General features: G+C 58.6%; 210 protein-coding genes, 3 tRNA genes and 3 pseudogenes (2 of these 216 only partly in view). 102 read left to right on the forward strand and 114 right to left on the reverse strand.

Going from position 1 to position 230,686, the window contains the following annotated elements; genetic code table 11:
• Positions 1 to 550 carry the start of a right-handed parallel beta-helix repeat-containing protein gene (locus IE123_RS02285; protein WP_189514674.1) on the reverse strand. The gene continues 1,004 nt to the left of window position 1, outside the view, so 550 of the gene's 1,554 nt are visible here — the first part of the coding sequence; it begins with the start codon at positions 548 to 550; its stop codon lies beyond the left edge, outside the window.
• A gap of 180 nt (positions 551 to 730) precedes the next feature.
• Positions 731 to 1,429: a LexA family protein gene (locus IE123_RS02290; RefSeq protein ID WP_189514676.1), complete on the reverse strand. Its 699-nt coding sequence runs from the start codon at positions 1,427 to 1,429 to the stop codon at positions 731 to 733.
• A 207-nt stretch (positions 1,430 to 1,636) separates the two neighbouring features.
• On the opposite strand from IE123_RS02290, the gene IE123_RS02295 reads away from it, so the two are divergent.
• Positions 1,637 to 2,275, forward strand: a complete 639-nt coding sequence (locus IE123_RS02295) for a glycoside hydrolase family 108 protein (RefSeq protein ID WP_189514678.1) — start codon at positions 1,637 to 1,639, stop codon at positions 2,273 to 2,275.
• A gap of 1 nt (position 2,276) precedes the next feature.
• Positions 2,277 to 2,825 (forward strand): hypothetical protein, encoded by a 549-nt coding sequence (locus IE123_RS02300; protein ID WP_189514680.1) that lies wholly within the window; start codon positions 2,277 to 2,279, stop codon positions 2,823 to 2,825.
• Between the two features lie 74 nt (positions 2,826 to 2,899).
• Here the strand turns inward: IE123_RS02300 and IE123_RS02305 are convergent, their stop codons facing one another.
• Positions 2,900 to 3,496 (reverse strand): hypothetical protein, encoded by a 597-nt coding sequence (locus IE123_RS02305; protein ID WP_189514683.1) that lies wholly within the window; start codon positions 3,494 to 3,496, stop codon positions 2,900 to 2,902.
• A 74-nt stretch (positions 3,497 to 3,570) separates the two neighbouring features.
• Between IE123_RS02305 and IE123_RS02310 the strand changes: the two genes are divergently transcribed.
• Positions 3,571 to 3,647: transfer RNA gene (locus IE123_RS02310), tRNA-Ile, on the forward strand.
• Positions 3,648 to 3,685: 38 nt separating this feature from the next.
• On the opposite strand, the gene IE123_RS02315 is transcribed toward IE123_RS02310, so the two are convergent.
• Together IE123_RS02315 and IE123_RS16300 are read right to left on the reverse strand one after the other, a co-directional pair.
• Positions 3,686 to 4,684, reverse strand: coding sequence for a tyrosine-type recombinase/integrase (locus tag IE123_RS02315; RefSeq protein ID WP_229819539.1), 999 nt, complete (start codon positions 4,682 to 4,684; stop codon positions 3,686 to 3,688).
• A 53-nt stretch (positions 4,685 to 4,737) separates the two neighbouring features.
• Positions 4,738 to 4,872, reverse strand: a pseudogene (locus IE123_RS16300) (helix-turn-helix domain-containing protein); the annotation flags it as partial.
• A gap of 346 nt (positions 4,873 to 5,218) precedes the next feature.
• Here IE123_RS16300 and IE123_RS02325 point away from each other — a divergent pair.
• Positions 5,219 to 6,274 (forward strand): hypothetical protein, encoded by a 1,056-nt coding sequence (locus IE123_RS02325; RefSeq protein ID WP_189514689.1) that lies wholly within the window; start codon positions 5,219 to 5,221, stop codon positions 6,272 to 6,274.
• A 64-nt stretch (positions 6,275 to 6,338) separates the two neighbouring features.
• Here the strand turns inward: IE123_RS02325 and IE123_RS02330 are convergent, their stop codons facing one another.
• The 3 genes from IE123_RS02330 to IE123_RS02340 all read right to left on the reverse strand — a co-directional run bounded on the left by IE123_RS02330 (position 6,339) and on the right by IE123_RS02340 (position 9,033).
• Positions 6,339 to 7,787 (reverse strand): YfjI family protein, encoded by a 1,449-nt coding sequence (locus tag IE123_RS02330; RefSeq protein ID WP_189514691.1) that lies wholly within the window; start codon positions 7,785 to 7,787, stop codon positions 6,339 to 6,341.
• A 249-nt stretch (positions 7,788 to 8,036) separates the two neighbouring features.
• Positions 8,037 to 8,246 (reverse strand): transposase, encoded by a 210-nt coding sequence (locus IE123_RS02335; protein WP_189514693.1) that lies wholly within the window; start codon positions 8,244 to 8,246, stop codon positions 8,037 to 8,039.
• 94 nt (positions 8,247 to 8,340) lie between these two features.
• On the reverse strand, positions 8,341 to 9,033 hold the full coding sequence (locus IE123_RS02340) for a YagK/YfjJ domain-containing protein (RefSeq protein WP_189514695.1): 693 nt from the start codon (positions 9,031 to 9,033) through the stop codon (positions 8,341 to 8,343).
• 658 nt (positions 9,034 to 9,691) lie between these two features.
• Between IE123_RS02340 and IE123_RS02345 the strand changes: the two genes are divergently transcribed.
• From IE123_RS02345 to IE123_RS02420, 16 genes are all read left to right on the forward strand, one after another.
• Entirely contained in the window at positions 9,692 to 10,024 is a 333-nt protein-coding gene (locus IE123_RS02345) for a hypothetical protein (RefSeq protein ID WP_189514697.1), read from the forward strand.
• Positions 10,025 to 10,140: 116 nt separating this feature from the next.
• Entirely contained in the window at positions 10,141 to 11,106 is a 966-nt protein-coding gene (locus IE123_RS02350; protein WP_189514699.1) for a DUF932 domain-containing protein, read from the forward strand.
• A gap of 87 nt (positions 11,107 to 11,193) precedes the next feature.
• A complete protein-coding gene (locus IE123_RS02355) occupies positions 11,194 to 11,394 on the forward strand; it encodes a hypothetical protein (protein ID WP_189514701.1) in 201 nt (66 codons plus the stop codon).
• Positions 11,391 to 12,116: an ERF family protein gene (locus tag IE123_RS02360; RefSeq protein ID WP_189514703.1), complete on the forward strand. Its 726-nt coding sequence runs from the start codon at positions 11,391 to 11,393 to the stop codon at positions 12,114 to 12,116. Before IE123_RS02355 ends, IE123_RS02360 begins: the two co-directional genes overlap by 4 nt.
• A gap of 65 nt (positions 12,117 to 12,181) precedes the next feature.
• Positions 12,182 to 12,793, forward strand: coding sequence for a lambda exonuclease family protein (locus IE123_RS02365; protein WP_189514706.1), 612 nt, complete (start codon positions 12,182 to 12,184; stop codon positions 12,791 to 12,793).
• Positions 12,794 to 13,411: 618 nt separating this feature from the next.
• Positions 13,412 to 14,251 carry a hypothetical protein gene (locus tag IE123_RS02370; protein WP_189514708.1) on the forward strand — a complete coding sequence of 280 codons (840 nt, stop codon included), beginning with the start codon at positions 13,412 to 13,414 and terminating at the stop codon, positions 14,249 to 14,251.
• The gene (locus tag IE123_RS02375; RefSeq protein WP_189514710.1) at positions 14,238 to 14,789 is read left to right on the forward strand and encodes a BREX protein BrxB domain-containing protein; all 552 of its coding nucleotides are present in this window, start codon (positions 14,238 to 14,240) and stop codon (positions 14,787 to 14,789) included. The genes IE123_RS02370 and IE123_RS02375 overlap by 14 nt, the downstream gene beginning before the upstream one ends.
• A gap of 49 nt (positions 14,790 to 14,838) precedes the next feature.
• Positions 14,839 to 18,273: a BREX system P-loop protein BrxC gene (gene brxC, locus IE123_RS02380; protein WP_189514712.1), complete on the forward strand. Its 3,435-nt coding sequence runs from the start codon at positions 14,839 to 14,841 to the stop codon at positions 18,271 to 18,273.
• Positions 18,274 to 18,287: 14 nt separating this feature from the next.
• Positions 18,288 to 19,601, forward strand: coding sequence for an AAA family ATPase (locus tag IE123_RS02385; protein WP_189514714.1), 1,314 nt, complete (start codon positions 18,288 to 18,290; stop codon positions 19,599 to 19,601).
• Positions 19,598 to 20,059: a hypothetical protein gene (locus IE123_RS02390; RefSeq protein ID WP_189514716.1), complete on the forward strand. Its 462-nt coding sequence runs from the start codon at positions 19,598 to 19,600 to the stop codon at positions 20,057 to 20,059. The genes IE123_RS02385 and IE123_RS02390 overlap by 4 nt, the downstream gene beginning before the upstream one ends.
• Before the next feature lie 87 nt (positions 20,060 to 20,146).
• Positions 20,147 to 23,623, forward strand: coding sequence for an Eco57I restriction-modification methylase domain-containing protein (locus tag IE123_RS02395; RefSeq protein ID WP_189514718.1), 3,477 nt, complete (start codon positions 20,147 to 20,149; stop codon positions 23,621 to 23,623).
• Between the two features lie 3 nt (positions 23,624 to 23,626).
• A complete protein-coding gene (locus tag IE123_RS02400) occupies positions 23,627 to 25,312 on the forward strand; it encodes a DUF262 domain-containing protein (RefSeq protein WP_189514720.1) in 1,686 nt (561 codons plus the stop codon).
• A 3-nt stretch (positions 25,313 to 25,315) separates the two neighbouring features.
• On the forward strand, positions 25,316 to 27,649 hold the full coding sequence (gene pglZ / locus IE123_RS02405) for a BREX-1 system phosphatase PglZ type B (RefSeq protein ID WP_189514722.1): 2,334 nt from the start codon (positions 25,316 to 25,318) through the stop codon (positions 27,647 to 27,649).
• Between the two features lie 13 nt (positions 27,650 to 27,662).
• Positions 27,663 to 29,723: a BREX system Lon protease-like protein BrxL gene (brxL, locus tag IE123_RS02410; RefSeq protein WP_189514723.1), complete on the forward strand. Its 2,061-nt coding sequence runs from the start codon at positions 27,663 to 27,665 to the stop codon at positions 29,721 to 29,723.
• Between the two features lie 779 nt (positions 29,724 to 30,502).
• On the forward strand, positions 30,503 to 32,308 hold the full coding sequence (locus IE123_RS02415) for an McrB family protein (protein WP_229819540.1): 1,806 nt from the start codon (positions 30,503 to 30,505) through the stop codon (positions 32,306 to 32,308).
• Positions 32,305 to 33,609, forward strand: coding sequence for an McrC family protein (locus IE123_RS02420; protein WP_189514725.1), 1,305 nt, complete (start codon positions 32,305 to 32,307; stop codon positions 33,607 to 33,609). The genes IE123_RS02415 and IE123_RS02420 overlap by 4 nt, the downstream gene beginning before the upstream one ends.
• Before the next feature lie 348 nt (positions 33,610 to 33,957).
• Here the strand turns inward: IE123_RS02420 and IE123_RS02425 are convergent, their stop codons facing one another.
• From IE123_RS02425 to IE123_RS02460, 8 genes are all read right to left on the reverse strand, one after another.
• Positions 33,958 to 34,323, reverse strand: a complete 366-nt coding sequence (locus IE123_RS02425; RefSeq protein WP_189514727.1) for a tautomerase family protein — start codon at positions 34,321 to 34,323, stop codon at positions 33,958 to 33,960.
• A 53-nt stretch (positions 34,324 to 34,376) separates the two neighbouring features.
• Positions 34,377 to 35,879 (reverse strand): CoA-acylating methylmalonate-semialdehyde dehydrogenase, encoded by a 1,503-nt coding sequence (locus IE123_RS02430; protein ID WP_189514729.1) that lies wholly within the window; start codon positions 35,877 to 35,879, stop codon positions 34,377 to 34,379.
• Positions 35,880 to 35,942: 63 nt separating this feature from the next.
• A complete protein-coding gene (gene iolE, locus IE123_RS02435) occupies positions 35,943 to 36,842 on the reverse strand; it encodes a myo-inosose-2 dehydratase (protein ID WP_189514731.1) in 900 nt (299 codons plus the stop codon).
• 69 nt (positions 36,843 to 36,911) lie between these two features.
• A complete protein-coding gene (gene iolD / locus IE123_RS02440; RefSeq protein WP_189514734.1) occupies positions 36,912 to 38,762 on the reverse strand; it encodes a 3D-(3,5/4)-trihydroxycyclohexane-1,2-dione acylhydrolase (decyclizing) in 1,851 nt (616 codons plus the stop codon).
• Entirely contained in the window at positions 38,759 to 40,699 is a 1,941-nt protein-coding gene (locus IE123_RS02445) for a bifunctional 5-dehydro-2-deoxygluconokinase/5-dehydro-2-deoxyphosphogluconate aldolase (RefSeq protein WP_189514736.1), read from the reverse strand. The genes iolD and IE123_RS02445 overlap by 4 nt, the downstream gene beginning before the upstream one ends.
• Positions 40,700 to 40,977: 278 nt before the next feature.
• Positions 40,978 to 41,988, reverse strand: coding sequence for a Gfo/Idh/MocA family protein (locus IE123_RS02450; RefSeq protein WP_189514738.1), 1,011 nt, complete (start codon positions 41,986 to 41,988; stop codon positions 40,978 to 40,980).
• A gap of 15 nt (positions 41,989 to 42,003) precedes the next feature.
• Positions 42,004 to 42,900, reverse strand: coding sequence for a sugar phosphate isomerase/epimerase family protein (locus IE123_RS02455; RefSeq protein WP_189514740.1), 897 nt, complete (start codon positions 42,898 to 42,900; stop codon positions 42,004 to 42,006).
• A 47-nt stretch (positions 42,901 to 42,947) separates the two neighbouring features.
• A complete protein-coding gene (locus tag IE123_RS02460) occupies positions 42,948 to 43,775 on the reverse strand; it encodes a TIM barrel protein (RefSeq protein WP_189514742.1) in 828 nt (275 codons plus the stop codon).
• A gap of 447 nt (positions 43,776 to 44,222) precedes the next feature.
• Here IE123_RS02460 and IE123_RS02465 point away from each other — a divergent pair, with 447 nt between their 5' ends.
• Together IE123_RS02465 and iolB are read left to right on the forward strand one after the other, a co-directional pair.
• A complete protein-coding gene (locus IE123_RS02465) occupies positions 44,223 to 45,077 on the forward strand; it encodes a MurR/RpiR family transcriptional regulator (RefSeq protein WP_189514744.1) in 855 nt (284 codons plus the stop codon).
• A 60-nt stretch (positions 45,078 to 45,137) separates the two neighbouring features.
• Positions 45,138 to 45,941, forward strand: coding sequence for a 5-deoxy-glucuronate isomerase (gene iolB, locus IE123_RS02470; protein WP_189514746.1), 804 nt, complete (start codon positions 45,138 to 45,140; stop codon positions 45,939 to 45,941).
• 225 nt (positions 45,942 to 46,166) lie between these two features.
• On the opposite strand, the gene IE123_RS02475 is transcribed toward iolB, so the two are convergent.
• A complete protein-coding gene (locus IE123_RS02475; RefSeq protein ID WP_189514748.1) occupies positions 46,167 to 47,921 on the reverse strand; it encodes a purine-cytosine permease family protein in 1,755 nt (584 codons plus the stop codon).
• A gap of 351 nt (positions 47,922 to 48,272) precedes the next feature.
• Between IE123_RS02475 and IE123_RS02480 the strand changes: the two genes are divergently transcribed.
• Positions 48,273 to 49,286, forward strand: coding sequence for a Gfo/Idh/MocA family protein (locus IE123_RS02480; protein ID WP_189514750.1), 1,014 nt, complete (start codon positions 48,273 to 48,275; stop codon positions 49,284 to 49,286).
• Positions 49,287 to 49,720: 434 nt separating this feature from the next.
• On the opposite strand, the gene IE123_RS02485 is transcribed toward IE123_RS02480, so the two are convergent.
• Positions 49,721 to 50,113 (reverse strand): VOC family protein, encoded by a 393-nt coding sequence (locus IE123_RS02485; RefSeq protein WP_189514752.1) that lies wholly within the window; start codon positions 50,111 to 50,113, stop codon positions 49,721 to 49,723.
• A 639-nt stretch (positions 50,114 to 50,752) separates the two neighbouring features.
• Entirely contained in the window at positions 50,753 to 51,175 is a 423-nt protein-coding gene (locus IE123_RS02490) for a hypothetical protein (RefSeq protein WP_189514754.1), read from the reverse strand.
• A 148-nt stretch (positions 51,176 to 51,323) separates the two neighbouring features.
• Between IE123_RS02490 and IE123_RS02495 the strand changes: the two genes are divergently transcribed.
• Positions 51,324 to 51,761: a copper resistance protein NlpE N-terminal domain-containing protein gene (locus tag IE123_RS02495; protein WP_189514755.1), complete on the forward strand. Its 438-nt coding sequence runs from the start codon at positions 51,324 to 51,326 to the stop codon at positions 51,759 to 51,761.
• 79 nt (positions 51,762 to 51,840) lie between these two features.
• On the forward strand, positions 51,841 to 52,086 hold the full coding sequence (locus tag IE123_RS02500; RefSeq protein ID WP_189514757.1) for a hypothetical protein: 246 nt from the start codon (positions 51,841 to 51,843) through the stop codon (positions 52,084 to 52,086).
• 90 nt (positions 52,087 to 52,176) lie between these two features.
• On the opposite strand, the gene IE123_RS02505 is transcribed toward IE123_RS02500, so the two are convergent.
• From IE123_RS02505 to denD, 3 genes are all read right to left on the reverse strand, one after another.
• Positions 52,177 to 52,356 (reverse strand): metallothionein, encoded by a 180-nt coding sequence (locus IE123_RS02505; protein WP_189514759.1) that lies wholly within the window; start codon positions 52,354 to 52,356, stop codon positions 52,177 to 52,179.
• An 80-nt stretch (positions 52,357 to 52,436) separates the two neighbouring features.
• Positions 52,437 to 53,834, reverse strand: coding sequence for a GntP family permease (locus IE123_RS02510; protein ID WP_189514761.1), 1,398 nt, complete (start codon positions 53,832 to 53,834; stop codon positions 52,437 to 52,439).
• Between the two features lie 58 nt (positions 53,835 to 53,892).
• Positions 53,893 to 54,855: a D-erythronate dehydrogenase gene (denD, locus tag IE123_RS02515; RefSeq protein WP_189514763.1), complete on the reverse strand. Its 963-nt coding sequence runs from the start codon at positions 54,853 to 54,855 to the stop codon at positions 53,893 to 53,895.
• A 252-nt stretch (positions 54,856 to 55,107) separates the two neighbouring features.
• On the opposite strand from denD, the gene IE123_RS02520 reads away from it, so the two are divergent.
• From IE123_RS02520 to otnI, 5 genes are all read left to right on the forward strand, one after another.
• Positions 55,108 to 55,854, forward strand: a complete 747-nt coding sequence (locus IE123_RS02520; protein WP_189514765.1) for a FadR/GntR family transcriptional regulator — start codon at positions 55,108 to 55,110, stop codon at positions 55,852 to 55,854.
• A 20-nt stretch (positions 55,855 to 55,874) separates the two neighbouring features.
• On the forward strand, positions 55,875 to 56,780 hold the full coding sequence (gene ltnD / locus IE123_RS02525) for an L-threonate dehydrogenase (protein WP_189514767.1): 906 nt from the start codon (positions 55,875 to 55,877) through the stop codon (positions 56,778 to 56,780).
• 23 nt (positions 56,781 to 56,803) lie between these two features.
• Entirely contained in the window at positions 56,804 to 58,075 is a 1,272-nt protein-coding gene (gene otnK / locus IE123_RS02530; RefSeq protein ID WP_189514769.1) for a 3-oxo-tetronate kinase, read from the forward strand.
• Positions 58,072 to 58,731: a 3-oxo-tetronate 4-phosphate decarboxylase gene (gene otnC / locus IE123_RS02535; RefSeq protein WP_189514772.1), complete on the forward strand. Its 660-nt coding sequence runs from the start codon at positions 58,072 to 58,074 to the stop codon at positions 58,729 to 58,731. Before otnK ends, otnC begins: the two co-directional genes overlap by 4 nt.
• A gap of 94 nt (positions 58,732 to 58,825) precedes the next feature.
• Positions 58,826 to 59,608: a 2-oxo-tetronate isomerase gene (gene otnI / locus IE123_RS02540; RefSeq protein WP_189514774.1), complete on the forward strand. Its 783-nt coding sequence runs from the start codon at positions 58,826 to 58,828 to the stop codon at positions 59,606 to 59,608.
• A gap of 26 nt (positions 59,609 to 59,634) precedes the next feature.
• Here the strand turns inward: otnI and scpC are convergent, their stop codons facing one another.
• The 5 genes from scpC to IE123_RS02565 form a co-directional block, all read right to left on the reverse strand.
• Positions 59,635 to 61,149 (reverse strand): succinyl-CoA:acetate CoA-transferase ScpC, encoded by a 1,515-nt coding sequence (gene scpC / locus IE123_RS02545; protein ID WP_189514776.1) that lies wholly within the window; start codon positions 61,147 to 61,149, stop codon positions 59,635 to 59,637.
• A 177-nt stretch (positions 61,150 to 61,326) separates the two neighbouring features.
• Positions 61,327 to 62,139: a formate/nitrite transporter family protein gene (locus IE123_RS02550; RefSeq protein ID WP_189514778.1), complete on the reverse strand. Its 813-nt coding sequence runs from the start codon at positions 62,137 to 62,139 to the stop codon at positions 61,327 to 61,329.
• 102 nt (positions 62,140 to 62,241) lie between these two features.
• A complete protein-coding gene (nirD, locus tag IE123_RS02555; protein WP_189514780.1) occupies positions 62,242 to 62,604 on the reverse strand; it encodes a nitrite reductase small subunit NirD in 363 nt (120 codons plus the stop codon).
• Complete coding sequence (gene nirB / locus IE123_RS02560; protein WP_189514781.1) at positions 62,604 to 65,171, reverse strand: nitrite reductase large subunit NirB; 2,568 nt, start codon at positions 65,169 to 65,171, stop codon at positions 62,604 to 62,606. Before nirB ends, nirD begins: the two co-directional genes overlap by 1 nt.
• Positions 65,172 to 65,173: 2 nt before the next feature.
• Positions 65,174 to 66,451: an NAD(P)/FAD-dependent oxidoreductase gene (locus IE123_RS02565; RefSeq protein ID WP_229819541.1), complete on the reverse strand. Its 1,278-nt coding sequence runs from the start codon at positions 66,449 to 66,451 to the stop codon at positions 65,174 to 65,176.
• Positions 66,452 to 66,953: 502 nt separating this feature from the next.
• Between IE123_RS02565 and IE123_RS02570 the strand changes: the two genes are divergently transcribed.
• Positions 66,954 to 69,680: a nitrate reductase gene (locus tag IE123_RS02570; protein ID WP_189514783.1), complete on the forward strand. Its 2,727-nt coding sequence runs from the start codon at positions 66,954 to 66,956 to the stop codon at positions 69,678 to 69,680.
• A 3-nt stretch (positions 69,681 to 69,683) separates the two neighbouring features.
• Here the strand turns inward: IE123_RS02570 and IE123_RS02575 are convergent, their stop codons facing one another.
• The 5 genes from IE123_RS02575 to IE123_RS02595 form a co-directional block, all read right to left on the reverse strand.
• A complete protein-coding gene (locus IE123_RS02575) occupies positions 69,684 to 71,171 on the reverse strand; it encodes a glycoside hydrolase family 32 protein (protein WP_229819542.1) in 1,488 nt (495 codons plus the stop codon).
• 60 nt (positions 71,172 to 71,231) lie between these two features.
• Complete coding sequence (locus IE123_RS02580) at positions 71,232 to 72,245, reverse strand: LacI family DNA-binding transcriptional regulator (RefSeq protein ID WP_189514786.1); 1,014 nt, start codon at positions 72,243 to 72,245, stop codon at positions 71,232 to 71,234.
• 34 nt (positions 72,246 to 72,279) lie between these two features.
• A complete protein-coding gene (locus tag IE123_RS02585; protein WP_189514788.1) occupies positions 72,280 to 73,560 on the reverse strand; it encodes an oligosaccharide MFS transporter in 1,281 nt (426 codons plus the stop codon).
• Positions 73,561 to 73,699: 139 nt separating this feature from the next.
• Positions 73,700 to 75,547: an ABC transporter ATP-binding protein gene (locus IE123_RS02590; protein WP_229819618.1), complete on the reverse strand. Its 1,848-nt coding sequence runs from the start codon at positions 75,545 to 75,547 to the stop codon at positions 73,700 to 73,702.
• Positions 75,548 to 75,560: 13 nt separating this feature from the next.
• Positions 75,561 to 75,929 carry a hypothetical protein gene (locus IE123_RS02595; RefSeq protein WP_189514790.1) on the reverse strand — a complete coding sequence of 123 codons (369 nt, stop codon included), beginning with the start codon at positions 75,927 to 75,929 and terminating at the stop codon, positions 75,561 to 75,563.
• A 283-nt stretch (positions 75,930 to 76,212) separates the two neighbouring features.
• On the opposite strand from IE123_RS02595, the gene IE123_RS02600 reads away from it, so the two are divergent.
• Positions 76,213 to 77,943 (forward strand): DUF748 domain-containing protein, encoded by a 1,731-nt coding sequence (locus IE123_RS02600; protein WP_189514792.1) that lies wholly within the window; start codon positions 76,213 to 76,215, stop codon positions 77,941 to 77,943.
• Positions 77,944 to 77,969: 26 nt separating this feature from the next.
• Positions 77,970 to 79,508, forward strand: coding sequence for an efflux transporter outer membrane subunit (locus IE123_RS02605; protein WP_189514794.1), 1,539 nt, complete (start codon positions 77,970 to 77,972; stop codon positions 79,506 to 79,508).
• Between the two features lie 74 nt (positions 79,509 to 79,582).
• Here the strand turns inward: IE123_RS02605 and IE123_RS02610 are convergent, their stop codons facing one another.
• Positions 79,583 to 81,202, reverse strand: a complete 1,620-nt coding sequence (locus IE123_RS02610) for a peptidoglycan DD-metalloendopeptidase family protein (RefSeq protein WP_229819543.1) — start codon at positions 81,200 to 81,202, stop codon at positions 79,583 to 79,585.
• Positions 81,203 to 81,966: 764 nt separating this feature from the next.
• On the opposite strand from IE123_RS02610, the gene IE123_RS02615 reads away from it, so the two are divergent.
• The 4 genes from IE123_RS02615 (at position 81,967) to nfi (ending at position 87,077) form a co-directional block, all read left to right on the forward strand.
• Entirely contained in the window at positions 81,967 to 82,848 is an 882-nt protein-coding gene (locus IE123_RS02615; RefSeq protein ID WP_189514798.1) for a LysR family transcriptional regulator, read from the forward strand.
• A 121-nt stretch (positions 82,849 to 82,969) separates the two neighbouring features.
• On the forward strand, positions 82,970 to 83,980 hold the full coding sequence (locus IE123_RS02620) for a glutathione S-transferase family protein (RefSeq protein ID WP_189514800.1): 1,011 nt from the start codon (positions 82,970 to 82,972) through the stop codon (positions 83,978 to 83,980).
• A gap of 470 nt (positions 83,981 to 84,450) precedes the next feature.
• Positions 84,451 to 86,178 carry a DEAD/DEAH box helicase gene (locus tag IE123_RS02625; protein ID WP_189514802.1) on the forward strand — a complete coding sequence of 576 codons (1,728 nt, stop codon included), beginning with the start codon at positions 84,451 to 84,453 and terminating at the stop codon, positions 86,176 to 86,178.
• A 170-nt stretch (positions 86,179 to 86,348) separates the two neighbouring features.
• Positions 86,349 to 87,077 (forward strand): deoxyribonuclease V, encoded by a 729-nt coding sequence (nfi, locus tag IE123_RS02630; RefSeq protein WP_189514804.1) that lies wholly within the window; start codon positions 86,349 to 86,351, stop codon positions 87,075 to 87,077.
• Between the two features lie 27 nt (positions 87,078 to 87,104).
• Here the strand turns inward: nfi and IE123_RS02635 are convergent, their stop codons facing one another.
• The gene (locus tag IE123_RS02635; protein WP_189514806.1) at positions 87,105 to 88,124 is read right to left on the reverse strand and encodes an alpha/beta fold hydrolase; all 1,020 of its coding nucleotides are present in this window, start codon (positions 88,122 to 88,124) and stop codon (positions 87,105 to 87,107) included.
• 324 nt (positions 88,125 to 88,448) lie between these two features.
• Between IE123_RS02635 and IE123_RS02640 the strand changes: the two genes are divergently transcribed.
• Positions 88,449 to 89,027, forward strand: a complete 579-nt coding sequence (locus IE123_RS02640; protein WP_189514808.1) for a hypothetical protein — start codon at positions 88,449 to 88,451, stop codon at positions 89,025 to 89,027.
• A gap of 67 nt (positions 89,028 to 89,094) precedes the next feature.
• Here the strand turns inward: IE123_RS02640 and IE123_RS02645 are convergent, their stop codons facing one another.
• Complete coding sequence (locus IE123_RS02645; RefSeq protein ID WP_189514810.1) at positions 89,095 to 92,403, reverse strand: AAA family ATPase; 3,309 nt, start codon at positions 92,401 to 92,403, stop codon at positions 89,095 to 89,097.
• On the reverse strand, positions 92,400 to 93,686 hold the full coding sequence (locus IE123_RS02650; RefSeq protein ID WP_189514812.1) for an exonuclease SbcCD subunit D C-terminal domain-containing protein: 1,287 nt from the start codon (positions 93,684 to 93,686) through the stop codon (positions 92,400 to 92,402). Before IE123_RS02650 ends, IE123_RS02645 begins: the two co-directional genes overlap by 4 nt.
• A gap of 463 nt (positions 93,687 to 94,149) precedes the next feature.
• Between IE123_RS02650 and IE123_RS02655 the strand changes: the two genes are divergently transcribed.
• The 4 genes from IE123_RS02655 to IE123_RS02670 all read left to right on the forward strand — a co-directional run bounded on the left by IE123_RS02655 (position 94,150) and on the right by IE123_RS02670 (position 97,643).
• Positions 94,150 to 95,826 carry an OpgD/OpgG family glucan biosynthesis protein gene (locus IE123_RS02655; RefSeq protein ID WP_189514814.1) on the forward strand — a complete coding sequence of 559 codons (1,677 nt, stop codon included), beginning with the start codon at positions 94,150 to 94,152 and terminating at the stop codon, positions 95,824 to 95,826.
• Between the two features lie 133 nt (positions 95,827 to 95,959).
• Positions 95,960 to 96,511 carry a histidine phosphatase family protein gene (locus tag IE123_RS02660; protein ID WP_189514816.1) on the forward strand — a complete coding sequence of 184 codons (552 nt, stop codon included), beginning with the start codon at positions 95,960 to 95,962 and terminating at the stop codon, positions 96,509 to 96,511.
• Positions 96,512 to 96,591: 80 nt separating this feature from the next.
• On the forward strand, positions 96,592 to 97,092 hold the full coding sequence (gene tpx / locus IE123_RS02665; protein WP_189514819.1) for a thiol peroxidase: 501 nt from the start codon (positions 96,592 to 96,594) through the stop codon (positions 97,090 to 97,092).
• A gap of 119 nt (positions 97,093 to 97,211) precedes the next feature.
• Positions 97,212 to 97,643, forward strand: a complete 432-nt coding sequence (locus IE123_RS02670) for an OsmC family protein (protein ID WP_189514821.1) — start codon at positions 97,212 to 97,214, stop codon at positions 97,641 to 97,643.
• A gap of 86 nt (positions 97,644 to 97,729) precedes the next feature.
• On the opposite strand, the gene IE123_RS02675 is transcribed toward IE123_RS02670, so the two are convergent.
• From IE123_RS02675 to argE, 3 genes are all read right to left on the reverse strand, one after another.
• The gene (locus IE123_RS02675) at positions 97,730 to 98,158 is read right to left on the reverse strand and encodes an RcnB family protein (protein WP_189514823.1); all 429 of its coding nucleotides are present in this window, start codon (positions 98,156 to 98,158) and stop codon (positions 97,730 to 97,732) included.
• 182 nt (positions 98,159 to 98,340) lie between these two features.
• Positions 98,341 to 98,724 carry a hypothetical protein gene (locus tag IE123_RS02680; RefSeq protein ID WP_189514825.1) on the reverse strand — a complete coding sequence of 128 codons (384 nt, stop codon included), beginning with the start codon at positions 98,722 to 98,724 and terminating at the stop codon, positions 98,341 to 98,343.
• Positions 98,725 to 98,890: 166 nt separating this feature from the next.
• Positions 98,891 to 100,066: an acetylornithine deacetylase gene (gene argE / locus IE123_RS02685; RefSeq protein ID WP_189514827.1), complete on the reverse strand. Its 1,176-nt coding sequence runs from the start codon at positions 100,064 to 100,066 to the stop codon at positions 98,891 to 98,893.
• A 283-nt stretch (positions 100,067 to 100,349) separates the two neighbouring features.
• Here argE and IE123_RS02690 point away from each other — a divergent pair, with 283 nt between their 5' ends.
• The 3 genes from IE123_RS02690 (at position 100,350) to recC (ending at position 106,199) form a co-directional block, all read left to right on the forward strand.
• A complete protein-coding gene (locus tag IE123_RS02690) occupies positions 100,350 to 101,669 on the forward strand; it encodes an MFS transporter (RefSeq protein WP_189514830.1) in 1,320 nt (439 codons plus the stop codon).
• 99 nt (positions 101,670 to 101,768) lie between these two features.
• Entirely contained in the window at positions 101,769 to 102,572 is an 804-nt protein-coding gene (locus IE123_RS02695; protein ID WP_189514832.1) for an SDR family NAD(P)-dependent oxidoreductase, read from the forward strand.
• A gap of 120 nt (positions 102,573 to 102,692) precedes the next feature.
• Positions 102,693 to 106,199 (forward strand): exodeoxyribonuclease V subunit gamma, encoded by a 3,507-nt coding sequence (gene recC, locus IE123_RS02700; RefSeq protein ID WP_189514834.1) that lies wholly within the window; start codon positions 102,693 to 102,695, stop codon positions 106,197 to 106,199.
• Between the two features lie 14 nt (positions 106,200 to 106,213).
• On the opposite strand, the gene IE123_RS02705 is transcribed toward recC, so the two are convergent.
• The gene (locus tag IE123_RS02705; protein WP_189514836.1) at positions 106,214 to 106,684 is read right to left on the reverse strand and encodes a nuclear transport factor 2 family protein; all 471 of its coding nucleotides are present in this window, start codon (positions 106,682 to 106,684) and stop codon (positions 106,214 to 106,216) included.
• A gap of 150 nt (positions 106,685 to 106,834) precedes the next feature.
• On the opposite strand from IE123_RS02705, the gene IE123_RS02710 reads away from it, so the two are divergent.
• Genes IE123_RS02710 through IE123_RS02720 form a run of 3 tightly spaced genes read left to right on the forward strand, consistent with a single transcriptional unit; the run spans position 106,835 to position 108,974 of the window.
• Positions 106,835 to 107,854, forward strand: coding sequence for an XdhC family protein (locus IE123_RS02710; RefSeq protein ID WP_189514838.1), 1,020 nt, complete (start codon positions 106,835 to 106,837; stop codon positions 107,852 to 107,854).
• Positions 107,854 to 108,477, forward strand: coding sequence for a nucleotidyltransferase family protein (locus tag IE123_RS02715; protein ID WP_189514840.1), 624 nt, complete (start codon positions 107,854 to 107,856; stop codon positions 108,475 to 108,477). Before IE123_RS02710 ends, IE123_RS02715 begins: the two co-directional genes overlap by 1 nt.
• An 11-nt stretch (positions 108,478 to 108,488) precedes the next feature.
• Positions 108,489 to 108,974 (forward strand): LabA-like NYN domain-containing protein, encoded by a 486-nt coding sequence (locus IE123_RS02720; RefSeq protein ID WP_189514842.1) that lies wholly within the window; start codon positions 108,489 to 108,491, stop codon positions 108,972 to 108,974.
• Positions 108,975 to 109,038: 64 nt separating this feature from the next.
• Here IE123_RS02720 and IE123_RS02725 read toward each other — a convergent pair whose 3' ends face one another.
• A complete protein-coding gene (locus tag IE123_RS02725; protein ID WP_189514844.1) occupies positions 109,039 to 109,494 on the reverse strand; it encodes a hypothetical protein in 456 nt (151 codons plus the stop codon).
• Positions 109,495 to 109,578: 84 nt separating this feature from the next.
• Between IE123_RS02725 and IE123_RS02730 the strand changes: the two genes are divergently transcribed.
• From IE123_RS02730 to IE123_RS02750, 5 genes are all read left to right on the forward strand, one after another.
• On the forward strand, positions 109,579 to 110,802 hold the full coding sequence (locus IE123_RS02730; protein ID WP_189514846.1) for a winged helix-turn-helix domain-containing protein: 1,224 nt from the start codon (positions 109,579 to 109,581) through the stop codon (positions 110,800 to 110,802).
• Positions 110,803 to 110,892: 90 nt separating this feature from the next.
• Complete coding sequence (locus tag IE123_RS02735; protein WP_189514848.1) at positions 110,893 to 112,122, forward strand: MFS transporter; 1,230 nt, start codon at positions 110,893 to 110,895, stop codon at positions 112,120 to 112,122.
• A 157-nt stretch (positions 112,123 to 112,279) separates the two neighbouring features.
• A complete protein-coding gene (locus tag IE123_RS02740; RefSeq protein ID WP_189514851.1) occupies positions 112,280 to 112,810 on the forward strand; it encodes an ankyrin repeat domain-containing protein in 531 nt (176 codons plus the stop codon).
• Positions 112,811 to 112,933: 123 nt separating this feature from the next.
• The gene (locus tag IE123_RS02745) at positions 112,934 to 114,523 is read left to right on the forward strand and encodes an ABC-F family ATPase (RefSeq protein ID WP_189514853.1); all 1,590 of its coding nucleotides are present in this window, start codon (positions 112,934 to 112,936) and stop codon (positions 114,521 to 114,523) included.
• A gap of 388 nt (positions 114,524 to 114,911) precedes the next feature.
• The gene (locus IE123_RS02750; protein ID WP_189514855.1) at positions 114,912 to 115,106 is read left to right on the forward strand and encodes a hypothetical protein; all 195 of its coding nucleotides are present in this window, start codon (positions 114,912 to 114,914) and stop codon (positions 115,104 to 115,106) included.
• A gap of 169 nt (positions 115,107 to 115,275) precedes the next feature.
• Here the strand turns inward: IE123_RS02750 and IE123_RS02755 are convergent, their stop codons facing one another.
• Positions 115,276 to 116,292 (reverse strand): potassium channel family protein, encoded by a 1,017-nt coding sequence (locus tag IE123_RS02755; RefSeq protein ID WP_189514857.1) that lies wholly within the window; start codon positions 116,290 to 116,292, stop codon positions 115,276 to 115,278.
• 255 nt (positions 116,293 to 116,547) lie between these two features.
• Positions 116,548 to 117,570 (reverse strand): serine hydrolase domain-containing protein, encoded by a 1,023-nt coding sequence (locus tag IE123_RS02760; RefSeq protein WP_229819544.1) that lies wholly within the window; start codon positions 117,568 to 117,570, stop codon positions 116,548 to 116,550.
• A gap of 206 nt (positions 117,571 to 117,776) precedes the next feature.
• Between IE123_RS02760 and IE123_RS02765 the strand changes: the two genes are divergently transcribed.
• The 5 genes from IE123_RS02765 (at position 117,777) to IE123_RS02785 (ending at position 123,428) form a co-directional block, all read left to right on the forward strand.
• Positions 117,777 to 119,144 carry a GntP family permease gene (locus IE123_RS02765; RefSeq protein WP_189514859.1) on the forward strand — a complete coding sequence of 456 codons (1,368 nt, stop codon included), beginning with the start codon at positions 117,777 to 117,779 and terminating at the stop codon, positions 119,142 to 119,144.
• Positions 119,145 to 119,295: 151 nt separating this feature from the next.
• Entirely contained in the window at positions 119,296 to 119,901 is a 606-nt protein-coding gene (locus tag IE123_RS02770; protein ID WP_189514861.1) for a LysE/ArgO family amino acid transporter, read from the forward strand.
• A 186-nt stretch (positions 119,902 to 120,087) separates the two neighbouring features.
• On the forward strand, positions 120,088 to 121,200 hold the full coding sequence (locus tag IE123_RS02775; protein ID WP_189514864.1) for a cobalamin-independent methionine synthase II family protein: 1,113 nt from the start codon (positions 120,088 to 120,090) through the stop codon (positions 121,198 to 121,200).
• Positions 121,201 to 121,342: 142 nt separating this feature from the next.
• Positions 121,343 to 122,785: an MATE family efflux transporter gene (locus IE123_RS02780; protein WP_229819545.1), complete on the forward strand. Its 1,443-nt coding sequence runs from the start codon at positions 121,343 to 121,345 to the stop codon at positions 122,783 to 122,785.
• A 43-nt stretch (positions 122,786 to 122,828) separates the two neighbouring features.
• Positions 122,829 to 123,428 (forward strand): DUF4202 domain-containing protein, encoded by a 600-nt coding sequence (locus IE123_RS02785; protein ID WP_189514866.1) that lies wholly within the window; start codon positions 122,829 to 122,831, stop codon positions 123,426 to 123,428.
• Positions 123,429 to 123,506: 78 nt separating this feature from the next.
• Here the strand turns inward: IE123_RS02785 and IE123_RS02790 are convergent, their stop codons facing one another.
• Positions 123,507 to 125,210: a methyl-accepting chemotaxis protein gene (locus tag IE123_RS02790; protein ID WP_189514868.1), complete on the reverse strand. Its 1,704-nt coding sequence runs from the start codon at positions 125,208 to 125,210 to the stop codon at positions 123,507 to 123,509.
• Positions 125,211 to 125,570: 360 nt separating this feature from the next.
• Here IE123_RS02790 and IE123_RS02795 point away from each other — a divergent pair, with 360 nt between their 5' ends.
• From IE123_RS02795 to IE123_RS02815, 5 genes are all read left to right on the forward strand, one after another.
• Positions 125,571 to 126,245, forward strand: coding sequence for a cupredoxin domain-containing protein (locus IE123_RS02795; RefSeq protein ID WP_189514870.1), 675 nt, complete (start codon positions 125,571 to 125,573; stop codon positions 126,243 to 126,245).
• Positions 126,245 to 128,593 (forward strand): putative bifunctional diguanylate cyclase/phosphodiesterase, encoded by a 2,349-nt coding sequence (locus IE123_RS02800; protein WP_189514872.1) that lies wholly within the window; start codon positions 126,245 to 126,247, stop codon positions 128,591 to 128,593. Before IE123_RS02795 ends, IE123_RS02800 begins: the two co-directional genes overlap by 1 nt.
• Positions 128,590 to 129,441, forward strand: a complete 852-nt coding sequence (locus IE123_RS02805; RefSeq protein ID WP_189514874.1) for a DUF3034 family protein — start codon at positions 128,590 to 128,592, stop codon at positions 129,439 to 129,441. The genes IE123_RS02800 and IE123_RS02805 overlap by 4 nt, the downstream gene beginning before the upstream one ends.
• Positions 129,442 to 129,461: 20 nt before the next feature.
• Positions 129,462 to 129,893 (forward strand): group I truncated hemoglobin, encoded by a 432-nt coding sequence (locus IE123_RS02810; protein WP_229819546.1) that lies wholly within the window; start codon positions 129,462 to 129,464, stop codon positions 129,891 to 129,893.
• A 104-nt stretch (positions 129,894 to 129,997) separates the two neighbouring features.
• On the forward strand, positions 129,998 to 130,693 hold the full coding sequence (locus IE123_RS02815; protein ID WP_189514878.1) for an alpha/beta fold hydrolase: 696 nt from the start codon (positions 129,998 to 130,000) through the stop codon (positions 130,691 to 130,693).
• Between the two features lie 93 nt (positions 130,694 to 130,786).
• Here IE123_RS02815 and IE123_RS02820 read toward each other — a convergent pair whose 3' ends face one another.
• The gene (locus IE123_RS02820; protein WP_189514880.1) at positions 130,787 to 130,945 is read right to left on the reverse strand and encodes a hypothetical protein; all 159 of its coding nucleotides are present in this window, start codon (positions 130,943 to 130,945) and stop codon (positions 130,787 to 130,789) included.
• Positions 130,946 to 131,184: 239 nt separating this feature from the next.
• Here IE123_RS02820 and IE123_RS02825 point away from each other — a divergent pair, with 239 nt between their 5' ends.
• Positions 131,185 to 131,871 carry a hypothetical protein gene (locus IE123_RS02825; RefSeq protein ID WP_189514882.1) on the forward strand — a complete coding sequence of 229 codons (687 nt, stop codon included), beginning with the start codon at positions 131,185 to 131,187 and terminating at the stop codon, positions 131,869 to 131,871.
• Between the two features lie 218 nt (positions 131,872 to 132,089).
• Here IE123_RS02825 and IE123_RS02830 read toward each other — a convergent pair whose 3' ends face one another.
• Positions 132,090 to 133,145, reverse strand: coding sequence for a C45 family autoproteolytic acyltransferase/hydrolase (locus IE123_RS02830; protein ID WP_229819548.1), 1,056 nt, complete (start codon positions 133,143 to 133,145; stop codon positions 132,090 to 132,092).
• A 182-nt stretch (positions 133,146 to 133,327) separates the two neighbouring features.
• Between IE123_RS02830 and recB the strand changes: the two genes are divergently transcribed.
• The gene (recB, locus tag IE123_RS02835; RefSeq protein ID WP_189514884.1) at positions 133,328 to 137,164 is read left to right on the forward strand and encodes an exodeoxyribonuclease V subunit beta; all 3,837 of its coding nucleotides are present in this window, start codon (positions 133,328 to 133,330) and stop codon (positions 137,162 to 137,164) included.
• Positions 137,161 to 139,254 (forward strand): exodeoxyribonuclease V subunit alpha, encoded by a 2,094-nt coding sequence (gene recD / locus IE123_RS02840; RefSeq protein ID WP_229819549.1) that lies wholly within the window; start codon positions 137,161 to 137,163, stop codon positions 139,252 to 139,254. Before recB ends, recD begins: the two co-directional genes overlap by 4 nt.
• A 42-nt stretch (positions 139,255 to 139,296) precedes the next feature.
• Here the strand turns inward: recD and IE123_RS02845 are convergent, their stop codons facing one another.
• Entirely contained in the window at positions 139,297 to 139,440 is a 144-nt protein-coding gene (locus IE123_RS02845) for a hypothetical protein (protein WP_189514886.1), read from the reverse strand.
• A gap of 555 nt (positions 139,441 to 139,995) precedes the next feature.
• On the opposite strand from IE123_RS02845, the gene IE123_RS02850 reads away from it, so the two are divergent.
• Positions 139,996 to 140,703, forward strand: a complete 708-nt coding sequence (locus tag IE123_RS02850) for a RibD family protein (RefSeq protein ID WP_229819550.1) — start codon at positions 139,996 to 139,998, stop codon at positions 140,701 to 140,703.
• Between the two features lie 77 nt (positions 140,704 to 140,780).
• Positions 140,781 to 141,005 carry a hypothetical protein gene (locus IE123_RS02855; RefSeq protein WP_189514891.1) on the forward strand — a complete coding sequence of 75 codons (225 nt, stop codon included), beginning with the start codon at positions 140,781 to 140,783 and terminating at the stop codon, positions 141,003 to 141,005.
• Between the two features lie 2 nt (positions 141,006 to 141,007).
• On the opposite strand, the gene IE123_RS02860 is transcribed toward IE123_RS02855, so the two are convergent.
• From IE123_RS02860 to IE123_RS02880, 5 genes are read right to left on the reverse strand one after another with little or no spacing between them, the layout of a single operon-like run.
• Positions 141,008 to 142,009 (reverse strand): lysylphosphatidylglycerol synthase transmembrane domain-containing protein, encoded by a 1,002-nt coding sequence (locus IE123_RS02860; RefSeq protein ID WP_189514893.1) that lies wholly within the window; start codon positions 142,007 to 142,009, stop codon positions 141,008 to 141,010.
• Positions 142,006 to 142,923 (reverse strand): class I SAM-dependent methyltransferase, encoded by a 918-nt coding sequence (locus IE123_RS02865; protein ID WP_189514894.1) that lies wholly within the window; start codon positions 142,921 to 142,923, stop codon positions 142,006 to 142,008. The genes IE123_RS02860 and IE123_RS02865 overlap by 4 nt, the downstream gene beginning before the upstream one ends.
• 15 nt (positions 142,924 to 142,938) lie before the next feature.
• On the reverse strand, positions 142,939 to 144,030 hold the full coding sequence (locus IE123_RS02870; RefSeq protein WP_189514896.1) for a glycosyltransferase family 4 protein: 1,092 nt from the start codon (positions 144,028 to 144,030) through the stop codon (positions 142,939 to 142,941).
• Positions 144,027 to 144,425: a 6-pyruvoyl trahydropterin synthase family protein gene (locus tag IE123_RS02875; RefSeq protein WP_189514898.1), complete on the reverse strand. Its 399-nt coding sequence runs from the start codon at positions 144,423 to 144,425 to the stop codon at positions 144,027 to 144,029. The genes IE123_RS02870 and IE123_RS02875 overlap by 4 nt, the downstream gene beginning before the upstream one ends.
• A 27-nt stretch (positions 144,426 to 144,452) precedes the next feature.
• On the reverse strand, positions 144,453 to 145,433 hold the full coding sequence (locus IE123_RS02880) for a zinc-dependent alcohol dehydrogenase (protein ID WP_189514900.1): 981 nt from the start codon (positions 145,431 to 145,433) through the stop codon (positions 144,453 to 144,455).
• 322 nt (positions 145,434 to 145,755) lie between these two features.
• On the opposite strand from IE123_RS02880, the gene IE123_RS02885 reads away from it, so the two are divergent.
• Both IE123_RS02885 and IE123_RS02890 read left to right on the forward strand, forming a co-directional pair.
• On the forward strand, positions 145,756 to 146,493 hold the full coding sequence (locus IE123_RS02885) for a CDP-alcohol phosphatidyltransferase family protein (protein ID WP_189514903.1): 738 nt from the start codon (positions 145,756 to 145,758) through the stop codon (positions 146,491 to 146,493).
• A 79-nt stretch (positions 146,494 to 146,572) separates the two neighbouring features.
• Entirely contained in the window at positions 146,573 to 147,580 is a 1,008-nt protein-coding gene (locus tag IE123_RS02890; protein ID WP_189515866.1) for a succinylglutamate desuccinylase/aspartoacylase family protein, read from the forward strand.
• Between the two features lie 40 nt (positions 147,581 to 147,620).
• Here the strand turns inward: IE123_RS02890 and IE123_RS02895 are convergent, their stop codons facing one another.
• Both IE123_RS02895 and dusA read right to left on the reverse strand, forming a co-directional pair.
• On the reverse strand, positions 147,621 to 148,598 hold the full coding sequence (locus IE123_RS02895) for an aldo/keto reductase (RefSeq protein WP_189514905.1): 978 nt from the start codon (positions 148,596 to 148,598) through the stop codon (positions 147,621 to 147,623).
• Between the two features lie 149 nt (positions 148,599 to 148,747).
• Positions 148,748 to 149,785 carry a tRNA dihydrouridine(20/20a) synthase DusA gene (gene dusA / locus IE123_RS02900; RefSeq protein WP_189514907.1) on the reverse strand — a complete coding sequence of 346 codons (1,038 nt, stop codon included), beginning with the start codon at positions 149,783 to 149,785 and terminating at the stop codon, positions 148,748 to 148,750.
• A 129-nt stretch (positions 149,786 to 149,914) separates the two neighbouring features.
• Here dusA and IE123_RS02905 point away from each other — a divergent pair, with 129 nt between their 5' ends.
• Positions 149,915 to 150,949 (forward strand): site-specific integrase, encoded by a 1,035-nt coding sequence (locus IE123_RS02905; RefSeq protein ID WP_189514909.1) that lies wholly within the window; start codon positions 149,915 to 149,917, stop codon positions 150,947 to 150,949.
• Here IE123_RS02905 and IE123_RS02910 read toward each other — a convergent pair.
• The 12 genes from IE123_RS02910 to IE123_RS02965 form a co-directional block, all read right to left on the reverse strand.
• Entirely contained in the window at positions 150,946 to 151,164 is a 219-nt protein-coding gene (locus IE123_RS02910; RefSeq protein ID WP_189514911.1) for a pyocin activator PrtN family protein, read from the reverse strand. The two genes, IE123_RS02905 and IE123_RS02910, sit on opposite strands and share 4 nt — an antisense overlap.
• Positions 151,161 to 151,370, reverse strand: a complete 210-nt coding sequence (locus IE123_RS02915) for a hypothetical protein (RefSeq protein WP_189514913.1) — start codon at positions 151,368 to 151,370, stop codon at positions 151,161 to 151,163. The genes IE123_RS02910 and IE123_RS02915 overlap by 4 nt, the downstream gene beginning before the upstream one ends.
• On the reverse strand, positions 151,363 to 151,536 hold the full coding sequence (locus tag IE123_RS02920) for a hypothetical protein (RefSeq protein ID WP_189514915.1): 174 nt from the start codon (positions 151,534 to 151,536) through the stop codon (positions 151,363 to 151,365). The genes IE123_RS02915 and IE123_RS02920 overlap by 8 nt, the downstream gene beginning before the upstream one ends.
• Positions 151,533 to 151,751 (reverse strand): TraR/DksA family transcriptional regulator, encoded by a 219-nt coding sequence (locus IE123_RS02925; RefSeq protein ID WP_189514917.1) that lies wholly within the window; start codon positions 151,749 to 151,751, stop codon positions 151,533 to 151,535. Before IE123_RS02925 ends, IE123_RS02920 begins: the two co-directional genes overlap by 4 nt.
• Positions 151,752 to 151,762: 11 nt before the next feature.
• Entirely contained in the window at positions 151,763 to 153,727 is a 1,965-nt protein-coding gene (locus IE123_RS02930; protein ID WP_189514919.1) for a replication endonuclease, read from the reverse strand.
• Entirely contained in the window at positions 153,724 to 154,182 is a 459-nt protein-coding gene (locus IE123_RS02935; RefSeq protein ID WP_189514921.1) for a hypothetical protein, read from the reverse strand. Before IE123_RS02935 ends, IE123_RS02930 begins: the two co-directional genes overlap by 4 nt.
• A 2-nt stretch (positions 154,183 to 154,184) precedes the next feature.
• Positions 154,185 to 154,520 carry a hypothetical protein gene (locus IE123_RS02940; protein WP_189514923.1) on the reverse strand — a complete coding sequence of 112 codons (336 nt, stop codon included), beginning with the start codon at positions 154,518 to 154,520 and terminating at the stop codon, positions 154,185 to 154,187.
• Positions 154,508 to 154,732, reverse strand: coding sequence for a hypothetical protein (locus tag IE123_RS02945; protein ID WP_189514925.1), 225 nt, complete (start codon positions 154,730 to 154,732; stop codon positions 154,508 to 154,510). Before IE123_RS02945 ends, IE123_RS02940 begins: the two co-directional genes overlap by 13 nt.
• Positions 154,729 to 154,998, reverse strand: coding sequence for an Ogr/Delta-like zinc finger protein (locus IE123_RS02950; RefSeq protein ID WP_189514926.1), 270 nt, complete (start codon positions 154,996 to 154,998; stop codon positions 154,729 to 154,731). The genes IE123_RS02945 and IE123_RS02950 overlap by 4 nt, the downstream gene beginning before the upstream one ends.
• 225 nt (positions 154,999 to 155,223) lie before the next feature.
• On the reverse strand, positions 155,224 to 155,451 hold the full coding sequence (locus IE123_RS02955) for a hypothetical protein (protein WP_189514929.1): 228 nt from the start codon (positions 155,449 to 155,451) through the stop codon (positions 155,224 to 155,226).
• Positions 155,452 to 155,471: 20 nt separating this feature from the next.
• On the reverse strand, positions 155,472 to 155,681 hold the full coding sequence (locus tag IE123_RS02960; RefSeq protein ID WP_189514931.1) for a hypothetical protein: 210 nt from the start codon (positions 155,679 to 155,681) through the stop codon (positions 155,472 to 155,474).
• A gap of 202 nt (positions 155,682 to 155,883) precedes the next feature.
• Positions 155,884 to 156,102 carry a hypothetical protein gene (locus IE123_RS02965; protein WP_189514933.1) on the reverse strand — a complete coding sequence of 73 codons (219 nt, stop codon included), beginning with the start codon at positions 156,100 to 156,102 and terminating at the stop codon, positions 155,884 to 155,886.
• Between the two features lie 86 nt (positions 156,103 to 156,188).
• Here IE123_RS02965 and IE123_RS02970 point away from each other — a divergent pair, with 86 nt between their 5' ends.
• On the forward strand, positions 156,189 to 156,860 hold the full coding sequence (locus IE123_RS02970; RefSeq protein WP_189514935.1) for an XRE family transcriptional regulator: 672 nt from the start codon (positions 156,189 to 156,191) through the stop codon (positions 156,858 to 156,860).
• Entirely contained in the window at positions 156,860 to 157,543 is a 684-nt protein-coding gene (locus tag IE123_RS02975) for a hypothetical protein (RefSeq protein WP_189514937.1), read from the forward strand. The genes IE123_RS02970 and IE123_RS02975 overlap by 1 nt, the downstream gene beginning before the upstream one ends.
• A gap of 9 nt (positions 157,544 to 157,552) precedes the next feature.
• Here IE123_RS02975 and IE123_RS02980 read toward each other — a convergent pair whose 3' ends face one another.
• Together IE123_RS02980 and IE123_RS02985 are read right to left on the reverse strand one after the other, a co-directional pair.
• On the reverse strand, positions 157,553 to 158,428 hold the full coding sequence (locus IE123_RS02980; RefSeq protein ID WP_189514939.1) for a hypothetical protein: 876 nt from the start codon (positions 158,426 to 158,428) through the stop codon (positions 157,553 to 157,555).
• Positions 158,429 to 158,437: 9 nt separating this feature from the next.
• A complete protein-coding gene (locus IE123_RS02985) occupies positions 158,438 to 158,644 on the reverse strand; it encodes a hypothetical protein (protein ID WP_189514940.1) in 207 nt (68 codons plus the stop codon).
• Between the two features lie 256 nt (positions 158,645 to 158,900).
• Here IE123_RS02985 and IE123_RS02990 point away from each other — a divergent pair, with 256 nt between their 5' ends.
• Positions 158,901 to 159,278: a LexA family protein gene (locus IE123_RS02990; protein ID WP_189514942.1), complete on the forward strand. Its 378-nt coding sequence runs from the start codon at positions 158,901 to 158,903 to the stop codon at positions 159,276 to 159,278.
• Position 159,279: 1 nt separating this feature from the next.
• On the opposite strand, the gene IE123_RS02995 is transcribed toward IE123_RS02990, so the two are convergent.
• The 5 genes from IE123_RS02995 to IE123_RS03015 form a co-directional block, all read right to left on the reverse strand.
• Entirely contained in the window at positions 159,280 to 159,669 is a 390-nt protein-coding gene (locus IE123_RS02995; RefSeq protein ID WP_229819553.1) for an ArsR/SmtB family transcription factor, read from the reverse strand.
• Entirely contained in the window at positions 159,660 to 160,529 is an 870-nt protein-coding gene (locus IE123_RS03000) for an endonuclease (RefSeq protein WP_189514944.1), read from the reverse strand. The genes IE123_RS02995 and IE123_RS03000 overlap by 10 nt, the downstream gene beginning before the upstream one ends.
• A gap of 173 nt (positions 160,530 to 160,702) precedes the next feature.
• On the reverse strand, positions 160,703 to 161,149 hold the full coding sequence (locus tag IE123_RS03005; RefSeq protein WP_189514946.1) for a type II toxin-antitoxin system death-on-curing family toxin: 447 nt from the start codon (positions 161,147 to 161,149) through the stop codon (positions 160,703 to 160,705).
• Positions 161,150 to 161,631: 482 nt separating this feature from the next.
• Positions 161,632 to 162,627 carry a phage late control D family protein gene (locus IE123_RS03010; RefSeq protein WP_189514948.1) on the reverse strand — a complete coding sequence of 332 codons (996 nt, stop codon included), beginning with the start codon at positions 162,625 to 162,627 and terminating at the stop codon, positions 161,632 to 161,634.
• Positions 162,624 to 163,049 carry a phage tail protein gene (locus tag IE123_RS03015; RefSeq protein ID WP_229819554.1) on the reverse strand — a complete coding sequence of 142 codons (426 nt, stop codon included), beginning with the start codon at positions 163,047 to 163,049 and terminating at the stop codon, positions 162,624 to 162,626. Before IE123_RS03015 ends, IE123_RS03010 begins: the two co-directional genes overlap by 4 nt.
• Positions 163,050 to 163,065: 16 nt before the next feature.
• On the opposite strand from IE123_RS03015, the gene IE123_RS16100 reads away from it, so the two are divergent.
• On the forward strand, positions 163,066 to 163,599 hold the full coding sequence (locus IE123_RS16100; protein ID WP_229819555.1) for a hypothetical protein: 534 nt from the start codon (positions 163,066 to 163,068) through the stop codon (positions 163,597 to 163,599).
• Positions 163,600 to 163,748: 149 nt separating this feature from the next.
• Here IE123_RS16100 and IE123_RS16305 read toward each other — a convergent pair.
• The 6 genes and pseudogenes from IE123_RS16305 to IE123_RS03045 form a co-directional block, all read right to left on the reverse strand.
• Positions 163,749 to 163,961 (reverse strand): annotated as a pseudogene (locus tag IE123_RS16305) (phage tail protein); the annotation flags it as partial.
• A gap of 414 nt (positions 163,962 to 164,375) precedes the next feature.
• Entirely contained in the window at positions 164,376 to 167,042 is a 2,667-nt protein-coding gene (locus IE123_RS03025) for a phage tail tape measure protein (RefSeq protein ID WP_189514954.1), read from the reverse strand.
• Positions 166,996 to 167,160 carry a GpE family phage tail protein gene (locus tag IE123_RS16250; RefSeq protein ID WP_189514956.1) on the reverse strand — a complete coding sequence of 55 codons (165 nt, stop codon included), beginning with the start codon at positions 167,158 to 167,160 and terminating at the stop codon, positions 166,996 to 166,998. The genes IE123_RS03025 and IE123_RS16250 overlap by 47 nt, the downstream gene beginning before the upstream one ends.
• Before the next feature lie 26 nt (positions 167,161 to 167,186).
• Positions 167,187 to 167,678 carry a phage tail assembly protein gene (locus IE123_RS03035; protein WP_229819556.1) on the reverse strand — a complete coding sequence of 164 codons (492 nt, stop codon included), beginning with the start codon at positions 167,676 to 167,678 and terminating at the stop codon, positions 167,187 to 167,189.
• Positions 167,679 to 167,692: 14 nt separating this feature from the next.
• On the reverse strand, positions 167,693 to 168,205 hold the full coding sequence (locus IE123_RS03040; RefSeq protein ID WP_189514957.1) for a phage major tail tube protein: 513 nt from the start codon (positions 168,203 to 168,205) through the stop codon (positions 167,693 to 167,695).
• Positions 168,206 to 168,219: 14 nt separating this feature from the next.
• Complete coding sequence (locus IE123_RS03045; RefSeq protein ID WP_189514958.1) at positions 168,220 to 169,401, reverse strand: phage tail sheath protein; 1,182 nt, start codon at positions 169,399 to 169,401, stop codon at positions 168,220 to 168,222.
• Between the two features lie 124 nt (positions 169,402 to 169,525).
• Here IE123_RS03045 and IE123_RS03050 point away from each other — a divergent pair, with 124 nt between their 5' ends.
• Positions 169,526 to 170,152 (forward strand): hypothetical protein, encoded by a 627-nt coding sequence (locus IE123_RS03050; RefSeq protein WP_189514959.1) that lies wholly within the window; start codon positions 169,526 to 169,528, stop codon positions 170,150 to 170,152.
• Positions 170,153 to 170,162: 10 nt separating this feature from the next.
• Here IE123_RS03050 and IE123_RS03055 read toward each other — a convergent pair whose 3' ends face one another.
• From IE123_RS03055 to IE123_RS03080, 6 genes are read right to left on the reverse strand one after another with little or no spacing between them, the layout of a single operon-like run.
• Complete coding sequence (locus tag IE123_RS03055; protein ID WP_189514960.1) at positions 170,163 to 170,747, reverse strand: tail fiber assembly protein; 585 nt, start codon at positions 170,745 to 170,747, stop codon at positions 170,163 to 170,165.
• 1 nt (position 170,748) lies between these two features.
• Entirely contained in the window at positions 170,749 to 172,296 is a 1,548-nt protein-coding gene (locus IE123_RS03060; RefSeq protein ID WP_189514962.1) for a phage tail protein, read from the reverse strand.
• Positions 172,293 to 172,925, reverse strand: coding sequence for a phage tail protein I (locus tag IE123_RS03065; protein WP_229819557.1), 633 nt, complete (start codon positions 172,923 to 172,925; stop codon positions 172,293 to 172,295). The genes IE123_RS03060 and IE123_RS03065 overlap by 4 nt, the downstream gene beginning before the upstream one ends.
• The gene (locus tag IE123_RS03070) at positions 172,918 to 173,829 is read right to left on the reverse strand and encodes a baseplate assembly protein (protein ID WP_189514966.1); all 912 of its coding nucleotides are present in this window, start codon (positions 173,827 to 173,829) and stop codon (positions 172,918 to 172,920) included. Before IE123_RS03070 ends, IE123_RS03065 begins: the two co-directional genes overlap by 8 nt.
• On the reverse strand, positions 173,826 to 174,176 hold the full coding sequence (locus IE123_RS03075) for a GPW/gp25 family protein (RefSeq protein WP_189514968.1): 351 nt from the start codon (positions 174,174 to 174,176) through the stop codon (positions 173,826 to 173,828). Before IE123_RS03075 ends, IE123_RS03070 begins: the two co-directional genes overlap by 4 nt.
• Positions 174,173 to 174,718 carry a phage baseplate assembly protein V gene (locus IE123_RS03080; RefSeq protein WP_189514970.1) on the reverse strand — a complete coding sequence of 182 codons (546 nt, stop codon included), beginning with the start codon at positions 174,716 to 174,718 and terminating at the stop codon, positions 174,173 to 174,175. Before IE123_RS03080 ends, IE123_RS03075 begins: the two co-directional genes overlap by 4 nt.
• 142 nt (positions 174,719 to 174,860) lie before the next feature.
• Between IE123_RS03080 and IE123_RS03085 the strand changes: the two genes are divergently transcribed.
• Positions 174,861 to 175,589, forward strand: coding sequence for a hypothetical protein (locus IE123_RS03085; protein ID WP_189514972.1), 729 nt, complete (start codon positions 174,861 to 174,863; stop codon positions 175,587 to 175,589).
• Here the strand turns inward: IE123_RS03085 and IE123_RS03090 are convergent.
• The 12 genes and pseudogenes from IE123_RS03090 to IE123_RS03140 form a co-directional block, all read right to left on the reverse strand.
• Entirely contained in the window at positions 175,584 to 176,039 is a 456-nt protein-coding gene (locus IE123_RS03090) for a phage virion morphogenesis protein (protein ID WP_189514974.1), read from the reverse strand. The two genes, IE123_RS03085 and IE123_RS03090, sit on opposite strands and share 6 nt — an antisense overlap.
• Positions 176,032 to 176,511: a phage tail protein gene (locus IE123_RS03095; protein WP_189514977.1), complete on the reverse strand. Its 480-nt coding sequence runs from the start codon at positions 176,509 to 176,511 to the stop codon at positions 176,032 to 176,034. The genes IE123_RS03090 and IE123_RS03095 overlap by 8 nt, the downstream gene beginning before the upstream one ends.
• A 102-nt stretch (positions 176,512 to 176,613) precedes the next feature.
• Complete coding sequence (gene lysC, locus IE123_RS16310) at positions 176,614 to 176,823, reverse strand: Rz1-like lysis system protein LysC (protein WP_373295792.1); 210 nt, start codon at positions 176,821 to 176,823, stop codon at positions 176,614 to 176,616.
• A pseudogene (gene lysB, locus IE123_RS03100) lies at positions 176,744 to 177,148 on the reverse strand (Rz-like lysis system protein LysB); the annotation flags it as partial. The gene lysC and the pseudogene lysB, both read right to left, overlap by 80 nt.
• Positions 177,145 to 177,636 (reverse strand): glycoside hydrolase family 108 protein, encoded by a 492-nt coding sequence (locus tag IE123_RS03105; protein WP_189514981.1) that lies wholly within the window; start codon positions 177,634 to 177,636, stop codon positions 177,145 to 177,147. The pseudogene lysB and the gene IE123_RS03105, both read right to left, overlap by 4 nt.
• Positions 177,633 to 177,974: a phage holin family protein gene (locus tag IE123_RS03110; protein ID WP_229819558.1), complete on the reverse strand. Its 342-nt coding sequence runs from the start codon at positions 177,972 to 177,974 to the stop codon at positions 177,633 to 177,635. The genes IE123_RS03105 and IE123_RS03110 overlap by 4 nt, the downstream gene beginning before the upstream one ends.
• Entirely contained in the window at positions 177,974 to 178,327 is a 354-nt protein-coding gene (locus IE123_RS03115) for a putative holin (RefSeq protein ID WP_189514983.1), read from the reverse strand. The genes IE123_RS03110 and IE123_RS03115 overlap by 1 nt, the downstream gene beginning before the upstream one ends.
• Before the next feature lie 18 nt (positions 178,328 to 178,345).
• The gene (locus IE123_RS03120) at positions 178,346 to 178,555 is read right to left on the reverse strand and encodes a tail protein X (protein ID WP_189514986.1); all 210 of its coding nucleotides are present in this window, start codon (positions 178,553 to 178,555) and stop codon (positions 178,346 to 178,348) included.
• Entirely contained in the window at positions 178,555 to 179,025 is a 471-nt protein-coding gene (locus tag IE123_RS03125) for a head completion/stabilization protein (RefSeq protein ID WP_189514988.1), read from the reverse strand. Before IE123_RS03125 ends, IE123_RS03120 begins: the two co-directional genes overlap by 1 nt.
• A 102-nt stretch (positions 179,026 to 179,127) precedes the next feature.
• A complete protein-coding gene (gene gpM / locus IE123_RS03130) occupies positions 179,128 to 179,847 on the reverse strand; it encodes a phage terminase small subunit (protein ID WP_189514990.1) in 720 nt (239 codons plus the stop codon).
• Positions 179,847 to 180,884, reverse strand: coding sequence for a phage major capsid protein, P2 family (locus IE123_RS03135; RefSeq protein ID WP_189514992.1), 1,038 nt, complete (start codon positions 180,882 to 180,884; stop codon positions 179,847 to 179,849). The genes gpM and IE123_RS03135 overlap by 1 nt, the downstream gene beginning before the upstream one ends.
• A gap of 14 nt (positions 180,885 to 180,898) precedes the next feature.
• A complete protein-coding gene (locus IE123_RS03140) occupies positions 180,899 to 181,717 on the reverse strand; it encodes a GPO family capsid scaffolding protein (protein ID WP_189514994.1) in 819 nt (272 codons plus the stop codon).
• 168 nt (positions 181,718 to 181,885) lie between these two features.
• Here IE123_RS03140 and IE123_RS03145 point away from each other — a divergent pair, with 168 nt between their 5' ends.
• Entirely contained in the window at positions 181,886 to 183,691 is a 1,806-nt protein-coding gene (locus IE123_RS03145; RefSeq protein WP_189514996.1) for a terminase large subunit domain-containing protein, read from the forward strand.
• The gene (locus IE123_RS03150) at positions 183,688 to 184,761 is read left to right on the forward strand and encodes a phage portal protein (RefSeq protein WP_189514998.1); all 1,074 of its coding nucleotides are present in this window, start codon (positions 183,688 to 183,690) and stop codon (positions 184,759 to 184,761) included. The genes IE123_RS03145 and IE123_RS03150 overlap by 4 nt, the downstream gene beginning before the upstream one ends.
• A gap of 604 nt (positions 184,762 to 185,365) precedes the next feature.
• On the opposite strand, the gene IE123_RS03155 is transcribed toward IE123_RS03150, so the two are convergent.
• Both IE123_RS03155 and IE123_RS03160 read right to left on the reverse strand, forming a co-directional pair.
• On the reverse strand, positions 185,366 to 185,932 hold the full coding sequence (locus IE123_RS03155) for a DUF1415 domain-containing protein (protein ID WP_189515000.1): 567 nt from the start codon (positions 185,930 to 185,932) through the stop codon (positions 185,366 to 185,368).
• 117 nt (positions 185,933 to 186,049) lie between these two features.
• Entirely contained in the window at positions 186,050 to 186,364 is a 315-nt protein-coding gene (locus IE123_RS03160) for a DUF6482 family protein (RefSeq protein WP_189515002.1), read from the reverse strand.
• Positions 186,365 to 186,537: 173 nt separating this feature from the next.
• Here IE123_RS03160 and IE123_RS03165 point away from each other — a divergent pair, with 173 nt between their 5' ends.
• Positions 186,538 to 186,732 carry a CsbD family protein gene (locus tag IE123_RS03165; protein ID WP_189515004.1) on the forward strand — a complete coding sequence of 65 codons (195 nt, stop codon included), beginning with the start codon at positions 186,538 to 186,540 and terminating at the stop codon, positions 186,730 to 186,732.
• A 60-nt stretch (positions 186,733 to 186,792) separates the two neighbouring features.
• Here the strand turns inward: IE123_RS03165 and IE123_RS03170 are convergent, their stop codons facing one another.
• Positions 186,793 to 187,257 (reverse strand): copper resistance protein NlpE N-terminal domain-containing protein, encoded by a 465-nt coding sequence (locus IE123_RS03170; protein ID WP_189515007.1) that lies wholly within the window; start codon positions 187,255 to 187,257, stop codon positions 186,793 to 186,795.
• Between the two features lie 245 nt (positions 187,258 to 187,502).
• Between IE123_RS03170 and IE123_RS03175 the strand changes: the two genes are divergently transcribed.
• Entirely contained in the window at positions 187,503 to 188,810 is a 1,308-nt protein-coding gene (locus tag IE123_RS03175; RefSeq protein ID WP_189515009.1) for a carbohydrate porin, read from the forward strand.
• Between the two features lie 15 nt (positions 188,811 to 188,825).
• Here the strand turns inward: IE123_RS03175 and IE123_RS03180 are convergent, their stop codons facing one another.
• The 4 genes from IE123_RS03180 to IE123_RS03195 all read right to left on the reverse strand — a co-directional run bounded on the left by IE123_RS03180 (position 188,826) and on the right by IE123_RS03195 (position 191,265).
• Complete coding sequence (locus IE123_RS03180; protein ID WP_229819560.1) at positions 188,826 to 189,302, reverse strand: very short patch repair endonuclease; 477 nt, start codon at positions 189,300 to 189,302, stop codon at positions 188,826 to 188,828.
• A gap of 60 nt (positions 189,303 to 189,362) precedes the next feature.
• Positions 189,363 to 189,992: a helix-turn-helix domain-containing protein gene (locus tag IE123_RS03185; RefSeq protein WP_189515011.1), complete on the reverse strand. Its 630-nt coding sequence runs from the start codon at positions 189,990 to 189,992 to the stop codon at positions 189,363 to 189,365.
• A gap of 191 nt (positions 189,993 to 190,183) precedes the next feature.
• A complete protein-coding gene (locus IE123_RS03190; RefSeq protein WP_189515013.1) occupies positions 190,184 to 190,900 on the reverse strand; it encodes an LrgB family protein in 717 nt (238 codons plus the stop codon).
• Positions 190,897 to 191,265, reverse strand: coding sequence for a CidA/LrgA family protein (locus tag IE123_RS03195; protein WP_189515015.1), 369 nt, complete (start codon positions 191,263 to 191,265; stop codon positions 190,897 to 190,899). Before IE123_RS03195 ends, IE123_RS03190 begins: the two co-directional genes overlap by 4 nt.
• Before the next feature lie 201 nt (positions 191,266 to 191,466).
• On the opposite strand from IE123_RS03195, the gene IE123_RS03200 reads away from it, so the two are divergent.
• Positions 191,467 to 192,444, forward strand: coding sequence for an NADPH:quinone reductase (locus IE123_RS03200; RefSeq protein ID WP_189515017.1), 978 nt, complete (start codon positions 191,467 to 191,469; stop codon positions 192,442 to 192,444).
• 54 nt (positions 192,445 to 192,498) lie between these two features.
• On the opposite strand, the gene IE123_RS03205 is transcribed toward IE123_RS03200, so the two are convergent.
• From IE123_RS03205 to cydD, 3 genes are all read right to left on the reverse strand, one after another.
• Positions 192,499 to 193,263, reverse strand: a complete 765-nt coding sequence (locus tag IE123_RS03205; RefSeq protein ID WP_189515019.1) for an SDR family NAD(P)-dependent oxidoreductase — start codon at positions 193,261 to 193,263, stop codon at positions 192,499 to 192,501.
• Between the two features lie 76 nt (positions 193,264 to 193,339).
• Positions 193,340 to 195,109, reverse strand: a complete 1,770-nt coding sequence (gene cydC, locus IE123_RS03210) for a thiol reductant ABC exporter subunit CydC (protein WP_189515022.1) — start codon at positions 195,107 to 195,109, stop codon at positions 193,340 to 193,342.
• Positions 195,102 to 196,892: a thiol reductant ABC exporter subunit CydD gene (cydD, locus tag IE123_RS03215; RefSeq protein ID WP_189515023.1), complete on the reverse strand. Its 1,791-nt coding sequence runs from the start codon at positions 196,890 to 196,892 to the stop codon at positions 195,102 to 195,104. The genes cydC and cydD overlap by 8 nt, the downstream gene beginning before the upstream one ends.
• Positions 196,893 to 197,064: 172 nt before the next feature.
• On the opposite strand from cydD, the gene gltX reads away from it, so the two are divergent.
• From gltX to IE123_RS03230, 3 genes are all read left to right on the forward strand, one after another.
• Positions 197,065 to 198,558 (forward strand): glutamate--tRNA ligase, encoded by a 1,494-nt coding sequence (gene gltX / locus IE123_RS03220; RefSeq protein ID WP_189515025.1) that lies wholly within the window; start codon positions 197,065 to 197,067, stop codon positions 198,556 to 198,558.
• Between the two features lie 78 nt (positions 198,559 to 198,636).
• Positions 198,637 to 198,712, forward strand: a tRNA-Ala gene (locus tag IE123_RS03225).
• 7 nt (positions 198,713 to 198,719) lie between these two features.
• Positions 198,720 to 198,795: transfer RNA gene (locus tag IE123_RS03230), tRNA-Glu, on the forward strand.
• Positions 198,796 to 199,257: 462 nt separating this feature from the next.
• On the opposite strand, the gene gltA is transcribed toward IE123_RS03230, so the two are convergent.
• Positions 199,258 to 200,547: a citrate synthase gene (gene gltA / locus IE123_RS03235; protein ID WP_189515027.1), complete on the reverse strand. Its 1,290-nt coding sequence runs from the start codon at positions 200,545 to 200,547 to the stop codon at positions 199,258 to 199,260.
• A 402-nt stretch (positions 200,548 to 200,949) separates the two neighbouring features.
• Between gltA and sdhC the strand changes: the two genes are divergently transcribed.
• The 9 genes from sdhC to sucD all read left to right on the forward strand — a co-directional run bounded on the left by sdhC (position 200,950) and on the right by sucD (position 212,649).
• The gene (gene sdhC / locus IE123_RS03240; protein ID WP_229819561.1) at positions 200,950 to 201,330 is read left to right on the forward strand and encodes a succinate dehydrogenase, cytochrome b556 subunit; all 381 of its coding nucleotides are present in this window, start codon (positions 200,950 to 200,952) and stop codon (positions 201,328 to 201,330) included.
• The gene (sdhD, locus tag IE123_RS03245) at positions 201,324 to 201,671 is read left to right on the forward strand and encodes a succinate dehydrogenase, hydrophobic membrane anchor protein (RefSeq protein WP_189515031.1); all 348 of its coding nucleotides are present in this window, start codon (positions 201,324 to 201,326) and stop codon (positions 201,669 to 201,671) included. Before sdhC ends, sdhD begins: the two co-directional genes overlap by 7 nt.
• Position 201,672: 1 nt before the next feature.
• Entirely contained in the window at positions 201,673 to 203,445 is a 1,773-nt protein-coding gene (gene sdhA, locus IE123_RS03250; RefSeq protein ID WP_189515033.1) for a succinate dehydrogenase flavoprotein subunit, read from the forward strand.
• Positions 203,446 to 203,461: 16 nt separating this feature from the next.
• On the forward strand, positions 203,462 to 204,172 hold the full coding sequence (locus tag IE123_RS03255) for a succinate dehydrogenase iron-sulfur subunit (protein WP_189515035.1): 711 nt from the start codon (positions 203,462 to 203,464) through the stop codon (positions 204,170 to 204,172).
• Between the two features lie 212 nt (positions 204,173 to 204,384).
• Positions 204,385 to 207,228: a 2-oxoglutarate dehydrogenase E1 component gene (locus IE123_RS03260; RefSeq protein ID WP_189515037.1), complete on the forward strand. Its 2,844-nt coding sequence runs from the start codon at positions 204,385 to 204,387 to the stop codon at positions 207,226 to 207,228.
• Positions 207,229 to 207,301: 73 nt separating this feature from the next.
• Entirely contained in the window at positions 207,302 to 208,957 is a 1,656-nt protein-coding gene (gene odhB, locus IE123_RS03265; protein ID WP_189515039.1) for a 2-oxoglutarate dehydrogenase complex dihydrolipoyllysine-residue succinyltransferase, read from the forward strand.
• Positions 208,958 to 209,054: 97 nt separating this feature from the next.
• Positions 209,055 to 210,491 (forward strand): dihydrolipoyl dehydrogenase, encoded by a 1,437-nt coding sequence (gene lpdA / locus IE123_RS03270; protein WP_189515041.1) that lies wholly within the window; start codon positions 209,055 to 209,057, stop codon positions 210,489 to 210,491.
• A 119-nt stretch (positions 210,492 to 210,610) separates the two neighbouring features.
• Positions 210,611 to 211,777: an ADP-forming succinate--CoA ligase subunit beta gene (sucC, locus tag IE123_RS03275; protein WP_189515043.1), complete on the forward strand. Its 1,167-nt coding sequence runs from the start codon at positions 210,611 to 210,613 to the stop codon at positions 211,775 to 211,777.
• A complete protein-coding gene (sucD, locus tag IE123_RS03280; protein ID WP_189515045.1) occupies positions 211,777 to 212,649 on the forward strand; it encodes a succinate--CoA ligase subunit alpha in 873 nt (290 codons plus the stop codon). Before sucC ends, sucD begins: the two co-directional genes overlap by 1 nt.
• Before the next feature lie 65 nt (positions 212,650 to 212,714).
• Here sucD and gpgF read toward each other — a convergent pair whose 3' ends face one another.
• The 4 genes from gpgF to IE123_RS03300 all read right to left on the reverse strand — a co-directional run bounded on the left by gpgF (position 212,715) and on the right by IE123_RS03300 (position 217,848).
• The gene (gene gpgF / locus IE123_RS03285; RefSeq protein WP_189515047.1) at positions 212,715 to 213,731 is read right to left on the reverse strand and encodes a glucosaminyl phosphatidylglycerol flippase; all 1,017 of its coding nucleotides are present in this window, start codon (positions 213,729 to 213,731) and stop codon (positions 212,715 to 212,717) included.
• A gap of 63 nt (positions 213,732 to 213,794) precedes the next feature.
• Entirely contained in the window at positions 213,795 to 214,574 is a 780-nt protein-coding gene (gpgD, locus tag IE123_RS03290) for an N-acetylglucosaminyl phosphatidylglycerol deacetylase (protein WP_189515049.1), read from the reverse strand.
• The gene (gpgS, locus tag IE123_RS03295; protein ID WP_189515051.1) at positions 214,567 to 215,706 is read right to left on the reverse strand and encodes an N-acetylglucosaminyl phosphatidylglycerol synthase; all 1,140 of its coding nucleotides are present in this window, start codon (positions 215,704 to 215,706) and stop codon (positions 214,567 to 214,569) included. The genes gpgD and gpgS overlap by 8 nt, the downstream gene beginning before the upstream one ends.
• Before the next feature lie 183 nt (positions 215,707 to 215,889).
• Positions 215,890 to 217,848, reverse strand: a complete 1,959-nt coding sequence (locus IE123_RS03300) for an exoribonuclease II (protein WP_189515052.1) — start codon at positions 217,846 to 217,848, stop codon at positions 215,890 to 215,892.
• Between the two features lie 497 nt (positions 217,849 to 218,345).
• On the opposite strand from IE123_RS03300, the gene nagA reads away from it, so the two are divergent.
• From nagA to IE123_RS03330, 6 genes are all read left to right on the forward strand, one after another.
• Positions 218,346 to 219,446 (forward strand): N-acetylglucosamine-6-phosphate deacetylase, encoded by a 1,101-nt coding sequence (nagA, locus tag IE123_RS03305; protein ID WP_189515053.1) that lies wholly within the window; start codon positions 218,346 to 218,348, stop codon positions 219,444 to 219,446.
• Positions 219,447 to 219,496: 50 nt separating this feature from the next.
• On the forward strand, positions 219,497 to 220,516 hold the full coding sequence (locus IE123_RS03310; RefSeq protein WP_229819562.1) for an SIS domain-containing protein: 1,020 nt from the start codon (positions 219,497 to 219,499) through the stop codon (positions 220,514 to 220,516).
• A gap of 62 nt (positions 220,517 to 220,578) precedes the next feature.
• Positions 220,579 to 223,203, forward strand: a complete 2,625-nt coding sequence (gene ptsP, locus IE123_RS03315) for a phosphoenolpyruvate--protein phosphotransferase (RefSeq protein WP_189515054.1) — start codon at positions 220,579 to 220,581, stop codon at positions 223,201 to 223,203.
• Positions 223,193 to 224,899, forward strand: coding sequence for an N-acetylglucosamine-specific PTS transporter subunit IIBC (nagE, locus tag IE123_RS03320; RefSeq protein ID WP_189515055.1), 1,707 nt, complete (start codon positions 223,193 to 223,195; stop codon positions 224,897 to 224,899). Before ptsP ends, nagE begins: the two co-directional genes overlap by 11 nt.
• Positions 224,889 to 225,779, forward strand: coding sequence for a glucosamine kinase nucleotide-binding domain-containing protein (locus IE123_RS03325; protein ID WP_189515056.1), 891 nt, complete (start codon positions 224,889 to 224,891; stop codon positions 225,777 to 225,779). Before nagE ends, IE123_RS03325 begins: the two co-directional genes overlap by 11 nt.
• 61 nt (positions 225,780 to 225,840) lie before the next feature.
• Positions 225,841 to 226,638, forward strand: a complete 798-nt coding sequence (locus IE123_RS03330; protein WP_189515057.1) for an HAD family hydrolase — start codon at positions 225,841 to 225,843, stop codon at positions 226,636 to 226,638.
• Between the two features lie 48 nt (positions 226,639 to 226,686).
• Here the strand turns inward: IE123_RS03330 and IE123_RS03335 are convergent, their stop codons facing one another.
• Both IE123_RS03335 and IE123_RS03340 read right to left on the reverse strand, forming a co-directional pair.
• On the reverse strand, positions 226,687 to 227,790 hold the full coding sequence (locus IE123_RS03335; protein ID WP_189515058.1) for a YcjF family protein: 1,104 nt from the start codon (positions 227,788 to 227,790) through the stop codon (positions 226,687 to 226,689).
• Positions 227,787 to 229,187 carry a YcjX family GTP-binding protein gene (locus IE123_RS03340; protein ID WP_189515059.1) on the reverse strand — a complete coding sequence of 467 codons (1,401 nt, stop codon included), beginning with the start codon at positions 229,185 to 229,187 and terminating at the stop codon, positions 227,787 to 227,789. The genes IE123_RS03335 and IE123_RS03340 overlap by 4 nt, the downstream gene beginning before the upstream one ends.
• 197 nt (positions 229,188 to 229,384) lie before the next feature.
• Here IE123_RS03340 and IE123_RS03345 point away from each other — a divergent pair, with 197 nt between their 5' ends.
• Both IE123_RS03345 and IE123_RS03350 read left to right on the forward strand, forming a co-directional pair.
• Positions 229,385 to 229,642, forward strand: a complete 258-nt coding sequence (locus IE123_RS03345) for a GlsB/YeaQ/YmgE family stress response membrane protein (protein ID WP_090130525.1) — start codon at positions 229,385 to 229,387, stop codon at positions 229,640 to 229,642.
• Positions 229,643 to 229,887: 245 nt separating this feature from the next.
• Positions 229,888 to 230,686, forward strand: partial view of a catalase gene (locus tag IE123_RS03350; protein WP_189515061.1) — the 5' portion only. 677 nt of this gene lie beyond the right edge of the window; 799 of the gene's 1,476 nt are visible here — the first part of the coding sequence; its start codon is at positions 229,888 to 229,890; its stop codon lies beyond the right edge, outside the window.

The raw sequence follows: 230,686 nt of genomic DNA on the forward strand, positions 1-230,686 counted from the left end.
AGGCGTTGCCACAGTTGTTGAATTCGTTGCGCAAAAAGCGCCCTGTTGTCGAGTAGCTGTTTTTGCTGTCTTCGCAGTAAAGGCCGTAACCCACCTGAATGAAGACACAGTCCTCCATCGTGAAGTTGACCACGATCTCCTTCACGTAAATGGCGTACTGAATGTTGCTGAAGTGAATGTTGCGGAAAACGCTGTTGTAACCGTAGGCATCAAACGCTTTCTTGCCGTCGCTTTCCTTCTGCCCGGTAATAAACAGGTTTTCCACCAGCGGCCCCTGTTTGATAAACATGGCGCCAGCGAGTGCGCTGCCTGGCCGAATCCGTGCGCGGCCGCCGTTCTGATTTTCGCGCAGACGGCCGGGGCCGCTGAGGTTCTTGTACTGGAGATCAACCGTTTTAGCGATCACGTAGTCACCCGGCGGTACGATGACCGTGGTGACGTTGCTGGCCGCAGCAGCATCAATGAAAGCCTGAGAGCTGTCATTCTTGCCGGTCGCATCAGCGCCAAAATCAAGAACGGTTTTGATTGCAGTAGCAGTAACAGTCGTCATGAAAAGTCTCCACAGTTAACCATGAATGGCTTGTTTGTTATCCGTTTTGGATAACGTGGAGTCATGATTGATGATGCGGTTAATACTGTCAAGACTAAATTGACTAATTTGGTTAATAAAAAGTATTGGTAAGCAGTAATCCTTTTTTGAACAGATATTTACTGATGGATGATTCGATAGCTATCGGCGCAACATCATCTGCGCCATCACGACGCCAATGATTCTGCACTGCGGTCCCAGCGTCATGTACTGCTGTGCCCAGCCCCGGTTCAAGGCCTTGAGCATCGGCGGCTGCCCTGGCTCTTCGATATAGCGTTTGAAGGTGGCCTCGGCACTGCCGTGCTCTTCACACTGCACGATCACATCATCGCCCGACATGGCCTGTACATCAGGGTCTACAAAGATCAGCGTTCCGGGCGGGTAGACCTCCATCATTGATTCGCCGCGTACGCGTAGAACAAAACATCCCGGCCCGCAGTTGGGCGGCCGCGGGAAAAATTCCTGATCACTGTGGTCAATGATGCTGGCCGAGGTCTCCGTCCAGGCGCCCGCCTGCACCCAGCTGAGCAAGGGGGCCATACCTTCCATGAAGGGCGCCTGCTCAATGCTGTTGTCACCGCGTGGTGGCATGGCGACCACATTGTCGTCATAAGGACGGGATGGCTCATGAACGCTGTCCAGCCAGCCATCTTCCTTGCCAAAGGCCGCCTCGATACGGCGCGCAAAATCGTCACCGATGTTACGCGTGGCCTTGTTGCTGAGCACGCGGCTGGCTGCTGGCGGTTCCACACCGACACATTCTGCAAATGCCTTGTTGCTGCCAGCCTGATTGCGAAGGGCGCGGGCATTCTCACGTCTTGTTTCATTGATTCTTGGCATGGTTGACATCCATCAATAGAAAGTATTAAAACTTTGTCGAAATTAACCTTGAAGGTTAATTACAAGCCCTGCATACTCTAGTTGTTACCCAACTGTGTACATTGTACATATTGTGCATCTGGTGGCTGGCGATTGCCATCGTATCAGGGCAATAGAGACGGCCTGCAGAATGCGTTTCCGGTCAAAGAATAATTGGGGGAGTGTTTCATGAACGAATCACAGCGCAGCAGGATCATTATTGCCCTGATGAAGCGGGAAGGCGGCTTTGTTGATCACCCCGATGACCGGGGCGGGGCAACCAACTACGGCATTACACAACGTGTGGCTACCGAGCATGGCTATCGGGGCAGCATGCGCGATCTGCCTCAGGAGATGGCTGAAAAAATCTATCTGAAAACCTACTGGCATGCCATGAAGCTTGATGAGATCAGTGCGCGTGCGCCCGCGCTGGCCATCGCAATGCTGGACTACGGCGTACACAGCGGCACCAAACGGGCTGCGCGACAATTACAGGAGGTGCTGAACGTATTGAGTAACAATGGCCGGCGCTGGCCTGCCATTGAGATAGACGGTTGCATTGGATCGCAGACGCTGACGGCAATGGACGCCATGTTAAAGCTTCGCGGTGTGGGCTGTGGGTACACACTGGCGAATACCCTTAATGCGCTGCGTCTGGCGTGGCTGGTTGAACTGGCAAGGCGGGATCCCTCACAGCAGGCATTCGCGCAGGGCTGGATAGACCGTGTCGTCAGGCTGGGAGAAGAGATGTATGACACTGGAAACGACACTGGTACCCGAAGCCATCAGATTTCCTCTCAAAGGGGATCTCGTCATGGAATGGTATGACGTGAGTCGACGTCTGGCCGTGGAAGCGCCCGAAGTGGCGCAGTTGTTTAGCTGCCCTGCAACCTGTGAAGCGGCAGGCGCCGTGGTCGCCGCTACCCTGGGTTGCTGGGAAGATACCTCATCCAGAGCAGTACTCAAGGCCCTGGATGAGCAGCCGGAGTTGATCGAGCGAATCAAAATGCTGGATGTAGAGCGCATCCGACTTCAACTGGGCGTTATTGATCAGAAAACGCCCATACCACCAGCAGTAGGGGTGGCCATGACAGGACTTTTCAAGAACGACTGGCGGGCCGGTGTAGGCTGGACGCTCTGCGGTATGCTGGCGCTCATGTCTCTGGCGATCTGTATTACCGTGATTCGAGATCCTGAGCGTATCCATGACTGTGTGGATATCATGACCTGGCTTATCTTTTCGGCCAGCGGCATATTGGGCATCAACCTGCACGGCAACAGTGTAGAGCGCCGTGTCATGATGGAAGAGACACAGATGGGGTTAAATGAACGCGGTAGCGATGCACCGTTGCCACGCCCCCGGGACTTTCAGGATTAAGACCAAAACATGCCTTTAACGCCACCGAGCGCCCGGCAATGCCGGGCGCTTTTGCGTGCTGTGAACGGTCCGGCTCAGCGCTGGATCAGGCGTGCACTGAACCCGATGGGGATCGTGTCATCAAGGCTGCGATAACCCAGCAGAGAGAGAACGGTCTGGGCATTGTCCAGTTGCATGAGCTGGTTTGTGTCCACACTGATGGGCTCGGCAAGTGTCAGGTGATAGTACTGCTGGTCCAGCCGCTCAAGGGTCAAGGGCACCTGTTCGCTGCGCTCGAAATGATTGCCACTGGCGGTCAGCGTGACATGGCGGGTAGTTGCATCGCCTGGCTGCAGATTGCTCAGCCAGGCCGGATTGACCTGCGTTGACAGCGTGACCATTGCCGAGTCGGAAGACAGCCCTGACAAGAGGCTACCCAGGCCACCTTTCTTGCCCAGCAGATCGGTTTGCTCAAGACGTAGCGGCATTTCAAATCGGCCGCTGTCATCAATGGTGCCTTCCAGATCGGAGACGTGATAGGTCCGCTCCATCGGCCCGCGCGGCCCCTGGCCCGCCACATGGGCAGTAATTTCGCTATCAGCAGGGACAAACTGCCACGCCGCATGGGCCTGAGACGACAACACAAGTGCTGTGCTCGCCACCCCCAGCATCTTCCAGAAACGATCACGCATGCACTCACTCCTTGTTGATAAACGACACTGGCCTCGAGGCGGTGCTTTGGGTATCATACGCAACCGCAATATCAGGGCCTATAGCTCAGTTGGTTAGAGCAGGGGACTCATAATCCCTTGGTCGCAGGTTCGAGTCCTGCTGGGCCCACCATTTAAATCAAATGGTTACGGGATTATCAGACAGCTTGTTCAATGTTTGGTTGCGGTTTGGTTACTGATACGCGGCAACCTCGCCATGACACTGTCCCACCTTGCTGGATCTGCATGCGCGTATCGACTGGTGACTGTCAGCGACGAATGCCCCAACAGATCACGAATACTTGTCAGTGTTTCTCCCTTGCTCGCCAGTAGCGATGCGTAGCAGTGACGCATGTCATGGAAGCGAATATCCTGCCGTCCGATGGTTTCTCTGGCTTTCTCAAAAGCTACTCTCACTTTGTCACCTGTGGTAGCGAAGGGCAGGGCTCCTACCAACAGTTGAGCTTCATCAGACAGTGGAATGACTCTTGGTTTTCCATTCTTGGTCTGGTTGGGCTTGAGCACAATACGGTCGCTGTAAACATTTCCAGGTTCTAGGGCCAAAAGTTCACCTCGTCTCATGCCGGTAAGCATTGCCAATAAAATTACCTGACGCTCTACTTCGTATCGCGCTGGCACTGCCTCCAATAGCTCGGCAAGCTCCGGCTCAGTCAGATAGACGTGGCGCTCGTTTTTGGGAGATGGTTTGCGTAGTTTGCCGTCAAGAGGCAGGTCCAACCAATCCCACTCACGATAAGCCAGTGACAGCACCCGCTTGACCACCTGAATTCGATTGTTGATAGTCGATTGTGCCAACCCCTTTTCTTTCAAAGCTTTCTGCATTTTTCTTGCTGCATCGAGCAATTCTTGGCCAATTACAACGTCAGGAGCGTGTTCGTCCATCCACTTAGCGACTAGAAGTATGTGCTGTTTCTGAGAGCGCACATCGTATTCGCTCACCATCCGCTGAAGACCTTCCGAGAAGGTACGCTTGGGTTTGCGTCCCATCACGCCGTTAAATGCATTCTCCTGTTGCTGAGCCCCTGCCTTTAAAGCGTACTGCCTTGCCTCTCCTTCTGTTTGAAAAGTTCGTTGAGAGCGACGGCCGTCGATTGTTGACCGGACGACCCAGGTACCACGGTCTTTCCTTTGTGAGACTGTAAATCCCATAGCTGATCCTCTTTCTCCTGAGGACCGCGCCTGCAATGCTGAGCGTACTCCTCAACTGCTGACTGATCAAAACGTATAGCACTGCCAAACCGAACGAATCCGATTTCGTGTTTGTGTCCGTAGACCCAGCTCAAGCTCATACACAGTCGTTTCGCGACCTCCTTTGGGCTTAGTAAATCGTGATCCATAATCCATACCTTGATGGTTTGCGCAAAGCAGGAATTCTTTCAAAGTCCCTTAAAATGTTCTTTATGACTACTTGCACATTCCAGAGGAACAAGCAGAATGGTTGAAATTTCCATTTTTTTGTGATCGTCAATATCAATTGAAATTAAGCTTTGATGAGCCGAAAGATGAATCAAATATCGCTAATTTAAATTAAGAACCATTGGTGTTTGATCTACCTATAAAAAAGCATTATTAAAAATAAATAAGGTATTATTAAGATCTTTAAAGCTAACAATCTATTATAATTTTTAAAGCCTTGGTGCGATTAAATATTATCGAGTTTTAAATTTTTAGGAGTAATGCTACTTGAAGCGCTCAAGCAGATTTAATACCGATGTATCAAAAATACATTCTGTGACTCACAGGGCATGGCTATCTGCTGACGATATTGGATCAAGCATTTTTAAACGTGTTGAGCGTTTGACTGAAACTATTTTTGATGCATATGAAGTAAAAAATTATAAATTGCGAAAAAATAAATTTGACAGTGTTTTGGATGATATTGAAAAAGGGGTTATTAATCCTAAGGATGATTGGTCGTACGAATTCAGGATGGTCCAGAAGAAATCTTACGATGACGAGATAAATTTACATTTTGAAATGGCGCTTCAACAAGCTGTATATGCTTTTTTTATTTGGGATAAATATTTGCTACCTTTGAAAAGCGCTATTTTTATGCTCCCGAGTAAAAACGCTAATGAAGAAAGTGCTAGATTATTCTCTGATATATTAGCCGCTATAGATCACTCCGGTCGACATTTGATAGCGCTCTATTTAGTTGAAAACTTAAAAAACAAAAGTTATCAGAATCGTGCAGAGAAAGGTGGACGCTCACGTTCAAAACCTCATACTAAAAAAGAAAGAAACTATCTATTATGGGTAGTTTTTAAAGGAATGCTTTATAACGATCCTCAGAGCCTAAGGCGTTTCATGGATTATGATGAAACTGTCGCTCATGATTTTGCTAAGCGTATTCAGAAGGCTAATAAAGAATACCAGATGCTGAATATAGATAAGCTTGATACGCTAGAAGTCGATATTCAAACGCTTTTTGTGGAGCGTTATAATGAAATTAGTGAAATTAAAACAAAGCAGAGAAGTAAAAATGTTAATAAGGAGTTGGTGAGGCCCAGGTTGAAACCCTATACCGAAAGCCTCGGATTAGAAATGGCTAAATCACAAGGCCGTTTTGAAGGCCTGCAAGAAGCATTGATATTTTTATTGAAATCTCGCTTTGGAGAACTGCAGGGGCAGATATTGGATGAGATTTATCGAACTGATACAAAAGATGGCTTGCGGGCGTATCTAGAGCTTGCGTCTCGTGTAAAAACTATCGATGAAGTTATACCGGTGCCATCTTGAGCTAGAGGAACGGATAAATAACAATGCCGCCCCGAAAGGCGGCATGATTTGTATGGTCTTGATGTTAAATCGACATTGGTGGCGGGCCCATATGAGGGACCAGATCGATCATGCGAGTCTTGCCCTGAGTAAACAAGCCAATTTCGTTATGAGCTAATAACACTTCGATCGCTTCACGCAGGCGTTTTTTGTCACGTAGCGGGGATGGTGCTCGCTGACGTACGTCGTTGTAACGGAGAATGCGGTTGTTAAAAGCACGTAGCTCGTTGAACCATGTGTTAAGCAGCTGAGCATCCTGCACCTCTTGGGGCGGCGGCATCATGACCTGTTGAAAATGAACTGAAAAATAGTTACACAGCTCTACGGACATGCGAAGTGTTGCTTCGCTAATATCACCTTCCTCTTCCTCGAATATATGTAGCAAAGCTGACACACGGGCTATGTTATCCGTCAGTTTGGACGCATGATCAGGGCAATCTTGAAAGCGTCGTCCCGGAGCCATCTCTGATTCCACTTCATTGGCCAGTTGTATCCAACATTGCGCGGCAGCTGGTGAAAATTGCAATACTTTACGCGTCGTGTCTGGTGAGTCGACTAAAAGCAGGTTTTGTCGAGCTAATGAGGTCAAACGCTTTTCCGCTTCATGCCAGTCTTCTCCTGGCTTTTGCTCGTCAAGATTGTAGTGGCGCGATCCTCGCACTGATGCCGGTGCACAAACGATAAAGCGTGCTAGCCATCCAGAATCGCGGTCTGCTGATGTTAAATGTGAAGTTAGTATTCCCGGTTGAATCATTAACAATGTAGATACGCGAGCATTGTAAAGTACAATATCGGGTTTTGTAGCACGAGTAATTGTTGTGCTATCACCACCCCACATCTTGTTGAGATGCCCCCTGGCTCGGCTCACAGTACTTTGGAAGTAGGTGTCCCCCTCATCCGAGGCAAGCGCTGCCGTTGGAATGGCTTCGGAAAGACCAAGAAATAACGCTTCCAAAGTTGTATTGGGATACAAAAGGCGAAACTGGCGTGGCTGCTTTGGTCGAGAATCGTTGTGATCACGCAGCATCTGCTTTTCTTTTTGAGCTAATCCGCCATTTTTCGAAATAACGCTACGTACCTTTTGGCGGAGAATATCGTGTTCTAACTGCCATTGATCGAGGTCACGTTGGTAATCCTCTAGGCGTTTTTGATACTCAAGGTACTCTTTCGCCTGTAACAGTTTCAGTGGTGCCATGATTTCATTTTCTACGGCCGTTTTGCCTTCTCCAGAATCGTTAACAATGCAAACATTGAGCGACAAGGGGCGAACTGCTCCGTAAGGAAGTCGTACGTCATAACGACCTTGCGCCAAGATTGCTAAGGCACCCAACATAGTCAGCCCAACCATGTCAGCTGATGCTTGACGTTGAAAAGCGAGATCATTGCATGCGTTCCAGAATAATGTATTTTCCAAACGCCAAGCACTGAAATAATTGGTAGGAGCAGGTAGAACAGGACGCAAATTAAAATTCATATCGTATTCCTTCAAGAGAATTATCAATCGCTTTGAAGTTATCTTCAAAGGCAAGGTCATCTTGAAGGACTCTATGAGTTGGTTCTGTAGACGTACTTGAAAGGATCTGCGAACCAAGTAAGGCTGTTGACTTTGATGCTTTTTTGTTGTTGGGGTTGAGTGGGACTCAAACGAAAACTAGGCAGACATGCTATTTCTGCTACTCAGTAGCAGAAATAGCTAGGTTACTGTCAATTAACATGGGCTCTACTAGGTTCTGTCTAAAAAGTTGGCGCGCCTATGGCGATCAGTACAGGCCAGCGTCACCGTGGCCCTGAAACTGCTAACCAGATTGTCATAGGGGGTATTCAATCGACGTCTTTTCTTCAACCAACCAAATAGGCGCTCCACTACATTGCGCTGATGGTATTGCGGATCTGGCAAACTGACGTAAAGGCCCTGAGGCAGACGCCCGTGCATGCGCCGCCGTGGAATGATCGCGCGTATGTCATGGCGAGCTTTCTAACTTCTTCAGGAAGGTAATGAAAGAGCCCGTCAGGGACGGGCCTTACGCTCAGCGACGACTCGAATCGAAGACGTGAATCCCTTGATTGACAGGTTTGCTATACGCTTTGCAAAGGTAGCTGGCGATGTACATTGCTTCATCCATTGCGCACCAATCGTCAAGGTGCAGGATGCTTGACCAAGGGACCTTAGTTACAGGGCTATCGCTTACGTTGACCAACTGTCTAAAGCGTGGGTCATCAGCAGCGAAGCCCATCGCTTTCAGCCACGAACGCATCATGCGGTGATAGAGGTTCTGGCGTGAGTACGTACCATTTTTATCTGGTGAAAATATGCCCAGGCTGTCGTAAGCATCCTTGTTGAGCAAAAACATCAGATGGTAATGAGGTTTGTCACTATCGGCTTGCTCGCGGGCCCACAGATAGCGTGGTGATGGTGCGTACTTGGTATCCGCTTTTCTCAACTCGTAAAAGAAGAAGCGAAAAAACCTTGCCAGAACAGCGTTATCATCATGCATACGTAACCTTGGCATGGCATCGGGAAAGCGCAGATCTACTCGAAAGGTAAATGTGGTTCGATTCTCCTCCTGAGCGAGATTGAGCGTGTAGAGGCTCCTTTCCAGGAAGTTTTCAATTAACGGTCCTTTTTCATGTTGCATGACAGAGTAACCACAATAGGTCTCTTCGTAGAAAAGACGCAGTTTATCGTTGTGAGGATGGCGTAGAGGAAAGCTTGAGAACATTGGTTATACTCGCGAACAAGATTAATGGACTTGAAGCGAAGTTCTTTGATTGTTGGAGAGAGGCCCAAGGATGGATGAACTCCTGTTGAGTAACAGCATCAAGAGTATCAGTGAGTTGACCATTGCTGCTTGTTAGAACAGCTTGGAGTTCATTCCATATCTCTTGTTTTATATCAGAAGTTTGTATTAAGTCAGAAGGGATATTGAGTACTTGGACCTGCTCTGTGGATATTCAAGATAGACTTCACTTGTGAAGTCTATTAATGATTCATGGAACTCTATAATACTTCCCCGTCGGTAGTGCACGTGAATGCATTAGGTTAGGCCTATCCCTTAACATAAAAATGCAAGGTAGAACCGGCGAAACGAGTCATGGACGCATTATCAAGAAATTCCGTTTCCAACAGGACAAGAATTAATGACGAAATGATCGCCACTTCACTTCATTACATATCGTGGCAATGTTAAGAATTACATTTCTTGGATGGGGGCTTGTGCTTGCCCATTTGAAAACCGAGATGATCTGCTGCGTGCTTCAAGGTGGAGAGTATTGATGAGGCTTGGCTTCATTCAAAAATATTTCAGACCTGTATTACCTCCCTGAAGCTGGGAAGCATTGGCTTGCTCAATAGCTGATTTCCACAATCAGGAGGTATTTATGAAATTGACGTGTCCACTCTGTGACTCCTCTCGGATTGTTGATCGCCATCAGGGCCGCAGTGTCTGCGGCAGTGTCGGCATTGTGGCCGGTTCCGCCGGCGGTGCTGCCGGGGCATGGAGTGGCTCACAGGCAGGTGCGATGGCAGGGTCCTTTGCAGGGCCCGTAGGCATTACGGTAGGCGGTCTAGCCGGTGCCGTGTTTGGTGCCCTGGCAGGTGGTGCTGCCGGCGGGGTAGCCGGCGCCCGTTTTGGCAGCGAGCTCGATGAGCGCGTGCTCGACAACCTCGAATGCTGCGACTGCGGCCATACCTTCCGTACCCAATCCTCGTAATACCTGTCTCCCTCGGAGACATTGATTCATTTCCATCTCTTTCATTCAAAGGGCCCGCCATCGGCTGATGGCGGACCCTTATGCCGTCTATATCCCTATCAGCAAGGAGTTTTCTCATGGCACATCAAGTCGAGCAAATGGCGTACGTTGGCGACATCCCCTGGCATGGGCTGGGGCAGCAGCTGTCTCCCCATCAGCCTCTCGAGGTCTGGCAGCAGCAGGCCGGCATGAACTGGCACATCGAAGAGACACCGGTGCGTTTTATCGCCGATTCTTCATCTCATCTCGGCAGCATCCATTCCTTCCCCGAACAGAAGGTTCTTTTCCGCTCGGATACCCAGACGCCGCTGTCGGTGGTGTCACAGCGCTACAAGGTGGTGCAGCCGCAGCAGGTATTGGAATTTTATCGCGACCTGACCGAATACGCCGGCTACGAGCTGGAAACAGCGGGCGTGCTCAAGGGTGGGCGCAAGTTCTGGGCGCTGGCCCGCAGTGGTCTGAGCACGTCGCTCAAGAACACAGATGAGGTCAGGGGCTATCTGCTACTGGCCACGTCCTGTGATGGAACGCTGGCCACGGTGGCCACACCCACTTCCGTGCGGGTGGTCTGCAACAACACGCTGAGCATGGCCATCAAAGGTACCTCTCAGATGGTTCGGGTGCCTCACAGCACCGAGTTCAATCCACAGCGGGTCAAACAGCAGCTGGGCATTTCGGTATCGCAGTGGGATGACTTCATGTACCGCATGAAGGCACTGGCTGAACGCAGGATCAGCCATGACGAGGCCACCCGTTACTTCCAGACCGTGCTCAACAACACCGACGCCCCCTTGGGCGAACCGACTGGGAAGCCCAGCCGTGCCATGAACCGGATGCAGCAGCTCTATCACGGTGAAGGACGGGGATCTCACTTCTCAACGGCGAAGGATACGGCCTGGGGGCTACTCAACGCCGTGACCGAGTATGTCGATCACGAGAAGCGTGCCCGCAGCAACGATACCCGTATGGACTCGGCCTGGTTCGGGCAGGGCGCCAATCTGAAGTATCGAGCACTGGATAGCGCCCTCGAGCTGATCGCCTGACCACTAAGCCTATTTTTCACCACTCCATCATATAAAGCCCGACCAGTTTTCTGGTCGGGCTTTTTTATTGTGGCGAGGAGCGACCTGATGAATACCGATATCCCTCTATCTATTTCCATTGCACTGACCGATCTGTCGCGCCTGATGCTGGAACAGGGCAAGACCCAGGCCGACACCCTTATCTGCGCCAGGGGCTGCTTTTACCGCGCGTCCATGACGCTCGAGCGTATTGCAGAAGAGGATCTGCAGGACGTCATCAATGAATATCTTCCGGAGAAAAGCTCATGACCCAGTCAATTCCTCAGCAGAACAGTGTCACCAGGCGGCCGCCTGAATCCAGCAGCGACAGCACTGCCATCATTCAGGTGATCGAACGGGCAGCGCTCAATCCTGACGTGGACATCGACAAGATGGAGCGTCTGCTGCAGATGCAGGAGCGTGTTCTCGATCGCCAGTCCCTGATGGCCTACAGCAGTGCCATGGCCGCCATGCAGACCGAACTGCCCAGCATTGCCGAACGGGGCAAGGGTAATAACGGTCACTACGCCACGCTGGAAGACATCGTCGATACGGTACGCCCCATTCTGCAGCGTCACGGCTTCGCGGTAAGCTTTCGCATTCAAACGCAGGAGCGCGGCATTCAGGTGACCGGTGTGCTGATGCATCGGGACGGCCATCGTGAAGAGACCAGCATGCTGCTTCCTGCCGATGTGAGTGGCAACAAGAACGCCGTGCAGGCCTTTGGCTCCTCGACCAGCTATGGCAAGCGCTACGTGCTTTGCGCGCTGCTCAACATCACCACGCGGGGCCAGGACGATGATGGTCATGCGGCCGCCCCCATCAAGCGGATCACCTCCTTCCAGGCCGGACAGCTTCGGCAGCTGATCGCCCGGTGCCCTACGACCACACAGGAGTGGTTCATCGGCCGGTATGGCGATGCCGAGCAGGTCCCCCAGAGTGATTTCGACAGACTGCGTGCTTCACTGCACAAGCGCGCCAGCCCTCAATGACCATCCAATTGACCTATGGCGAGGACGGGCCCTCGCTACGTATACCGTTATCCAAGAGAAATAAAATGCAGATACTAACGTTGGAGCAGGGTACGCCCGAGTGGCATACCGCACGGTTGGGCATCGTCACCATGTCCGAGCTCAAGACCCTGTTGATGAAAGGTAAGGGGCCCAGCAATTTTGGCGCCGGAGCGCTGAGCTACATGCACCAGCTGATCGGTGAGCGCATTACCGGCGAATCAGCGGATGCCTTCCAAGGTAATGCCCATACCCAGCGTGGGCATGCACTGGAACCCATGGCAAGGGAACTCTACAGCGAAGTCACCGGCAATACTCGGCTGGAGCAGGTGGGCATTATTCTCAACCATAGCGCCGGTTATTCACCGGATAGCTTGGTAGGCAGCGATGGGCTCATCGAGGTAAAGACCAAACTGCCCAAGTATCAGATCGAACTGCTGCTAGCCGACAAATTGCCTCAAGAGCATCTAGCACAGTGCCAAGGTGGGCTCTGGGTGAGCGAACGCGAGTGGATCGACTTTGTCAGCTACTGGCCTGGGATGCCACTTTTCGTGAAACGTGCTTATCGGGATGAAGCGTTGATCCGCAACATCGCCGAGCGAGTGGAAAAATTTTATCAAGAGTTGGAACAGCGCCTTTTCAGGGTTATTGCTGCCTAATGAGAGGATTATGGTTGTTTGCAAAATGGTCGCTAGCTTGGTTGCCGGAGCTTGCTGCTCGAAGAAGCAGAGGGTGAAGGTAAGCTTTGGAGAATCACTAAACGGCTTGCGAAATGATAATTGGATCGAGAAGCAAGGCTCTTGCGGTGCAGGCGAGAGGGTATAAGAGCATGACCATGTAGTCCGTTTGTGTTGACAGCACATTTTGGACTTGCGTATCTATCTCGCCACCCATCCCATACACGCCGATTGACGTGTATGGGATGGATGGCGAGATAAAAAATTTTATTATTTTCAGAAGTTTGCAGAAATATTGGATTCGATGAGCAGAAAGGTAGAAGGGAATACCTATATCGTAAAGGAACTGTACTGCGCTCTTGTTTCAAAAAGCAGTTTCGATCATGTAACAAAGGCTGGTTGGCTAACTATTTGAAATAAAAAACAAGTTTAAACTCTGTTAAAATCTATCCAATAATATTCATCGAGGATGAAGCATGGAAGACCGGTGGCTTTACGTCGATGAGATCGGCGAGTACCTAGGCGTCAAGCACGATACCGTCTATCGGTGGATCTCGGAGCGTGACAGAGTAGATGGCTGGGGCCGAAGTAGCGGTCCTTATGCGAGTGAAAAGCCAAATGTATGACCAAATTACTCTCGAGAAATTTGGGTTTAAGACCCGTCAGAGCGGCGCTCATGTATCTCGCACCATTATGCTGGATGAACTTTATGCCCTGTTCGAGCAAGTCGGGATTGATGCTCTTCCAGCAGCCTATCAAGCAGCAGTGCTTGAACAAAATTGTTTGGCTAAGCGCTCTGGTCGGACTCGCCAACTTACGGCTCGGCATCTGGTAGAGCTTTACGGGCTCGATCCTGCCAACCCGGTTCATGCTGGTCTGCGGTTCTTCTGGTCCCGTGACAAAGCGGCTCGTCCACAGCTTGCACTTCTCGCAGCTGTCGCTCGTGACAACCTGTTGCGCATTCTCCTGCCAACGATACTCGCTAAGCCTCTTGAAACACCTGTACTTAGAGAACAGCTAGAGGAAAGAGTTGAAACACTTTGGCCTAAGCGGTTCAGCCCGGCGACGCGAAAGTCGTTAGCTCAGAATATTAATAGCAGCTTAACTAAGGCAGGTCACCTTAGTGGGCGTGTATCAAAGATTCGCCAACAGCTTAAGCCCGCTATAGGCGCAGCTGCCTATGCCTTTTATCTAGCTTGGTTGCAAGGTTCAAGGGGTGAGCTACTGCTGCAAAGTGCTTACTGTCAAGCTCTGGATGTGGGGAATGACGAGCTGTTGGAATTGGCTGCCCAGGCTTCGGCGAGGGGATGGATGGTCATGCGGCGCGTCGATAATGTGGTTGATGTTGACTTCCCTGCGCTAGCCCCGGTTGCCGCGAAAGCCATGCAAGCGGGCCAAGATGCTGCCTTCAACAGGAAGCTCCCTTATGAGCAAGGTTAAGCGCCTGATCGAATCCTACAGTCGTTTTATTGCCCTACCGTGGCGGGATGACGCCGCTGCGGCACAGCGAGTCGTTTTCTGCGTCTATCCAGAAACTGAGGAGCTACGCATTCGCGCCAATCTTGGTGAGCTCGAGCTTGTCACTCGGCAGCATGGCCATGACTGGATGCCCTTCGACCTTACCGACACCTTTGCGCTGTGGATGGGAGAACAGAAATACGCCACAGGCTATTTCAAATCCCCATCAAAGCTTTCGACTGTCATCCATCGTTATCTGGATTGGTTGGAGGCGAGGTTTACTGCAGAGCTAAGCAGAGAGGGGGTGAGCGATCACTACGTTGTCGCGCTCTATGGAGTCGGCAGCCTCTTTGGCTTACTGAAGGTCAAGGAAGTCGTCGACCGCTTGGCTATCCATGTGCCAGGCAGGTTGGTGGTTTTCTTCCCGGGTAGCTTCGAGAACAATAACTACCGGCTTCTGGACGGCTACGACGGTTGGAACTACCTCGCCACTCCCATCACCGTCGATGGTTCACGGTAACCCACACCAACAATTTTTCCGCACTACGCTATCGCAGGGGAAAGGACGTATGCGCAATCGCGATATTTATGCCAAGGATCCGTCACATCAGCACTTGGTGAACGAGGGGGTAGCGTATGTCAACGACGATACCAGCAGTCGAGCCCAAGCTGTGCTTCGCTATGAGCTGGAGACCTTCGTCTGCGACGGCCAGTACGCCAAAGGCATGCAGGATATCCTCGACACTTATCTCCGTAACCTGAGCAGCGGTACTTCACAGCAGCCGGGGGTGTGGATCAGCGGTTTCTTTGGCTCGGGCAAGTCGCACATGGCCAAGATGCTGCGAAACTTGTGGGAAGATGTCGCCTTCGGCGACGGCGCCACCGCCCGGGGCCTCGTCCATCTGCCTCAAGAGATTCAGGATCTGTTCAAAGAGATATCCACCCAAGGCAAGCGTCACGGCGGCCTGTTCGCCGCTTCCGGCACCTTGGGGGCCAGCTCTCGCGACAAGAGCGTTCGCTTGGCGCTGCTCTCGGTAATCTTCCGCGCCGCCGGCTTACCCCAGCAATACCCCGTGGCTCGCTTCGTCATGTGGCTGCGCGATGAGGGCATCCTCGACCAGGTACGTGACGATGTCACCAGTCGCGGTGACGACTGGCAGGAAGAGCTCGATAACTTCTATGTCGCCGAGTCGCTTCATGAAGCGCTGGCTAAGGCCAAGCCGAGGATCTTCGGTAGTGTTGAATCCTTCACCGAGACCCTCAGCCACCTCTATCCTCACGTTAACGACGTCAGCAGTGGCGAAATGCTCAAAGCCATCCGTCAGGCGCTCAGCCAAGATGGCAAGATGCCGCTGACCCTAGTGGTGCTGGATGAAGTACAACAGTACATCGGTACCGACGGCCAGCGTTCCATCGACGTACAGGAGGCGGTGGAGGCCTGCTGCAAGGAGATCGGTAGTCGGCTGATGTTCATCGGCACAGGTCAAACGGCCATTACCGGGACCAGCAATCTCGCGCGTTTGCAGGGGCGCTTTACCACCCGTATCGAACTTTCGGATGCGGACGTGGATGCGGTGATTCGGCAGGTCGTCCTGGCCAAGAAGCCGGAGGCCAAGGGGCCGGTCAAGGAGGTAATGGAAGGCAACGTAGGAGAGATATCTCGTCATCTCTCCGAGACGTCCCTTGCTCACCGGCAGGAGGACATCCACCACTTCGCCCAAGATTACCCGATCCTTCCGGTGCGCCGCCGCTTCTGGGATGCCGCCCTGCGCGTACTTGATCAGACAGGCACCGATAGCCAGCTGCGTAACCAGCTGAGCATGATCCACAAGGCGATTCAGACCAATCTGGATGAGCCGCTGGGCCACATCATCCCGGGTGATTACCTGTTCTTCGATGCCACTGACAAGCTGCTGCAGTTCCGCATGCTGCCGCGAAAGCTGCACGACGCCACCCAGCAATGGCGAAACGGCAGTGGGGATGAGCGTTTGATGGCTCGTGCCTGTGCGGTCGTGTTCCTGATCAATAAGGTCGCTAGTATCAACACCGAACTCGGCATGAAACCCACGCTGAGCAATATTGCCGATTTGCTGGTCGATGACCTCAAGGCCGGCAGCAGCTCGCTGCGCAGTCGCCTGCCAGGGTTACTCGATGCGTGTGAGTTCATAATCAGGGTGGGCGACGAGTACCGCATCCAGACCGAAGAGAGCGCCGCTTGGAATGATGCCTTCCTGAGTCACAAGAGTACGCTTGGCAATGCTACCCACCAGATCGAGACAGAGCGCGACGACCTGATTCATAAGCACTTTGCCAAGCAGGTTGGTAACTTGTCGTTACCCCATGGCGAGGCCAAGGTGCCGCGACCGTTGTCTCCGGTGTTTGATATGTCACTGCCCAATGACGCGAATGAAAAGCTTTATGTCTGGGTGCGTAACGGTTGGTCCGACGATATCAGTCAGGTGCGCGCCGATGCCCGCCAAGCCGGGACTGAGTCGCCTACGCTGTTCGTTTTCATTCCCAAGCGCTCTGCCGATGAATTGCGCAACCAGCTGATCGAATTCAGGGCTGCTGCGGCAACACTGGAAACCCGCGGCACGCCAGGCACTCCCGAAGGCCAGGAAGCCCAGGCGGCCATGCAGACCACTCGCGACGCTGCCCAGCGGCGTATCCGCGAGCTGTTGGACGAAGCCTTCAACGGCGCTCAGGTCTTCCAGGGCGGTGGCAACGAGATCGTTGGTGCCACCCTGCGTGATGCCATCCTGGAAGGTGCCGAGAACGCCTTGGCCCGCTTGCATCCGAAGTTTCCTCAGGCCGACCATGCCAGCTGGGACAAGGTCTACGCGAAAGCCAAGCAGGGGGCTCCTGACGCTCTCAAGGCCATTGGCTTTGAGAGCGAGCCCCAGAACCACCCGGTCTGCAAGGCCATCCTCAGCTACCTGGGCAACGGGAAAAAAGGTAGCGAGATCCGCGATCATTTCGAGCACGGTGAGTATGGCTGGCCCCAGGACGCCGTGGATGGTGCCCTGCAGGCACTGCTAGTGGCCGGGCAGATTCGTACCGCCGACGGCGTGGTGCCGCAGGAACTCGATCGTCGCGCCATCGGGAAGACCGACTTCCGGATGGAGGCTACCACCATCTCCGCCGGCGAGCGCATCAAGATCCGTAAGGTGATGCAGAAGCTCGGTGTCCAGGCCAAGTCCGGTGAAGAATCAGCCAAGGCGCCCGAGTTCGTGGAAGCGCTTCGCACCCTGGCGGAACGTGCAGGGGGCGAGGGCCCGTTGCCTGCGCCACCACAGTCCGAGGCCTTGGAAGCCGTGCGTTTGAGTAGTGGCAACGACCAACTCAAGGCGATCGTCACCAACCAAGCAGCTCTGCTGGCTGCCATCGATGACTGGCAGACCATCGCCGACAAGATTACCCTACGCCGTCCCGCTTGGGCGACGCTTACCCGTCTAGCCGACCATGCCAAGGGCATCCAGGATGCAGCACCGCTACTCGCTCAGGTCGACCAGATTCGTGAGCATCGCTCGCTGCTGGATGACCCCGACCCCGTCCAGCCGTTGCTAGCCAGCCTGACCCAGCAGTTCCGTGAGATCTTTAACGAACTACAGCAGCGCTATGAAGCAGAGCATGTTAGCGGTATGCAGCGCCTGGAAGCGGATGACAATTGGCAGCAGCTCTCGCCTGATGAGAGACATGACCTTCTTGCAAGCAAGCGCCTGACGGCTGCCCATGCCCCCAGTATTGCACTTGGCTCAACCAATGAGGTATTGGAAACGTTGAGTCACGTTCGGCCCGATGCGCTGGCCGATCGTATCGCCGCGTTGTCTAGCCGCTTCGATGAAGTGCTGGCGGCGGCTGCCGAGGCCATGGAGCCCGAGATCCAGTTCGTCGATCTGCAGCGGCGAACGCTCAAGAATGACGACGACATTGAGGCTTGGTTGGAGGATGCTCGTTGCGAGTTGCGCGGGGCCCTCCAGAAAGGTCCGGTTATCATCAAATAATAAAGGGCCGTTCCATGCTGACCTCTATTCAGCTGACCAATTTCAAGAGCTATCGACAGGCTAGGCTGGACTTGGCACCGCTGACCTTTCTGATCGGCCCCAATGCCTCGGGCAAGAGCAACGCCTTAGAGGGTATTCGGCTGCTCAACTGGTTGGCCAAGGGCAAGCGTCTGGACGATATCGAGCGTGATATTCAGGGCGGAGACACCGTGGTACGCGGCCAGGCCCTTGACCTGTTCCGAGAGGACGGCGAGTCGTTCACACTGGAAGCACACTTGGTCGATGCGCCCGAAGACTGGTGCGATTTTTCCATCACCATCGATCAGATCGGTGATCAGCTTGTGGTAGCAGGCGAGCAAATCACCCACATTGACCAGAAGGTACCCCTTTATCGTGTGGACAGTGAGCCCAACGAGCATAGCGATGAGATTAGCATCGCCTACAACAACTTTATGAAAGGCCCGAGCAAGCCTCATATCCCATGCTCGAATCGCCAGGCGGTTTTTTACCAGTTAGAAACCCCGGGACGCTTTCAGCAGAAGCACCCAAAAGCGCAGAAGCTCATTCCAGAGGTTGCACGCACCTTGCGCGAAACTTTGCGCAATATCGCCTTCCTTGATCCACAACCATCGCAGATGCGTGACTATGAGTACGCTGGTGACAAGTATCTCAAGGAGAACGGCGGCAACCTCTCCGCAGTGCTCTACCAGCTTTGTCAAAGCCCTGACAGTAAGCAGGCACTTCTGGATTTCATTCGCTCTTTGCCGGAGCAGGACATCACCGATATCCAGTTCATTAAGACCGAACGTCAGGATGTGATGGTACGCCTGCAAGAGAGCTTTGGCGGACGTGAACGATTGATTGATGCACCGCTGCTTTCCGATGGAACCCTACGCGTGCTGGCCGTGGGCGCGGCGCTACTATCAGCGCCAGAGGGAGCCTTGCTGATCATCGAGGAAGTCGACAACGGTGTACACCCCAGCCGCGCCGATGTATTGGTCCGGCAGATTCGCGAGGTTGCCAGCCAACGTCAACTGCGTGTGCTGATGACCTCCCACAACCCGGCCCTGCTGGATGCCCTCCCCAATGCGGCGCTGGCCGATGTGCTGTGCTGTTACCGTGATCCGCAGCAGGGTGATAGCCGCCTGTTGCGTTTGGGCGATATGGAGCGTTACAGCGAGCTGGTGGCTCAAGGGCCGTTGGGCCAGTTGATGACCCGTAAAGTGTTGGAGCGCTTTCTTAAGGACGAGAGCTCATCAGACCAGCGTCGTGCTTCGGCGCTGGCTTGGTTGGAGGAGCTTAAGCAGGATACGGAGTCACCCAAATGAGTGCGCTCTGTCTGGTGGATACCTCCGTTTTTCTGGAAGTCCTCAACGTTCCCTGTAAAGCTGGGCAGCACGTTGCCATCTTGGAGCAGCTGGCCGAACGGTTAGATATTAATCGTGAAGAGCTTTTCCTGCCCATGGCTACCATTCTGGAAACCGGCAACCATATTGGTCAGAACGGCGATGGTCGCCAGCGCCGTGATTGCGCGCAGCGCTTCGTCAGACAGGTGGAGCTTGCCTTGACAGGTCAGTCACCGTTTAAACCCATCAGCTTTCTGGAGCCGACACAGCTTCGAAATTGGTTGAATGAGTTTCCTGACCATGCTGGCAGGGGGAGTGGTCTAGGGGATCTCTCAATCATTCATGACTGGCAGCGGCTTTGTGAGCAGAACTCGCACCGTCGAGTCTATATATGGTCGCTTGATCAACATCTAGGCGGTTACGACAAGCCATCATCATAATGCCTATCGCTAAGTAGTAGCACTGCTCAATACGCCTATCAATGACTAAGCGTTATATCAACGCATTCGCAGGGAAAGAACTTCGGCATGCAGCCACTCGATAAGACGCTTCGCAATCAACTCGACCGTACCATCCGCAAGGCTCGTCCGGTCGCCGAAAAGGCTGCCGAAGCTGCCTTGGAACAGCTCGGTGTAGGTGAAAGCTCACCACCCGACTATCTCGAAGAAGATCAGCGCACCCGGCGCCGCCGGCTACGCGCCCATGCCCGTAGTTTGGGCGACCCGCTCAAGGATGGCGCCCAGGCCGTGGTCCATCTGATTGGCGAGATCGCCTACGAGCATTGGCACCGCATGCTGTTCGCCCGCTTTTTGACCGAGAACGACTTGCTGATGTACGACGGCGTAGCCGTCACCTTAGAGGAATGCGAAGAGCTGGCGGAAGAGGAGGGCCAACCCAGCGGCTGGGCCTTGGCCGCCCGGCTCGCCAGCACCATGTTGCCCCAGGTCTTTCGCATCGACAGTCCAGTGTTCGAGCTGATTCTGGCCGCCGAGTACCAGCAAGATCTGGAAGGCTTATTGATTGATTTGCCCGTGGAGGTCTTCCAGGCAAGCGACAGCCTGGGGTGGGTTTATCAGTTCTGGCAGACCGATAATAAGGAGCGTATTAACCGCTCCGAGGTGAAGATCGGCGCCGACGAACTGCCCGCGGTGACACAGCTCTTCACCGAGCCTTATATGGTCGACTTCTTGCTGGATAACAGTCTGGGCGCTTGGTGGGCCGCCCGTCGCTTATCGGAAACCGACCTGGCCAGCGCTAAGAGCGAGCAGGAGCTGCGCGATAAGGCCAGGCTGCCCGGCGTGCCGCTGGACTACCTGCGCTTCGTCAAGGACGAGGAAACTGGCCGTTGGACCCCCGCCGCCGGCACCTTCGATGCCTGGCCACAGAGCCTCGCCGAGCTCAAGACCCTGGACCCCTGCTGCGGCAGCGGTCATTTCTTGGTCGCCGCCCTGTTAATGCTGGTGCCCATCCGGATGGAGTTGGAAGGGTACTCCGCCCGTGACGCCGTGGATGCGGTGTTGCGTGAAAACCTACACGGCTTGGAGATCGACCAACGCTGCGTGGAGCTGGCCGCCTTTGCACTAGCTCTTGCCGCTTGGCGCTATCCAAATACTGGTGGCTATCGCTCTCTGCCCAATCTTCATCTTGCTTGTTCCGGATTGCCGATCAGCGTTGCTAAAGAGGAGTGGAAAGCCCTGGGGCTGGACAAGAAAAACCTCACCATCGCTCTGGATTGGCTTTATGACAGTTTCAAGGATGCCCCTGTCCTCGGTAGTCTGCTCGATCCCACCCGTACCAGCGCAGCCCAGATCGCTCAGTGGGAAGAACTTTCTAAGGCTTTAAATAATGCGCTTTCTCAAGAAGGAAGCGACGAGCAGTATGAAACGGCCGTGACCGCCCAAGGCTTGGTTAAAGCCGCTACTTTGTTGAGCGATCGTTACCAGTGGGTCATTACTAATGTGCCATATTTGGCCCGTAGCAAGCAGCATCCCAAAATTCAGACATTCTGCGCTGATTACTACCCCGCAGCTAAAAATGACTTGGCAACAGTTTTCCTTGAACGGTGCTTGGAGCTCTGTGTAGAAGGAGGCACTACGAGCAATGTATTGCCGCAGAACTGGCTATTTTTGACTGGCTACAAAAAGTTTAGGGAAAAGCTACTTCGGAACGACGTTTGGCACTTGGTCGCAAGGTTAGGACCTGGCGCTTTTGAAACTATTAGCGGTGAAGTGGTCAAGGCGATTCTTGTCAACATTAGCCGAGGTAATGGCGAGAGCTACTTGGTAGATCTTCTGAATTCAAATGGCGCAAGCAATCAATTTAGGGGAGTGGATGTTTCTGAGTTGCGCACAACAGCCCAGAAAGCGATTCAATTGCTGACTAATGAGGTCAAGTCGGTTGGCCAAGCTAAGCAACTAGAAAATCAGGATAATAGAATTGCTTTTGAGCAAATAGATCCAGCTGCATTGTTGAAAGAATATGCCATTAGTGTTCAAGGACTAGCAACAAGCGATGATCCTCAGTTCACAATTGCATTCTGGGAAATTGAGAAAATATTAAATGGTTGGGTTGGATTAAGAGGAACTGTAGATAGCACCGTTGATTTTGGCGGCTGCGAGAGACTGATTTTATGGAATGGCGGCACCGGCCGGTACTATGATCATGCGATGGCTCTTAAAAAAGAGGGGCGTCTGGGGGGGTGGAAATCCGGTACCGAAGCGCGAGGAAAAAAAGGAATTATAATATCTCAGATGAGTCATATCCCAGTCTCATTATACCATGGCGATTTTTACGACCATAATGCATGTGTTGTTATTCCTAATGATAAAGCAGAGCTAGCCCAACTTTGGTGTTATTTATCTGATTTTTCATTTTATAATGAGGTTAGAAAAATAGATCAGTCACTTAAACCATCTAATAACACATTCCTAGCTGTTCCATTCGATGTTAATTTTTGGTCTAATAAAGCAAAAGAAAAATACCCAAATGGTTTACCTAAACCCTACACTAATGATCCCACCCAATGGATCTTCCACGGACACCCCTGCGCTTCGGTAATCTGGGACGAAGATACCAAATGGACCGCCCATGGCCCGCTGCGCACCGACGATACCGTGCTGCAGGTGGCCGTGGCGCGGCTGCTGGACTACCGCTGGCCGGCGGAGCTGGACCCGGAGATGGAACTGGCCGAAGAGCAACGCGAGTGGGTCAGGCGTTGTGAGGCGCTGCTGGGCCATGCCGACCGTGACGGTATCGTCTGCTTGCCGGCAGTGCGCGGTGAGCGCCGCGCCGTGGACCGCCTAGAAGCGCTGCTGGCTGATGCCTATGGAGATAAGTGGTCCTCTACAACTCGCGGTAAGCTGCTGGGAAGCGTCGACCACGCTGGCAAGAACCTGGAAAGCTGGTTGCGCGATAAGTTCTTCGCCCAGCACTGCAAGCTGTTCCAGAATCGCCCCTTCATCTGGCACATCTGGGACGGCCTTAAAGACGGCTTCTCAGCACTAGTGAACTACCACAAACTCGACTACAAGGCGCTGGAAACCCTCACCTATACCTATCTGGGTGACTGGATTACTCAGCAGAAAAAGCAGATAAGCGAGGACATTGACGGCGCTGAGGCTCGCCTAGCCGCCGCGGAGTCACTGCAGAAGAGCCTGGAGCTGATTCTCGAAGGCGAAGGCTATCCCGGCCAGGATTACGGCTACGATATCTTCGTGCGTTGGAAACCCTTGGAAGAGCAGTCCATCGGCTGGAACCCCGACCTAAATGATGGCGTGCGGCTCAACATCCGCCCCTTCATGTCTGTGCCCGACGTCAAGAAGAGAGGCGCAGGTGTGCTCGTTCACAAGCCCAACATCCACTGGAAGAAGGACCGCGGCAAGGACGTGAAGTCTGCCCCTTGGTACCAACTTGGCCCCCAGATGGGCGGCGCAAAGGGTGACCGAATTAACGATTACCACCTTACGTTGGCGGCGAAACAAAAGGCACGGGAAGGGGAGAAGTAATCGATGGTAAAAAAGATTAGTGGTGCTGAATATCCACTGGCCAAGATATTTAGTTCAGAATTTGAATACATTATTCCTTCATACCAGCGACCCTATGCTTGGACTATCGATCAAGCTTCAGAGCTGTTTGATGATCTATATGATTTTTACCGCTCAGAGGAAGAAGAGGGCTACTTTCTTGGCAGTATTGTACTGATAAAGGAAGAGGCTAAGCCACAGGCTGAGGTCATCGATGGTCAGCAACGCCTGACTACGCTCACGATTCTAATAGCTGCCCTCACTTTTAATGTGGAAGGTGAGGACCGCGCTACGCTGCGTGAGTACGTTATAGAGCGTGGAAACAAATATGAGGGCGTAAAAGCCAAGCCACGTCTTACGCTGCGCGAACGTGATCGTGATTTTTTCTCGCGATACGTACAGAGTTTCAATTTCGAAAAGCTGCTCGCGCTTGGTAAACAGTCCCTTGAAAACGAGTCTCAAAAAAATATTCAGGCCAATAGCCTACTGCTGCTGAAGCGGATCTCTGATCGCTTTGAGACAGATCAGGAACAGTTGAACAGTTTCGTCGGTTTTCTTTTGCAACGTTGTTTTCTGGTAGCCGTATCCACCCCCAGCCAGAAATCAGCCTTCCGAGTGTTCTCCGTTATGAACAGTCGCGGGCTGGATCTCCAGCCAACGGATATCATCAAGGCGGATGTCATTGGCAAGCTTCCAACTACCAGCGAGCAGGAAATTTATAATGAACGTTGGGAGGACATGGAAGTCGATTTGGGTCGCGCCGGTTTCAACGACTTGTTTGCTTACGTTCGCATGATTCATGCAAGGGAGAAGTCCAAACGGTCCCTGTTGGAGGAGTTTCGAACTCACGTCCTGACACGAGTGAACAATGCGCGCACGTTAATTAAGGAAGTGTTGGAGCCCTATGCTGAGACCCTCTCAATTTTGCGAGAGTCTCATTATGTCGCCGAGACTGATGCAGAAGAGATTAATCGCTCATTGCGCTGGCTGAATCGGATCGACAACTCGGATTGGGTTCCGCCTGCAATGGTATTTTTGGCAAACCACAAGGATGAGCCCACTTATGTGGCTTGGTTCTTCAGAAAGCTGGAACGCCTAGCGGCCTATACCCACATTTGCGCGAAAAACGTGAATCAGCGTATCGAGCGCTACGCTCTCCTGATCGCGGCGTTGCAGCAGCCACATGATTATGACAATCCTCCTCTGGCTATTGAACTAACGGATCAGGAAAAGTCTGATATGCGGAAAGCCCTGCAAGGCGATATCTATACATTGACTGCCCGCCGACGTAACTACCTGATATTGAGGTTGGATTCATTCGTATCGGATGGTGCAGCAACCTATGATCCAACGGTACTTACCATCGAGCATGTATTGCCACAGACTGTGCTGAGCGATAGTCGTTGGACCGAGTGGTGGCCAGAATCAGAGGTGCGGGAGCAATGGGTTCATCGTCTAGCCAATCTTGTACCCCTGAACAAACGTCGAAACTCTCAGGCTCAGAACTACGACTTTGGCAAAAAGAAAGACGCCTATTTTCGCGGTCGCAGCAATGTCTCGTCCTACGCGCTTACCAGCCAAGTGCTTGGTGAAGAACAATGGACGCCCGAAGTGGTAAAAAAACGCCAGACCGAATTGATCCAAGTACTGGCTGACAAGTGGGAACTCTGAGGCATGAGGGTAATCGAGAAGCTGGTTGAGCGGATCCGTCAGGCCGCCGTTTATAACCCAGATGTGCAGGCCGCTCCAGCCTGTATCCTGTGGCCTGACCGTGAGAGGCTGTGGGAGCTGGCGATCGCTCAGATCCAAGCAGATTTGCCTGAGCTCCTTGTTTTGGGCGACTACGCCCCTGAGAGGCGCAGCGGCCCAGCCATCTGGCTAAGATGCGCCATTGCCGGCACCCTTGAGGGTATTATATATGATGCCGAGACGCCTCCGATTCTCTACCTGCCTGGCGTGGGCCGCCAGGATCTGCGTGCTGTCAGCGAGTGCCCGGAAGCGCTCAAGCCATTGGCCGAACTGCAGTATCGGGGGATGATCTGGACCCAGGTAAATGCCAAGGACTGGACACCGCTGGCGTTTCTTTCCTCTCAACAGGGTGGTTTGAATCTTGATATCGCCAGAGATGGTGCCACTCGCCAGTCGGTTCTTGCAGTACTTCCTCGGTTGCTCAAAGAGGAGATAACTGATCTCCAGGACCGCCACTTGGATTCTGATGCTTTTAACACTCTGTTGACCGGTGGCGATCCGGTGCGTGACCTACTGGAATGGCTTAATCAGTCCGAGGCCATGAAGGGCGGTATGTCCAGTCACGAATGGCGAGCCTTTTGCCAGGTATGCCACTCCCGTTTTGGTATCCACCCTGAGCGGCACAGCGCTTTGGAGGTTGCGGAAAAGCTGACCCAGCGTCAGGGTAGCTGGAAGCCGGTGTGGCTGCGCTTCACCGAGGCACCCCACCGTTATCCTCAACTAATCGAGCAACTTCGTCGGCTCACGCCACCTGATCTGGGACTTTTCCCCAACATGGAAGAGATGGCGGTATGGCCTCAGCTCAATCAGCAAGAAGAGGAGAGGCTCTATCACGCATTGTGCGAGCTGGACAACAAGCCGGCCCACCAGGCGCGCGAGCGACTCGAGGTGCTGGAGGGTGAGCACGGCATGCGTCGTGACTGGGTATGGGCCGACCTGAGAGAAAGCCCACTGGCCATGGCTCTGGCGCCGCTTGTCGTTCTGGCAAAAGTCACTCAGAACAGCTTGGCGGGTGGTGAGGCCGAGGACATGCGCAAGTCCTACGCTTGTGATGGTTGGAAGGCCGATGATGCCCTGCTCCGTGCCCTAGCCGAAGTGACCGGCCAACGTGAGCAGGAAGCCATCTTTACGGCGATTCGTAGCGTCTATTATCGCTGGGCCGATGAAGCTGCCCGTCACCTGCAGCACGTCTGGAAGCCGGGCGTGGATGGTCTCAAGCGAGGTGAAGGCTCGTCCCATGCGCGCCCGGGGGAGTGCGTGCTGTTCGTGGATGGTCTGCGCCTGGATTGCGGTAAACGCTTGACGCAGCTGCTGACTAGGCGAGGTTTGGAGATCCAAGAGTATTCCACTTGGGCCGCTCTGCCTAGTGTGACGGGCACCGGTAAGTATGCGGTCGCTCCAATCATTGATAGTGATGCCATCCATGAAGAGCCAGAGGGTTATCAGTTCACTCCGATTACCCATCACTTATTCAAGAAGCTGTTACGCGATCACGGCTGGCAGGTGCTGGAGCGCCGTCAGGTGGAGCAGTTGCACAAGGAGACGCTGGATACCTCCAAGCCTACCTGGTGCGAATTTGGTGATATCGACCATGCCGGACACGAACGCGGCTGGAAGCTTGCGCAGCACGTAGATGACATGCTGGCGGAAGTGGCAGAGCGCATCCAGGCACTGTTGGCTCAGGGATGGCCCCAGGTGCGGGTGGTGACAGATCATGGCTGGCTACTGCTGCCAGGGGAGCTGTCCAAGACCGAACTGCCGGCCAGCCTGGTAGACACCAAATGGGGGCGCTGTGCGGCGCTCAAGCAGGGGGCTCATACCGAAGCAGCCCGTTTCCCCTGGTACTGGAACGAACAGGTGCATTTCGCCTTGGCGGAGAGCATTGATTGCTTCAAGGCGGGGGAAACCTATACCCATGGCGGCTTGAGCCTGCAGGAGTGCGTGACGCCGGAGCTGGTGGTTACGGGCACGGCTGGCCCCAAGCCTACCGTAGTGATCGACGACCTGGTTTGGAAAGGCTTGCGCTGTACACTGGCTTTAGAGGGCGACAGCGAAGGACTGACCCTGGACCTACGCCGACATGCCGCGGATCCAGCCAGCAGCTTGGTGTTGTCACCCAAGCCCTTCAAGGCAGGAGGTAAGTCATCGGTGGTGGTCGACGATGACGATCTCGAGGGCGAGGCAGCTCAGGCCGTCATTCTGGATAGCGCCGGGCAGGTTATCGCCCAGCGCTTCACCACCATCGGCGGTGATGACTGACAAGGGAAACGTCATGGAACTCGATGATCTGGATCGCAAGGCCGCCGAGCAGTTAGATGGCTTTCTGGTGCGCAAGGACTTGGTACGCACCTTTGCCCGCCAGTTCCCGGTGCCGACTTACGTGGTGGAATTCCTGCTGGGCCGCTACTGCGCCAGTACCGATCCGGAGGAGATTGAGGAAGGCTTGGAAGTCGTACAGCGACAGCTCAAGTCACGCACGATCAAGGCTGGAGAGGAGGAGCTGTTCAAGGCGCGTGCCCGTGAGAAGGGCGAGATCAAGATCATCGACTTGATCCAGGCGCGACTCGACACCAAGAACGACACCTACATGGCCAGCTTGCCCAGCCTGCGCCTGAACGACGTGCGTATCCCAGACGAGTTGGTTAGCGAGCATGAACGCATGCTCACCGGAGGCTTCTATGCCGAGCTCACGCTGGAGTATGACGCCAGCATCGCTCAGGAACAGGGGGGGCGTCCCTTCGGTATCCGTGCCCTGCGTGAGATTCAGCTCTCCAAGCGCGATGTGCTTGATGAACTGTCCCGTGCCCGCCGCGAATTTACCACCGAGGAGTGGAAGGTTTTCCTGCTGCGCTCCACTGGGATCGAATCCAATAGCTTGAGCGAGCGCGAGAAGAACGCCATGTTGCTGCGCATGGTGCCTTTCGTGGAGCGCAACTATAACGTCGTGGAGCTGGGTCCCCGTGGTACTGGCAAGAGCCATCTGTTCCAGCAGGTATCGCCTTACGCTCACTTGATTTCCGGTGGCAAGGCCACGGTGGCCAAGATGTTCGTCAATAACGCTAATGGCCAGCGGGGTCTGGTATGCCAGTATGACGTCGTCTGCTTCGACGAGGTGTCCGGCATTTCCTTCGATAGCAAGGATGGCGTCAACATCATGAAAGGCTACATGGAGAGCGGTGAGTTCTCTCGTGGAAAGGAGAGCATTCGGGCCGATGGCTCCATCGTATTAGTAGGCAACTTCGACGTAGACGTGGAACACCAGCAGCGCATCGGGCATCTGTTCGGACCTCTGCCGGAGGAAATGCGGCAGGACACCGCTTTCATGGATCGCATTCATGCCTTCCTGCCGGGCTGGGACGTACCCAAGGTCAGCAAGGAACTACTGACCGATCATTTCGGTCTGGTCAGCGACTTTCTATCGGAGTGCTGGAGCCAGTTGCGCAGCCAGAGCCGCGTATCGCAGTGGCAGGGTCGGGTGTTCTTCGGAGGCGCGTTGTCTGGGCGTGACACCAATGCGGTTAACAAGACCGCCAGCGGTCTATTGAAGCTGCTCTATCCAGGCGATGACCTCGCGCCCAGTGACGATGACCTCGAGTGGGCCGTCCATATTGCCATGGAGGCCCGCCGGCGGGTTAAGGAACAGCAGAAGCGCATCGGCGCGGCCGAGTTCCGAAACACCCACTTCAGCTACACCATGGGGGAAGACGGTGTAGAGAAGTTTGTGGCCACACCAGAGCTACAGAGCGACAACAGCATTGGCAACGATCCGCTGGAGCCTGGTCAGGTTTGGAGCATCAGTCCTGGCGGTCAGGGGGCCAGTGGTCAGGAAGAACATCCTGGCCTGTTCCGCATCGAGGTTAACGAAGGCCCTGGCACCGGCGTGAAGATCCTCAACAAGCCCGTGCCCCCCGCGTTTCGTGAGAGTATCAGCTATGCCGAGCAGAACCTCTACACTCGCGCCGGTCAGTTGGTAGGTGACAAGGAACCACGCCAGCATGAGTTCACTGTGCAGCTGCGTGCTTTCGATGCCGCCAAGGCCGGCACCAAGCTGGGGGTGGCGTCCCTGATCTCCATGAGTTCGTCACTGCTCAAGCGAAGCCTGCGCGGCGGCCTTATCGTGGTCGGCGAGATCAACCTCGGCGGCTCCATCGAGCCAGTCCACAACCCGGTGACCTTGGTAGAGATCGCCGTGGAGAAAGGTGCCACCGCTATTTTGATGCCGGTGACTTGCCGCAAGATGCTATTCGACCTCTCCGATGAGATGGCCACGAAGGTAGACATCCAATTTTACCTAGATGCCCGTGATGCACTTTTGAAATCGTTGGGGGAGTAGAGTGGTCGCGGTTTGGTTGCTGATTGACCGTAACCAATGCTAATCATGTAAAGCATGGAATTTACCAAGTGACTGAAAAATAGAGTAAACCGCATTGCAGGCGCGGCCCGATTTTGCCTTTCGCTGCACTCATAATCCCTTGGTCGCAGGTTCGAGTCCTGCAGGGCCCACCAATCAGATCAATACGTTACAGATAATCCTGTTTGTCATGAAATACGCTTTTTGTATTTTGGAAGCATATAGGAAGCATGGCGAAACGTTTCTATTTTGATTCCTCTCCAGCAGTTCGGGTTTCCCCACATATTTCTCAGTGCAGTTAATTGAATTGCAGGCCATGGCCAAACCGTGGACACCGCTCTTGGCATTTCTGGCATTTTCTCGGTAGCTCTGTGTGGCTTTTGAATAGTCGTCGGATTCGAGTAATGCCATTCGTGCTGGCGGTTCAGCTTCCTATCTAGTATCGCCCCCTGTGGGATCACTTACCGTTTAAAGCGTATAAGCCGTAGTTGCTCTCGTATCTCAAGCTGCTATCAGTACGACAAGGCTGCGGAAAGTTTATCGGCAGGTTTAAAACGATATCGATGAATTTGCTAATTAAATAATTACTTCTATTGTCAAAAGCATGTTACACCCACTTTGATCTGGTTTCGTCAATTAAGTGCCCTGGCCTGGTCGGCTTGAGCTCGGCCGATGCCTAAATATCCAGGTGTGTAGTACAGCCTGCCAACATGGCTATCAGGCATGAACATGGTGAGCTATATGGCCGAAGATATCTTGTCATGGAGGAGAAGATGTTCCCATCGGACGATTTCGATGAGCTATGGCGGTTTTTTGAGGACGTGCCGCGTTTGAGGAATGCTCTTCAAAATGAGGCGCAACAGCATTTATTTAATCGGCTAGTCAGTGCAACTCACCACCAGGGATGGGACTGGTGGACTGTAAAATCGGCTCAATATGGCCCTGCTCGGGTAGGGCGGAATAACGATCTGGAGAAGGGAACAGCATCCGTACTGGCAAACATTGATGCGCAGGATGGTCAACTTCTGATAAAGCTGAACAAACGCGTCTCGGAAGCTGATGAAGGCTGGCGGCTGCTGGACGAATCTCTGGTAGCTCGCCTTGAAAGCGAAGAATTTGCGGCAGCTTTTCGAGACGAGCAGCAGGTGGGCCGCTCAGGGCGCTGGCCAGCAGATTACTATCGTCACAAGGAATCTCCTGCAATGTCCGACCGGCACTTGCCTCTTAATCAAATTCTTTTCGGGCCTCCCGGTACCGGAAAGACTCATGCCACTGTCAATGCTGCCCTGGAAATCCTGGATGCCGACTATCTGGAAGCTCATCAAGACGATCGGGCGGCACTGAAGTTACGCTTTGATGCGTTGGTAGAGCGGGGTCAGGTGTCTTTTGTGACCTTCCATCAGAGCTTTAGCTACGAGGATTTTGTAGAAGGTCTGCGTGCCACTTCTGTGGATGGGCAGCTTCAATACGAGGTGGAAGCGGGAATTTTTAAAAGGTTATGTGAACGTGCCAGCCTTGGTCGTGCCGAGACAGACGATCCTTTTGATCAGGCGCTAAAGCGTCTACAAGAACATGCCGCTGCGAATGATGGACAGCTGCAGATGCAGACCATTTGGGATAAACCCTTTACCGCGTTCTATTCAGGTGGAGAAACGTTAAAGGTTTTTCCTCAAAGTTCTCAGTCGAATGTGAATGGATATCGTGCCAATCTGGAGTTGGTCCGTCAGTATTATCAGACAGGGAACAAAGGGGGCATCTACAACGCGTCTTACGTCGAGGGCGTGCTTTTATATCTACAGCGAGAGTTTGGGCTGTCACCTTACCAGGCACCATCAGCTGATCCGGCCGAGCGGGAAAAATTTGTCCTGATTATTGATGAAATCAACCGCGGTAACGTCTCGCGCATATTTGGCGAGCTGATCTCTTTGATTGAAGACGGCAAGCGTGCGGAAGCCAACGAGGCGCTTTCAGTTATCCTTCCTTATTCAAAGGAACGTTTTAGCGTACCCGGTAATGTCTATTTGATTGGCACCATGAATACCGCCGATCGCTCACTGGCGGGACTGGATATCGCTCTTAGACGCCGCTTCATGTTCCATGAAATGCCATCCCGCCCGGAACTGTTGGATCAGGTAGTCGTAGAAGGCATCAACATCGGTGAACTGCTCCGCACGCTGAATCAGCGCATCGAAGTGCTATTGGACCGGGAGCATTGTCTGGGCCATGCGTACTTCATGCCATTGATTAAAGAGCCTGAGCTCGCGCGGCTGGCTCTGATCTTTCGTAATCAGATACTGCCACTGCTGCAGGAATATTTTTTCGAAGACTGGCAGCGTATTCAATGGGTACTGAACGATCATCGCAAGAGGGCTGCAGATCGCTTTGTTTATCAACCACGCCATGATGTGCACGGGTTATTCGGTGAAGCAGTGCGCCTGCCGGCGCACCATCTGCCCTGGCGGCTCAATGACGAAGCGTTCGAACGCCTCACAGCCTATGCCGGTATTACCCATGGCGCGGGTATAGCGGCTGACCAAGAGCCTGTAGACAAGGCTGAATTAACGTGAAGGCATGGATCACGGTCAGGGAATACGCTCGTCTGACAACAGAGCCAATAGACAACCCCAGTCTGGATCGCGCTCATGTTTCGGTCACTGTGTTTGATTGGCTGTGTCAGCTCAACGAGTCTTTTGAGCGGGGTGGCGCGAACCTGATTCAGGTGGAAGGTCGACGCTGGCTAAGACTCGATAACTATGTTGGCGTACTGGAAGCCCCATGCGGTACCTGCCTTGAAATCCTTCCAAAGCACCTTGAAGCCACGGATGACATTGTACAAGGCCGTCAGCTTTTGCGACGAATGATTCAGGCGGCGCTGGATCTGCCGACGCGTGAAGTAGGCACTGCTGCGCTTGAGTTGTTTGACGCGCCTCTTTCCGAATGGGTCATGCGGCAGTTTCTCGAGGCGCTGGAATATGTCATCAAGCGGGGAGTGCGCTTTGACTATCGACGTATCGAGGAGGAGCAGCCCTTTCTGCGCGGCCAGCTTGATGTGGTGGGTCAGATGCGCCAGCCGCCGGGGAAACAGCACCATTTCCGGATACGTCACGATCTCTTTGGGCCGGATAGACCGGAAAATCGCCTGCTCAAATTGGCGCTGGAACAGGTATGCAGGTCGACCCAGGTAAGCAGTAGTTGGCGGCTGGGCCATGAGCTGCGCAGTATGCTTTCTGAAGTGCCGGCCAGTCATGACCCGCGACAGGACTTTAGAGCATGGCGGACAGATCGCCTGATGGCGCATTACCAGGCAGTACGTCCGTGGTGCCAATTGATCCTCGATCAGACCATGCCGATAGCGGTTGCCGGGCAGCAATACGGTATGAGTCTACTTTTCCCCATGGAGCAGTTGTTCGAGCAGTACGTAGCTCGTTACCTGGAGCGGGCAAAGTCATCCGATACTCGATTGAAAACGCAGGCAGCCAGTGCCTGGCTCTGTCGGCATGCAGGAGGAAATTTCTTTCAGCTGCGCCCTGATCTCCTATTAAGTCAGGGTAATCGTCACTGGGTGCTGGATACCAAGTGGAAGCGTCTGAATGCCGAAGCCCGTAACCGAAACTATGGCCTTTCCCAGGCAGACTTCTACCAGCTCTTTGCCTATGGGCACAAATATCTAGAAGGGCAGGGAGATGTGGTGCTGATTTATCCGGCGCACTCTGAATTCAACGATCGGCTTGAAGTGTTCGATTTCTCGTCAACGCTAAAACTTTGGGTGTTGCCTTTTGATCTGGAACGGACTTGCCTGATTGGCGCCGAGACAGCAGGGTTGCCTATATCGAACCGGGCGAGCGTTGGCAAAGCTCTTCCGGTTTGATCTTGTTTCAAGCGGCAGGCTTTGGCTTTATACAAAGCCGGTTGCGGTTTGGTTGCTGATTGACCGCAGCCGATGCTCATTGTGTAAATCGTGGAGTTTACCAAGTTACTGAAGATTATAGTAAACCGCATAGTAATCATGGCCTGACTGTATACGTTTACTGTACTAATAAAACTTAAAAAATTTCGCAAGGAAAGTTCTGGAAAATACCGCTTTTGTCATGCCCCGGCGTAAAGTGGCTCTTGTCGTTTAATTCATGCAAATAAAGCCTGTAGATACCGAGTTTGGTGTCGCACTCTGAGCCGGGGTCTTGAAAAGAAGTAGAAAAGTAAACGGTTTAAATAGATATCAGACCAAAAACTGGGCTTTGCCATCGCCAAATGACCAGTCGGCATCTTTGTTCTCGGTAATCACGATCATGAGGTTGGCCGGGTCAACGTCTACCTTTTGTTCGAGTGTCTCGGCCACTTTTTTATAAAAATGCTGCTTGGCCGTACTTGAACGCCCCGAGCGCATGGTCAGTTGCAGGATCAACGCGTCACCGCTGCGCGTCTGCAGTTCAATACGTTCGGCGGGTAGCGCCTGAATGATCTGATAGCGGTCATCAACGGGAAAGTCGAGAGTTTCAATGACGACTTCATTGACGATATCGGCCACCTGACGATACCACTCCTGGGGGTAATGGTCGGCAGCGGTGATAGTAACCAGGGGCATGATCATATCCTTGTTAGAAAAATGCCGGCGCCTTTGACGCCGGCATCAGAGGCTTAATGTGTCGGCATGGTAAAGCTATTGGTTTCTTCGCGAATGCCGCTCGGCCAACGCTGTGTGATGGTCTTCATGCGGGTGTAGAAACGTACGCCATCACTGCCATGCATGTGCAGGGGGCCGAAGAGCGAGCGCTTCCAGCCGCCGAAGCTGTGAAAGGCCATCGGCACCGGAATCGGGACGTTAACGCCTACCATGCCGACCTGAATCTGCTCGCAGTACTGACGTGCTGCGTCACCGTCGCGGGTAAAGATGGCGGTGCCATTGCCGAACTCGTGATCGTTGATCATGGCCACGGCGTCATCGAAGCTTTCAGCACGGCTGATGGCCAGTACCGGCCCGAAGATCTCCTCGGAGTGGATTCGCATGCCCGGCTTGACGTGATCAAAGAGCGTACCGCCAATGAAATAACCCTGACCGGTGCCTTCCAGCTGTGCTTCTCGGCCATCAACGACCAGCTCGGCGCCTTCCTCAACGCCCACGCCAATATAGTCACGAACCTTGTCAAGGTGGTCAGCGGTAATCAGCGGGCCCATGTCGTTGTCGGGTCCATCGACCAGTCCCGGGCCGACACGTAGTGTTCCAAGCTTCTCGACCAGCTTTTCACGCAGGCGATTGGCAGTTTCTTCACCGACGGGGACGGCCACCGAAATTGCCATGCAGCGTTCCCCGGCACTGCCGTAGGCGGCGCCCATCAGAGCATCCACAGCCTGGTCCAGATCGGCATCCGGCATGATGACCATATGGTTTTTGGCACCGCCGAGGGCCTGCACGCGCTTGCCATGCTGGGATGCCGTGGCGTAGATGTACTCGGCAATAGGCGTGGAACCCACAAAGCTGACGGCCTGAACGCGCTCATCGGTCAACAGGACATCCACGGATTCCTTGTCGCCGTTGACCACGTTGAACACACCTTCCGGCAGGCCTGCCTCGGTCAAAAGCTCGGCCAGACGCATCGGGGTAGACGGGTCCTTCTCGGAAGGCTTCATGATGAAGGTGTTGCCGCAGGCCAGTGCGATCGGGAACATCCACATTGGAACCATGGCCGGGAAATTGAACGGCGAGATACCGGCGCATACACCCACCGGCTGCATCAGCGAGTAGCTGTCCACGCCGGTGCCGACGTTCATGGAGTGCTCGCCTTTTTGCAGATGGGGAATGCCACAGGCGAACTCGACCACTTCAAGGCCGCGGGTCAGCTCGCCCTTTGCATCAGAGAACACCTTGCCATGCTCGCTGGAAATCAGGCGTGCGAGTTCATCGGCATGCTCCTCGACCAGTGCCTTGAAGCGGAACAGAATGCGGGCGCGGCGCAACGGCGTGACCCTTGACCAGCGCTTGAAGGCCTCATCGGCGATGCCGATGGCCTGGCGTGTCTCGTCGGCGGATGCCAGAGCGACCTGAGCGGACTGCTCGCCCGTGGCCGGATTGTAAACGGTTGCAAAGCGTCCGCTTTGTCCTTCTGTCAGGGCACCGTTGAGATAATGCTGGATCGTGTTCATGTGCTTACCTGCCTGTCGCGGAATAAATATCGTGTCGATTCAGATTCGGGCTCAGCCCAAGTATCATTCGGTGACCCTGAATCCGGCCTTCTCGGCCACGGCCCTGAGGCCCTGATGACCCTGTCGGGCATGGGTCATCGGGTGCGCCACACTGGGATCCTGTTCTGCCTCTACCACCAGCCAGCCCTCATAGCCCTGGGCATTCATGTGGCTGAGCGCTGGTACGAAATCGATATCGCCATCACCGGTAACGGCAAACAGGCCGTCGAGCACACCATCCAGGAAACTCTTGTCGCGGTTGCGTGTTTCCTTGAGAACATCAAAGCGCACATCCTTGCAGTGGATGTGATGGATGCGTGAGGCGTAGCGCTTTGCAACGGCCAGCGGGTCCCCATCGGCCACTACCAGATGACCAAAATCAAGCAGCAGACCGACAGCGTTACTGGTGTTATCCATCAGTCGCTCGATATCCGCCTGACTTTCCACCACGGTGCCCAGGTGATGGTGATAGACCAGCTGCACGCCATGCTCACGCAGATAGGCGCCCACCCGATCAAGCCCTTCTGTCAGGCGTGGCCAGTCGACGTCCTGCAGGTGAGGGCGCTGGGATACCGGACGCATCTGATCGCCGTGTACACAGTGAGTGACCTCGCAGAAAACCATGACATTGGCGCCGCACTGCTTTAAAAGCTGCAGATGGTCTTCGACGGCTTCAATCTCTTCTTCGACACTGCGCTCCAGCAGCTGTGACGAGTACCAGCCGGAGACAAGCGACAAATCGTGATCCCTTAAAACGGCGTTGAGGGCGTCGGGCGTACGCGGAAACTTTTGACCCAGCTCGAACCCACTGAAGCCGGCCTGCCGGCCCTCGGTCAGGCAGGTCTCAAGCGGTGTATTCCCGCCCAGGCTGGGCAGATCATCGTTGGTCCAGGTCAACGGATTGATGCCAAGACGTACTGACATGGAAATGCTCCTGAAATATCAATGCCCCGAAGGCGGCAGTGACTCTGCCGCCGTGGTACCGGTTGAGGGTCAGAGGTTCTTCCACTGACGGGCCTTGTGCTCGTCGTAACGCTTGCGGGCTTCTTCTACTTCGGAGCGGGCCGACACCTCGGGTACAGCGACGTCCCACCAGGAACCCCCTTCTTCGGTATCTACCAGTCCGTCCGTATCGATCGTGATGACATAGCTGATGGTGGATGCTCTGGCGCGCTCCAGTGCCGCTTCAAGCTCTCCGATATTGCCGACCTTTTCGGAGCGGGCGCCGAGAGATGCGGCGTGAGCGGCAAAGTCGGTTTTTGGTGCGCCGCCTTCAACGGTCAGGCAGTCATCCAGCATATTGTTGAAGCCCGGGCCGCCGCAGCCCTGCTGAAGGCGGTGGATGCAGCCATAGCCTCGGTTATCCAGCACCACGGCGATGATCTTGTGGCCCAGCATAACGGAGGTGGCAATCTCGGAATTGAGCATCAGGTAGGAGCCGTCGCCGACCATGACAAACACTTCCGAGTCGGGGCTGGCCATTTTGGTACCCAGCCCGCCGGCCAGTTCATAACCCATGCAGGAATAGCCATACTCCACGTGGTATCCCTTCGCATAGCGGGTGCGCCACAGCTTTTGCAGCTCGCCGGGGAGACCGCCAGCGGCGCAGACCACGATGTCCTGTTCACCGGCAGCGCGATTGACCGCGCCCACTACCTCCGCATCGGTAGGCAAATCGGTGCCGCGGTCGGTGGTGGCGACATCAACGCTGCGGTGCCATTGCCGACGCAGTTCATCGGCCCGGTCTATCCAGCCACTGTCAGGGCGCCAGCCCTGCAGATCCCGATCCAGCTCCGGCAGGGTAAGCAGGGCGTCCCCGACCAGCGGCTGACCGCGATGCTTGATGGCGTCGAAGGAGGCCACGTTGAGACAGAGAATCCGGGCGTCGGGGTTGATCATGGCGCGCGAGCCGGAGGCGAAATCACCCAGACGGGTGCCAACGGCAATGATCAGATCGGTCTCGGCGGCCAGTGTGTTGGTCGAGGCCGCACCGGTTACACCGATGGTGCCCATGTTCTGTTCGTGGTCCCAGGGAAGGGCGCCCTTGCCGGCCTGGGTTTCACCGACCGGCAGCTGGTAATTCGAGACCAGGGTGTCGAGCGCTTCACGTGCCTGGGCGTAGTGCACACCACCGCCAGCAATCACCAGCGGTTTACTGGCCTTTTTGATGAGCTCAATGGCACGGGCGAGCTCATTGCGATCAGCGGCCTGACGACGTGGATAGTGAATCTGCTCGTCAAAAAAGTGTTCAGGGTAGTCAAAGGCCATGGTCTGTACGTCCTGCGGCATGGCCAGGGTAACCGGGCCGCACTCGACCGGGTCGGTCAACACGCGCATCGCCTGGGGCAGGGAGGTCAGCAGCTGCTCGGGACGCGTGATGCGGTCGAAGAAACGACTGACCGGACGAAAGCAGTCATTGCTGGTCAGGGTGTGATCATGGAAGTTTTCGATCTGTTGTAATACCGGGTCCGGCATGCGGGTGGCAAAGGTATCGCCGGGCAGAAACAGCACCGGCAGCCGATTGACGTGCGCAAGTGCCGCAGCGGTGACCATATTGGTTGATCCCGGTCCGGCTGAGGCAGTGCAGGCCATCATCCGGCGGCGATCCAGCGTTTTGGTATAGGCAATGGCCGCATGGCTCATGGCCTGCTCGTTATGGGCGCGCCAGGTTGGCAGCTGGTCACGGACCTGATAGAGCGCTTCCCCAAGACCGGCCACATTACCGTGGCCAAAGATGGCCCAGCAGCCGGTAAACATGGGTGTCAATTCACCGTCGATGTCTACCTTCTGAGCAGTCAGATAGCGGATGACGGCCTGTGCCATGGTCAGACGAACGGTTTTCATTGGGCCATTTCCTCTGCAGTGGGCTGGCTTTCCCGCAGGCGTTGCCACTCCTGGATCAGTTCGGCGTAGTTACCGGCCACGCGGGAGACAAGCGTTTGATCGTCGATGTCGCCGGCCAGCCAATCGCGACTGGGGGCGGCAAACAAGGTGCGCCCGACCGTAAAGCCCTTGCACTGGTCATGACGGGCCGCAGCGGCAAACCCTTTTTTCATGTCGGCCATCGGGGCGTCCAGACCGAGCAACACCACACCGCGACAGTGTTTGTCCTGCGCATCGATGACCTCGCTGACGGCCTGCCAGGCGGTATCGTTCATTGAAGGCAGCTTCCACCAGTCGGGACGAATGCCCAGGTTATAGAGACGTTGCAGCGAGCGGGCGAGAACCCGGTCGTCATCGCCTTCGCGAGTCGGTGGGATGATTTCGATGAGCAGTTCAAGCTCCATTCGACAGGCAGCCTGATAGAGCTGCAGCAGGTGCGCTTCCTGATCCAGCCGCAGGGCCATTTCATCATCGGGGTGATAAAACACCAGGCACTTGATGATGTGCTCGCGCGGCCACTGACGCAGCCGGGAACCCAGATCATCCCCATGCTGGAAGCGCAGCGGACGCGAGCCGGGGAGTTCAACCGGGCGGCCGATCCACCACTGGCGACCGGTAGCATCATTGAGCGCGTCCTGTCCGAAGACGTCATCCACCAAAATCGCAGGGTGCTCGAGTCCCGCCTGTTGGGCGCCCTGTTCGGCGGCCTTGACCAGTAGCTGCTTGAGTTGTGGCAGGCGGGACTGGTCGGCGCCAACCTCACGGGCCATGTCCGTCAACTGACGACGATGATCAAACGCCAGTCCACAGACCTGCGGCCAGGCCTTTGGCGTTCGGGTGGTGACCCGATGCAGGTGATTGAGTTGCTTGTCTCGATCTGGGCGCCTGACCGTTTCGCGGCGACCCAGATAGTCGAAAAGTTCTTCTTCGGTGGGCATGGCTGGCGCACACCCGTGACGAGACACGACGAGCGCACCGCAGGCGTTGGCATAAGTGGCACTGGTGCGCCAGTCCTCTCCTCTAAGCCAGCCGCGCAATAGCCCGCTCATGAAGGCGTCGCCGGCGCCCAGTACGTTGAGTACATCCACCTTGACGCCTTCAACCAGAATGCCGTCTTCGATGCGCTCGGGAATCTCGTTTTCAAATACGACGCAGCCCAGGGCACCCAGCTTGCAGACCAGCGTGGCATCCGTGTTTTTACGCACCGCGCGCAGAGCAGCGAGAGTATCGGTATGCCCACCGGCAATATGAAATTCTTCTTCGGTGCCCACGATCAGATCAAAATCGCCCAGCCATTGCTGCAGGTGGCGAGTGACTTCTTCGTCGGCCACGAAACGGGTTTCACCATCCCCCGGGTCTGTAAGACCCCAGAGCACCGGGCGATAGTCGATATCCAGAGCCCGTTTGACACCCTTGCTGGCGGCAGCGTCCAGTGCCTTGCGGCAGGCGCGTTGCGTTGTCTCGGTCGAGAGGTGCGTGCCGGTAATCACCAGCGCGCCGGCACGGGCAATAAAATCCGGATCAATGGCATCGGCATCGATAGCCATGTCGGCGCAGTCACGGCGATAAAAGAGCAGGGGAAAGCTGTCACGATTCTTGATCGCCAGAATGGCCAGGCCTGTATGGCGCTCCGGGTCCGTCTGAAGGCCGCTGACATCGACCCCAACGCTGGCAAGCTCTTCACGTACGAAGTTGCCAAACTGCTCATTGCCTACGCGTGACAGCATGGCCGAGCTAAGGCCCAGACGTGCTGTACCGTAAGCCATGTTGCCCGAACTGCCACCCAGATAGCGGGCAAAGCTTGCAACATCTTCAAGACGGCTACCGATCTGCTCGGCATATAGATCTACCGCGACTCTTCCCAGGCAGATCAGATCCAGCGATTTTGTGTCATTCATGATGTTTTCCTGCTTGTGACCGAATGCCGTGCAGCCCATCGAGAAAGCGTCCGGCACCTACGGAGATTGGATGACATCGGTTCATTTGTTCCGATCATAAAACGTTCGGAATATTTTTTCCTATTAAACGATAGTTGGAAAATTCATTCCTTAATTCCATTTTTCTGGAATACAGGATTCTGTGATTCAGTATCTGCAAGGCACTTCGCCATGAAAAAGCCCCGCGTCCTGTGTTGATCAAGACAGCGAGGCTTTCCATGAAACCTTGGAAACGGCTCTTACCGATAAAAGTCGGGGCGATCGGGCATGCTCACCGGCTCGACCTGCCCGCTCTCCTGGGCCTTGACGCAGGCATCACCGGCCACGGCGGCGGCAAAACCATCCCAGGAAGAGGGGCCCTTGAGTGCACCGGCCTGGGCATCATGAATAAAGCCTTGCAGCTCAGTGTTAAAAGCGTCGTCAAAACGTTTTTTCCAGTCCTGAAGAATCTCGTTGCTGCGCTTGCCGGCCTGACGCAGGGTCAGGCTCTGAGGCTCGGGCAGGTGTGCAATGCCTTCCTCGCCGACAACCGTGCACTGGATGTCATAGCCGTACTGGCAGTTGACGAAAACTTCCACATCAATACGAGTGCCACGGGTGGTTTCCAGCAGGACCAACTGTGGATCACGCACTTCACTATGGGCATGACGGGTCTTTTGCGAGAAGGCGACCTGGGCACTGGCGTATTCATCGTCGAGCAGCCAGCGGAAGGTATCGAGCTCATGAATCAGCGTGTCATGAATCGCCATTGGTGTGACATAACGCTCGGGGACTGTAGGGTTGCGATGCGCAGCATGGATCATCAAAGCCTGTCCGAGGTTGCCGGCATCCATCGTGTCCTTGAGCAGGTTGTAGCCGTGATCGTAGCGGCGCATGAAGCCGACCTGGACCAGGCGCCGTCCGGCAGCCATTTCGGCGTCCATAATGCGCTGGCAGCCCTCGGCAGTCGTTGCCAGCGGCTTTTCGCAAAACACGTACCTGCCGGCCTTGATGGCTGCCAGCACGTACTCTTCGTGCGTCTGGCCCCAGGACGTTACCAGGACGGCATCGACATTGTCGGCCTCGATCAATGCCTGACCGGTCTCGTACACCGTGGCATCAAGGCCCAAACGATCGATCATGGCGTGAGCCTGGTCGAGATTGACATCGCTGACGGCCACGATCTCTGCGTCAGTCAGCGTTTTGGTGATGCGGCGGGAATGCTCTTCGCCGATCATGCCTGTTCCAATAACACCAATACGGATCGTCATGGGAGAGCTCCTCGATTATTTAAAGTACTTGTCAACGTATCGCTGCATTTCTTCACGCATGAAGCGCGACGACGCTTCGGCGCGATCTTCCCAGGCAAACACACAGCTCGACAGCACACCGTCAAAGCCGATATCAGCCAGGGTTTTAAAGAAGACGTCCCAGTCCAGCTCACCTTCGCCGATGTCCAGGTGCTGGTGAACGCGAACGTTGGCGCCGGGCGGGTTGACGATGTAGCGCAGATTGGAGGATTTGGTGTGGTCATAGGTGTCGGCGACACGCGCATGCACCAGAACATCCTTTGTGCTGCGCATGGAGGTTTCCAGGTCATTGCCGTAGAAATAGGTATGCGGCGCAATATAGGAAGCCCGCACGGCCTTGGAATCTATGGTCTTGATGATGTCGACCGCCGGCTCGATGGTTTCTATCCAGTCTTCCGGGTGGGGTTCCAGACTCAGGGTGACGCCTTCGCGTTCCAGAATCGGCACCAGTACATCCATGCTGCGCCAGAAGGCATTTTCACAGGCTTCAGGCGTATGAATGCCCTGACGATCAACGTTTGAACGTTCGGGAGAACCGCCACGACCGAATTCGGAAACCAGCGTGTCGCACTCCATTTCGACGGCGATCTCGATGATGCGCTTCCAGTTGTCCATGGCCATTTCCCATTCGTCCTTGTAGGGACTGGACCAGCGGTACATGGGCTGCATGGTGGCAAGCGAGACGCCATGATCCTTCATGGCCTTTTTAAACGAGCGTACGCGCTCCGGGTAAACCCGCGGGCGTGTCCACCAGTTCAAAAAATCGGGGCGCGGCGAGAGTTCAATGTACTCAAACCCTGACTCGGCGGTGACGCGACAGGTCTCTTCAAGCGAGAGGTGTCGATGCATGTGCGGATCCAGCGCGATTTTCATGGCAATGCTCTCCTGAAAAGTAACAAGATGCGGCAAAGGTGCGGTTTTTATTGATTGAGCGCCTGGCGAACGTATTCGATGCTCTCTCGTGTAGCGCCCAGTGGATCTTCAAGATCCCATACCGGCCTAGAAAAGGGTTCGACCGAAAAATAACCGGTATAGCCGCGCTCCAGCAGATCGTGAATCTGTTCGACATTACCCAGTCGATCCTCAGGGCCAATCAGGATGCGATGGTCATCCAGCATGTCCTTAAAGGAGATGGCCTTGTCTTCAACGCCTGAAATATGGACAAGTCCTGTCATGTCAGGGAAGTAGTTCTGTTCATCGGCGCCGCGGTGATGAAAGGTGTCATGGACGACGCTGAAACGATGCTCGAGACCGAGCTCCCGAATGGCTTCGATGGCGGCCTGTTTGGTGCGCAGGCTGGAGATGGGAAAACCCAGCGGTTCGACAAGGCCGCGAATGTCATGATGTTCAAAAATGGGATCAAGACCCTTGAGCGCCTTGACGACATGGGCATGACTGTCCTGAGTGTTGAGACCGTGATCGGCATCCACCAGAGGGCACAGAACCAGCGCTTCAGCACCGCAGGCCCGGGCCAGTTGCGCCAGCTTTTCTGCCTGTTCGGCACGTTCTTCATTCCAGATGTTGAACGGGTAAAGTGCATTGATGCTTAGAATGCGGATGCCGCGTTCACGCGCCAGCTCACCGGCTGCCTGGGCCTGCTCCAGGGTCAAAATGCTGTTCTCCTGTACATCGTTACGCAGCTCGACGGCATCCAGACCGAGGTCGACAGCACCATCCATCAGTTCGTGTACGCTGAGAGATGGGCAGATCATGTGATTGAGTGCAAAGCGTGGCGTCTGACCGGACATATCGAATTTCCTTGGCTGTTGAAGGCGATTCCACCCGGACGTCAGACCGGGTGCGACCCTTGGGAATGCGTCGAGATTAGAATTTATATTCCATATGTTCAACGGCTGGAAAATGCGATCTATCGGCTTGCAGAGGAAAGTGCTTGTTTTGTCAATTTTCTTTAAATACAAATACTTATTATATAAAAGAGGGGTTTTTGCACTTTGCGTCAGGCGTAGAATGTCTGTTTCATGAGACCAAAGATGTAGGCCCTGTCCTTAAATCAGACACATTTTTCTTGTCTGCCCGGGTATACGCCGGGGCAAGTCAAGGGGGATGTTTTCCCATCGACCAAAGTTGGCACATTCCATTTGTTTTAATCATGGAATTTACATTTCATCGGTTTTAGACTGCGCGCCATACAGGTTCATCCAATGCAGGCGTCAGGAAACAATAGAGAGAACATCATGAGCCAGTTACCGCAGAGCTTCGCCGAGCTGGAAGAGCGCATTACAGCCCAGTACGGCAGCCTCAGCCGGCGCCTGCAGCAGACCGCCCGCTTTTTGCTTGATCACCCCCAGGAAGTGGCTTTTGCCACTGTTGCACGGCTGGCGGAACAGGCAGGTGTGACGCCCTCGACCCTGATTCGCTTTGCCAACAGCTTTGGTTTCAAGGGATTTTCGGAAATGCAGCAGCTTTTTCGCTCACGACTGGTCGATGAGTTGCCCAACTATGCCGAACGCATTCGAGCCATTCGTACCGCGACGGGCGAAACGCCGGACAGTACGCAGTTGCTGTGGGAATTTTCCGAGGCCAATCGGGAGGTGCTTGAAGCATTACCCGGACGTATTGATCCGGTCCAGCTCGAGCGTGCCCTGGACATTCTCGAGCAGGCCGAGATCGTACATGTACTGGGCGCCAGGCGAAGCTTCGTGGTCGCCAGCTACTTCACCTATGCGCTGCATCACATCGGTAAGCGGGCCTTTTTGATGGATGGGCTGGGGGGGATGCACTCAGAGCAGATGAAAGCGGTGGGCCCCAGGGATGCCATGTTGATTATCAGTTTTTCGCCCTATGCCCGGGAGACCCATGACGCTGTGGCTGAAGCCTGTGAGCGCGGCATTCCTCATATCGTGATCACCGATTCGAGCCTGAGTCCGCTGGCGCCCACGGCTGACGTTTCACTGATCGTGCATGAAGCAGAGGTCAAAAGTTTCCGCGGACTGACGGCATCTCTGTGTCTGAGTCAGACACTGGCCATTTCACTGGGGGTTCGTCAGGACCGAAAGAATGACGGTAGCCATCAGGAACAGGAGGGTTAAACACCGGGTAAATAGTTTGTCTTCATTGTTATTCACGGCTTCATTCATGGAGGATTCAATATGAGTTCGCTTCTGGTTCGACCTCAAAACCCCGATGCCCAGGGGAAGATTCTCGAGGTCACTCCCGAGTCTGCTGGCTGGGAACATGTCGGCTTTCGCGTTCACAAACTGCCCAAAGGCGAGAAGGTTTCCTGGCAGACCGGCGACAGGGAGGAGTGTCTTGTACTGCTGACCGGTTGTGCGACCATTGCCTGCGGGAATGAAGCGTGGGAAAACATCGGCGATCGCATGGATGTTTTCGAGAAAAAGCGTCCCTATGCTGTCTACTTTCCCAATGACACTTCCTATAGCGTTGAGGCAGTCACTGATCTGGAAGTTGCTGTCTGCAGCGCACCGGGTAAAGGAAGTTACAAGGCACGACTGATTGCGCCGGAACAGATCAACAGTGCTACTCGAGGCGAAGGCAGTAATGTGCGTCATGTGCACGATATTCTGCCGGAAACCGAGGAGGCCGATGGTCTGCTGGTGGTCGAGGTCTATACGCCGGCAGGGAATTGGTCGAGCTATCCGCCGCACAAGCATGACCAGGATAACCTTCCGCACGAATCGCAGCTCGAAGAGACCTATTATCACCTCCTTAACCCCTCGCAGGGCTTTGCGCTGCACCGGGTTTACACTGACGACCGTTCTCTGGATGAGACCATGGCCGTGGAACACGGCAACTGTGTTCTGGTACCCAGGGGGTATCACCCGGTAGGCGCGCCACATGGCTATGAGCTGTACTATCTGAATGTGATGGCCGGGCCCAAAAGGGTGTGGAAGTTTCACAACGATCCGGATCACGAGTGGATGCTCAAACAATAAGGGCGATAAGGCCTGGTCGATGATTGAAAAACCCCGCTATGGCGGGGTTTTTTGTTGCCCGGAAAGGCCCCGAACAGCAGGCAAAAATGAATCGAGGTTTTGTACCGTTATCATGTTTTGTCTTCTACGCCACCGTGATTCGTAATGCCGGCGATCGTTGGATAATGGTTGGTACAGCAGCCAAAAAAAGGCGCCCGCAGGGCGCCCAAAAGATGTCGGCAATGATTATCGGTGAGGCGTGTTGTCCGACGTAACTGCTGTTTTTTGCCACTGACGCTTGTATGAGGCGACGTCGCTTCGAACGCGTCGGCGGCCCTTCATCCACTGCGTGGCGGCAATAAAGTACACGACAGTGGGGGCGATGATGAGCCACCGGAAGGTTGAGAGGAAGCCGAGTGGTTTATGACTCATGTAGCTTGCTACAGCGATCGCCAAAATAACGACAAGGCAGGCCAGTGCCAGGTAGTACCAGGGGTTGCGGCGTTGTACCGGCACAGTGGCCGGCGGCTTATCGCCGGCAATTTCTTCAGGGGTCACCGGACCATAGGCGGCTAGATGAAGATCTCCCTTCGACTCGCGCCGCGCCCCCATCAAGACACAGATCAGCGGATAGCCGACAAGGCTGGTCAGCCAGACGGGGATGAATAGGGTGAACAGATGAATGGCATCGAGAGACATCAGAATTACACCCACGGCCACGCTCATCCCCCAGGTGACAAACGCAGGAACGTTATCGATGTTTTTCTGATGCTCACGCCAGAAGGGTCGGATGCCCTGACGCGGCAGAATGAAATGTTCCGCTGCAATGATGCCGCCGATAGGCGCAATCAGCATGATGAAATATGACAGCACATTCAGCCACTGATTGAACACAAAAGGCGAACACGCAATGACCGTGGTCAGTGAGCCGACAGCCAGCGTCACCTGCGTACGCGAATAGCGTGGGAAAATGGATTGGAAAGCGAGTCCCGCGCGGTAAAGACACGGAATGGACGTTGTCCAGCCGGCAATCACCACCGCCAGGAGCCCCATGATGCCCAGAATCCTGAAGGCGACGCCGCCCGGGTCCATATCGATCAGCTGCGACTGAGCCAGCATGGCTGCAGTGGCGCCCATCAGCCCGGAGCATAGCCAGGCCACGAAGTGACCGATGTACATGCCGGCGGCCGAAAAGTAGCCATAGGAGGTCTTGCGGGCAAAGCGCAGAGTGCTCATGTCGCTCATGCCCAGATGTTGTGGCATGTTTGCCCCCCAGGCCCAGGCCGCAATGATCCATACTGAAATACCGGGATCGCCGGCCGGAGTTGTGCCGGTCCAGACGAACTGATCGACCACGTTGGACAGACCGATCACACCCTGCTGCTCGCCCAGCTGCAGCAGTATCCCGATCGAAACAATACCGCTGGCCACAAACATGACCGCCATCCAAGGAGCGCAGACCGTTGAGAAATTGGCGATCAGTTTGAAGCCCTTAAGAGTCAGCCAGACCGTGATGGCACCTACAAAAAGGGCCAGGATCACAAAGCTGACGCTTTCTGGATACCAGCCGGTCTGGGTAGGAATGCCGGTCACGACTCGAAACGCTGAGGCGGAGACGGTGATCATGGCGCCAGAAATCACGGCAAAAATGAGCCCGTTAAGCAAATTGTACATCCAGGCAAAGCGCTTGCCGGCCAGCCGCTCGATGTACCAATAAAGAGTCATGCGCGAGCGGGTGGCAATGGGCGTGCATACCCACGCCCAGGAAAGGACCGCCATGAGATTGCCCAGCAGCAGTCCCAGTAGCAGGTCGCCGGTGCTGACGCCGAGTGCGACCAGTGACGCCCCGATCACAAATTCGGTACCGGCGACGTGTTCCCCGGCGAAAGAGCCCAGAAAATATTTGCCGCTCAGCTGTCGGCTGGGCGGGATGCGCGTACGCTCCAGCTCATCCGTATTACGGGTCTGGCCGGCGTGTCGAGATGAAGTCTTGCTGGTCATTCGGTACTCCCGCGGCGTTTGGCTCAGGGCCGGTCCGCTTTTAGAGGTTCGGATCAGAGGACTTTCTGCTGATGAAATACGCGTTCGAATGTAAAGCGCTCTGGAACGGCTTTCAAACCGTTTGTTCTATAACTTTGGTTTCATGGAACAAAGATTCCAACAAGAGGATACTTCTTTTCGGTCGTCGGCTTTTGCCATCGGGTGTTGCCAAAACATTCCTGAATAACAAAGTCGTGTTTCTTCTACGCTCAACGGCATTTTTATGGGCGAGTGCCTGGCGATGAGGGCTTTTGTCTCTCTGATAGTCATTGAGTACCCAATAACTGTCACCGGAATCAGGGGGAGGAAATCATGGGAAAAATACGCGTTGGTATTCTGGGGGCGGGGGGAATTGCCGCGGTTCATGCGTCAATCCTGCAGCGTGATGAACGTGTTGAAATCGTGGCTGTCGCGGACATGGTTGAAGCCGCTGCCAAAAAACTGGCCACGACTATTGGTGAGCATGTGGTTTGTGGTGACAGCGTGGTGTCGCTGATCGACGCAGGGGTGGATACTGTCTATGTCACCACACCAAACAGGACGCATCTGCAGCCGGTATTGACCTGCCTGAAAAACAGCATCAACGTTTTTTGTGAAAAGCCGATGGCAACAAGTGTTGCGGAAGGGGAGCAAATTCTAAAAGCTGCCTGTGATTCAAAGGCAGTCTATAACCTCGGTATGAGTAGACGTTTTGCCCACGCCCATCAATACATCAAGAAGTTGATCGATAGCGGTCGTCTCGAGCCCTTTTCGGCTCATGTTCGCCTTAACCGGGGTGAACTGCTTAATCCTGCCTGGACAGCAGATCCCGATCAAACGGGTGGCTTTCTATATGAAACGACTATTCATCAGCTGGATTTGCTCGAGTACCTTTTTGGTCCGATCAAAACACTGAGATGTGAAGCCTGCCAAGCGATTTCTGACAGCGAGCTTGATAACTTTGCCATTCTCTTTACGTTCGAAAGCGGCATGGTTTGTACCATGATGTCGAGCGCACATTCGGGATGGAGTTTTCCATTCGAGCGTGTCGAAATTTTCGGACGCTATGCCACACTCGAGACGCAGGAAATCGAGTCTGTACGCTTCTCACCGGGTTTGAACCAGAAGATTGAAAGCGAGGAGTATCGGTTGCTTCCACACGACGAAAAGGGTGGCTATGTGCGAGAAAACCAGCTTTTTATTGATGCACTGGTCAACGATAGCGAACCACCTGTTCCGGTTGAGCAGGCGCAGCGCTTGAATCTTCTTATTGCCTGTGTATATGAAAGTGCGCGTGAGCAGAAGGAAATCGATTTTTCGACGCGGACACGTGAGATGATTGGCTAACAATATTGGATCACCGCGTTGCTTTTTTTTAACGAATTCCAAGTAAAACTGGTTGCGGTTTGGGTGCTGACTGATCATAACCAGTGCTCATTATGTAAATCATGGAATTTACCAGGTTACTGAACCGAAAGGTGTAGTAAAGCGTATAACAGGCGTGGCCCGATTTTGCCTTTCGCTGCACTCATGATCTCTTGGTCGCAGGTTCGAGTCCTGCTGGGCCCACCAATCCTTTCAATATCTCAGCCGATTTCTTTTCTGCCTTTACGTTTTCATCCTGCGATGCAGCCACATTGTATTGCTGCTTTCACTTGATACTCTGCTGACAAGGACACGTCACGTGGATCCAGCGGAACTCCTTGGCATTCAGCGATGCGTTGCCGTCCGGCAACGAGAGCGTCAGCGCTAGCCTGCGGACTTAGCGTTCGTCGTCTCTTTCAAATATGGTCATGGCAGACACAGCACAGCTTGTTGCCATCGGGGTCACGCAGGTAGGCGCCATAAAAATAGTCGTGATACTGCGCGCGTAATGCGGGCGCGCCTTCATCTGTCGCGCCCAGCGTCATGCCGATGGCATGGAACTGATCAACGCTCTCATGGCTATGTGCTCTGAAGGCCACCAGCGTACCGTTACCATGCGTCGCAGCGTTTTGATCAAGAGGACTGCAGACGAGAAAAAGGGTCCGCTCCTGTGGGGCGGCATAACATAACCATTTGTGATCGTTGTCGTCATCGTCATGTCGATAAAGACCAATGCAGCCTAGCAATGGATCATAAAACTCTCTGGCGCGCGCCAGATCGTTACTTCCTACCATGACATGACTCAGCATGATTTTTTGGCTCCGGCATCTGCTGTTCTGGCAGGTGTCTGTTTAATTGCAATGAATGGCATGCAGCCGTCGTGGCGGGCCATTGTGATTGAATGAGCAGACAATAACAGTGCCATTAAGGCCAGATCATCATGTCAGGTGTAGACATGATTAAAAAAAGTATTATGTAAGCAGGGCGGGGCATCAGGGAGGAGGGAAGTCGCGGTTACCGCCCGAAGGCAGTAACCGCGGTCAGCTTCCATGCTTATGGAAGCGTTCCATGCTTCGGGCGATCCATGCACGGCGTGAATCCTTCCACCTGCTCAGCCTATGCGCATTGACAGGGCCGTGCTATAGCCCTCGCATGAAAAACAGCAGAATTCAGAACCGGCCATAAAATGATTCAGGTTATTGTTTAAGTTTATTAGCCGTGCTTCTCAAGGTGTTGCCCAATGAACGGTCTCAGGTGAAAAGTGACATGAGATCGCGCAGCAGTTGCAGGGTATTGCTGATGGCTTCTGCCATAAGGGTTATCTCCTTGGTGAAGGGGCGATACCAGGGGAGCATTCAGTCAACGTTTATAACCGCAGCAAGCGGGCGCTGACAATGATCAAAAACCGTATGCCATGGTGTCTGGCATACAGTATGCCGGTCGTCGACTCAACGGGTTGACTGATAGTCAAAGTCATCGCTTGCCCGCTGATAGCGACTTACGCCAAGCGCACCTGCCTCGGCGCGCTCACCCTTTTGCTGTATGGCCTGGCAGCTGATCTCGGTATGGCCGGTAAACGGCATCAGGCCTGTCCTGACCGCCGTACCCAGCAGGGCATAGCACACCCCATTGTTAAAGGGTGCCAGCTCTGCATCACTGTAGCGATGATCTCCCGAATATGTCAGCTTGACCGTAATATCGTCAGTGGTCAGCGAGCGAATATCATAGCTGACCAGCCGTTCATCCTTGAGCATATTATCGAGCGTTTCAGTAAAAGGCTCGGAAGGCAGCGCTTCAGCCCATGCCGTGGAAATACCGGCAAGAATGCAGGGGCCGGTCAGCAGGAGAATAGATAAAAATGTCCGATTCATGGCACGCTCGCTGTATGGATGTACTAGTATTCTGGCTGCCTGGGAACTAGATCGCTGTGCTGTATAAAAGATGGCACATGTTAAGTTGGCGCCTGGCTGCATTATTGCCTAGGCTGCAAAGTGCCTGTTTTCGAAAAGGAGATTCGAAATGACGTTCAAGGGTATCGCTACTACCGCCGTACTTGCATCTGTTATCGGACTTGCCGGTTGTTCCGGTAACGATGTGCAAAATCAGTCACCCTATGCACAGGCTGATGGTCGTTATCAGGGCACACTGCCCTGTGCTGATTGTGCCGGTATCAAGACCAATCTTGAAATCCGCAATCAGGACAATACTGGTGCAAGCTTCACACTGGACAGCACGCGTCTGGGTCAGTCAGAGAAGCCGCTAACCACTCAGGGGCAGGTGCTGATCAAGGAAAACGTTGGGCCCAACAGCTATCCGCTGGTCTACGAATTAAAAAATGGTCAGGGCAACACCATTTATAACCTGCTGCCGGTAGGTAATGGTGACATGCGTCTGCTGGACCGTAATTATTCACGGATTGATTCCAGTGATAACCTGACGCTCAAGCGCATCAAGTGATGCTCGCCTGAGTCTGGATAACCCGGTCCTTGTGGCCGGGTTTATTGTAGGTATCAATGATCTGGTACAGGAGATCGACATGGGTGATCTGTCCGAAGAACTGAGAATGCCAACTGCGTGTCCTGAATGTGGCAGCCATAGTGTGCGCCTGTCGGAAACGCGCAACCCTGATGACAAGGTGTTCTGTTCCTCGTGCAATACGTTGCGCGGTCAGTATGCCGATCTGCAAAAAGAGCTGGAAACCGAGCCCAAAAGCAAGGCCGAGCAGCTTCTGGAAAAGGTGGTCAATACGAAGGGAAGAGACAATTCCTCTGACCCGTCGTAGCGCAAAAGGCGCTTTTGCTGTTCATACCGTATTAAAAAGGCCCGCTTCCATGGAAGCGGGCCTTTGCGTTGCTTGATCAAGCGGCGGGTATCAGCTTTTGATGCCGCCCCAGTTGCGGCGATGGCAGTCACACTTGCTGTCCTGGCAGGGCTGATTGTCCGGATGGGATGCAGCGCAGGCTTCACAGCAATAGGATTTACCATTGACCTCGGGGGCTGTATCGGGAACGACGCATTCACAGTAAGTGCAGTCACAGATGCGTTGGGTCATGAAGGACTCTCCTTTTCAGGGGTAGTGGCATATCCTGTCTCAAGCATAGGTCATCATGCGCAAAAGGCGCCTTAAGCGCGCTATCCCATGAAGGCATTGGCAACAAAAAGCCCCGCAAGCGCTGTCGCCCAGCCCAACGTGGTCGGTACCGACACCACCAGAAGCTGGTGTTTGGCGTTTTTGACCCCCAGCATCCGATTGACCACCCAGAAATAGCTGTCATTGAAGTAGCTGAAAAAGAGCGCTCCCAGGCATGCCGCCTGGGCGGCCAGCACCATGTTGACCTCCGGCATGGCAGCGAGGATGGGTGCTGATATGGAGGCTCCGGTGATCATCGACACTGTGCCGCTGCCCTGAGCAAAGCGCACCAGCGTGGCGATGATAAACGGAATCAGAAAGGCGGGCAGGGCCAGCGAGGCGATCTGCGTGCCGATATAGTCTCCTGCACCGCTGGCACGCAAGACTGCCCCCAGCGCGCCCCCGGCACCGGTCACCAGCAAAATGATGCCGGCGCTTTCCACGCCCTTTTCCAGATGCCGAAGGACATCCTCACGCGGCATCTTTGGCACCAGCCCGTAGACGGCGACCAGCACACCAATGCCCACGGCAATCACCGGATTACCGAAAAAGGTGATCAGCTGTCCGATCATGGAGCTTTCGATGCTCACACTGTCATCAAGGCTTGCCAGGGCACTGAACAGCGTGTTGAAGAAGATCAGGCCAATCGGCAGCGCGATGGGCAGTATGGAGCGCGTCAGCGAGGGCAGTTCATGTTCGCCGAGCTGCGGTGTTTCTGTATTGTCTGCGGCAAGGCTCAGGGTCTGGCCGGTATCGCGCTCGATCATCGCTTCGATACGCGGTCCCATGACGCGGGCATAGAGTACCATCACGATCAGCGCTGGTGCCGTAAAGACCACGCCCCAGGCGATCATCAGGCCGATATCGATACCGAAAATGCCGGCCACGCCCAGTGGGCCCGGCGTGGGCGGCACGGCACTGTGGGTCACGATCAGGCCGGAGCCCAGCGCGATCCCTAGCGTCAGAACCGAGCGTCCGCTGTTGCGCGCCAGCGCCCGGACCAGCGGATTGAGAATGACGTAGGCGGAATCGCAAAAGATCGGGATCGAGACGATATAGCCGGTCAGCGCCATTGCCCAGTCTTCGCGCTCCTTGCCCAGCAGGCGCAGGATAGTGCGGGCCAGACGCTGTCCGGCACCTGACACCTCCAGAATGCGCCCCATCATCACGCCAAATCCGATGACCAGACCAATGGTGGCCAGCGTTGCTCCAAACCCGGTGGTAATGGCGCTAATAACCTCGTTGGCGGGCATGCCGCCGATCAGACCGGCGAGCGAAGCGGCAGCGACCAGCGCCAGCAGCGCATGAACGCGGGTTTTCAATACCAGAAAGATCATCACAAAGATGGCAATACCCAGTCCGATAATGACCTGGGGACCCGCAGCGGTGGCATCCGTCATGACAATTCACTCCCGTAAAAGGCGGGTAATCGCCCGGCGCACCGGGCGATGTGAGACATCAATGGGTCTGATCGGCGAGATAGCGCTGATGCGCACGCACGATGTCATCAAAGTTTTCGTCCACCTCAAAGCCCAGCGACAGGGCATGGCGGTTATCAAACAGCGGCGCCCAGCTGTACACGATCGCCTCGATCTGCGGATCACGCTCGTAGCGGACAAGCGCCCCGGCATCCTTTCCGGCTACCCGCTCAAGACCCTCGATCATCTCTTTCACCTGAATCGACATGCCCGGCAGGTTGACGGTGCGACAGGTGTCCATGCGATCGCCATCCAGTGACAGCGCATGGGCGAGATTGTTGATGATGGTCTCGGGCGAACAGATCCAGATGGCAAATTCCGGATCGATCGGGCAGATCGCCTCTTCACCGCTGAGCGGCTCGCGAATGATGGAGCTGGCAAAGGAAGAGGCCGCCCGATTGGGGCGTCCGGGGCGCACCACAATGGTGGGTAGACGACACACCCGGCCATCGACAAAGCCGCGGCGGCTGTAGTCATTGACCAGCAGCTCGCCCATCGCCTTTTGCGTGCCGTAGGAAGACAGCGGCTGCGGCGCGGTCTGTTCGGTGAGCGGTTCGGGCATGCCGGGCCCGAAAACGGCCAGCGAGCTGCTGAACAGAAAGCGGATATGACCGCCGCGCTGGCGACACGCCTCCAGCAGCGCACGAGTGGCATCGAAATTGATCGCCATGCCCTCATCGAATTCCGCCTCGGCATGCGAGCTGACAATCGCTGCCAGATGGCACACGGCCATCGTATCGTCACGAAAGGCGCGCTCGATGACATCAGGATCACTGATATCACCAACGACTGATTCGATGCGCGAGTCCTCTACCGGGCAGGGGGCCAGGTCAAGGCTGGTGATATGGCTGATGGGCTGGCCATCGAGCGTGCCCTGCTCAAGCAGTCTGGCGGCCAGCCGTGATCCCAGAAATCCCGCCGCACCCGTGATGATGATGTGCATGGTTCGCTTCCTTTCGCTGGTTGTCTGACATTTATTTCAGGATCCATGTGACCCTGATGGGTTGTTAAAGGCCGTGACAAGGGCGCTTCTGGCGCTCACTCGATATCATTCAAAGGACGTATTGAGTATTGGTTTCTTTTTTGTAATGTTGTCTGACAACTATTGAGCGGAGCAATATGATCATTGGTCGAACAACCGGCGTCGTGTTGAAGGTTTTTGCAAGTGGTAGAGGCGGGCGAGAAGAGGGGCGTCATGACTGAATCGCTATCGGAGCGTTCGCCCGGGTTTGCCGAACAGATCGCGGGCAACCTGACGCGTGCCATTCATACCGGAGAGCTGCGTGCCGGTGCGCGCCTGCCCACCGAGGCAGCGCTGTGCGAGCGCTACGGTGTCAGCCGCTCGGTGGTGCGCGAGGCAATCTCGATGCTGCGCAGTGCAGGGCTGGTCGTTTCAAGACGTGGCAGCGGCAGTTTTGTCGCCGATGAGCCGCAGGTCTCGCTGGTGCAGGCACTGCCCGGCGGCTCGCTTGCCTCCGTTTTGCACCTGCTGGAACTGCGTCGTGCGCTGGAGGGTGAAGCAGCCTGTCTCGCCGCGACACGCTGTTCCCGCTCGCAGCTGCGCCGGCTGCGCAACGCCGTGGTCGAGATCGATGAGGCGGTGGAGGCCGGCGAGTCCGGGGTGGATCAGGACCTGGCCTTTCATCGCGCCATCGCCGAGGCCTCGCACAACGAGTACTTCATCACGGTGCTGGATTTCTACAACCGCTTCCTGCATCAGGCGATCAGCCTGACCCGGCGCAATGAAGCGCGGCGGGAAACCTTCGTGGCCGAGGTCATCAGCGAGCACGAGGCGATCATCGAGGCCATCGCCTCCGGTGATGGGGAGCGCGCCCGGCAGGCGGCCTGGTGGCACGTGGATCAGGCGCGCCGCAGGCTCAATGATATCCCGGCGTCGTTGATCAGAATTTTCGAACACGCCCGCAACGACACCCATACGTGACAACACGAGGCAATACCGACATGGCAGACAGGCTCAGAACAGGGGTTATCGGACTGGGATCAATGGGGCTGGGCATGGCCACCTCACTGGTGCGAGAAGGCTTTGACACCCTGGGGTGTGATATCAATCCCGCCGCGCTGGAGAAGCTGGCACTGGCCGGCGGCACGCCAGTACAGGATCCCGCCGAGATGGGTCGTCAGGCCGATGTCGTTTTTCTGGTGGTGGTCAACGCCGAGCAGATGCGCCAGGTGCTCTTTGGCGATAACGGCCTCGCCGCTACACTCGCCCCCGGCAGCATCGTGGTGGGCTGTGCCACTGCCGCGCCGGACGCCGTGATCGCGCTGGCCGCCGAGCTTGCCGAGAAGGGCATCGACTATCTCGATATTCCCATCTCCGGCGGGGCGGTCAAATCCGCGGCCGGTGAGCTGACGCTGATGGCTTCCGGCCCCTCCGAGGTGTTCAAGCGTGCCCAGCCAGCGCTGGACGCCATTGCGGCGACCATCTTTCGACTCGGCGAGGCGGCGGGTCAGGGCTCGCAGGTCAAGCTGGTCAATCAATTGCTGGCGGGCGTACACATTGCCGCCGCGGCCGAGGCGATGGCCTACGGCATCAAAAGCGGCTGTGATCCTCGGACGCTGTATGAGGTGATCACCAAGAGTGCCGGCAACTCCTGGATGTTTGAAAACCGCGTGCCGCACATTCTCGATGGTGACTATACCCCACGCTCGGCAGTGGACATCTTCGTCAAGGACCTGGGGCTGGTGCACGACACTGCGCGCGCCGGGCGTTTCCCGCTGCCGATGACTGCCCAGGCGCTGACCATGTTCAGCCAGGCCTCTTCCATGGGATTTGGTCGCGAGGATGACGCCGGGGTGGTGCGCATCTTCCCGGGCATTGACCTGCCCACGCGTGCGGCCAACGACTGATCCTTTACGTCAGGGGGACTCCCATGCCATTGCTGGGCTGTATTGCAGATGACTTTACCGGTGCCACCGACCTGGCCAGCCAGCTGGTCAGTATCGGCATGCGCACCGTCCAGACCATCGGCATTCCCGATGAGGGGCTGGCCGATGAACTTCAAAACGTCGATGCCGTGGTGGTCGCGCTTAAAAGCCGTACCATTCCCGCCGAGGAGGCGATCTCGCAGTCGCTGGCGGCACTTGAATGGCTCCAGGCACGCGGCTGCAAGCAGTTCTATTTCAAGTACTGCTCCACCTTTGACTCCACGAGTGAGGGCAATATCGGTCCGGTGACCGATGCGCTGATGGATGCACTCGATGTGCCCTTTACCGTCGCCTGTCCGGCGCTGCCGGCCAATCGTCGCACCGTCTACAACGGCTATCTGTTCGCGGGTGGCGTGCCGCTCAATGAAAGCGGCATGCAGGACCATCCGCTCACGCCCATGACCGATGCCAATCTGGTGCGCGTCATGGGCAGTCAGAGCCGCCATCGGATCGGGCTGGTCGACTTCGATTGCGTGCGTCAGGGCAGCGAAGCCGTGCGAAGCCGCTTTGACGCGCTGCAGGCCGACGGCGTTGGCGTGGCGATTCTTGATGCCATCGAGCAGCGCGATCTGGAAACGCTGGGTGAGGCGTGTCGTGATCTAAAGCTTGTGACCGCCGGCTCCGGCCTGGCGCTGGGCCTTGGCGCGCGCTGGTCCGATCAGCTGACCGGCGAGCGTGCCGCCGAGCTGCCCACCACGCCCGGTCGTGAGGCTATTCTGAGCGGCAGCTGCTCAAGGGCGACGCTGGCCCAGATCGAGCATGCCCGCTCGCACTATCCCCATTACCGCCTCGATGCCCTGGCACTGGCGGACGACTATCAACGCCAGCTCGACGAGGCGCTGACAATGGCACGTGATCATCTCGATCAGTCTCCTGTGCTCATCTATGCCAGCGCCTCCCCCGAGAATGTGAAAAAGGCGCAGCAGGCGCTGGGTGTACAGGCAGCCGGCGAGATCGTCGAGCGTGCGCTGGGTGACATTGCCGCAACGCTGGTCAACGAGCTTGACGTACGACGACTGCTGGTGGCCGGGGGCGAAAGCTCGGGCGCGGTGGTCAGTGCGCTCAATGTGAAAGGTCTTCAGATCGGGCCGAGCATCGATCCGGGCGTGCCCTGGACCGTCACACTGGGCACCGGCCATTCGCTGGCGCTGGCACTCAAGTCGGGCAATTTTGGAAGCGAGGATTTCATGACCAAGGCCTGGGAGCGCATGCCATGAGCCATATCAATACCCACTCGGAAGAGAACCGCCTGCGCGAGGAGATCAGCGAGATCGGCCGCGCCTTTCGCCAGCTGGGCATGGCGCCCGGCACCTCCGGCAATATCAGCGCCAAATGCGAGGGCGGCTGGCTGATGACGCCGACCAATGCCAGCCTGGGGGCGCTGGATCCGGCCGAAATTTCAAAGCTCGACTGGGAGGGCAATCTGATCTCCGGCAAGCCACCGACCAAGGAGTCCTTCCTGCATCGCGCCTTTTATGAAACGCGTGAAGAAGCCGGTGGCGTCATCCATCTGCACTCCACCTACGCCTCGGCGGTCTCCTGCCTCAAGGGGCTGGATGCGCGCTCCTGCCTGCCACCGATCACGCCCTATTTCGTGATGCGCGTGGGCCGCCTGCCGCTGTTGCCCTATTTCCAGCCCGGTGATCCGGCGATGGGCGAGGCGGTGCGTGAGTACGCCCCCGAGTACAGCGCCGTGCTGCTGGCCAATCACGGCCCGGTGGTGGCCGGCAAGAGTCTGGAAGCGGCGCGCAACGCTATCGAGGAGCTCGAAGAAACCGCGCGTCTGTTTCTGCTGCTGCAGGGTCAGCAGATCAATACCCTGAATGATGAGCAGATTGACGGCCTGCGCCAGCAGTTCGGTGCGCGCTGGTAGTCCTTTTAATAGTCCCTCTGATAATGACGGTGCCCCGGTGCCTGCAGGCGCCGGGGCATGACGTCTGTTGTCCATTTCTCTTCAAGGAGCCCGCATGCCGCGATTTGCTGCCAACCTCACCATGATGTTCAACGAAGTCCCCTTCATGCAGCGCTTTGAACAGGCCGCAGGGCAGGGTTTTGAGGCGGTGGAATATCTTTTTCCCTACGCCTTTGACACCGAGGAAGTCGCCCGTGAGCTCAAGCGGCATGATCTCAAGCAGGTGCTTTTTAACCTGCCGGCAGGCGACTGGGAGGCGGGTGAGCGCGGTCTTGCCGCGCTGCCCGGACGCGAGCGCGAGTTTCGTGACAGCGTCGAGACGGCGATCCGTTACGCCCGCGCGCTGAACTGCCCCCGGGTGCACGCCATGGCCGGTGTGGCCGGCGAAGGCGCCGATATTCAGACCATGCAGGACACCTACCTGGACAACATTCGCTTCGCTGCCCGACGACTTCAGGAAGAGGGGATTACGCTGCTGCTCGAGCCGATCAATAGCCGCGACATGCCCGGCTACTTCCTCAATTATCAGCATGAGGCGCACGAGATCATTGAGACGCTGGGTGAGCCCAACGTGCAGGTGCAGATGGACTTCTATCACACCCAGATCATGGAGGGAGACATCTGGAAAACCTTTGAGGAGTACCGCGAAGGCGTCGGCCATATCCAGATTGCCGGCGTGCCCGAGCGTCACGAACCCGATACCGGCGAGGTCAATTACGCCTGGCTGTTCGAGCAGCTCGACCGCGCAGGCTTTGAGGGCTGGCTGGGCTGTGAGTACAAACCCCGCAGCGATACGGCCGCGGGGCTTGGGTGGTTTGCGTCCTGGCGTCGGGGTTGATGCCAGGGGGTTGGTAGACCAGGGGCTCAGGCGCTCCCGGTCAGACTGAGCATCGAACCCTCCTTTTCGGCGGCAATATGCCAGGCCAGCGCCTTTTCCAGACAGTGCGGCGTATGGCCGCCGCGCTGGCACGCCTCATCAAAATAATCCCGCAGTGCCGTGCGGTAGAGCGGGTCGGCGCACTGTTCGATGATGATCCTGGCGCGTTCGCGCGGCGCCAGCCCGCGCAGGTCGGCCAGGCCATGCTCGGTCACCAGAATGTCGACGTCATGCTCGTTGTGATCCACGTGGCTTGCAAAGGGCACAACACTTGAAAGCGCGCCGTTTTTGGCCGTTGACTTGGTGATAAAGATCGACAGATGGCCATTGCGGGCAAAATCTCCTGATCCGCCAATGCCGTTCATCATCCTAGTGGCGTTGACGTGGGTCGAGTTGACGTTGCCGTAGATGTCGGCCTCAAGGGCGGTATTGATGGCAATGATGCCCAGGCGCCGCACGATGCCGGGATGGTTCGACATCTCCTGCGGGCGCAGCACGATACGGTCGCGATAGTCGGCCAGCCGCGGCCATACACGCTCCCCGCACTCCTCGGACAGTGTGATCGAGCTGCCCGAGGCAAAGGTCATCTTGCCGCTGTCGAGCAGGTTGAAGGTGCTGTCCTGAAGCACCTCCGAGTACATGGTGAGATCTTCAAACGGCCCCTCCATCAGACCATTGAGCACGGCATTGGCCATGGTGCCGATACCGGCCTGCAGCGGCATCAGTGAGGGCGGCAGGCGACCCACTTCCACTTCATGTGTGAAAAAGTCGATCAGATGCCGGGCAATGCGCTGGGTGTCCTCGTTGGGAATGCCCACGGTGGAGGGGCTGTCCTGCCCCTCGGTCAGGACGATGGCAGCAATTTTGGCCGGATCGATGGCAATGTGATCCACGCCGATGCGGGTGCTGGCATCCACCACCGGAATGGGCTGGCGGGCCGGGCGCATCTGGGGAATGTAGATATCATGCAGGCCGATCAGCGCCTCGGGTGTGGAGAGATTGAGCTCCACGATCACCTTGTCGGCGAGTATCGCAAAGCTTGCCGAGTTGCCGACTGACGCGGTAGGCACGATGCCGCCATCCTCGGTAATCGCACAGGCCTCGATCACGGCCACATCGATATGGCCCAGCTGCTTGTTGCGCAGCTGCTCGACCGTCTCGGAGAGATGCTGATCAATAAACATCACTTCGCCGCGGTTGATGGCCCCGCGAAGGGTGGCATCGACCTGAAAGGGCATGCGGCGGGCCAGTACGCCGGCTTCGGTCAAGTGCCGGTCGATATCGTTGCCCAATGATGCCCCGGTCATCAGGCTGATTTTCAACGGCTCCTTTTGCGCCCGGCGTGCCAGTGCCAGCGGCACGTCCTTGGCTTCCCCGGCGCGGGTAAAGCCGCTCATGCCGACAATCATGCCATCCTGAATCAGTTCAGCGGCCTCATCGGCGCTCATGAGGCGTGATTCCCATCCCTTCAACTGACAGCGTTCGCTGGCGGTTGCTTTCATGCAGGCACTCCCTTTCAGGTCATTGCGATCAATGGCGCTGCTCGCGCATCCATTCAATGTACAGCTCTGATATCACACACTAAACGCTCAAGGAGAAAGGATATGTGTCGCAGGTCAAAAAGCAGGCGTGTGGCATAAAAAAGGCCCCCGCAGGGGGCCTGGCAAGCCGTATGTGGCTTACAGCATCTCTCTTTTGGGGCCGGTTCTGACATGGGTGGTGTAGAGCGTCAGTCCCGTGAAGGCCAGTCCACCGGCCAGATTGCCCAGCACGGTGGGGATCTCGTTCCACCACATGTAGTCCCATATCGAAAAATCACCGCCCATGATCAGCGCCGAGGGAAAGAGAAACATGTTGACGATCGAATGCTCAAAGCCCATGTAGAAAAAGAGCATGATCGGCATCCACATGGCGATCACCTTGCCGCTGACCGAGGTGGAGATCATCGCGCCCACCACGCCCATCGACACCATCCAGTTGCACAGCATGCCGCGCATGAAAATGGTGATCCAGCCGGCCAGCCCGTGTTCGGCGTAGCCCAGGGTGCGCGCCTTGCCGATGCTGGCAATCCGGTCGCCAATGTCGCCCGGGGCAATGGAAAATCCGTAGGTGAGGATAAAGGCCATCATGAAGGCGACCGTCAATGCGCCGCCAAGATTGCCCAGAAAGACCCAGCCCCAGTTGCGCAGAATGCCTCTGGGCGTGACGCCGGGGCGGCGGTCCAGCAGTGCCAGCGGGGTGAGCATGAACACGCCGGTCAGCAGATCAAAGCCCATCAGATAGAGCATGACAAAGCCGACCGGAAAGAGCATCGCGCCGACCAGCGGCTGACCGGTCTGTACCGTAATGGTGACGGCAAAGGCCGCAGCCAGCGACAGGATGGCGCCTGCCATGAAGGCGCGAATCAGCGTGTCGCGGGTGGACATCGAAATCTTTGACGCGCCGGAATCCACCATTTTGGTGGCGAACTCCGCAGGGGTCAGATAGGACATGGTATGGCCTCGGGTGGTGTTGTTATGCCATGTGTCGGGTACTGGCGTGCCTGACCCCGCAGGCGCTGCGGGGTCAGGCACGCCGAAAAGAGCGTTGCGGTCTCAAGCAATGACGACGCGATCGGCCTCGAGTCGTACCTCAAAGGTGTCAAGGCGCACCTGGTCGTCTTCCAGACAGACGCCATCGGCAAGCCGGAAGTGCTGCTTGTAGAGAGGGGAGGCGACCACCAGTTCGCCGTTCTTGTCGCCGATGATGCCGCGACCGATCACGTTGGCCTTCGAGAAGGGATCATGATTGTCGATGCCGAACACTTCCGGAGCGCTGTGGCGGTCGCGCCCATGGGGCAGATAAAAAAGGGCAATCTGGCGGCCTTCGTGCAGGGCGACCACACCCGAGTAGTCGACCAGGTCGCGGACACCACACAGGACCTGTGTCGCGTTTTTAACAGCAGTTGCAGTGCTCATCAGCGGATCTCCACGGCAAGGGACTGAATTTCATTGTCACGGGCAGGGCGGGGCTGATCGCGCTCGGTGACATTGACGATATCCGGGTCGCCACAACGGTTGTTCACAAACGTACGAAAGCGCTTGAGCTTTTCCGGGTCCTTCAGCGCGTTGGCCCACTCACACTCGTAGGTCGAGACCACGTGCTGCATCTGGCGCTCGAGCTCCTCCCCCAGCCCCAGGCTGTCGTCGATGATCACCTCCTTCAGAAAGTCGAGCCCGCCTTCCAGGCTTTCCCGCCAGACCGAGGTGCGCTGGAGCTTGTCGGCGGTGCGCACGTAGAACATCAGGAAACGATCGATGTAGCGAATCAGCGTGTCGCTGTCGATATCGGTGGCAAAAAGCTCGGCATGACGCGGACGCATGCCGCCGTTGCCGCAGACGTACAGGTTCCAGCCGGCCTCGGTGGCGATCACGCCGATATCCTTGCCCTGGGCTTCGGCGCACTCACGCGTACAGCCCGACACCCCCATCTTGACCTTGTGCGGGGTGCGCAGGCCCTTGTAGCGATGCTCCAGTTCCAGCGCCATGGCGACACTGTCCTGCACGCCGTAGCGACACCAGGTATTGCCCACGCAGGACTTCACCGTACGCAGGGACTTGCCGTAGGCGTGGCCGGTTTCAAAGCCGGCATTGATCAGTTCTTCCCAGATATCCGGCAGCTCATGCAGCTCGGCGCCGAAGAGATCAATGCGCTGACCGCCGGTAATCTTGGTGTAGAGGTCATATTTTTTGGCCACCTGGCCCAGCGCGACCAGCTTGTCGGGGGTGATCTCGCCACCGGCGACCCTGGGCATGACCGAGTAGGTGCCGTTTTTCTGCATGTTGGCCATGAAGGTGTCGTTGGTGTCCTGCAGGGCCACGTTCTGCGGATCCATGATCGGCTGGTTCCAGCAGGTGGCGAGAATCGAGCCGATGGTCGGCTTGCAGATATCACACCCCAGCCCGTGGCCGTGCTTCTCCAGCAGCTCGTCAAAGGAATGGAGGCCTTCAACGCGCACCATGGCGTAGAGCTCCTGGCGGGTGTAGTGAAAGTGCTCGCAGAGGCTTTTATCCACTTCCATGCCGCGGGACTCGAGCTCGTGCTCGAACACCTGCTTGAGCAGTCCGGCGCAGCCACCACAGCCGGTGCTGGCCTTTGTCTCGATCTTGAGGGCGGCGATATCGGCGCAGCCCTCATCAATGGCCCGGCAGATCGCGCCCTTGGTAACGTTGTGACACGAGCAGACCATGGCGGTATCGGGCAGGGCGTCAGCGCCCAGCGTTGGGGCGCCGCCTTCGCCTTGCGGCAGAATCAGCACGGCGGGGTTGTCGGGCAGGGGGATACCGTTCTGGACGTACTGCAACAGCGTGTCGTAGTAGCTGTTGTCACCCACCAGGATCGCGCCCAGCGCCTTTTTACCATCGCTTGAGACCACCAGCCGACGGTAGCCGCTGCCGGCCTCATCGATCCAGCGATAGCTTTTCGCCCCTTCGGTGGTAGCGAAGGCATCTCCGATCGAGCCGACATCCACGCCCAGCAGCTTGAGTTTGGTCGACATGTCCGCGCCGCTGAAGGGCTCGCAGACATCGGTCAGACAGCCCGCCACGGTGCGCGCCATGGTGTAGCCCGGCGCCACCAGACCAAAGGTCTGCCCGTTCCACAGCGCGCACTCGCCGATGGCAAGAATCTCCGGATCAGAGGTGTGGCAGGTGTCATCGATCACGATGCCACCGCGCTCGCCGACCTCCAGTCCGCAGTCGCGGGCAAGCTGATCCTGTGGCCGGATGCCGGCGGAAAAAAGCACCAGATCGGTATCGAGAAACTCACCATTCTGGAAGTTCATGCGATAGGCGTAGTCATTATCAGGTGTAGCGACGATCTCTTTGGTCGCCCGTCCGGTATGCACGCCAACACCGAGTGCCTCGATGCGTTCGCGAAGGGCCGTACCGCCCTGATCATCCAGCTGGACCGGCATCAGGCGCGGTGCGAACTCCACCACGTGGGCTTCAAGGCCGAGAGACTTGAGCGCGTTGGCCGCTTCAAGCCCCAGCAGGCCGCCACCGATCACCACGCCGCGGCGGGCATTCACGGCGTGCTCACGGATGGCGTCAAGATCGTCCAGGGTACGATAGACCAGCCGCGCCTGCGGGTGTTCGTTCTCGCTCGGACCCGGAATCGGTGGCACGAAGGGGTATGAGCCGGTCGCGATGATCAGGCTGTCGTAGGGCAGGCGCCCCTCGGGGGTGATGATGTCGCCTTTGTCGCGATCGATGCCGGTGACCGGCACGCCCAGATGCAGCGAGACGCCATGCGTGGCGTGCAGGTTGGCTTCGCCGAGGGCAAGCGCGTCGGCATCCTTGCCGGAGAAATACTCCGACAGATGCACACGGTCATAGGCGCGGTGGCGCTCGTCCCCGAAGACATGAATCTGATAGTGCCGTGTGGCGCCACGCTCGATCAGCTGTTCGACGCAGTGGTGGCCCACCATGCCGTTGCCGATGATGACGAGCTGTTTCTTTTCGGGTTGGATCGTCGAATCCTGCATGATCAGGCAGCCTCCTCAAGCTGTTGGATGGCATCCATGGCGCCAAAAAGCACGGTGTCGCGACAGGGCGTGAGATCGTTTTGATCCAGGCTCTGGCGAAAATACCAGGGGCCATCGCGGGTATCGCCGTAAAGCACGGCGCCGACAAGTCGGTTGTTGCGCAGAATCAGGCGGCGGTAGTCGCCATGATCGGCGTCGAGGTATTGCAGCACCTCGTCACCGGGTTCGGGGGTCAGCGCGCCGAAGGCGTAAAGCTCGATGCCGCTGACCTTGAGCCGGGTCGCGCTGGGTGTCAGAGCGTAGTGCCGATCACCGCCGCAGAGCCGATCGGCCAGCACTTCCACCTGCGCCCAGATGGGATCGACCAGGCCAAAGGTAGTGCGCTCGAACTCGCAGCATTCCCCCAGCGCCATGATGCGCTCATCACTGGTGGTCAGGGTGTCGTCCACGCGGATCGCCCGATCCCCGGCGAGCCCCGCCTCAAACCCGAGTTCCGCGTTGGGCACGATGCCGGCGGCGACCACGACCAGCCCAGCGGCAAGGTGCTCGCCGTCGTCCAGCGTCACGCCGGCGACATGGGTGCCATCAGCGCTGTCATAAGCGACAGGGCAGCGCCCCAGCCGCAGCGTCAGGCCGCGCTGTTCAAGCGCCTCGGCCAAAAGCCCAGCGGCCCGGGCATCGAGCTGGCGGTTCATCAGGTGCGCGGCGCGATGCACCACGGTGACCTCAAGGCCGCGCTTTCGAAGCCCCTCGGCCGCCTCGAGCCCCAGCAGCCCGCCGCCGATCACCACGGCGCGGCGTGTGTAATCTTCGGCTGCCATCAGCGCGGCCACATCCTCGGTGGTGCGAAAGCCATGGATGCCTCGAAGTTCAGCGCCGGGTAGATCAAACAGCCGTGCACGCGAGCCGGTGGCGATGATCAGGCGGTCATAGCCATGACGCGTGTCCTGATCATCGATGATCTGCTGCGTTGCCCGGTCAATGGCGTGAATGCGCCGGTCGCAGTGCAGCGTAATGTTGTGGGTCTCGAACCAGTCGCAGCCGTGCAGGCGAATCGCCGCCTCATCAACTTCGCCGGCCAGCAGCGAGGAAAGCAGGATGCGGTTGTAGGCCGGGGTGCTTTCATCACCGAACACATGAATGTCCTGCGGTCGCTCGTCCCGGCTGACAAGCTGCTCCAGCAGGCGCTGGGTAGCCATGCCGTTGCCAATAATGAGCACACGCTCCTGGGGTGTGGCCTGTGCGATGGCATTGTCAGTGTTCATGGTCGCAGTTGTCATGGTCGACCTCCCGGCGTGATGGATTGTCGATGGTGCAGGTGGTGCCTCTTCCGCAAGGCGAGTCGTATGGTCTGTCGCGTCGACCATGCTGGCTGCCATCAAAAAGCGAACGCCGTGCCAGAAGCGGGAGAGCCCTTTAATTTCAATCCTTTTCGCCATCACGTGCGTCACAGGAAGGCATGAGTCGGCTGCGAGCTCATCACCAGGGCGACATCGAGGCGTCATCACAGTGCAGCGCCGTCTCCGGAAAGCCATCTTTTGGTGCACCAGACACCGAAGCGTCAGAGCCAGTCGGCGTCAGCGTCCTGCTGTTACGGCAAAACCATGCCTCATGGCCCGAATATTGCTCATTCAGGCTATCAACAGCGGTCACGCCCTTTTTTGACGGATGTCAGATTTTTCCGCATTGATGTAGACCAATGTCGATGACAGGCGTGGCATGGAAGGGTTGACAGACGTGCCTAGGTAGAGAGGGGCGTCGCCTGTCGTGGAGGAGAGCCTGATGGAAACGAAGACCACCTGTCCCTACTGCGGGGTTGGCTGCGGCGTTGTGGCGCAACATGATCCAAGGCGCTGCGACACGCTCGCGGGCGTGTCGGGCGACAGCACGCATCCGGCCAACGAGGGCCGGCTCTGTGTCAAGGGCTCGGCGCTGGCACAAACGCTGGGGCACGAGGGGCGTCTGATGCATCCTCGAATCGATGGCTGCGATGTCAGCTGGGAGACGGCGCTGTCAGAAGTCGCCTCACGCCTGGCGGGCATTCGAAAGCGTCATGGCGGTGGTGCCATTGCGGGCTATCTCTCGGGGCAACTGCTGACCGAGGACTATTACATTGCCAACAAGTTCTTCAAGGGCTTTGTCGGTACGCCGCACGTGGATACCAATTCGCGGCTATGCATGGCCTCAGCGGTGGCAGGCTACAAGCGTGCCCTGGGTGCAGACGCCGTACCCTGCTGCTATGAGGACCTTGAAGAGGCGGAGCTGGTGGTGCTGACCGGCAGCAATCTGGCCTGGAACCATCCGGTGCTCTATCAGCGCCTGCGCGCCGCCAAACGCCGTAACCCCCTGATGCAGATCGTGGTGATCGACCCGCGGGTCACCGATACCTGCGAACTGGCCGATCTCTATCTGCAGATTGCGCCGGGCAGTGATATCGCGCTCTTTAACGGCCTTTTGAGCTATATGGCTGACAAGGGAAGGCTCGACCGTAACTTTATCCAGCACCATGCCGAAGGCTTCGATGAGGCGCTGGCCGCGGCACAGCAGGAGGTACCGGACATCGAGGCTGTCGCTGAGCGGTGCGGCGTTGATGCCGAGCGGCTGGAGACCTTCTACTACTGGTTTGCCACTCGGCTGCATGTGGTGACGCTTTATTCGCAGGGTATCAACCAGTCGAGCAGCGGCACCGATCGGGTCAATGCGATCATCAACTGCCATCTGGCCGGAGGCAGTATCGGCCTGCCGGGCGCCGGTCCCTTTTCGATTACCGGCCAGCCCAACGCCATGGGCGGGCGCGAAGTCGGCGGGCTGGCCAATCAACTGGCGGCACACATGGATTACCACACCCCTGGCGCGCTGGATCGGGTCACACGCTTCTGGACCACGCCAGGCCTTGTGCCGACGCTACCCGATGGACCCGGTCACAAGGCGCTGGCGCTGATTGAAGCCATCGAGCGCGGCGAGATCCAGGCGCTATGGATCATGGCCACCAATCCGCTGGTTAGCCTGCCGGATGCCAACCGGGTACGTGCTGCCATTAAACGGTGCCCGCTGGTGATCGTCTCCGATGGCGTGGCGCGCAACGACACGCTTGAGTATGCCGATATCGTGCTGCCGGCCAGCGGCTGGGCCGAAAAGGACGGCACCGTGACCAACTCCGAGCGGCGTATCTCGCGCCAGCGCGGAATATTGCCGCCGCCTGGCGAAGCGCGCCACGACTGGTGGATCCTCTGCGAGGTGGCCCGTCGCATGGGCTTTGGCGAGGCTTTCAATTATCGCGGCGTGCACGAGATCTTTGATGAACACGCTCGCCTCTCGGGGTTTGAAAATGATCCGCAGGCCACCCCGGAGAACGGCTATCGCCTGTTTGATATCTCGGGGCTCGCCGGGTTGGATCGCAACGCGTATGACGCGCTGGCGCCAATCCAGTGGCCGGTCAATGCCGGGGCGCCGCACGGTACGGCGCGGCTTTTCAATAATGCTCGCTTCATGACGCCCAATGGCCGGGCAAGGCTGATCGCGGTCACCTCCAGTCCCGCGATTCAGCAACCGAGTCATGAAGCGAGACTGATGCTCAATACCGGGCGTATTCGCGATCAGTGGCACACCATGACCCGTACTGCGCGGGCATCGCGTCTGATGCATCACCGCAGCGAGCCCTTTATCGAGGTGCACCCGGCCACGGCGCGCGCTGCCGGCGTGACCGATGGGCAGGTGGCCCGGCTGCACAATGCACTGGGGGAATATTTTGGTCGCGTGCGGGTCACTACTGCTCAGCGCCCTGGCGAGCTTTTTATCCCCATCCACTGGAACAATCAGTTTGCCCATCAGGCGCGGGCGTCCGCGCTGATAAAGGCCGTGTGTGACCCGGTGTCCGGGCAGCCCGAGTCCAAGCAGGGGCGCGTGGCGATGTCACCGATCACCGCGCAGTGGGAGGCCTGTCTGTTGCTGGGCCGTGACGCACCGGCGCCGCTGGAGGAGAGCGACTGGTGGGCGCGTATCCCGCAGGTGCACTGTCAGCGCTGGCAGATGGCAGGCGAAACGTCGTTTGACTGGCAGGCGTGGTGCGAACACACCCTGGGACAGGCACCCACGCTCTGGAGCGAGGATGGCAGGCGTGGTCATTTTCGTGCGGCCTGCCTTCAGGGCGGCCGGCTGCGCTGGTGGCTGGCGGTGGCGCCTGCCGGCACGCTTAATCCGATGCTGGGGGAGATCGGTTGGCTGGATGACTGCTTTGCGTATGAAACGCTTGAGAGTTCGCAGCGGCGACGACTGTTGGCCGGCCGGGCAGCCAGCAGTGAGGATGCCGGATCGACGGTGTGCAGCTGTCACCAGGTCGGGCAAAAAAGTATCGAGCGCGCCATCGCCAATGGCTGCAACAGCGTCGAGGCGCTGGGGGAGCGGCTGGCCTGCGGGACCCAGTGTGGCTCCTGTATCCCGGAGCTCAAGAAACTCATCGCGGCGCAGGCCGAGCACCGCGATGAGCCGGTCGAGCAGGTATCGGTGTGAGACTCAGCCGGCGTCGAGGCGGAAGTCGCGCAGTTGTACGCTGCCGCTTTGCACCGCCAGACTAATGGGGTAGCGGTGTGGTGACAGGAAGCTTGCCAGCGTAATGGAAAGCTGGCGCTGCCCACCCTGGATCAGCATCTCGACGCTGCCATGATCGACCCACCACTGGATATGCACCTGCCGGCCATTCAGCTCGCCGGCGCGCCGCTCGCCGGGAAAGTGCTGGTCAAAGCGTGCCACGCCGCTGTATCCCTCGCGCCGATAGGTGACCTCGGTGGCGTCATCACCGGCACGCAGGATCAATTGCTGCTGTGTGCCCTGCTGTAGCGAAAGCGCCAGTCTGCTGCCGGCGGCCAGTTCCAGCGTCAGCTCTCCGCGCACCAGATCCGCCTCGGGCGTGGCCAGCAGATGCTGACCTTCCTTCAGCGGTGCCTCCAACAGGGCCACCTCAAGCGGTGAGACCGAGTGCTCAAGCTCTGTCGCAAAACGCTGGTGCAGACGCACGCCCCGGTCGGTAGCAGCCAGAGTCAGCGCGCGGGGCAGGGTCATGGCGCCGCGCCATCCCGCCTGGGGCGCGTGGCCGGCGTACTGCCAGTTGTTGAGCCAGGCGATCGCCAGTCGGCGGTCGGGCACATTGGAAAAGCTCTGTACGGCGTAGAAATCGCGCCCCTGATCCACCAGCAACAACGGCTCGTCGGGGTAGTCGTTGTGAAAGCACTCGCCGTCGAAGTGGCCGATAAAATACTGGGTGAAGGAGCCCATGGTGTCCTGCGGGCCTTCGTGGTCGATGCCCACGCCCACGATCAGCACCCAGCGGCTGGCGGATGCCTCGCTGCCTTCAACGGGCAGCTCGAACAGATCGGGGCACTCCCAGGGACCGTCGGTGTGGCATCCCTGGCCGTGGCCGAACTCGCTCGCCAGCTGCCAGTCGAGCAGATTGGCAGAAACGTAGAAGCGGATATGCTGGCCGCAGGCCAGCGCCATGACCCACCGGCGGCTTTGTTCGTGGTAGATCACCTTCGGGTCGCGAAAGTCGCGAAACCCCGGCGCTGCGATGATGGGGTTGCCGGCATACTTGTGCCAGCTGCGACCGCCGTCCCGGCTCCAGGCGAGATGCTGCTCCTGCTCGTAGTGTTCCTGGTCAGCATCAAGAAAGCGATGGGCCGTATAGAAGGCCACCAGGCCCTCGCCGCCGTCGAACAGACCGCTGACGTCATAGCGGTCGACCACGGCGCTGCCCGAAAAGCACATGCCGTCATCGTCTGGGGTCAGCGCCACCGGCAGGTGCTGCCAGTCACAGAGATCGCGGCTGACCGCGTGCCCCCAGTGCATTGGCCCCCAGACCAGGCTGTCGGGATGGTACTGATAGAACAGATGGTACTCGCCGTCGTGGTAGACCAGGCCGTTGGGGTCGTTCATCCAGCCCTGCGGCGGGGTGAAGTGACGCAGCGGTCGCTCGTTGGGGGCTGCCATGGTGTCGGAGCCGCTCATGTCGTCATCCTGTCGATGGGTTGATAAATCCGGTGGCTGCACTCGCTTGCCACGGCGCGTTCAAACGCGTCGATGCGAGCACCCCAGCGTCGTTGAAAAGGGAATGGTCAGCGTCCCGGGCGGCGGGTCGCCCTCGAGCAGCAACGTCATGGCCTGACGCCCCATCTCGAGATGAGGCAGCGCCATGGTGGTCAGCGATGGCGTCAGCGCCCCTGAAATGGGCTGTTGATCATCAAAGCTGACCACCGCCAGATCCCGCCCGGGCGTTAGCCCGCGTCGTGCCAGTGCCAGATAAAGCTGCAGGGCAATACGGTCCTGACCGCAGAGAATCGCCGTGGGCGGGGTGGCCGCACTCATCAGCTGGGCCAGCGCCGACTCGACCCGGTATTCCTCCTCGCCACCCGGGGTCCCCACGCAGGCGGTAATGATCGCCTGTGATGACGGCTCGAGGCCGGCCTCGATCAGGGCATCATGAAAACCCGCTGTGCGCAGCGGTGTGGCCACCGAGCGAGGATTGGGGGCCAGAAAGGCGATATGGCGATGTCCTTCGGCCAGCAGCAGGCGGGTGGCCTGCTGCGCGGCGAGGCGTTCATCGGGCACCAGCGCGGGCAGCGCCGTGGTGGTGCTGAAGCCGTTGACCAGTACTGCGGGCAGCTGCTGCATTTCCGGGGGAAGCTCGACGTCACGATGGTAGTCACAGGCGTAGAGCAGGCCGTCAACGCGCTGCTCCATCAAAAGCTCAAAGGCGCGTCGGCGATGCTCATCACCGGCCTCGGCATCGATGTTGAACAACAGCAGCAGACGGCCATGGGCATCCGCCATCTGCTGGGCGCCGCGCAGGATATCCCCCGAGTGGGGCTGGGTGGTCACGCGATCGGAGAGAAAGCCGATGATGTTGGACCGGGCGCTGCGCATCATGCGAGCGCCGCTGTGAGGCCGATACCCCAGCGCCTGGATTGCCTCGTTGACCCGCTCGCGGGTCGCCGGGCGCACGCGTGTGTCACCGTTGATGACCCGCGAGACGGTCTTGAAAGAGGTCTCGGCGTGGCGTGCCACGTCCTTGATCGACACCATGATATTGTCCCTGCGCTCTGCGTCTCTCCCACCATCAGGCCGGCTGCGCTGTCGCAGTGTCGCTCACGAAGGGCTCACCGTAGACATCCTCGTTATCTCTTTTAAGCACGAAAAACGCATAGAGGCCGGCGATGAACACGATCGCGCTGATGATGGAGAAGGTGGTCTGATATCCGACGCTGTCGCGTAGCATGCCCAGAAGCGGTGATAAAACGATGTTGCCGCCCTGCGCCGAGATCTGAAAGCCCACCAGATAGAGCGTGGCCGACAGTGCCGGATTGAAGTGCAGGGTAAAGTAGCGAAAGATCGCCAGCACGAACAGGGGCACCTCAATGGCGTGAAACATCTTGACCAGCGAGATGAGCATGGGGTCTTCGAACACTGCACTGCCCAGAATGCGCAGAAACATCACCAGTGCCCCCAGCAGGATGGTATTGCGCACTCCGATACGGTGCATGAGCAGTGGTACCAGACCCATCATGGCGGCTTCGAGAAACACCTGAGCCGAGTTGAGCATGCCGTAGTACTGCTGGCCGCGCGCGGGAGAGTCGAACAGGCGGGTATAAAACTCGGGGAACATCTGCTGGTCGTAGACGGTATAGAAGGTCCAGGAGAAGAATACGAAAATGATCAGCTTCCACAGCGCGCCGATTTTAAATACGGCGAGCATGTCGCTCAGCGAGGGCACCTGCTGCTCATGCTCGGTGGGCGATTGCGCCTCGACCGGCGCCTTCCAGACAATCAGCATCAAAAGCAGCGCCACGCCGAACAGTGAACCCATCCAGAAGATCAGGCGCGCATCGAGGGTAAACAGAAAGCCTGCCAGCAGCGCTACCACGGCGTAGCCTGCCGAGCCCCACATGCGTGCCTGACCGTATTCAAAGCCGCTGCGACGGCTGATGCGCTCGGCGATCGCCTCAAACAGTGCAAAGGCGGCCAGAAACCCTGCTGACAGAAAAATCGCACCCACGGTCACGCCCAGTGCAAAGCTGTTCTCCAGCAGCGGACGATAGATCCAGATCATGAACGGCCCCACCAGCGAGGCGGCGCCGGCGGCCAGAATCGCCAGATGGCGCCGGGCCCCCAGGCGGTCCTGCAGGGTGCCGTAAAAAATCATGAAAAATAGCGTTGCCAGCGAGTTGGCGGCGTAGACGATGCCCACCGAGGTGCCGCCAAGGCCGAGTCCGTTCTCCTCGCTGGTCAGCCAGATCTGGAAAAAGGACCACCAGATGCCCCAGGAGGCAAAAAAGAGCAGCAGACTAAAGGAGCTCTGAAGATAAGAGCGCGTCAGTGAAATACCGAGAAAATGTGTCAAGCCAGTCTCTCCGGGCAGCGAGCAAAACGATCAGCCTTCCATCGGCTGTGACAACGTTGTCACGCTACTCTAGGGAGCGGCTTTCGGTCTGTCTTTACGACTTTTGCCCAGGGAGGGTCAGGCAGGGCGGGAAGGGAGGCTAGCGATAGCCCGCCGCCTGCAGCTCGAACAGCTCGGCATAGCGCCCGCGGGTGGCCATCAGCGCATCGTGGCTGCCCTGCTCGATAATGCGCCCATGATCCATGACCACAATCATGTCGGCATTTCTTACGGTCGAGAAGCGATGGGAGATGAGAATCGAGGTGCGATCACGGCTGTGTTCACGAAAGCGATTGAATACTGCAGCTTCGGCGGCGGCATCCATCGCGGCGGTAGGCTCATCCAGCACCAGAATATCGGCGTCTTCACGCATCCAGGCTCTTGAGAGCGCGATCTTCTGCCACTGACCGCCGGAAAGCTCTTGGCCATTCTTGAACCAGCGCCCCAGCTGCGTGTGATAGCCCGACGGCAGGCGCTCGATGAAGCCATCGGCCAGCCCTCGACGCGCGGCGTGCTGCCAGCGGCTTTCATCCTCGAAGGCGCGGGTGTCGCCCACGCCCAGGTTCTCGCCTACGGAAAACTGATAGCGTACAAAGTCCTGAAAAATGACCCCGACCCGCTGGCGCAGCACCCGGGTATCCCAGTCGCGCAGGTCGCTGCCATCCAGCAGGATACGGCCATGGCTCGGCTGGTAGAGACGGGTCAGCAGCTTGATCAGGGTCGTCTTGCCGGAGCCGTTCTCGCCGACCAGCGCCAGACTCTGACCGGGTGCCAGATGCAGCGAAATATCCTCGAGGACCTGTTCGCCACCGGGGTAGGCAAAGCTTATGTGTTCAAAGCGCAGGCCATCGCCGGGCGTTTTACCTTCGGTCAATGTGCCTGTCTCCCGCTCGGTGGGCTGCTCGAGAAATTCATACAGGTTGGAAAGATAAAGATTGTCATCGATCATGCCGCTGACCGCAGCAAGGCTTGCCGATAGCGCCCCCTGACTCTGCTTGAATACCAGCAGGTACATGGTCATCTGGCCCAGTGTCAGGGCACCGATAATGGTTTCGAACACTACCCAGCCGTAGGCGGCATAAAAGGTGAGCGTGCCCAGCAGCCCCAGCACAAAACCCCACAGCGTGCGCCGGAGTGTCAGGCGGCGCTCTTCACCGTAGAGCGTGTCGAAAATGGCGCGATAGCGGGTCAGAAAAATCGGCTCCAGTGCATAGAGCTTGACCTCCTTGATACTGTCCTCTCGTGCCAGCAGGGTTTCGAGATAGCGCTGTTCGCGCATCTGCGGCGAGCGCCAGCGGAAAAGACGAAAGGCGTCGCCGGAGAATCTGGCCTCGGAGGCAAATACGGGCAGGGCGCCAATCACGATGATCAACAGTGCCCAGGGGGAAAACTGCACCAGCAGTACGCTGAAACCTGTCAGCGAAATGGCGTTTTGCAACAGCGCAAAGGTTCTGGTGACCAGCGACAGCGGGCGCGTCGAGGCTTCGCGCCGCGCGCGGGTGAGCTGGTCATAGATCTCCGAGTCCTCAAACTGCGACAGTGACAGCTCACCTGCCTTCTCGAGCAGCATGACGTTGACCTTCTGCCCGAGTTGCGCGCGCAGTAGTGACTGCTGTGCATCCAGTATCCGCTGGGCCAGCGCCATCAGGGCAATCAGCGCGCCTTCTGCAACGACCAGTGACAGGACCGGCGAGAGCACTGTTGGCAGCGTTGCAGGGTCACCGTCGTAGGCCGCCATCGCTTCTACCACGCCATCCACGATCAGTTGTCCGACCCAGGCCACCACGGCCGGCAGCACACCGGCAACGAGGGTGGCCAGCGCCAGACCCAGCATCATGACGCGTGACGTTTGCCAGACCAGCGTCAGAGCCCGATGGGTATAGCGAAAGACACTAATGACATCGCCCGGCGCGGTGGCCAGGCGATGTCTGAAGCGGGGGCGTTGCATGGTCAAAAGCGTATCACTGGGGCTGGCGCGCACGTTTCCGGGGAGTAGCACCCTGACGCGGCGCTCGGCGCGCCCGAATATTGCCCTGCCACAAGGCGGCAAGCGCCGCCGTGGGCTGATGGGAGCGGGGGCGTTTTGCCCGACCCTGGCGGGAAGAGGGGATCTGGCGCTGTCCCTCGCGCAGACACACACCCAGACTGACAATGACCACGACACCCGCCACGACAAGACTCGCCACACTGCTGATGATGATCAGTGCCGCAGCCGCCACGCCCAGCGCAATCAACATCACCGATAGGCAGATGTCGCGTGAAAATCCTCGCCATAACCCATAGCCACCCAGGGCGGTGGCAAAAAATGCTATCCATAGCAGACTGATCATGGGTACTCCGATATTGCGCGTTCGGTACAGGATCGATAACAACAATTCTAGTCCAGACTGACATAAAAAAATGCACTGACTGACAACTTTTGATGCGGCAGCCTTCATACCCTGTAGCCTGACGCCATGGGCGTGATGGTGCGGCCCTGCCGGTCCACGCTATCTACAGCAAAAGGCGCAAGGGGTACACGTGCTATCCTCTCATCGCCCGGACCGGAAAGTGCATCGGGCAGTCCTGCGGGACAGGGAATATTTCAACGACACGGGAGCAGATCATTTGGCTGTGAAACATCGAAATCGCTGGGTGATTGGCGCAGGTGTCGTGGTCGTACTGGGGTTTCTGCTCGCGACCTGGGGGCTGGCGTCCTACGCCAGCCAGAAGATCAGCAGCAGCACCGGCCAGCCGGCGAGCATTGAGCGCCTGATTTTCAATCCCCTCACGGCGACGCTGTCGTTGCGTGGCCTTGCGCTGGGGGATCCGGCCGAGCCCATCGCGACCATCGAGCAGGGCAGTGTGACCCTTCGCTGGTCATCGCTATGGGAGCCGGGTCTTCATATCAGCGACATCGTCCTGGATGGTGCGCATCTGCATATGGTCACTGATGCCTCGGGTGAGCTCAATCTGGAAACGCTCGGTGAAGGCACCAGCCCTGATGAGGACAGCGCCATGAGGGTCGTGATCGACCACATCGCGGTGTCCAGGGGGCAGCTGGACTGGATCGACAGGCAGGCATCGCCGCAGGGTCAGCTCTCGTTGCGCGATATGACACTGTCTCTTTCTGACTATGATAGTGAGCAGCCTGACCCCATGCACGGCAGCGCCAGTGCCCGACTGGGTGATGGCCGCCTTGAAGCCCGAGGTGATTTCAGTCCTGTGCCTCTCACCGGTGACCTGCAGCTCAAGGGCGAACAACTGGCGCTGACACAGCTCAATCCCTGGCTTGTCAGAATGCAGCACATGCAGATTGAAAGCGGCGTATTACAGGGCCAGGGGCGGCTTGCCTTTGGTCGTGCCGTCAGCGATGACGTGCTGTGGCAGGGCGATATCGATCTGGAAGCGCTGCGCATACTGGATCAACAGGGTCAGGATGTTCTTGGGCTTGAAAAGGCCGCCCTCAAGGAACTGGACATTCAGGGCAGTGACCATCTGCGTGCCGAGAGCATCATCCTTGATGCGCCCAATATTCTGGTGCTCCTTGATGAACAGGGCGGGCTTAACCTGACCTCTCAGCCCGATAGTGACAAGGAACAAGCGTCGTCATCAGCATCACAGGGTGCGCCCTCCGATGATGGCGATAGTGGTCAGGGGGTAAACATGGCTCTGGGCAGTCTGCGCATCAACAATGGCACCTTCAGATTTGAGGACCATCAGATGTCGCCTGTGGTGCAGCTTGATATTCGTGGCGTTGAAGGCCATATGAATGCCTTCGATACCCGAACCTCGGTCCCGGCAGAATTCACCCTGAAGGGGCTTGAAAGCGATGATACACCGGTGGCCATCGAGGGCAGTTTCAGCGCCGGATCATCGCTGAAAGGCGAGATGTCCCTGACCAGCGAGCGTCTGCCGCTGAAGCGCTTTGCACCCTATGTGCGACGCTTTGGCGGTTATCGCATTGAAAGCGGAACGGCCGATCTGGATCTGCACTATCAGCTCGATGATGGCCGGGTGACGGCGAGCAATCATGTCGTGTTGAGGCGTCTGGCCCTTGATGAAGAGGCCGTGGACAACGATGCTTCCCTGCCATTGCGACGACTGGTAGGCATGCTGCAGGGCGATGACGGCGTCATCAATCTGGATATTCCCATCCAGGCCACGGTAGATGGCGGTGAGGTCGATATCGGCGGCGTTGTCATGCAGGTGCTGGGAGAGGTGCTCAAGAATCTGGCCACATCTCCCATCGATACGCTCGATGCCATGATCAACGGTGATGACAATGACGCCGCAGATGAAAATTCCGAGGGCTATACCGAAGGACCCCTGTCGCAGGTGGCGACCGAGCCCGGCGATGAATGAGCATCGGACAAGGATATGTAGGTGGCATGAAAACGGATAACGGGTCGCAGGCCCGCCGGGGGCGGAGGGCACGTCCCTGTGCAGCAGGACTTTTACTGGCAGCACTGATCAGTGGCTGCGCGAGTTATGAAGGCATTGAGCCGCAGGGCGAAATGATCCCGCTCAATCGACTCTCGGCCCTTCAGGCGGTCGAAGATGTCACCATCTCCGCGGCCAACTGGCCCGATCGCCAGTGGTGGAATGCGATGGGTGACCCGCATCTCGAGGCCCTGATTCAGGAGGCGCTGGCGGATTCTCCCGATATGGATATTGCACTGGCGCGTCTTCGTTCGGCCAACGCTGCTGTCGGCCAGGCACGGGCCGAGCGTCTGCCAACAATTGATGGCTCTGCCACGCTGTCACGTGCTCGAGTCTCGGAGGTCGATGATCCTCAGGGGCAGGGCAATCTTTACAGTACGAGCCGTGGTTTCTCGTCGAGCCTTGATTACGATGTGGATCTCTGGGGCGGGCGTCGTGCTGCCTGGTCGGCGGCGCTGGGCGAGGCGCGCGCCACTGAAATCGATCTGCATGAGGCCGCACTGACCCTGTCGGTCAATGTGGCGCGTGCCTATGTACAGCTGGCAGGGGATTATGCGCTGCTGGATATTGCACGGCAGGAACTCGAGCGTGCTCAGGTCATTGATACGACCAACCAGCAGCTTCAACAGGCGGGGCTGAGTGATCAGTCGGTGCTGCTGCAATCGCGCTCCAGCGTTTCTACTGCCCGCCAGACACTGGAGGCGGCAGAGCAGGCCGTTCGCAGTGACAGAATCTCGCTGGGTATGCTGCTGGGCAAGGGGCCTGACCGTGGTTTTGAGGTTGAACGCCCACAGCCGCTCTCGCCGGCACTGCTTTCCCTGCCTTCGGTGGTATCTGCCGAACTGATTGGGCGGCGTCCGGATGTCATCGCGGCACGCTGGCGGGTAGAGTCTTTGACGCAGCAGATCAAGGCCGACAAGGCCCGGTTCTATCCCAACCTCAACCTGAGTGCGATGGCCGGTTTTGGCTCACGTCTGGGCAGCTATTTCTTCTCGGAGTCGGCCAAAAGCTGGAGCGTGTCGCCAGCGCTATCGTTGCCCATCTTCGAGGGCGGGCGCCTGCGTGCCAACCTGGACAGTACCGAGGCCGACTATGATCTGGCGGTAGCGCGGTATAACCAGACGGTCATCTCGGCGCTGGGTACGGTGGCTGACACCATTACCACCGTGCAGTCGCTGGATCGCCAGCGACAGGCGCTTGAAAAGGCACGAGACAATGCGCAGCAGGCCTTTGACCTGGCAATCGAGCGGTTTCAGGCGGGCATTACCAACTATCTGCAGGTGCTCAGTGCCCAGCAACAATTGTTCAGTGCCCAGCAGTCGCTGGTGAGCCTGAACAGCCAGCTTCTGGATACCTCGATTCAACTGGTACAGGCCCTGGGAGGCGGCTTCGATGATCGCCTGAATGTGCCGCATACGCCAGGCGGTTATCCGCAGGCGCCAAACCCTCAGACCACCGGGCCAGGCCCCGATCAGACCAGTGTCTGAAAATGGAACATAAAAAACGCCCCTTCCGGGGCGTTTTTTTATGGACGATCAATGTGTTGCCATTGGTGATGGCATCAGGATTCGTCGTCCTTGTCATTGTTGGCGCCGTGATGGACCTGCGCCACGGCGCGGGTGTTGTCGGCACTATCAAGCTTGGCAAGAAGTTCTCTCGATTCAGTCTTGAAGCTTGCCAGTTCCTTGCCGGTCAGCGAGCGTCCGCCTGGCAGTTTGACACGCATGGCGTTGACCTGAGAGCCGTTGGCAATGATTTCGTAATGCAGGTGCGCGCCGGTGCTGCGACCGGTATTGCCGGACTTGGCAATTTCCTGACCCATCTTCACGCGCTGTCCGGGTTTGACCTCGGGACGCGATAGATGCAGATAGCGGGTCTGATAGCCGTTGTCGTGAGTGATCACGATATATTTGCCGGCGAGCGGATGACTGACCACCTTGGTGACACGGCCATCAGCAGGGGCGCGCACCGAGGAGCCGACCGGCATTGCGAAGTCAGTTCCCTTGTGAGGAGAGATGCGCCCTGTGACCGGATGACGCCGCTTGAGGTTGAACGGCGAACTGATGCGGTACTGACCCTTGAAAGGGTAGCGATTGAAGGCAGGATCAAGGCCCTGACCGTCAGGCGTATAGTAATCGCCGTCATGTCGCACGATCGTCAGATCGTCCTTGCCTTCGTAATGGGCTGCCAGAATGCGCGAATCATAGGGCTTGCCATCGATGACATCCGACTCGACCAGTACCTGGAATTTGTCACCATCACGTGCCGAGCGATTGAAGTTGAGCTTCTTTCCCAGCACCGAAATCAACTCGGCTACCTCACCGCTGGAAAGGCCGGTAGCACGCGCCGAGGAGCCAAAGCTCCCATTGACCGTACCGGCGAAGAGACGCTGCGTGGCCTCGCCGGTACGCTCAATGTCATTGACGCTAAATCGCTCGTCGGTATTGTCGCGCTCGAAGAGATAGCCGCTGCGGGTGTTTTTCATGACGCGAAGCGCCAGCAGATGCCCCTGCTGATCGACCTTGTAATCCAGCTCGTTGCCAACGCGCAGATTGGTCAGCGCCTTCTTGTCGGGCGCATCGTCCATCAGCTTGAGCACTTCACTGTAACCCAGCCCCAGACTGTGTTCGGCCAGCTCTGCAAAGGTATCGCCTGCCTGTACCTTGTAGGTCTGCCATTCAGGGGTGTAGGGCTCACGGGTTTCGATCTGACTGCTCAGCGAAAACTGTCCGCTCAGACTGCCATCGTCGGAACCTGCAAAATCATCGGTATCATCGTCGTTGAAGTTGTCGACATAGGACGTGTGTCCGCCCAGGCCGTCGCCCATGCCCGTAAGATGGTCGGCGCGGGCAATGGCTTTCTCCGGGCTGCCGGCAGCATCGCCGTGGTTCAATGCTGCACCTGCATTCATGGCCGTCAGGTTGGACGCTACGGCCAGTGCCTGTTCAACATTGATCTGGTTGCCATGGGCTATCCCGTTTGCGGCCGGACCGGCAAGTGCCAGTGCACTGGCAATGTCGAGATGCGTCGGCTGGCCGAAGGCACGTGCCTGCTCCTGTGGCGCGGCAAGTGCGATGCCCATGGGCTGTGTGACCTGCTGCAGTTCTGCCACCGTGGCATCGGTTGCAGGTGATGTGTTCGTGTTCTGATAAAGCTGATGCGCGCCCAACACGCCAACCATGGCGGTAACCGGTAATAACATTAGCCTGTGCGTGCGGGGTAGCGAACTGAAAATTCGCAACATGATTATTGGCGCCGTATACAGATAGATAAAGGGGATAAAGGCCGGATTACCTTACCTCAAGGTCAGGAAGATGCCTAGTGTGAATATCAATAATTGGGCACCTTTATTGAAGGTTAAAATGCGTTATGAGTAGCAATGATTGATATACGGTCATTGTGAAGCCCTTGTACAAGGTTGATTCCTTGAAAGTGGCCGCTCGAGGGGTTCGCCAAACCTGCTTTTCCGGGGTTGCGCCGCACAGCTATCACATCGGCGTGACAACAAAAGGGTATTCAGTATCTGTATCAGGAAAGAAGCTTTCAGCATTTTTTAACTGTATGTTTGAACAGCTATAGAGGTGGCGTGCGTGTTGAAATACATTTTTTATCCTTGATTTTGATACTAATAAGAAAGGTATTTATTAAACGTATGATGACAGTAATTCAGGCGCCATTTATTTTAAATGATGACCGAAAAAATGCTGCATTCTGCATTTTTTGCACATCGATAAAATGTTGTTTGTAGTTTTTTGTTAAGCATGAAAATTATTTTTCATGCAATTTTTCGTGACAGGATTAAACATTGCCTACCTGGCTGGCATGATACTGATTGTGCCGATCGGCGCATTTAATGCGCTGATTGAAAAGATATTTTCAGTGCAGAATTGATCATGATGGCAGGGTAAATGCTGGTGATGCTTCCAAAAGTTGACAGGATGTAACATGTCTCGAGTAACGCTGGTCCAATGGCAAATGTTGGCAGCCGTGGTGGATCATGGTGGTTTTGCGCGCGCTGCAGAAGTGATCCACAAGAGCCCCTCCAGCATCAATCATGCGGTTCATAAACTCGAGGCCCAGCTGGGCGTTCAACTGCTCGAGACCCGTGGGCGCCAGCTGCGTCTTACCGAGGCGGGGGAGATGCTGCTGCGTCGGGCGCGACAACTGCTGGAAAGTGCCGATACCATCGAGGCGGTGGCCGATAGCCTCTCCGGCGGTCTGGAAGCCGAGATCACCATCGCGATCGATCAGATTCTCGCACCTGAAACCTTGTGCCATGCCCTTGATCGCTTTTCGCAGCAGTACCCACACACGCGTGTTCAACTTCATGAAGAAGTACTCAATGGCGGTGTAGAGATGCTGGTGGATAATCGCGCAGATCTTCTGATCTGCGGATTGCCGGTGCCGGGCTATCTGGGAGAGCTGCTGGGTGCGATTCGCTTTATTGCCGTGGCGCATCCCGACCATGCGCTTCATCAGCTGGGTCGATCGCTGGATTTGCGTGATCTTCGTCAGCATCGCCAGATCGTGACCCGTGATTCTGCGCTGCGTGAGCAAAACGATAGCGGCTGGCTCAAGGCCGAGCAGCGCTGGACCGTTTCTCATGTGGCGACCTGCCTGGATATTCTGGCCCGTGGGCTGGGGTTTGCCTGGGTGTCACAGGCCCGCGTACAGCCACTGCTGGACAGTGGGCAGCTCAAGGCATTACCACTTCAGGCCGGCGGTATTCGTGAGGTGCCGCTTTCCCTGTACATCAATGATGTAGAAGGGGCCGGGCCTGCCGTGCAGGCCATGGCCGAAGCGCTGCGTCTTGAGTTTCGTACCTGATATCTGAAGCACCAGATGCGTGTGCTGACCGGTTTTTGTGTCAACCGTATTTGAAGCAACTATTCTCACGGCCCGAACATGTATTTCCCGGGCATGGATTTAACCGGACAAGGAGACTGTCATGGGGTTACTGGTCGATGGGCAGTGGGTGGACCGCTGGTACGACACCAGGGGTAATGATGGCGAATTTGTTCGTGAATCCGCACAGCTGCGTGACTGGGTTACGCCTGATGGCGAACCGGGTCCTGAAGGGCAGGCCGGCGTCAGTGCGGGTAGCAACCGCTTTCATCTTTATGTGTCGCTGGCCTGTCCGTGGGCGCATCGGGCGCTGATCATGCGTCGCCTCAAGGGGCTTTCCGATCTGGTGGGCGTCTCGGTGACCAGCCCGTACATGCTGGATGAGGGCTGGACCTATGAGCTGGAGGAAGGCTCAAGCGGCGATCCGGTCAACGGCGTGCGTCGCCACTATCAGCTTTATACGCTGACGGATGCGCATTACACGGGGCGCGTGACCGTGCCTGTGCTGTGGGACAAGAAAAAATCACGCATCGTCAACAATGAATCTGCCGATCTGATGCGTATTTTCAACACGGCCTTTGATGAGCTGACCGGCAACACGCTTGATCTTTACCCGGCGCCGCTGCGTGAAGAGATTGATCGCATCAATAATGAGGTCTATGACCGGGTCAACAATGGGGTGTACAAGGCCGGATTTGCCACCGAGCAGAAAGTGTACGAAAAACATGTCACTGCCCTGTTCGAAACACTTGATCGGCTGGAGGCTCTGCTCGGCGAGCGACGCTATTTGGTGGGCGAGTATCTGACCGAGGCCGATATTCGTCTATTCACCACGCTGGTGCGCTTTGACAGCGTCTATTACGGTCATTTCAAGTGCAATCTTCAAAGGATCGAGGATTATCCTGCACTGTCAAACTATCTACGCGAGCTTTATCAATGGCCGGAGATAGCCGAGACCGTCAACATGACGCATATCAAGCGTCACTACCATGGCAGTCATCCGAGCATCAATCCCAATGGCATCATCCCTCTGGGGCCGGTGCTGGATCTTGATCGGCCGCACGATCGTGAGCGTCTACCGGGCAGAGGCATCCGGCAACGCACTCATCAATAACGGATGTATCAAGAAGAGGTCATAGGCAGGAGCCATCGATGCGATGGCTCCTGCCACCTGTTGTCTCTTCGACTTTCGGCGTGCACAACCAGCCGCACTGTGATAGATTATGTCCACCTCGCTTGTGAAGACCCTGCCATCTCTGCTGATTCGCCCCCATTGAGACTGCCGTTGCGTAGGGGACGATTCTCCAAGGCGCCAAAGCGCCCACGCATCGATGGAGCATTGGGCACCATACGACGGCAGTGACTGCCACGACCTGTCGGTCGCCGCGTATGACGTGTTGCCCAGATGCAATAACGGTCGCCACATGCCACGGATATCGCCGTTTGTTCGCCTGTAGTGCGAACCGATCGTGACGATACGAGTGCGACCGGTCCGGGAACCATCCGATATGTCTATCGTCCGATGAGTGTCTCCCGACCAGACATTTTCCCCCGCCGGTTTGATACCGGCTTATAAGGTGTGACATGACTTCTACTTCCGTTGCCTCGCCGAATTTCGGTGACATGGCGCTGCTGCCTGCTGTTCTTGAATCTCTTGAATCCCTGGGCTACGAAACGCCGTCTCCCATTCAGGCACAGACCATTCCATCGCTTCTGGAAGGCGCTGACCTTTTGGGTCAGGCGCAAACCGGTACCGGCAAGACAGCCGCTTTTGCCTTGCCGCTGCTCTCCAAGCTGGACCTTGATCGTCGCGAAGCGCAGGTGCTGGTACTGGCCCCGACGCGTGAGCTCGCCCAGCAGGTTGCCGTGGCCTTCAGCCGCTACGGTCAGAATATCAAGGGCCTTGAGGTCGTGACACTGTGCGGTGGTCAGGACTACCGTGAACAGATGCGCGGTCTGAAAAGTGGTGGCCAGATCGTCGTGGGTACACCGGGTCGTGTCATCGACCACCTGGACCGCGGCTCACTGAGCCTGACCGGCCTGAATGCGCTGGTACTCGACGAAGCCGACGAGATGCTGCGCATGGGCTTCATTGATGACGTCAAGCGCGTCCTCAAGGATACCCCGACCGACGCACAGCGCGTATTCTTCTCGGCGACCCTGCCGCCGGAAATCTCGCGCATCGTCAGCCGCTACCTGGTTGACCCGATTACCGTACAGATCGAATCGCGTGCGGCCACGACCACCATCCAGCAGCGTCTGTGTCGCGTTGATGGCCCGGCCAAGATTGAAGCGCTGGCACGTATTGTCGAAGTCGAGCCGGTGGATGCCGCCATCGTCTTTGTCCGTACCCGTGCGTCATGCACCACGCTGGTGGATCAGCTGGTCGCCCGTGGTATCGCTGCGGCACCGCTGTCCGGTGATCTGGATCAGAGCCTGCGTGAGCGTACCGTACAGCGTCTGAAAAAGGGCAAGGTCGACGTGCTGGTAGCGACCGACGTTGCCGCTCGTGGCCTTGACGTACCGCGTATTACGCATGTCATCAACTTTGACATGCCCCACGATACCGAAGCCTACATTCACCGTATCGGCCGTACCGGCCGTGCCGGTCGTGAAGGTACGGCAATCACCTTTGCCGGTGGCCGTGAAGTGCGCAAGATTCGCTGGCTCGAGCAGGCGACCGGTCAGAAAATCGAGATCATGGAGCTTCCTGACGAGAAGACCATGCGTGCGCATCGCGACGAGAAGTTCAAGGCGCGTGCCGAAGCCATGCTCGAGCGCGGTCATGAGCACCAGCGTGCCATGGTCGAATCGCTGCTGGAAGAAGGGATCGATCCGATCGATCTGGCCTGTGTCTTTGCAAGCCTTGCCCGTGCCGGTGAGCCGCCGATTCGCTCACTGCCGAAGTCCAATCCGCGCAGCGAGCGTCCGGAACGTGGTGAACGCTCCGAGCGTGGCGGTGAGCGTCGTCCCCCGCGTCGTCGCGAAAGCGGCCCGACCGAAGGCATGACCCGTTACCGCCTGGCCGTGGGCCATCGTGACAACATCAAGCCGGGTCAGCTGGTTGGTGCACTGGCCAATGAGGGTGGTATCGAAGGCGCTCGTATCGGCCGCATCGACATCCGCCAGACCCATAGCCTGGTCGAGCTGCCCACCAGCCTGCCCGAGACCGTACTGGCCAAGATGGCGCGTGCCCGTGTTGGCGGTCGCCAGCTCGAGATCAGCAAGGACAGCGGTCGTCCGGAAGGTGGTCAGAGCGAAGGTCGTGAGCAGCGTCCGCGTCGTGATGATCGTCGCCAGCAGGCCTCCTGAGGCCATGATGCTGATGCGCTGAAAGGCGCATCGGCATGAAAGCTATCATGAAAGGCCCTCTGCCCAATCGGCAGGGGGCCTTTTTCATGTGTAACGAAAAGCACCGCGCCAAGGCGCTGGCATTCATTGAGCAGCGTTGTCTACGCTCAGACAACATCCAGGGAGGGCATATGACATCAACACGGCAGCCATTACATGAGTGGACCGTCGATCCCGACACCGCCATTGCGCTACAGAAATCACTGGCGCCTCGCATCGTGCGCAGCGATCAGATCGGAGAGGTCAACCATATTGCCGGGGTGGATATCGGCTTTGAGGATGATGGCAACATCACGCGTGCCGTGATCGTGATCATGCGCTGGCCTTCTCTTGAGATCGTGGAGCGCGTACTGCACCGCACGCCCACGAAGATGCCTTACATCCCCGGGCTCTTGAGCTTTCGCGAGCTGCCGGCCGCTTTGGAGGCCTTTGAGCAGCTGAGCGTCATGCCCGATCTTTTGATGGTGGATGGCATGGGCATTGCCCATCCGCGTCGACTGGGGATTGCGGCGCATCTGGGGCTCTGGCTGGACATGCCGGCCATCGGCGTGGGCAAAAGCCGCCTGTGCGGCCAGCATGACGACGTGCCTGAAGCGCGCGGCAGCTGGGTGCCGCTGATACACCGCAACGAGACCATCGGCGCCGTGCTGCGCACCCGTGAACGCGTCAAGCCGCTTTATATTTCGACCGGTCATCGAATCTCTCTGGAGAACTCGATCAGCTGGGTCATGCAGTGCCTGACCCGCTACAAGCTGCCGGAACCTACCCGACAGGCCGATCGCCTCGCATCTCGACGCACTGCCGAGACACGACGCCCTGAAGGCGACGCCGCACCTCGCCAGGATGACCTGTCGCTCTAAGATATACCGTTATTCTGGTATCATGACTCAGTGATTCTGGCCGAGCCATTCAAGCAGCGATTCATGAAAGCGCTCGGGGGCCTGTACCTGAGGTGAGTGCCCCAGGTCCTCGAAGTGCACGTAGGTCGACTCGGGGATGCGCTCGGCAATCTCCGGACCCAGTTCGGCGTAGTGGCCCAGCGTTTTCTGAACCTCTTCCGGGGCCAGGCCCTTGCCGACGGCAGTGTTGTCCTGATCACCGACGATCAGCAGGGTCGGGATCTCAAGGTCCTTGAATTCATACACGACCGGCTGGGTAAGAATCATGTCGTAGGTCAGTGCCTGGCTCCAGGCATTGATGTCGCGGCCTTCACCGCGATACATGCCGGCCTGCATTTCTACCCAGCGATCATATTCGCCCTTCCAGTGCCCAGCGTAGTAGGTGCTCTGTTGATACTCGCGCATCTTATCGGCGCTGGCCTGTTTCTCACTCTCATACCAGTCATCGATTGATTGCCATGGCACGCCCTTCGCCTTCCAGTCCTCCAGTCCGATGGGGTTAACCAGTACCAGCCGCTGAGTAGCGTCGGGATACATCAGCGCATAGCGTGTGGCCAGCATGCCACCCATCGAATGGCCCAGTACGGTCGCGTTCTCGATCCCGAGATGTTCCAGCAGGGCATGGGTATTGCTGGCCAGCTGCTGGAAACTGTACTGATAATGCTGCGGCTTGCTGGACTTGCAAAAGCCGATCTGGTCCGGCGCGATCACGCGATAACCCTGCTGTGTCAGCGCCTTGATAGTTGCTTCCCATGTGGCGCCGCAAAAATTCTTGCCATGCATCAAAACGACCGTTTCACCGTTGGCATCGCCCTGTGGGGCCACGTCCATGTACATCATTTCAAGCGATTGCTGCTGGGAGTTCAGTTCAAAACGATGCAGTGCCCACGGGTAGTCGAAACCTTCCAGTCGGGGGCCATAGACCGGTGCATCATCAGCAGTGTCATTGGCAGCCATGGCGGACAGTGCCAGAGAAGCAAGCAGAGGGGCCAGCAGGAGAACGCGCATGAAATATTCCTTACCAGACATCGTGGGTCGATGTTGTTGTCGTGGAGGTGTCAGATATCCATCGTTTGACGGCTCTTGAGTCTGGCAAAAAATGACAGGGCATAATGAGGCCGGTGTGGCTTTTTAAGTTCTCCTAAAGACCAGCAGGCGCACGGTCGGGCACGACGTTGAATGATTCGATCTGTCATGATCTTTCGCCACAGGCGACACGCAGGCCCTGTATCCCGCCATGGGCGGCACACAGTGCTGTCGAAGTGGTCGTTTGTTTGCCATGATATGACGCCTGAACCCACTATGCCCATCGCAATCAAAGGACCCCCGGCCATGCAGAAAAAAGGTATTGGCGATTTCTTTTTCACCATCGTTCTCTGGATTCTGATCGGTGGTCTGGCCCAGTGGCTGATGCAGCATCAGCTCAATGGCGACGGGAGCAGTGCGGCGGTGACCGGAATGTCCACCGGCAGCAACATGGCCGAAGGCGTCGGCTTTTCCTCCTACTGGAGCGCGCTGGGGCTGGTATCGCTGTTTTTTGCTGTCATTGCCTTTATGGCGCGTGATTTGATGCGCGACAATCCGGTGACACGTTCGCTGAAGGTGATTGGCACACGTCTTTTGAGCACGACCTTTGATATCGGCCTTTTTGCGCTGGGCGGTACGCTCTTTTTGATGCTCAGCCCGACGGCCGTGAATACGGTGCCACAGTGGCAGGCGCTTTTCATCGGCATCAGCCTGCCGTTTTTTGTCGTCATCCTGATCGTACTGGGCATTATCTGGTGTCTGCTGAGATTTTCGCGCCTCTCGCTGGTGAGCATCCCGGCGCTTGAGTTCAAGCCGATGGTGCGGGTAGCGCTCTATCTGGGTCTTCTGGCGATTCTGGTGCTGGCGGCCTGGCTGGCGATATAAGCTGCTCCCGATAAAAAAGGCCTCTCTGGAGGCCTTTTTTTATGGTTAAAGGATGGGTCTTAGAGGCTCAGCTCAGGCTGATATCGCTCTGGCCATTGCCGCGCGGTGCCACCCGGATCTGCACCGGTATACGTTCATGCATGTCCTGCACGTGGGAAATGACACCCACCCGGCGACCCTGAGACTGCAGCGCATCGAGGGCATCCATGGCCTGTGACAGCGACTGCGGATCGAGGCTGCCAAATCCTTCATCGATGAACAGGGTTTCAATGCGTAGCTGATGGGACGCCATCGAGGCCAGCGCCAGCGCCAGCGCCAGCGATACCAGAAAGGTTTCTCCGCCCGAGAGCGAATGGACGGAACGGCGCTCATCGCCCATCTGCGTATCGATGACCAGAAGCCCCAGTTCACTGCCGCCACGCGCCAGTCGGTAGCGCCGCGCCAGGCTTTCAAGATGAATGTTGGCATGCTTGATCAGCCGCTCCAAGTTCCAGGCCTGAGCAATACGGCGAAACTTCTTGCCATCGGCGGCGCCGATCAAACCGGAAATGCGTCCCCAGCGTGTCACTTCACGGCGGTGCTGTTCCAGAGTCTTCTCGATCTCGCGGGCCTGGGTGCGGCAGTGATCATCGTGACGAAGCGCATGGTCAGCCTCATCGCGCGCGCTTTGAGCCTCCGGCAGGCGCGTTGCCAGGCTCGCCTGATGTTGGTCAAGCGCGGCAAAACGCGCATCGCGCCACGCCTTCAGAGTACGTGACTCATCCTGTGGGGGCATGGTGGCATCAGGCTGCCCGGCATGTTCACCGTAATGGTGGCGATGACGTAGAAGCACCTCCAGCCGCTCCTGACTCAGCAGATACGCCTCGTTGAGACGCTGGTCCGTGGCCGCCATGTCGCGCGAAAGCTGTTGATGCTGCTCGGGCGTAAAGGACAGCAGTGTTGCCAGCGTGTCATCGTCGATGTCGGGATGCGTTTCACGCCACTGTGCCATGTCCCGTGACAGGTTATCGCGGGCAAGTGCCTGATCCTTTCGTTGCTGTTGAAGCTGCCACACCTCCTGCTCAAGCGTTCGGCACTGCTCGTGGCAGGCTTCCAGACGCTTGTGTGTCACGGTGAGCTGTTGCTCGGCTGTTTCGAGTCCGCGATCAAGGGTGTCACGCCAGGCGCTGACATCCGGGTGGTCGCCAAGTTGCGCTTTCAACGTCTGGATCAGCGTATCTCGCTCGTCAGCGAGCGGGGCAAGCGTGGCCTCAAGTGTCTGGATCTGTTCCCGTGCATGTGTCACTCCGGCCTCCAGCCGTACGGTTTCTACTTCCAGTCCGTGCAGTTGTTCCTGAAGCGGTGTCCTGATCTTCTGGTCCCGATCAAACTGCGCCAGACGTTCGGCCTGCTGGCCATGACGGGCATGGATGTCGGCCTGCTGCGTCTCAAGCCATGCGCTGCGGGCATCCAGAGTAATGGCAAGCAGCGCCTCGCTTTCGTGACAGGCGTCAAGGCGGTGTCGGGCCTCATGACGCTGCGTGCCGAGCGTCTCAAGCGCCTCGCTTCGTTGCGCCATCTGACTGCTGAGTTCGCTGTAGCGCCCTCGCAGCGCCGCGCAGCTTTGGTCCAGTGCATCGCGGGCCTGTCTGGCCTCTTCAAGCTGGCGCTGCTCTTCGCGCTCGGTGGCCAGGAGCATGGCATGAGCAGGCTGAGACGGTGGCTGGCGGGTATAGGGGTGATCATGGCTGCCGCATACCGGGCAGGGGCTGTCCGTTTCAAGGCCTTCGCGCATGGCGGGCACGCTATCGCTGCGGGCGGCACGCAGACTTGCGATGCTTTTTTCAAGCTGTTCAAGCGTGGCCTTTTGCTGATCAAGGGCCGTGCGTGCGCTGGTGCCTTCTTCTCGCAGCGCTGCAAGCGTCCCTTGATCCGTGGCCTGCTGCATCTCCAGTGCCTGGTAACGCTGATCCAGCTGATGCCAGTGCTCGTAAGCGTGTTTCAGATCGTCCAGCTGCTGGCGCTGCCGGCGGTGTTGATCCAGCTGATGCTGGGTGGTTTCCCGCCACTGGGTGAAGGACTCGGTGCCCTCGGTCAGCTGTTGAAGTCGCGCATCAACATCTGCCAGTGATTGTCGCTGCTGGTGTTCCTTCTGTCGGCAGGTCGCAAGTTTTTGCTGCTGATCTGCCAGTATCTGTCGCTGGCTCCCGAGCTGCGCCTGGGTGTGCAAGGCGCGCTGGTTCAGATCCTGGTAGCGCTGCTCGTCAAGGGCGCACTGTGCCAACAGCGGTTGCTGTTGTCGGTGATGCTGGCGCCGCGTCTCCAGATGCATCTGGTGAGCCTTGTGCTGTTGAGCGACGTCATCACGCTGGCGGCTGGCACTGGTCAGGTGTTCACGCACGATGTCGTGACGGTCATCCAGCGCCTTGAGCGAAGCGGTGAGAGTCTCGTGCTGCACAAAAAGATGGCGTGAGGGGGCAAGGGCATCGAGCTGCGAGAGTCGCTGACGCTGGGCAGCCTGCGCGCTGCGCTCGTGCAGGGCCTCGTCATGCGCCTGACAGGCGCGCTGCCAGTAGGTTTCAAGCTGCTCATCGGTGGCAAGCCAGGCCTGTTCGCGTTCAAGTGAGTGCTGCTGCGCCTTGAGCTGCTGCAACTGTGCCAGGGTATCGGCAGCGTGTGCTTCCAGCGTGGCGCGGGCCTCGGGGTCGGCCGGTGTCTGCTGGCCCAGCTGGGCCTCCAGTGCGGCAACCTCCTTTTCACAGGCCCGGGTGCGCTGAAAGGCGGCAATGGAAAAACGTGAATAGATATCGGTGTCGGTCAGCTTTTCCAGCAGTTCGCTGCGCTGGTTGTCATCGGCTTTCAAAAAGGCGCTGAACTCGCTTTGCGCCAACAGCACAGCACGGGTGAACTGTTCAAAGCTCAGGCCGAGATGCTGTGGCAACAAGCGATCAAACTCGCGCTTTTGCGAGGTGATGACCTTTTGATCCGGCAACGACATCAGGCTCTGTTCGATGCCCTGCAGCTTGCCGTCTGCCTTGTGGCGCGCGCGTCGCACGCGCCAGCAGGCCCGATAATGCGCGCCGTCGCGGCCGCGAAAATCGACCTCGGCATAGCCGCTGCTTTCGCCTCGACGCAGCAGGGTGCGTGGGTCGGCGGTGATTAGGGTTTCTTCACCGACATCGGGGGAGAAGGAATCGCGTCCCGGCGCGGTACGAAGGCGCGGGGTGCTGCCATAAAGCGCCAGGCACAGCGCGTCCAGCAGCGTGCTCTTGCCGGCGCCGGTGGGGCCGGTAATGGCAAAAAGCCCGGCGCTGTCGAGCGGCGTGGCGGTGAAGTCGATGGTATGCGGGCCGCTCAGCGAGGCAATGTTGTGAAGGCGAAGGGCCAGAATTCTCATGGATTTTCCTCGGGCGGCTCGTCATCAAGAAGCGTCTGCAGCAGCGTCTGGACGTCGTGCATGACCTCTTCGGGCGGCAGGTCGCCATATTCCCTGGCCCAGGTGCGGCTGAAAAGGTCCGCTGGGCCCAGCGCGTCCAGCGACTCATGGTCCTCATGTGGCGCCTGTACCCGCGAGACCTGGGTGGTAATGCTGACCAGGCGCACGGCCTTGTTCGTCAGTGCACGCTCGATCAGCGGGCGTAGATCCACCCGAGGGGCATCCAGTACCACGCGCACGTCAAGCCAGGGCCACTGTTCACGCGGCAGTTCGGTTGGCGTGTCGTCCAGAAGGTCGGGGCCTGCCAGGGTATCGAGAACGTCATCAAGCGTCAGCGGGCCCACGCGGTGCATGGCCACGGCACGAGGGATGGGCAGCGCCGTGACCTCCTTGAGGTGCTCGCCCTCCAGCGTGATGTCCAGCACCTGATGCGGGTAACGGTTCTCGGAGAAATCCATCGCCAACGGCGAACCGCTATAGCGAATATGATCGCTGCCCACCCGTTGTGGCTTGTGCAGATGACCCAGCGCGACATAGGCAATCTCTGCCGGGAACAGCGAGGCAGACAATGACTCTTCACCGCCAATCACGATGGGGCGCTCACTGTGCTCGGAGACGCTGGCGCCATGAAGGTGGGCATGGCTCATGGCGATCAGTGCCTGGCCCGGGCGGCGTTTTTTGATGCCGGCCTCAAACAGTGCCTCATGAACGCGGACCATGCCGTGCACGTAGCTGTCGCCGGCCGTCTCGGGGGCTTCTTCATTGTCCTGCGAAGACGCGTCGCATGTCCTGCCGGTGACCTCGGCCGGGCGCAGAAAGGGCAGCGCCAGACACCAGGCACGAATGGTGCCGTGCCTGTCCGGAAGGGGCACGATCAGACGGTCTACGTCGGGCTCACCGCTGTCATGCCAGATGATGCGTCCAAGGGCATGGGTATTGAGACGGCGCAGCAGCGGGGCGGGCAGCTCGATGCGCGTCCCGCTGTCATGGTTGCCGGCGATCATGACAATGGTCAGTTGCGGCAGGCGTTCATGTGCGCCGATGAGAAAATCGTACAGCAGTGACTGCGCAGCCATGGAAGGGTTGATGACATCAAAGATGTCACCGGCAATCAGCAGCGCATCCGGTTCACGCGCGCTGAGTGTCTCCAGCAGCCAGTCAAGAAAGTGGCGGTGTTCATTATGGCGCGACTGGCCGTGAAAACGCTGGCCGAGGTGCCAGTCAGCGGTATGGATCAGTTTCATCAGGCGCTACCGTCATGAAGGATGGGGCAAAGGGTATCGGGGCATCCGGGCGTTATCGAGCGATGTCAGAAATCATGAGGGCATTTCGGATGTAATGACAGGGCCATCTTCCGTGTGATTGTGAAAACGACGTGTCGCAGGTGAGCATCTCAAGGTCGGCATAATAGGAACGTCCCATTAATACAGGTATATTCCTGACCCGTCGCAGGCAGGCATTGGTGTGCATGGCTTTTCAGGAAGCCGGGCATGCGTAAAGGTGAACAATATCAGCACCCGGGCGTCAGACCAGTGACACAGCGTCACCAGGTTTTACGCAAGGGCAAAGGAACCGCCAATGCATGCGATGGTCGATTCTGGTTAACCTTGGGTCAATCAAAGCCCTGTGATCGGCTGACCCTGTATCAATTCACTCTGGATGGCGGCTCGGGCAGGGTCGTATCGTCTTAAAAGGAAAGTCTTGTCCATGGATCGAAGAACTCTACTCAAGGCGTCTGCAGCGCTGTCAGCTCTTGGGATGTCGACCAAATCCCTGTTGGCACGTGCCAGTGGCAACAACAACCGTGGTCCCGGTGAGGGGATCGAGGTGGCGCTGGATGACAAGGGCACCGACTTCGATTTTGACTGGCTCAAGTCACACGCCCGCGAGATGGCCAAATCCGAGTATCAGGACACCACCGAGACGCTGCCCGATACCCTGACGCTCGACAATCTCGATCCGCATGAATATCAGGCCATTGAATACGATCAGAAACACGCCATGTGGTCCGATCGCGCCAATTCTGCCGTTCAGGCCCAGTTCTTTCACGTTGGCATGCAGTTCAACCAGCCGGTGCGCATGCATAGCGTGGTGGATGGCAAGGCCTACGAGATCCATTTCCGCCCCGAGCTTTTCACCTATGAAGGCACGGGTATCGATGTCGACCAGCTCAAGGGCCACGATCTGGGCTTTGCCGGCTGGCGGGTGTCACGAAACCCTGACTTTTCGGCACTGGCCAACGTGGTCTCCTTTCTGGGCGCCAGCTATTTCCGCGCCATCGACAAGAACAATCAGTTTGGTCTGTCGGCGCGTGGTCTGGCCATCGATACCGCCATGCCGGCGGACAAGGGGCAGGAAGAATTTCCGGTCTTCACCCATTTCTGGTTCGACGAGCCGCCGGCCAACCGTGCCCGCTTTACCGTCTACGCCCTGCTGGACTCTCCCAGCGTTACCGGGGCCTACAGGTTCGATATCGACTGTCAGTCCGAGCGGGTGGTGATGGGCGTTGATGCCAATATCTATCCGCGCAAGAACATCGAACGTCTGGGGATTTCGCCCATGACCAGCATGTTCCTGACCGGTACGAGCCAGCGCATGCGTCGCGACACCATCGTGCCGCTGGTGCATGACTCCGACCGTTTGTCGATCTGGAGCGGAGACGGCGAGTGGATCTGCCGCCCGCTCTATAACCCCGATGTTTTGCAGTACAACACCTTCGAGGATGAAAATCCGCGCGGTTTCGGGCTGGTTCAGGACGACCACAACTTCGAGCACTATCGCGACGTGGTCAATTACTACCATGCCCGCCCGAGTCTGTGGTGTGAGCCGACCAGCGATTGGGGCAAGGGGTCAATCACGCTGATCGAGCTGCAGACCATGGGGGAGACGGTCGATAACATCGCCGCCTTCTGGCAGCCTGAAGCGCCGGTCGAGGCGGGGCAGGAGCTGAACTACAGCTACAACCTGTACTGGAGCCCGCATCCCCCGGTCAAGCCCTCGGTCGGTCAGGTCGACAAGACCTGGAGCGGCATTGGCGCCGTGCGTGACGGCTGGATTCCGGGTGAGCACTCGCCCGAGACCTGGGCACGTCGCTTCGCCGTCGATTTCCGCGGCGCGCCCATCAATGACATGCCGCATGATGCCGAAATGGAAGCGGTCATCTCGGCCTCTACCGGCGAGGCGCAGATTGTTTCGGTCACCAAGCTGGGCGGTCCACTTCAAATGTGGCGCGCGCAGTTTGACTGGTATCCCAAAAGCGAGCAGACCGACCCGGTCACGCTGCGGGTTTATCTGCGCCAGGGGAATCAGACGCTGAGCGAAACCTGGCTTTATCAGTTTGTGCCGCCGGCGCCGGCGGATCGCAACTGGGATCGTCACGGCTGAGACAAAAAAGGCAGTATGGCAACGGACCCGTCAGGGTCCGTTGTGCCTTGTGGCGCATGAAGGGTAACGCCTGACGGTTGTGAGGGGTACACTAAAGACGTTATCCGCTGACCGATAAGTGCCGGAATTGTCAATGACCGAGCTATTGCCGCGTCCCTTTGTATTTCTTCGCCATGGCGAAACCTTCTACAACCGTGCCTATCTGATTGCCGGCAGCCCGAATGTGCCGCTGACCCCGCGTGGCGAGAGTCAGGCGCGCGACGTCGGGGTCATGCTCAGACGTCAGGCCTGGTCTCATGTGGCCGTCAGCACGATGTTTCGCGCTCAAAAGACCGCGCGGCTGGCCCTGCCCGAGAGTGAGCTTCATTTCTACGCAGGGCTTCGAGAGCGTCACTGGGGAGCGCTGGAAAAGACCCCCATCCAGGACCCGATGCCCTATTTCGAAACCCCGGAAGGCGGTGAATCCTGGGCGGATTTTCAGCGGCGGGTGGTCGATAGCCTCAACACACTGCTTTCACGCTTTGATTGTCCGCTGGTAGTGGCCCACTCCGGCGTTTTTCGGGTGATCTGCAATGTGACGCAGGGCCATCCGTATGGCGCACGCATTGGCAACGTGGCCCCTATCCTGTGCCAGCCGCCGGCAAAGGATCAGGAGGTCTGGCAGCTCACGCCCTGGCAGGGATAGGTGAGCGAACAATATCCATCTACGCTTCAGGTCGCCTGTATTGAAGGGTGATTCATGTGGGCTATCAGGAGAGATTTTGCATGACGACAGTAGGCTATGGTGATGACCGTGTAGACGTTGGCGGACACTTCCCCGCGCCAGGTGACAGGGCGCCCGCGTTTGTGCTGACGGGACGAGAAATGAACGATGTTTCTCTTGAGGAGTTTGCCGGACAGCGCAAGGTGCTCTCGATCGTGCCCAGCATTGACACCGGGACCTGTGCCACATCAACGCGCAAGTTCAACGAGCAGGCATCACGGCTTGAAAACACGGTCGTGCTGGTGATTTCGGCAGATCTTCCCTTCGCGGCCGGACGCTTTTGCGGCGCCGAAGGGCTGGACAACGTGCTGATGCTTTCTACCTTTCGCGACCACGCCGGTTTTGCGCAGGCCTATGGGGTGGATATTCAGAGCGGTCGCCCGCGCGGGCTCTGCGCACGGGCGGTCATTGTCCTGGATGAAAACGATCAGGTGTTGCACAGCGAACTAGTCGATCAGATCAAGAACGAGCCTGATTACGAGACAGCACTATCGGTTTTATAAACAGCGTATCCTGGATTAAGTTGTCACTGCGACAGGAGTGACTATCCTGTAACCAGTGCACTGTCATGCTGGCAGGGCACAGGGACTTGTAAACATTATTGGCATCAGGGAGGCATGTAATGGCCATTCAGAAGAAAGGTTCTGCCGAATGGGAAGGAAGCCTGAAGCGAGGAAAGGGTGTTGTTTCCACTGAAAGTGGCGCGCTCAAGGAAAATCCCTACGGCTTTAATACCCGCTTTGAAGGCCAGCCGGGTACCAATCCGGAAGAGCTGATCGGCGCGGCGCATGCCAGCTGTTACTCCATGGCGCTGTCCATGATTCTGGGACAGTCGGATCTTGAGCCTGAAAGCATCAAGACAGAAGCCACGGTAACGCTTGATCAGGACGACAGTGGCTTTTATATCAGCAAGGTTGATCTGAAAACTGTCGCGCGCGTCCCGGGTGCCGATCAGGAAGCCTTCGAGAAGGCAGCCAACGCTGCGAAGGAAGGCTGCCCGGTATCGCGTCTGTTCAATGCCGATATTACGCTGGATGCACGCCTTGAAGGTTGAGCCCGGCGCTGTTGGTTGACAGGCGATAAAAAAGACCCCGCTTCAGGCGGGGTCTTTTATGTCCGGATGTGAGGGGTTCAAACCGGCTAGGGCGTCTCGGGCGCTTGTAGTACGCCCGGGAAAATATCGTAAAAGGTATCGGAAGCAATGCCGATCAGGACAATATCGTTGCCGATTCGACGCCAGGCGTAGCCCTCGTAGCGGGGCAGTGCCTGTTTGACGCTGTCCGGTAACTGCTCGCTGTCGACATTGTCCGGCAAGCGGTCACCTACCTTCAGCGAAGGATCAACAGCGTTGAAGCTTCGACGCTTGAAGTCTTCCCGGTGGGCGGCAAGAGTCCTGATGACCATGGCGCGATCCACACGGGGGCCGCTTTTGGATTCACGAACGCTACCGGCGCCCGGCGAAGCCTCATAGCCCTGCTGACTCTGCGAAGCTGCCTGTACATGCCCCAGGGGCATCAGTAGCAGCCCAAGGCTCAGGGGAATTACCATAAACGCTGGATACATACGCATTCCAGTTTCCTTCCGGCCAAATAATGAAGCCGGATTACACATCTTCGACGCAATGAAAGCGCTGGTGTAATCCTGTGATGATTGTTGGGTTAGTACTTTTTATGGGTACATACGCAAGGGGCCGCTTTCATGAAAGCGGCCCCGTCAGACGGACGAGCATACCCTGGTGGTGCAACAGGCCTTCAATGTACCAGCCAGTCCTTCCCCGGACGAATAATACTGGGTGCCGGTGCTGAACCATACTTTTCATAGTACGCCTGACGCTGGCGCCATTCGGCGCGCTGGAGGCGATGCTTTAGCTGAACAAACCCTTCCTTGCGATCGTACTCACTATCATCGATCAACATGGCGGACGACTGACAGAAGGCCGAGGAGAGCTCTGCGCACCCCTTTCCCGCTGTTTCAACAGACGTTGAGCTGCGTTTGAAAAATTTCATGAGGTTCCCTCCCTTGTACTGTAACCACAATGTTGCTTTTATCATGGCGACAGTATCGACAATGGCCTTATCCGTGGCTGTGCCGTTACGTTGTGTGACAGTGTAGATGATTACATCAGCAAAATTCACCCTCCTGCATCAATACTCTTGCACAGCGCTGCCACACTTGCTGTCATCAATTCGGTTCATATCAACGGCACACTGCCCGGCGGTGCCGGTCCACCGGTAACATCCTGTCATGATAGATCCGATTTGATCCGGCAGCGCAGGGTGGCACAACATGAATCTTAAGGTTCTACTCTGCCATGATCTCGCCCAGCGTTTGCATGAAGTGCGCTCCACGGTCGAGTTGCTCAAGAGAGATGAACTCATCTGCACGGTGCGCCTGCTCGATACTGCCCGGGCCGCAGATAATGGCCTGCAGGCCGGCCTGCTGAAACTGCCCCGCTTCAGTGGCATAGGCCACCGCCTGGCCATCCTCATGCACGCCCAGCCTTTCAAGCAGGGCCAGTGCCTGGTCATTGTTGCGGTGTTCAAGCCCCGGCACGGTATCGGTCAGTGCCCTGGTTTCAATGGCAAAGCCTTCATCGACGGTCCTGAGCGTCTCTTCGAGCTCATCGCTGTATTCGCGAAAGCGGGCATACACGGCCTCAAATCCTTCCTCGGGCAGATGACGAATCTCCCACTCAAACGCACAGCGCTGCGCCATGATATTGATGGCATTGCCGCCTTCAATGGTGCCGACGTGCAGACTGGAATGGGGCACGTTGAAGGCATCATTGAGATGCCCCTCTTCGGCCAGCTCGCTCATGATGTCTTCGATGCGGCTGATCAGGCGCGCCGCTACATGAATGGCCGAGATGCCCTGATTGACCTGACTTGAATGGGCCGGCACGCCATGTACCGTTGTTCTGAGCGTCGTGATGCCCTTTTGCAGGATGACCGGCGCCATCAGGGTCGGTTCTCCCACAATAACGGCGTCGGGTCTGGGGTGATGCGCGACCAGGTGCTCGATCATGCGGGGTGCCCCCAGACAGCCAATCTCCTCATCGTAGGAAAATGCCAGCCAGATGGGGCGTTTGAGATCCTGCTGACACCAGTCAGGCACACCTGCCAGGGCGCAGGCCAGAAAGCCCTTCATGTCACAGCTGCCGCGACCGTAAAGTCGGCCGTCCCGTTCGGTCAGCGTAAACGGATCGCTTTGCCAGGCCTGGCCTTCCACCGGTACGACATCGGTATGGCCGGACAGCACCACGCCGCCGGCCACATTGGGACCGATACGGGCCAGCAGGTTAAAGCGCTCGCCGTCATCGCTGGCGATGCGCTCATGGGTGACGCCATAAGCGTCAAGAAACTGCTCGATCCATTCGATCAGGGCCAGATTGGACTGGCGGGACAGCACATTGAAGCTGACCAGCGTGGCCAGAATGTCCCGGGTGGTAGCCGGGTGTGAAGCAGGGGTGGTCGTCATGGCGCTCTCGGACTCCGAACAGGCTGGAAGAGATGACCCGCCAGCATTGAGAGGGCAGGTACTGACCATGAGTGTAACGTAGCCATGGCATCACGAAATATCGCGCCGCCACGGGAACTTTTGTCAACTTTCGTGAGTGAGGTTTTCTGTTATGATCAGGCTCGGCTCAGCCGGCACCCATGTTGCGTGATCCGCGAATGCCGGCAGCTCACGTCGCGTGATCCGCGATCAGATTGACTTCGTATCTGCCACGTCAACTGCTTTTTAGATAGCGACATTCCCCATGAACAATGCCAATTTCAACGGACCATCGACGTCCGTGACGCGCCCGTTGGGCGCCCGCGATATCAAGACCCTGGGGCTTTCCGCACTGGGTGGTGCGCTTGAGTTCTACGATTTCGTTATCTTCGTTTTCTTTGCAAGTGTGGTTGGCCTGCTTTTCTTCCCGCCCGATATGCCTGAATGGCTGCGCCTGGTGCAGACCTTTGGCATCTTTGCCGCAGGCTATATTGCTCGCCCCATTGGCGGCATCATCATGGCGCACTTCGGCGACCGGCTGGGCCGCAAGAAGATGTTCATGCTCTCCATCATGCTCATGGCGCTGCCGACGCTGATCATGGGTCTTTTGCCCACCTATGCCACCATCGGCTATCTGGCCCCGATTCTGCTGTTGGCCATGCGCATGCTGCAGGGCGCCGCCATCGGTGGGGAAGCGCCGGGGGCCTGGGTATTCGTGACCGAGCACGTACCGGCCCGCCACACAGCCTTTGCCACCAGTACCCTGTCGGCGGGCCTGGTGGCCGGCATTTTACTGGGCTCGCTGATGGCGACCGGTCTGAATTACGTCATGAGTGATGAAACCCTGTACAGCTGGGGCTGGCGCGTACCGTTTCTGGTCGGCGGTGTACTGGGCTTTGTGACGCTCTACCTGCGTCGCTATCTGCATGAAACGCCCGTGTTCACCGAGATGCAGGAAAGCAAGTCCCTTTCCGAGGAACTGCCCATTCGCACCATCCTGCGTGACTACCTGCCGGGCGTGGCCATTTCCATGCTGGCGACCTGGCTTTTGACCGCGGCTGTAGTGGTCACGATCTTGATGACGCCCACGCTGCTGCAAAGCTTTGCCGGTATCGATCGCGGTCTGACGCTGCAGGCCAACTGTGTGGCGATCGTCTGTTTGATCATCGGTTGTCTGGTGGCCGGCGCGCTGGCGGATCGCATCGGCGATGGCATCGTACTGATCCTGTTCTGCGCAGGGCTTGGCATCACGTACTTCTATTTCTTCTGGCTGATGCATATTGATGTCTCGATGCTGTTCCCGCTTTACGCCCTGGTAGGCTTTTTTGGCGGGCTGACCGGGATCGTACCGGCGATTGCGGTCAAGTCGTTTCCGGCCGCCATTCGTTTTACGGGGCTTTCGTTTTCCTACAACGTGGCCTATGCCATTGCCGGTGGTCTGACGCCCATGATCGTGACGACTTCGATCAAAAGCCTGCCGATGTCACCTGCCTGGTATGTCGGAGGGGTCATGATTGTGGGGGTGATCATGGGAAGCCTGCTGGCCCGACGCCATTATCACTATCGCGCGCAGCCTGCGCACTGAGACAAACTTTCCTGTCAGACGCTTATCAGCCAGGCTCATGTGAGCCTGGCTTTTTTATGGCCATCCATTTATGGACAATCATCTCAGGGAGAGAAGCAGATGGAGATCACGCTCAAGGGCAAGACAGCACTGGTGACCGGTGCCAACCGCGGTATCGGCGCACATATGGCCGAATCGCTCGCCCGTGCCGGCGCCAACGTGGCCTTTCATACGCGCAAACCTCGTGATGAGGTCAACGAGACTGCCGAGCGGCTGGCAAGGGAGTGCGGTATTACAACCGGTGTGGTGGTCGCGGATCTGGGCGACCCGAACGCCGTGGATGACATGTTCCTGCAGTTTGACGATCAGTTCGAGCAGATCGATATCCTGATCAACAACGCAGGGTTTGAAAACGCCCATGCGCTGGAAGACATGCCTCGTGAGGACTGGCAGTCCCTGATGAACGTCAATCTCAATGCGCCGTTTTACTGCTCGCAGCACGCCGCCCGACGCATGAAACAACAGGGACAGGGTGGCGTCATCATCAACGTCCAGTCCATTCATGATGAGGTAGTCAGAAAGGGTGTGGCGCACTACAGCGTTGCCAAGGCCGGTCTCAAGACCCTGACCCGTGCCGCCGCCGTGGAGTGGGGCGAATACGGCATTCGCGTGGTAGGGCTTTCGCCGGGCGCCATCAGCACCGATATCAACCAGGAAGATAACGAACGCCTGGGCATCGACAACATGAACAGCTGGATTCCGCTGGGCTTTATCGGCGAGACGAAGGATGTCGCTGGTGTCACGGTCTTTCTGTGCTCGGAGCAGGCGCGCTATATCACCGGCACCACCCTCTATGTCGATGGCGCCTTCATGCATAACGTCATGCGTTATGACATGCGCCCGGACCATGATCTTGGCGTCTAGTCCCTGATGAACGCCTGCAAGGCGCGGGGGAGTAGTACTCCCGCGTCGTGAAGGCTTCGCAGCTCCCGGCGCGACAGGTAGGATAGGCGGCCCCACCGTCTGCTGTGCTCCGGGAGCGCGATGTTTACCGTTTTGCATGCCAACCATCTCGAGGATCTGCGTGATCTGGCCATGGCGCTTTCCGAGCGCGACCCGCTGGCGCCGCTTGAAAGTGAAACCTTCCTGGTGCAATCCAACGGCATGGCGCAGTGGCTGCAGCTGTGTCTGGCACAGCATCATGGCGTGGCGGCCTCGCTTGATTTCCCCCTGCCTTCGAGCTTTGTCTGGCGCGCCTATCGTGCCGTGCTCGGCGATGACATTCCCAGGCGCTCTCCCTTTGACAAGGGGCCGATGACCTGGCGGCTGATGCGACTGTTGCCGCGCCTTTTGCGTCAGAGCGAATTTGCCCCACTGGCCCACTATCTTGATGACGAGATGCCCGTCGGAGAACAGGTCTCCGATATGCCGCCCTGCGGTGAGCGCAAGAGCTATCAGCTGGCCTCCAGGCTGGCGGATCTGTTTGACCAGTATCTGGTCTACCGACCCGACTGGATGGCCGCCTGGGCACGGGGAGAGACCGCGCCTGGTGATATTGCTCCGGTGGACCACTGGCAGCCGATGCTCTGGCGTGCGCTTCTGGAAGACGCCTCGGAAGAGGCACAGCGCCATCATCGTGCGGCGCTGCATGACCGTTTTCTGGTACAGGCCCGTGCGCTTGAATCCGTGCCGAAGGGACTGCCGCGCCGGCTGTTTGTCTTTGGCATTTCGGCGCTGCCGTTTCAGCTGCTTGAGGCCCTGCATGCCCTGTCCGGCGTGATGGATGTGATACTGATGGTGGCCAACCCGTGTCGTTTTTACTGGGGCGATATCGTGGCCGATCGCGACGTGCTGCGGGCCAAGCTCCGGCGGGAAAGCCACCGCCAGCGCCACCAGGATGCCCCGTCGCTTGAAGGGCTGGATAGTGAAACGCTGCACTTGAGTGCCAATCCGCTGCTGGCCGGCTGGGGCGCGCAGGGGCGTGATTTCATCGAGGCGCTGTATGACTTCGAGGCCGACAACGCCTTTGACATGGAGCACGATATCTTTCGTGATCCACAGCAGGCAGAGGCGCAAAGCCTGCTGCATCAGCTTCAGCAGGAGGTGCTGGATCTGGTGCATCCGGCGCGACGCGCTGAAGAGGAAGGCGGCAAACGACTGATTGACGACCATGACCGTTCGCTTGCCTTTACCCGCGCTCATTCACCGCTGCGCGAGGTAGAGATCCTTCATGACCAGATGCTGGACGCCTTTACTCGCCATCCCGGGCTGCGCCCGAGGGACATGGTCGTGCTGGTGCCGGATATCGAGCGTTACGCCCCGCTGATTGACGCCGTGTTCGGGCAGATTCCCCGCGATGATGCCCGCTACATTCCCTATACGGTGTCCGATCGCATCGCCTCGGGGGCAAGCCCGCTGATGAGTGCGGCGCTGTCGCTTCTGGAGCTTCCCGAGCGACGTCTGGGCGTCAGTGAGGTGCTCGACTGGCTGGAAGTCCCGGCCTTTCGGCGGCGCTTTGATATCGAGGAGGATGAACTCGAAAAGCTGTCACAGTGGCTGGCCGGCAGCGGCGTACGCTGGGGGCTGGACGGCGAGCATCGCGACACGCTGGATCTGCCGGGACTTTCGGAAAATACCTGGCAGTTCGGTCTGGATCGCATGTTGCTGGGGTTTGCCATCGGAGAGGGCAGTTTTGACGGCATTCAGGCGTATGATGAAATTGGCGGTCTGGAGGCCGATCTTGCCGGCCGGCTGGCTGAGTTGATGACCCGCCTGCGGCACTGGTGTCAGCATCTGACAACGCCTGTGAGCATTGATGACTGGGTCGCACGTCTGGAGGAGATGCTCGGTGCGCTGTTTGAACCTGTCGAGCAGAATGACTTCGACATTCTTGAGCGCCTGTCCCGCGCTGCCCGAACGCTGGCCGAGGAAGGCGATTGTGCCCATTTTGATGAAGTGCTGCCGCTGACGGTCTTTCGCGAGGCGCTGACCGATCGACTCGATGAGGGCGGCCTGGCCCAGCGCTTTCTGGCCGGGCGGGTCAACTTTGCAACGCTGATGCCGATGCGCGCCATCCCGTTTCGCCATACCTGGCTTTTAGGCATGAATGACGGCGACTACCCGCGGGTGCGCCTGCCGCAGGACTTTGACCTGATGGCCACACGCCATCGCAGCGGTGACCGCTCGCGCCGTGATGATGACCGCTACCTGATGCTCGAGGCGATGCTGGCCAGCCGTGATGCACTGACCATCTCATGGGTCGGACGTGATCAGCGCGACAACACCGAGCGCGCGCCCTCGATTCTGGTCAGCGAACTGCTCGATACCCTGTCGATGGGCTGGCGGGCGCGGGAGGATGATACCGAGGCCGCACTGTTTGCGCGGCTGGTGACCACCCACCCGCTACAGCCCTTTGCACGTGGCTATTTCGCCAGCGATGAAGCCGCAGATACGCCCGAACGCCTGTTTACCTTTGAGAGCAGCTGGGAAAGTGTGCATCAGCCCAGAACCGTGACCACTGCCGAGCCGCTGGATGCGGCGACGCCGCCGGAAGAGGCCGCCGGGCTTGATGATCTGGAACGACTGCTCAGGCGGCCCTGGTCGATCTGCACGGCCGGCCGGCTGGGCATCCATTTTCATCCCGTTGCCGTACCCGAAGAGGATGCCGAGCCCTTCGCGCTGGATGGTCTTGAGCGCTTTACCTTCAAGCGACATCTCCTTGACGGCGCCCGGCGCGAACGGCCCCTGAGCGACATGGCAGATGAGGCGCGCCGCAAGGGCATGCTGCCGGCGCTGGGTTTTGGCGAACGATTGGCAGAAGGCCTGATCCAGCCGTTGAGGCAACAGCTCACTCACTGGCAGGAATTGACGGACACCCTGATGCCGGTCGAGGCGATGCGCATTGAACTTCGCGATCGCGCCGGCGTGGCCGTACTGGAAGATCGCATCGACGATCTGTGGCGCAATGAAGAGGGCAGGCTTTATCGCTGCGTACTGGCGCCGGCCCACTTTGGCCATTTGCGTCGCGATCGCGGTGGGCGGCTGACGCAATACGGCAAGCCGCATCGCTTGATCCGGACATGGCTTGAACAGCTTGCCCTGAGTGCCATGGGAGAACATGTGATGACAACGCTTGTCTTTGAGGATCGCCAGCTTGAGTTGCCGATGATTGGCGCTGATGACGCGCGAATCACGCTCTCGTCGCTGTGTCAGCAGTGGCGTGCGGCCGGCGATGCGCCGGTGCCCGCGGCGCTGGAACTGGCCATGGAGTATTTCGCCGGCTGGCCGAGACACTTTGACGCGACGCAGGACAGCGACCATCGAGAGGAGGGGCTTGCCCGGGCACAGGTCTGCTACGAGCAGGCCCGCTTCAACGGGCCGGCGGCCCTGCGCGAGCGTGAGCCCATGATGGGCGAGCTGTGGCCGGGCTTTGAGGCGCTGCGTACCGCCGGCTTCGAGGCCGCTACCCAGGCGCTGTATGCCCCCTTCATGACCATGCTGACAGCGCTGGCGGATGGTGGGAGCAGGGCATCAGACGATCAGGATTCTTGACGTCCTGACTGATCTCAAAGCCCCAGCTGATTGAGCCCCGGATGATCCTGCGGACGCGGACCGGGGGCGGGCCAGCGGAAACGACGTTCATCGACCTCGATGGGAATCTCGTTGATGCTGGCTTCCCGACGCACCATCAGGCCGTGCTCGTTGAATTCCCACATCTCGTTGCCATAGGCGCGATACCACTGATCGGAACGGTCGCGCCACTCATACTGAAAGCGCGCGGCAATGGTGTTGTCCGTATATGCCCAGAGCTCCTTGCAGAGCCGGTAGTCGAGTTCGCGCTGCCACTTGCGGTGCAAAAACGCGATGATGGCCTCGCGGCCCTGAAAGAACTCGGTGCGATTGCGCCAGCGTGAATCCTCGCTGTAGGCGCCGGCGACCCTTTCGGGCTGGCGGGTGTTCCAGGCATCCTCGGCAGCGCGCACCTTCTGGCGGGCACTGTCCATGTCAAACGGGGGAAGTGGCGGTCGGCTTTCCATGCGCGTACTCCATCACACAAGATAGTCGGGACGCTCAGGCTAGCATGTTCATGCTGGTGTGTTGATGAGAACCGCGCATGATCCGGCGGGGCAATCGTGAGGCTGCTATCCTTGTCGCATTATTTCCCTTTCTCCTTTCGGAGTGTCCGAATGCGTCATCTCGATCTGCAGGTGATTCAGCAGGCTCGTGAATGGGCCTGTAGCCATGACACGATCTGGCTTTGTACCGTTTTAAACACCTACGGCTCCTCACCCCGCGCACCGGGCTCGATGCTTGTCGCCACCAGTGATGGTCACCATGTCGGTTCGCTGTCCGGCGGCTGCGTCGAAGAAGCCTTCATCGAAAGCCTTCAGGATGGCGCTTTTTCAAGACCGGCCACCATCGTGCGTTACGGGGAAAGCCAGGAAGAGAGCCAGCGGCTGCAGCTGCCCTGCGGCGGTGTGCTTGAAGTGCTCATCGAGCGTCTTGAAGTGACCGATGAACTGAAGGTACATCTGGAAGTGCTGGAAGCCACCCTGCTGGGCCGCAAGCGTCTGATCCGCCGGGTCGATCCGCAGACCGGGCGTTACCGCGTCGTGCTGGATGAGTCGCCCAACGGGCCCGCCGTGACGCGCGATGAACAGGGTCTGGTGCAGATTCGCGTCGGGCCGGCCCTGCGCCTGATTCTGGCCGGCATCTCGCCGGTGGCCGGTTTTTGTGCTCAGTTCGCTCGCGCGCTGGGCTATGAGGTGATTGTCTGTGACCCCCGTGACGATGTCAGACGTGATTTCGTGGCGGCCGGCCATGGCGAGGGTGTCGAAGTACAGGCCGTGCTGCCGGCGCTGTTCATCGCCTCGGGCGCCTGTCATGAGGCGACCGCCGTGGTCGCGCTGACCCATGATCCCCGCATCGATGATCCGGCCATGGTCGAGGCGGTCAAAACACCGGCGTTCTACATCGGTGTGATGGGCTCACAAAGGACCTCGCAAAAGCGCGCCGAGCGGCTCAAGCGCTCCGGTGGGCTCAACGATGAAGAGATCGCGCGCCTGCACATGCCGATTGGCATGGACCTTGGCAGCAAGGCGCCTGCCGAGATTGCACTGGCCGTGGTGGCCGACATCATGCGCGTGTTCAACGGTAAGGCAGGCGAGGCGCACCTCGCTGCAGCACCTGTCGCCACTGCGGTCTGATGACAGCGCTTCAGGACGACTCTCAGTGGCGCGCTCCCGAGGTGCTGGGGCTGATACTGGCGGCGGGACACAGCCGTCGATTCGGCGGTGACAAACGCCTGGCCAATCTTGGCGGGCAGACACTGCTGGCGGCTACCACGCTAAACCTGCAGCCCCATGTGTCTGCCGTCACCATCATATTGCGACATGGTGAGCGCCCCGAGGCGCTGGGCCTGCCGGCAGAGACCGATGTTGTGCAGGCGCCTCCTGCTCCCATCGGCATGGGGACAAGCCTTGCCGCCGCTGTGTCCAGGCTGCTGGTCTCATCTGAATCGCGCCATCAGCATTGTGTGGCGCTGGCGCTCATGCTGGGGGACATGCCGTGGGTGAGCGCCGATACCTTGCATAAGCTGGTCGCACAGGCGTGTCATGACGTTATCGTGCGCCCGCGCCATCAGGGGCGCGCTGGTCATCCTGTCATCTTTGGACGGCAGTTCTGGCCGGCGCTGGCGGCCCTTGAAGGGGATGAGGGGGCCAGAGGGTTGCTCAAGCGCTATCAACAGCATGTCGTGATGCTGGATGTGAATGACCCGGGTATTCTTGGTGATGTCGACACACCCGCTGATCTGCCTACCCTTCAATGATTTGAGATCCCATGGCCCGAGTTGCGCTTTTTGCCGATGTACAAAACATCTATTACACCGCCCGCGAAACCTTTGGCTGTCAGGTCAATTACGCCGCGCTATGGCGTCACGCGGCAGGCGAGGATACGGTCGTGGTCGCCTACGCCTATGCCATCGAGCGCCATGATCCACGCCAGCAGCAGTTTCAGCATGCGCTTCGCGACATCGGCTTTGAGGTGCGGCTCAAGCCCTTCATTCAGCGCCGCGATGGCAGCGCCAAGGGCGACTGGGATGTGGGCATCACGCTGGATGTTTTTGAAACAGCCCAGAAGGTTGATCGGGTGGTGTTGATGTCAGGGGACGGCGATTTTTCCGAACTGCTCACGCGCGTTCAACAGCGTTTTGGTATCAAGACCGACGTTTACGGCGTGCAGGCGCTGACCGCCCAGGCCCTGCGGCAGGCCGCCGATCGTTTTGTCCCCATTGAGGGTGCGCTTTTGCAGAACACCCGACGCTGAGCCCGACGTGTCACCGCTACGGCACACTGTCGTTACTGTGCGCTGTCGTCACTGAACACTGCCGTTACTGAACACTATAGTGATGGCCGGCCAGGCAGGCGGCCAGCGCACGATGATAGGTGTTGGCCTGCAAACGCGAGGGCGGCTCCAGTGCCCTCACGGCATCAAATCCGCTTTGATCGATGGCCCAGCGATGGCACTGGCCACGGTCCTTGCCTTGCTGGCGCAGATCCTGACCGGTCATGGGATAGGCGATGACATCAAACATGTCGGCACCGGCCATCTGGACCTCGCGCGGGGCAGGCATTGGCGTATAGCGCCCGTCACCGCCGGCGGCCATGAACCAGCTATCGCGTGAGACGTAGTAGCGCTGATCACCGATCCAGATCGGACGGGCATCGTCGGGCAGTCCGATACGATCCGATAGGGCCGGGGCGGCCTGGACAAGCGTTGCCGCCAGAAGCAGGGAAGGCACCAGCGCGCTGCTCACGCAGTGATGCAGGACGAGAGACCTGACCATGAAGGCACTCCATAACGTGTGAAGGCACCGAGACAGGTGCCCTTTGCGGTCATGCCAGGGTATACGACAGGAGCACACAGCGCCATGACTCATCAGCTCTCGTCCGCGCGCGTTCGCGCCATGACGCTCACCGCGCAGGGATTTGGCGCCGACCGCGATGGCCCCGAACCAAACAGTCGAGCGCTTTTAAGCCTCATCCGAAGGCTTGGACTGCTGCAGATCGACAGCGTCAATGTGCTGTGCCGGGCCCATTACATGCCGCTGTATTCCCGCCTGGGGCCCTACGATCGGGGGCAGCTTGAACGCTTTAATCAGGGCCCGCCTTCACAGCGGCGTCTGTTTGAATACTGGGGACATGAGGCCTCGCTGATCCCTGTTGAAGACTACCCGCTCTATCGCTTTCGCATGCAGCGCGCCCGTGAAGGCGGCGGCGGGCTCTACAAGCGGCTGGCCCGCTTTTCACAGGAGCATCCGGCATTCATTGCGACAGTGCTTGAGGAGATTCGACGCCACGGCGCCCTGGCGGCCTCTGATCTGAGTAATGGTGGGCGCGGGCAGGGCAGCTGGTGGGGCTGGAGTCAGGGCAAGTCAGCGCTTGAATATCTCTTCTGGAGCGGTCAGGTGCTGGTCGCGCACCGGCGTGGCAACTTCGAACGCGTCTATGATCTGCCCGAGCGGGTCGTCGGGTCTGAAGCGGTAGCGGCACCCGAACTTTCCCCTGAGCAGGCCCAGCAGGCGCTGGTCGAGCGTGCCGTGCGGGCGATGGGCGTGGCGAGCGTGCGCGATGTTCAGCGCTATTTTCGCCTTGACGCCCGTGAGGTGCGTGCACGTATTGAGGCGCTGGTCGACACCGCAGAGCTGGTGCCCGTCACCGTAGAGGGCTGGTCGATGCCGGCCTGGCAGCATACCAGAGCGCGTGTCAGTCGCCGGGCCGCCAATACCACGGCGCTGCTGTCGCCCTTTGATCCGCTGATGTGGGACCGCGAGCGTGCCGCCCGGGTGTTTGATTTTCACTACCGCATCGAGATCTATACGCCATCGCATCTACGCCAGTACGGCTATTACGTGTTGCCCTTCATGCTGAAAGGGCAGATGGCGGCCCGGGTGGATCTCAAGGCCGAGCGCGCCTCCGGCGTATTGCAGGTGGTAGCGGCCCACCCCGAGTCAAACGTTTCGATGGTGGTGCTGGCCCCGGCACTGTTGGAGGAGCTCTCACGGCTGGCCCGATTTCTGGGGCTCGCCCGGGTGCAGGTAAAGGGCAGCGGTATGCTGGACCGTGCGCTGGAAGCCGCCTGTAGCGACGTTTGAAGAATCGAACGTCGAACTGTTACAAGGCCATCGTCAGGCGTATGGTAAATGTCATACAACCTTACCCCGTGACCACTACCGAACAAGACCATGTCCTCTGATCACTGTGCTGGAGAAACACCCGCAGGCACCAACCTTCGAATCATCGCCATCGTCAGCTCCACCTTTGTCAGTATGCTCTGCATCGGGATGACGCTGACGGTACTGCCGCCCTGGATGCACGGCCCGCTGGCCTTTGATGCCGTGACGGTCGGCGCCGTCATCAGCCTTCAGTTCGTGGCGACCCTTTTATCGCGACCCTTCTCCAGTCAAATGGCCGACCGGCTCGGCGCCAAGCGCGTGGTGCTACTGGGCATGGGTGGCTGTGCGCTCAACGGTGCGCTGATCCTTCTGGCAGCGTTTTGCGTTCAGTGGCCGCTTGCGAGTCTGGTGTTACTGATCCTGAGCCGGCTGGCACTGGGGGTTTCCCAGGGCATGATCGGTACGGGGTCACTGAGCTGGGGCATTGGGCTTGTCGGCCCGGCCCTGATGAGCAAGGTCATCTCCTGGAACGGCATTGCAGGATTCGGTGCGCTGGCCATCGGTGCGCCGCTGGGTGCCGTGCTGGCACAACACTTCGGGGTGATCAGCGTGGGGATATTTATCGTGCTGATCGGAACACTGGCTCTCGCACTGGCCTGGCGGCGGCCGGCGTCACCCATTGTCAGCGGCAAGCGGGTGCCGTTTGCACGCGTCTTTCGGGTCGTGGCGCCCTATGGTGGCGCGCTGGCCCTGAGCTCGGTCGGCTACGGCGTCATTGCCACCTTCATCACGCTATATTATGCCGAGCAGCAGTGGGAGCATGCCGCCTGGGGACTGAGTGCCTTCGGGGCCGCCTTTATCACGGCGCGTGTGCTCTTTGCCGATACCGTCAATCGCTTTGGCGGCTATCGTGTCACGCTGGTGTGTTTCACGGTCGAGCTGGCAGGGCTTGCGGCCCTGTGGCAGGCCACCCACCCGGGCGTTGCCCTGCTGGGTGCGGTGCTGGCGGGCCTTGGGGTGTCGCTGATCTATCCGGCGCTGGGAGTGGTGGCAGTCGCCAAGATTGCGGCCACCAGCCGCAGCGCGGCACTTGGCGCCTATTCGGTCTTTCTGGATGCTGCCGTCGGACTGACCGGGCCGCTGGCGGGTTTCATTGCCGGTCGGGCCGGCTATTCAGCCATCTTTCTGTTTGCGGCGCTATGTAGTCTGGCCGGTTTTGGTCTGTGTGCGGGGCTTTACACCATCTCGATCAGGCGCCGGGCACGTGCCGAGCTTTTATCCCGGAACGGTAACCCGTGACCCTTGCGAGAACCTGCATAAAACCTTATGAGCCATATAGGTTGATAGTATTTAAGTAAGAAAATTGAAATGCTTATTATTGGATGCTATGAGTTGTAGCCTGTCATGTACTAAAACGGCCAGTGTGGTCTGACCTGTTCGCCTACCGGAGCAAGAGATGAGCGAGAACGAGCCCCAGAAACCCCGCGAGATCGACGAGGAAACGATCCAGCTGGCCACCGAAATCTTCAACATGGCGCGCGTGGGCGATGCCGAGAAGTTCAGGGAGTGGCTGGGCCATGGCCTGCCGCCCAACATGTGCAATCACAAGGGCGACAGCCTGTTGATGCTGGCCAGCTATCACGGCCAGTTTGATACCGTGAAGGTGCTGCTGGAACATGGCGCCGATCCCGAGATGCGCAATGACAATGGTCAGAACCCGCTGGCAGGCGCTGCCTTCAAGGGGGATCTGGCGATGGTGCGGCTGCTGCTGGAAAACGGTGCGGATGTTAACGGTAGCGCCCCGGATGGCAAGACGGCGCTCATGTTTGCGGCCATGTTTGATCATGTCGAGATCACCCGGTATCTGCTGGAACAGGGGGCTGATCCCGAGCTGCGTGAAAGCCGCGGCATGACGGCGGGTGAGCTGGCCCAGGGCATGGGTGCCGAGCAGACCACGGCGCTTCTGGGGGCAACCCGCGCCGATTGAACGTCTGATCCGGGTGCTGCTGCCTGTAAAGTATTCGGGCATACGCGTACAATCGCTCGCCACACGTCATCACTCACGCCCGAGTCGGTATTCCGACTCGGGCGCCTTTTTCGGATATTTCCCTTGCTCTCTACTGCCAATATCACCATGCAGTTTGGCCCGAAGCCGCTGTTTGAAAACGTCTCGGTCAAGTTCGGCAACGGCCATCGCTATGGTCTGATCGGCGCCAACGGCTGCGGTAAATCCACCTTCATGAAAATCCTGGGCGGCGACCTGGAGCCCTCCAGTGGTCAGGTCATGAAGGATGCGACCACAAGGCTTGGCAAGCTGCGTCAGGACCAGTTTGCCTTTGAGAGCGAGCGGGTCATCGACACGGTCATCATGGGGCATGAAGAACTCTGGACCGTGGCCGCCGAGCGTGAGCGCATCTATGGCCAGGCCGAAATGTCCGAGGAAGATGGCATGAAGGTGGCCGATCTTGAAGTGCGCTATGCCGAGCTTGATGGCTATACCGCCGAGGCGCGTGCCGGTGAGCTTTTGCAGGGGCTGGGCATCGGTACCGATCAGCATCAGGATCTGATGAGCACCGTGGCACCGGGCTGGAAGCTTCGCGTATTGCTGGCCCAGGCACTCTTTGCCGACCCGGATGTGCTGCTGCTCGATGAGCCGACCAACCACCTGGACATCAACACCATCCGCTGGCTGGAAGACATTCTGAAGGCGCGTCGTGCCACGATGATCATCATCTCCCACGACCGTCACTTCCTGAACAGCGTCTGCACCCACATGGCGGATCTGGATTACGGCGAACTGCGCCTGTTCCCGGGCAACTATGATGAGTACATGATTGCCGCCACCCAGGCCCGCGAGCGTCTGCACGCCGACAACGCCAAGAAAAAGGCCGAGATTGCCGAGCTTCAGCAGTTCGTCAGCCGCTTCTCTGCCAACGCCTCCAAGGCCAAGCAGGCCACGTCGCGTCAGCGCAAGATCGACAAGATCCAGCTCGAGGAGGTCAAGCCGTCCTCGCGCGTAAGCCCCTTCATCCGCTTTGAACAGAACAAGAAGATTCATCGCCAGGCGCTGACGGTGGAAAACATCAGCAAGGCCTGGGATGACAACGTGCTGTTCGAGCGTTTCGGTCTGCAGGTCGAGGCCGGCGAACGTGTCGCTATCATTGGCCCCAACGGCATCGGCAAGACCACGCTGCTCAACTGTCTGACCGGCGACATGGCCGTCGACAGTGGCGAGGTAAAGTGGACTGATGCCGCAGAGGTCGGCTATTTCGCCCAGGATCACGCCGCGGATTTTGAAAGCGGCGAGACGCTCTTTGACTGGATGGGCCAGTGGACCACTCAGGGTGAGCAGCAGGTGCGCTCGGCGCTGGGGCGCATGCTCTTTTCCAACGACGATATCGGCAAGTCGGTGCGGGTCATCTCCGGCGGTGAGCAGGGCCGCATGCTCTTTGGCAAGCTGGCGCTGCAAAAGCCCAATGTGCTGGTCATGGATGAGCCCACCAACCACCTGGACATGGAGTCGATCGAGGCGCTCAATCTGGCGCTGGAGAACTATCCCGGCACGCTGATCTTTGTCAGCCATGACCGCGAGTTTGTCAGCTCGCTGGCCACGCGCATCATCGAGATGAAGGAGGATGGCATCGTGGACTTCAGCGGCAACTATGAAGACTACCTGCGCAGTCAGGGTATTTACGGCTAAACAGGCGTGACGGCGACGGTGTGCTGCAGCGATTTATTCATGCTGCAGGCGCTGTCGCTATCGTGATGATGCTCATGGATGACTTCCTCTCCTGATGGTTGGCTGTCATATCCTGTGCCGATTAGGCCACTTGTTGTCTGCAAACTGCCTTTGCATTAAGCAATACGGTGTTACGTATTCAGTGTTTCGTGTACAGGTTTGCCTAACATGCGTTATCGCATCAAGTGGCGCAGGAAAAAGGCGGCGTATAACACTCGCAAGCACTGTAAGGCTGCGTAACCCATGGCCGATGGTCCGGGTGGCTGTCAGGCTTCAAGGGTTTCCATGCGGGAACTATCGGGCTTCATGCAAGGCCTAACGCTCGTGATGCCAACATGGAGGGCATGTCATGAGCAAGAGTAGCGGTGGGCAGTTCGAGAAGTTCAAGGGCGGTGTCAAAACGCAGATTGCGGTGGCCACCAACAGTGATCGGCTCTATGAAGACGCTGAAAAGCAACGGCTGATGGCACAGTTGATGGAGACAAAGGGCTTGAGTCGTGAAGAGGCTGAAAAGGAGGCCGCCCTGCAACTTCGCAACGAATAGTGTCTACCGGTTTGTGACCTGACCGATATCGATCGGTCACGGCATATTGATTGGGCCCGGCATCACTTGTGATGCCGGGCCTTGTTCGTTATGGCGCGCCGGAAGGCGATGCAGGAAAGCCGCTCCATTGGTGGGGCCTTCCCGTGCCTGTCGATCAATGAGCATCATTTCAGGTCGTGGGCGTTTTCCAGACATCCTGCCATTCCCATCCATCCTTTCTGACATAGGCCAGTAACAGCCTCTGATGATCCAGAGAGGCCAGGTGTTCCTGCATCTCGGTGGCGCTTTTTTGAACGCCGGGCAGCTGCGCATAGGCATCGAGGTCGGGGATATCCGGCATATGGCGGGACGGTTGAATGAAGTCAGTGCTCAGGGTCTCTAGAAACCGATCGAGATTGCGCTGAGCGATGAGCAGCTGCGAGCGCGTTGATGTATCCAGCCCCGGGCAGGCAAAACAGACCAGCGCCAGTGTCTGATACAGCCGCGTCATGGCCAGTGGCAGTGCCTTGTCGCCTGTTTCGCCGTGATAGTAGTGCAGAATGGGAAATGCCAGATGCTGCTGGCCCACTGTCCCGATCGAGGATTGCACCTGCTGAAGCTGGCTCGCGAGGGTAGTAAAGGCGCCGTCATCGGCAGTGGTTTCAAGCATCTGGTGGGGCGTCTGCCCCAGGGCCGTCATGGCAAGTGCCAGTTGACGTTTCTGAGTGACATTGGCCACCACATTGAGAATATAGGTAATGGCCGCCGTGAACAGAAAAAAGCCGTTGGCGGCGGCAAGCCCCGGCACGATACGCCAGTGGTTGTTGCCGGGCACGTAATCACCATAGCCCAGTGTGGTCAGGGTATAGCCGGCGTAATAGGCCCGTTCGACCAGATCGGCCGTGGTTTTGGATGTGGCGTTTACTACGGCCTGTGGATCACTGCAGAAGAGCAGAAACCAGCCCAGCCACGCCATCAGCATCCAGAAGGCAATCAGCGATATGGTAATCCAGACACCTGCTGCTGCCAGAATGGCATGGCCTCTGCCGCGCCGATGCAGAAGCAGTAGCATAAACCACAGGGTGCTGGTCAGCCGTTTGGTCAAAGGGCCCGAGTTGGACGCCGAGAGTGTGGTCCGAATGGCGTCATGGGCCACCAGCATAATGATCACTATGCCAGCGATACCAACGAGCGTACTTGCATTCATGTCAGGGTTCCTTGCCTGCGCCATGGGATGCCGACACTTCCCGGCGATTCACTCCGATCTGCGTTGATCCAGTACGGTCTCGATCAGCAGGCATCTTCCCGTGCTAGATTGATGCGCATTGGCGTCATTATCAAAAGTGATTGTGACGGTCCGGCGCTGGGGGGCCCGGTATGTCGCGATTGCGGGCCTACCATACACGGCAGGCATGAACAGGGCTGTTAACAATGTTAAGCAAAGGCAATATCCGGACATCATCTATTCGGCGGTAGCCTGAATCAGTTGCGCCACGACAGCCTTGATCCGGGCAAGATAACGTCCGCTTGATGGCGGGGTGGGGTCCGAGGTCAGAACGACCGTCATGGCACGCCCCGGCACCACGAACAGGACCTGTCCGCCGTACCCCCAGCCGTAGTACACCGGCTCACCTTCAATCTCGCCGCTGAACCAGCCATAGCCGTAATCATCATCGTTATAAAACGAGTGCGTGCGCGGCTGCCATGACGCGCTGATCCAGTCGCCAGACAGTATCTGCCGGCCATTGTAGTGGCCGCCCAGGCGATACATCTCACCAAATGCTAAAAGCGCCTGCGGTGTCAGGCCCATCTCATTGCCGCCGAAATAGATGCCCTGCGGGTCGCGCGTCCAGGGGGGAATGCTGATGCCCAATGGCGCGCCCAGCCAGTCCCGCATCAGGGCAAGCGTCGAGTGACCGGTAGCCTGCGTCAGCGCGGCGGACAGCAGGTGAGTATTGCCGGTGGAGTAGAGCATCTGCCCGCCAGGCTCTGCCACAAAAGGGCGTGAAAGCGCGTTGCGCACCCAGTTATTGCTGGCCACCCAGGCGCCATAGTGCTGCCCGGAGGTGCGCTCAAGCCCGGTCTGCATCGACAGCAGCTGGCCCACGGTAATCTCGCGTATTCGTGGATCGGCATTGTTCGGGATCTGGTCGGGCGCCAGCAGTTCGACGATCGGTTGATTTACGCTGTCGATCACACCGCGTTCAATGGCGGCGCCCACCAGCGCCGACATCAGCGTCTTGGACAGTGATTTGATATTGGCGGTCTGATTCGTACGGTGGCCGCGATAACCGCGCTCGATCACGGTCTCACCATTGATGGCGACCATCAGGGTGTGGGTGCGCGGCAGGGCGCCGGCGCGATCAGCCAGGCGGTCGAGCGTTGGTGGATCCGGCATATCGGGAGTGGCAAGCGCCGGTATCGAGAGCAGCCAGAACGCGCAGGCCATCATCAGGGCATGAGTTGAGTGTCCGAGCTGGCGCATGGGGAGACTCCGTTGAGAGGGCGCGAACAGGATGTCTGAAGTGTGGCGTATATCCGCATCGGCTGCGCAGCGATGCCGGCTGTCTCGACTGATCGTGCAGGATGTCCTGAAGCGCAGACAGTAAAACAGGGGTCGTATTGACCAGAAGGCAATATCAGGCTGATATACAAGGTCTTTTAACATCGCCCTGACCCCGGAATCTTCTCATGCTTTATATGGTTATCCTGCTGGCCCTGATCGCCTTTATCGTGCTGGCGACCTCACGCTGGCAGCTGCATCCCTTTCTGGTGCTGCTCAGCAGTGCCCTGATCGCGGGGTTTGCCTACGGGCTGCCGGCGACCGAGACCGTAGCCACCATTGGCACGGGGTTTGGCAGGATACTGGGCAGCATCGGGCTTGTGATCACACTGGGTACCATTATTGGCGTCATCCTTGAGCGCAGTGGGGCGGCGCTCACCATGGCGGAAACCATCATCCGTCTGCTGGGGGAGCGCTTTCCTGCACTGACCATGTCATTGATCGGCTATCTGGTCTCGATTCCGGTGTTTTGTGACTCGGGCTATGTGATTCTCAACTCGCTGAAAAACGCCATTGCCATACGCATGAAGGTGTCGGTCACGGCCATGAGCGTGGCACTGGCCACCGGGCTTTATGCCACCCATACCTTTGTGCCACCTACCCCCGGGCCAATTGCGGCGGCCGGCAATCTGGGACTGACCGATAACCTGGGGCTGGTGATTGCGCTGGGCCTGGTCGTGGCGCTTGCCACCGCCGTGGCCGGCATGTTGTGGGCCTCGCGGTTTACCGAGCGTGACGACGCCAGTGCCGGCCTGCTCAGCAACGACGATACGCTGGACATGGCCGACCCGTTCGCTGCCTTTCGTGCCGAACATGGAGCACTGCCCGGTGCCGGTCGCGCCTTTGCGCCGATTCTCTTGCCCATTTTGTTGATCTGTCTGGGCTCGGTGGCGGGTTTCCCCGGTGCGCCACTGGGAGAGGGGGCACTGCGAGACACACTGGTATTTCTGGGCAGTCCAGTCATCGCTCTGGCTGCAGGGCTGGTGGTGGCCTGTATGCTGTTGCCGGCAGGCGGGCGCCGCGAGGCGCTGCAGTCGCATGTCAGTGAAGGCATTACTGCCGCGGCGCCGATTCTTCTGATTACGGGGGCAGGCGGCGCCTTTGGCGCGGTGCTGACGGCCACGCCGCTGGGCAATTTCCTGGGGGAAGTGCTGTCAGCGCTGGGGATCGGACTGTTCATGCCGTTTCTGGTATCGGCGGCCCTGAAAACCACTCAGGGATCTTCCACGGTGGCGCTGGTGACCACCTCGGCCATGGTGGCGCCGATGCTGGCGGGAATTGGACTGGACAGTGACATGGGGCGGGCGCTTACGGTGCTGGCAATTGGTGCCGGGGCCATGACGGTCTCTCATGCCAACGATAGTTTCTTCTGGGTGGTGACCCAGTTCAGCCGCATGCCGGTGGCACTGGCCTATCGCGCCCAGACGCTGGCCACCCTGATTCAGGGCGTGACGGGCATGCTGGTCGTCTGGCTGATGAGTCTCGTATTGCTATAAGACTGCTGTAGATCGGGCAGAAAGGCGGTAGCAGCCCGACGACGAAAAGATGGCCTTATGAAAGCGGCGAATGGGGTATCAGGAGCTTTCATGGCAGCGTTTCGCCACAAGCGTACCCTCACTGGCTGGTACAGCAGAGAGGGGGCAGGGAATGCAGGCATTCTGGACAGGACTGGGACTGGGGCTTTCACTGATCATGGCGATCGGTGCACAGAACGCGTTTGTGCTACGCCAGGGGCTGCGCGGCGAGCATGTCTTCCAGGTCTGTATGGCCTGTGCATTGTCGGATGCGCTGCTGCTGACATTCGGGGTGTATGGCGCCGCGACCCTGATAGGTCGCTTTCCGGCACTTGATAACCTCATGCGCCTGGCCGGCGCGATCTTTTTGCTGCTGTATGGCGCTCGGGCGATGATCGCTGCCCTGCGCGGCGGACAGACGCTGGACCCGACGGGACAGACAGGCGCTTCGCGGGTCAGAACGCTGAGCGTGTGCCTGGCACTGACCTGGCTTAATCCGCATGTGTATCTGGATACGGTGGTACTGGTGGGTGCAGTGTCGGCGCAGCAGGCGTCAAAAGCGGCCTTTCTGGCCGGTGCCGTGGTCGCTTCCTTTACCTTCTTTTTTGCGCTGGGGTATGGGGCAGTACGCCTACGCAGGCTTCTGGCCAGCCCGCGTGCCTGGCAGGTACTCGATGGCCTGATGGGGCTTGTGATGTGGACAGTTGCCCTGTCACTGGTGTGGCCCATGGTGGTGTGATCATGAAGCATCGGTCGTGACAATGAAGCCATGCTGATCAGTGCCAGACCATGGTTGAATACCGTTCATGGAACAGGTGAATAACCCTTGCTGGTATTCACTCTGGCGCCACGGCATATTGTTTGATGAAAAAAGCTACGTGACGAAAAAAGCTGTTCTGCAGCGTTTGTTGATTAAGGAATGATCATGTCTTTACCCATGCCTCCCTACCGCGCCGACACGGTTGGCAGTCTGCTGCGCAGCGATAACGTCAAGCGTGCGCGTGAACAGTACGCGCAGGGCACCATTGATCAGGCATCTCTCAAGGCCGTCGAGGACGAGGAGATCACGCGGCTGGTCAGAAAACAGGAGTCGCTGGGGCTCAAGGCCGTCACCGATGGCGAGTTGCGGCGTGCCTGGTGGCATTTCGACTTTCTCGAGCACCTCAAGGGTGTCGAAGGATTTGAATCCGAACAGGGCATTCAGTTTCAGGGGCGCCAGACGCCGTCACACGGGGTGCGCGTGGTGGACCGTGTCGGGTTCAACCCGGACCATCCGATGCTTGAGCACTTTCGTTATCTCAATGCACAGACGACCAGCGCTGTCGCCAAGATGACGATTCCAAGCCCCAGCGTGCTTCATTTTCGCGGTGCCAGTCAGGTCGACCGCAGTGTCTATCCCGAGTGGGGCAGCTACTTCAATGATCTGGCCGATACCTGGTGCGAAGCCATTGCTGCCTTCTATGAGGCGGGCTGTCGCTATCTGCAGCTCGATGACACGGTCTGGGCCTATCTCTGTTCCGACAGCGAACTTGAAGCGGCGCGCGAACGGGGCATCGAGTCGCCCGAGACGCTGCAGTACGTCTATGCCGACGTTCTCAACCGGGCACTGGAAGGCCGGCCCGCCGACATGCACATCAGCCTTCATGTCTGTCGTGGCAACTTCCGCTCGACCTGGATCAGTGAGGGTGGCTATGAGCCGGTCGCGGAAACGCTGCTGGGCACTGTCAATGTCGATGCCTTCTTTCTGGAGTACGACACTGACCGCGCCGGCGACTTCAAGCCGCTGCGCTTTCTACCCCGCGGCCATCAGCAGGTGGTGCTGGGACTGGTTACGACCAAGACCGGTGAACTGGAGTCCGGTGAGCAGATTCGAGAGCGTCTCGATGAGGCCAGCGAATACGTGCCGATGGACCAGCTTTGTCTGAGTCCGCAGTGCGGCTTTGCCTCGACCCATGAGGGCAACAACCTCACGGAACAGCAGCAGTGGGAAAAGCTGGATCTGATCGTCAATCTTGCCGAGGAGTTCTGGGGCTACTGATAACGCCGCCTTCGGGACGTCCATTAACGCCTGATCGTTCACCGATCGGGCGTTTTTTATGTGCTTTTGCATCGTGAAGGCTGCAGGCGCAGGCGTGGCCCGCTATCGTTGGCGCATGTTCCCCTGCAAGGAGACGCCTCCCTTGGCACGACAGACAGGCGCAGGCAGTGCGTCGCGACATCAGACTACCCTGCTGGAAGGCCCCATTCTAGGGTCTCTTCTGAAGCTGGCCGTGCCCATCGTGCTGGCCAATATCCTGCAGTCGGCCTATCAACTGATTGATGCCTTCTGGGTGGGACGGCTGGGCGGCCATGCGGTGGCGGCCGTCTCGGTCAGCTTTCCGGTGACCTTTCTGCTGATCGCGCTGGGATCAGGGTTCAGCATGGCGGGCTCCACCCTGGTGGCCCAGCATATGGGAGCGGGCAATCATCATCGGGTCAATCAGGTGGCCGGCCAGACCATTTTGTTAGTGGTGGTGACCTCGGTGAGTCTCTCGGTGATCGGCATCATGCTGGCGCCCGGGCTGCTGGGCCTGCTGGGCGTTGAAGAGGCCGTGTATGACGGGGCGCTGGTCTTTTTACGCATCTCGATGGCGGCCATGGTCTTTACCTTTGGCTTTTCCATGTTTCAGGCGCTGATGCGCGGCATCGGCGAGGTACGCCTGCCGTTGTATATCGTGACCGGTACGGTGCTTTTGAATGTGGTGCTGGACCCGCTGTTCATCTTCGGTTTCAACATGGGAGTAGGCGGTGCGGCGCTGGCAACCCTGGTGACTCAGGCACTGGCGCTGGGCACCGGACTGTGGCTGCTGGTCCGCGGTCGCCATGGCATTGCGCTCAAGCGTCATCATCTGAAACCTGATCCGGTGTTCATTCGTCGCGCGCTGGCGCTGGGACTGCCGGCCTCGGTGGAGCTTTCCGCCCGGGCGCTGGGCATGAACGTGATGGTGTTTCTGGTCACCGGGTTTGGCACCGTCACCATTGCCGCCTATGGGGTGGGCACCAATATCATGGGCTTTATCATCATTCCGGCGCTGGGGCTTTCGATGTCGACCGCAGCGCTGGTAGGACAGAATATCGGCGCCGGCCAGATCGAGCGTGCCGGGCAGATCGCACGCCTGTCGGCGCTGATTGCGCTGGTGGCGCTGAGCGTGATCGGGGCGCTGGTCTTCATGTTTGCCCGTGAGCTGGTGGCCTTTTTTGTGCCGGGCGATGCCGCGATCATTGAGGCCGGCAGCCATTTTCTTCACATCACGTCACTGACGTTTGGTTTTATTGGCGCCCAGATGGCGCTGACCGGGGTCTTTCGCGCCGCAGGTCATACCGTGGTGGCGATGCTTCTGGCGCTGGTGTCGCAGTGGGTGCTGCAGTTTCCACTGGCCTTCATCCTCTCGCGGGAGACCGTGCTGGGCGTTGATGGCATCTGGTGGGCCTTTCCGGTGACCAACATGATTACGGCATTGATCGCATTGATTCTTTTCATGCGAGGTGACTGGCAAAAGGGACGCCTGGCCGAACAGGAAGACCCGCTGGCCAGGCAGGTATCCGGTGAGATCATCGGCAAGAGCCCGGGATCGGCATCCTGACGCCTGCAGATCATCATTACATCAATAAAGAGGAGCGCAGCACATGGCAGACAGGGATCGATTCGATGCAGCAATGGCGCAGCTGGATGCGCTGCATGCCGAAGACCCGCGCATGGAGACAGTCGACGGTGAGCAGGTACCCTATGAGCTTTTGTACGCTCAGCGCATGAGTGAGTGGCTGGAAAGGCTCAGGCCGCAGGCCAGCGAGACGCTGCAGCTGGCAGTGCGTGCTCAGCATTTAAAGCGCTGGGAAGTGCCGCGTGACAGCTATCCGATGGACCGCCCCGGCTATCATGCCTGGCGCACCGGGCTCAAGGCCCGCCAGGCTGACATGGCCGCTGATGTACTACGTCAGGCGGGCTATGACGAGGCGGACTGCTTGCGGGTAGCGGCGCTGGTGCGCAAGGAAGATCTGAAAAATGACGAGGAGACCCGGGCGCTGGAGGATGCTGCCTGTCTGGTCTTTTTGCAGGACTATTACGCGCCCTTTGCCGCCGAGCATGACGATGACAAGGTCATCGGTATTCTGCGCAAGACCCTGCGCAAGATGTCGGGTGATGGTCACCGCCTGGCAGGAGAGATTCCGCTGGAGGGGCGCGCCAGAGCGCTGCTGGAAAGGGCAGTGGCCATGGAGACGTCCTGACAGGGCGCCATCACATGCCCGTTTATATGACATGAAAAACCCCGCCAGATGGCGGGGTTTCCGTGGGGCTGGCGGGAATCAGAACTCGGCCCACTCCTCGACATCATGACGCTGCGCGGTCGGTCGCTTGAGCTCGGGGCGAGCCGGCGTTGCAGGTGCCTTGGCAGGTTGCGGCGTTGACGGCGCAGAAGTGGCGGCCGGTCCGGAGGCGGCAGGCGCCCTGGCAGGGCCCGTGGCGGCATCAACCCTGAAAAAGGAGATCTCCTGTTGCAGCTCGGCGGCGCGGGCGCGAAGGGCATGGCTGGCCATGCTCGATTCCTCCACCAGTGCTGCGTTCTGCTGGGTGACGGCGTCCATCTGGGAGACGGCCACGTTGACCTGATCGATGCCCGTGGCCTGCTCCCGGCTGGCGACGGCGATTTCGCTGACCAGATCGGTGACGCGCTTCACGCTGGTAACAATTTCGGTCAGTGTCTGGCCCGAGCGATTGACCAGTTCGGCGCCGGTATCCACGCGCGTCACGCTTTCCTCGACCAGCTGCTTGATTTCACGCGCCGCGTTGGCGCTGCGCCCAGCGAGATTTCGCACTTCATTGGCCACCACGGCAAAGCCGCGGCCCTGTTCACCGGCACGAGCGGCCTCTACTGAAGCGTTGAGTGCCAGCAGATTGGTCTGGAAGGCAATCTCGTCGATCAGGCTGACGATGGTGGCAATCTTCTGGCTCGAGGCGCTGATCTCGTTCATGGCGGAGACGGCATTTTGCACCACGTTGCCGCCGGTCTGCGCCTGCTGACTGACCTCGCGCACCAGCCGGTCGGCCTGTGCCGCGTTGTCGGCATTGTGGCGCACCGTGGTCGTGATCTCCTCCATGGAGGCGGCGGTCTCTTCAAGGCTTGCCGCCTGCTCCTGGGTGCGACGGTTAAGATCCTCGTTGCCGCGGGTAATATTGTGCGCTGCATCATTGACGGCCACGGCGTTGTGGCTGACCGAGCGGATGACGTCAGTCATCCTGTGCTGCATGGCCGTCAGTGCATGTAGCATGTCGCCGAACTCATCCTTGCAGGTAATGTGGGTCTCAACGGCAAGGTTGCCCTGGGCCAGTTCATTGGCGAAATGACGCGCCTTGCCCAGCGGTGTCATGATGCCGCGTACCAGCCAGATGGAAAGCGCCAGTGCCAGGCCGATGGCCAGTGCAATCACGCCCAGCGTGATGTTTCTGAGCGACGTATAGGCCGCATGGCTGTTCTGATAGTGCTGCTCGGCCCGGGCAACTTCGCCTTCAAAAAGGGCAGCAATGCCGTCTATCACGACCTGATAGTCGCCACGCAGGGTGGCACTGTTAAAGGCGCTGGCGGCAACAAAGTCGCCCGCGGCCATCATGGTCATCATGCGCTGCAGATCATCCTGCAGGGTCGTGATGGCCTGCTGCAGCCGAGTGGCCTGCGCTCGTTCCTGCTCGTCCGTGATCACCGCCAGATAGGTCTGCATGGCGGCATTGGCCCGTGCATCATTCTGCGCCATCTCGGCCTGCGTTGTGGCTATCGTGGCTGTGTTCTGGTCACGCTGCTCGGCGACCACCTTGACCCGATTGCTCAAAAGCGCCGTGCGCATGATGCCCATCTGTTCAAGCGCTATCACATTGGTATCGAAGGTCGCTTCCAGCGCATGCTGCGACCTTTGAGCGCTATGGATACCCAGCGCTCCTACAATCAACAGCAGCACGATACAGATGGCCAGACTACCCGACAGTCTGAGTTTGACGCTCTTTTTGGGGTTTAGCATGTAATGCTTCCTCAGAAGAATGAATCCCGTCGCTTCCGCTGCGATCGGCTGTGCGAATGGCACAGGGCATAAGGCTATGGACGGTTTTGCACAGGTCGTGGAAATGGCTGGGTGCTTATATCGGCTGTTGCGCTATTTAATCGAGCATGATGCAAGCTATCGCTTTGATAAAAACTCCCTTAATTAAACTTCGTTTAATGATTCTGGTGCCTGCCGCTTCGGATCCGGCTGCATAAAGTTTCCCGCCCCGACGCCGATGATGAATCTTCAACAGATCATTTATTCATGGCAGGACGCAGTACCGCAGCGGCGTGATGGCGCCATGCAGGTTCGGGTCCTGATACAGGTGGGGGCACCGGGATGGCGCAATCCCTGAAATGGTGTTTGATGGCGCTGCTTTTGTTGTCTTCGTTGACCGCAAGGGCAAGCGGATCGCTTCAGGTAACGCAGGCAGGCAGCAATGAGCCACTTGAGCATGTGGTCATCGAAATCGATATTCCGGGTCTTGAGCGGGCCACCGGGGCACGAGAGCATCATGAGATTGTTCAGCGTCAGGCCACCTTCGAGCCGCTGGTGACTCTCATGTCCGTCGGCGCCGTGGCCAGTTTTCCCAACCGCGACATGACGCGTCATCAGGTGTTTTCCTTCTCGCCACCGAAGGTGTTCAGCCTGGATCTCTATCTCAAGGAAACGCCGCCCCCGGTGCACTTTGATGCGCCAGGCGTTGAGGTGCTCGGTTGTAATATTCACGACCAGATGCAGGCCTTTATCGTCATCAGTGACGCATCGTTTTTTGCCCTGAGCGATGACCGCGGGCGTATCGATCTGGCGCATCTGCCGCCGGGGCGCTATTCGATGCGGGTATGGCACCCACGTCTTGAGGATACGCACCAGCAGTGGTGGGAAGGTGAGATTGATACCCGCCTTGAGACGCAGCTTGCGCTGACACTTGCGGCCACACCGCCACCCACGGCCAAGCCCTCCCTCCTGCAGCAGCGCTTTCAGCAAGGGCTCATGCATCAGGAGCACCCTTAATGTCCTTTCGACATCGCCTTCTGCTGGTCATGCTCGCCGTGCTGGTCGTGGCGCAGCTGGGCACGGCCGTGGCCACACTCGATACCATCCGTCGCGATGTCCTGTTAAAGGGCAGTCGAGAGCTTGATGTTGCCCTGGACGTCACCCGACAGCTGCTGACCGAGCGTGGCCATCATTTGCGCGACAACGTGGCCGTGCTGGCCTCGGACTTTGGTTTTAGGGCGGCCGTGGCGACCCAGGATACTGGTACCCTGGATAGTGTGCTGCTCAATCACGGTGAGCGTGCCGGCGCTGATATGGTGCTTCTGACCGACCCCCAGGGGCGTATTCTGGCCAGCAGCCATCAGGCGGTGGGCAGTGCCATGCCCTTTGACGCCATGTGGCAGCAGGCCGGTCATGCCGACAGCGCAGTCGGCGTGGTGTTACAGGATAGCGTGCCCTATCAGATGGTATTGATGCCGGTACGTGCGCCGGGTCTGATCGGCTGGGTGGGAATGGGGTTCATGCTGGATGACCGCCTGGCACAAGAGCTTGGCGCGCTGACGCGTCTGTCGGTCAGTTTCATGGTGGATGACGGGGCGATTGAAGGCGCCGGACCTGCCTTTGTGACCGGTGCACTTCAGGCGGCACCCGAATCGGTGCTCGATACCTTTAGAGCGTTACTGATGCAGGGGCGCTTTATCGATCACAGTGGCATGGAGGAGATGACCGATACGCTGTCACGTGCGATGCAGCTTCAGCGGGATGATCAGGGCCGCACCTGGGTGATCATCCAGCATGATCGCAGCGATTTGCTGGCGGTCTACCACGCCCTGAGCTGGCAGCTGTTGTCCATTTTCGGCGTCATGCTGGTGTTGACCGCCATTGTGGCGGCGTTGATTGCGCGCAGCATGACGCGCCCCCTGTTGCAGCTGGTGGCCTCTGCCCGCCGTATCGGTCGCGGGGAGCGCCTGTCGGCGCTGGACCATGGTCGCCATCGTGAAATTGGTCTTCTGGCCGATACCCTGCTGGGCATGCAGGCGGACATCGATCAACGTGAGCAGCGCCTGCTGCATCAGTCCCGCCATGACCGGCTGACCGGGCTTTCCAATCGTGACAGTGCCCAGCAGGACATTGCCCGTACCCTTGAGCAGGGCACGCCCTTTACGCTGTTGCGGTTTTCCATCGTGGGTTTTCGCCAGATCAACGACACCTTTGGCTACGCCATTGGTGATGAAGTGCTGCGCATGCTGGCGCAGCGCCTCGAGACGCTTTCGCTGCCGTGTCAGCGGGCCTATCGCCTGGGCGGTGACGAGTTTTTGTTGATGCTGCAGGGGGAGACCATCACACCGCAGTGGATTAGCGAACTGCACGAACACCTGGCCCGGCCCGTTGAACATGAGCGCTCGCCGATTGCGCTGACCCTTGTCGCAGGCGAGGTCAGCTATCCGGCGCACGGTGAAAGTGTCGGTCTGCTGCTGCGTTGTGCCGAAATCGCCATGGACCGTGCGCGCCATGAGCGTACCCGGCACGTACGCTATGAGCAGGGACAGGACGAGCTGCATCAGCGCCGGTTGATCCTTGCCCGGGATCTGGGAGCTGCCGTGGAGCAGGATCAGCTCACCATGGTGTATCAGCCCAAGATAGTGGCGACCAGTGGGGCACTCATGGGGTTTGAAGCCCTGATGCGCTGGCAACATCCGACCTTCGGCTTTGTGCCGCCTGATGAGTTTATTGCGCTGGCCGAACAGTCAGGTCGGGTCACGCAGCTGACCCAGTGGATGCTGCGCACCGTCTGTCGCCAGATCGATCAATGGGCGCAGCAGGGAGAGTCACTGTGTGTCGCGGTCAACCTGTCGGCACATGATGTGATGGATACCACGCTACCGGAACGGATTCATCTGCTGCTGCAGGATTATCAGCTGGGCCCTGAAAGGCTGAGACTCGAGGTTACGGAAAGTGCGCTGATTCAGGACCCGGCCCTGGCGCAGGGCAATCTGATCGCGCTGCGCCATGCCGGTCTGCATATTGCAGTAGATGATTACGGTACCGGCTATTCATCGCTTGCCCAGCTCAAGCGTCTGCCCGTGCAGGAGCTCAAGATCGACAAGTCCTTCATCCTGAAACTCGATAATGACCAGGAGGATCGCATTATCGTGCACTCCACCATTGAGCTTGCGCACAACCTGGGGCTGAGCGTAGTGGCAGAAGGCGTCGAGACGGAGGCCTCACGGCTATTGCTGATGGAGATGGGATGCGACGTACTGCAGGGCTATCTGATTTCACGGCCCTTGCCGTTTGCTCAGGTGATCGACTGGATCAGGCAGTACCGCGAAGGGGGCACCACCACCAAAAGGGCGCTGGGATGACATCATGTCAAAAAATATGGGTGCTGCTGGCTGGGATGTGCTGGCTTGCGGCCACCAGTCCGGCCCTGGCCGGCAGCCGGCTGGCGGGCACCGGCGGTGTCATGGCGATCGAAGGGGCCAGCGGTGGCGGTCTTTCTCCCTGGGGCGTGCTGGCAGGCACCGCCAGTGACATCGACATTGGCGTAACGGTTGGCGCAACGCGCGCCGATGTGGATGACTACCACCTTGTGGTCAGCGGTATGGCCGTCAATTTTTATGATCGCCTCGAGCTTTCTCTGGCAAATCAGCGTCTGGCGCTCGATACGCTGGGTGGGCATCAGGCCCAGGACATCTATGGGGCCAAGCTGCGTTTGTTCGGTGATGTGCTTTACCGGCCCTGGGGCATCTGGAGTCTGGGCGTGCAGCACAAGCAGCTGGTCGAGGGCCGGGAGCTGGCCCGCGCCGTGGGCGCTCGAAATACCAGCGGCAATGATGTCTATCTGGCAGGCAGCAAGCTCTTTTTTGACGCTGTTGCCGGGCGCAACCTGCTGGTCAATACCACCCTGCGCTCAACCACGGCCAATCAGGGTGGCCTGCTGGGGTTTGGCGGTGACAGGAATGATCATCGCGAACTGATGGTCGAGAGTTCGGTCGGGCTTTTTTTGAATCCGGACTGGCTCGTGGGCGTTGAATATCGCCAGAAGCCGGACAACCTGAGCTTTGCTCGCGAGGATGGCTGGCGCGATGTGTATGTGGCGTGGTTGATCAACAAGCACGTATCGCTGACCGGCGCCCTGCTGGATCTGGGCAGTATTGCAGGTATTGAACGCCAGCGCGGCGGCTATCTATCGCTTCAGCTGTCGCTGTAACTTCCAGGAGAGCCATGATCATGTTCTGTCGTCTCGCCACGATCACGATGCTGCTGGTCGGCCTGTCAGGCTTTGCCGGCCAGCAGGCCACTTCGTCAACGCTCTATCAGCGTCTGGGCGGGGAGGCGGGTATTCATGACATCGTCACGCACTTCCTGATCAACGTGGCCGATGATCCTCGCATCGTGGGGTATTTCGCCCATACCAACATCGATCATCTGGCAGATTCCCTTGAGCAATACCTCTGTGAACTCAGCGATGGCCCCTGCACCTATGAGGGACCCTCCATGGCGCGGGCGCACCAGCACATGGGGCTGACCGATGCCAGCTTCAACGCGTTGGTCGACAATCTGCAAAGGGCGCTGATGGATCAGAAGATCGACGTGGGCGCGCGTAATGCACTGCTGGGCCGGCTGGCACCGCAGTACAGTGATGTCATGCGCGATCAGTAGGGTGCCCGGGTTTTCAATAATGGATATTGCGTTGACAGATTGCACGGTGACAGCGCGCGCTGTGCGCTCGACAATATCGCCTCATTTTCTGAAAAGAACCAGCCATGAGCACAACGCAAAAGACCACGCTGGTACTGCTGCCCGGCTGGGTGCTGGGACCAGCGCCGCTGGCGCCTCTGGCGCGCGCCATCGAGCGCTGCAATGGCGATATCAGGGTGCACTGCACGGCCTATCCGCGATTGAAGAGTCATCGGCTTGAGGCATGGCTTGATGCGCTGGATACGCAGTTGCCTGATGGGGCCTGGCTGGGCGGCTGGTCAATGGGTGGCATGCTGGCCACGGCGCTGGCCGAGCGGCGCGGCCTGCGAACGCCCGGGTTGATCACGATGGGAACCAGAGCACGGGTAATGCCGCCTGCCTGGTCAGGGGTGAACGGGCCGGCGCGGGCGTGGCCATCATGGCTGGCGCAGGGCGGACATGATGCCTGGCATCTGGGCAAGCGACTGTTGGGCACGCTGCCGCGGGTCGATGCTCGGCAGTCGGCGGCAGGGCTGGCGCTGCTGGGCAGCATGGATCTTCGCCGAACGCTAGGCCGGCTGGAAATCCCCCAGCTTCATCTTTTTGGTGAACATGACATGCTGGTACCGGCGCAAGCGCGTCAGCTTGTGGCGGATTGTCTGCCTGCAAGCGGGCAGACGCAGCTGATTGATAATGCAGGGCACGGGTTTGTTATCGATCGGGCTGACCGCACGGCACAGGTCATCACGTCTTTCATGAGTGCCTCAATGACGCCGTCCTGAGGCAGGGGAGTAGCAGGCAATCCATAAAAATGCGTGATGGACAGGAATCCATCACGCGGCAAATTTCAGGAGCGGCCTATCGCTGCCACGGTATTAACGCTGATGACGCGGTGGTGTACGGCTATTTTTGGCGGCCGTTCCCTTGCCCTGCTGGAAGCGGCTCCACACGTGCTGTGCGGCCTGTTTGGCCTTGCGGCGATTTTCCGGCTTGCGCAGCCAGTTGGCAATAAAGGCCCCAATGGCTCGTTTCATGATGATCCCTCCGTGGTTGTCGGGATATTTCCCTGTCCCAGTATATGCAGTTATTGCCGACAGGATTCAACGTTGCATGCTGAACATCGGCTGAAGATGTTGCCACCTGGCCAATGTTAACGTTTTGTTATGTTTTTCAAATATTTAAATGCCATTCAATGATCCATGTTGAGGCAGCTTCTTCGACGTTGGTCTAGCCTCCACGGTACTTGATACCCCAACCGGAGAGGCAACACTCCATGGAATGGATGAACACTTCCTGGGAATGGGTGCTCGCTAACGCATCCTTTTTCAGTGGTCTGGGTACCGTGGCCATGGCCATTATCTGGGCCGTCTATCTACAGCTGATCGTTCACAACTTTCTCAGCGGCAAAAAGCCCGAGATGATCATCAATCGCTGTAATGGACATGACTTTAACGCCCACTGCATGCTCGGCAACATGAGCACCGGCACGGCATTTATTGAAACCATTATCGTCAGACTGCGCAGTAACGATGAGACCTATTATGCTGACGTGACCGATATCAACAGTCGTGAAGATATTGAAGGGGATCTCATTGCGCCGGAAAATCTCCGACACATTACGCGTCAGGGGCCGATCAATCAGGGCGAATACATTGACGCCGGTAGATTCGGCATGCTGATTGAACGCGTGGCGACCCTCAATAGCCTCACGCTCGATGAATCGAGCCAGCCCGTTGATCAAAAACCGTTTACCCACTTTGAAATTCTTGTCATCAGCATTTATGGCCAACAGCGCCATCCCGTAGGTGCCAGAAGATCCTTTACCATCAGTCGTGACCAGCAGGGTAAGTATTATTTTGCCCCCGAGAAGCCCATGACGCGTCAGCTGGCTTCTCGACGTGAGCGCAAGGAGCTCAAGAGCTGGCAGTCAGCGCTTAATAACCCGGAAAACGCGGTTTGACGAAAGGCGGCCTTTGAACGCTTTCTGATAAACGTCCCTTGTCCTGCGTGTATAAATATACCGTTATCTTATGTGTATCATTCACAATGGTGCCTACGTAGCTCAAGCGTAGATCTGCATGCAGACGTGGAGCATGACGGGTGTCGATCAGGGGCAAATACCTGAACGACAGGCAGCTGAAACTGCTGCGCCGTATACCGGCGCAGCCAGTATCGGCGTTACAAGGAAAGCTTGATGATCTCCGGTTGATCGGCGGGCTTGCCCAGACTCAACTCGGCGCGCCTTTCGGTCAGGTTCATGACGATGGTAAACAGGGTTTCCATCTGCTCGCTCTCGGCGACATCGGGATTGGTGCGACGATTGATGCCATCCGGCGCGCCCTGTTCATCGCTCAGGTGGGCCCGCAGGGTGGCAAAGGAAGGCTCGCTTTCGGCGACAAGTTCGCGCAGGCGTTCAAGGCGGGTAAAGGAGTCCTCGCGCGGAAAGTCCTCAAGCCCCGGCGGCAGATGTCTGGCAATCAGATGATTGGTATGGCAAAGCCTGCCGTGACGCGGAGCCATGGCACTGTCACCCATCGGTGAAACCTCAACGCCTGCGGCATGGCCGCTTCCATCCGCGATCAGAAAGTGGGCAGGCGATGCCACCCCCACCTCATCAATCATGTCCAGGGCGTGTTCGACGCTGTCACTTTCCAGCACGCGGCGCAACATGACATGGATCGGCAGTCTGGGCTTGCAGATCTGTGAGCGCAGCGCGTTGAGACATACCCCCACGCCGTACTCGTTGAAACCGATCTTGCCGATAATACCGGCCTCGGTCACCATCGTGATGGCCGGCTTGTCGGGAGCGCGCAGGGTCATGCAGATCAGGGCATCACGCTGCGAGGCCTTCCAGTCCCAGTTCTGCGCCAGCCACTGGACGCCGGTTGTGACGTCATGCTGGGCAAGCGCCGAGCAGCCGTCTGGTTGTATTGGTCCACCGGCATGGGTCAGGGCGATTTCACTGCGCGCATTGAGTACCAGTACATCCAGCGGATCAATATTGGCACCGTGTGCAATACCGGCCATCTCTTCGAGCAGCTCCGGGCAGACATGTTCGATGGCTGCCTTGAAACGTTCGGCGTCATGGCGCGCTGTTGCCCAGTCCAGCCCCGCCATGTTCTGAAACATGCGGCGGTAGGTGGCAAGGCTGATGGCAATTTCCGACGCAGCCTGTCGACCGTGTGCTTCACCGATCTCGAAATGGGTGCCTCGAACATCGATATGTTTGACCACGTCGCGCTCCTGTTGTTATCCGACCTGTTTCACTTTCAGCATGAGCCCATCGGATCGATCCGTCGAGTACCGAGGCACGTCACATGGGCAGCTTGCGGTGTCAGGGTCAGGACCTGTCTGGAGGAGAAACGCACCCGGCGTTACCCATGGCACACGACGCGCGGCGATGGTGTAATGCGCTCATGACCACATCGCTTGATATCCCGACGCTGCCGCTTAACGGCCGCCGCCTGATCGAGGCCGGCGCCGGTACCGGCAAGACCTTTACCCTGGCTGCGCTCTATGTGCGCCTGGTGCTGGGGCATGGCGGTGACGCCGCCTATCCGCGCCCCCTGATGCCACCGGAAATTCTGGTGGTGACCTTTACCGAGGCTGCCACCGAGGAGTTGCGTGATCGTATCCGCGCGCGCTTGCGCCAGGCACGCGAGGTACTGCTGGGGCGCGCTGAAAGCGATGCCGTGCTCGACCGGCTGCTTGAAGACATTGAGCCCGAGGACCGCGAACGCGCGGCTTCAAGGCTCGATGCTGCCGCTCGCGTCATGGACGATGCCGCCATCTTCACCATTCATGGCTTTTGCCAGCGTATGCTCAAGCGTCACGCCTTTGATAGCGGCGCACTGTTTGCCAGCGAGCTGGTGCCGGACAGCAGCGTGCTGTTCAGGTCACTGGTAGAAGACTACTGGCGTCGTCAGTTCTATCGACAGTCCACGGCGCGCCAGCGCCTGCTGGCGCAGTGGTGGGAAACCCCGGGCGATCTGCAGCAGGAGATCAGCCTCTTGTTGCACGGCGGTCGCCCCAGGGCACTCATGCTGGGAGAGACGCTGATCAATGCGCCTGTATCACTGGATGAAACGCTGGGGCGGCTGGATCGCGCCATGGCGCAGAGCGAGGCGCAGCTGACCCAGCTTCGTGCGCTGTGGCAGACGTCCAGTGATGACATTACAGCGCTACTGCGAGAGGCGATCAAGCGTGGGTCGCTCAAGGCCAATATTTTCAGGCCGGCGGATCTGGAGGCGCGTCTGGCGTCCCTGAAGCAGTGGATGACTGGCGAGCACGAGACGCCCGATGACACGCTCTGGGATACGAAAAAGCGGCTGTGGTGTTCGCGCACGCGTCTGGAAGAGGGGGTTAAAAAAAACCACGCCCCGCCTGAACATGCCTTTTTCGAGGCGCTGGCGCAGTTTGAAACACTTCTGGACACTCAGCGTGATCAGCAGGCCACGGTGCGCGCCCGGGTGCTGGCGCATGCCCGGGACGCCCTGGCGCAGGCACTGACGCAGGAAAAGCGTCGGCGTGGCATGTGGGATTTCGATGATCTGCTCAACAGCCTGGATGATGCGCTGGCCGGCCCGGCCGGGCCGCGTCTGGCCGCTCGCATTCGTCACAACCTGCCGGTGGCGATGATCGATGAGTTTCAGGATACCGACCCTGTTCAGTACCGAATCTTTTCCACCATTTACGCCATGCCGCAGCAGATGGCGGGGCTGGCAGCGGAGGACACTGACGCCGCTGACACGGGAACGGGATTTTCGGACACGTCCGAGGTACCTACCGCGCTTTTGATGATCGGTGACCCGCGCCAGGCCATTTATGGATTTCGCGGCGCCGATATCGAGACCTATCTGCAGGCGCGCCGCCATGTGGATCAGCGCTACACGCTGGATCGCAACTTTCGCTCCACCCAGGCAATGGTCGGCGCCGTTAATCATCTCTTTGCCACCGGGTCACCCTTTCAGCTTGACGAAATCCCCTATGAGCCGGTGACGGCCCACGGGCGCAATGAGGTATTTGTCGAGGCCGGTGAGCCGGTCGAGGCGTTGACCTGCTGGCACATGGAAGGGGAGACGTCGGTTCGGCGCGATGACTATCTCGACACCATGGCCACCGCGACGTGTGCCGATATTACCCGGCTGCTGGCCGGTGCGCGCCGCGGCGAGACCGGCTTTCGCAGCCCCGAAGGTGACATCAGGGCGCTGCGACCGGCCGATATCGCGATTCTGGTGCGTACCGGCAGCGAGGCCATGCGGGTACGCCAGAAACTGCTGGAGGGCGGGGTCCGCTCGGTTTATCTGAGCCAGAAAACCTCGGTGTTCGAGTCCCGCGAGGCGTTTCACCTGCTTCAGCTGCTGGAAGCCTGTGCCCACCCGCGCAATGACCGCTCCCTGCGTGCGGCGCTGGCCACACGACTCATGAGTGATTCGCTGACGGAAGTGGCGCGGCTGGAAGCCGACGAGCTGGCCTGGGAGGCAATGGTGGAGCGCTTTGATGGCTACCATCGTCTCTGGCAGCGCCAAGGGGTGCTGCCGATGCTGCGCGTGATCATGCGTGATTTTGACGTGCCTGCAAGGCTTCTGACCCAGCCCGATGGCGAGCGGGCCCTGACCGATGTGCTGCATCTGGGCGAGCTGGCCCAGACCGCCAGTGCCCGACTGGACGGTGAGCAGGCGCTGCTGCGCTGGTGGCACCAGTCACTGGCCGGGCGCTTTGATAGTGGCATGGACCCGCAATCCCTGATTCTGCGGCTGGAAAGTGACGATACCCTGGTGCGTGTTATCACCATTCACAAGTCCAAGGGGCTGGAGTATCCGCTGGTCTACCTGCCATTCATCGCCGACCACCGCGAGGTGGATGGCAAGAGCAAAACGCTGATGCTGAGCGATGCTTCCCACGGCGCCTCGCTGATCATGCAGGTCAGCGACGAACAGCGCGCGCACGCCGACCGGGTGCGCCTGCAGGAGGACCTGCGTCTTTTGTATGTGGCGCTGACGCGTGCACGTCACCTGTGCCGGCTGGGAATCGGGCCGATCTACAAGGGCGCCTCACGCAAGGACACGCCAGAGGGTGCGACGACCCTGGCAGGTGCTGCACTCGGGGCATTGCTGTGTCAGCACGGCGCGTGTACGTCGCTGGATACCACAGCACTACGCGAGATACTGGCCTCACTGGTGACGCCGGGCAGCATTGCGCTGACCGCGCCGCCAACCCTGCTGGATCAGGTAACGATGGCGCCCGGTGAGTACTCGGCGGTGGGCCGGGCGCGCCGGTTCAGGGGCCAAATTGATCGAGACTGGTGGGTGGCGTCCTATACGGCGCTGGTCGAGGGCGCCCGTCAGCCCGGCGACATGACCCGCGAGGCGCGTGAATCGATGCTCGAAGCGCAGGGACCGGGGCTTGATCTGGAGGTGCTCAATGAGACCAGCCCCATTCCGCTGCCGCCGGTACGCCGCCTGCTTGATTTCCCGCGCGGTCCGCGGGCGGGCACCTTTTTGCACGCCCTGCTGGAAAACATTGATCCTGACCGTCTGGGCGAGCTTGCCGTGCCGGGCTCAGGCTATCGGGAGGAGCTTTATCGCTTGATTCGCCAGCGGGTGCAGCGCAGCCATTACGATGATCGCTGGGTGGAGGTACTGCATGACTGGTGCTGCGCGGTACTGACGGCGCCGCTGCATCCGACGCTACCGGGGTTGTCTCTGGAGCAGCTGACAAGCTGGCGAGCCGAGCTTGAGTTCTGGCTGCCGGCACAGGGTGTCAGCAGCTATCGGCTGGACGCGCTGATTCGTCAGCATGAGCCGCTACCGGGAGCGCGCGCGCAGCTGGCGCCCAGAACGCTTGCCGGTATGCTCAAGGGCTATATCGATCTGGTCATCGAGCACGATGGGCGCTTTTACGTGCTCGACTGGAAATCCAACCATCTGGGCGACACCCTGGAAGCCTATGATCAGGCTGCCATGGTCGCCTCCGTGGTCTCACATCGCTACGACATTCAGTACGTGATTTATACCCTGGCGCTGCACCGTCACTTGAAAAGCCGGCTGCCGGACTATGACTATGATCACCACCTTGGTGGCGTGCTCTATCTCTTTCTACGCGGCATGACGGCAGAGGGGGGGCGCGGCGTGTTGTATCGCAAACCGGCGCGAGCGCTGATCGAGCAGCTCGACCAGCTGCTGGCGCAGGACCAGTCTTTTCATGAAGAAGAACGCGCCGATGAGAGCGCCGGTGCAGGAGGGATGTCATGACGCGCCGCGATAAAAGCCTCGAGAGCGGCCAGTTTTCCCTTTTCGATGAGCTGCTGGACACGCCGGATATGGACGCCGCCGGTGAGCCCACCCCGCTGGTGGCTGACTCGTCGCAGTACGCGGCACTGCCGCCGGCAGGCGCCGTGGATATGGCCTTTATCACCCGGCAGCTGGAGTGCTGGATCGCGGTCGGGTGGCTGCGCCCGCTGGATGCGCATCTGGCCCGGTTTGTGAGCACGCACACCTCAAGAGGGGATCCGCTGGTAATGTTGAGCGCCGCGCTGGTCAGCCATCAGCTGGGACGCGGGCATATCTGCCTGGATCTCGATCATGCCCTGCGTGACCCCGATGCGGTGCTGTCCCTGCCGCCTCATGACATGGCCGCGCCTGGTGATGAAGCCGGTATTGTCAGCCCCGGGGCACTGCTGGCAGCGCTGGGTGTTCATCATGTGGACACATGGCGTGAGCGCCTGCATGCCTCTGATGTGATGGGACAGGGGCATGATGACGCTGCTTCCCTGCCGCTGGTGCTTGAAGGCCAAAGGCTTTATCTGCGTCGCTTCTGGCAGCACGAGTGTAGTGTTGTGGCGCGTCTTCAGAAACTGATGAGCCGGGCCGGCAGCATCAGTGACGAGATGATGGCGCGGCTGGAAAGACTGTTTGACCGTGAGGCGGCGGCATCTGGCTCCGACTGGCAGAAGGTGGCCTGTGCCATGGCGCTGCGCAATCGTCTGACGGTCATCTCCGGCGGGCCGGGCACCGGCAAGACCACGACAGTCACTCGCCTTTTGGCGTTGTTGCAGGAGAGCGCCCTGAATGAACAGGGGCGCGCGCTGATCATGCATCTGGCGGCGCCTACCGGCAAGGCGGCTGCAAGACTGTCCCAGTCGCTGGGCGGGGCGGTCGCCGAACTGGCTGTGTCCGAGGCGGTGCGCGCCTCCCTGCCGCGTGAGGCCACCACCCTGCATCGGCTGTTGGGCGTGCAGCGTGACAGTCGCCATTTTCGTCATGACAGTGATCATCCGCTGGCACTGGACGTGCTGGTCGTCGATGAAGCGTCCATGGTGGACCTGGAGCTGATGGCCTCGCTTCTGGCTGCGCTGCCCGCCCATGCGCGGCTGATTTTACTCGGAGATCGTGACCAGCTGGCGTCGGTGGAAGCCGGCGCCGTACTGGGGGATCTCTGTGAAGGGGCCGCACAGGGACGGTGCAGTGATGAGGTGCAGCACTTGGTGGAAAGGGCGGCCGGACAGCCGTTGCCGGCGTCAGTCGCTCCCGTGTCAGTGTTGGCCGATCATGTGGTCGTACTTCAAAAGAGCTATCGTTTTCACGAGCATTCAGGGATAGGGGCACTGGCGCGTGCCGTCAATCGCGGTAGCGTTGATGACATCAAACGCTGCTGGCAGGCCGGCTATCAGGACATTGATTTTCAGCTGGTCGGCGAGCAGACCGGTGCCCTGATTCGACGAGCGGTCAGCGGCTACCGTGAAGCGCTCAGGGCGATGGGCAGTGGCGCAGGACCAGAAGAGGTATTGCGTCTTTTCGCGCGCTTTCAGGTGCTTTGCGCGCTGCGACGAGGACCATGGGGCGTGGAAGGACTCAACGAGGCCATCGTCGAGGCGCTCTTTCGCGAGAAGCTGGTCGGCGGTACCCGCGGCTGGTATGCCGGACGGCCGGTCATGGTCACGCGTAATGATCCGCAGCTGGGGTTATATAACGGTGATATCGGTATTGCGATGTTCATGGCCCGCGAGGATGAACATCGTGACGTGACGTCAGGGCGGCTGCGGGTGTTCTTTCCACATCCCTCCGGTGAGGGCGTACGTGCCGTGTTACCGGGGAGGCTGGGTGGCGTTGAGACAGCGTTTGCCATGACCGTACACAAGTCCCAGGGCTCGGAGTTTGAGCGCGTGCTGCTGGTGCTGCCCGAGCGGCCCAACCCGATCATGACAAGAGAACTGGTCTATACCGGTATCACGCGGGCCAGATCCCACTGTCTGATCATGTCTGCCTTTGGCGGGGCCATTGAAAGTGCTGCGCTGCGCCGAACATGGCGAGCATCCGGTGTGGGTGATCGCCTTGGCGCCTGATGTCTGCCATTGGCAAGAGGCAGCAGCGCGAGATGATACATGCTAGCGCCCGGGCAGACGCATCAACAGCTGGCGGCGAACCACGGCCGGGCAGGTCGCCAGATAGCGGCAGAGCAGCTCTCTGGGCAGGGCGTTCATATCGGCCAGACGAGTATTGTGAACACGCAAATAATCACTTGCAGACATGACAGTGTCTCCCCTCCGGGTGATCGACATGTGCTGATGCTGGAGTGACATTTCATGACATTCCAGACAACCATGCAGTGTTTTAATTTCTTGTACATTATTGGTACAAGATGCGGCTTGTTGCCAATGAAGGCTCATGAATTTTCACAATCAAAAAGCGCAAAATTTTTGGACACTGTTCGTTAAAAGCCTGCCGGAGGGCGGCTGAAAGCCATGGATTCATCATGGCAGGGCCTTTTTCAGTCAACGGCAGTTTTTCAAAAAACTTGTACAATATTGTGCTTATAAAAGCGCGCCATGTGAGCATGACGAGTTTCAGGAGGGGCGGGACTGTTCTTCAGGCCGCTATTGCCATGTCTTCAACCAGCAACATATCGGGGTAGCAGGGAACTTATGGCAGCGATGGCTCTCTCCAGGACGCAGGCCTGGGAACATGTATTGCGCGCACGCCGGTTTGACTGGCAGCGCGGCCTCTCATATCAGCACAATACGATGTCAATAACGGCCGGCGGAGCGTGGCACTGTAGTGAGGAGGTTGACGCATCAGCATCGCAGTTGCTCGACATCATGCTGCCGCTGGTAGCGCGCGCCGCGCCGCTGGTCATGGCGCAGCTGGGGCAGAGCCTTGATGGGCGTATTGCCACCGAATGTGGGGCGTCCTATTACGTCACCGGCCATGAAGGACTTGTGCATCTGCATGCATTGCGTGCCATCGTCGATGCCGTTGTCGTGGGTGCCGGCACCGTGGCCATGGATAATCCGCGCCTGACGGTACGCCATGTCACCGGTGAGCATCCGGTCCGGGTGGTACTGGATCCCCGTGGCCGGGTGCCTGAAAGCCGATTTGTCTTTGAAGATGACAGCGCAACAACCCTGCATCTGGTAGGCCACGAACATGTCGCGCACTGGCAGGCCTGCCATGAATGTCATGCCCATGCCGTCAGCGTATGGGGGCTTGAGGTGCAGTCAAACGGTGTCGATCCCAGAGAGGTGATCGATATTTTGCATCGTCAGGGGCTGATGCGCGTGCTGGTGGAAGGGGGCGGCATGACCATCTCGCGATTTTTACAGACCGGCTGCCTGGACCGTCTGCACAGCATGGTCACGCCGATGATTATCGGTTCGGGCAGACCCACGCTGACACTGCCGGTCATCGAGTGCCTGAGTGAGGCAATGCGTCCGTCGTCACGGCATTACACGCTGGGCAATGATGTGCTTTTCGATCTTGATTTTGGCACTGTTGAGCAAACAGACACGGATTAACCGTTCTTTTCAGGCTCTTCGATGACGGATTCTCTGGGAAAATGCCGGGGTCCCTCGCCATTGACTGGAGCCTGAAAATGAGTGTGAAAGGGTTGTTATCGCTGCTGTTTGGTATGTTGCTGGTGGTCTCTGGTATCTGGCTGACGCTTGACCAGGCACAGCAGGAGCGACAGTGGAATCTTCAAAGGGATGCCGCCAATGGTGTGATTCCCGGCGAGCTTCCCGGCGATGAGGCCACCGCCGGCACTGGCGAACAGGCTGGCGAAAAAGACGATAGTGGTATCGTCAACAGGTTGCCCTGATCCTATCCACGGGCGTGTCGAGGTGTTACATGGCGGCCCAGAAGCAGTACCACGGCACCTGGCAGACTCGACAGCAGTATGACCGCACCATATGTCATCGAAATGGCCACGCCCTGCTGGGCAGGAAAACCGGCCAGTATCCAGACCAGCGCAGCAGCGCTTTCCCTGATGCCCCAGCCGGCCACAGAGACCGGAATGGCCATGGCCATCAGTACCGGTGGCGTCAAGGCCATCAGTGTCGTCGTCGACATTGATTCCCCCAGTGCTCTGGCACAGCAGATAAATACCAGCATGTAACTCAGCACAATGGCCATCGAGCTTACAAGCTGGCGCAGCCACAGGCGTCGATTCCAGAGCCCCCGACGCAGATCACGCCGTAATGCGTGCAGCCAGTGCGGCGGGTGTCGATAGACCCACACCCCCGGCAGCATGATCGCCAGGGCCATCGCCAGCAGCGCATATTGCCCCTGCGTGCCTGCTCCCAGCATCAGGTTGGCCTGTTCAAATCGCTCGATCAGCCCATGTCGCAGCGGCGTAAAGATCAGCAGGGTGGCCAGTGCCACCAGCAATAGCGCGGCCTGACCCGATGCCCGTTCGATAATGACCGCCCGCAGTGCCGCGCCATGGGCAGCGTCCCGGGTACCATGACGCCAGGCACGGCCCAGATCCCCCGTGACACCTCCTGGCAGCATTTGATTGAGAAAGATCGATAGATAGTATTCGCTGATGGCGGTGCGCAGCGGCAGTGAAAGCCCCATGTGGCGCGCCGTCAGCTGCCAGCGCCAGGCAGAGAGGATGACCTGGGGAATCGAAATCAGTAGTGCCAGTATCAGCCATTGTGCGGAGAGATCGCTCAGGCGTACCAGCAGGGCTTCGATATCCACCAGCCAGGCCACGCAACCCAGAATGATCAGCGTGAACACCCAGCGCAGCGTTGGAGAGGCCAGCAGGCGCCGATATCCGTGCAGATCGCCTGCCGTATTTCGAGATCTTCCCGTCCTCATGAAGCCCCGGACATGGCCGGCACGGCGAGCAGGTCGGTATGCCCCACCACGATCCCAAGGCGCCCCCGGGCGATATGTTGCTGGCGCGTCTCATGCCACTTCATCAGGACCTGACGCTGATGGGGGGCCTGTTCCAGCGCCGCATCCCGCCAGCCCTCTACAAGCGCTCTGGCCAGCAATGCCGTCTCCGCCTCTCGGCAGTCAAGCTGCCAGGGGGCGCTTGTCCGGGTCACCTGATAGCCTGCGTTTTCCAGCAGGGTGGCGGCCACCTCCGGTGCGTGCGTGCCCAGGGCGCCATTGAACCCTTTGTCGCGCTGCTGATGGGCCCTGATCAACTGCTGGACCTGTCGATCCATCTCCAGCAGGGCGGCGTCGCCGTTTTGATCGTCATGATCGATGAGCGCATTGTCCCCGTTGATGCTCATGGCCAGCCATACCGCGCACTGGTGCGAGGCACACTGTTTGATCAGCGTCTCCAGCCACGCCTTCGATACCAGATCAAGCAAAGCGGAGGCGGTCACGATATCGGTGCCGGCCAGCATGTCTTCTGTCAGGGCCTGATCCAGCTCGGAAAGATCGCGCTGGCGGCAGTCAAGCTCTGCAATATGCGCGTGATGAGGGTTGGCCTCCCCACGGGCATGCGCCAGCAGCGCAGCATCCTGGTCGATCAGACACCAGTGCTGACGAGGCGGCAGGCGAGGCGCGAGATAGCGCAGGTTGTTGCCGCTGCCACAGCCCAGGTCCAGCAGTCGCAAGGTGCCTTGGTGCGAGCGTGATGACAGCCAGTGTCGGCATGCTTCGCTCAGCGGCTGATCATCGCGGGCCCGATGATCAGCCGCTTCACGCAGGGCGAGCCATGACGCACTGAAATCACTGTGTGCGGCCATATCGCCTAGCGTCCGTGATTGGGCCATGGGCGGTGACTCCAGTCAGGAAGCGGCGTTGATGTGCAGGCGATTCAGACAGGCCAGAAAATCATCGGCGGCGCCCGGCCAGTCGTTGAGTGTCCGGCGGGCCTCAAGCGCGCCCTGGCGCAGGGTCTGATAGTGCGTGCTGCGCGTAGCGGTGTCGTCAAACAGCAGCGAGCGCAGCGCATTACGCAGCGCAGGCGCATCGTCAGGAGGGACATGGATGCCGGCACTGGCAGGCAGGGTGTCGGCCAGTGCGCCGCCGGTGGTCGTGATGACGGGCAGACCATGGGCCAGCGCCTCGGTAATCACCATGCCATAGCCTTCATAGAAGGAGGGCAGGACAAACAGATCACTCTGCTGCCAGTGTGTTTCCAGCGCCTCGGGAGCCAGGGCGCCATGCAGGGTGACGCGCTGCTCGAGCTGATGTTCGACGATCAGGTCGCGCAGTTTTTGAGTATAGCGCTCGTCGCGGGTGTCATCGCCGATCAGATCACAGTGCCAGTCATGTGCCTTGAGATCTGCCAGCGCCTCGAGCAGCAGATGCTGGCCCTTGCGCGGAATCAGGGTGGCGATGCACAGCAGTCGCGGTGTGTCATTGTCTGTCGGGGCGATCGATACCGGCGTGATACCGGGCTCGACCACGCTGATGTGTGTCTCATCGACGCCCAGTTCGACCAGACGGCGCTGGGTAAAGCGGCTGGTCACGATGATGCCGGCAGCTGACTGCAATGCCTGGCATTCAAGCCCCAGGAGCGTTTTGCGTTGCCCCTCATCGAGACCGGTTTCATCGCCCAGCGGATGATGAATGAGCGCGACCAGCGTCAGGCGACGGGCATGCACTTCCAGTACGTCGGGCATGGCACTGGCGGCTAGGCCATCGACCACCACCAGGCTGCGATCGGTACAGCCGCCCAGCGCTCGCTGCAGCGATTCCCGGGCAATATCGTCCGGCCACGGAAAGCGCCCATCCAGCCCGATGACCTCGACCTGGATGTTGATCTCGCGTAGCGCCTCGACAATGCGACGATCATAGATATAGCCGCCGGTCAGCTGATCCGGCCGGCCGGCGATGATCAGGACCAGACGGCGAACGGAGTGTTCGGATGTCATAGCGACCCTTCGTAGCTTGCCCAGGCGATATGGGATTCGTGCAGGGTAACGCTTAGCGCCGTCAGTCCCTTGCCGGTCTCGCCCAGCTGGTCGGCCTCGATCGAGGCGGCCATGCGGTCAAAGATGACCCTGGCCATGAACTCGGTAGTGGTGTTGCGCCCCTTGAACTCCTCGATTTCGTCAAGATTTTGCATGTTGATGTCGCTCAACACTTCCGACAGCGTCTGGCTGGCAAGGCCGATGTCGACGATCAGGTCGTCCTGATCAAGCTCCGGACGCTTGAAAGTGACATCCACGATGTAGGTGGCGCCGTGCAGTTTCTGGGCCGGACCGAAGATCTGACCGTTGAAGCTGTGGGCGATCATGACGTGATCGCGAACGGTAAGGCTGTACATGGCAGGACTCCGAAAGGGAAAAATGAATCAGGTACTGTAGCGAATGCGGTGACACAGGGTGCCGGCCTGGGTGGTAACGCGGGCCATGGTATCGGGTAGTGCTTCAAAGTCACTTTCTGCATCGATCAGGACGTCCAGCCGGTCATCCTCAAGCAGTTCGAGCGCCTGTGCCATACGCTCGGCATGGGTACGCCGTGCCGCGCGGGCTGGGGAGACCGTACCGACCTGACTGGCTCGCAGCGTCAGTCGCCGCGAATGAAAGGCCTCGCCCAGTGGCAGGCTGACCGACTGCGCGCCGAACCAGCTTATTTCGATGATGGTCGCCTCCGCGCCGGCGAGCGTCAGCGCCTGCTGAAGGCCGCCTTCGCTACCGCTGGCATGAATGACCAGATCGCACTCATCGCGCGCCTGCGCCGGCGTTGCAAAGTCGATATCCAGTGCCTGTGCCAGCGTTTTTCGCGACTCGTCGATGTCGATCAGCTCGACCCGGGTGCCCGGGATATTTCGACACAGCCAGGCCATCAGCGTGCCGACAACGCCGGCGCCAATCACGGCGATGCGATCTCCTATCCGGGGTGCGGCGTCCCAGAGGCCGTTGAGCGCCGTTTCCATGTTGGCGGCCAGTACGGCGCGCTCGGGAGGCAGTGCGTCAGGTAGCGGCTGCACCATGGACATGGGGACGACGTAGTGATCCTGATGGGGATGCAGGCAGAATACGTAACGGCCCTCGAGGTCACTCGGGCCTTCTTCCACCAGGCCCACGCTTGAATAGCCGTATTTGACCGGCGCCGGGAAGTCACCTTCCTGAAAGGGCGCGCGCATGCGCGCATGTTCGCTTTCCGGCACCCGGCCGTGAAACACCAGGGTTTCAGTACCCCGGCTGATGGCGCTGTAACAGGCGCGAATCCTGACCTCATCGGCCCCTGGTCTCGCCAGCGACTGTGTTCGAATGGTCCCTTGTCCGGGCGCTTCGACCCAGAAGGCGCGGGCTGTATTTTCCGAGCTCATTCATGACCTTGTGCGTTGTTGACCTGTGCGTTGTAAAAAAGCGCCGTGCCGTCAAAAGGGCGCTACGCAGTATAGACACTGTCCGTGGATTCGCCGTGTCGTACAAGGCTTAAGCCAGCCTGCGCCCGCTGGGCACCCTGCGTCACCATATGGTGATCAAGCGCTATCCTTAACATGGTTTATCATATCGGCACCCGGTTTGCCTGTTGTATGATGACTTGCTGATGAATGTTGCGCGATTCTGATGGGCCTGCCCGATGTACATGCGGGAAGCAAAGCGGGATGGGCAAAATGCCTGCTGACAGTGCTGGAGGGCGCTGACATGAGTGACCGACGGGTAGCAATGAGGCCTTTCAGCTGGTCTTCTTCCGGCATGTTCCGGGATCTTCTGGCAGGGTTTGTCGTCCTGATGCTGCTGGTGGCCATGTTGCGTGTCATGTACATGACGCCGGTGTCACTATATCCCGCGGCCGGCGGTGCGTATCTGGTACTGGCCGCAATGATGCTACATGGCCGGCCGGCCGGGCAGCAGCATCTGGGCTGGGCCAATCGCGTGACGCTGGCGCGCGCGGTGTTGATCGTGCTGCTGACAGCCATGCTGCCGCAACCGACGTTTGTCAACGATCATCACCTGCTGGTATTTACCGCGGCGCTAGTAGCGCTAATGCTTGATGGCGTGGATGGCTGGGTGGCGCGGCGTACCCACACCGAAAGCCGTTTCGGTGCGCGTCTGGATATGGAACTTGACGCCTTTTTCATTCTGATGCTGTGTCTGATGCTGGTCATTCAGGGCAAGGCCGGCATGTGGATCATGGCCATCGGCGCCATACGCTATCTGTTTGTCGCGAGTGCCTGGCGCTGGCCCTGGCTTGGCAGTGAGCTGCCGGTCAGTTACCGGCGCAAGACCATCTGTGTCTGGCAGGTCAGTACCTTGATGACCTGCCTGCTGCCCTGGGTGACAATGCCCTGGTCGAGTCTGCTGCTGGCCCTGGCGCTGCTTCTTTTGATGATCTCCTTCGCCCTGGATATCGCCTACCTTTATGCCCATGCTCGCCGATAGGGCTGCATTTTCCAAAAGGGCTGCCGATATGGCCTTTGATGTATCATGACTTTCATGAAACGCCTTGATGAGTATTCGTATGGCCCGTGATGCCTTTGTACTGGCAGGGGAGAAAGTGCTTCCCGGCCAGCGCCGCCAGATTGATGTGCCGGTTGCCCGCCTTTATACCCACACGCCGCTCAATATTCCGGTAGAGGTCGTTCACGGCCGTCGGGAAGGGCCCGTCATGCTGGTCTGTGGTGCCATTCATGGCGATGAGATCAACGGTGTCGAAATCGTTCGGCGGGTGCTCAAAACGCGCTCATTGTCGCGTCTGCGCGGTACCCTGATTGCCGTGCCGATCGTCAACGTCTTCGGCTTCGTCCAGCACAGTCGTTATCTGCCGGACCGGCGGGATCTGAACCGCTGCTTCCCGGGCAGCGAATCCGGCTCGCTGGGGTCGCGCATTGCCGCGCTCTTTCGCGAGCAGGTAGTGGATCTGGCCACGCACATTCTGGATCTGCACACCGGTGCCATTCATCGTACCAACCTGCCTCAGATTCGTGCCCAGCTGGAGCGCAATGAGCAGACCCGTGCCATGGCGGATGCCTTTGGCGCGCCGGTCATTCTCAATGCCGAGCTGCGCGGTGGCAGCCTGCGGGAATACGCCGAGCGCCGCGGTATTCCCGTGCTGACCTACGAGGCGGGCGAGGCGTTGCGCTTTGATGAATGGGCCATCAGTGCCGGCGTGCGCGGTGTGCTGCGGGTCATGCGACTGCTGGATATGCTGCCGGCCGGTCGCGGTAGCAAGGTGCCGGCTTCGGAGGTGGCACGAAGCTCCAGCTGGGCGCGTGCCTCGATTGATGGTGTATTGCGGCCGCGCGTCAGGCTGGGTGCACGTGTGGTCAAGGGTGAGCGCCTGGGGATCGTGGCCGGGCCCTTTGGCAATGAGGAGGGCGACGTGCTGGCCTCAAGTGACGGGATCGTGATTGGCATGAGCAATCTGCCGCTGGTCAATGAAGGGGAGGCGGTCTTTCATATCGCTCGCTTTCACGAGCTGGGAGATGCCGAGCATGCCGTGGAAGCCTGGCAGGCACGCGTTGAGTAGTGGGGAGACCCTGACGCCCGGGCGTCAGGGCTTTGGAACCTCAATCAGCGCCGGGAATGGGCGCATCCATCGAGACAAGGCCTTCATTCCAGAGCGTCTGCCATAGCGCATTGGGAATGGGTGTGGTCATCAGGGCCTGGTTCTCGGCAATGCGCTCAGGTCGCGTGGTGCCCGGAATCACGGCAGCTACGGCACGCGGTGCGGCGCTGAACTGTAGCGCAACGGCGCGGATATCGACCCCAAAGCGATCACAGATATCGCGAAGGCGTCGAGTACGCTCGCGCACGTCATCGGAGGCCTGCTTGTAGTCATAGTGATCTCCCCCGGCCAGAATGCCCGAGTTGTAGGCGCCGCCGATGACCAGACGCACGCCGCGGCGGTCGCATTCCGGTAACAGGCTGGTCAGGGCGCCTTCATGGTCGAGCAGCGAATAACGTCCGGCCAGCAAAAACCCATCGGGATCTGCCTTTTCAAGCGCTCGCGTACAGGCTTCCACGCGATTGACGCCCAGCCCCCAGGCACGAATCACACCTTCCTCACGCAGCCGCGTCAGGGCACGCGCCGCGCCATTCATGGCCTGATCATGTACCTCTTCCCAGCGATCACCGTGGGCATCAAGGGCGCAATCATGAATCCATGCAATATCAATGCGATCCATGTTCAGCCGCTTGAGGCTTTCCTCGATGGAGCGCAGGGTCCCGGACTCCGAGTAGTCGTAGGCCACCCGGTTGGGACGGCCATTGGCGAAGATACCGCTTTTCTTCTCATGCTCATCGAGAATCAGACGCCCCACCTTGGTGGAAATCATGTAGCCAGTGCGTGGTTCATCAGCGAGTGCCTCGCCCACACGCATTTCCGAAAGGCCGGCGCCATATTGCGGTGCCGTATCGAAATAGCGGATGCCGGCTTCCCATGCCGTGCGCAGCGTCTCGATGGCGCGTGTGTCCGGCACTTCCTCGTACATGTTGCCCAGCGGTGCCGTACCCAACCCCAGCTTGCCTGGCAGTTCAAAACGCATAGGTCCTCCTTGACGACTTTGATGCGTTCGGGTGTAGCCCGAAACGATGCGTCAAGTATGGCCAGGGTGGCCAAAAGGACAACCTCGACCCGCCCGGGAGAGGCAACCCGAGGTGAGGGGCAGCAGGCAAATCAACAGGAAAGCGCGTATCAGTCAGGCATATGAGCCGGCAGCTCACGTTCGGCATCGACGTCATCCACCAGCGCCAGTGCCTGATCAAATACTTCGATGCCGGCATCCGGACGGTGGGCAGTCTCGGAAAGATAACGCCGGAAACGGCGTCCGCCGCGACAGCCGGTAAAAAGCCCAAGGATATGGCGCGTGATGTGGTTGAGCCGCACGCCTGATTCGAGCCGTGATATCAGATAGGGGCGAAAGGCCTGCATGGCCTCATGGCGTGTCGGCGGCGTGGTCGCTTCCCCGAAGATGTCACGATCGACGTGTGCCAGTAGCCACGGATTCTGGTAGGCCTCGCGCCCGATCATGACGCTGTCGACATGCTCAAGCTCACGCTGACAGTCGCTGATGCTCTTGAGCCCACCGTTGATGCCGATGTGAAGTTCGGGGTGTGCCGCCTTGAGGCGGTGCACGCGCGGATAGTTCAGCGGCGGTACGTCCCGATTCTGTTTGGGGGAGAGGCCCTCAAGCCAGGCCTTGCGGGCATGTACGGTAAAGGTTGTGCAACCGGCCGCCGCCACGGTGTCGATAAAGCGCGCCAGATCCTCATCTTCGTCCTGATCATCAATGCCGATACGACACTTGACCGTGATCGGAATCGTGACCGCCGCCTGCATGGCCGCCACACAGCGTGCCACCAGTTCAGGATGGCCCATCAGACAGGCGCCGATCATGTTGTTTTGCACGCGATCGCTTGGACAGCCAACGTTCAGATTGACCTCCTGATAGCCCCAGCTTTCTGCGATGGCAGCGCATTCGGCAAGGACTGCCGGGTCACTGCCGCCCAGCTGCAGCGCCAACGGGTACTCGATGGCGTCATGACCCAGAAAGCGCTCACGCGGCGTGCCATGCAAAATGGCACCGGTGGTGACCATCTCGGTATACAAAAGGGCACGTTTGGTCAATGTGCGTGCAAAGGCGCGCTGGTCGCGGGTCGTCCAGTCCATCATCGGGGCTATAGAAAACCGGCGAGCCTGATCTGCTGAGGTATTTTGCGATTTATCAGTCACTTAAGATATCCGCCTGATCGTTTTACGTCCCGTTAAACCCTATTAAATACCGCTCAAAACCGTTGCCGGTGTACCATTGATGTACCAAATCGTAAAAAACAGAGCAAAGCCAAAAAAGGTGGTACACCAGTGGCAACATTTCAGAAGCGGGGGACGAGTTGGCGCGCCATTGTACGGAAGAAGGGACACCCTGCACAGACGCACACTTTCTCCACGAAGGCCCGCGCACAAGCATGGGCAAAGCAGGTAGAAAGCGAGCTTGAAGATCGTGCTGCCGGTATCAAGCCCGGGCTCACGATCGGTGATGCATTGAAGCGGCACGAAGCACACCTTGAGCGGATTTCGTCCCGAGGGCGAAAGAACAAGACGTCAGCAAACAACCTGCGCAAGGGCATCGATACCGAGATGCTGTTATCGCAGCTGCAGTATCAGCACCTGATGACGTTCGCGGATACACGCAGGAAAGTTGATGGTGTCGCGGCCTCAACCGTCATGACAGACATTATGTACCTCTCGGGGGCAATCACGACCTGCGTGGTTGAGGAACTGGCGCCGCCCGCCTTGAAGGCTTCCATGTCGAGCTGGCGTGCTGGCCTAAAGCGTGCTGGGCTGATCGGTAATCCAGATGATCGCGATCGGCGTCCGACGGATAAGGAAATTGAAGAATTACTGACTCATACCCGACATAACCTCGCGTTGCGGCGCATCGGCTATAACGCCTTGATCCGCTTTGCGGTGAATTCCTGCATGCGTCTGGACGAGATATGTTCGCTACGCTGGGAGGATCTCGACGCAACCAATGGCACGATTATCGTCAGGCTTAGAAAGCATCCGACCAAGGCAACTGATCAGGTCGTGCCCTTGATGGGGGAGAGCCTGGCCATTATCGAAGCACAGCCGAGGAAGGAGGAGAGAATATTCCCGTTTAACAGTGAATCAACGTCGAACGGGTTTCGCCGGATCTGTCAGCACCTCGGGATCGAGAATCTGCATTTTCACGATCTACGGCACGAGGGTATCAGTCGGCTATTTGAGCGGGGCTATCAGATTCAGGAAGTGGCCATGGTGTCTGGCCATCGCGATTGGAAGAGTCTCAAGCGCTACGTCAATTTGCGCCCGGGTGAGCTGGTGATCAAGGACCGGGCGCGAAGTGAGAGCGCTTAAGCAGCGCTCCCACGTTGGGTGTCGATGTACTTTGCAGCATCAGAGATATGCACCATGGGCTGCCGGGCGGTTCGTGTCAGCGGGACAGGGAATGTCCCCCCCGCGATGCGGTTCCGCGCTGTCTGAATGCTCACACCCATGATGTCGCGGCAAAAAACGTCGAGTGGGATCAGTGGTTTCTCGTAGCACGCCAGCAGCATGAACTCGGTTTTCATTGTCCATTTTCTCCTGTCAGCCATTCTGCCGCCGGGATCAGGCGCGATAGCTCATAAGTGCGAGCGATGCTCTCCGGCCAGCGACGCAACTCGATCATGCGGCCAGTAACAGTGGCCAGCAGTGTCAGCCGGATCTGCTCAGGCACGCCCTGGGGCGCCACGTCGGCGCCCTCGGTCTTTTTGAGTTCCTGATTAGTCCTACTCACGACGCACCCCCTTTTCGATCGCCGCGAGGCGATTGGCCATGCGGGTGTATTCGTCGTACTGAATAGCCAGCTCATCACTGGCCGTCGCCTTGCCCAGCAGGAATGCGATGCGCAGGGTGACGAGGCCTAGCAGAATGAGCAGGGCGAATTGAATAAGCTGGATCATCGACGGACTCCTTTTGCCTTGTGTTCGTTGATTGATTGGCACTCCACGCAGGTGGCCACGCCCGGCAGGGCGTCGCGGCGCTTTTGCGGGATTGGCTCGTCGCAGTCCTCGCAGTGAGTCAGGCTGTGTGCGCTCGCCATGCGGGCGCGGCTGGCCAATGCGGCATCGAGATGGCGCTGGCTGTTTTCATTGGCGAGATCGATTGAATCGGCCACGGGGTCTCCTGCTATCTCAGCTCAAAGGGAATAAATTCAGGGATTCGTTGCCACGCGGGTGGTGGCTGGATGCTTTCCCGGTGCCGACGCTCCAGATCCGCGAGCGCCTGCTGGGTTTCTTCATGCTCTTGCTGCGCCAGTTCCAGCTCGGCGCGGTATGCGGTGCTGTTGATCCACTCCCGATACCGTTTTGCCTGGAGGGCATCGGTCTGGGGATCTGCCGCGCGGGGCGCGGTGTCAGGCCCCGTACAGTTATTCACACAAGTCCAAGGGTCGTCGGCTGCGCCTCCTCCATAAGAACCCTTCTGGCTGAAGTCATAAGCGCCGGCGCGCGCCTTCGGGCGCATGGTCCAGCTGTAGAAACGGGTCAAATACTCGGCACCTTTTACGAGCAGGCCGTAGGTGATTTCGACGCGCTCGCCATACCCGCCACGAGCAAAAGGCACCTCATCAGCCTGCATCTCGCGGCTGGTATCCATGCGCCACTCGCGCCACGGCTTGATCGGCTGATCCTTGCGCGGCGTCAGCGGGCCACCCATCAGGCGCAGGAACTGATCCCATGCGCCGGCGTTGCATGCGGTGCGCACCCTGGCCATGAATTCACGGATCGAGCGGCCCGGATTAGTGGCGGCTTCCCATGCAGCCAGCTGCTCGGCCTGCTGCTCGGTCAGGCGACGCACTTCGCGCCAGACCGTGACAGACGGCAGCCCGACGAACTGAAATTGACGGATGCCCCACACGGCGGCCCACGCCTCAACGCGCGGCGCACTGCTGGCCATCTCGCGGCCATACTCGTCGAGATCGACGAACTGCTGGCCGTTGATGTTCTTGGAGACGTACTTGGCGACATACCCGGCAGCGGTGCCGCGCGTGTAGTCGATGAACTTGGCCTGAAAGCGGTTCCTTTTGGCGCCCGGCTCGTCGGGCGTGTCGGCCAGCGCGTACTCGGCCATTACCTGATTGACCCGTTCGACATGATCAGCATGTGCCCACATCAGCATGTGCCAGTGCGGGGTGCCGTCGTGGTGAGGCTCGGCCACGCGCACGCCATAAATGCCGATACCTTCGCGAGCCAACGCCGCACGAATGCGCGCCCAGACGTTGGTCAGATAGCTCTGCGCATCGCGGGGCGTGTTGTGCTCGTAGTTCGGGTTACGGGTGCAGCTTTTGGCGCGGATCGGGTGGAACCGGCTCGGGCAGGTCAGGGTGTAGAACACGCCGACATGACCCAGCCGGCGCGCTTCCGCTTCGGTCTCGCGAATGCGTAGCATCAGCTCGGCGCGACGATTGTCAGGATTGGCCAGCCCCAGCTCGGAGAGTTCGGCCAGCGTGTAGTTCTGGCCGTGCTGGTTGATCGCCTCAATGGCATCGAGCATCGCGTGATTGCGCAGCTTTTGACTGGCGCGACGCGCCACGGTGGTGTTCGAGCAGTAGATGCCGGCACGGTGATGGACATTGCCCAGCTCGCGCTCGAGCTGCTCCAGCCGGCGACCGGCCAGCACGCGCAGCTTGCGACGCCACCACTTGGCGTCCTCAAGGCGGGCCAGTTGGGTACGGATAGGCAGCTTGCCGTCCGGCGGATCAATCTCGTGCTTTTCGACACGCTCAAGCCCCAGCGCCAGCGCGGCCTCGGCAGCGGTCAGTTCGGACCAGCCATTGCGATTGGCTGCGCCTACCTGCTCATCATGCTGACGCTTGATGGCCATGGCCTGACCCTCGGCGTGATTGCAGATGCCCTCATCGTCATGGGTCACACGAAACGGCCCGACATGCAGGCGCTGGCAGATCCGACGCAGGTAGCTGTTACCGGCACCGTTACCATCACGGCGCGCGACGACCAGAAACGCCTTTGCGAGCTGCTCGGCATACTGCGGGTAACGGTCGAACACGTACTGCTGGCGCCACTCCTGACAGCTCAGGTTGCCCTGGCCACCGGGTGCGCCAAATTCGCGGGATTGTTCGATAGCGCTGGTCATTCTGCGTTCTGCTCGATCAGTTTCAGATAGTGCTGTGCGGCGGCAATGTCGCCGGCCTCAAGGGCTAGCCGAGCACTTGCGGCAAGCGCCTGCGACGGATGCGACTCGCTGCGCATTCCGTCACGCAGGCGACTGGCGTAAGAACTCATGCGGTGAATGGCTGCCCGGATGGCCTCGCGGGTTTTGGGCGTCATCCACTCAATGGGGGTGTGGGTCAGGGTGTTGGCGATGGCCTCCGGCGTGCGCTCGTTGGCCGGAATCTCGTTAAGCGGGCGAGCCGGTACCAGCGTCTGCGCCGCCGAGCGCAACACCACGGCGCGCTCGGCGGGCTGCATGGCGGCCCATACCTCGGCCAGATCCCGGTTTTCAGTGCGCCGGCGCAGTTCCTCGCGCACGGCAATAAAACCGGCGCGCGGATCGACGACTTCGGGGCGGATGGCGTGAACGCTGGCCATGGTTACGCCCTCACTGCCTGTACGGCGCGCACATCAGCGTTTTGACGCTCGGCAAAGCCGATCAGGTCATTGACGGTCAGCGCCATGCGGCGACCATCCGGGTGATTGACGACCACGACATAAGAAGTGGTCGACTCGACATCGATAGCTGCGCGACGGTTGAAGGATTCCAGCTCGGCCATGGCCTGTACGGCCATCAGGCTGGCATCGAGTGGCGTGTGGCCATGCTGCTGGATCAGGTGCGACGTGCAGCGATTGATCGCATCGCCGCGATGCGCACGGCGGGGCAGATCCAGTAGAAAGGCAGTAGCAGCGTTATCGCGATTCAGTGCGTGCATGACACACCTCCCTGCGCATTGAGCTGATCGAATGCGTAACAGGCATGCTGCAGCGCCTCGTCATCGCGCAGCCGAGCTTCTTCGACGAGATGACGACCGCAGGCCGTGACCATTTGATAGGGGGTGCGGTGACGCGGCTGATTGCGCAGGAACGCCTGCGCGGCGTCCTGAATGCTGTCGCTGGGGTCAATTTGGTAGTGGGGGTCAATCATTGCCTGCTCCTGAACATGTCTTCGGGCGGCTTGGGGACGACCACATAGGGAATGTGTTCGGCCAGGCGGCCCTCGTATTGGCTATTGGGCATACCGCTGGGGCTTATGGTCTCGGTGACTACCCCTTCCGCCTTGCCAGCCCAGCCGCAGATCGGGGTCTGGCATTGCAGGTAGAACACGCGGTAATCGCTGTGCATCTGCTTTGAGGTCCTGATGCGGCATGGACCGCCGCAGTGAGGGCAGGTCCACCCCCAACTGGATGACATCAGCGCCTCCCGACCGGACGCGGTCCGCGTGGCATCGCCATTCGTGCGGTGCCTTTTCTCAATGCGCGGCGCAGTACGAACTCTGCTGCCTGATTCAGTGTTTCAAGCCCTTGCTGCTGGCGTACTGCTTCCAGCACTCGGCGATCTGCATCGCTTGCTGATATTTCTGTTTGTCGTGCGGTCATGAGCACCTCGCGAGGTCCTGAAAGGGTGTCGCGCCGTGCCTCAATGGAGCTTTGCCACCGGCTGAAAGTCGGCCATGCTCACGGCATCGAATTCCTGCTGACTGGAGACACCGAGCATTTCCAGCGCGGCACGCATGACCAGCTCGCGCGCCAGCGTTGCTTTCTCGACGCCGGTATAGGCAGAAAGCGCCTCGATCAGGTCATCCTCGAACTGGTCGAGGTTGATACCGATGCGGGCGGTCTTGAGGCGACGGGGGTCCCTGTACATGGCTGCGATTCCTTCCGGGGTTAGTGAGTTGAGGGGATGGATTTTTCGGCCTGATGAGCAGCAAGGCCCTTGAGGCAGATCATTCGCATGGTGGAAGAGAGCGAGCGCATCTCCTGTTCGGCCAGCTGGTCCAGCTCGCTGCGTTCTTCAGCGGTCAGGTGGGTGAGTACCGGCACCTTGCAGCCCTGAGGGGCATTCTTGCGGCGGTTGGCGGTCGTGGTTTCGCTCATGTGTTAATCTCCTAATGGTCTGAAATACTTTTCGAAGAGGTGTTACTGATGTCTGAGAAGCGCACTACCGACCCTCGACATTCCCCTGATGCCGCTGCACACGAAATTGTTCTAGAGCTTTGCAAAGCTGGGGTTTTTGGTGTCGTCCATACGGACAGAGGTGATGAGCTCGGGAAAGCTGTTGTTCTCGCGCATGAGCAGATCACCGCTTATTACAAGTCTCTGAAGTAACGTTCAGCCGGTTCATGCCCTTGGCTAGCGCTTCGCCGATATCCGTGGCGCGTTTTTCGAGGTCCTTGCCTGCAAGGTCATGTTGAAAGGCGAGCTTGCCTACGGTGTCGGCGAGCACCTGCGAGGCGATTTCGCGCTGCTTGGCGTCCACGCTTGAAAGTGGTTGGGCGTGTGGTGCGCGTTCGGTCATGGCGGTTGGTTCCTAACAAGGTGTAATAATGTGAACCATATAATGGTGTACAAAATTGAACCATGTCAAGTTTTTAGGGAGTGGTTTTGACTACCATTGGTCATCGTTTGAAAACTGAGCGCGAGCGGATTGGGCTCAGTCAGACCGCTTTTGCAAACCTTGGCGGTGTCGGAAAGTCCACCCAGATCAATTATGAGAAGGATGGACGCGCCCCTACGGCGGACTATCTGGTAGCGCTGGAAAAGGCAGGAGTAGATATTTATTACGTGCTGACTGGGCGATCTTTCAGCACTGACATGGATGAGCAGCCAACTGCCACTAGTTCAGCAATACCTTTAGACGGTTGTTCACGCATCCCGATCTATGACATCGAAGCCGCCGCTGGATCAGGCCGGCTATTCGATGCCGAGCGGATCGATCGTTATATCCCGTTGGATAGTCAATGGCTCAGCGAGCATGGCGTTGATGTACAGCATGTCGTCGCGCTGACTGCAGTCGGCGATTCAATGGCCGATACCGTTAACGAGGGTGACGTGATCCTAGTGGATCGCTCACGCACGAAGCCGGACGGTGTGTTTCTGGTACGGGTAGGGGATGCGCTGAGAATCAAGCGGGTGCAACGGATGGCCGGCGGTGCGCTGTCATTGGTCAGCGATAACCGGAAATATGAGCCTGAACTGATCACGCCCGAGATGCTGGGCCGGGGAGAGGTAGAAGTGATCGGGCAGGTGTTTGGGCACTTGGGAAGGGTAAGTTGATGCTGGAAGATATTCAGAAGCTCTGTATCTTTTTATTTTTCACCGTTCTTTTAAGCTCTTATATATATCTGCAAAATTATTGGAGCCATTTCGGAGTGGATGCCTCCTCTTATATTGATATAGCTCAAACTATTTCTTTCTCCAGTAAGTTTGTAAATATGGCTCTAGCCATTAATGCGGCTATCATTTTTGCAAGGGTTTTACGCGGAAGTTTCGATTCTGAAGAGGGAAGGTTTGGCTTGAAAGGCAATGTCGTAATAATGTTTGTTTGCTTTATTTTCTTTTATTTTTTGGCAAGCCTAACACCGATTTATCTATTAAAAGATACTAGTTTTGTTTTTTACGGTTGCTTGGGCCTTCTTACGGCTAGCCTAGCTAGGCACACCATAGCCAACATGGAACCTGAAATTACAGGAGGCGGAAGATTTTTTAGAGAGGTTCTTCTGTGCAATGTCTTCATACTGCCAGCCTTGGCAGTTATTATGAGCATTCTTGATGCTAGGTTAGATAAGGCTTTTCCTAATGAAAGGCTTGCAATAGTAAATGTTTTTTCAGCTGAGGACGGAGAGAGTGGAGAGAAGCTTCTCTTAGGTAAATTAAAAGAGAATTTTTTCTTTTTGAGTGATGATGGTAGTAAAGTATTTTCTATAGATGGCTCTCGTTTAAAGTCATTGATCTACTGAGTCTTCTAGCTAGTAGCTGCTTTCGGATTTATCTCTTTGAAACTCAATGTACGCCTCTATGTCGAACAGAGTGGCTGACTGGACATCGCTGAAGCAAAAGGCTATCTCAAATATTGCCGGGGTCAAATGAGGAAGTTGCCCCTCGTTCCTCATCTTCTCGTATAGCTTATAATAGAACGTCGTAAAGTTGACTTTAAGAGTCTCGTTTTGGCGGTAACCACTGATGAGTGGGAATATTCTGATCATATCGCGGCTGTCGCTGGGATCGACAGCGCCGACAATCATACCCACGTAAACCTTCCCACTCCGCATTGAAAACATGACACCCATAGAACTGTCCTCGGCGCGCAGTAGGATCTCTTCAAAATCGGCATTCATGCGTCTGACAGCTCTGCGTAATGGCGCATGGCTTGAGTAAGCGTAAAAGATCCTCGTCAGACTGAGAATGTTGCAGTAGCGCAGCAGGTTCCACTTATTTCTTCGTATGCCATTAACGGCCAGTGCTATCAGCTGATCCGTTTTTTCAAATAGAAGCGTCCACATGCCCTGTAGCAGGTTGAAAAAATAGCTGAGTCCAAAGCCCGAAAGCAGAGTAAGCACCAGAGTCACCAACCAGTAGCCCGTTGAACTCTCTCGCTCCTGTGTCTCAAGCGGCAGGTTTTCGTCTGCCCAATTGCGCAGGAAGGAGGTCAGTGGCTCCAGCCCTTCACGAAACCACCATGTCAGCGCCGTGCAGAAAAGCAGCAGTACGATCCCCGCAAACGCCGCGTAGAAGTACACCGCCTGCGAGTTCTGTCGCCTGATATGAAAGCGGGTTTCATGCAATGTGGTTACAAACAAATATCCCGCCAGAAGCGGGATAAATGCGAAAACTGCCTTGAGCATGGCAAGTACTTAAGCGGGTTGCTTTTGGTTTTTGAGCAGTTTTTCCAGCTCAGCGGATTGCGCCAGTTGCTCTTTGAAAGCGCCGGACTTCACGATGTCCTTGGCGTCAGCTACCAGTACACCATTGCCCACGATGCGATAGTGAATCTTGTAAGCGGATTCACGCTGGGCTGATCGGTAGCGCTTCTTTAGATTGGCTCTCAAGCGTTTGAACATGTTCATCCTGTCACCCCCTGCTGTCCTGATGTTGGGACTACTGATCGGGCTTCGGGTGTTTGTCGAAAAAGCCCCGATATTCGATATCGAGGCGTATGCCACGACTATATGTGATATCGCATACCCTTGCACAGTGAATACAGTGTGATTTTGACTGGTTCTTTTGCAATTGAGCCACTCAATGCTGCATCAGTGATTGCACATGTTATGACTTCATAATACTGTATATTTATACATGTTTTTGTGAGGATTTGTAATGCGTGTGGTGTACCGTGTGCCGATGCCGGCGGTATCTCAAAAGCGTGGTCAGGCTTTGGCATATGATTCGGCTGCCTATCACTGGCAGCAGTTTTTTGCCCCACATGCGGGCGTCTCTTTTTTGGCCGAAGTAGTGCAGGCTGATGTTAAAGAAGAGTGGCGGGAGGGCGACTGGCTGGTCGTGAATGAATCACTCTCGCCTCGTGAGGGCTCACTGGTGGTTGCGAGTCATGACGATGAGATGCATGTCTATCGGTATACTCATCGCCATAACTTGCCTGTACTCGAAAGCCTCGATGGCAGCCAGTGGATCGGTGATCTGATCAATGTGCAGACGCTAGGCGTGGTGGCACATCAGGTACGGCAGGTGGGCTGACTCAGCCGAACAGGGCCGACATTGTGTCGAAAAGCTCGCTGCCTTGGCTGCGGCGTAACGTGTAATAGATCCGCTGCGATTCGCGGCGGACATCGACAAGCCCGGCATCGCGCAGCACTTTCAGATGCTGGGAAAACGCTGACTGACGTAGCTCCGTCCGGGTATTCAGTTCCGTCACCTGCATTTCCCCCTCGGCGGCCAGAATCCTGAGCACCTGCAACCTGTCCGGGTGCGCCATGGCCTTGAGCAGGGTGACTTCATCGCAAGTGGCCGAGTTTGTTTCAGGCCGGGTAGTGATGGCGTTCAAAGCGTCTTCCAGTTTGTGCGAGATAACTGATATATCGGCAAGGCTGGTTTGGCATTGAGCTGCCTGCCATGACATCAGCGGCATATGCTCTGGCAGGGCACGCCATTCTTGTTGCCATCCAGTCTTGTGTTGCCGCATTGCTGCAGGTGATACATGGCTTCATCGCAAGAGCGCATCATGCTGCACGTTTTGCGCGTCTCGCAGCTAAAGCCGCTGTCATCGAATACTGGATCGTTGGCTGCCGGAGTGGGTAGCGCAGCCGGTGGCGCATCCTTTTCTACATACGGATTGCCTTGCCCCTGTATGGCAGCAATGCGTCGATTGCGTAGTCGCTCCCAGTCTGTGACCGGATACTGCTTGTCCCAAGCGGTGAACAGCTGATTCTGCTGGCTACTGATCGAGATGCCGTAGGTGTCTCGCATATACCAGTAGGTACGCGCTACCCATCCGCGTACCTCAGGCCGCGGCTGGAAAGTGCGCTCGGCAAAGCTCACCCGCGACTCGCATTGGCCGTACTGGTAGTAATCGTTGCCGGCAATCATGCCCAAGCGCATGTTGGATCGATCACCGTTTGTCTCGCCCAGGCTGGGTACCAGATTGACCAGATCCGCCTCGGCGCGTCGGAACGTGGCGTCGCTGGCGCGACAGTTCGAGCGGCCACCTTCCTGCCAGCACTGCAAAGCTCGGCCAAAATCGTAGGCCGGCATGATGTGTTCCCACTCGATCCGGTTGGCGCGTGCTTCTTGCTTGCGTACTTGGTAGCCGCAACTCGATAGGTCTGGCGTGTTGTCTGGCCCCGAGTAGCTGCAGCCACAGTAAAAGGTATTTTTGTGGTTGGCATGGATCTCCCAAGCAACGCGCTTGGCAGCGCTGAAAGAGCTGGGCGGCTCGGCAAGGACGGGCAGGGCAATGATGAGCAGCAGGAATAGAACAAGGCGATACATGGCAGATCCAGCGCAGGTTGGATTTATCTACCAGCATACGGGATCACATGGGATGCGATCTGACGAATAACTCAGAGAATATCGGCCTGTTACCGACTGAACGGCTCGCCGATGTGGCTGCTGCGCCAGTATAAGGTCGTTACAGTAGTGTGGCGGCTGGTTAGGTAGAACTATTAGTCGTTAAGCTGACTGGCATCGTGTGGCACACACCATTGGTACAACCAGTCGCTAAGGTCATGCATATCATAGATGCCAATCGCCAAGCCCTCATATATCTCTTTTATCTCATTCTGAGGAGCTTGAAGTAGAAACCCATTAATCTTGAGGAACACATATACGGCATGGGCTGCCGTTCTTTTATTCGCATTAGCGAATATGTGCCAGTTCGTTAAAGCGTCTCCATAAGCAGCAGCCATAAGAAAAACATCTTCGCTCTGCTCATAATAGCTTACTTGCTTTGGCCGCATAACGACGCTTTGAAGCTGTTCAGGCTTCAATAAACCAAAAGGCTCGCCCGGGGTAAGGGCGAGCACTTGCTGGTTCATATCGACAATTTCATAGACGAACAGGTATCTGATGTTTTCTAAGCAATAGTCCTCATCGCACTGCTGTCCATCCATTCCAAGCCCCGTACCCTGTCAAACCTTAGCTAATTCTTCATAGGCGTGGCGGTAGTCACGCATGGAATGATTCATTGCCTGTGTAACTTGATGTTCACGATTACCGGGACGCGGACACGCTTTGACTTCTTCGCTACGGTCGCGGCGCTTAATAAAAAGCCGAGATTGTTGCGGTTGGGCCATTCCCATAGGTAACCTCCAAATCAAAAAAACGGTCGACGAATGAACTTTGTCATACATATCAGGCCGTTAGCGGCATTTAGCCGCATGTGGCAAAGCAGATATCGCTTCGCAAAATGACGCGCATTATACGTTCCAATGCACATCTGTAAATCAAAATGTTGGTGCAAAATCCAAAATCACAACAGTGAATCCGAAATTCACACGTGCAATTTTCGAAATTCACTATGGCACGATATCGGCCCGATATCCAATCACTGAAGTTTTCTAACATGATGTGCAATCTCTATGGCACATCATGATCACATCTTCGTCTCACACTTGATCCGCGTCCCATACCCAACATCATCGAGCGAATCCACGACCTCCGTCACCAGCCAGCCGGTGCTATCAATCTGTGGCTTCCAGCCGCGCAGGGTGATGGGCGTCTCGGGTGTGATGTCCGCCCGGCCATGGGCCATGGTCAGCTCAAACTCTGCCGTGCCGCGCTGGATGCGACGCAGTTCCGACTTTGCGGCCTCAAGCGCATCTGCCACGCTCGCGTAGGTCGCGCGCAAATCCTTGAACTTCTCCCCCTCTCCGACGATGGCGGTCTGCCGTTTGCTGCCGGCCTTGTCGTTCCAGTGCGCGCGCACGCCGGTATAGCTGTCGCGGTCGGTCTGGCTGTAACGGTGCTCGTCGCCGTCGCGTCGGGTGAGGGTGACGCCGGGCAGGGCGATCCCGCTAGCTGTGAGTGCCTCGCCGGCCAGCGTGAACAGCATCCGTTCGGATTTGACGGCGGCGATAGCGTCATAGCGCTGGCCGAGGCGCGTCAGAAAATTGAGATCCGACTCGTCGGTCTGGTCGATGTGCCCCACACGAATGCCGCGCAGGGTATCGCCGATCACCGGAGACAGTTTGTGCCGTTTGGCGATGGTGTCGACGATGTCGCCCAGGGTGATGTCATGCCATGAATGCGAACGCTTGCCGGGCAGCAGGTTGCGCATGTCGGCGGCGCGGGCGCGAATAGTGAGCTGGTCAGGCGATCCGCTGTGCTCGATCTCATCGACGATGAACACGCCCCGGTCGAGCAGCCCCTCATCCTGCCAGCCGATGGCCACCGTCAGTTTCGCGCCCCGGGGCGGCAGCTCGAGCTGGCCGTCGTGGTCTGTCAGCGCGAGATCCAGCTGGTCGGCCTCCTGCCCGCGCTGACTTGTGATGGTCAGATTGATCAGCCGGCCATTGATGCGCGGGGTGATGTCCTGCCCGGCGATGGTGATGCGATAACCGGGCCGGCGGTAGGTGGGGCGCTCTCTCATACGAACGCCCCGACCAGTCTGGCGCCGGCGTAGAGCGTGAGATCCCCGATCATATCGGTGCGCTCGTCGTCGACGTGCTCGAGCTGCAGGCTGAATTCGATTTTCGCGGCGGCGCCGTCTCGGTAGAGCGTGCTGCTGGTTTCATCCACATTGGTGATCACCCACAGCCCGTATTGTCGACCCGTGCCCTCGACCAGCGGCCATGCCCGGCCCTGATCTGCCATGTCGCGAATCTCGTCGAGATCCACGCGCCCGCCGGTGAACTCGGGCAGCAGGGTGCCCGAGAGGGTGATGGTGTCGGTACCGGGGCCGAGGAACTGATAGGCGGGCCGGTCGCCGACACGCGACTGGCTGGCGTGGCGCCACTCGGTGCGGCGCTGCAGTTCCTGGTAAGGTACCGTACTTGTCTCAAATATAAACATACCGAGAGCCATGAGCATGACAAAAACCTCTAAGTCTGAAGGTTCTATTATTCCAGGGTTACTGATGATCGTGGTTGGAATAACTTCTGCTATATGCGCTAAATTCCTAGTAAATAGCTTTGGGTCTCATTATCTTTTCCTTTTTGTATCCAAAACTGACCCTGCTACATTTTTAGTTTTTGCGGCCATAGTGGGATCTATTTCTTACAAAAGAAAAGTGTCTGTGTGGCTGAAGTATCAGATGTTTTTATATGGCTTATCTATTTCATTAGGCTTCATGCTGGCAAAAGGCACTGCTGAAATAGCCCCCTTTCCCCCAGTGCGCAACTTTGAGGAGATGGTTCTTACACTTTTTATTTACGGGTTTTGTGGTCTTAATATAATTATTATGTCTCTTATATTTGTTCATATTCTTGATGTTAGGGATGATCCCACATCGAAGAACGCTGCTGAACCTTTTGTTAAAAATGAATCCGATCCAGAGCGCATCTCACCTCCTAAGCAACGTATTGAGCCAACCTTCTCCCATCCATTACTGGAGTCGCAGTAATACAGATGTTGCCCAAAGCACGATTTTAGCGGCGGCTCCATTGCGGTAGAGCGTGCTGCTGGTCTCATCGACGTTGGTGATGACCCATACCCGTACTGCCTGCTGGTGCCCTCGACCAGCGGCCACGCCCGACCCTGTTCAGCCATGTCGCGGGTCTCGTCAAGATCCACGCGCCCGCCGGTGAGCTCGGGCAACAGGGTGCCCGAGAGGGTGATAGTGTTGGCATCGGGGCCGAAAAACTTATAGGCGGGCCGGTCGCCGACACGGGACTGGCTGGCGTGGCGCCACTCGGTGCAGCGCTGCAGTTCCTGGTAAGGTACCGTACTTGTCTCAAATACGAACATGCCGAGAGCCATGAGCATTAGGGGTGCCTCCAGAAATGAACGACAGAAATAAAGGTTTGATTGGGCTGTGGTTGTTGACAGTTTTAGGCACTTTTATAGTGGTTCCGCTCATCGTTAGTGAGTTTCTTGGTAGCTTTGTGAGCGTCCTGGCCGATATCGATATCACCGGTTTCTTCGTGTTCGTAGGCCTTGTACTTGGGCTAGGTACAAATACCTTTATTAATAGGCAATTCAAGGCCATGGTGTTTCTAGGCGGACTCCTCATGGCTGTAGGCCAATTGATTTCAGCATTTTCGGAAAAAATGGCGGGCCTCTCGGGCGAGCCTTTGATGATCTTGCATGTGGCTTCTGCAGTGCTCTTTGTACTCGGATTTTGTCTTCTGAGTGGTTTTTCCATATGGGCCATGAGACGGCATATTCTTGATGCAAAAATCAAGACTGATCCCACATCGAAGACCGACGACGGGCCTGCTGCTCACGTTCCCTCCGGTCTAGCTCACGACTTACGGCTTTCGCGATCGCGTGCTCGTCGCTCCCGGGTGGGGCGTTGATCGTGATCGTGTAGTGACTGGTCGAGTGGTCCTGATAGCTGGCCCCAGCCGCCTGTGATGCAAGCGGGGGCCGAGTATCGAACCTGATCGGCTCGGATGACGTGATCGAGGGCATGGCTGCTGCCGGCAGGGCCATGGCGCCGAGCGCCAGACCGGCACCGGCCTGCCGGGCTCGGGCGGCGATGTCGGTAATGCGCTTGGCCGGTTCATCGCGCTGACGCTCCAGCCCGAGGGTCAAGCCGTCAACGGTGTGGCCACCGAGCGCCGCGAATACTCGACTCGGGCTGTGAATACCCATCTTGTCCTTGAACCAGCCGGCGACGTTGCCGCCGATCCCGACGACGGTGTCCTTGAGTTCGCCGAACTTGCTCGACAGACCACCGATCAGGCCATCGATGATCATGCCGCCGAGACTCCTGAACTGTGTCGGCACCTCGATGCCGAGCGCTGACAGCGCGCTGGTGATGCCCTTTTGCAGTAGCCCCAGCGGCGACCAGTCGAGGATTAATCGCGAGATACCGCCGATGCCGTTATCAAACGCGGCTTTGACGTCCTGCCAGCGCTGGCCAAACCACTCGCTGATCGCGCCCCAGTTGCGATAGACCAGATACGCGGCACCGGCGAGGGCAGCCACGGCGGCAACGATGCCGAGAATGATCCACGTCATGGGATTGGTGAGCAGGGCGATTCCTGCCTTGCCGATGGCGCTGGCCATGAACAGGAACCCGCGCCCGGTGGCCAGCAGCCCCTTGCTGAGTGCTGGCAGGATGCGACTGGTCAGCGAGTAGATTTTGCCGCCGAGGCCGCCGGTCTTGACGCCCAGCATGGCCAGCCCATAACGCACGGTGACAATGGGGCCGAGCAGTGAGGCCAGCATGAGGGTAAGCGCGCCGCCTACAGCGACCAGTGCCGCGACACCGGCGGCGACCTTGGCGATGGTGCCGGCGAGCTTAGGGTTTTCCTTGATCCAGTTGCCGACCGCTCGGGTGATGCTGGTAATCGACTGGATGAGGTCACGCAGGGCGCCATCATTGGTGTCGGTAATCGAGATCCCGACTTCCTCCCACGCCGAGCGCAGGTTTTTGAGATCGCCACCGATGTTGTCGGCCATGACGCTGGCCATCTCGGCGTTTTCGCCATACGACTTGCTGAGATTGTCGATCAGCTTATCCAGCTGGCCGCTGCTCATCTGGTTGACCAGTTCGGCCATGCCGCTGCCGGCCTCGGCACCGAACAGCTCCTGCAACGCTGCCTTGCGCTCGACGTTGCCCATGCCCTCGGTGGCCTTGTTGATGTCGCGCAGGATCTCCGGCATCGGGCGCATGTTGCCCTCGGCATCGGCGACCTTGAGCCCCAGCTCATCCATGACGGCAGACGCCGCCTTGGTGGGCTTGGTCAGTCGGTCCATCATCGCGCGCATGGTGGTGCCGGCCTGACTGCCCTGAATACCGATGTTGCCCAGCAGACCGGCCATGGCGCCGGCTTCTTCCAGCGTCAGGCCCAGATCGGACCCGGCGCCGAGGTATTTCATGGTTTCGCCGAGCATTTCCAGATCGACGTTCGCACGGCTGGCCGTGCCGGACAGCACATCCGCGACGCGCTGCATGCCGCCGGCGGCCTCGACATCGATCTTGAATCCGCCGGCGATGTTGGATGCGATATCGGCGGTGCGCCCCAGCTCGGTGTTATTGGCCAGCGCGAGGTTCAACACGTCACGCATGGATGCCTGGATCGCTTCGGCACTCATGCCGGCGCGCAGCAGAAATTCCTGACCGGCGCCGACCTCGCCGGCACTGAATGCGGTCGAGCCGCCGAGATCGCGGGATTGCGCTTTAAGCGCCTTGAACCGCTCATCGTCAGCCGTGAATCGGCCCACAGCCTGAACGGTACTCATCTGCTCGCCCCAGCCGATGCCGGGGGCCAGTAAACGACTGCCGGCGAATAGCGCACTGCCGCCGGTGGCCAGTCCGGTAAAGCCGGCGCTACGCATCGTATTCGCACGACCGAGGCCGCGCTGGTACTGATCCGCCGCCGCCGCTGCCTTTTTCTGAGCAGCGGTGATCTCGGTCATCTTGCGCTTTTGGGTATCGAGGGCGGTATTGGCCTGCCGGATCTTGTCGGCGAGGCGCTTCTCGCTACCGGTCAGATCATCGGTGCTGGTACCGCCGCTTCTCAGGCTGGTACGCAGCTCTCCGAGGCGCCGGCGCTGATCGCCCAGCGTAGAGTTCAGGCGTTCGACTTCCTGCTGGGCTTTCAGAAAGCGATGCTGAAACTGCTGCGTCGGGGCGCTGGTGTTCTTGAGTTCGCTGCGCAGGTTGCGCATGCGCTCCTGCGCGCGGGCGAGCGCCTCGCTGTTGTCGCGCGTGGCGCTCTTGAGCTTTCGGAATGAGGACAGGTCGCGCTGCTGGCGTTCGAGCTGGCGTAGCTGCTCGCGTGATGCTTTCAGGGCTTCGGCGGTTTTGCCGCTGCCCTGGGTGATTTTCTTGAGTGGGCCGGTGGCTTTATCGACTGCGTTTAGCAGCACCTGCAACTTGAGATCGCGCGCCATGAGAGTCCTCGGGATTGGATCGCTTACGGGCGCGCTCGCGCCATTCCATCAGTTCGCGGATCGAGAAATCCGCGCAGTCGGTGGGGGTCCAGTGAAACACGATGGCCAGATCGGCCATCGCGTCCTCAACGGATGAAGGGAGGTTTATGCGGCTTCGCCCTTCACCCGCTTCGAGACCAAAAAACCGGCGATCTCGCCGCCGAGCTGGACCAGATCGGCGGGGTCCATCTGGCGCGCTTCATGGTCGGTGAGGCTGGGCACTGACAGGCGCGGGATCAGTTTCATGATCGCGTCGGTCTGGAGCTGCAACACGTCGGAGAGATTGACGCCGCGCAGCTCGCCAGCGGTGGGCTTGCGCACGCTAATGCTGTCGATGGTCTGCTCGCCGCGAACGATGGGCGTATCCAGCTCGATGGCTTCACTGACGTGGGCGGTGTTGGTGGCTTTCTCTTTGGCCTGGGCCATGGTCTTTCTCCAGTTGATGCACGGCATTCGGGCGCCGCTTGCGATGAAATAAACGAGCGTTACAGGAATGCTCCATGACCAGCTGGGGTAGTCCTCGATCATGCCGATGACGTAGATCCACGACGCGACGATGGTCAGCAGGGCGCAGCACAGGCCACGGGTAGCATTCATGCGGTGATCCTTTCTCAGATGCCGAGGGCGCGGCGGCGCTTGGCCAGCCGGTCCTCGCCGTTGACCTTGAACACGTAGTTGGGGATATCGATCTCGATCTTGGTCGAGCCGTCGATCACCAGCTTGTAGTAGCTGAGCGTGGTGGTGACGCTGTGCTCGGTGTTCTCTCCGTTCTGGGCGTCGCCCATGTCGATCTCGGTGTGGCGCCCGCGCATGACGACCTCGACGGCGACCACTTCGTCGACATCGTCGCGCTCATAGCTGCCGGTCATGCGCAGCAGATCCGCGTCGAGTCGCGAGCTGCCGAAATTGTCGAACACACTTTCGACCAGACCGCCGACGGTCCACTGGCAGGTCATGAGGCCGTCCTGCCCCATGTCGATACCGACCGGTCCATCCATGCCACCGCCGCGCCATTCCTCGATCTTGCGGGTGAGGGTGGGCAGGGTGACGGACTGGATGATGCCCTTGTAGGAATTACCGTTGCCGAACAGGTTCAAGCCCTTGAGTTTGTTGGGTAGTGCCATGGTTTATCTCCTGCTCAGCCGGCGTTTACGCGGTCGGCGAAATCGGCCAGATATGAATCGGTGATGCGCTGCTGGAATCCCAGATCTTCCAGCGGGGGCACCGGCGTGTAGTCGTAATCGATGCGCAGCTTGCCGCCCTTGAGTGAGGTCTCATCGTTGAGTGCCTCATTCAGCCAGGCGTTGCCATCGACGATCAGGCCCAGCGCCTTGAGTTCTGAAAACTTGGCGTTGATACCCTCGATGATGTCGCGGGCGAGGCTCGGGTGCAGGGGCTTGTCGACCGCCCACATATGGGCCTCGGCGATGGAGTCGGCGAGGATCTGCGCGGTGCGGGTGTAGTTCTCGAACGCGAAAAGGGACGTCGGGCCGGCGCAGGTGCGCGAGCCCCAGAAACGAAACCCGTCGCGCTGGATCAGGGTGGTGACATCCGCCGCGTTCAAAACGCCGGCGTCGGTGTTGGGGTTTTGCAGTGACCAGAACACGTCGGCGCTGATGCCGGTCACGCCGTTAACGGCGACGTTTGAAAGGGTCTTGTGCCAGCCGATCTCGCTGTCGATTTTGGCGCGCAGGCCGAGGGCGCAGGCGACGGCGCTGATGGTGGCCGTCTCGGCGGCGGTAGTGTCGAACGCCTCGAGCTCGGGCCAGATGATCATCAGCTCGCGAGCGCCGAACTGGTCGCGGTAAGCGGTCACGTCAAAGATCGTGGTGCAGTCGTGGGCGTAGCTGTAGACGAACGCGCGCAGATCCTGCGCGATGCTGACCAGCGCCGTGGTGACGGCCTGATTATCGAGGCCCGGTGCGCCGAGAATGCGCGGCGTGACGCCGAGAGATGCGCTGGCCGAGAGCAGCGCCTGCGCGCCGGTGCGGCGGCCAGACTCGTCGACGGTGCCGATGACGTTCGCGGTGGTCTCGCCAGCGTCAGCGCCTTCTTCCACACGCACGGCGACGATGATGGGCTTGGTCTGCGACTCGATGGCTGTCAGCGTGCGGCGCAGGGTGCCTTGGGTGCCGGCCTTGCCAATAGCGGTCGAGACGTTGGTGATGAGCGTTGCACGATTGAGCGGGAACGCCTCGGGGTCGGCATCGGCGCTGGTGCAGACGATGCCGATGACGGCGGTCGAGACTGTGCGAATGACGCGGGTGCCGTCGTTAATCTCAACAACGCGCACACCGTGGTGGTATTGGTCGAATGCCATGTCGGTACCTGATCAGGTGAGCGGGCAGAATCGGTTCAGGGCTTCATGGTGTGGCGCGGGGCAGGGCAGTGCGAGCGGCGGGCGTTGTAAAATTAGGGTTTACATAAAGTCGAAGGATATGAGCATGGAGCCAATGACACAGGCATTAACCAAAGTCATGACTTGGGCAGCTCAAAAGGGCTATGAAAAATTTACTCTTGCTCGACTGGAGAGATTCTTGTCCCAAGCGGAACAGGGAGGTGTGACAGTTGATGAGCTTACTGATACAGAGCACCGATTTGCTCATTTCGTTTCTATGGTCAGGGCTCTGGAAAGCTGCTCAAACAATGAAATGGCTGATTACTTGGCTGCCCTGATGATAGGTGGCGCACAGTCTGGAAACGCGGATAAAAAGCCTGACATTTTTCATGCCGTCTTGAATGGTTTGGGAAGCATGACAAAAACTGAGGTCAATATACTATTCAAGATGCATCGGCTAGAGCTTTTCGAAGACGCTCAGCCCGGTGGATATAAGGAGGATAAAGTTACCCAGTTAGTATCCGAATGCATGAGCGATCTCGGAATTGATGAGGCTCTTCTGGCCGCCATACTCAACGGCATGATCAGAACCGGCTTCGTTACTCCGCCACCCTCTGGATATGGTGGGCACGTGACTAGGAACAGTAATCTGCTTACTCAAAGCGCGAGAGATCTGTTCTTTTATATAGATTATTCGAGGCTCTCAAGACCCGGTGTGCCCGGGCCTTTGTAGTGTATACGGCTCAAACGGTGACCAGCGCTTCGAGCTGATCGATAAAAGGCTGGACCGTTTCCATCATGTCGGCATCATCGGCGGCATCACGGATCGCGGCTTTACCGGTGAGCCGGATGCGGCGCACGTTCTGGAGCAGATCCTCGGCGTGGGCGGCGGCCTCGGCGATCTGCTGGGCGGCGTCTTCCACGCCCAAACCTTCGGCGGTGGCGTAGCTCTGGATCGACTCGGGCACCTCGGCGTCGGGATTGTTTCGGTAGTCGGCCAGTGCCTGGGCGACGAGCTGATACTCGGCATCGAGATACTGGCCGATGGATCGGTCGGATGCGCGGATCCGGTCGGCAGTGGCATCGATCCAGTTGATGGCCGCTGCTTTACGGACATCGACCGGGTCAGGGTCGAGCGTGACCCAGCAGGGCTGACCGTCTTCGTTTGCGCCGCGCGCCTTGCCAACCGGCGGCGCGCCCGCAAACTCATTAAAGACTGACTCGCTGACCTCTAGAGCATCATCCGGCAGGCTTCCAGATTTCTTATATCTGGAAGCCAATTCCAATGGGTAAAACGCGTTTGTTTTGGTGCTAAAGAGATAGTTCATATCAGTACCCGATTGCGAGATAGCTATAAGTGGCCGTGTTACGTCCGCCGTTATACATATCGAAATGCGTCGTCTTCCTATCGCCCACGTTAATCGGATTTCCGACGTCAGGAGTCGCAGTCCCATTTAGATACACGGGAAACACATGAAAGCACTGATTCGCAAAGGCGATAGGGAAACTCGTCGTCGCCCACGACGTGCCCGGAACGGATGCAGAAAAACCCCATTGAACTGCAAGCCCACCGAGCCACGTCGGAAATACAATCCAACCGTTAGCACTAATGCGGTAACTAACACCCCACCTCAATTTCTTGGGCGTGACTGCGGTAGCGTCATCAGTGCCGGCATTAACCTGCGATTGTGTCGCGACCCTCATCAAACCGAAAACACTCTCGGTTGCTTGCTTGATCCAGCCCTTTAGCGTTTTGGTCGTGACTGCCTTCTCGACCTCGCCTTTATCCACTTCGGCCTGCGTGGCCGCGATGGCGTTGACAATAGTGTCAGGGTTAGCGGTGTGCGTGATCTCACCCCACTGCGTCCATCCCTTTCCGCGCACATATGAGCGCAGGAACATCCCAACGCCACCATCTGCGAATGCAATCTGGTTAGCGTAATCATCGGGCCGTGTGACCCAAAGCACGTAACCGTTGGGCACCGGATGCTTGCCCCTGAATGTGCCTGACTGATCGCCGCGCGCGTAATACAGGCCGAGGTTGCCTGTTGCGTCGACGTCATAACAGGGCCGGTCAGGTGCCGGGATGCCCCAGCCAAACGCGCCAACCGGCATCACGTTGCCCTTGTTCTCGCCAACCGCTTTACGCGATGCATCTCCCAGCAGTGCGAGCACATCCTGCACCGTGCCAGCGTCACCAAACACTGACAGCAGCTGATCGAGCGTGATCTGCCCGGCTTTATGCGCTTCCTTCTCCGCCCGGTGATCATCGAGCTGCGCCTTGCCACCGGCAGGGGTCTGGGCTGCTTTCGATTCTTCCCCCTTCCTTGACTCGGCGAGCGTTGCAAAGCGCACAAATCCCTTGTTTTTGGTATCGGCGTCGGGGTGATTGCGGCTTTTCTCATGCGCGGCGAGGGTGTCATCGACGTACTTGCGCGAGGCCATCACGACGCTGGGGTCGATCCGCAGTGTTACCGCGCTGGTGTCGGTGACTTCCATCACGAATCTGATTGTTTGCGTTCGGGCGGCGCCTTCCGAGAGCTGCGGTTTATAGGTCTCGGGGTAATTGCCGTAGGCGATCAGGTTGCCATCGGTGTCGTAAAGCCCGACCTCACGGATGGTCCAGCCACCGACCTCGGCGGGCAGCACCTGCTCGACGACGGTCCAGTTCGGGTTATTCGGGTCGGTGGTGGTCTGGTTGATCGGGCCACGGCGCACCTCATTGAACAGGCGCGTGACCGATGCGTCAGGTTTGGGCAGTTTGCCGCCGCCGTCACCGATGGCCATCTCGGCGATGGTCAGGGGCTGGCCATAGGCGATGGCATTGGCCAGCAGCCCCTGCCCGGTTTTGGTCAGCAAGGTAAAAAACTGGCTCATAGGGCCTCACTCATTGTCATGGGGTAGATGGTGATCGTGTCGAACGCCTCGACCGTGGCGGCGTGATAGAGCGCGCCGGTGGAGAGGATGGAATCAGGGGTGTAGGGATACACGGTGGTGGTATCACCGTCGTAGGCGGCCAGACCCACATAGAGCGGTCCGCGCGTCTCGCCGAGCAGATCCAGCCCGATGATGTGGCGCGTCAGCGGTTTGGCATCGAATACCAGCCGGGTCAGCTCGGTATACATCTCGTCGGTGATGCCGGTATCCAGCACACCGATGCGCAGGGCGAACGTGCCCGGCTCACCCTCGGGCACCATCTGCCACCATTCATCGACCTCCAGCAGATAGCCGAGCGGCTCGACGACGCGCCGCAATGCCGAAATCGTGCCCTTATGCGAATGGACGTAGTGCGCCGCGCGCACGACGCCACGCTTGGCGCTCTCGCTCCACGACGTGTCCCAGCGGTCGACCGAAAATGCCCACGCCAGATAGGGCAGCAGATGCAGCGGGCAGTCATCCGGGCTCATGAGCGTGCGCAGCGGTACCGGCATGCGCTCCAGATCGGCGAGCGCCTCGGCGGCGAGGCGCTCCAGCTGGGTACCGTTGGGCGGCAGCAGCCTACTCATCATTGCCCCCGAGCGTCAGGGTGACGCCGGTGCAGTGCGATGCCTGGCTGTCATCGAGCACGACATCGGCGGCGGGGCTGGTCAGTTCGACGCGCTGAACGCCTTCGACGTGCAATGCGGCATAGACCGCTGACAGGCGGATATCGCGCCCGAGCCGGCGCTGCTCGGCGACGTAGGCCGCCGCCTTGGCGCGTGACGCGGCCAGAATCGGCTCCTGCTCGGGGCCGGGGTAGAGATAGAGCGTGGCCTCAATCGAATAATCGACGATGGTGGCCGACTGGACGGTGAGCCGGTCGCCGACCGGGCGCACGTCCTCGGCGGATAGTGCGGTCTGCACGATGTCGAGCAGATCCGGCGTGGCTTCGCCGGTGCCGAGCTGTGACAGCACGGTGACGACGGCCACGCAGGGGCTGGGGCTGACGGCGGTAGCATCGGCCACCCGGCCATCGGCTGAGAGGGCGTGAAATACGTAGGCCCCGGCCGGGCCGGCGACGCTTAGACCCTCGAAGGCCCGCTGCGCGCGCAGGCGCAGACGGGTATCGGTCTCATGGGTCGGCGGGACCGGCGGCACGGCGTCAGGGTCGCCGGGATCAATCATCAGGCGCTCGACGTTGAAATTCGCGGCGAGCTGGTCGAGATCCGCGCCGGTGGCGAACGCCAGCATGTTGGCGCGGGCGGCCTCGTTGACGCGCTGGCGCAGCACGACCTCGCGATAGGCGTTTTCCTGTAGCAGCTTGTTGAGCGGTTCGGACTCCAGCGCGAGCCGGGCTTCGATATCTGTGCGCTCGTCTTCGGGGTAGAGCGATACCAGCCGCGCCTTGCGCTCGGCGAGGATGGCCTCGAAATCGACGTTTTCGACAACGTCCGGTGCCGGCAGCTGGGAGAGATCAATCGGGCTACTCATGCATCACCCCTTAGCGGCACTGTCAGGTCGATGTTTTCCCCGGTATCGACGCGCCGCCCGGTGACGGTGAGCAGCAGGCGACCGGGGCGAGTGGTGTCGACGGTGCGCTGCACCTGCATGACGCGCAGGCGGGGCTCCCATTTCATCAAGGCGACGACGGTGGCCGAGTAGGCGCGCAGAGCGGTTGCGCCGGTCAGCGGCTGGTCGATGAGATCCGGCAGCAGGCTGCCGTATTCGCGACGCATGACGCGCGCGCCGATGGGCGTGGTGAGGATGTCGGCCACGCTCTGGCGAATATGCTCGACGCCGGTCAGCGAGGCGCCGGTGTGGCGATCCATTCCGCTCATTGTGGCGTCCCCGAGGTATCCGAGCCGGATCTGACGCCGGTCGTCTTGTGATTGACCAGGCTGATGCCGGACGCGATAGCGTCAGAATCGGTGGTGATGTTGTGGGTGACGTGCAGGGTGCCCTTGATCACGACCGGGCCGGTGACGGTGACGCCGGCAGGCGCGGTAATGGCCGCCGAGCCGGGCAGATCCGCGCGCAGATGGCTGGCCGCGTGGTCGTACTCGATCACGGCCCCATCGGGCAAACGTAAGCGGGTGAGGTTCGGGTCATCGCTCGCAGCGGGATGGGCGTTGCTGTTGATGGCGCCCAGCACCACGGCCCCGGCCAGCTCACCGCCGGGGGCCAGCAGCACGACCTGCTCGCCGATGGTCGGCGGGTTCCATGTGCGCGACTGGCCGGCGCGGGATTCGAGCCACGGCAGCCATTCGGTCAGCAGATCGCCGGTGGTGACGCGAACGCGCGCGGCGGCGTGATCGATCTCGGCGATGGTGCCGAGTCGGATCATGTTCTGCATGAGGCGGGCAAGTTCGACGGGATGCATCGGCACTCCGGGCGGTAAACGGGTATGCGGCTATCGTCGGCAGGTGCGTGGGCTGATGCGAGCGGCGGGCGTTGTAAAAGCGGGCGTTACAGCGATACATCTTCTGGCCGATACCCATGTGGACTTATGCATAGGATCCGTTATGGAAGATCAGCTGATTTCACGTTATCGAGATATTCTGCTCGACACAGACTTCACGAGTCTGGAAGCAGAAAAGGCCAACTATGCAGGGGTATTTCTACCGGTACCCAGCCCGGCCTTTGGGCAGTCAGGGTTCAAGCTGATGGTGGTAGGGCAGGAAACGCGCAGCTGGAACGGATCTCTCGAAAAGCTGCTGAAAGCGATAACGGATCAAACCTTGTCCGAGTATCTGACAGACGCCACGGGCAAGTATCTTGCCCAGCTGGAAACCCCACTTCAAAGTGCCTTCCGAAGCTTTCTGACAGGTAGCGAAAAGCGGCTCGGTATGATTGCCTCGGAAATCTACTGGGCCAATCTGCTGGCGTGCTCCTATCGTAAAGCCTCACCCCGAGGCCGCCCGAAAGCCGAATATGAAACGCTTCGTGCTCTTTCGAGCCAGTTGCTGGCCACGCAAATCAGGTTGCTTAAACCCGATGCAATTTTGTTTCTGACAGGTCCAAACCATGACAAAACCATCAAAGCGATGAGCGAAGAGCACTTCGCGGGATATCAGCATTCCCAGGTAGAGGTGCCGCGGCAGCTCTGGTTTTTTCAGATGAACGGTATTCCTTGCTGTCGTACGACACATCCGCGTTACCGAGCCGGCTACAAATACTGCATTGATGCCATTGAGACCATTGCTCAATTCAAGGAAACAGCATCGGGGCCCATGTCTATGCCGGCTTCATAATTCCTTGCTCGACAAGTGATCCAGTAGTGATTGCTGTACGAGACTTCGGTCGTGATCGGTGAAACCCAGCAGCTCGCGCTGTTCGTACTGCACGCGCGGGCCGTTGATCGCGACGCGATCCCGCAGGCCGTACTGGTGGGTTTTGGCAATGCTGGCCACCTGTCCGAAAAAACCGACCTCGGCGCCATCGGTGCCGGTACGCACGCGCAGATATTTGGCGGTGCGCAGCTTGCCGAACATCGCTTTCCGCCTGATGGCGCCTTTTTGATCCTGTGACTTTCGCGGGGCGTAGCGGCTGCCGTCGGGATTCTTCTGCGCCTTGATGCGCTCGCGCTGGGATCGGCGCAGGTCGGTGGCCACGACGCGCGCCAGCCGGCGGCGTTCTTTCGCGTCCAGCTTGGCCAGCAGTGGCGCGGCCCAATCTTCCAGGCGCTCGATGTTGTCAGCCATTGGCGCCCTCCGGCTCGACGTAGTCGCTCAGGTGCCGGTCGTTGGCCATGAGCTGCCAGCGGCGCGGGCCACAGGTCTCGATATCAAAGCGGGGCATGCGGTGGCTGATGTTGATCTGGCCGGTGTCGCAGTCACGTTTCGCCACGACGCGTTCGGTGATCTGGACGCGCAGAGCAAGATCCACGGCGTCGTTATTGAGGATCTCGACCTCGAATTTAATCGCCTCGGCGGGCACCAGATCCGGCTGATAGACGGCGAGCCAGTCGAGCAGTGGGATCATCACGGTGTCGACGTCATCGGCAAAATCGGTCAGCACCAGCTGCGCGGTGAACGTGTAGCCGTGGGAAAGATTGGCGCCGGGGGCAAATTCGATAGTGCCGTCCTCGACGAACGTGAGCAGCTGGTCGGGGTCGCGCTGCAGGTGGGGCACGGCGTCGATCAGGTACTGGCGCAGGGCGGTGAGCTTTTTCAAGGATTAACCCTCCTTTTGGATGATATTAATTCTCATCCGTTAATGCGATATTTCTTATTCAAGGACTGGCTCTCACCGGGGCAACGCACATGGATGTGCTTTTCAGTTCCCTTCCTCATGACATGCAATCACCGCATCGACTTCTGCAGCACACCGCGCCCAGGCGGCCTCGGTCTTTTCAAGCTGCAGGTGCAGCTCACCATTATTGATCGGATGACTCGCCGGTAGCGTGCAGGGCGTCGGGGTCGCGCACTGATTGACGATAAGCGGCGGCGCCAGTGACGGCGGAGCGCTGACGCAGCCGGATAACATCAGCAGGCAGGCGAGTGCCGGCCCATTCGCGGATCTCGTCGTTATCACGTTGCAGCTCCTGTATCTGTTCGAGTCGGTCGGATGCAGTTCGGGCCAGCTCGGTCTGCTGTTCGGCGAGCGCCCGGCGCTGCGATTCGAGGCGCTGGGCGTTTTCCCAGAGGGCATCGATCACGACCTGCCGGCGCTGGTTTTCCTGCTGGGCCGTATCGCGCTGCTGCTCGGCCTGATCGGCGCGAGCGTTGGCGGCGTTGCCGCGCTGCCAGAGTGCCCAGCCGCCGAGGGTGAGCCCGGCGATCAGGGCGCCGGTGATGATCAGGCGTTTCATACGTCGTTTACTGCGTAGCGCAGGTTTTCCGCGACCCGGCGCGACCAGCCCTTGCCGAACGTGGGCCACGTCGAGAGGCGGGTATAAAACGCCTGCCGCTCGGCATTGAGCAGCACGATCAGCGATAGCGTGTCATGCCCGTTGATCGCGTCGAGCGTGATGGGCCCGACGATGCCGTCATCAGCGACATCCGCCGCGCGTTGCAGCATACGGATCGCGTTGCCGATACCGCTGTTCACAGCGATGTCGAACAGCTGGTACCCGATGGCGCCGTCGTACTGATCGCAGCGAGCGCGCAGCCAGTAGGCGGTCAGATAGATCTCGCGGGCACGCTCGCGGGTCAGATCGCGCATGTCACCTCGATAGCCGGCCTCGCGTGCGGTGCGTTTGGTGATGCCCCACCTAGTCTCGCCGCCCGGATCATTGGGGTGATTGACATAGCCACCCTCATGGCCGATCAGGCGCTCGAATGCCTCGCTGAATGTCATGCGTTGACCCTCACGATGTGGGCGACGTTGCCGCGTGCGCGGTACACCAGCACAGCGCAGACGGCGAGCAGAATCACAAACGACCAGCTGATCGGCAGGCCGACATAACGCCCGGCGAGAATCTGGATCGCGAGCGTGCCGCTACCCACGAACAGCCCATAGGCCAGCCATGAAATGGGGCGGCGATAGCGCGCGCCCCGGCGGCGGTAGGTGAGCAGCCGGCCACAGATGGCCAGCGCGATGAACAGGGCCAGCAGGGTGGGCAGCTGCTGGGGCTGCACCATCATCCATGCGTAGTCCTGGGGGAGTGGGATCAGAAAATAGGTGCTGATGCTCATTACTTGCGACCTCCCGGAAACAGACGGCTGATGTCGAGTTTCTTGACGCCCTCAATCACACGCAGCGAAAACGTGACCACGGCGACGGCGGTCAGAAATGCCGGCAGCGCGGTGGTGTCCCAGGTGGGGTAGAGGTGTTGGGCGAGCGTTGGCCCGGCGAGATATCCCATCATGATCGAGATCACCAGATAGCAGATCCGCTCGATGATGGAGAGTTCTCGGGCCGATACGACGAACAGCGACGCGCCGGCAAATGCTCCGATCAGGGCGCTGACGTCGACCCCGATCATGAGACTGGCCAGCGTTACCCCGACGGTACCGGCGGCGACAGCTGTAGTGGATGGTTCTGCCATGTCAGTTCCTGTGCGTAGTCAATCCCACAGCTGCACGCGGGTGCGCTGCGGTTGTGTATTTATATCGGGCAGCGTGACCGGGGTTCCCATTGGCAGGATTGGCCCGAGGTCGCATAGACCGGGGTTGGCTTTAAACACGCGCTCGATCACGCCATCGGTGCGCCCGTAATGCCGGTAGCAAATGTGATCGAGGGTGTCGTTTTGTTGCGCGCGAACGGTGCGGGCCATCAGATCAGTTCCACGGTCACATGCGGCCGGTCGAGGATCTCGCTGATCGCCCAGGACGCATCGCGGCGATAGCTCTCGCCGGCCTGCTCCTGCTGATCGCCCCGGTCGCGGGTGCTGGCCGTGGCGTCATAGTCGCGATACGCCTCGACGATGGCTGCATGAGCGGTCGCATACACGGCGCGGCGATAGAGGGCGAGATAGATACCGGGCGGCTGCCAGCTCGGTGGCGTGACGTCCTGCACCTGCTGATGGCCGGCGTCGATCTGCCGGGCCTGCCAGTCACGCAGCACGCGATTGACGGTGGCCATGGCGGTGAGCAGGGCATCCTGCACGCGGGGTGGGGTGACGGTACCGTCGAGACGACGGACGTCGCGAAACTCGGCGGGATCGATGGTCGGCCAAAATCCGTTGTTCTGGATGGGCTCGGCGGCGCGGGCGCTGGCGTTGCCGGTAGGGGCGAAACTGCTCATGGCGGCACCTCATATTTAAAACAGGGGGTGGACGGTGATGCGGCGATGGGCTCATGACCCTGCGTTATCACCGTGCCCCCTGGACGTCGCGGGTCGACTCGGTTAGCCCGGCTTGGCGTTGTTGGGTTGCTGGTCCGGCGGACCTGCCTGATCCGGCTGGGCGGGCTGTTCTTCCGCCTGCTTTTTCAGTGCCTTGCTGATGCGGTCGATGTCCTGCTTAACCCCGACACGATCGTTGAGCTGATAGGCGCGCTGATAGTGATCGAGGGCGTCGCCCAGCTCGCCGCGTGCGCGGTAGCCGTTGCCGAGTACCTTGTGCAGCTTGGCGCGGATCTGATCATGCATGTCGGCGCCTTCGATCAGGCCATCGATCTCGATCAGGTCATCGAGCATCGAATCATCGTCATCGGCGAGTGCCAGCGCCTGCTCGGCGGATTCCTCGGCGAGGATTGCGGCAGTGCCGCGCTGGAACTGCTCGCCCGGATCGAGCTGGTGCTGCATCGCGTAGCGGGCAATCGGCAGGGCGCCGGTGATGTCGCCCACATCGATGCGCCACAGCATGATGCGCATCAGCACTTCGTCCTCAGCGCCGCGCCCGGCGTTCAGTACGCCGTCGACGTACTCGGCGTAGTTGGGCAGGATCTCGCGCTTGATCTCGATCTTGCGCTCAACCGACTGGACGCTTTTCAAGCGACGGTAGTCCTCGAACAGCTGGGCGTGCATCAGATGGTAGGCATCGCCCTGCATGACCTGATCGCCGGCATCCGCCGCCGCTTGTGCGGCGGTGATGCGCTCGTAGTGTTTACGCAGCGGGCTGGTCATCAGGCACCTGTCGAGCTGTCAGTGGCGTCGGCTTCCGGTGCATCGGCATGCGTGATGTTTTCGATCAGGCAGCCAAAGCCGTAATCCTCGACGACGTAGGCTTCGTTCGACGACTCGAAGTTCTGGACGGCCTTGCGCTCGGGCTTGTCTTTCAGATAGCGACGGCGCGAGCCCTCCTGCCAGTAAATGGCGAGGTTATCCAGCGAGGTGATGAAGATGGTGCCGTCAGGCACGAACGGCACCTGCATGGCGTTCAGGCCACCGATCCGCTTCTGGGACATGATCACGTCCAGCGCCTGAGACTCAGTCGGCTGCTCCCAGCGATTGACCATGGGCAGATATTTGTCGGTCATGAGACGACGACCGACCAGCGCGACGAGATCAGTGCTGTCCTGGTACCACGGATCGATCAGCGAGCTAACGGCATCGAACACCAACGCATCGAGATTCTGGTATTCGCGGCCCTTACCGATGGTGACGTCGGCAGCCTCGCTGAACACGCGCGCGGGCGCGTTGTTGCGATACTGCTGGAGCCAGCCGACGTTGAGGTCTTGCAGCAGCGGGTATTTGGTGCGGTCGGTCTGTTTGGCCGCGTGGGTACCGTTGAACCCAACCATGATGCGGTCGAGCGCCTGTTGGCGAATGATGGCGTCGCGCACGCGGGCCTGAAAATCCGGAAATTTGGCCCACTGGTCGAGCTTGGCCCACTTGATGGCCGTATCGAACTCGGTCGACTCACAGCGGTAGTCGTGCTTTTCCAGCCCGGTGGGGTCGATGGGGTTACGGTCACGCTGATCGACATCGGTACGTGCCGCGATGGGGCCAGTGATCGTCAGTCCCAGCTTTTGGCCCACCAGATCGCGCACGCCGACCATGTTGATGCGGCTCAGAAAAGCGCTGGATTCCTGAATCTTGGTTTCAAGCGTCTGCTGCACACTCGGGTCGATGTCGAACGATGAGAACGCGTTTTCGGCACCGTTGAGCGTGGCGAGACGCGCGGCATATTGGTTGAGCTGTTTGCGGGTTTCGTTGCGCATGTTGTGGGCGTCTCTTAGCAGTCGGTTTCGATGGTGCCGTCGCTGCCGGTGGCCGGCGTGCGGGACTGGTGGCGTGGCGTTTTGTCGAGCTGGGCATACAGCTCGTCATGAGCGGTCTGGAGCTGGTCGTGCTTTGCCTGCAACGCGTTGAACTGACCCGCGCTGGGGCGTTTTTCCAGTTCGGCGCGCAGGTCGGCGTTTTCCTGCACGAACAGGGCCATGGTCTGCTCGATGTCATCGCGCAGGGCGGCAAAGTCGCCAGTGGTCTGCTCGCGCTGGCGCTTGAACATGCCCCTGACGCGCTCGGCGAGGGATGGACCTTTGCTGTTTTCGGGTTCGTCGCTGCCGGCGTTAAAGTCGACCTCGACCGCCTCGCTGAACAGGTTTTCGGGGCGCCGCTTGCGACTGGTCAGCGGTGAGTCAGCCCCGGCGCCGGCGCTAAATTTCAGCATTGAGGTGCCCAGCGATGCCGGCGAGTCAGTAACGGCCAGCCCGACCAGATAGGCCTCGCCGGTATCTGAGAAATCCGGTTCGATTTCCATCGACGTGTATACCTTCTGGCGCGCCTTGTTCATCGCCTTCAGCTCGTCGGTCGGGTCGAGATCGGCGAAAAGCTGTAGCTTGCCTTCGTCGTTTTCCTCGGTTTTCAGCCCGACGACATCGCCGTAAGCCTTGAAGGGGCTATCGGGCAGGATGCCCTTGATGTGTTCGAGGTTGATGCGGCAGCCGTATTTCTCGGGATTGAAATTGGCGGCCATCTGTTCGAGCCATTTGCGCTCGATCTTGCGGCCATCGGTGGTGGCGCCTTCGGTTGCGATGCGATGCCAGGGCATTGAGTAATCCTCGGGGAACTGTTCGGGCACTGTATGGGCGTCAGGTTCCGCGCAGATCGGCCTCGGCTCAACGCGCTGGCGTTGTAAAAGTGGGCGTTACAAGCCGCGCCCCGATATAGGCACTCGGCACGTCGGTACGCTGGCCGCATCACAACTGACGGCCAGACCATGACTGCAAACCCACTAAATCCCGCTGAAATTGACGCGACGCTGGATAGCCCGGACGCCGCGAAACTCTCCGCGCGCCATCTGTACTGGATGGGCTGGCGTGTCGGGCGCATTGCCGAGTTTTTGAACCTTTCCCCGAACACCATCAGCAGCTGGAAAGCCCGTGATAAATGGGATGAGGCGACATCGACCCAGCGCGTCGAGGGCGCATTAGAGGCGCGGCTGGTGATGCTGATCTCGAAAGAAGCGAAAGAAGGGCGCGACTTCAAGGAAATCGACCTGCTCGGTCGACAGATCGAGCGGCTGGCCCGCGTGCATCGCTATGAGGAAAGCGGCAAGGAGGGCGACCTCAATCCGAACATCGAGCGGCGCAACGCCGGCGAGAAGAAGAAGCCCGCGCGTAACGATGTCGGCGATGAGGGCGTGATCCAGATTGTCGAGGCGTTCGAGGCGTCGCTATTCGAGTACCAGCGCCACTGGTACCGGGCCGGCCAGCATGAGCGCATCCGCAACCTGCTCAAAAGCCGGCAGATCGGGGCGACGTGGTTTTTTGCCCGCGAGGCCATTGCCGATGCGGTAGAGACGGGCAAGAACAAGATTTTCATGAGCGCGAGCAAGGCGCAGGCGCACATCTTCCGCAACTACATCGTGCAGTTCGTAAAGGAGACGACCGGTGTCGAGCTGAAAGGCGACCCCATCGTGCTGGCCAATGGGGCCGAGCTGCACTTCCTCGGTACCAACGCCAAAACGGCGCAGGGCTATCACGGCGACACGTACCTGGACGAGTATTTCTGGATCGGGGGCTTTGAGCAGTTTCGGAAAGTCACCAGCGGCATGGCGATGCACAAGAAGTGGAAGCAGACCTATTTCAGCACGCCCAGCAGCATCGCCCATGAAGCCTATCCGTTCTGGACCGGCGAGCGATTCAACAAGCGGCAGAAGAAGGCCGACCGGGTCGAGATCGATGTGAGCCATGCGGCATTGGCCAACGGTGCCCGGTGCGCCGATGGCCAGTGGCGCCAGATCGTGACGATCAAGGATGCAATGGCCGGCGGCTGCGATCTGTTCGACATCGATCAGCTGCGTCTGGAGTACAGCGATGACGAGTTCGCGAACCTGCTGATGTGCGAGTTCGTCGACGACAGTCAGTCAGCGTTCCCGATGATGTCGATGCAGCGATGCCTGGTCGACAGCTGGGATACGTGGCGTGACTGGAAACCGTTTGCCGCTCGACCGTTCGGGGATCAGCCGGTGTGGCTGGGATATGACCCGGCAGGTGATGGCGAGGGCAGCGACGGGGCGGGGCTGGTCGTGCTGGCCCCGGCCAAAAATCGCAACGACCGGCACCGGATACTCGAACAGCATCGCCTTAAGGGCCACGACTATGAGGCGCAGGCCGATTACATCCATAAGGTGGCCCAGCGCTATAACGTTCAGTACATCGGCATCGACATTAACGGCATGGGCGACGCGGTGGCGCAGCTGGTCGCGAAGTGGTTCCCGCGCGTTGACCGGATTCGCTACACCCCCGACAGCAAGAGCGCGCTGGTCCGTCAGGCGCAGCACATCATCGACCGCGGTCGCCTGGAGTTCGACGCGCGCGACACGATCATCGCGCAGTCGTTTACGGCGATCCGCCGCGAGCTGACCGCAAGCGGTCGGCAGTTCACCTATGCCGCTGGCCGTAACGGCCAGACCGGCCACGCAGACCTTGCATGGGCAACCATGCACGCCCTCAGCAATGAGCCCATCGACGTTCTCGCCGACGGCGAGCGCGGTGGCTCGATCATGGAGATTTACGGATGACCGACGTTACCGCAAAACCACGCCAGCGCGCCTATGCCCGATTCGAGCAGCAAGCCGCCGCACCAGCCCCGGCCTCGGCACGCCCCGAGGCGTTCACCTTCGGTGAGCCGGTGCCCGTCACCGATCTGGCCGATTTTCTCTATACCGGCTGTTGGATGGCCAATGCCCGGTGGTATGAGCCGCCGGTGGATCTGGCCGCACTGGCGAAAATGTACCGGGCGACCGCGCACCACGGCAGCGGGCTGCAGGTGAAACGCAACATCCTGACGAGGTCGTTCATTCCGCACCCGCTGCTGGGCCGGCAGGCGTTCCGCGAGCTGGTCACGGATTATCTGGTGTTCGGCAATGCGTATATCGAACGGGTCTATGGTCGGCTGGGTCGCCTGATCGGGCTGCGCCCGGCGCGCGCCAAATACGTGCGGCGCGGTACCGAGGAAGGGCATTTCTGGTGGGTGAGCAACTGGCAACAGCCGATCGAGTTCGAAGTCGATTCGATGATTCATCTGATTGAGCCGGACATCAATCAGGAGATCTACGGCGTGCCGGATTACATGGGCGCGCTGCAGTCGATCATGCTGAATGAAAACGCGACGCTGTTTCGCCGGCGCTACTACCTGAACGGCAGCCATGCCGGGTTTGTGATGTACGTCTCTGACGCCGCGCAGAATCAGGAGGACATCGATGCGATGCGCGACGCGCTCAAGAACAGCAAAGGGGTCGGGAATTTCCGCAACCTGTTCCTGCATTCACCTCATGGCAAAAAGGATGGGGTGCAGATCATCCCGATCAGCGAGGTCGCGGCGAAAGATGAGTTCGCCGGAATCAAGAACATCACCCGCGACGACACACTGGCTGGCCACCGGGTACCGCCGCAGCTGATGGGGATCATCCCGAACAACACGGGTGGGTTCGGTGACATCGAGAAAGCGGCGCGCGTGTTCGTGGCCAATGAGCTGGACCCGCTGCAGTCAGTGTTCCTGGAGATCAACGACATCGTGGGGCAGGAGGTGGTGAGGTTCAGACCGTATGAGCTGAGCGGGAATCAGCAGCAGGGCGATCCAGTCATGTGATCATCAGCCGCCCGATGGGCGGCTTTTTTGTGTCTGCACGGCTATCTCGATTGAGACGGATTATTTTTAGCATTCGCATGTGTCCACGCTATCCGTCCTGTATTGCCGCGTGCGCCTCGCTGGCGCTTTGCATCCTTAGGGCCTGGCTTTTCTGCGCCTACTCGGCAGGCGGCCAGCCTGCCCCCCTAGCGGGGGCGTTTTTACCTCACGGCGCGCCATCGACTCCCCGCCCCGCCTGCGCGCTAAATGGGTCGGTTTTATTGCACTCTTGCATCTGCCTTGGAGCCAGCCGTCCTGCGGGCCGCGCGGTGGTTTTTGCTACGGCTTTTCCCTTGCGATTTCTTGCATTTCAAACGTGGTAAGAGGCAAAAAGGGTGAGCAAAGAATCTTTTCTCAGGATTTGTACCATCAGTGTACCAACCGGCCTATGAACCCAGTCACAGCGCTCTTTGTTGTCCCATCCATCATCGGGGCAATGGAAAAACGACGCGCGGCGTCAGCGGCGTGAATCGGGGTGGTGGCAGGCATGACAGATGTTTTCCGGCGTTACAAAACGGTCTTCAGACAGGCGGCAATTTTCTCACAGCTTCGGGCATTCGCCCAATCAGGACGAGGACGTGTCTTGATGGATGGCATCCTGTGTTTCCCGACACCACTGGGCGCCGTGCTCCCTGAGCAGTGACTGGTTGCGCTCGGGAATACGCTCGGGATGCGGGAAGCGTGCCAGCGCTGCCTCAAGACTGGTTTCGCGCAGCAGATGGAAGAGAGGAAAGGGGGAACGGTTGGTGTAGTCCGCGGCATCTTCATGACCGGGCGTGGCCTGGCTGTCGCCGAAGAGATAGTCGGGATGAAAGCTTGCCAGCTGATAGACGCCTTCGTAGCCTTCGCTGATCATCAAGCGCTCGGCCATGTCGAGCTTGTCCAGAAAGGTGAAGAAATCCTCGGCACCGGGTGTGAGTACCAGCAGCGTGGTTTCCGTGCCCGGATCCTGATCAAGATGCTCACACTCTTCAATGACGGCCATGAGCAGGGCGGCATCGTCATTGGCATCCAGCTGGCGATAGCGAATACGCTCTCGTTCGAACTCGGCGGCCGCAAACGGACATAGATCCTGTGCCATGACCCAGTCCCTGACCCAGCGTCGGGTCGCCTCCAATGGGTTTATCGTCACGATATGCTCTTTTTTAAAAGGAAAAGGGCCGACAACATGTCGGCCCGAAAACGATATATTACGCTTGCATCACGCGATTTACAGCGCCTGAAAAAGCGTTTTTGACAGGCGCGCTGTTTACCAGGGCTGGCCTTCAAGGGTGATGGGCATCCGGTCATCGGCGGTTTCGGCCTCTGATCCCATCATTTCGTCATGCGCGACGCTGTGCTTGAAATAGATCGGTACGCCTTCCAGTCCACCCATGTCACGCAGCATGGTCTTGGCAGCATTGAGAGATTGCGGCGTCAGGATCGTGCCATCCTCGTTGAGCAGGGTGTCGGCCTCGCCCTGGCTGGTGATATGCACAGTGAAGATATCGCCTTCCATCGATTCGATGACGATTTCATCAATCTGCTGGGCATGCGCCTTCTCGGTCAATTCATTGAGCTTCATCTTTCTGCCTCTCCATGGCAAAGCGGTGTAATACCTCTCTCACTGTAGTCTGTCTGGCCCGCGGGCTGTTCAATGGATCGAAATTTGTCGACATACCTTTAGATATGCCACGTCACTTCATGAGGCGCGGGCTATGATGCAATGATCCTGCAGAAAGATTCGGAGGCATGGTAATGACTGACAAGAGCCCACCGCTGGAAGACCTCAAGGGCAAGGCCAAGGAGGCATGGGGAACGCTTGGCAATGATGACGCGTTGAGCGATGAAGGCGAAATCCAGCAGATTGCCGCCAGACTTGAAAAGGAGCAGGGCCTTGGCGCCGAGGAGGCTCAGCGTCAGGCCGAGAAGATCTTTCACGACCGACGCTGAATGGCCAGCGTGTCTTGCAGACAGAACGCGCTGCAGGATGACGGCACACCCTGCGACGCTCTAGAGCCTGTGAAGCTCATCATTGTGCTGTGTGTCCAGCGGCTGAAAATGCTCATCCACCAGCTGCAGCGTGCTGTTGTTTTCCATCAACAGATAAACAGGGGCATGCTCTTCATCGCCGCGGGCGGGATGCAACACATAGACCGTGCCGTTGCCGGGTACGGCATTGCCGCTGAGCACCTTCCAGTCGCCCTTGCGACGCTTCGTCTGGCCGTCATCAGGGCCGCCCTGGGGCGTTTCGGTCAGGTTGTAGACGCCGCCGGCACTGTCCGTACTGAAGTTCAGTGACAGCTCGGTTTCCACGCCGTCGCAGTTGTCGCACGGTAGAATGCCGCCATAGATCTGATTGGTGCCGGAACTGCGCTGTGACGAGCTGGTGGTGGCGTTGTCATGGCCCTGATCACAGCCGGCCATCAAAAGTCCCACAAGCGCCCCCGTCAGCGCCAGTACGCTAAAACGTGTCAAAGTCGTGCTCCTTGCTGTCCTGAAGTCATCTGCCTCTGGCGGGTGCTCATGACCCTTCCTGCCAGTCTCATGAAGCCTAAACGATCCGGTTGGTCATGTCTCTGTGACACTCTGGCGCCGGAAGAGCCGCATGATTCATGCCATACCGCGACGATGGTCCAAAAACTATTGTTGTTCATGGCGTTCAGGGCGAGAATCTCTTTGTTTTAGCTTAATTCAAATATGACATTGTAAAGGGATGGGACATGAAAAAGGGGTGGTGTTGCACGCTGGCGCTCATGAGCATGGGAATGACGTCACAGGGCTGGGCTGCAGGTGCCTTTGATCCCGACGGCGATTACATGTTCGGCGACTGGGGCGGCGTACGCTCGGATCTGGAGGCGCAGGGTGTTGCCTTTCAGCTTGAGCACATCTCCGAGATGGCCTACTCCCTTGATGGCGGTTTTCGGGATAAACATACCGGTCGCTATTCCGCTCAATGGACGGCCGGTGCCAACGTCGATCTTGATCGTCTGCTGGGCATTCCCGATGCACGGTTTCAGTTCACCCTGACCAATCGCAATGGCGAAAGTCTGACCAACGACGTCATCAATAATCCCGACAGCGTGGGCGTCTCCTCCAGTCAGGAGGTGTATGGACGTGGCAGCGTTACCCGCATTACCCAGCTTTGGTATGGTCAGTCCTACATGGATGATACCTTCGAGATCAAGGCAGGGCGCGTGCCGGTAGGCGATGACTTTGCGGTCTACGACAGCAATTTCCAGAACCTTTATCTGGGCAGCGGCGAACCCGGCAATCAAAACGGTGGCATCTGGTATAACTGGCCGATCTCCCAGTGGGCGCTGGTCGGCAAGTGGAATATTACCGATGAGCAGTACGCGCAGATCGGCTTTTTCAATCTCAACGAGGCCAACCTGGATCGTGATCATGGGCTGGATCTAAAGCACAGCGGCACCAGTGGCACCCTGATCCCGGTCGAGTACGGATTCCAGCCCGAACAGGGGCTTAATGGACTGCCGGGCAATTATCGACTGGGCTATTACTACAGCAGCGCCGATGCTGATGATTACTCATCGCGCGACCTTGCCTCGGGTGCACAAAAGAGCCATCGCTACGGACTTTACTATGTCATCGATCAGCAGGTGACAAGCCGTGACGGCGATCGCGATCGTGGCCTGGGGGTGTTCAGCATGGGGACGTGGAACGATGGCGATACGGCTACCTTTGATCGCTATCTCTCGGCCGGGGTGACCTATACCGGACCGTTCGACGGCCGTGAGCAGGATGAGATCGGTCTTGGTCTGGCCTATGCCCACGTTAATGATGATTACGATGTGTGGTCACGATCAGGCAATGCGGCACTGGGCGGGTCGTCAGCGTCGGGCTATGTCCCGCGACAGGGAGAGGAGTACAACGCGGAACTTTACTACTCCCTGCAGGCCACGCCCTGGCTGGCCTTTCGGCCCAATCTGCAGTACGTGCGCCATCCCGGGGCGGACAGTGACGTGGACAATGCCTGGATCGCAGGTCTTTCAGTGCTGGCCACCTTTTAATGCGTGAGCAGGGCGCTACTGCGGTGGCGCCCTGCGTTCACGTGGTGGCCGAGATGGCCACTCTTCAATATCTGCTCCGTGTTCGATCAGCGGCACAATCTCATGAAGTGCCGCAGGCATATGGCGCAATCCGCACTCCCAGACGAGCACGGCGCGCCAGCCCATGTCATTGAGCTGTGCCAGCTGACGCTGATCGCGCATGACATTCCCCTCCAGCTTTTCCTGCCAGAAGGTTTTTCGCGTCGCCGGTGATGTGGCATAGAAGCAATGCCTGTGACGATGCCAGAAACAACCATGTACAAAGACAACACATCGATGACGCGGCAGAGTCAGGTCGGGTGTGCCCGGCAGGTCACGTCGATGCAGACGAAACCGATAGCCACAGGCATGAAGATAGCGCCTGATCAGAAGTTCCGGCTTTGTGTTCTTGCCCTGAATGCCCGCCATCATGCGAGAGCGTGTGGCAGCGTCAACAACATCGACCAAGGTCATGATCTCCCGTTTCACGGATAGCAGAACATGGAGTGTAGGAGATCATGCCAGGGTCATGCGTCAGAAGGCCATGACTTTCATCGGCCAGATAGCGGGAATGAAGGCATGAAAGACGATCTTGTCGACATGTGTCCTCTCTTCAGGATGATGACTGTCGGTCTCGCCAAAAATATCCAGAATCATGTCGAAATCCTGTTCGAGTCTTTTAACCATCAGGCGAGCATTCCTTTCGACAAGATAAAGGCCATTGCCGTCAAAATGGGAGCAGTTTCTTGCCAGCATCAGGGTGCCCTGCGGGCAGAAATCGAAGTGGCCAGGATGCTGAGGCGTCAGTAAATAGTCATCTTTTTTTATCAGTGCATTGTCAATAAAGCCCATGGGAAAATGCGAGATCGGTACTGCATTGACACCGATCGTTTCGGGTGATGTCGTTAGTGGATAAAGAGGAAGGGACAACAGCATGGCATGGCTGGCACCGGACATATCCCGGGCATTGCCCAGCAGGTAGGCAATGCTGCAGCGCAGTGCTCTCGCCAATGGCTCCAGCCGCGAATGGCCGACACGTTTGATGGTGCCATTTTCCCAGTAGGAAATGGTGACATCTGAAACGCCTACACGACGGGCCAGCTCGGCCTTGCTTAGTCCACACTGCTCTCGCAATTTACGAATGCGCTCGCCCAACTCGTTCATGCGTGCCTCACAGGTTTCATAAGCGAGCCAGCATATCGAGCTGGATGTTAAGTATGTTTAGTAGTTTGTCACCAATTGAACACAGGTACGATCAATGAATTTAATTATTTAGTGCTAAAACATTTTTTTGTAGGAGCAGGAAAAGGGGAACCCTTTATCAGGAAAAGATATCAGTAAAGGCTGATGCATTGTTACTGACCCAACCAGCCTGCCAGCCAGGGAAGCACAATGGCACTGAGCGCACCGTTAAGCCCCATGGCAAGACTTGCAAAGGCGCCTGTCTGTGCATCAATGCCAAAGCCGCGTGCTGTACCCAGGCCATGTCCGTTAAGACCGAGTGCCAGACCGACAACGCGTGGGTCATGACAGCGCAACATGAGGGCCAGCGGTGGAATGGTAGAGGCCGCCAGGATACCGGTCACCGTGACAATACCTGCCGTCAGGCCGGGATAGCCGCCCAGCCCTTCCGAGACGCCAATGGCAATGGGTGTCGTAATGGACTTGGGTGCCAGCGAGGCAAGAATGTCGGGAGAAAGCCCCAGCGCCCAGGCGATGGCAAGCGTCGCCGCACAGGCGGTGATCGACCCGACAAGCAGGCTCACCGTAAGCGGGATCAGCAAGCGCTTGATGTGTTGGAACTGCTCATAAAGCGGAACGGCAAGCCCGACCGTCGCCGGCCCCAGCAGCAGTGTCAGCCAATGGGCGTCGAGATAGTAGGTGTCGTAATCGACCGGCAACACTGCAATGAAAAGTGCCAGCAGCAGGCTGCCGGTCAGCATCGGGGGAGCCCAGCTGGGGTAGCGCATCAGTCGATACAGGGACAGGGCAAGCATGTAGGCGGCCAGGGTCATCACAATGGCCAGTGCTGGCGTTGCCATCATCTCGCGGGCAAGGGTTTGAAGCGTCATGACGCGCCTGCCGCATCGTCCCGGCGCTGCTGCCACCGCACCATGGCTTGCATGGTCACAAGGGTGACCACACTGCTGATCAGTGTGCCCAGTACGATGGCAATCAAAAGCCTGAGCCAGTTATCGGTCAGCGTCGTGCCCAGAAAGAACAGGCCCGCGGCACTGGGCAGAATCAACAGGGTGAAATAATGAATCAGGTGGCCGGCGGCGACGCCCATCGAGCGTGAGGAGCGCCGGCGTACAATCAGGACAAGAAAAAGCACCAGCATGCCCAGCACGCTTCCCACCACGGGCAGTGCCAGCACCGTCTGCAAAAGATTGCCGATGACCAGAAAGATCATCAGCCACATGAACCCCTTTAACATCGCGGCCTCTGGAATAAGCAGTCCGATACTCTCTTGCTGGCAGGCAGCATCGGTCTGGCGGGTTGGGTCTTCAGCGCATGATAAGCTAATGATATAAGGGAGTGCAGTGACAAATCGTGCACGCCTTCTGGCATCAGCTCGCCAGTCATGGCGAATACTGACCGATTCTTTATTCCTGTCTTTTATTGGGGGCAATGGTTCATGGCAAAACGCATTGAATTTGCAGAAACCGGCGGGCCGGAAGTGCTCAAAATGCGTGAATTCGAGCCCGGTGAGCTCGGGCCACAAGAGGTTCGTGTTACCAACTGGGCCATTGGTCTCAACTTCATCGATATCTACGTGCGTACCGGTCTCTATCCGGTGAGTGAGCTGCCCTCGGGGCTGGGCACCGAAGGGGCCGGTATCATCGAGGCAGTGGGTGAAGAGGTCACCGATTTCAAGGAGGGTGATCGCGTGGCCTACGCTACCGGCCCGCTGGGTGCCTATTCGACGCACCATACCCTGCCGGCTGACAAGGTCGTACTGCTGCCGGACAGCATTGGTTTTGATCAGGCCGCCGCTGCCATGCTGAAGGGACTGACCGTGCAGTATCTACTGCGTCAGGTGTATCCGATCAAAAGCGGCGATACCTTTCTCTTCCATGCCGCAGCAGGCGGCGTGGGTCTGATCGCCTGCCAGTGGGCCAGAAGCCTTGGGGCACGTTTGATCGGCACGGTTTCCACTCCGGAAAAGGCGGCGCTTGCCCAAAAGAATGGTGCCTGGGCGACCATCAACTACAGCGAAGAGAACGTGGTCGAGCGCGTACGAGAGCTGACCGATGGACAAATGTGTCCAGTGGTCTATGACTCGGTGGGGCGGGATACCTGGGAAACATCGCTGGACTGTCTGGCGCCGCGTGGCCTGATGGTGAGCTTTGGCAATGCGTCTGGCCCGGTGGAAGGTGTCAATCTGGCCATCCTGAACCAAAAGGGATCGCTTTTTGTGACGCGTCCCAGCCTTGCCGGTTACGCCAACACCCGAGAGCGTCTGGAGGCGATGAGCCAGGAGCTTTTCCAGGTAATGAGCAATGACAGTGTGCACGTCAATATCGGCTGTCGCTTCCGTCTTGATGAGGCCGGCGAGGCACAGCAGAACCTGGCCTCCCGCCGTACGTCAGGTTCGACCATCCTGATTCCCTGAGCATGAGGCTCACGCTGTCGGTCTTTGAACGCCTGCTTGCCAGCGTGAGCCTGCCTACCATTCGATGGGCGTATCGTTCCAGTCATAAAACGTCCCGCTGTCGTCAGGGGTGCGTTGATCCATCACCTGCAGCAGACGCTCGGCCACGAAGTCCGGCGTAAACAGCTTTTGCGCTGGCACCCTGTCCTGAAAGGGTCTGGAAAGCTCGGTATCCGTCGTTCCCGGATGCAGGCACAGCACGATGGCCTGCGGATTGCGGCGTCTGAACTCGATGGATGTCGTTTTCATCAGCATGTTGAGGGCTGCCTTGCTGGCGCGATAGGCGTACCAGCCACCCAGATCGTTATCCCCGATGGAGCCCACCCGCGCTGATAGCGTTGCCATGATGGCCGGATGGCGTGTCAGGCGATCCGCCAAGGTACTGATCAGCATGGCAGCTGTCGCTGCATTGACATGAAAGGCATGGTGCAGGGTGTCAAAGGAGAGCCTTTCCAGACGTTTTTCCGGTGAAATGGCCACCGGTTGATCACTTTGTCCGTCGTGCAGCACACCGATGGTATTGAACAGCAGATGGATTGGTGTCTGATGCAGCCAGGTGCTCAGCGTTTCCAGGCCCTGCTCGGTCGTGACATCGGCTTCAACGATCTCCAGCCGATCCATGTCCAGCTTCGCATCTCGTTCAAGTCGCTCACGTTGGCGGGTGACGGCAATGATCCGCCCGGCACGAGGCTCCCGGGAAAGTCTTGCCAGCAGTGCCCTGCCGATGCCACCACCGCCCGTGATGACCGCTGTGTATTGATCGGGAAGATGCTCGAGCATGTCATGACTCGCCTGATGAATGAGGATCTCTCATCGGGTGACGAAAGATCCTTCAAGCGTAGCGGATATTGATATGTCAGGCCGGGCGCATCAGGCCGGCAAGCTCGGGATCAATGCGCCGGCACAATGTGGCCAGACGGCTATTGGCATTCGTCATGAGCTGGTCAGGCGTGTCATGTTCTACCAGGCGACCCTCGTCGAGCATGGCGATGCGATCAAAGCATTCAAGCTGCGTTAGCCGATGGGTAATCACGATCAGCGTGCGTCCGCGGCAGTAGTCGCGAATGGCATTCAGAACCTGCTGCTCGGTGGCTTCATCCAGGCCTTCAGTGGGCTCATCAAGCAGCACGATGGGGGCCTGGCGTAGCAGGGCGCGAGCGATGCCAAAGCGTCTCAGCTGGCCGCCGGACAGGGAGCTGCCGCGCTCATCCGGAAAGCCTGACAGGCCGTCAGGCTGATGTTCCAGCCAGTCGCGCAGGGCCAGGGCGTCAAGCACAGCCATGATGCTTTCATCCGCGATGGTCTGGCCCATGGTCAGGTTGTCGCGGTAGCTGGCAGTGAAAAGATGCGTCTCCTGCTGGGCAACAGTGAACTGGGCGCGCAGGGTGGCCTCGCTCAGCTGATGCAGGGGAACACCGCCCAGCGTGATGGCACCATCATTTGGGGTCACGAAGCGGATCAGGCTATTAAAAAGCGTTGTCTTGCCGCCCCCGGATGGCCCAATGATCAACAGATGCTCGCCTTCTTCTATGGTCAGGCTGACCGCGGACAGGGCGGCGGTGCCGGCATCAAAGCGAACGCTTAGGTCATCGATCGACAGGCGTGTGCCTTCAGGCATCTGATGTTCACCCGCTGCCGGAAAGCTGGTTTCTGACACGCGCTCGCGGATGTCATCAAGACGTGCGGCGGCGCGTTGAATGCGCCCCAGGTGTTGCCAGGCCTGCGGCAGCAGGGCAATCGCCTCAAAGGCGCCCATGACGGCAAGACCCATGAGGGCTACCAGTACCGGGCTCATGCCGTAATGGGTCACGGCCCAGCCTGCCATGCCCAGCACCCCCGTCAGCGTCAGGCCCAGCAGCGTATGGGACAGCAATTGTGAATTGCCCCATTGGCGGGCAAGCTGATACTCATGGGCATCCCGGGCATGTTCGCCTTTGATGAGGCTGTCGACCTCGCCATGCCAGCGGTTGTAGATCATCAGCTCCGAGAGGCCATTCAATCGCTCCAGCAGCCGGGCACGCAGCCGGGTGTTGTCCTGCTGCCAGGCATCGGAGTGAGCGCGTCCGGCTCGCCAGGCAAGCCATGGACCCAAAAGACCCGAGATCAGCAGGGCAAGGGCGGCAAACATGCCGATGGCTGGTGCAAAGACACCGATGACCACACCGCAGACCACAATCCCCAGCAGCGCCACGATGGACGGCGCCAGCACCCGCAGATAAAGGCCGTCGAGGGCATCAACGTCGGCGGTCAGACGCGTCATGAGCTCGCTTTCCCCGTGGCGCTGCAGCTGGGCGGGGGAGAGTGGTTCAAGCCTTTCATAAACATGGCGCCGCAGTCGTGACAGCAGGCGAAAGGTGGCATCGTGGGTGACCAATCGCTCGCCGTAGCGGGTGCCGGTACGTGCCAGGGCAAAAAAACGTACGCCGGCCGATGGCAGCAGATAGTTGAAGGTCTGGGCGGTAACCACGCTCAGGCCTGCCAACGCAGAGGCTGACAGGAACCAGCCTGACAGGGCCATCAGACCGATGCTGGAGGCAAGGGCGATCAGCTGCAGCGCGATCCCGATTCCCAGCAGCCAGGCCCAGGGTTTCATGAGGCGCAGATAGGGCAAAAGCTGTCTAAACATCGCGCATCTCCGACATGTCGATCGCGGTCGGACGTGCCAGCGGCCCGCCCGGCGCGCGCAGGGCATCGAGCGTATCCAGCGCCTGTACATGCCCCTGATCGAGCATCAGAACCCGATCGGCCAGCGCCAGAAGTTCCATGCGGTGGGTCAGCAATATGACTGTACGGCCCCTGCAAAGGCGCGTCAGCGTTTCCATGACAAGCCGCTCACTGGCCTGATCAAGACTGGCGGTGGGTTCATCAAGCAGTACCAGTCGCGCATCGCGCAAAAAGGCGCGCGCCAGGGCAATACGTCGTGCCTGACCACCGGATACTGCACGGCCGCCTTCTCCCAGCCGTGTTTCAAGGCCTTCGGGAAGCTCTGTAAACCAGTGATGAAGTGCTGCCTGCTCCAGGGCATCAAGCAGGTCATCGTCACTTGCCTGAGCATTGGCCAGTCGAAGATTATCGGCCAGCGTGCCGGATACAATGACGGCCGATTGGCCTACCCAGGCGATCTGATGCTGCCAGTCATCGGGGCGAATGTCGGCCAGCGCGCGCGGTGGCTGACTGCCATCCATGACACTGACGCTGCCCGCCTCAAAATGCATGAAGCCCATCAAAATGTTGAGCAGCGTGGACTTGCCCGCACCGCTCGGGCCAATGACAGCCAGCATTTCGTTGGCGCGGATGTCGATGGTGACGTTATCAAGCGCTGCAGAGGAGCGTCCAGCGTAGCGTGCTGTCAGGCCCTGGAGGGAGAGTGCAAGGCTGCCTTCAGGCTGCCAGGCACCTTGCTCGGTATCGCGCTCAAATACGCGCCGGTTGAGAATCGGTATCAGGTCTTCAGCGGCGGCTTCTGCTTCGGCCCTGGCGTGGTAGTGAACACCAAGATCACGCAGCGGCTGATAGAACTCGGGTGCCAGAATCAGAATGAACAGGCCAATAAAGAGATTGATGCCATGGTCATACATGCCGAAATGGAACTGGCCCAGATAGACAAAGCCCAGATAGAGCGCCAGAAGAGCAATCGAGACGGAAGCAAAAAACTCCAGCACGGTCGAGGAGAGAAAGGCCAGGCGCAGCACGCGCATGGTGCGGCGTCGGAAGCCTTCGGACACCGTGTGTACCTCCTGTGCCTGGCGCTTGCTGACATCGAAAAGCTTGAGTGTGGAAAGCCCCTGTAGCGTGTCAAGAAAGTGTCGGCTCATGCGGCCCATTTCCAGAAACTGGTCTTCCTGACGTTTTTTGGCACCGAGGCCCACCATCGCCATGTTCATCGGGATCAGCGGGCCGGTAGCAATCAGGATCAGGGCGGCGGCCCAGCTCAACGGCGCCACGGCGATCACGATGATCACGGGAATAATGCCGCACAGCAGCATCTGTGGCCGATAGTCGGCATAAAAACCCTGCAGGGCATCGACCTGATCCCAGACACGGTTGCTCAGTGTGGCGCTATGCTGGCGCCGTGCCCACAGCGGCCCGAGGATGGCGATGCGCTCCAGCAGCTCCCGGCGTACGGACTGTCGTATTTCGATGCCGCCGCGGGCGCCAAAAATAGTGCGTGCCCGAACCAGCAGCCCACGGGCGATAAAGGCCGGTGGCAGTAGCAGCAAGGGCGTGACAAGGGAGGAGAAGTCGGCGCTGTCGATCACCATGCGCTGTGCGATGGTGGCGATGCACCATGCCTGTACCAGCAGAATCAGTGTGGAAAGGGTGCCTGCAATCACCGAGAGTCGGGTCCAGCGAGCGCCTCGTTTGGCAGTGCGTTGCAGCCACTGGCGAGGTGTTTCATTCGATGCCATGACGGCTCCATCGAGAGCGGGGACACAATATCAACAAAAATGCGCTCGTACGCACAGAGGTACTTCGTCGCAGCCGCACAGGACATGGGTCATGAGACGATGTGCGGCGGCTTAAGTGCGCGAGTCAGTTGGCGTATAATAGTGACACGTTTTCCAGCCAATGGCCGTTTTCATGACTGTACGCACGCGTATTGCCCCTTCGCCGACCGGCGACCCCCATGTCGGTACTGCCTATGTGGCCCTTTTCAATCTCTGCTTTGCAAAACAACACGGCGGCGAGTTCATTCTTCGTATTGAAGACACCGACCGGGTGCGCTCCACGTCCGAATCCGAGCAGATGATTCTGGATTCGCTGCGCTGGCTGGGTATTGACTGGGCCGAGGGTCCGGATGTCGGTGGTCCTCATGGCCCCTATCGCCAGAGCGAGCGCGGTGACATCTATGCTGCTCATGTTCAGAAGCTTCTGGACAGTGGTCATGCCTTCAAGTGCTATCGCACCAGCGAAGAGCTTGACGAGATGCGTGAGGCGCGCAAGGCGCAGGGGCTTTATACCGCGCTCAAGCCCGAGGATCTTTATCTGGATGACGGCGAGCATGCCCGGCGCGAGCAGGAAGGCTGGCCGCATGTCGTACGCATGAAAGTGCCCGGGGAAGGCAGCTGCCGTTTTACCGACATGTTGCGCGGCGAGATCGAGGTGGACTGGGCGCAGGTGGATGCGCAGATCCTGATGAAGTCGGACGGCATGCCGACCTACCACCTGGCCAATGTGGTGGATGACCACCTCATGGGCATTACGCATGTACTGCGCGGTGAGGAGTGGATCAACTCGGCACCCAAGCACATTCTGTTATATGAATATTTTGGCTGGGAGATGCCGGCACTGTGTCACCTGCCGCTGCTGCGCAATCCGGACAAGTCCAAGCTTTCCAAGCGCAAGAATCCGACCTCGATCAACTACTACAAGCGCATGGGTTATCTGCCTCAGGCCGTCACCAACTATCTGGGCCGCATGGGCTGGTCGATGCCCGATGAGCGCGAGAAGTTCACCCTCAATGAGATGATGGCCAGCTTCGATATCCATCGCATTTCGCTGGGCGGGCCGGTATTTGATCTGGAAAAACTGACCTGGCTGAACGGGGTCTACCTCCGTGAAGATCTCGATGATGAGGCCTTCATGCGCAAGCTGATGCAGTGGGCCTTCAACGAAGAGTACGTGGGTAAGATTCTGCCGCAGGTCAGGCCGCGGGTGCAGACGCTCTCCGAGGTCATGCCGCTGGCGGGCCATTTCTTCTCGGGGCTGCCGAACCTGCAGGCCGAGCAGTTTGATGAGATGGGCATGACGCGCGAGCAGACGGTTCGACTGCTGCAGTTTCTGCTCTGGCGGCTGGAAAATGTTCGTGGCTGGGACAAGGAATCATTGCTGGCTGAGGTCAAGCTCTTGTCGAGCTATCTCGAGCTCAAGATGAAAGCCTTTCTGGCCCCGGTGTTCGTTGCCGTGACCGGTAGTCAGACCTCAACCTCGGTCATGGATGCCATGGTGATTCTGGGGTCTGACATGACCCGGGCGCGTCTACGGCATGCGCTACAGGTACTGGGCGGCGTGTCCAAGAAGCAGGGCAAGGCGCTTGAGAAGGAGTATCGGGATCTACCTGCTCATGATGCGTAATAGACTTGACGATCGTCATATCCATCAGTAAGATACGCCCCGTTCCTGACCGCAGTCCTCTGCACAGGTCGGGGCATTGGGGCCTTAGCTCAGCTGGGAGAGCGCGACACTGGCAGTGTCGAGGTCAGCGGTTCGATCCCGCTAGGCTCCACCACCTTTACGTCCCATTCGTCTAGTGGTCCAGGACACCGCCCTTTCACGGCGGTAACAGGGGTTCGAACCCCCTATGGGACGCCATTTCCTGCCTGAAGTATTTCAGCCCTTTATCACGTCACATGTCGCGATAAATTCGTTCCCGATGCCGTCAAATTTTTGTGCATCAGGGACTTGACACCATTCCAGATTGTCCACTGATTTTGGCTTTTACTGATCTGTCTTTCGAACAGCTTCAGGAAAAGCGCCTATCTCATTGTTTTTATAAAAAACTCTTTATATTCAGTGGCTTATGGTTGGTTAAAAAATATCCAATCTGTCTGGAGCGCCCTGAATATGGCGATTTTGAGACCTTCTTCATACGTTATAAACAGGCTTATCCACAGATTGTGTGGACAATGAATGGTGCTTTTCGCAGTGGTGATATTCAATCTGATGTCAAGATATAAAAAGCATCAGAGGAGGGGGATAAAACACTTCGCAAGCCAGTCCAGTGCGCATAAAAAAGGCCGTTAATGACGGCCTTTTTGCGTTCCGGGCAATCGCTTACTGATGACCGGGATAATCCCTTTGCGTGTAGCCCTTGTAGAGCTGTCTGGGACGGCCGATGCGGGTCCCGTTGGTAATCATCTCATTCCAGTGCGAAATCCAGCCCGTCGTACGTGCCACGGCAAAGATGACGGTGAACATGTTCTTTGGAATGCCCAGCGCGCGCAGGATGATGCCGGAGTAAAAGTCGACATTGGGGTAAAGCTTGCGCTCGATAAAGTAATCGTCTTCCAGCGCAATCTGCTCAAGGCGCTTGGCAATCTTGAGCTGGGGGTCATCGCCCATGCCCAGTTCTTCAAGCACTTCATCACAGGTTTCCTTCATGACCTTGGCACGCGGATCGAAGTTTCGATATACCCGGTGGCCAAAGCCCATGAGACGGAAAGCGTCCTGCTTGTTCTTGGCGCGATCCACAAAGCGCTGAATGTTCTCTTCGGACTCGTCACCGATTTCAGCCAGCATGTCGAGCACCGCTTCGTTGGCGCCGCCGTGTGCCGGCCCCCAAAGGGCTGCGATGCCAGCGCTAATGCAGGCAAACGGGTTGGCGCCGGTAGAGCCTGCCAGGCGCACCGTTGAGGTCGAGGCGTTCTGCTCATGATCGGCATGAAGCATGAAGATACGGTCCATGGCCTTGGCGGCCACCGGATTGATCCTGTATTCCTCGCAGGGGTTGCTGAACATCATGTAGAGAAAGTTTTCAGCGTAATCAAGATCATTGCGGGGATAAACGAAGGGCTGGCCGATGTTGTACTTGTAGCACATGGCAGCCAGCGTCGGCATCTTGGCGATCAGGCGGATGGCCGAAACCTGGCGGTCATGGTCCTGGGTAATATCCAGATTGTCATGATAGAAGGCTGACAGGGCACCCGCTACGCCACACAGTACTGCCATGGGGTGAGCATCGCGCCGGAAACCCTTGAAAAAGTTGACGATCTGCTCGTGCACCATGGTGTGGCGCGAGACGCTTTGTCTAAAGGCCTTGTAGGCTTCGTCGTCAGGGATTTCACCATTGAGCAGTAGATAGCTCAGCTTGGTATGGTTGGAGTGTGTGGCCAGCTGTTCGATGGGATAGCCGCGATGAAGCAATACGCCGTTGGCACCATCGATATAGGTAATTTCGGACTCGCATGATGCGGTTGAAACAAAGCCGGGGTCATAAGTGAAGTAACCGTGGTCTATCAGGCCGCGGACATCAATCACATCAGGACCCGTCGTGCCCGAATAGATAGGCAGCTCGACGGGAGTCTCCAGGCCGTCGATGGTCAGTTGCGCCTTCCTGTCAGCCATAAGGCCTCCTCGAATTATATAAAGTACTGTTCTATCAGGTATGTCCGCCAAATCTTGAGGGCCCACTATTGAGCGGGTGCGACAGTTTGTCAATTCAATGCATGCCCGGGCCCGAGCATGATGTATTTATTTCATGTAGCCGTAACAAAAAGCTTTTTTTAATGTGCATACGGCACGAATATAGCCCGTTTTTGCTCGAGTTTTGAGCTTTCCAAACGTTTACAAAAATATGCGTCAATTTGTCATCCGCAGGGCGGGGACATATAATCAGTGGCCGCGCGACGGGCGATCCATCGCCTGTCCAGGCGACCTGACCTGATGATAATCGAATCCTACCAAAAACTGCCCGTGGTCTATTCATGCGGGCCGGGAGAGAAAAGCGCCGTGAAGAGTCAACGACCCTTGTCGACTGCCAAGCGTCCGGTGAATCTGGACCTTTCAAGTATCCAGTTTCCCCTGCCAGCCCTTGTATCCATTTCGCACCGTGTATCAGGCATTTTGCTGTTTATCGGCCTGCTCTTTCTGATGTGGGCCTTTCAGGTGTCCCTGTCTTCTCCTGCCGGGTTCGAGGCCGTCCGAGAGGAAATGGCCCATGGCTTTCTGGCCAGGCTGGTCCTGTGGGGGCTCTTGTCGGCACTGGGCTTTCATCTTGTAGCAGGCGTGCGTCACCTCATCATGGACATGGGGCATGGCGAAACACTTGAAGGCGGCCAGCGTGGGGCACAGCTGACCATCATCATCAGCGCATTACTGGTTGTTATGGCAGGAGTCTGGGTATGGTAACCAACATTTTGAATCCGGGTCGCAATGGCGTGGCCGACTGGATGATCCAGCGTGCTTCTGCCGTTATTCTGGGGCTCTACACCATCTTTATGGTGGCGTATCTGATGTTCAACCCTGATCTGGATTATGCCGCCTGGTCAGGCCTTTTCAGTCATCTCTGGATGAAGGTATTCACGCTGCTGGCGCTTCTTTCCATTGCCGCCCACACCTGGGTAGGCCTCTGGATCGTGGCTACCGACTACATCAAGCCCGCTGCCATTCGTTTTGGCACGCTGCTATTCGTCATCCTGGCCCTGTTTGTGTTCGTGGTCTGGGGTGTGCAGGTTATCTGGGGAGTTTGACATGACACAGTTACGTACCCTGACCTTTGACGCCATCATCATTGGTGGTGGCGGTTCCGGCCTGCGTGCAGCACTGCAGCTGGCACAGTCCGGTAAACAGACAGCGGTGCTGTCAAAGGTTTTTCCCACACGCTCCCACACCGTTTCCGCTCAGGGCGGTATCACCTGTGCCATCGGCAGTGCCGACCCGAACGATGACTGGCGCTGGCACATGTATGACACCGTCAAGGGGTCTGACTACATCGGTGATCAGGACGCCATCGAGTATATGTGCAACGAAGGGCCCAAGGCCGTCTTCGAGCTTGAGCACATGGGGTTACCGTTTTCCCGTTTTGACAATGGCCGTATCTATCAGCGCCCCTTCGGTGGGCAGTCCAAGGACTACGGCAAGGGTGGTCAGGCGGCCAGAACCTGTGCGGCAGCAGACCGGACCGGCCATGCCCTGTTGCATACCCTTTATCAGAATAACCTGAAAAACAATACGGTCTTTCTCAACGAGTGGTACGCCGTTGATCTGGTGCGCAACGCCAACAACGATGTGGTAGGCGTTATCGCCATCTGCATGGAAACCGGCGAAACCGTGATGATCAAGGCCAAGGCCACCGTACTGGCAACAGGCGGAGCGGGGCGTATCTTTGCCTCCACGACCAATGCCCTGATCAATACCGGTGACGGTATCGGCATGGCTCTGCGGGCCGGCTTCCCGGTGCAGGACATTGAAATGTGGCAGTTCCATCCGACCGGCATTTATGGCGCCGGTACGCTGGTCACGGAAGGCTGTCGTGGTGAAGGCGGCTACCTGATCAACAAGGATGGCGAGCGGTTCATGGAGCGTTACGCCCCCAATGCCAAGGACCTTGCCGGTCGTGACGTTGTGGCGCGTTCCATGGTGCTTGAAGTACTGGAAGGTCGCGGCTGTGGCGAAAATGGCGATCACGTCATGCTCAAGCTCGATCACCTGGGCGAAGACGTCCTCATGAAACGTCTGCCCGGTATTGTTGAGCTTTCTCGCACCTTTGCGCATGTCGATCCGGTCAAGGAACCGATTCCGGTCGTGCCAACCTGTCACTACATGATGGGCGGTATTCCGACCAATGTGCATGGTCAGGCACTGACGGTTGATGCCGACGGCAACGATCAGGTCATCAATGGTCTTTTCGCCTGTGGTGAAGTGGCCTGTGTATCCGTCCACGGCAGTAATCGTCTGGGTGGCAACTCGCTGCTGGATCTGGTGGTCTTTGGTCGTGCTGCCGGCATGCACATCGAGGAAACCCTTAATCAGGGCATCGAGTACCTGGAAGCCTCGCAGTCGGATATCGACGGTGCCATGGCGCGTCTGAATCGCTGGAACGAATCGGGCAATGGCGAAACGGTGCCCGAGCTCAAGCGCGATCTGCAGACCATCATGCAAAACAACTTTGGTGTTTTCCGCAAGGAAGACAACATGCAGGAAGGCGTAAGAAAACTTGAGGACCTGCGCGAGCGTATTGCCAATGCCTGGCTGCCTGACAAGTCAGACATGTTCAATACCGCCCGTATCGAGGCCCTTGAACTGGACAACCTGATGGAAGTCGCCGAGGCCACCGCCATTGCGGCCCTTGAAAGACGCGAGAGTCGTGGTGCTCACTCGCGTGAGGACTACCCCGATCGTGACGATGAAAACTGGCTGAAACACTCGATCTATCATCCGACGGAAAAAACGCTGACACAGCGTGATGTCAATTTTTCTCCAAAGACCGTCGACACGTTCCAGCCCAAAGTTCGTACCTATTGATGAGGGGATGATCCATATGTCGACATTACAGGTCTCCGTTTACCGCTATAACCCTGAAAACGACGATGCGCCCTGGATGCAGGACTTCGAGATCGATACGCAGGGTCGCGATCTGATGGTGCTCAACGTACTGCAGATGATCAAAGAGCAGGACAGCTCACTGGTATATCGCGCCAGCTGCCGTGAAGGTGTCTGCGGCTCTGACGGCATGAACATGAACGGCAAGAACGGTCTTTCATGCGTGACGCCGCTGTCGGAGGTTGTCAAAGACAACCGACTGGTGCTGCGTCCATTGCCGGGTCTGCCCGTCATCCGTGATCTGATCATCGACATGTCACTGTTTTACAAGCAGTACGAGCGTATTCAGCCTTACCTGCAAAATGACGAACGTCCGCCGGCCATTGAACGCCTGCAGTCGCCGGAAGACCGTGACAAGCTTGATGGTCTTTACGAGTGCATTCTGTGTGCCTGCTGTTCGACGTCCTGCCCATCGTTTTGGTGGAATCCGGACAAGTTCGTGGGGCCTGCCGGTCTTTTGCAGGCGTATCGTTTCCTGGCTGACTCCCGTGATACGCATACCCAGGATCGCCTGTCAGAACTGGATGATCCGTTCAGCGTATTCAGGTGTCGCGGCATCATGAACTGTGTCAACGTTTGTCCCAAGGGGCTCAACCCGACCCGGGCCATTGGCAAGATCCGTGAAATGCTGGTGCGCAATACCGCGTGATATACGGTTTTTGCTTAATATGACAGGCCTTGCTTGTTATCATTGAGTACCTGCTGTCGCCCTGCGGGGCGGCAGCATAAAGTCGAGTACGAGCTTCGACACTGGCCCGGTTGATTGGGTCAATGGTTATACAGCGCGATTCGTGATTTACATCAAGGTGGTCGCAACGACTGCGATCACTGACCCCACCCCAGACCCAGGGTGATCGAGCGATGCAAGAAGGCATAATGGAGTTGATGTGGCGTACCTCGCACATGAGCGGGAGCAACGCCCATTACGTTGAAGAGCTTTACGAACAGTACCTTTCCGATCCTCAGTCTGTCCCCGATGAGTGGCGACAGTACTTTGATAGCCTCCCCGGCTATGATGGTGGCCCCTCCCGGGACGTTCCCCTTGCCCCGATTCGCGATCAGTTCTATCACCTCGCCCGTGAGCGTCGTTCACTGGCGCCAGTGGCGTCAGGTGCTGCTGAAAATGAAGAAGCCAATCGCAAGCAGGTTCGCGTTCTTCAGTTGATTAACGCCTACCGGTTCAGAGGCCATCAAAAGGCCAATATTGATCCGTTGGGGCTGCGGGTTGCAGAAACCGTTCCCGATCTCGAGCTCTCCTTTCACCAGCTCTCCGATGCCGACATGGATACCGAGTTTCAGACCGGCTCCCTGTTCATAGGCAAGGACAGCGCGCCGCTGAAAGAGATCATTGAGGCGCTTGAGCAGACCTACTGTCGCTCGATTGGCTGCGAGTTCATGCATATCGTCAATACCGAGGAAAAGCGCTGGCTTGAGCAGCGGTTCGAATCGGTACGTTCCAGACCCGACTACTCGGCCGATATACGCAAGCATGTACTGGAGCGTCTGACGGCTGCAGAAGGGCTGGAGAATTATCTTGCCAGCCGGTATCCGGGCACCAAGCGTTTTGGCCTGGAAGGTGGTGAAAGCTTTATTCCGATGGTGGATGAGCTGATCCAGCGCTCGGGCAACTACGGCGTGCGCGAGGTCGTGATCGGCATGGCGCACCGTGGCCGTCTCAATCTTCTGGTCAACATTCTGGGCAAGAGCCCGAGTGAGCTGATCGACGAGTTCGATGGCAAGAAGATGATCGAGCATGGCTCTGGTGACGTGAAATACCACCAGGGTTTCAGCTCCAATGTCATGACGCCGGGTGGTGAAGTGCATCTGGCGCTGGCCTTTAACCCGTCCCACCTCGAGATCGTGACCCCGGTTGTTGAAGGCTCGGTACGTGCGCGCCAGGACCGTCGTGAAGACACCGAAGGCGATCAGGTATTGCCGCTGGTGGTGCATGGCGATGCTGCGGTGGCAGGACAGGGCGTCATCATGGAAACCTTCCAGATGTCGCAGCTGCGTGGCTACAAGACAGGTGGCACGGTTCACATCGTCATCAACAACCAGGTCGGGTTCACGACCTCTCGTCGTGATGATGCACGTTCTACCGAGTACTGTACCGATATCGCCAAGATGGTGCAGGCGCCAATCTTCCATGTGAACGGGGATGATCCCGACGCCGTCCTGCATGCCACCCAGGTGGCCATCGACTATCGTCAGCAGTTCAAAAAGGATGTGGTCATCGACCTCATCTGCTATCGCCGTCGCGGTCACAACGAAGCGGACGAACCCTCCGGCACCCAGCCGCTCATGTATCAGAAGATCAAGAGCCATGACAGCTCGCGTACGATCTATGCCCGTCGTCTGGTTGAGGAAGGCGTGCTGGACGAAGACGAGGTGAAGGGGCTGGTCGACGGCTATCGGGAAGATCTTGATAACGGCAACCACGTGGCCAATGCACTGGTTCAGGAGCCCAACAGCAACCTCTTTGTTGACTGGGCGCCCTATCTGGGGCATCGCTGGACGGGTGAAGCCGATACTTCCTTCGATCTAAAGCGGATGCAGGAACTGGCCACCAAGATGTGCGACATCCCCGATGATGTCGACACACAGCGTCAGGTGGCCAAGGTCTATGAGGACCGCCGCAAGATGGTGGCCGGCAGTCTGGGGATTAACTGGGGCTTCGCCGAAACTCTGGCCTACGCCACGCTGATCGATCAGGGGCATCCGGTACGCCTGACGGGGCAGGATACGGGACGGGGTACCTTCTCCCACCGTCATGCTGTCGTGCATAACCAGAAGGACGGCTCGATATGGACGCCGCTTTGTCATCTCAAGCCCAATCAGCCGAGCTTCAAGATTTATGATTCCTTCCTGTCCGAGGAAGGCGCGATGGCCTTTGAATATGGTTATGCCACGACCACACCCAATGCCCTGATTGCATGGGAAGCGCAGTTTGGTGACTTTGCCAATGGCGCTCAGGTCGTGATCGATCAGTTCATCTCATCGGGCGAAACCAAGTGGGGGCGCCTGTGTGGCCTGACCCTGCTGCTGCCGCATGGCTACGAAGGTCAGGGGCCGGAGCACTCTTCAGCCCGTCTGGAGCGCTTCCTGCAGTTGTGTGCTGAAGAGAACATGCAGGTCTGTGTCCCGACCACCCCGGCGCAGATTTTCCATCTGCTGCGTCGTCAGGTCATTCGTGGGCTACGCAAGCCCTTGATCATCATGTCGCCCAAGAGTCTTTTGCGTCACAAGGATGCAACTTCCACGCTTGAAGACCTGTCCGATGGCCGCTTCCAGATGGTCATTCCCGATCAGGGCAAGCTTGAGGCCGAGCAGGTCAAGCGCGTGATCTTCTGCTCCGGCAAGGTCTACTACGATCTTGCGACATGGCGTGCAGAGAACGAGCGCTTTGACACTGCCATCATTCGTATCGAGCAGCTCTATCCGTTCCCGGAAGAGTCACTCCTTGCTGCCATTGAAAACTATACCAACCTCGAGCGCGTGGTCTGGTGTCAGGAAGAGCCCAAGAACCAGGGTGCGTGGTATCAAAGCCAGCATCACATGCGCAAGGTGGCTGATCAGGTGAGCGCTGGACTGGGCAGCGAACTCGGCTTTGCAGGACGTGCCGAGTCAGCGGCGCCGGCAGCCGGGTACATGGCAGTGCATAGTGAGCAGCAGCGATCGCTGGTGGACAAGGCGTTCAACGGTTGAACGCCTGATCACAGCTCAGGAACATGAGTGCCGCGATTGCCGGCTACCGAGAAGAGGATATTAAGGAATAATCATGGCAACAGACATCAAGGCGCCAAGCTTTCCCGAATCCGTCGCGGAAGGAACCGTGGCTACCTGGCACAAAAAGCCGGGAGACAGTGTTTCTCGTGACGAACTGATCGTTGAAATCGAAACCGACAAGGTGGTGCTTGAGGTAGTGGCGCCCGCAGATGGTACGGTTGAAGAAATTGCTGTTCAGGAAGGTGAAGTCTGCCAGTCTGAACAGGTGCTGGGCCGTCTGGGCGAGGGCGGCAAGTCTGCGGCACAGGGCAGTACTGACAAGGAAGATAGTGCTGACGAGCAGGACAGGGAAGAAGAGGCATCCAGCAGCAAGTCTTCTTCCGACAAGCCTGCCGAAGCCTGTGAAAGCGGTGGCGAAAAGCCGAAAACTTCCGGTGCGTCGGTCGATGTCAAGGCGCCGTCTTTCCCGGAGTCCGTTCAGGAAGGCACTGTTGCCAGCTGGAACAAGAAGGTCGGCGATCCGGTCAAGCGTGATGAAGTACTGGCAGAGATCGAAACCGACAAGGTAGTGCTGGAAGTGGTTGCCCCTTCCGACGGTGCCCTGACCGAAATTCTTGCCGATGAGGGCAGCCAGGTGACCTCGGAGCAGGTACTGGCGCGCTTTGGCGAAGGCAATGGCGATGCTGTCGGTGCTTCTGCCGAGTCCCGCGGAGACGACAGCCAGGCCGAAATTGGCGATGCCAATGCCGAACAGGATGAGAAGGTTGGCGACAAGGTGCTGGCACCGGCAGCACGCAAGCTGGTGGCCGAGCATGACCTTGATGTCAACAGGATTCAGGGTACTGGCAAGGGTGGTCGTATCCTGAAGGAAGACGTACAAAAGGCCGTGGATGCTGGCAGTGCCAAAAAGGGCGGCGGAGACAAGCCCGCCAGTTCCGGCAGCGCTTCAGGTGGCGCAGGGGTAAGTCAGAAGGCCGCCGCACCGGCAACTGCTGCCATTCAGGGTGATCGACCCGAGCAGCGTGTGCCCATGAGCCGCCTGCGTCAGACCATCGCCAAGCGTCTGGTACAGGCGCAACAGACAGCGGCCATGCTGACCACCTATAACGAGGTGGACATGAGCGCGGTCATGGCACTGCGCAGCCAGTACAAGGATGACTTCCAGAAGGCGCACGACGTGAAGCTCGGTTTCATGGGCTTTTTCGTCAAGGCTGCGACCGAAGCCCTTAAGCGCTTCCCGGACGTCAATGCCTCCATTGACGGTACTGACATCGTCTATCACGGCTATCAGGATATTGGCGTTGCCGTATCCACGCCGCGCGGTCTGGTCGTACCGGTACTGCGTGACACGGACTCCATGAAGCTTGCTGATGTCGAAAAGACCATCGGTGACTTCGGCAAGCGTGGCCGTGATGGCAAGCTGGGCATCGAGGACATGCAGGGCGGTACCTTTACCATCACCAATGGCGGCATCTTTGGCTCGCTGATGTCGACGCCCATTCTCAATCCGCCGCAAACGGCCATCCTGGGAATGCACAAGATTCAGGAACGTCCGATGGCGGTCAACGGCAAGGTCGAAATTCGCCCGATGATGTATCTGGCGCTTTCCTACGATCACCGCATGATCGATGGCAAGGATGCGGTTCAGTTCCTCGTGGCCATCAAGAGTCTGCTCGAGGATCCTGCGCGTTTTCTGCTTGACGTCTGAGCTTGTTAATCCCGCCCGGTCCTGTACCGGGCGGGCTGTTTTGTCACGATCGCCAGCCGCGTGCAGGTGATCGAAAATGAACCGTACAGGGATACACATGGCTGACAAATTTGATGTCATCGTGATCGGCGCTGGCCCCGGAGGCTATGTTGCCGCAATTCGTGCTGCCCAGCTGGGCATGAAAGTGGCCTGCGTCGAAAAGTGGGTCAATAAAAGTGGCAAGACCGTACACGGCGGCACCTGTCTGAACGTGGGTTGCATTCCTTCCAAGGCGCTGCTGGAAACGTCTCACAAGTATGTCGAAGCTCGCGACGAATACAGCGATCTGGGCATTGAAGTCAGTGACGTTCAGATGGACGTCAAAAAGATGATGGCTCGCAAGGAAAAGACGGTCGCCAACCTGACCGGCGGTATCAGCGCCCTGTTCAAGGCCAACGGTGTGACCGCTCTTGAAGGTACGGGTCAGCTGCAGCCCGGCAAGAAGGTTGAAGTGACCGATCATGACGGCAATAGCGAGACCTATGAAGCTGAAAACGTCATTATTGCCAGCGGCAGCGTACCGGTTGAAATTCCGCCTGCACCGCTGACCGAAGGCCTGATCGTTGATTCTTCCGGCGCACTGGAATTCCAGGAAGTGCCCAAAAGACTGGGCGTCATCGGTGCCGGCGTTATCGGGCTGGAGCTGGGCAGTGTCTGGAAGCGTCTGGGCAGTGACGTCACGGTTCTTGAAGCCATGGACAGCTTCCTGCCGGTGGTCGATGAACAGATCGCCAAGGAAACCAAAAAGCTGCTTGGCAAGCAGGGCCTTGATATTCGTCTAGGCGCGCGCGTCACTGGCACCGATATCAAGGACAGCGAAGTTGTCGTGAAATACACCGACAGCAACGGTGAGCAGGAGCAGACCTTCGACAAGCTGATCGTTTGCGTTGGTCGTCGTCCCTATACCAAAAATCTGCTGGCCGATGGCACGGGCGTTGAAATAGATGAGCGCGGCTTCATCCAGGTTGACGATACCTGCCAGACCAACGCGCCGGGCGTCTTTGCCATCGGTGACGTGGTGCGCGGTCCGATGCTGGCCCACAAGGGGTCGGAAGAGGGCATGATGGTTGCCGATATCATCCACGGCGAAAAGGCCCAGATGAATTACGACGCCATCCCCAGCGTCATCTACACCTCGCCTGAAGTCGCCTGGGTCGGCATGAGCGAGCAGCAGGCCAAAAAGGAAGGCTTTGAGGTTAAAAGCGGCGTCTTCCCGTTCTCGGCCAGCGGTCGCGCCATGGCCAATAATGCCACCGAAGGCATGGCCAAGGTGGTTACCGATGCCAGTACCGATCGCATTCTGGGCGTCCATATCATCGGCCAGCATGCCGGTGAGCTGATCGCGCAGGGTGTCATTGCAATGGAGTTTGGCTCCAGCGCCGAAGATCTGGCGCTGACCTGCTTTGCCCACCCGACACTTTCCGAGGCCGTGCACGAAGCAGCACTGGCAGTGGAAGGGCATGCCATCCATATGGCGAACCGCAAAAAGCGTTAATGCTTCGACATTGACGTTGAATCTCACTTCGACCGCGGCCGAAGTGAATCGGGATGGGGTGACACGCCTTTGGCTGGCGCCCCATCAATCGAGTCCAATGCAACCAATGGCATGAGACGATGAATCTTCACGAGTATCAGTCAAAACAGTTATTTGCTGATTATGGTCTGCCGGTTTCCAAGGGATACGCGGTAGATAGTCCCGAAGAAGCTGCCAGGGCATGTCAGAAAATTGGCGGGGATCGCTGGGTAGTCAAGGCCCAGGTGCATGCCGGTGGTCGCGGCAAGGCAGGCGGTGTCAAACTGGTAGAAAGCCCGGAAGATGCCAGCGCCTTTGCAGAACAGTGGCTGGGCAAGAACCTGGTGACCTACCAGACAGATGAGAAAGGCCAGCCGGTCACGAAGATTTTGGTCGAAAACTGCACCGATATCGCCACCGAGCTGTATCTGGGCGCCGTTGTGGACCGCGGTTCGCGTCGTATCGTGTTCATGGCATCTACTGAAGGTGGTGTCGAGATCGAGAAGGTGGCTGAAGAGACACCTGAAAAGATTCTCAAGGCCGAAATCGATCCGCTGGTCGGGCCGCAGCCCTATCAGGCGCGTGAGCTGGCGTTCCAGCTGGGCCTGAACAAGGACCAGATCAAGCAGTTCACCAAAATCTTCCTGGGTCTGGCCAAGATGTTTGCCGACAAGGATTTCGCGCTGCTGGAGATCAACCCGCTGGTCATTACCGAAAGCGGCGATCTGCACTGCCTGGATGCCAAGATCAACCTGGACAGCAATGCGCTGTATCGTCATCCCGATCTCGAAGAGATGCGTGACCCCAGCCAGGAAGATGAGCGCGAAGCCAACGCCCAGAAGTGGGAGCTCAACTATGTGGCGCTGGATGGCAACATCGGCTGCATGGTCAACGGCGCAGGCCTTGCCATGGGCACCATGGATATCATCAAGCTTTCCGGTGGACAGCCGGCCAACTTCCTTGATGTCGGCGGCGGCGCGACCAAGGAGCGTGTGGCTGAAGCGTTCAAGATCATTCTGTCGGATACCTCAGTGAAGGCCGTTCTGGTCAACATCTTTGGCGGTATCGTACGTTGCGACATGATTGCTGAAGGCATCATGGGCGCGGTAGAGCAGGTTGGCGTCAACGTGCCCGTCGTGGTTCGTCTTGAAGGCAACAATGCCGAGCTGGGTACGCAAAAGCTTGCCGAAAGCGGCCTCAACATTATTGCAGCAACCAGCCTGACCGATGCGGCGCAACAGGTGGTTAAAGCAGCGGAGGGCAAATAATGAGTATCCTGATTGACAAGAATACCAAGGTAATCTGCCAGGGCTTTACCGGCGGTCAGGGCACGTTCCATTCGGAACAGGCCATCGAATATGGCACCAACATGGTAGGTGGTGTCACGCCGGGCAAGGGTGGTCAGACCCATCTTGGCCTGCCGGTATTCAATACCGTTCGTGAAGCCGTTGACCAGACAGGCGCTGAAGCAACCGTCATCTATGTTCCGGCAGCGTTTTGCAAGGATTCCATCCTTGAAGCAGCCAATGCAGGGATCAAGCTGATCATCTGCATCACCGAAGGCATCCCGACGCTGGACATGCTTGACGTAAAGGTCAAGTGCGACGAGCTGGGTGTTCGCCTGATCGGTCCCAACTGCCCTGGCGTGATCACGCCCGGCCAGTCCAAGATCGGCATCATGCCCGGCCACATCCACAAGCCCGGCCGGGTGGGTATCGTGTCACGCTCCGGTACGCTGACCTATGAAGCGGTCAAGCAGACGACCGATCACGGTTTTGGTCAGTCTTCCTGTGTTGGCATTGGCGGCGATCCGATCCCTGGGTCCAACTTCATCGATATCCTCGAGATGTTCGAGAAGGATCCGGCAACCGAGGCGATCGTCATGATCGGCGAGATCGGCGGTACGGCTGAAGAGGAAGCAGCTCAGTACATCAAGGAGCACGTGACCAAGCCGGTTGTGGCTTACATCGCTGGTGTTACGGCACCTCCCGGCAAGCGTATGGGCCATGCTGGCGCCATTATTGCCGGCGGCAAGGGCACTGCGGACGACAAGTTCCAGGCGCTTGAGGCCGCAGGCGTTCGTACAGTACGTTCGCTGGCAGAAATCGGTGACAAGCTCAAGGAAGCTACCGGCTGGTAAGGTAGAGTTCCAATGAAAGGGGGCCATATGGCCCCCTTTTTATGTGCTTTTTTAAGACTGCCGAGTCAGGTATCTGGCTGCTTGTCAGCCTTGCGCCCTTCAAAAATCTTCTTCAACAGCGGGCGTCCGGCCATCAGCATGAATACTGGCGCACCTGCGATCAGGTAAAAATAGTAGGTCACGGCGCGCCAGATCAGTATGGCCGCTGCCGCGGTACTTTGTCCGACCATGGGCGCAAGCAATGCGGATGAGGAGAGTTCGGCACCCCCGGCACCTCCAGGCAGCAGCGTTAACTGACCGGCCGCCATGGCGAGCATCTGCACCAGAAAGGTCCATGCCCAGTCCAGATGCTGTCCCAGTCCGTAAAGCGTGACGAACAAAATGCTGTAGCGCACGATCCAGTGGACGATCCCCAGCCCGAAGGCCAGCGCCAGTGCCGAGCGGGGCAGTCTAAGGGTTTCGGCAAAGGCCTTTTTGAAGATCAGAATGCGCCTGGCCATGCTGTTTTGAAGCCGCGTGCTGACTTTCATTTTACTGAGAATCCTGCCGGTCACGATCAGGACACGGCGGTGGTAGCGTCCCATCAGGACCACGCCAAGCAATGCCAGACACAACAGCGTCATCGGCAGCACCAGCATCCAGCCAAGCCGTGCATCGATGGAGCGGGTAATGACGTAGATCATCATCGCGATCATTGAACACAGGAAAAATAGAAGATCGATGATCTGATCCACCGCAAAGACAGCGGTGGTCTGCGCCGGGCGAACGCCGCGTCGCGTCAGAAGGGCAATCAGCGTCAGTGGTCCACCAGTACCGCCGGGGGTCGCGCAGATGGCAAATTCCGTGGCAATCACCGTGCCGGTGGCACGCATGAGTCCCATTTCGCCGGCGCGTCCAGCCAGTAGTACCCTGAGCTTGGCACCGTTGAGCACCCAGCACAGCAGCACCATACCCAGCATCAGGGCAAAAATGCCCGGCGGGAAGCCGGGCAGCAGGTGCAGCAGATCGCGGCCACCCAGTAGCACGGGGATTGCCAGAACGGCAACGAGGCCTGCCACCAGCAGCCAGAGTGTTCTTTTCATGACGTTAACTGATCAGGAAGTGGTTCATATCCGAACAGATATTCGCAAGGAGCGTTTACCCGTTCAGGATGACGAAGTCGCCGTGTTCTCTGGCGGGAAGCTCGATTGACGGTGCAGCCAGCTGATCTTGGTCGTGGGCTGATATCCTTCATCAAGCAGGCGGCGGATCGTGTCGATCCAGTAGCGCCTTGAAATGTCATGGCGCATGTCGACCGGATGCAGTCCGAGTCGAATCAGTGGCTCATGTCGATGGCGTCGCCGGGCTCTCTCATTGACCACCCACGACATGCCGCGCCGCCAGCGACTGCGGGCACTCCAGACCAGCGAGGGCGCCTTGATGGCCGTATAGTCCGGCAGCCGATAAAGATGAGCCGGGTCGCTGGTATAGGTAAAGCCTTGCGTTTTAAGGGCGCGGCGCGCGCCTTCGCCCAGAAGCCATGCCGGGGCCACAAACCCATCCAGCGGCCAGTCCTGACGGCGAAAAAGCTCGGCGCCACGTTCCAGACGCTCAAGCGCCTCATCGTAGCCAATGGGGTAGAACTCACCTTCATAGGTATAGAGTCGACGCATGAAATAGTCGCGCGGCGTGCGAGGCGGTGGGGCATCATCACAGTGATAAAACCCGTGTAGCGCCAGTTCATCACCGCGCGCCATGCGCTGATGCAAAAGACGCAGCATGCCGGCATCTTCAAAGGTATTGCTGCGATGATGAAAGTCCGGTACGACCAGCCAGGTCATGGGAATCTGTCCCATGCCGTCGATCTGCTCGACAAAGGAGCGATAGTCAGGCCAGGTGGCAGGTGCAATGTCATGCAGTACCAGTGCAAATTCCCGGTTAGCCATGTTGTACGCTCGCCGTTGCTGTCGTGCTGATACCCAGCAGTTCCTGATAATGATGTGTCACGCCCTGCACCACGATATTCCAGTCATGATGGCGCTCGACATGCGCGCGCGCCTTCTGGCCCATTTTTCTGGCGTCATTTTCAAACAGCGCAAGAATGCTTCGCATCATGTCATCGCTGTCCAGCGGCTGACATAGCATACCGCAACCTTCCGGCACATTTTCAGCCAGTGCCCCGGCCCTGGTGGCCACGACCGGAATGCCGCAGGCCATGGCCTCAAGTACCACCAGCCCGAAGGTTTCCTGGGTGCCGGCATGCAACAGGGCATCGCTGCTGGCAAAATATCGCGCGATTTCGGCCGTCGGGCAGAAATGGTTGATCACCGTAACGTTATCCGGTACCTGGGTGGGCATCGAGGAGCCGACCAGCAGCAGGTGATAGGGCTGAGGGTCGCGACCGGCAAGCTTTCGCATCGCCTCCAGCAGGATATGAAGGTTCTTTTCCTGAGAGCCACGTCCGGCAAAGACCAGTAAACGGGTATCCTCGGACAGACCCAGTTCGGTCTTGACGCTGTCATCGCGCAGGGAAGGGTGGAAGGTCTTTAGATCCACGCCCAGCGGCTGCACGCGAACATGATCGATGCCCAGTCCTTCCAGTCGTTGCGCCATCACGTTGCTGGGCGCCAGTACCCGATCATAGTGGGCATAAAGCTTTTTGATATAGCTATTGATCAGGGGGCGAGACCAGTTACCCAGCCGGTTGCTGATCATGGTCGGCAGATCGGAGTGATAAAAGGCGACCAGCGGAATATCAAGCTCGCGGGCACTGGCAATCGCCGCCCAGCCGACCGTATAGGGATCGCCTGCCTCGACAAGGTCGGGGCGAACATCACGCAGTGCGCGCCGCCACGGCCGCTGTGTCAGCGGAAAGCGATAACCGTTGCTGAAGGGCAGGGGGGCTGCCGGTACGTTGACACGATGGTCGTCCGACTGGTGCGTATAAGCCTCGCCCGGTACCAGCAGCGTATGTCGAACATCAGCAGTAGCGTTCAAGCGACGACGTTTGGCATCGAGATAGGTACGCACGCCACCACTGGATGGCGCATAAAACATGGTCATGTCGGCAATATGCACTACGCCGATACCTCCTCGAACCGCACGTATTTGATCGGGCAATCCCTGGCTGCAAGGCGCAGGTCGCCATTAAGCGCCCTAGTATAATGTGTCAATCTGATGACTGCCGCGGTAACGGGTAACAGACTGTAGCCTGACGCCGAGGGTGACTGCCCACGCCGGCCAGCGGCGCGGGCAGATGGCTCAAGCGGGGCGTGCGACCAGTGAGCGTGTCTCTTCACGGGCTTCGATCAGCACGACACTTAGGGTATCCCCCAGGCGGTAACGCAGTTCGCCACCAATATTGATCAGGCCTTCCTTGTCATCGATGGCCACGGCGTCACGATCGGTATGCAGCATGGACGCGGGCACAAAGGCCGAGGCGCCGTTGGCCGGCAGCCGAACGCGCAGCCCGCCGCGACGAATATCAACGATTTCGCCTTCAAAGGGCGTCTCGTTGGTAACGGCATTGGCCAGATGGCGAACATAGAGCCAGTCCTTGACGTCACGCTCGGCCATGCGGTTCAGGCGCCGGCGCTCGCTCAAGTGATCGGTCACCGTCACATCGACAGCCTTGTCGTGCTCGGCGTCACCTCGCAGCACCTGCTTGATCAGGCGATGATTGATCATGTCGCCGTACTTGCGGATCGGTGAGGTCCAGGTGGCGTAGGCCGGCAGGCCCATGCCAAAGTGCGGTCCTGGAGCGGTCTGCATGACGCTGTAACCCTGGAAGCGGCGAAGGCGGGCATCAAGCCAGGCGTCCTGGCGCTCATCAAGGGTATGGCGCAGCGCGCGCCAGGCAGCGATATCGTTGAACTGCTCCTGAGTGGCCTCGACCGACTGGCTGGCCAGAAAGGCCTGCGCCTGCTCGGCCTTCTCGGTCGCAATACCCTGATGGACGTTGAAAATGCCATGGCCGACATGCTCGCTGAGCAGGTTGGCGCAGCAGACATTGGCCGCAATCATGGCTTCTTCCACCATGCGATGGCCGATGCGCCGTTCTTCGGTCACGATGTCCAGCACGTTGCCGGTCTCATCGAGGCGGAAGACATAATCGGGCCGGTCGGCAAAGACCAGCGCATGCTGCTGACGCCAGGTCTGACGTGCCTGCGTCAATCCGGCCAGCGCCTTGATCTGCGCCTCGCCCTGATCAAAGTCCGGTGTCCACGAAGGCGTGGTGCCGGCGTCCAGCGCTTCAATGTAATCAGAGACCTGCTCGTAGTTCAGACGCGCCTTTGAGCGCACGGTGGCCGCTTCAAAGTGGTAGTCACCGATCACGCCGTCAGCGCCCACTTCAAGGGTGCATACCAGCGCCGGGCGGTCTTCATCCTGCTTGAGCGAACACAGATCATCGGCCAGCGGTTCGGGCAGCATGGTCACGTTCTGACCCGGCAGATATACCGTGAAGGCACGCTGACGTGCTTCCTGATCGACCGCATCTCCCTGTTCGACGTAAGCCGTGGGGTCGGCAATGGCGACCTTCATGCGGAAGCGGCCGTCACTCAGCGCCTCAACGCTGAGCGCATCGTCCATGTCGGTGGTAGTGGCGTTGTCGATGGTAAAGAAGGGCACATCGGTCAGATCAGTGCGTTCAAGACCTTCTTCACGCAGGGGCCAGCTGTCACCGGCTTCCGGGGAGGCCTGTTCCAGCGCATGACGCGCCAGTGTCACCCGCCAGGGGACCGAGGGATGATCACCGGTCGCAATCACCTCATCTATCTGGACAAAAAAGCCACGATCGTTTTCGCGCAGCGGGTGACGCAGCAGGTGCGCCACGATCCAGTCGCCCTCATTGAGTGTGCTCTCCTCGATACTGCGATGGGTGCGAGCACGCAGCGCCGTATTGATGGAGGGATGATCGGGAACGACAGAAAGACGCCCGTCACGCTTTTTGACGCGACCAATGAAGCGGTTGAGGCCTGCTTCAATCAGGCTTTCCGGCTCGACACTCTTGCGTTCTTTCTCCTCGTTGAGCACGGCCTCGACACGGTCGCCGTGCAATACCTGCTTCATGGCGGGGGGCGGCACGAAAAAGGACTGGCCGTCGTCGGTTTCCAGAAAACCGTAACCCTTGTCGGTGGCCTTGATGACACCGGTCACACGGGGTGTTTTTTCACGGATCTGTTGCTTGAGCTGGGCGAGCTGGCTGTTGTTCGAGAGCATCTCGTTAATCGGTTGGGGAATCGGGGGCCCACTATAAGGCCTCACACGAGCCGGTGAAAGAGGCACCCCTGGCCAGCAAGGCGTGGCAAGGGAAACGTGCCCTACCCAGTGACTGTCCGATGGGTTGGTTGTCGTCGGGCAAAATGATTCCCCTGGATGCCGGTGTATCACGCCATGGCAAGGCCAGAAGCGTCATGGCCGCACTGTCTCGCAAGGTGGCCGGAGGCGGTCCCGATACAGTTTTGCCTTTTCATCACTCTGTCGACGCTGGCGCAGAGTGACATACTCCAGACCCGAGCGTTGCAAAGGCATCGGCAGGCGGCGTTCAATCCTGCCGTTGGCGCCAATGATCGATGTGGTCATCGTCAATGCCCCTTGTTTGAAAACAGGGCAACGCTGAAGATATGTGGGTATTCAGGTGGAGTTGTCGTGAGCGAATATCAATCATGGCGCCGTCAACGACGCAGGCTACACATGGGCAGACAGGAAAACGGGCAATGACACTTGAAGGCAACATACTGACGCCGGAAGGGTGGTTCAGGGGCGAGTTGACCATCCGGCAGGGCCGGATCGCAGGCGTCAGCGGCACGCCGGTGGACCCCGAGGAAAATGACGCGCTTCGCATCATTCCCGGGTTTATCGATCTGCACGTCCATGGGGGCGGCGGCGCCGACTTCATGGAAGGTAATGATGCGCTGGCCGTGCTGGCCCGGACGCACGCCCGGTTTGGGACCACCAGCCTTCTGGGCACCAGCATGACGGCCTCGCGCGAAGCATTGATTCACGCCTTTCGCGATGCCGGCCGCGTTGTGGCCGCGCCCCCTGCACAGGCCGCCGATATTCTGGGCATTCACCTTGAAGGCCCCTTTATCAGCCCGGATATGCTGGGTGCCCAGCCGCCCCATGCCCGACCCGGAACAATTGAAGCGTTTGACGAGCTCGACGCACTGGCGCCCATTCGCGTGATCACCATTGCCCCGGAAATCGAGGGACACATGGCGCTGATCGAAACGCTGGCTGCACGCGGGGTCAGGGTGCAGCTTGGGCATACCGCCGCCACGCATGATCAGTGCGTTGACGCCCTTCAGGCTGGCGCCCGCGGATTCACCCATCTTTATAACGCCATGAGCGGGTTGCACCACCGCAAGGCAGGGGTTGTCGGCGCGGCGCTGGCCCATGGCGAGTATGCCGAGCTGATCGCGGATCTGGTGCACGTCGAAAAGGGCGCCCTGCTGGCTGCCAGGCGCGCCATACCACATCTTTACATGGTCACGGATGCCACGGCGGCGGCCGGCATGCCTGAGGGTGAGTATCGCCTTGGCGAGCACCGGGTGTTCAAGCAGGGCAATAGCGTGCGCCTGGCCGATGGCGGGCTGGCCGGCAGTGCCCTGACAATGGATGTGGCGCTGCGCAATCTGGCCGGGCTTGGTCTGTCGCTGGCAGAAGCCTCCCAGCGTCTGTCGCTTTGGCCGGCACGTTATCTGGGCCTGAGTAATCGAGGCGTGCTCACGCCGGGCTACCGGGCCGATATCGTGACCCTGTCCTCACGTCTTGACGTCGAGCAGGTGTGGGTGGCCGGTCAAACCGTGATCGACTGAACCGCTTGATGTCCCCTTTTCCTTTCTGGCCCTGAACCGGGAGAGCCGTCATGTCATTGATGCGCGAAGAGGCGCTGAGTGCGCCACAACGAATTGCCGAGCAGTGGCGCGTCAATCGCGACACCATGACGCAGCTGAGCGAAGTGCTGCGCCAGCGCTCGCCTCACAGTGCCATGACCGTGGCGCGTGGTAGCTCCGATCATGCTGCCGGCTATTTCGCTCGACTCATGATGCAGATGACCGGCAGGTCCTGTGCGTCACTGCCGCTGTCGCTGTGCACGCTGGATGACACGACCTGGCAGCTCGGCAACACCCTGTCGCTGGCCGTTTCGCAATCCGGGCGCAGCCCCGATTTGATCGAGGCTCAGACGTCCCTGAAAGGCGGTGGTGCGCTGGCACTGGCGATGGTCAATGCCATGGACTCGCCGCTGGCCCGGGGCGCCGATCACGTCATCGATCTGCAGGCCGGTGAAGAAAGGAGCGTGGCTGCGACCAAAAGCTTTCTCGCTACGCTCTCTGCCAGTGCCTCCCTGATGGCGCACTGGCAGCGCGATCACGCCCTGCTGGAGGGGCTGGCAGCGCTGCCCGAGGCGCTGGATCGGGCCTGTCGCCTTGAGTGGAACAAGGGCGTAGAGATGCTGCGTGATGCTGACAGGCTTCTGGTCATTGGCCGTGGTGCCGGGCTGCCCATCGCACAGGAAGCAGCACTCAAGTTCAAGGAAACCTGCGTCATCCAGGCGGAAGCCTTCAGCGGGGCCGAAGTGCAGCATGGGCCGATGGCGCTGGTGGGGCGTGACTACCCCGTGATGATTCTGGCCCCGGCCGGCAACGCACAAAAGGGGCTGATCGAGCTGGCCGATACCTTTCGCGACCGTGGCGCGCGCGTGCTGCTGGCGGCTGATGCCACGGTCGCCTCGCGTGATCTCACCATTGCCGATGCGCCCCATGAGGCACTGGCGCCACTTTGTGCCATTCAGAGCTTTTATCTGATGATTGAGGCGCTTTCGCTGGCAACAGGGCATGATCCCGACCGCCCCGAATTTCTTAACAAGGTGACGCAGACACGCTGATGCCGGCGGCACCTGCTTGATGGCCGACAAGACGGCCATGACAACGACAACAGGACACTCTCATGCCCGATACTGCTGATCCAGAGCCCGTGCAGACCCTGCTGCATGCGCCCATGAAAGCGGTGCTGGTGCCGCTGGATCAGGTGCCTGATCCCGTATTCGCGCAACAGACCATGGGCCCGGGCATTGCACTGGAGCCCCTGGAGGCACAGCTCTTTTCCCCCTGCGATGGCGAGATTGTCCATCTGGCCCGAACGCGCCACGCCCTGACCCTCAAGACCGATCAGGGCTGCGATCTGCTGATCCATCTTGGACTCGATACCGTTGACCTGGAAGGTGAGGGCATCACCGTTCACGTGGCGCCGGGTACTCGCGTCAGGCGTGGTGACCTGCTGTGGGATTTCGATGCGGATCTGCTGGCCTGTCGCGCGCTGAGCCTGATGACGCCCCTGATCGTGACCAGCAGCGATCAATGGCGCTGCGAACTGAGCAACGACACCCGGCCCGGCAGTGTCATTGAACGTGGCGCACCGCTGATGACGCTCATTGCCCTGTCTGCAGGCACCCCCGCCGGCGTGGTGGAAGGTGGCAACAGTGAATACCGCGAACAGGTAACCCTGGCGCTGGCGGCCGGGCTGCATGCCCGGCCGGCCGCGCGTCTTCGCGGTATTGCCCGACAGCATGGCTGCACCATCGTGCTGGAACATGGCGAGCATCAGGCCGATGCCGCCAGCCTGACGGCCCTTCTGGGACTCTCTCTTCGCCAGGGAGATACGCTGGCCGTTATCGCGCGTGGCACGAATGCGGCAGCCGCGCTGGGAGAGGCGGCAGCGCTTTTGACCACGCCGGAGGCTGCCGAGGACGACCCGGCCCACGATGAGCTGTCCGAGGAGGCCTCTACGACCGTACCGGCAGGCGATGACACCACCTGTCATGGGCTGGTGGCAAGCCCGGGGCTTGCCGTCGGGCCTCTGGTTCGCCTTGCGCATGCGCGCCTTGAGGTTGACGAAGACCGCGAGGAGAGCGCCGAGGAAGTCGGAAGCCAGCTGCAAGCGGCCATCAGGGCGCTTAATGACACCCTGGTCACGGATATCGAACAGGCCCGCGCCGAGGGCCGGCGCGAAGAGGCCGATATCTTGGAAGCGCATCAGGCGTGGCTGGATGATCCGGCCCTGCTGGGAGAGAGTCTTGGGCATATTCAGGCCGGGCGCAGTGCCGCCTTTGCCTGGCGCGAGGTGCTCGAGCAGCGCATTGCCGAGCTGCGTCAGAGTCAAAGCCAGCTATTGGCCGCAAGAGCCGATGATCTGCGCGATCTACAGACGCGGCTGGTAACACTGCTGGCGCCCGAGGCCGCTGTGGCCGGGCAGCTCGACATGGCACCAGGTGCCATCGTGGTGGCCGAAGAGATCACGCCCTCGCAGCTGCTGGCACTGGACCAGGTGGCGCCCGCCGGACTATGTCTGGCAGGCGGCGGGACGACCTCGCACGTGGCGCTTTTGGCGCGCGCGCGCGGTTTGCCCTGTCTGGCGGCCATGGGTGCCGGTGTGATGGAGATCATGGGTCGTCATGATGGGGCAACGGCCATTCTGGATGCCCAAAAGGGGGCGCTCACTTTCAGGCCCGGGCCCGAGCAGCTTGACGCGGTGCGCGAGCAGGTTGAGCAGGCGCGCGTGCGCGCCATTGTCGAGCGCCGAATGGCTCATGAGCCGGCCCGTACGCAGGACAGCGTGCCAATCGAGGTATGTGCCAATGTCGCAGGTGTTGAAGAATCACGCGCTGCGTTTGAAGCCGGTGCCGATGGTATCGGTCTGCTGCGCAGTGAGTTCATTTTCATGGCGCGTCATGAGGCACCGGATCATGACACCCAGCGCGAGATTTACCAGCAGGTGCTCGACAGCATGGGGAGTCATCCGGTCATCATTCGCACGCTGGATGTCGGCGCTGACAAGCAGCTGAACTATCTTGCGCTGCCAGCGGTACCCAATCCGGCGCTGGGGACGCGCGGTATACGTCTGATGACGCGCCATCAGGATCTTCTCGACGTTCAGTTGCGCGCGCTGTTGTCTGTTACGCCACTGGAGCGACTGCATATCATGGTGCCCATGGTCACCGAGGCGGCCGAACTGGTGGCCGTGCGCGAGCGCATCGAGACCCTGGCCCTTGAAATGAATCTTGAAAAGCGCCCTGCACTGGGGGCCATGATCGAGGTGCCGGCCGCCGCGCTGTGCGCCGATCAGCTCGCGCGTGTGGCAGATTTTCTCTCCATCGGGACCAATGACCTGACCCAGTACACCTTGGCGATGGACCGCGAGGACCCGGATCTGGCCGGGCGCGCCGATGTACTCCATCCGGCGGTACTGCGCCTGATCGACATGACCGTGAAGGGGGCTGCCGGGCGCCAGTGCCCGGTCGGCGTGTGCGGCGCCGCAGCAGGCGATCAGCAGGCCTGGGCGGCACTGGTGGCGCTCGGTGTGGAAGAGCTGTCGGTTGAGCCTGCGCGCGTCGCCGCCATCAAGGCCGGGATTCGAAAGCTCGATCGGGCAGCGCTGTCACGGCAGCTGCGGGCATGGCTTGATGAACCCATCGACAGTGCCACGCTGCGTCAGCGCCTCGAGCAGTGGTTGAACGAGTATGCATCGACATCGATAACAACAACAGACAGAGGAGCATCACGCGATGCGATTTGATCCGATGGGGGCGCTTCAGCAGCTGGGACGCTCCCTGATGCTGCCGATTGCGGTATTGCCCATTGCCGGGCTGCTGCTGCGCATGGGTCAGCCCGACCTGCTGGATATTGCCTTTATTGCCCAGGCCGGCAATGCCATCTTCGAGAATCTGCCGCTGATCTTCGCCATCGGGGTGGGCGTGGGCATCGCCGATGACAGCAATGGTGCTGCCGGCCTTGCTGGCGCGATTGGCTATCTGGTCATCACGGCAGTGCTGGCAGCCATCAACCCCGATATCAACATGGGGGTACTGGCCGGCATCATCGCCGGGGTGGTGGCTGGTCTCTGGTATAACCGCTGCAAGAACATTGCGCTGCCCGATTATCTGGCCTTTTTTGCCGGGCGGCGCTTTATTCCGATTGTGACCGGTCTGACCGCGCTGGCCCTGGGCTGGCTGTTCGGCATGATCTGGCCGCCGGTTCAGACTGCCATCGATCAGAGCGGGCAGTGGATGATCGACTCCGGCGAGCTGGGACTTTTTGTCTACGGCACACTCAATCGACTTTTGATCGTGACCGGGCTGCACCACGTGCTCAATTCGCTGGTGTGGTTTGTCTTTGGCAATTTCGAAGGGGCCACCGGCGATCTTCATCGCTTCTTTGCCGGCGACCCGAGCGCCGGGCGCTTCATGACCGGATTTTTCCCGGTGATGATGTTCGGTCTACCAGCGGCGGCCCTGGCGATGTATCACACCGCCGTAAGAGATCAGCGCGCCCGGGTGGGCGGCATGCTTTTTTCGCTGGCACTGACGGCCTTTCTGACCGGTATTACCGAGCCGCTGGAATTCACCTTTATCTTCCTTGCGCCCGTGCTGTATGTGGTACACGCCCTGTTGACCGGGTTGTCGATGGCGGTGATGAGCTGGCTGGATGTCAGGCTGGGCTTTACCTTCTCTGCCGGCACCTTTGACTATCTGCTCTCCTATGGGCTTTCCAGTCGCGGCTGGCTGCTGATTCCGGTCGGACTGTTATATGCCCTGCTGTACTACATGATCTTCCGCTGGGCCATCGTGCGCTTTGATCTGAAAACGCCGGGTCGCGATGTCGTGATGCAGGCCGCGGTATCAGAAGAGGGCGAGGTGCAGGAGCGTGGCCCGGCCTTTGTCACGGCGCTGGGCGGCAGTGACAACCTGGCCTCGGTAGGCGCCTGTACCACTCGTTTGCGCCTGGTGGTCAGGGCGGTGGAGCAGATCGATGAGGCAGCGCTCAAGGGTCTGGGCGCCCGAGGCGTGCTCAAGCTCAAGGGTGGGCACCTGCAGGTCGTGATGGGACCGATCGCCGATGGTGTGGCCGAGGATATCCGCACGGCGTTGCGCGCGCGTGGCAAGCCGGTGGAAGCGCCTGATGTTGCCCGGGCCATGGCACCGGCCGCCGAGCAGGAGACGCCCATACAGAGCACTCTGAAGGATGCGGATCTGTCCCATTGGCTCGAGGCGCTTGGTGGCGTGGATAATCTGCGCTGCAGCGAGCTGGTGGCCCTGTCACGTGTGCGCCTTGAAGTGAGTGAGCCGTCAAGCATCGATCAGAATGCCTTGTCAGCGCTGGGAGTTGCCGGGGTGCAGCGCGTCAGTGATCACTGCCTGCATCTGGTGCTGGGCGAGCAGGCGTGGATTGTGGCGCAGCAGCTGCAAACGGAGATTCAGCGTCATGGCAGCTGATGACATTCTATTGGTGGGCGTCGACGGTGGCGGTAGCGGCACCCGGATGATGGCGCAGTGGCAGGGACACCGTGTTGAGGTCCGCGGTGGCCCCTCGGGCCTCGGGCTGGGTGTGCCCCGGGCATGGCACACGATCCTTGCGCTGTTGGAAGAGGCTCATCAGGCACTGGGGATAGCGCTGTCCACCGCGCAATGCCATTTGGCGCTGGGGCTTGCCGGTGCCAATCAATCGTCATGGCGAGAAGCCTTTTTACAGGCCGCACCGAAACTGGCGGGGTTGAGACTGGAAAGTGACGCCTTTACCACGTTGATCGGTGCTCACCAGGGGCAGCCCGGCGCGATCGTCGCGCTGGGGACTGGCAGCATTGGTGAGGCGCTGCATGCAGACGGGCGGCGTGTGAGTGTCGGCGGCTATGGCTTTCCCTCGGGGGATGAGGCCAGCGGTGCCTGGCTGGGGCTTCGAGCGAGTCGGCACGCGCAGCATGCGCTGGATGGACGCACGGCGCGGGATGACTTTTCTCGTGCGTTGTGTGAGGCGATGTCGACGCTGTCACAAACGCCCGTCACTTGTGCCGCGACCCTGACGAACTGGCTCTCCAGTGCTGATCAAACCCGTTTTGCGGCGCTGGCACCGGCGGTCCTGCGTCATGGCGAGCACCCGGTAGCGCAGGCGTTGTTGCATCAGGCAGGGGAGGATATTGCCCTCATGTATCAGGCACTGGACCCCGGCGCCAGGCTGCCCCTGGCGCTTTGTGGGGGCCTGGCCCGCGCGCTTGAAGGCTGGGTGCCTCGAAGACTTGAACGGTCGCTGGTCAGCCCGCAGGGCAGCAGCGTCGAGGGGGCGCTATGGCTTGCAGGCGAGCAGTGCACATTATCGTAATCCAGGCAGGCGCTATAATGAGCGCCTGCCATGCCGGCTTTTACTGCGTACAGGAGATTGCATGACGCCTCATCTGATCGTGACCGATCTGGATCGAACGCTGCTCAACGCCGACCATGGCCTTGATGACATTACCCTTGAGACCTTTCAGGCGCTTGAGCGCGAGGGGCATCATCTGGCCATCGCCTCGGGACGTCACTATCAGGATATTCGCGAGGTCAGGCGCCAGCTTGGGGTCAACGCGCATATCATTTCGGCCAACGGTGCGCATCTGCACGGCCCGGATGATCAGTTGGTTCATGAGATTCTGGTACCGCAGGATATTGTCAGAACCCTGCTGGAGATCGATGTTCCAAACGAGGTGCGCGTTAATCTCTATACCAATGATCGCTGGCTGATCGATGCGCCCGAGCCGATGCTGCTGGCCTTTCACGAAAGTACAGGCTTTACCTATGACGTGGTCGACATGTCACAGGTTGATGGTCATCACGTGGGCAAGGTGCTCTTTATCGGTGATGCCGGGCTTCTCAAGGCGATCGAGACGCGCATTCGCGCCCATTACGATGACCGTACACACATCACCTATTCGCTTGAAAACTCGCTGGAAGTGATGGACCGGGAGGCCTCCAAGGGGCAGATGCTGACCCGTCTGGCCGCACAGCTTGATATACCGCTATCGCGCACCGTGGCCTTCGGTGACAACCTCAATGATACCGACATGCTGCAAAACGCCGGGCAGGCCTTTGCGATGGGCAATGCCCACCCCGAGCTTTTGACCCGCGCGCCCAAGGCCGAGCTGATCAGGGCCCACACCGAAGCCGGTGTTGCCGTAAAGCTGCGCGAGCTTTTTGCACTCTAGTCTCGAGGGATCAGCCTTTTCATGTGAGAACGTCTGAGGCGACAGACCTCAGACGTTGTCCGCTCTTCCCTTGCCCGCCTTGCCGTCATCGACCCGCTTCATTTGCTGCCAGAGCTGGCGGCGCAGATCGGAAAGCTTCGGTGCCCGGTCATCTTCAAAGGGCAGAGGACGCAGCATTTTCAGGGTGCGAATGCCCAGTCTTGCGGTCAGCAGGCCACTGGCCATGCCCTGGCCGGCGCGGCTGGACAGGCGGCTGGCCAGATTCATCGACAGAAGGTCCATGCTGACTTCGGTGGCCAGTTCACTGGCACCGGCGAACGCCATGTTGGCCAGCACAGCACGAAACAGGCGCAGGCGACTGGCATAACCCAGCTCCAGACCATAGAGCGCGGCCAGACGGTCGATCATGCGCAGATTGCGCCAGGCCATCAGGCCCATATCGATCAACGTCACGGGACTGATGGCCACCAGCAAAGCCGTTTCGCTCGACATGCGGGTGATCAGCCGGCGGGCGCTGGCATCACGCGGCGCCAGCACATAGTGACCGAAGAGGTCACGGGTCTCGCGGGCATTGTGGTGCGCCTGATGCGCCTGCAAGAAGTCCTGCCAGTGCGGGTCGCGGTTCCCCAGTCCCATCTGCTGGCGAAGGCGATCGCATAGCGCCTTCATGCGATCGCCATCCATCTGCGTATCCATGATGCGGGTGTCGATGTCCTCGCGCAGGCGTGCGTGTCGGCGCAGCCGCTTGAGGCGAAAGAGTTCTTTGGTCAGGGAAGTGCCGGCCAGCGTGACAACACCCAGCCCCAGCACACTCCAGGCACCGCTGACCCAGTCACCACCGAACCAGGCATTCTGGAAGGTCTCGACGGCCTGAACCCCACCCATGATCAGCGTGCCCGCCAGAACGCTTAGAAGCCCCCAGCGACGCTTTTTAGGCTTTGCCAATGCGTGATCCAGGGCACTGTCGATCTGCTCGGGCGGCGCTTCCTCTTCCAGTGGGTGATGTACGCTATCGAGCTGATAACGCGCACCGGGGGCCGGGTCTACCGGCACAAAGTGCTGTTCGAAGGCAGGAGCTTCAGGCGCCGTTGTCTTCTTGGCAGTGGCATCATCCTGAACATCAAAGCGCCTGCCGGGACGTGGGTCATTCATCGCAGCTTGTCTCCCAGTAGCCAGTCCAGCGCGCTATCCATGCGAATATGGGGCAGGGCTTCGCCCGAGGTCTGAGGTGCCGGCCTGAAGGCCGTAAAGTCAAATCCCTGACGCTGCCAGAAATCGGCATCCGGCAGACGCGGGGGCACTTCACCGGGAAACATCAGTACTTCTTCACCCGATTGTGTCGTGCCCTTGAGCGCTGGATGACGCTTGCCTTCATGCTCGACCGTGCGTGCCTGGGTGGCGCGAATGGCGGCCAGTGATAACGATTTGACCGGAATATCGGCGTAACGCAGATCCCGCAGCGGTTCGGCCATCAGGGCCTGCACCAGGGACAGCAGGTTGTCATGCTGTTCGGGGGTGACGTGATCGGCCTTGGTGGCAGCAATTGCCAGCCGGTCAATGCGCGGATTGAAAAGCCGTGACAGCAGGCTTCGGCTGCCGTAGTCAAAGCTTTGCATCAACGTGGCGATGGCGTGGCGCAGGTCATCGAAGACATCGGGCCCGGCATTGAGGGCGGAGAGCACATCGACCAATACGATTTGACGATCAAAACGGCGAAAGTGCTGACGGTAAAAGGGGCCAATCACGGTGCGCTTGTAGTGCTCAAAGCGCCGCGCGAGTGTCTGATAGTTACTGTCAGCCGGCAGCTCGGCCAGTGCTGCCGGGTCGCCCAGCTGTTCCAGCGGCCACGGGAAGAACTGCAGTACCGGCGCGCCATCAAGTTCCCCGGGCAGTAGAAAACGCCCCGGCTGCACCCATGTGTAGCCACCTTCATTGCGCGCGGTGTTAAGCGAGCGGGCATATTCGGCGCTGATGTCGGCCAGTTGTTGCTCATCGGCCGTGCCGGCCGGGTCCAGGGCACTGACCTGGTTTAGAAAACCTTCGGCAAAGCGACGTCGGCGCCCCGTGAGCTGGGCACTGAGCGCTTCACACCATTGATGATAGCTCTGACGCAGCATGGGCAGGTCCAGCAGCCACTCACCGGGGTAGTCGATCAGATCCAGGGTCAGGGTGCGCTGCTCGCCCAGGAAATGGCGGCTGTTGGTGCGACTCTTGTAGCGGATCAGTAGACGAAGCTCGCTGATGCCGCGGGTCGCAGGGGGCCAGGCTGGCGGCGTTCCCTCAAGGGCGGCCAGTGCCTGATCGTAGGGAAAGCGGGGCACGGAAAGATCCGGCTGGGTCTGGCGCTGGGCGCCCAGCAGTCTGCCCTCGCGGGCACAGTTCATCATGTCCAGCCGGGCATCCAAGCCTGCATGACGCAGCTGATTGACCAGTGAGGTCAGAAAGGCGGTCTTGCCAGCGCGCGACAGTCCCGTGACCGCCAGGCGCACCTGTCGGTCAAGGCTGCGTTCAAGCCAGTCACCGGCATAACCGGGCAGCGATAGCGGCATGGGTGTCCTTGTTGTCGATCATTGCAGGTCAGTGGCCTCGATTGTAGCGAATTGCATGTCAGACCGCCTGAAAGCAATGGAATTGGTAACATGGCGCACAACGTCTATAGTCTATTCAGCGCTGTACGTTATCTACAGCCTCCCCGGCCGGGGCAAGGGCATAACATTCAAGCAAGGTGGTTATCAGGGAGAAGACCATGAGTATTATTCTTTGGCTGATCATTGGCGGTCTGGCTGGCTGGATTGCCGGCAAGATCATGCGCGGTGGCGGTTTCGGTATTCTGGGCAACATTGTGGTAGGTATCGTGGGTGCCGTACTGGGTGGCGCCATTTTCAGCATGCTGGGTATTGGCTCCAACAATATTATCGGCTCCCTGGTGGTAGCCATTATCGGCTCGGTAATCCTGTTGTGGCTGGTCTCTCTGATCAAGGGCAAGGGTAATGGCAAGGTGTGAACCCTGCGCATGACTCTGCCTTGCGACGCCCGGTTACGCCGGGCGTCGTTGCATTACTGCCTGCTGTCGCAATCCCTTTTCCTTTTTCCTCCCGCGTGACGCCATTTTTGTGCCGGATTACTCCATTTTGTCATGGTCGTCCATACAGTATTGGCAATCGTGAAAATTGGGAAAGGCCATTAAAACTCTGTTACATGATTGTGTAAATTTATTGCCTGTTGAAAAAACATACAGGAAAGCAATCAGTGACCGATTCAGCTCCCATCCGCTATACCACGGCCAACGGCGCGCCCGTCCCCAATGATGACGCCAGTATCACCGCTGGCCGTAATGGGCCGCTGACCTTTGATAACTGGCGTCTGTTTGAAAAGCTTGCGCATTTCAATCGTGAACAGATTCCCGAGCGCGTCGTGCATGCACGCGGCAGTGCGGCCTTTGGCACCTTTCGTCTTACCCGCGATCTCTCGGATCTGACCATTGCTGATTTCCTGCGTGGCATGGATACGCAAACGCCGGTGGCGCTGCGTTTTTCGACCGTGGCTGGTGGTCAGGACTCGGCAGATAACATCCGCGACGTCCGTGGCTTTGCGGTGAAGTTCTATACCCGTGAAGGCAACTTTGATCTGGTCGGTAACAACACGCCGGTCTTTTTCATTCGTGAGCCGAGCAAGTTCCCCGATTTCATTCATACCCAGAAAAAGGATCCGCGTACCAATCTGCCCAGCCAGCAGAACCAGTGGGAGTTCTGGGCCAACCATCCGCAGTCGTTTCATCAGGTGACGATCCTCAAGTCTGACCGCGGCATGCCCTACAGCTATCGCACCATGCACGGCTTTGGTTCGCACACCCTGAGCCTTTACAACGATGCCGGTCAGCGGGTCTGGGTAAAGTGGCACTTCAAGACCAATCAGGGTATTCGCAACATGACGCCTGAAGAGGCGCAGGCGCTGCCGATCAATCACCATCAGGCGGATCTTTTCAGCCACATCGAGCAGGGCGATTTCCCCAGCTGGACAGTCAAGCTGCAGGTGATGACCGAAGAGC

It is taken from the genome of Kushneria pakistanensis (assembly GCF_014652795.1).
GTDB classification, from domain to species: domain Bacteria; phylum Pseudomonadota; class Gammaproteobacteria; order Pseudomonadales; family Halomonadaceae; genus Kushneria; species Kushneria pakistanensis.

Coding starts and splice junctions, on each gene's coding strand:
- IE123_RS02290 (WP_189514676.1), bottom strand. CDS start 1,429: ATGCCAAGAATCAATGAAACAAGACGTGAGAATGCCCGCGCCCTTCGC.
- IE123_RS02295 (WP_189514678.1), top strand. CDS start 1,637: ATGAACGAATCACAGCGCAGCAGGATCATTATTGCCCTGATGAAGCGG.
- IE123_RS02305 (WP_189514683.1), bottom strand. CDS start 3,496: ATGCGTGATCGTTTCTGGAAGATGCTGGGGGTGGCGAGCACAGCACTT.
- IE123_RS02315 (WP_229819539.1), bottom strand. CDS start 4,684: ATGGGATTTACAGTCTCACAAAGGAAAGACCGTGGTACCTGGGTCGTC.
- IE123_RS02330 (WP_189514691.1), bottom strand. CDS start 7,787: ATGAATTTTAATTTGCGTCCTGTTCTACCTGCTCCTACCAATTATTTC.
- IE123_RS02335 (WP_189514693.1), bottom strand. CDS start 8,246: ATGCACGGGCGTCTGCCTCAGGGCCTTTACGTCAGTTTGCCAGATCCG.
- IE123_RS02340 (WP_189514695.1), bottom strand. CDS start 9,033: ATGTTCTCAAGCTTTCCTCTACGCCATCCTCACAACGATAAACTGCGT.
- IE123_RS02345 (WP_189514697.1), top strand. CDS start 9,692: ATGAAATTGACGTGTCCACTCTGTGACTCCTCTCGGATTGTTGATCGC.
- IE123_RS02350 (WP_189514699.1), top strand. CDS start 10,141: ATGGCACATCAAGTCGAGCAAATGGCGTACGTTGGCGACATCCCCTGG.
- IE123_RS02355 (WP_189514701.1), top strand. CDS start 11,194: ATGAATACCGATATCCCTCTATCTATTTCCATTGCACTGACCGATCTG.
- IE123_RS02360 (WP_189514703.1), top strand. CDS start 11,391: ATGACCCAGTCAATTCCTCAGCAGAACAGTGTCACCAGGCGGCCGCCT.
- IE123_RS02365 (WP_189514706.1), top strand. CDS start 12,182: ATGCAGATACTAACGTTGGAGCAGGGTACGCCCGAGTGGCATACCGCA.
- IE123_RS02370 (WP_189514708.1), top strand. CDS start 13,412: ATGCGAGTGAAAAGCCAAATGTATGACCAAATTACTCTCGAGAAATTT.
- IE123_RS02375 (WP_189514710.1), top strand. CDS start 14,238: ATGAGCAAGGTTAAGCGCCTGATCGAATCCTACAGTCGTTTTATTGCC.
- brxC (WP_189514712.1), top strand. CDS start 14,839: ATGCGCAATCGCGATATTTATGCCAAGGATCCGTCACATCAGCACTTG.
- IE123_RS02385 (WP_189514714.1), top strand. CDS start 18,288: ATGCTGACCTCTATTCAGCTGACCAATTTCAAGAGCTATCGACAGGCT.
- IE123_RS02390 (WP_189514716.1), top strand. CDS start 19,598: ATGAGTGCGCTCTGTCTGGTGGATACCTCCGTTTTTCTGGAAGTCCTC.
- IE123_RS02395 (WP_189514718.1), top strand. CDS start 20,147: ATGCAGCCACTCGATAAGACGCTTCGCAATCAACTCGACCGTACCATC.
- IE123_RS02400 (WP_189514720.1), top strand. CDS start 23,627: ATGGTAAAAAAGATTAGTGGTGCTGAATATCCACTGGCCAAGATATTT.
- pglZ (WP_189514722.1), top strand. CDS start 25,316: ATGAGGGTAATCGAGAAGCTGGTTGAGCGGATCCGTCAGGCCGCCGTT.
- brxL (WP_189514723.1), top strand. CDS start 27,663: ATGGAACTCGATGATCTGGATCGCAAGGCCGCCGAGCAGTTAGATGGC.
- IE123_RS02415 (WP_229819540.1), top strand. CDS start 30,503: ATGGAGGAGAAGATGTTCCCATCGGACGATTTCGATGAGCTATGGCGG.
- IE123_RS02425 (WP_189514727.1), bottom strand. CDS start 34,323: ATGCCCCTGGTTACTATCACCGCTGCCGACCATTACCCCCAGGAGTGG.
- IE123_RS02430 (WP_189514729.1), bottom strand. CDS start 35,879: ATGAACACGATCCAGCATTATCTCAACGGTGCCCTGACAGAAGGACAA.
- iolE (WP_189514731.1), bottom strand. CDS start 36,842: ATGTCAGTACGTCTTGGCATCAATCCGTTGACCTGGACCAACGATGAT.
- iolD (WP_189514734.1), bottom strand. CDS start 38,762: ATGAAAACCGTTCGTCTGACCATGGCACAGGCCGTCATCCGCTATCTG.
- IE123_RS02445 (WP_189514736.1), bottom strand. CDS start 40,699: ATGAATGACACAAAATCGCTGGATCTGATCTGCCTGGGAAGAGTCGCG.
- IE123_RS02450 (WP_189514738.1), bottom strand. CDS start 41,988: ATGACGATCCGTATTGGTGTTATTGGAACAGGCATGATCGGCGAAGAG.
- IE123_RS02455 (WP_189514740.1), bottom strand. CDS start 42,900: ATGAAAATCGCGCTGGATCCGCACATGCATCGACACCTCTCGCTTGAA.
- IE123_RS02460 (WP_189514742.1), bottom strand. CDS start 43,775: ATGTCCGGTCAGACGCCACGCTTTGCACTCAATCACATGATCTGCCCA.
- IE123_RS02465 (WP_189514744.1), top strand. CDS start 44,223: ATGAGCCAGTTACCGCAGAGCTTCGCCGAGCTGGAAGAGCGCATTACA.
- iolB (WP_189514746.1), top strand. CDS start 45,138: ATGAGTTCGCTTCTGGTTCGACCTCAAAACCCCGATGCCCAGGGGAAG.
- IE123_RS02475 (WP_189514748.1), bottom strand. CDS start 47,921: ATGACCAGCAAGACTTCATCTCGACACGCCGGCCAGACCCGTAATACG.
- IE123_RS02480 (WP_189514750.1), top strand. CDS start 48,273: ATGGGAAAAATACGCGTTGGTATTCTGGGGGCGGGGGGAATTGCCGCG.
- IE123_RS02485 (WP_189514752.1), bottom strand. CDS start 50,113: ATGCTGAGTCATGTCATGGTAGGAAGTAACGATCTGGCGCGCGCCAGA.
- IE123_RS02490 (WP_189514754.1), bottom strand. CDS start 51,175: ATGAATCGGACATTTTTATCTATTCTCCTGCTGACCGGCCCCTGCATT.
- IE123_RS02495 (WP_189514755.1), top strand. CDS start 51,324: ATGACGTTCAAGGGTATCGCTACTACCGCCGTACTTGCATCTGTTATC.
- IE123_RS02500 (WP_189514757.1), top strand. CDS start 51,841: ATGGGTGATCTGTCCGAAGAACTGAGAATGCCAACTGCGTGTCCTGAA.
- IE123_RS02505 (WP_189514759.1), bottom strand. CDS start 52,356: ATGACCCAACGCATCTGTGACTGCACTTACTGTGAATGCGTCGTTCCC.
- IE123_RS02510 (WP_189514761.1), bottom strand. CDS start 53,834: ATGACGGATGCCACCGCTGCGGGTCCCCAGGTCATTATCGGACTGGGT.
- denD (WP_189514763.1), bottom strand. CDS start 54,855: ATGCACATCATCATCACGGGTGCGGCGGGATTTCTGGGATCACGGCTG.
- IE123_RS02520 (WP_189514765.1), top strand. CDS start 55,108: ATGACTGAATCGCTATCGGAGCGTTCGCCCGGGTTTGCCGAACAGATC.
- ltnD (WP_189514767.1), top strand. CDS start 55,875: ATGGCAGACAGGCTCAGAACAGGGGTTATCGGACTGGGATCAATGGGG.
- otnK (WP_189514769.1), top strand. CDS start 56,804: ATGCCATTGCTGGGCTGTATTGCAGATGACTTTACCGGTGCCACCGAC.
- otnC (WP_189514772.1), top strand. CDS start 58,072: ATGAGCCATATCAATACCCACTCGGAAGAGAACCGCCTGCGCGAGGAG.
- otnI (WP_189514774.1), top strand. CDS start 58,826: ATGCCGCGATTTGCTGCCAACCTCACCATGATGTTCAACGAAGTCCCC.
- scpC (WP_189514776.1), bottom strand. CDS start 61,149: ATGAAAGCAACCGCCAGCGAACGCTGTCAGTTGAAGGGATGGGAATCA.
- IE123_RS02550 (WP_189514778.1), bottom strand. CDS start 62,139: ATGTCCTATCTGACCCCTGCGGAGTTCGCCACCAAAATGGTGGATTCC.
- nirD (WP_189514780.1), bottom strand. CDS start 62,604: ATGAGCACTGCAACTGCTGTTAAAAACGCGACACAGGTCCTGTGTGGT.
- nirB (WP_189514781.1), bottom strand. CDS start 65,171: ATGCAGGATTCGACGATCCAACCCGAAAAGAAACAGCTCGTCATCATC.
- IE123_RS02565 (WP_229819541.1), bottom strand. CDS start 66,451: ATGACAACTGCGACCATGAACACTGACAATGCCATCGCACAGGCCACA.
- IE123_RS02570 (WP_189514783.1), top strand. CDS start 66,954: ATGGAAACGAAGACCACCTGTCCCTACTGCGGGGTTGGCTGCGGCGTT.
- IE123_RS02575 (WP_229819542.1), bottom strand. CDS start 71,171: ATGAGCGGCTCCGACACCATGGCAGCCCCCAACGAGCGACCGCTGCGT.
- IE123_RS02580 (WP_189514786.1), bottom strand. CDS start 72,245: ATGGTGTCGATCAAGGACGTGGCACGCCACGCCGAGACCTCTTTCAAG.
- IE123_RS02590 (WP_229819618.1), bottom strand. CDS start 75,547: ATGCAACGCCCCCGCTTCAGACATCGCCTGGCCACCGCGCCGGGCGAT.
- IE123_RS02595 (WP_189514790.1), bottom strand. CDS start 75,929: ATGATCAGTCTGCTATGGATAGCATTTTTTGCCACCGCCCTGGGTGGC.
- IE123_RS02605 (WP_189514794.1), top strand. CDS start 77,970: ATGAAAACGGATAACGGGTCGCAGGCCCGCCGGGGGCGGAGGGCACGT.
- IE123_RS02610 (WP_229819543.1), bottom strand. CDS start 81,202: ATGGTTGGCGTGTTGGGCGCGCATCAGCTTTATCAGAACACGAACACA.
- IE123_RS02615 (WP_189514798.1), top strand. CDS start 81,967: ATGTCTCGAGTAACGCTGGTCCAATGGCAAATGTTGGCAGCCGTGGTG.
- IE123_RS02620 (WP_189514800.1), top strand. CDS start 82,970: ATGGGGTTACTGGTCGATGGGCAGTGGGTGGACCGCTGGTACGACACC.
- IE123_RS02625 (WP_189514802.1), top strand. CDS start 84,451: ATGACTTCTACTTCCGTTGCCTCGCCGAATTTCGGTGACATGGCGCTG.
- nfi (WP_189514804.1), top strand. CDS start 86,349: ATGACATCAACACGGCAGCCATTACATGAGTGGACCGTCGATCCCGAC.
- IE123_RS02635 (WP_189514806.1), bottom strand. CDS start 88,124: ATGCGCGTTCTCCTGCTGGCCCCTCTGCTTGCTTCTCTGGCACTGTCC.
- IE123_RS02640 (WP_189514808.1), top strand. CDS start 88,449: ATGCAGAAAAAAGGTATTGGCGATTTCTTTTTCACCATCGTTCTCTGG.
- IE123_RS02645 (WP_189514810.1), bottom strand. CDS start 92,403: ATGAGAATTCTGGCCCTTCGCCTTCACAACATTGCCTCGCTGAGCGGC.
- IE123_RS02650 (WP_189514812.1), bottom strand. CDS start 93,686: ATGAAACTGATCCATACCGCTGACTGGCACCTCGGCCAGCGTTTTCAC.
- IE123_RS02655 (WP_189514814.1), top strand. CDS start 94,150: ATGGATCGAAGAACTCTACTCAAGGCGTCTGCAGCGCTGTCAGCTCTT.
- IE123_RS02660 (WP_189514816.1), top strand. CDS start 95,960: ATGACCGAGCTATTGCCGCGTCCCTTTGTATTTCTTCGCCATGGCGAA.
- tpx (WP_189514819.1), top strand. CDS start 96,592: ATGACGACAGTAGGCTATGGTGATGACCGTGTAGACGTTGGCGGACAC.
- IE123_RS02670 (WP_189514821.1), top strand. CDS start 97,212: ATGGCCATTCAGAAGAAAGGTTCTGCCGAATGGGAAGGAAGCCTGAAG.
- IE123_RS02675 (WP_189514823.1), bottom strand. CDS start 98,158: ATGCGTATGTATCCAGCGTTTATGGTAATTCCCCTGAGCCTTGGGCTG.
- argE (WP_189514827.1), bottom strand. CDS start 100,066: ATGACGACCACCCCTGCTTCACACCCGGCTACCACCCGGGACATTCTG.
- IE123_RS02690 (WP_189514830.1), top strand. CDS start 100,350: ATGAACAATGCCAATTTCAACGGACCATCGACGTCCGTGACGCGCCCG.
- IE123_RS02695 (WP_189514832.1), top strand. CDS start 101,769: ATGGAGATCACGCTCAAGGGCAAGACAGCACTGGTGACCGGTGCCAAC.
- recC (WP_189514834.1), top strand. CDS start 102,693: ATGTTTACCGTTTTGCATGCCAACCATCTCGAGGATCTGCGTGATCTG.
- IE123_RS02705 (WP_189514836.1), bottom strand. CDS start 106,684: ATGGAAAGCCGACCGCCACTTCCCCCGTTTGACATGGACAGTGCCCGC.
- IE123_RS02710 (WP_189514838.1), top strand. CDS start 106,835: ATGCGTCATCTCGATCTGCAGGTGATTCAGCAGGCTCGTGAATGGGCC.
- IE123_RS02715 (WP_189514840.1), top strand. CDS start 107,854: ATGACAGCGCTTCAGGACGACTCTCAGTGGCGCGCTCCCGAGGTGCTG.
- IE123_RS02720 (WP_189514842.1), top strand. CDS start 108,489: ATGGCCCGAGTTGCGCTTTTTGCCGATGTACAAAACATCTATTACACC.
- IE123_RS02725 (WP_189514844.1), bottom strand. CDS start 109,494: ATGGTCAGGTCTCTCGTCCTGCATCACTGCGTGAGCAGCGCGCTGGTG.
- IE123_RS02730 (WP_189514846.1), top strand. CDS start 109,579: ATGACTCATCAGCTCTCGTCCGCGCGCGTTCGCGCCATGACGCTCACC.
- IE123_RS02735 (WP_189514848.1), top strand. CDS start 110,893: ATGTCCTCTGATCACTGTGCTGGAGAAACACCCGCAGGCACCAACCTT.
- IE123_RS02740 (WP_189514851.1), top strand. CDS start 112,280: ATGAGCGAGAACGAGCCCCAGAAACCCCGCGAGATCGACGAGGAAACG.
- IE123_RS02750 (WP_189514855.1), top strand. CDS start 114,912: ATGAGCAAGAGTAGCGGTGGGCAGTTCGAGAAGTTCAAGGGCGGTGTC.
- IE123_RS02755 (WP_189514857.1), bottom strand. CDS start 116,292: ATGAATGCAAGTACGCTCGTTGGTATCGCTGGCATAGTGATCATTATG.
- IE123_RS02760 (WP_229819544.1), bottom strand. CDS start 117,570: ATGCGCCAGCTCGGACACTCAACTCATGCCCTGATGATGGCCTGCGCG.
- IE123_RS02765 (WP_189514859.1), top strand. CDS start 117,777: ATGCTTTATATGGTTATCCTGCTGGCCCTGATCGCCTTTATCGTGCTG.
- IE123_RS02770 (WP_189514861.1), top strand. CDS start 119,296: ATGCAGGCATTCTGGACAGGACTGGGACTGGGGCTTTCACTGATCATG.
- IE123_RS02775 (WP_189514864.1), top strand. CDS start 120,088: ATGTCTTTACCCATGCCTCCCTACCGCGCCGACACGGTTGGCAGTCTG.
- IE123_RS02785 (WP_189514866.1), top strand. CDS start 122,829: ATGGCAGACAGGGATCGATTCGATGCAGCAATGGCGCAGCTGGATGCG.
- IE123_RS02790 (WP_189514868.1), bottom strand. CDS start 125,210: ATGCTAAACCCCAAAAAGAGCGTCAAACTCAGACTGTCGGGTAGTCTG.
- IE123_RS02795 (WP_189514870.1), top strand. CDS start 125,571: ATGGCGCAATCCCTGAAATGGTGTTTGATGGCGCTGCTTTTGTTGTCT.
- IE123_RS02800 (WP_189514872.1), top strand. CDS start 126,245: ATGTCCTTTCGACATCGCCTTCTGCTGGTCATGCTCGCCGTGCTGGTC.
- IE123_RS02805 (WP_189514874.1), top strand. CDS start 128,590: ATGACATCATGTCAAAAAATATGGGTGCTGCTGGCTGGGATGTGCTGG.
- IE123_RS02810 (WP_229819546.1), top strand. CDS start 129,462: ATGTTCTGTCGTCTCGCCACGATCACGATGCTGCTGGTCGGCCTGTCA.
- IE123_RS02815 (WP_189514878.1), top strand. CDS start 129,998: ATGAGCACAACGCAAAAGACCACGCTGGTACTGCTGCCCGGCTGGGTG.
- IE123_RS02820 (WP_189514880.1), bottom strand. CDS start 130,945: ATGAAACGAGCCATTGGGGCCTTTATTGCCAACTGGCTGCGCAAGCCG.
- IE123_RS02825 (WP_189514882.1), top strand. CDS start 131,185: ATGGAATGGATGAACACTTCCTGGGAATGGGTGCTCGCTAACGCATCC.
- recB (WP_189514884.1), top strand. CDS start 133,328: ATGACCACATCGCTTGATATCCCGACGCTGCCGCTTAACGGCCGCCGC.
- recD (WP_229819549.1), top strand. CDS start 137,161: ATGACGCGCCGCGATAAAAGCCTCGAGAGCGGCCAGTTTTCCCTTTTC.
- IE123_RS02845 (WP_189514886.1), bottom strand. CDS start 139,440: ATGTCTGCAAGTGATTATTTGCGTGTTCACAATACTCGTCTGGCCGAT.
- IE123_RS02855 (WP_189514891.1), top strand. CDS start 140,781: ATGAGTGTGAAAGGGTTGTTATCGCTGCTGTTTGGTATGTTGCTGGTG.
- IE123_RS02860 (WP_189514893.1), bottom strand. CDS start 142,009: ATGAGGACGGGAAGATCTCGAAATACGGCAGGCGATCTGCACGGATAT.
- IE123_RS02865 (WP_189514894.1), bottom strand. CDS start 142,923: ATGGCCCAATCACGGACGCTAGGCGATATGGCCGCACACAGTGATTTC.
- IE123_RS02870 (WP_189514896.1), bottom strand. CDS start 144,030: ATGACATCCGAACACTCCGTTCGCCGTCTGGTCCTGATCATCGCCGGC.
- IE123_RS02875 (WP_189514898.1), bottom strand. CDS start 144,425: ATGTACAGCCTTACCGTTCGCGATCACGTCATGATCGCCCACAGCTTC.
- IE123_RS02880 (WP_189514900.1), bottom strand. CDS start 145,433: ATGAGCTCGGAAAATACAGCCCGCGCCTTCTGGGTCGAAGCGCCCGGA.
- IE123_RS02885 (WP_189514903.1), top strand. CDS start 145,756: ATGAGTGACCGACGGGTAGCAATGAGGCCTTTCAGCTGGTCTTCTTCC.
- IE123_RS02890 (WP_189515866.1), top strand. CDS start 146,573: ATGGCCCGTGATGCCTTTGTACTGGCAGGGGAGAAAGTGCTTCCCGGC.
- IE123_RS02895 (WP_189514905.1), bottom strand. CDS start 148,598: ATGCGTTTTGAACTGCCAGGCAAGCTGGGGTTGGGTACGGCACCGCTG.
- IE123_RS02910 (WP_189514911.1), bottom strand. CDS start 151,164: ATGAAAACCGAGTTCATGCTGCTGGCGTGCTACGAGAAACCACTGATC.
- IE123_RS02920 (WP_189514915.1), bottom strand. CDS start 151,536: ATGATCCAGCTTATTCAATTCGCCCTGCTCATTCTGCTAGGCCTCGTC.
- IE123_RS02930 (WP_189514919.1), bottom strand. CDS start 153,727: ATGACCAGCGCTATCGAACAATCCCGCGAATTTGGCGCACCCGGTGGC.
- IE123_RS02935 (WP_189514921.1), bottom strand. CDS start 154,182: ATGGCCAGCGTTCACGCCATCCGCCCCGAAGTCGTCGATCCGCGCGCC.
- IE123_RS02940 (WP_189514923.1), bottom strand. CDS start 154,520: ATGCACGCACTGAATCGCGATAACGCTGCTACTGCCTTTCTACTGGAT.
- IE123_RS02945 (WP_189514925.1), bottom strand. CDS start 154,732: ATGATTGACCCCCACTACCAAATTGACCCCAGCGACAGCATTCAGGAC.
- IE123_RS02950 (WP_189514926.1), bottom strand. CDS start 154,998: ATGTCATCCAGTTGGGGGTGGACCTGCCCTCACTGCGGCGGTCCATGC.
- IE123_RS02955 (WP_189514929.1), bottom strand. CDS start 155,451: ATGTACAGGGACCCCCGTCGCCTCAAGACCGCCCGCATCGGTATCAAC.
- IE123_RS02960 (WP_189514931.1), bottom strand. CDS start 155,681: ATGAGCGAAACCACGACCGCCAACCGCCGCAAGAATGCCCCTCAGGGC.
- IE123_RS02965 (WP_189514933.1), bottom strand. CDS start 156,102: ATGACCGAACGCGCACCACACGCCCAACCACTTTCAAGCGTGGACGCC.
- IE123_RS02975 (WP_189514937.1), top strand. CDS start 156,860: ATGCTGGAAGATATTCAGAAGCTCTGTATCTTTTTATTTTTCACCGTT.
- IE123_RS02980 (WP_189514939.1), bottom strand. CDS start 158,428: ATGCTCAAGGCAGTTTTCGCATTTATCCCGCTTCTGGCGGGATATTTG.
- IE123_RS02985 (WP_189514940.1), bottom strand. CDS start 158,644: ATGTTCAAACGCTTGAGAGCCAATCTAAAGAAGCGCTACCGATCAGCC.
- IE123_RS02990 (WP_189514942.1), top strand. CDS start 158,901: ATGCGTGTGGTGTACCGTGTGCCGATGCCGGCGGTATCTCAAAAGCGT.
- IE123_RS02995 (WP_229819553.1), bottom strand. CDS start 159,669: ATGCCGCTGATGTCATGGCAGGCAGCTCAATGCCAAACCAGCCTTGCC.
- IE123_RS03000 (WP_189514944.1), bottom strand. CDS start 160,529: ATGTATCGCCTTGTTCTATTCCTGCTGCTCATCATTGCCCTGCCCGTC.
- IE123_RS03005 (WP_189514946.1), bottom strand. CDS start 161,149: ATGGATGGACAGCAGTGCGATGAGGACTATTGCTTAGAAAACATCAGA.
- IE123_RS03010 (WP_189514948.1), bottom strand. CDS start 162,627: ATGAGAGAGCGCCCCACCTACCGCCGGCCCGGTTATCGCATCACCATC.
- IE123_RS03015 (WP_229819554.1), bottom strand. CDS start 163,049: ATGTTTATATTTGAGACAAGTACGGTACCTTACCAGGAACTGCAGCGC.
- IE123_RS16100 (WP_229819555.1), top strand. CDS start 163,066: ATGACAAAAACCTCTAAGTCTGAAGGTTCTATTATTCCAGGGTTACTG.
- IE123_RS03025 (WP_189514954.1), bottom strand. CDS start 167,042: ATGGCGCGCGATCTCAAGTTGCAGGTGCTGCTAAACGCAGTCGATAAA.
- IE123_RS16250 (WP_189514956.1), bottom strand. CDS start 167,160: ATGGCCGATCTGGCCATCGTGTTTCACTGGACCCCCACCGACTGCGCG.
- IE123_RS03035 (WP_229819556.1), bottom strand. CDS start 167,678: ATGAATGCTACCCGTGGCCTGTGCTGCGCCCTGCTGACCATCGTCGCG.
- IE123_RS03040 (WP_189514957.1), bottom strand. CDS start 168,205: ATGGCACTACCCAACAAACTCAAGGGCTTGAACCTGTTCGGCAACGGT.
- IE123_RS03045 (WP_189514958.1), bottom strand. CDS start 169,401: ATGGCATTCGACCAATACCACCACGGTGTGCGCGTTGTTGAGATTAAC.
- IE123_RS03050 (WP_189514959.1), top strand. CDS start 169,526: ATGGAGCCAATGACACAGGCATTAACCAAAGTCATGACTTGGGCAGCT.
- IE123_RS03055 (WP_189514960.1), bottom strand. CDS start 170,747: ATGAACTATCTCTTTAGCACCAAAACAAACGCGTTTTACCCATTGGAA.
- IE123_RS03060 (WP_189514962.1), bottom strand. CDS start 172,296: ATGAGCCAGTTTTTTACCTTGCTGACCAAAACCGGGCAGGGGCTGCTG.
- IE123_RS03065 (WP_229819557.1), bottom strand. CDS start 172,925: ATGAGTAGGCTGCTGCCGCCCAACGGTACCCAGCTGGAGCGCCTCGCC.
- IE123_RS03070 (WP_189514966.1), bottom strand. CDS start 173,829: ATGAGTAGCCCGATTGATCTCTCCCAGCTGCCGGCACCGGACGTTGTC.
- IE123_RS03075 (WP_189514968.1), bottom strand. CDS start 174,176: ATGAGCGGAATGGATCGCCACACCGGCGCCTCGCTGACCGGCGTCGAG.
- IE123_RS03080 (WP_189514970.1), bottom strand. CDS start 174,718: ATGCATCCCGTCGAACTTGCCCGCCTCATGCAGAACATGATCCGACTC.
- IE123_RS03085 (WP_189514972.1), top strand. CDS start 174,861: ATGGAAGATCAGCTGATTTCACGTTATCGAGATATTCTGCTCGACACA.
- IE123_RS03090 (WP_189514974.1), bottom strand. CDS start 176,039: ATGGCTGACAACATCGAGCGCCTGGAAGATTGGGCCGCGCCACTGCTG.
- lysC (WP_373295792.1), bottom strand. CDS start 176,823: ATGTTATCCGGCTGCGTCAGCGCTCCGCCGTCACTGGCGCCGCCGCTT.
- IE123_RS03105 (WP_189514981.1), bottom strand. CDS start 177,636: ATGACATTCAGCGAGGCATTCGAGCGCCTGATCGGCCATGAGGGTGGC.
- IE123_RS03110 (WP_229819558.1), bottom strand. CDS start 177,974: ATGAGCATCAGCACCTATTTTCTGATCCCACTCCCCCAGGACTACGCA.
- IE123_RS03115 (WP_189514983.1), bottom strand. CDS start 178,327: ATGGCAGAACCATCCACTACAGCTGTCGCCGCCGGTACCGTCGGGGTA.
- IE123_RS03120 (WP_189514986.1), bottom strand. CDS start 178,555: ATGGCCCGCACCGTTCGCGCGCAACAAAACGACACCCTCGATCACATT.
- IE123_RS03125 (WP_189514988.1), bottom strand. CDS start 179,025: ATGAGCAGTTTCGCCCCTACCGGCAACGCCAGCGCCCGCGCCGCCGAG.
- gpM (WP_189514990.1), bottom strand. CDS start 179,847: ATGACCAGCCCGCTGCGTAAACACTACGAGCGCATCACCGCCGCACAA.
- IE123_RS03135 (WP_189514992.1), bottom strand. CDS start 180,884: ATGCGCAACGAAACCCGCAAACAGCTCAACCAATATGCCGCGCGTCTC.
- IE123_RS03140 (WP_189514994.1), bottom strand. CDS start 181,717: ATGCCCTGGCATCGCATCGCAACCGAAGGCGCCACCACCGATGGCCGC.
- IE123_RS03145 (WP_189514996.1), top strand. CDS start 181,886: ATGACTGCAAACCCACTAAATCCCGCTGAAATTGACGCGACGCTGGAT.
- IE123_RS03150 (WP_189514998.1), top strand. CDS start 183,688: ATGACCGACGTTACCGCAAAACCACGCCAGCGCGCCTATGCCCGATTC.
- IE123_RS03160 (WP_189515002.1), bottom strand. CDS start 186,364: ATGAAGCTCAATGAATTGACCGAGAAGGCGCATGCCCAGCAGATTGAT.
- IE123_RS03165 (WP_189515004.1), top strand. CDS start 186,538: ATGACTGACAAGAGCCCACCGCTGGAAGACCTCAAGGGCAAGGCCAAG.
- IE123_RS03175 (WP_189515009.1), top strand. CDS start 187,503: ATGAAAAAGGGGTGGTGTTGCACGCTGGCGCTCATGAGCATGGGAATG.
- IE123_RS03180 (WP_229819560.1), bottom strand. CDS start 189,302: ATGACCTTGGTCGATGTTGTTGACGCTGCCACACGCTCTCGCATGATG.
- IE123_RS03185 (WP_189515011.1), bottom strand. CDS start 189,992: ATGAACGAGTTGGGCGAGCGCATTCGTAAATTGCGAGAGCAGTGTGGA.
- IE123_RS03190 (WP_189515013.1), bottom strand. CDS start 190,900: ATGACGCTTCAAACCCTTGCCCGCGAGATGATGGCAACGCCAGCACTG.
- IE123_RS03195 (WP_189515015.1), bottom strand. CDS start 191,265: ATGTTAAAGGGGTTCATGTGGCTGATGATCTTTCTGGTCATCGGCAAT.
- IE123_RS03200 (WP_189515017.1), top strand. CDS start 191,467: ATGGCAAAACGCATTGAATTTGCAGAAACCGGCGGGCCGGAAGTGCTC.
- IE123_RS03205 (WP_189515019.1), bottom strand. CDS start 193,263: ATGCTCGAGCATCTTCCCGATCAATACACAGCGGTCATCACGGGCGGT.
- cydC (WP_189515022.1), bottom strand. CDS start 195,109: ATGTTTAGACAGCTTTTGCCCTATCTGCGCCTCATGAAACCCTGGGCC.
- cydD (WP_189515023.1), bottom strand. CDS start 196,892: ATGGCATCGAATGAAACACCTCGCCAGTGGCTGCAACGCACTGCCAAA.
- gltX (WP_189515025.1), top strand. CDS start 197,065: ATGACTGTACGCACGCGTATTGCCCCTTCGCCGACCGGCGACCCCCAT.
- gltA (WP_189515027.1), bottom strand. CDS start 200,547: ATGGCTGACAGGAAGGCGCAACTGACCATCGACGGCCTGGAGACTCCC.
- sdhD (WP_189515031.1), top strand. CDS start 201,324: ATGGTAACCAACATTTTGAATCCGGGTCGCAATGGCGTGGCCGACTGG.
- sdhA (WP_189515033.1), top strand. CDS start 201,673: ATGACACAGTTACGTACCCTGACCTTTGACGCCATCATCATTGGTGGT.
- IE123_RS03255 (WP_189515035.1), top strand. CDS start 203,462: ATGTCGACATTACAGGTCTCCGTTTACCGCTATAACCCTGAAAACGAC.
- IE123_RS03260 (WP_189515037.1), top strand. CDS start 204,385: ATGCAAGAAGGCATAATGGAGTTGATGTGGCGTACCTCGCACATGAGC.
- odhB (WP_189515039.1), top strand. CDS start 207,302: ATGGCAACAGACATCAAGGCGCCAAGCTTTCCCGAATCCGTCGCGGAA.
- lpdA (WP_189515041.1), top strand. CDS start 209,055: ATGGCTGACAAATTTGATGTCATCGTGATCGGCGCTGGCCCCGGAGGC.
- sucC (WP_189515043.1), top strand. CDS start 210,611: ATGAATCTTCACGAGTATCAGTCAAAACAGTTATTTGCTGATTATGGT.
- sucD (WP_189515045.1), top strand. CDS start 211,777: ATGAGTATCCTGATTGACAAGAATACCAAGGTAATCTGCCAGGGCTTT.
- gpgF (WP_189515047.1), bottom strand. CDS start 213,731: ATGAAAAGAACACTCTGGCTGCTGGTGGCAGGCCTCGTTGCCGTTCTG.
- gpgD (WP_189515049.1), bottom strand. CDS start 214,574: ATGGCTAACCGGGAATTTGCACTGGTACTGCATGACATTGCACCTGCC.
- IE123_RS03300 (WP_189515052.1), bottom strand. CDS start 217,848: ATGCTCTCGAACAACAGCCAGCTCGCCCAGCTCAAGCAACAGATCCGT.
- nagA (WP_189515053.1), top strand. CDS start 218,346: ATGACACTTGAAGGCAACATACTGACGCCGGAAGGGTGGTTCAGGGGC.
- IE123_RS03310 (WP_229819562.1), top strand. CDS start 219,497: ATGTCATTGATGCGCGAAGAGGCGCTGAGTGCGCCACAACGAATTGCC.
- ptsP (WP_189515054.1), top strand. CDS start 220,579: ATGCCCGATACTGCTGATCCAGAGCCCGTGCAGACCCTGCTGCATGCG.
- nagE (WP_189515055.1), top strand. CDS start 223,193: ATGCGATTTGATCCGATGGGGGCGCTTCAGCAGCTGGGACGCTCCCTG.
- IE123_RS03325 (WP_189515056.1), top strand. CDS start 224,889: ATGGCAGCTGATGACATTCTATTGGTGGGCGTCGACGGTGGCGGTAGC.
- IE123_RS03330 (WP_189515057.1), top strand. CDS start 225,841: ATGACGCCTCATCTGATCGTGACCGATCTGGATCGAACGCTGCTCAAC.
- IE123_RS03335 (WP_189515058.1), bottom strand. CDS start 227,790: ATGAATGACCCACGTCCCGGCAGGCGCTTTGATGTTCAGGATGATGCC.
- IE123_RS03340 (WP_189515059.1), bottom strand. CDS start 229,187: ATGCCGCTATCGCTGCCCGGTTATGCCGGTGACTGGCTTGAACGCAGC.
- IE123_RS03345 (WP_090130525.1), top strand. CDS start 229,385: ATGAGTATTATTCTTTGGCTGATCATTGGCGGTCTGGCTGGCTGGATT.